Annotated in this window: 233 protein-coding genes and 2 riboswitches (2 of these 235 running past the window's edge); of the genes, 221 read left to right on the forward strand and 12 right to left on the reverse strand. The window is 47.1% G+C overall.

Going from position 1 to position 230,686, the window contains the following annotated elements; translation table 11 throughout:
• Both rsmD and coaD read left to right on the forward strand, forming a co-directional pair.
• On the forward strand, positions 1-215 hold the final stretch of the coding sequence (gene rsmD, locus AXG56_RS03790) for a 16S rRNA (guanine(966)-N(2))-methyltransferase RsmD (protein ID WP_081594849.1). The gene continues 358 nt to the left of window position 1, outside the view; the window shows 215 of its 573 coding nt (coding positions 359-573); the start codon falls outside the window, past its left edge; the stop codon is at positions 213-215.
• Between the two features lie 14 nt (positions 216-229).
• Positions 230-706, forward strand: coding sequence for a pantetheine-phosphate adenylyltransferase (gene coaD, locus AXG56_RS03795; protein ID WP_008639152.1), 477 nt, complete (start codon positions 230-232; stop codon positions 704-706).
• Positions 707-725: 19 nt separating this feature from the next.
• Here coaD and ylbJ read toward each other — a convergent pair whose 3' ends face one another.
• A complete protein-coding gene (ylbJ, locus tag AXG56_RS03800; protein ID WP_235601460.1) occupies positions 726-1,922 on the reverse strand; it encodes a sporulation integral membrane protein YlbJ in 1,197 nt (398 codons plus the stop codon).
• A gap of 161 nt (positions 1,923-2,083) precedes the next feature.
• On the opposite strand from ylbJ, the gene AXG56_RS03805 reads away from it, so the two are divergent.
• A complete protein-coding gene (locus AXG56_RS03805) occupies positions 2,084-2,881 on the forward strand; it encodes a patatin-like phospholipase family protein (RefSeq protein ID WP_008639155.1) in 798 nt (265 codons plus the stop codon).
• Positions 2,878-3,906 (forward strand): SepM family pheromone-processing serine protease, encoded by a 1,029-nt coding sequence (locus AXG56_RS03810; RefSeq protein ID WP_062513324.1) that lies wholly within the window; start codon positions 2,878-2,880, stop codon positions 3,904-3,906. The genes AXG56_RS03805 and AXG56_RS03810 overlap by 4 nt, the downstream gene beginning before the upstream one ends.
• Positions 3,907-3,941: 35 nt before the next feature.
• Here the strand turns inward: AXG56_RS03810 and AXG56_RS03815 are convergent, their stop codons facing one another.
• The gene (locus AXG56_RS03815) at positions 3,942-5,153 is read right to left on the reverse strand and encodes a nucleotidyltransferase (RefSeq protein WP_062513326.1); all 1,212 of its coding nucleotides are present in this window, start codon (positions 5,151-5,153) and stop codon (positions 3,942-3,944) included.
• Between the two features lie 193 nt (positions 5,154-5,346).
• On the opposite strand from AXG56_RS03815, the gene AXG56_RS03820 reads away from it, so the two are divergent.
• From AXG56_RS03820 to AXG56_RS03835, 4 genes are all read left to right on the forward strand, one after another.
• The gene (locus tag AXG56_RS03820; RefSeq protein ID WP_008639161.1) at positions 5,347-5,868 is read left to right on the forward strand and encodes a DUF177 domain-containing protein; all 522 of its coding nucleotides are present in this window, start codon (positions 5,347-5,349) and stop codon (positions 5,866-5,868) included.
• Positions 5,869-5,916: 48 nt separating this feature from the next.
• On the forward strand, positions 5,917-6,090 hold the full coding sequence (gene rpmF, locus AXG56_RS03825; protein ID WP_008639163.1) for a 50S ribosomal protein L32: 174 nt from the start codon (positions 5,917-5,919) through the stop codon (positions 6,088-6,090).
• 107 nt (positions 6,091-6,197) lie between these two features.
• Complete coding sequence (locus AXG56_RS03830) at positions 6,198-6,950, forward strand: enoyl-CoA hydratase/isomerase family protein (RefSeq protein ID WP_062513327.1); 753 nt, start codon at positions 6,198-6,200, stop codon at positions 6,948-6,950.
• A gap of 64 nt (positions 6,951-7,014) precedes the next feature.
• Complete coding sequence (locus AXG56_RS03835) at positions 7,015-7,497, forward strand: RsfA family transcriptional regulator (protein ID WP_008639166.1); 483 nt, start codon at positions 7,015-7,017, stop codon at positions 7,495-7,497.
• Between the two features lie 103 nt (positions 7,498-7,600).
• Here AXG56_RS03835 and AXG56_RS03840 read toward each other — a convergent pair whose 3' ends face one another.
• Positions 7,601-8,089, reverse strand: coding sequence for an N-acetyltransferase (locus AXG56_RS03840; protein ID WP_008639167.1), 489 nt, complete (start codon positions 8,087-8,089; stop codon positions 7,601-7,603).
• Positions 8,090-8,247: 158 nt separating this feature from the next.
• Between AXG56_RS03840 and AXG56_RS03845 the strand changes: the two genes are divergently transcribed.
• The 41 genes from AXG56_RS03845 (at position 8,248) to AXG56_RS04045 (ending at position 52,895) form a co-directional block, all read left to right on the forward strand.
• On the forward strand, positions 8,248-9,126 hold the full coding sequence (locus AXG56_RS03845; protein ID WP_062513329.1) for a 2-dehydropantoate 2-reductase: 879 nt from the start codon (positions 8,248-8,250) through the stop codon (positions 9,124-9,126).
• Positions 9,119-9,502 (forward strand): DUF3397 domain-containing protein, encoded by a 384-nt coding sequence (locus AXG56_RS03850; protein ID WP_062513331.1) that lies wholly within the window; start codon positions 9,119-9,121, stop codon positions 9,500-9,502. The genes AXG56_RS03845 and AXG56_RS03850 overlap by 8 nt, the downstream gene beginning before the upstream one ends.
• 158 nt (positions 9,503-9,660) lie before the next feature.
• Positions 9,661-11,286: a bacillithiol biosynthesis cysteine-adding enzyme BshC gene (bshC, locus tag AXG56_RS03855; protein WP_062513333.1), complete on the forward strand. Its 1,626-nt coding sequence runs from the start codon at positions 9,661-9,663 to the stop codon at positions 11,284-11,286.
• A 162-nt stretch (positions 11,287-11,448) separates the two neighbouring features.
• Positions 11,449-11,880 carry a division/cell wall cluster transcriptional repressor MraZ gene (mraZ, locus tag AXG56_RS03860; protein ID WP_008639171.1) on the forward strand — a complete coding sequence of 144 codons (432 nt, stop codon included), beginning with the start codon at positions 11,449-11,451 and terminating at the stop codon, positions 11,878-11,880.
• Positions 11,881-11,901: 21 nt separating this feature from the next.
• A complete protein-coding gene (gene rsmH / locus AXG56_RS03865; protein WP_008639172.1) occupies positions 11,902-12,882 on the forward strand; it encodes a 16S rRNA (cytosine(1402)-N(4))-methyltransferase RsmH in 981 nt (326 codons plus the stop codon).
• Positions 12,879-13,250 carry a cell division protein FtsL gene (gene ftsL / locus AXG56_RS03870; RefSeq protein WP_008639173.1) on the forward strand — a complete coding sequence of 124 codons (372 nt, stop codon included), beginning with the start codon at positions 12,879-12,881 and terminating at the stop codon, positions 13,248-13,250. Before rsmH ends, ftsL begins: the two co-directional genes overlap by 4 nt.
• 21 nt (positions 13,251-13,271) lie before the next feature.
• Positions 13,272-15,419 (forward strand): penicillin-binding protein, encoded by a 2,148-nt coding sequence (locus AXG56_RS03875; protein ID WP_062513335.1) that lies wholly within the window; start codon positions 13,272-13,274, stop codon positions 15,417-15,419.
• An 87-nt stretch (positions 15,420-15,506) separates the two neighbouring features.
• Positions 15,507-17,429, forward strand: a complete 1,923-nt coding sequence (locus tag AXG56_RS03880; protein ID WP_062513337.1) for a stage V sporulation protein D — start codon at positions 15,507-15,509, stop codon at positions 17,427-17,429.
• Positions 17,430-17,472: 43 nt separating this feature from the next.
• The gene (locus AXG56_RS03885) at positions 17,473-18,948 is read left to right on the forward strand and encodes a UDP-N-acetylmuramoyl-L-alanyl-D-glutamate--2,6-diaminopimelate ligase (protein WP_062513339.1); all 1,476 of its coding nucleotides are present in this window, start codon (positions 17,473-17,475) and stop codon (positions 18,946-18,948) included.
• The gene (gene murF, locus AXG56_RS03890) at positions 18,945-20,303 is read left to right on the forward strand and encodes a UDP-N-acetylmuramoyl-tripeptide--D-alanyl-D-alanine ligase (RefSeq protein ID WP_026577513.1); all 1,359 of its coding nucleotides are present in this window, start codon (positions 18,945-18,947) and stop codon (positions 20,301-20,303) included. The genes AXG56_RS03885 and murF overlap by 4 nt, the downstream gene beginning before the upstream one ends.
• Positions 20,304-20,342: 39 nt before the next feature.
• Complete coding sequence (gene mraY / locus AXG56_RS03895; protein ID WP_026577512.1) at positions 20,343-21,329, forward strand: phospho-N-acetylmuramoyl-pentapeptide-transferase; 987 nt, start codon at positions 20,343-20,345, stop codon at positions 21,327-21,329.
• Complete coding sequence (gene murD, locus AXG56_RS03900; RefSeq protein WP_008639185.1) at positions 21,326-22,669, forward strand: UDP-N-acetylmuramoyl-L-alanine--D-glutamate ligase; 1,344 nt, start codon at positions 21,326-21,328, stop codon at positions 22,667-22,669. Before mraY ends, murD begins: the two co-directional genes overlap by 4 nt.
• 64 nt (positions 22,670-22,733) lie before the next feature.
• Entirely contained in the window at positions 22,734-23,831 is a 1,098-nt protein-coding gene (gene spoVE / locus AXG56_RS03905; protein ID WP_008639186.1) for a stage V sporulation protein E, read from the forward strand.
• A gap of 606 nt (positions 23,832-24,437) precedes the next feature.
• Entirely contained in the window at positions 24,438-25,370 is a 933-nt protein-coding gene (locus AXG56_RS03910) for a cell division protein FtsQ/DivIB (RefSeq protein ID WP_062513341.1), read from the forward strand.
• A 395-nt stretch (positions 25,371-25,765) separates the two neighbouring features.
• Entirely contained in the window at positions 25,766-27,067 is a 1,302-nt protein-coding gene (ftsA, locus tag AXG56_RS03915) for a cell division protein FtsA (protein WP_008639188.1), read from the forward strand.
• A 75-nt stretch (positions 27,068-27,142) separates the two neighbouring features.
• Positions 27,143-28,300, forward strand: a complete 1,158-nt coding sequence (ftsZ, locus tag AXG56_RS03920; RefSeq protein ID WP_008639189.1) for a cell division protein FtsZ — start codon at positions 27,143-27,145, stop codon at positions 28,298-28,300.
• 368 nt (positions 28,301-28,668) lie between these two features.
• Complete coding sequence (gene spoIIGA / locus AXG56_RS03925; protein ID WP_255358517.1) at positions 28,669-29,577, forward strand: sigma-E processing peptidase SpoIIGA; 909 nt, start codon at positions 28,669-28,671, stop codon at positions 29,575-29,577.
• Positions 29,578-29,594: 17 nt separating this feature from the next.
• Positions 29,595-30,314, forward strand: a complete 720-nt coding sequence (gene sigE / locus AXG56_RS03930; protein ID WP_008639191.1) for an RNA polymerase sporulation sigma factor SigE — start codon at positions 29,595-29,597, stop codon at positions 30,312-30,314.
• Positions 30,315-30,392: 78 nt separating this feature from the next.
• A complete protein-coding gene (gene sigG, locus AXG56_RS03935; protein ID WP_008639193.1) occupies positions 30,393-31,172 on the forward strand; it encodes an RNA polymerase sporulation sigma factor SigG in 780 nt (259 codons plus the stop codon).
• Between the two features lie 100 nt (positions 31,173-31,272).
• Positions 31,273-31,548: a YlmC/YmxH family sporulation protein gene (locus tag AXG56_RS03940; protein ID WP_008639194.1), complete on the forward strand. Its 276-nt coding sequence runs from the start codon at positions 31,273-31,275 to the stop codon at positions 31,546-31,548.
• A 57-nt stretch (positions 31,549-31,605) separates the two neighbouring features.
• Entirely contained in the window at positions 31,606-32,403 is a 798-nt protein-coding gene (gene pgeF, locus AXG56_RS03945; protein WP_026577510.1) for a peptidoglycan editing factor PgeF, read from the forward strand.
• Positions 32,404-32,425: 22 nt separating this feature from the next.
• Positions 32,426-33,097, forward strand: coding sequence for a YggS family pyridoxal phosphate-dependent enzyme (locus AXG56_RS03950; RefSeq protein ID WP_008639196.1), 672 nt, complete (start codon positions 32,426-32,428; stop codon positions 33,095-33,097).
• A 20-nt stretch (positions 33,098-33,117) separates the two neighbouring features.
• Positions 33,118-33,567 (forward strand): cell division protein SepF, encoded by a 450-nt coding sequence (locus AXG56_RS03955; RefSeq protein WP_026577508.1) that lies wholly within the window; start codon positions 33,118-33,120, stop codon positions 33,565-33,567.
• 3 nt (positions 33,568-33,570) lie between these two features.
• Positions 33,571-33,840: a YggT family protein gene (locus tag AXG56_RS03960; protein ID WP_062513343.1), complete on the forward strand. Its 270-nt coding sequence runs from the start codon at positions 33,571-33,573 to the stop codon at positions 33,838-33,840.
• Positions 33,841-33,909: 69 nt separating this feature from the next.
• Positions 33,910-34,701 carry an RNA-binding protein gene (locus AXG56_RS03965; protein WP_008639199.1) on the forward strand — a complete coding sequence of 264 codons (792 nt, stop codon included), beginning with the start codon at positions 33,910-33,912 and terminating at the stop codon, positions 34,699-34,701.
• 65 nt (positions 34,702-34,766) lie between these two features.
• Positions 34,767-35,288 carry a DivIVA domain-containing protein gene (locus AXG56_RS03970; RefSeq protein WP_008639201.1) on the forward strand — a complete coding sequence of 174 codons (522 nt, stop codon included), beginning with the start codon at positions 34,767-34,769 and terminating at the stop codon, positions 35,286-35,288.
• Positions 35,289-35,456: 168 nt separating this feature from the next.
• Positions 35,457-35,930 carry a signal peptidase II gene (gene lspA, locus AXG56_RS03975; RefSeq protein WP_008639203.1) on the forward strand — a complete coding sequence of 158 codons (474 nt, stop codon included), beginning with the start codon at positions 35,457-35,459 and terminating at the stop codon, positions 35,928-35,930.
• Complete coding sequence (locus tag AXG56_RS03980) at positions 35,927-36,838, forward strand: RluA family pseudouridine synthase (protein WP_026577507.1); 912 nt, start codon at positions 35,927-35,929, stop codon at positions 36,836-36,838. Before lspA ends, AXG56_RS03980 begins: the two co-directional genes overlap by 4 nt.
• A 190-nt stretch (positions 36,839-37,028) precedes the next feature.
• Complete coding sequence (pyrR, locus tag AXG56_RS03985) at positions 37,029-37,571, forward strand: bifunctional pyr operon transcriptional regulator/uracil phosphoribosyltransferase PyrR (protein WP_008639207.1); 543 nt, start codon at positions 37,029-37,031, stop codon at positions 37,569-37,571.
• 168 nt (positions 37,572-37,739) lie between these two features.
• Entirely contained in the window at positions 37,740-39,134 is a 1,395-nt protein-coding gene (locus AXG56_RS03990) for a solute carrier family 23 protein (protein ID WP_062513345.1), read from the forward strand.
• Positions 39,135-39,315: 181 nt separating this feature from the next.
• A complete protein-coding gene (locus AXG56_RS03995; RefSeq protein WP_026577505.1) occupies positions 39,316-40,194 on the forward strand; it encodes an aspartate carbamoyltransferase catalytic subunit in 879 nt (292 codons plus the stop codon).
• Positions 40,195-41,484, forward strand: a complete 1,290-nt coding sequence (locus tag AXG56_RS04000) for a dihydroorotase (RefSeq protein WP_062513347.1) — start codon at positions 40,195-40,197, stop codon at positions 41,482-41,484.
• Positions 41,465-42,574 carry a carbamoyl phosphate synthase small subunit gene (locus tag AXG56_RS04005; RefSeq protein WP_062514098.1) on the forward strand — a complete coding sequence of 370 codons (1,110 nt, stop codon included), beginning with the start codon at positions 41,465-41,467 and terminating at the stop codon, positions 42,572-42,574. Before AXG56_RS04000 ends, AXG56_RS04005 begins: the two co-directional genes overlap by 20 nt.
• Positions 42,553-45,753, forward strand: a complete 3,201-nt coding sequence (gene carB, locus AXG56_RS04010; protein ID WP_062513349.1) for a carbamoyl-phosphate synthase large subunit — start codon at positions 42,553-42,555, stop codon at positions 45,751-45,753. Before AXG56_RS04005 ends, carB begins: the two co-directional genes overlap by 22 nt.
• The gene (locus AXG56_RS04015; RefSeq protein WP_008637272.1) at positions 45,750-46,511 is read left to right on the forward strand and encodes a dihydroorotate dehydrogenase electron transfer subunit; all 762 of its coding nucleotides are present in this window, start codon (positions 45,750-45,752) and stop codon (positions 46,509-46,511) included. The genes carB and AXG56_RS04015 overlap by 4 nt, the downstream gene beginning before the upstream one ends.
• On the forward strand, positions 46,508-47,440 hold the full coding sequence (locus AXG56_RS04020) for a dihydroorotate dehydrogenase (protein WP_062513351.1): 933 nt from the start codon (positions 46,508-46,510) through the stop codon (positions 47,438-47,440). The genes AXG56_RS04015 and AXG56_RS04020 overlap by 4 nt, the downstream gene beginning before the upstream one ends.
• Positions 47,406-48,128, forward strand: coding sequence for an orotidine-5'-phosphate decarboxylase (pyrF, locus tag AXG56_RS04025; RefSeq protein WP_062513352.1), 723 nt, complete (start codon positions 47,406-47,408; stop codon positions 48,126-48,128). Before AXG56_RS04020 ends, pyrF begins: the two co-directional genes overlap by 35 nt.
• On the forward strand, positions 48,103-48,732 hold the full coding sequence (gene pyrE, locus AXG56_RS04030; RefSeq protein WP_026577500.1) for an orotate phosphoribosyltransferase: 630 nt from the start codon (positions 48,103-48,105) through the stop codon (positions 48,730-48,732). Before pyrF ends, pyrE begins: the two co-directional genes overlap by 26 nt.
• A 64-nt stretch (positions 48,733-48,796) precedes the next feature.
• Positions 48,797-49,069 (forward strand): hypothetical protein, encoded by a 273-nt coding sequence (locus tag AXG56_RS04035; protein ID WP_235601483.1) that lies wholly within the window; start codon positions 48,797-48,799, stop codon positions 49,067-49,069.
• A gap of 150 nt (positions 49,070-49,219) precedes the next feature.
• On the forward strand, positions 49,220-51,406 hold the full coding sequence (locus tag AXG56_RS04040) for an FUSC family protein (RefSeq protein ID WP_062513354.1): 2,187 nt from the start codon (positions 49,220-49,222) through the stop codon (positions 51,404-51,406).
• A 139-nt stretch (positions 51,407-51,545) separates the two neighbouring features.
• Entirely contained in the window at positions 51,546-52,895 is a 1,350-nt protein-coding gene (locus tag AXG56_RS04045) for a VWA domain-containing protein (RefSeq protein WP_062513356.1), read from the forward strand.
• 46 nt (positions 52,896-52,941) lie between these two features.
• Here AXG56_RS04045 and AXG56_RS04050 read toward each other — a convergent pair whose 3' ends face one another.
• Positions 52,942-54,669 carry an NFACT family protein gene (locus AXG56_RS04050; protein ID WP_062513358.1) on the reverse strand — a complete coding sequence of 576 codons (1,728 nt, stop codon included), beginning with the start codon at positions 54,667-54,669 and terminating at the stop codon, positions 52,942-52,944.
• 136 nt (positions 54,670-54,805) lie between these two features.
• Between AXG56_RS04050 and AXG56_RS04055 the strand changes: the two genes are divergently transcribed.
• The 14 genes from AXG56_RS04055 to spoVM all read left to right on the forward strand — a co-directional run bounded on the left by AXG56_RS04055 (position 54,806) and on the right by spoVM (position 68,204).
• A complete protein-coding gene (locus AXG56_RS04055) occupies positions 54,806-55,684 on the forward strand; it encodes a YicC/YloC family endoribonuclease (protein ID WP_235601462.1) in 879 nt (292 codons plus the stop codon).
• Positions 55,685-55,763: 79 nt separating this feature from the next.
• Entirely contained in the window at positions 55,764-56,027 is a 264-nt protein-coding gene (remA, locus tag AXG56_RS04060; RefSeq protein ID WP_008637241.1) for an extracellular matrix/biofilm regulator RemA, read from the forward strand.
• A gap of 14 nt (positions 56,028-56,041) precedes the next feature.
• The gene (gene gmk / locus AXG56_RS04065; RefSeq protein ID WP_008637240.1) at positions 56,042-56,656 is read left to right on the forward strand and encodes a guanylate kinase; all 615 of its coding nucleotides are present in this window, start codon (positions 56,042-56,044) and stop codon (positions 56,654-56,656) included.
• A 2-nt stretch (positions 56,657-56,658) separates the two neighbouring features.
• Positions 56,659-56,886 (forward strand): DNA-directed RNA polymerase subunit omega, encoded by a 228-nt coding sequence (gene rpoZ / locus AXG56_RS04070; RefSeq protein WP_008637239.1) that lies wholly within the window; start codon positions 56,659-56,661, stop codon positions 56,884-56,886.
• 123 nt (positions 56,887-57,009) lie between these two features.
• Positions 57,010-58,218 (forward strand): bifunctional phosphopantothenoylcysteine decarboxylase/phosphopantothenate--cysteine ligase CoaBC, encoded by a 1,209-nt coding sequence (gene coaBC / locus AXG56_RS04075; protein ID WP_062513360.1) that lies wholly within the window; start codon positions 57,010-57,012, stop codon positions 58,216-58,218.
• Complete coding sequence (gene priA, locus AXG56_RS04080; protein ID WP_008637237.1) at positions 58,215-60,626, forward strand: primosomal protein N'; 2,412 nt, start codon at positions 58,215-58,217, stop codon at positions 60,624-60,626. The genes coaBC and priA overlap by 4 nt, the downstream gene beginning before the upstream one ends.
• A 27-nt stretch (positions 60,627-60,653) precedes the next feature.
• Entirely contained in the window at positions 60,654-61,601 is a 948-nt protein-coding gene (fmt, locus tag AXG56_RS04085; protein WP_026577495.1) for a methionyl-tRNA formyltransferase, read from the forward strand.
• A complete protein-coding gene (gene rsmB, locus AXG56_RS04090) occupies positions 61,594-62,940 on the forward strand; it encodes a 16S rRNA (cytosine(967)-C(5))-methyltransferase RsmB (protein WP_062513362.1) in 1,347 nt (448 codons plus the stop codon). The genes fmt and rsmB overlap by 8 nt, the downstream gene beginning before the upstream one ends.
• A 61-nt stretch (positions 62,941-63,001) precedes the next feature.
• Positions 63,002-63,760 (forward strand): Stp1/IreP family PP2C-type Ser/Thr phosphatase, encoded by a 759-nt coding sequence (locus AXG56_RS04095; protein ID WP_062513364.1) that lies wholly within the window; start codon positions 63,002-63,004, stop codon positions 63,758-63,760.
• Positions 63,760-65,790, forward strand: coding sequence for a Stk1 family PASTA domain-containing Ser/Thr kinase (gene pknB / locus AXG56_RS04100; protein ID WP_026577494.1), 2,031 nt, complete (start codon positions 63,760-63,762; stop codon positions 65,788-65,790). Before AXG56_RS04095 ends, pknB begins: the two co-directional genes overlap by 1 nt.
• A 12-nt stretch (positions 65,791-65,802) precedes the next feature.
• Positions 65,803-66,684, forward strand: coding sequence for a ribosome small subunit-dependent GTPase A (gene rsgA, locus AXG56_RS04105; RefSeq protein ID WP_008637232.1), 882 nt, complete (start codon positions 65,803-65,805; stop codon positions 66,682-66,684).
• Between the two features lie 3 nt (positions 66,685-66,687).
• Positions 66,688-67,338 (forward strand): ribulose-phosphate 3-epimerase, encoded by a 651-nt coding sequence (gene rpe / locus AXG56_RS04110; RefSeq protein WP_062513366.1) that lies wholly within the window; start codon positions 66,688-66,690, stop codon positions 67,336-67,338.
• An 80-nt stretch (positions 67,339-67,418) separates the two neighbouring features.
• Positions 67,419-68,081 (forward strand): thiamine diphosphokinase, encoded by a 663-nt coding sequence (locus AXG56_RS04115; protein WP_062513368.1) that lies wholly within the window; start codon positions 67,419-67,421, stop codon positions 68,079-68,081.
• A 42-nt stretch (positions 68,082-68,123) separates the two neighbouring features.
• Positions 68,124-68,204: a stage V sporulation protein SpoVM gene (gene spoVM / locus AXG56_RS19090; RefSeq protein WP_035531293.1), complete on the forward strand. Its 81-nt coding sequence runs from the start codon at positions 68,124-68,126 to the stop codon at positions 68,202-68,204.
• A gap of 53 nt (positions 68,205-68,257) precedes the next feature.
• On the opposite strand, the gene rpmB is transcribed toward spoVM, so the two are convergent.
• Positions 68,258-68,443, reverse strand: a complete 186-nt coding sequence (rpmB, locus tag AXG56_RS04120; RefSeq protein WP_008637223.1) for a 50S ribosomal protein L28 — start codon at positions 68,441-68,443, stop codon at positions 68,258-68,260.
• A gap of 236 nt (positions 68,444-68,679) precedes the next feature.
• Between rpmB and AXG56_RS04125 the strand changes: the two genes are divergently transcribed.
• Positions 68,680-69,042: an Asp23/Gls24 family envelope stress response protein gene (locus AXG56_RS04125; RefSeq protein WP_008637222.1), complete on the forward strand. Its 363-nt coding sequence runs from the start codon at positions 68,680-68,682 to the stop codon at positions 69,040-69,042.
• Positions 69,043-69,074: 32 nt separating this feature from the next.
• Positions 69,075-70,739, forward strand: coding sequence for a DAK2 domain-containing protein (locus tag AXG56_RS04130; RefSeq protein WP_008637220.1), 1,665 nt, complete (start codon positions 69,075-69,077; stop codon positions 70,737-70,739).
• Between the two features lie 89 nt (positions 70,740-70,828).
• Here AXG56_RS04130 and AXG56_RS04135 read toward each other — a convergent pair whose 3' ends face one another.
• Complete coding sequence (locus AXG56_RS04135; RefSeq protein WP_026577492.1) at positions 70,829-71,701, reverse strand: sulfite exporter TauE/SafE family protein; 873 nt, start codon at positions 71,699-71,701, stop codon at positions 70,829-70,831.
• A gap of 139 nt (positions 71,702-71,840) precedes the next feature.
• A riboswitch (SAM riboswitch) is annotated at positions 71,841-71,936 on the reverse strand.
• A gap of 165 nt (positions 71,937-72,101) precedes the next feature.
• Positions 72,102-72,219: riboswitch (SAM riboswitch) on the forward strand.
• A 78-nt stretch (positions 72,220-72,297) separates the two neighbouring features.
• On the opposite strand from AXG56_RS04135, the gene AXG56_RS04140 reads away from it, so the two are divergent.
• From AXG56_RS04140 to AXG56_RS04190, 11 genes are all read left to right on the forward strand, one after another.
• Positions 72,298-73,026, forward strand: coding sequence for a phosphoadenylyl-sulfate reductase (locus AXG56_RS04140; RefSeq protein WP_026577491.1), 729 nt, complete (start codon positions 72,298-72,300; stop codon positions 73,024-73,026).
• 30 nt (positions 73,027-73,056) lie between these two features.
• Positions 73,057-74,202 carry a sulfate adenylyltransferase gene (gene sat, locus AXG56_RS04145; RefSeq protein ID WP_062513370.1) on the forward strand — a complete coding sequence of 382 codons (1,146 nt, stop codon included), beginning with the start codon at positions 73,057-73,059 and terminating at the stop codon, positions 74,200-74,202.
• A gap of 5 nt (positions 74,203-74,207) precedes the next feature.
• Positions 74,208-74,816: an adenylyl-sulfate kinase gene (cysC, locus tag AXG56_RS04150; RefSeq protein ID WP_008637215.1), complete on the forward strand. Its 609-nt coding sequence runs from the start codon at positions 74,208-74,210 to the stop codon at positions 74,814-74,816.
• Positions 74,817-75,596 carry a uroporphyrinogen-III C-methyltransferase gene (cobA, locus tag AXG56_RS04155; protein ID WP_008637214.1) on the forward strand — a complete coding sequence of 260 codons (780 nt, stop codon included), beginning with the start codon at positions 74,817-74,819 and terminating at the stop codon, positions 75,594-75,596.
• 17 nt (positions 75,597-75,613) lie between these two features.
• Complete coding sequence (locus tag AXG56_RS04160; RefSeq protein WP_008637213.1) at positions 75,614-76,354, forward strand: sirohydrochlorin chelatase; 741 nt, start codon at positions 75,614-75,616, stop codon at positions 76,352-76,354.
• A gap of 13 nt (positions 76,355-76,367) precedes the next feature.
• Complete coding sequence (locus tag AXG56_RS04165; protein ID WP_062513372.1) at positions 76,368-77,006, forward strand: NAD(P)-dependent oxidoreductase; 639 nt, start codon at positions 76,368-76,370, stop codon at positions 77,004-77,006.
• Entirely contained in the window at positions 76,994-77,809 is an 816-nt protein-coding gene (locus AXG56_RS04170; protein WP_026577488.1) for a uroporphyrinogen-III synthase, read from the forward strand. The genes AXG56_RS04165 and AXG56_RS04170 overlap by 13 nt, the downstream gene beginning before the upstream one ends.
• Before the next feature lie 22 nt (positions 77,810-77,831).
• Positions 77,832-79,640, forward strand: a complete 1,809-nt coding sequence (locus AXG56_RS04175) for an assimilatory sulfite reductase (NADPH) flavoprotein subunit (protein ID WP_008637209.1) — start codon at positions 77,832-77,834, stop codon at positions 79,638-79,640.
• A gap of 21 nt (positions 79,641-79,661) precedes the next feature.
• Positions 79,662-81,374, forward strand: coding sequence for an assimilatory sulfite reductase (NADPH) hemoprotein subunit (gene cysI, locus AXG56_RS04180; protein WP_008637208.1), 1,713 nt, complete (start codon positions 79,662-79,664; stop codon positions 81,372-81,374).
• Between the two features lie 64 nt (positions 81,375-81,438).
• A complete protein-coding gene (locus tag AXG56_RS04185) occupies positions 81,439-81,879 on the forward strand; it encodes an Hsp20/alpha crystallin family protein (protein WP_008637207.1) in 441 nt (146 codons plus the stop codon).
• A 94-nt stretch (positions 81,880-81,973) separates the two neighbouring features.
• Complete coding sequence (locus tag AXG56_RS04190) at positions 81,974-82,360, forward strand: hypothetical protein (RefSeq protein WP_026577485.1); 387 nt, start codon at positions 81,974-81,976, stop codon at positions 82,358-82,360.
• 97 nt (positions 82,361-82,457) lie between these two features.
• Here the strand turns inward: AXG56_RS04190 and AXG56_RS04195 are convergent, their stop codons facing one another.
• Entirely contained in the window at positions 82,458-83,786 is a 1,329-nt protein-coding gene (locus AXG56_RS04195) for an NCS2 family permease (RefSeq protein WP_082794438.1), read from the reverse strand.
• Between the two features lie 164 nt (positions 83,787-83,950).
• On the opposite strand from AXG56_RS04195, the gene sdaAB reads away from it, so the two are divergent.
• The 9 genes from sdaAB (at position 83,951) to rnc (ending at position 92,096) form a co-directional block, all read left to right on the forward strand.
• A complete protein-coding gene (gene sdaAB, locus AXG56_RS04200; protein ID WP_026577483.1) occupies positions 83,951-84,613 on the forward strand; it encodes an L-serine ammonia-lyase, iron-sulfur-dependent subunit beta in 663 nt (220 codons plus the stop codon).
• Between the two features lie 22 nt (positions 84,614-84,635).
• Positions 84,636-85,520 (forward strand): L-serine ammonia-lyase, iron-sulfur-dependent, subunit alpha, encoded by an 885-nt coding sequence (sdaAA, locus tag AXG56_RS04205; RefSeq protein ID WP_008637195.1) that lies wholly within the window; start codon positions 84,636-84,638, stop codon positions 85,518-85,520.
• Positions 85,517-87,562 carry an ATP-dependent DNA helicase RecG gene (gene recG, locus AXG56_RS04210; RefSeq protein ID WP_026577482.1) on the forward strand — a complete coding sequence of 682 codons (2,046 nt, stop codon included), beginning with the start codon at positions 85,517-85,519 and terminating at the stop codon, positions 87,560-87,562. Before sdaAA ends, recG begins: the two co-directional genes overlap by 4 nt.
• Positions 87,563-87,747: 185 nt before the next feature.
• Positions 87,748-88,308 carry a transcription factor FapR gene (gene fapR / locus AXG56_RS04215; protein ID WP_008637193.1) on the forward strand — a complete coding sequence of 187 codons (561 nt, stop codon included), beginning with the start codon at positions 87,748-87,750 and terminating at the stop codon, positions 88,306-88,308.
• A 15-nt stretch (positions 88,309-88,323) separates the two neighbouring features.
• On the forward strand, positions 88,324-89,328 hold the full coding sequence (gene plsX / locus AXG56_RS04220) for a phosphate acyltransferase PlsX (protein WP_008637191.1): 1,005 nt from the start codon (positions 88,324-88,326) through the stop codon (positions 89,326-89,328).
• Positions 89,325-90,269, forward strand: coding sequence for an ACP S-malonyltransferase (fabD, locus tag AXG56_RS04225; protein WP_062513374.1), 945 nt, complete (start codon positions 89,325-89,327; stop codon positions 90,267-90,269). The genes plsX and fabD overlap by 4 nt, the downstream gene beginning before the upstream one ends.
• A complete protein-coding gene (gene fabG / locus AXG56_RS04230) occupies positions 90,269-91,009 on the forward strand; it encodes a 3-oxoacyl-[acyl-carrier-protein] reductase (protein WP_026577480.1) in 741 nt (246 codons plus the stop codon). Before fabD ends, fabG begins: the two co-directional genes overlap by 1 nt.
• An 85-nt stretch (positions 91,010-91,094) precedes the next feature.
• Positions 91,095-91,328, forward strand: coding sequence for an acyl carrier protein (acpP, locus tag AXG56_RS04235; protein ID WP_008637184.1), 234 nt, complete (start codon positions 91,095-91,097; stop codon positions 91,326-91,328).
• Positions 91,329-91,403: 75 nt separating this feature from the next.
• On the forward strand, positions 91,404-92,096 hold the full coding sequence (rnc, locus tag AXG56_RS04240) for a ribonuclease III (protein ID WP_008637182.1): 693 nt from the start codon (positions 91,404-91,406) through the stop codon (positions 92,094-92,096).
• Positions 92,097-92,169: 73 nt separating this feature from the next.
• Here rnc and AXG56_RS04245 read toward each other — a convergent pair whose 3' ends face one another.
• Entirely contained in the window at positions 92,170-92,391 is a 222-nt protein-coding gene (locus AXG56_RS04245; RefSeq protein ID WP_008637180.1) for a DUF1128 domain-containing protein, read from the reverse strand.
• Positions 92,392-92,567: 176 nt separating this feature from the next.
• On the opposite strand from AXG56_RS04245, the gene smc reads away from it, so the two are divergent.
• From smc to mutL, 111 genes are all read left to right on the forward strand, one after another.
• Entirely contained in the window at positions 92,568-96,128 is a 3,561-nt protein-coding gene (gene smc, locus AXG56_RS04250; protein ID WP_062513376.1) for a chromosome segregation protein SMC, read from the forward strand.
• A gap of 13 nt (positions 96,129-96,141) precedes the next feature.
• Positions 96,142-97,398 carry a signal recognition particle-docking protein FtsY gene (ftsY, locus tag AXG56_RS04255; protein ID WP_008637861.1) on the forward strand — a complete coding sequence of 419 codons (1,257 nt, stop codon included), beginning with the start codon at positions 96,142-96,144 and terminating at the stop codon, positions 97,396-97,398.
• A gap of 75 nt (positions 97,399-97,473) precedes the next feature.
• The gene (locus tag AXG56_RS04260; RefSeq protein WP_008637865.1) at positions 97,474-97,803 is read left to right on the forward strand and encodes a putative DNA-binding protein; all 330 of its coding nucleotides are present in this window, start codon (positions 97,474-97,476) and stop codon (positions 97,801-97,803) included.
• A 12-nt stretch (positions 97,804-97,815) separates the two neighbouring features.
• On the forward strand, positions 97,816-99,156 hold the full coding sequence (ffh, locus tag AXG56_RS04265; RefSeq protein ID WP_026577477.1) for a signal recognition particle protein: 1,341 nt from the start codon (positions 97,816-97,818) through the stop codon (positions 99,154-99,156).
• A gap of 85 nt (positions 99,157-99,241) precedes the next feature.
• Entirely contained in the window at positions 99,242-99,511 is a 270-nt protein-coding gene (gene rpsP, locus AXG56_RS04270) for a 30S ribosomal protein S16 (RefSeq protein WP_008637867.1), read from the forward strand.
• Between the two features lie 18 nt (positions 99,512-99,529).
• Entirely contained in the window at positions 99,530-99,757 is a 228-nt protein-coding gene (locus tag AXG56_RS04275; RefSeq protein WP_008637868.1) for a KH domain-containing protein, read from the forward strand.
• Positions 99,758-99,837: 80 nt separating this feature from the next.
• A complete protein-coding gene (locus AXG56_RS04280) occupies positions 99,838-100,224 on the forward strand; it encodes a YlqD family protein (protein WP_008637869.1) in 387 nt (128 codons plus the stop codon).
• A gap of 8 nt (positions 100,225-100,232) precedes the next feature.
• Complete coding sequence (gene rimM / locus AXG56_RS04285; RefSeq protein ID WP_008637870.1) at positions 100,233-100,748, forward strand: ribosome maturation factor RimM; 516 nt, start codon at positions 100,233-100,235, stop codon at positions 100,746-100,748.
• Positions 100,748-101,479 (forward strand): tRNA (guanosine(37)-N1)-methyltransferase TrmD, encoded by a 732-nt coding sequence (trmD, locus tag AXG56_RS04290; RefSeq protein ID WP_026577476.1) that lies wholly within the window; start codon positions 100,748-100,750, stop codon positions 101,477-101,479. The genes rimM and trmD overlap by 1 nt, the downstream gene beginning before the upstream one ends.
• 127 nt (positions 101,480-101,606) lie before the next feature.
• The gene (gene rplS, locus AXG56_RS04295) at positions 101,607-101,951 is read left to right on the forward strand and encodes a 50S ribosomal protein L19 (protein WP_008637874.1); all 345 of its coding nucleotides are present in this window, start codon (positions 101,607-101,609) and stop codon (positions 101,949-101,951) included.
• Positions 101,952-102,058: 107 nt separating this feature from the next.
• Complete coding sequence (gene lepB / locus AXG56_RS04300) at positions 102,059-102,607, forward strand: signal peptidase I (protein ID WP_026577475.1); 549 nt, start codon at positions 102,059-102,061, stop codon at positions 102,605-102,607.
• A gap of 10 nt (positions 102,608-102,617) precedes the next feature.
• Entirely contained in the window at positions 102,618-103,460 is an 843-nt protein-coding gene (ylqF, locus tag AXG56_RS04305) for a ribosome biogenesis GTPase YlqF (protein ID WP_008637877.1), read from the forward strand.
• A gap of 108 nt (positions 103,461-103,568) precedes the next feature.
• A complete protein-coding gene (locus AXG56_RS04310) occupies positions 103,569-104,333 on the forward strand; it encodes a ribonuclease HII (protein ID WP_062513378.1) in 765 nt (254 codons plus the stop codon).
• A gap of 16 nt (positions 104,334-104,349) precedes the next feature.
• A complete protein-coding gene (locus AXG56_RS04315; RefSeq protein ID WP_062513379.1) occupies positions 104,350-106,011 on the forward strand; it encodes a hypothetical protein in 1,662 nt (553 codons plus the stop codon).
• Positions 106,008-106,280, forward strand: a complete 273-nt coding sequence (locus AXG56_RS04320) for an EscU/YscU/HrcU family type III secretion system export apparatus switch protein (RefSeq protein WP_008637883.1) — start codon at positions 106,008-106,010, stop codon at positions 106,278-106,280. Before AXG56_RS04315 ends, AXG56_RS04320 begins: the two co-directional genes overlap by 4 nt.
• 136 nt (positions 106,281-106,416) lie before the next feature.
• A complete protein-coding gene (sucC, locus tag AXG56_RS04325; protein ID WP_062513382.1) occupies positions 106,417-107,577 on the forward strand; it encodes an ADP-forming succinate--CoA ligase subunit beta in 1,161 nt (386 codons plus the stop codon).
• Between the two features lie 18 nt (positions 107,578-107,595).
• Positions 107,596-108,498, forward strand: a complete 903-nt coding sequence (sucD, locus tag AXG56_RS04330; RefSeq protein ID WP_008637886.1) for a succinate--CoA ligase subunit alpha — start codon at positions 107,596-107,598, stop codon at positions 108,496-108,498.
• 67 nt (positions 108,499-108,565) lie between these two features.
• On the forward strand, positions 108,566-109,435 hold the full coding sequence (dprA, locus tag AXG56_RS04335) for a DNA-processing protein DprA (protein WP_235601463.1): 870 nt from the start codon (positions 108,566-108,568) through the stop codon (positions 109,433-109,435).
• Positions 109,436-109,819: 384 nt separating this feature from the next.
• Positions 109,820-111,895, forward strand: coding sequence for a type I DNA topoisomerase (gene topA, locus AXG56_RS04345; RefSeq protein WP_062513384.1), 2,076 nt, complete (start codon positions 109,820-109,822; stop codon positions 111,893-111,895).
• Positions 111,896-112,182: 287 nt separating this feature from the next.
• Entirely contained in the window at positions 112,183-113,082 is a 900-nt protein-coding gene (gene xerC / locus AXG56_RS04350; RefSeq protein WP_062513386.1) for a tyrosine recombinase XerC, read from the forward strand.
• Positions 113,083-113,087: 5 nt separating this feature from the next.
• Positions 113,088-113,633 (forward strand): ATP-dependent protease subunit HslV, encoded by a 546-nt coding sequence (gene hslV, locus AXG56_RS04355; RefSeq protein WP_008637896.1) that lies wholly within the window; start codon positions 113,088-113,090, stop codon positions 113,631-113,633.
• A 12-nt stretch (positions 113,634-113,645) separates the two neighbouring features.
• Positions 113,646-115,043: an HslU--HslV peptidase ATPase subunit gene (hslU, locus tag AXG56_RS04360; RefSeq protein WP_008637897.1), complete on the forward strand. Its 1,398-nt coding sequence runs from the start codon at positions 113,646-113,648 to the stop codon at positions 115,041-115,043.
• A gap of 28 nt (positions 115,044-115,071) precedes the next feature.
• The gene (gene codY, locus AXG56_RS04365) at positions 115,072-115,851 is read left to right on the forward strand and encodes a GTP-sensing pleiotropic transcriptional regulator CodY (protein ID WP_026577471.1); all 780 of its coding nucleotides are present in this window, start codon (positions 115,072-115,074) and stop codon (positions 115,849-115,851) included.
• A gap of 337 nt (positions 115,852-116,188) precedes the next feature.
• Positions 116,189-116,581 (forward strand): flagellar basal body rod protein FlgB, encoded by a 393-nt coding sequence (gene flgB, locus AXG56_RS04370; protein ID WP_026577470.1) that lies wholly within the window; start codon positions 116,189-116,191, stop codon positions 116,579-116,581.
• 1 nt (position 116,582) lies between these two features.
• Positions 116,583-117,035 (forward strand): flagellar basal body rod protein FlgC, encoded by a 453-nt coding sequence (gene flgC / locus AXG56_RS04375; RefSeq protein WP_026577469.1) that lies wholly within the window; start codon positions 116,583-116,585, stop codon positions 117,033-117,035.
• 12 nt (positions 117,036-117,047) lie between these two features.
• Positions 117,048-117,362: a flagellar hook-basal body complex protein FliE gene (fliE, locus tag AXG56_RS04380; RefSeq protein ID WP_008639526.1), complete on the forward strand. Its 315-nt coding sequence runs from the start codon at positions 117,048-117,050 to the stop codon at positions 117,360-117,362.
• A gap of 64 nt (positions 117,363-117,426) precedes the next feature.
• Positions 117,427-119,031, forward strand: a complete 1,605-nt coding sequence (gene fliF / locus AXG56_RS04385; protein WP_008639528.1) for a flagellar basal-body MS-ring/collar protein FliF — start codon at positions 117,427-117,429, stop codon at positions 119,029-119,031.
• 13 nt (positions 119,032-119,044) lie between these two features.
• Complete coding sequence (gene fliG / locus AXG56_RS04390; protein ID WP_008639530.1) at positions 119,045-120,058, forward strand: flagellar motor switch protein FliG; 1,014 nt, start codon at positions 119,045-119,047, stop codon at positions 120,056-120,058.
• Entirely contained in the window at positions 120,051-120,785 is a 735-nt protein-coding gene (fliH, locus tag AXG56_RS04395; RefSeq protein ID WP_008639533.1) for a flagellar assembly protein FliH, read from the forward strand. The genes fliG and fliH overlap by 8 nt, the downstream gene beginning before the upstream one ends.
• Entirely contained in the window at positions 120,778-122,085 is a 1,308-nt protein-coding gene (fliI, locus tag AXG56_RS04400; protein WP_008639534.1) for a flagellar protein export ATPase FliI, read from the forward strand. Before fliH ends, fliI begins: the two co-directional genes overlap by 8 nt.
• Positions 122,086-122,100: 15 nt before the next feature.
• A complete protein-coding gene (gene fliJ, locus AXG56_RS04405) occupies positions 122,101-122,550 on the forward strand; it encodes a flagellar export protein FliJ (RefSeq protein ID WP_008639536.1) in 450 nt (149 codons plus the stop codon).
• A 4-nt stretch (positions 122,551-122,554) separates the two neighbouring features.
• Positions 122,555-123,133, forward strand: coding sequence for a MotE family protein (locus AXG56_RS04410; protein ID WP_008639537.1), 579 nt, complete (start codon positions 122,555-122,557; stop codon positions 123,131-123,133).
• Between the two features lie 28 nt (positions 123,134-123,161).
• Positions 123,162-125,498 carry a flagellar hook-length control protein FliK gene (locus AXG56_RS04415; protein WP_062513388.1) on the forward strand — a complete coding sequence of 779 codons (2,337 nt, stop codon included), beginning with the start codon at positions 123,162-123,164 and terminating at the stop codon, positions 125,496-125,498.
• 8 nt (positions 125,499-125,506) lie between these two features.
• Positions 125,507-125,950 carry a flagellar hook assembly protein FlgD gene (flgD, locus tag AXG56_RS04420; RefSeq protein WP_062513390.1) on the forward strand — a complete coding sequence of 148 codons (444 nt, stop codon included), beginning with the start codon at positions 125,507-125,509 and terminating at the stop codon, positions 125,948-125,950.
• 1 nt (position 125,951) lies between these two features.
• Entirely contained in the window at positions 125,952-126,314 is a 363-nt protein-coding gene (locus tag AXG56_RS04425; protein ID WP_008639543.1) for a TIGR02530 family flagellar biosynthesis protein, read from the forward strand.
• A gap of 87 nt (positions 126,315-126,401) precedes the next feature.
• Positions 126,402-127,286, forward strand: coding sequence for a flagellar basal body rod protein FlgG (gene flgG, locus AXG56_RS04430; RefSeq protein ID WP_062513392.1), 885 nt, complete (start codon positions 126,402-126,404; stop codon positions 127,284-127,286).
• A gap of 42 nt (positions 127,287-127,328) precedes the next feature.
• Positions 127,329-127,547, forward strand: coding sequence for a flagellar FlbD family protein (locus AXG56_RS04435; RefSeq protein WP_008639549.1), 219 nt, complete (start codon positions 127,329-127,331; stop codon positions 127,545-127,547).
• Positions 127,544-127,960 (forward strand): flagellar basal body-associated protein FliL, encoded by a 417-nt coding sequence (fliL, locus tag AXG56_RS04440; protein ID WP_008639551.1) that lies wholly within the window; start codon positions 127,544-127,546, stop codon positions 127,958-127,960. Before AXG56_RS04435 ends, fliL begins: the two co-directional genes overlap by 4 nt.
• 26 nt (positions 127,961-127,986) lie before the next feature.
• Positions 127,987-128,991: a flagellar motor switch protein FliM gene (fliM, locus tag AXG56_RS04445; protein WP_008639553.1), complete on the forward strand. Its 1,005-nt coding sequence runs from the start codon at positions 127,987-127,989 to the stop codon at positions 128,989-128,991.
• On the forward strand, positions 128,981-130,153 hold the full coding sequence (fliY, locus tag AXG56_RS04450; RefSeq protein ID WP_062513394.1) for a flagellar motor switch phosphatase FliY: 1,173 nt from the start codon (positions 128,981-128,983) through the stop codon (positions 130,151-130,153). The genes fliM and fliY overlap by 11 nt, the downstream gene beginning before the upstream one ends.
• Before the next feature lie 22 nt (positions 130,154-130,175).
• Positions 130,176-130,538, forward strand: coding sequence for a response regulator (locus AXG56_RS04455; protein ID WP_008639557.1), 363 nt, complete (start codon positions 130,176-130,178; stop codon positions 130,536-130,538).
• 13 nt (positions 130,539-130,551) lie between these two features.
• Positions 130,552-131,184, forward strand: coding sequence for a flagellar biosynthetic protein FliO (locus AXG56_RS04460; RefSeq protein WP_008639559.1), 633 nt, complete (start codon positions 130,552-130,554; stop codon positions 131,182-131,184).
• Positions 131,177-131,842, forward strand: a complete 666-nt coding sequence (gene fliP, locus AXG56_RS04465) for a flagellar type III secretion system pore protein FliP (protein ID WP_008639561.1) — start codon at positions 131,177-131,179, stop codon at positions 131,840-131,842. The genes AXG56_RS04460 and fliP overlap by 8 nt, the downstream gene beginning before the upstream one ends.
• Before the next feature lie 15 nt (positions 131,843-131,857).
• Positions 131,858-132,127 (forward strand): flagellar biosynthesis protein FliQ, encoded by a 270-nt coding sequence (fliQ, locus tag AXG56_RS04470; RefSeq protein WP_008639564.1) that lies wholly within the window; start codon positions 131,858-131,860, stop codon positions 132,125-132,127.
• Between the two features lie 3 nt (positions 132,128-132,130).
• Positions 132,131-132,907: a flagellar biosynthetic protein FliR gene (gene fliR, locus AXG56_RS04475; protein ID WP_062513396.1), complete on the forward strand. Its 777-nt coding sequence runs from the start codon at positions 132,131-132,133 to the stop codon at positions 132,905-132,907.
• A gap of 3 nt (positions 132,908-132,910) precedes the next feature.
• Positions 132,911-133,996, forward strand: a complete 1,086-nt coding sequence (flhB, locus tag AXG56_RS04480; RefSeq protein ID WP_062513399.1) for a flagellar biosynthesis protein FlhB — start codon at positions 132,911-132,913, stop codon at positions 133,994-133,996.
• Positions 133,997-134,014: 18 nt separating this feature from the next.
• A complete protein-coding gene (flhA, locus tag AXG56_RS04485) occupies positions 134,015-136,045 on the forward strand; it encodes a flagellar biosynthesis protein FlhA (RefSeq protein ID WP_062513401.1) in 2,031 nt (676 codons plus the stop codon).
• Positions 136,042-137,118, forward strand: a complete 1,077-nt coding sequence (gene flhF / locus AXG56_RS04490; RefSeq protein WP_026577460.1) for a flagellar biosynthesis protein FlhF — start codon at positions 136,042-136,044, stop codon at positions 137,116-137,118. Before flhA ends, flhF begins: the two co-directional genes overlap by 4 nt.
• The gene (locus AXG56_RS04495; protein ID WP_008639580.1) at positions 137,111-137,971 is read left to right on the forward strand and encodes a MinD/ParA family protein; all 861 of its coding nucleotides are present in this window, start codon (positions 137,111-137,113) and stop codon (positions 137,969-137,971) included. The genes flhF and AXG56_RS04495 overlap by 8 nt, the downstream gene beginning before the upstream one ends.
• Positions 137,968-139,026, forward strand: coding sequence for a chemotaxis response regulator protein-glutamate methylesterase (locus AXG56_RS04500; protein WP_062513403.1), 1,059 nt, complete (start codon positions 137,968-137,970; stop codon positions 139,024-139,026). The genes AXG56_RS04495 and AXG56_RS04500 overlap by 4 nt, the downstream gene beginning before the upstream one ends.
• Before the next feature lie 5 nt (positions 139,027-139,031).
• Positions 139,032-141,020, forward strand: coding sequence for a chemotaxis protein CheA (locus AXG56_RS04505; protein WP_062513405.1), 1,989 nt, complete (start codon positions 139,032-139,034; stop codon positions 141,018-141,020).
• Positions 141,021-141,031: 11 nt separating this feature from the next.
• Positions 141,032-141,502: a chemotaxis protein CheW gene (locus AXG56_RS04510; RefSeq protein WP_062513407.1), complete on the forward strand. Its 471-nt coding sequence runs from the start codon at positions 141,032-141,034 to the stop codon at positions 141,500-141,502.
• Positions 141,502-142,131, forward strand: coding sequence for a chemotaxis protein CheC (locus tag AXG56_RS04515; protein WP_008639586.1), 630 nt, complete (start codon positions 141,502-141,504; stop codon positions 142,129-142,131). The genes AXG56_RS04510 and AXG56_RS04515 overlap by 1 nt, the downstream gene beginning before the upstream one ends.
• The gene (locus AXG56_RS04520) at positions 142,124-142,618 is read left to right on the forward strand and encodes a chemotaxis protein CheD (protein ID WP_062513409.1); all 495 of its coding nucleotides are present in this window, start codon (positions 142,124-142,126) and stop codon (positions 142,616-142,618) included. The genes AXG56_RS04515 and AXG56_RS04520 overlap by 8 nt, the downstream gene beginning before the upstream one ends.
• A gap of 38 nt (positions 142,619-142,656) precedes the next feature.
• Positions 142,657-143,433 carry a FliA/WhiG family RNA polymerase sigma factor gene (locus tag AXG56_RS04525; RefSeq protein WP_008639590.1) on the forward strand — a complete coding sequence of 259 codons (777 nt, stop codon included), beginning with the start codon at positions 142,657-142,659 and terminating at the stop codon, positions 143,431-143,433.
• Positions 143,434-143,464: 31 nt separating this feature from the next.
• The gene (locus tag AXG56_RS04530) at positions 143,465-143,926 is read left to right on the forward strand and encodes a hypothetical protein (protein WP_008639592.1); all 462 of its coding nucleotides are present in this window, start codon (positions 143,465-143,467) and stop codon (positions 143,924-143,926) included.
• A 148-nt stretch (positions 143,927-144,074) separates the two neighbouring features.
• Positions 144,075-144,812, forward strand: coding sequence for a 30S ribosomal protein S2 (rpsB, locus tag AXG56_RS04535; protein WP_008639593.1), 738 nt, complete (start codon positions 144,075-144,077; stop codon positions 144,810-144,812).
• A gap of 137 nt (positions 144,813-144,949) precedes the next feature.
• Positions 144,950-145,834 carry a translation elongation factor Ts gene (gene tsf / locus AXG56_RS04540; RefSeq protein WP_008639595.1) on the forward strand — a complete coding sequence of 295 codons (885 nt, stop codon included), beginning with the start codon at positions 144,950-144,952 and terminating at the stop codon, positions 145,832-145,834.
• Positions 145,835-145,941: 107 nt separating this feature from the next.
• Positions 145,942-146,664, forward strand: a complete 723-nt coding sequence (pyrH, locus tag AXG56_RS04545) for a UMP kinase (protein WP_008639597.1) — start codon at positions 145,942-145,944, stop codon at positions 146,662-146,664.
• 2 nt (positions 146,665-146,666) lie between these two features.
• Positions 146,667-147,224, forward strand: a complete 558-nt coding sequence (frr, locus tag AXG56_RS04550) for a ribosome recycling factor (RefSeq protein ID WP_008639599.1) — start codon at positions 146,667-146,669, stop codon at positions 147,222-147,224.
• A 154-nt stretch (positions 147,225-147,378) separates the two neighbouring features.
• On the forward strand, positions 147,379-148,146 hold the full coding sequence (locus AXG56_RS04555; protein ID WP_026577457.1) for an isoprenyl transferase: 768 nt from the start codon (positions 147,379-147,381) through the stop codon (positions 148,144-148,146).
• A 16-nt stretch (positions 148,147-148,162) separates the two neighbouring features.
• Entirely contained in the window at positions 148,163-148,963 is an 801-nt protein-coding gene (locus AXG56_RS04560) for a phosphatidate cytidylyltransferase (protein WP_008639604.1), read from the forward strand.
• Between the two features lie 16 nt (positions 148,964-148,979).
• Positions 148,980-150,125 (forward strand): 1-deoxy-D-xylulose-5-phosphate reductoisomerase, encoded by a 1,146-nt coding sequence (gene dxr, locus AXG56_RS04565; protein WP_062513411.1) that lies wholly within the window; start codon positions 148,980-148,982, stop codon positions 150,123-150,125.
• A gap of 108 nt (positions 150,126-150,233) precedes the next feature.
• The gene (rseP, locus tag AXG56_RS04570) at positions 150,234-151,490 is read left to right on the forward strand and encodes an RIP metalloprotease RseP (RefSeq protein ID WP_026577456.1); all 1,257 of its coding nucleotides are present in this window, start codon (positions 150,234-150,236) and stop codon (positions 151,488-151,490) included.
• A gap of 82 nt (positions 151,491-151,572) precedes the next feature.
• Positions 151,573-153,276: a proline--tRNA ligase gene (locus AXG56_RS04575; protein WP_026577455.1), complete on the forward strand. Its 1,704-nt coding sequence runs from the start codon at positions 151,573-151,575 to the stop codon at positions 153,274-153,276.
• 93 nt (positions 153,277-153,369) lie between these two features.
• Entirely contained in the window at positions 153,370-157,662 is a 4,293-nt protein-coding gene (locus tag AXG56_RS04580; protein WP_062513413.1) for a PolC-type DNA polymerase III, read from the forward strand.
• A gap of 353 nt (positions 157,663-158,015) precedes the next feature.
• The gene (gene rimP / locus AXG56_RS04585) at positions 158,016-158,489 is read left to right on the forward strand and encodes a ribosome maturation factor RimP (protein ID WP_008639614.1); all 474 of its coding nucleotides are present in this window, start codon (positions 158,016-158,018) and stop codon (positions 158,487-158,489) included.
• A gap of 14 nt (positions 158,490-158,503) precedes the next feature.
• Positions 158,504-159,613: a transcription termination factor NusA gene (gene nusA, locus AXG56_RS04590; RefSeq protein ID WP_062513415.1), complete on the forward strand. Its 1,110-nt coding sequence runs from the start codon at positions 158,504-158,506 to the stop codon at positions 159,611-159,613.
• A 14-nt stretch (positions 159,614-159,627) separates the two neighbouring features.
• Positions 159,628-159,903: an RNase P modulator RnpM gene (gene rnpM / locus AXG56_RS04595; RefSeq protein ID WP_008639618.1), complete on the forward strand. Its 276-nt coding sequence runs from the start codon at positions 159,628-159,630 to the stop codon at positions 159,901-159,903.
• Positions 159,900-160,214, forward strand: coding sequence for a YlxQ family RNA-binding protein (locus AXG56_RS04600; RefSeq protein ID WP_008639620.1), 315 nt, complete (start codon positions 159,900-159,902; stop codon positions 160,212-160,214). The genes rnpM and AXG56_RS04600 overlap by 4 nt, the downstream gene beginning before the upstream one ends.
• A 7-nt stretch (positions 160,215-160,221) precedes the next feature.
• A complete protein-coding gene (infB, locus tag AXG56_RS04605; protein ID WP_008639622.1) occupies positions 160,222-162,264 on the forward strand; it encodes a translation initiation factor IF-2 in 2,043 nt (680 codons plus the stop codon).
• Positions 162,261-162,539: a DUF503 domain-containing protein gene (locus AXG56_RS04610; protein WP_008639623.1), complete on the forward strand. Its 279-nt coding sequence runs from the start codon at positions 162,261-162,263 to the stop codon at positions 162,537-162,539. Before infB ends, AXG56_RS04610 begins: the two co-directional genes overlap by 4 nt.
• A 26-nt stretch (positions 162,540-162,565) precedes the next feature.
• Positions 162,566-162,916, forward strand: coding sequence for a 30S ribosome-binding factor RbfA (rbfA, locus tag AXG56_RS04615; RefSeq protein WP_008639624.1), 351 nt, complete (start codon positions 162,566-162,568; stop codon positions 162,914-162,916).
• A 71-nt stretch (positions 162,917-162,987) separates the two neighbouring features.
• Positions 162,988-163,884, forward strand: coding sequence for a tRNA pseudouridine(55) synthase TruB (gene truB, locus AXG56_RS04620; protein ID WP_008639625.1), 897 nt, complete (start codon positions 162,988-162,990; stop codon positions 163,882-163,884).
• A gap of 42 nt (positions 163,885-163,926) precedes the next feature.
• Complete coding sequence (ribF, locus tag AXG56_RS04625; protein ID WP_062513417.1) at positions 163,927-164,865, forward strand: riboflavin biosynthesis protein RibF; 939 nt, start codon at positions 163,927-163,929, stop codon at positions 164,863-164,865.
• A 128-nt stretch (positions 164,866-164,993) separates the two neighbouring features.
• Entirely contained in the window at positions 164,994-165,263 is a 270-nt protein-coding gene (gene rpsO, locus AXG56_RS04630) for a 30S ribosomal protein S15 (protein WP_008639627.1), read from the forward strand.
• Positions 165,264-165,382: 119 nt separating this feature from the next.
• The gene (pnp, locus tag AXG56_RS04635) at positions 165,383-167,506 is read left to right on the forward strand and encodes a polyribonucleotide nucleotidyltransferase (RefSeq protein ID WP_062513419.1); all 2,124 of its coding nucleotides are present in this window, start codon (positions 165,383-165,385) and stop codon (positions 167,504-167,506) included.
• A 101-nt stretch (positions 167,507-167,607) separates the two neighbouring features.
• Positions 167,608-168,534: a polysaccharide deacetylase family protein gene (locus AXG56_RS04640; protein ID WP_026577449.1), complete on the forward strand. Its 927-nt coding sequence runs from the start codon at positions 167,608-167,610 to the stop codon at positions 168,532-168,534.
• A 20-nt stretch (positions 168,535-168,554) separates the two neighbouring features.
• Positions 168,555-168,788, forward strand: a complete 234-nt coding sequence (locus AXG56_RS04645; protein WP_008639630.1) for a YlmC/YmxH family sporulation protein — start codon at positions 168,555-168,557, stop codon at positions 168,786-168,788.
• Between the two features lie 132 nt (positions 168,789-168,920).
• On the forward strand, positions 168,921-169,814 hold the full coding sequence (dpaA, locus tag AXG56_RS04650; protein ID WP_026577448.1) for a dipicolinic acid synthetase subunit A: 894 nt from the start codon (positions 168,921-168,923) through the stop codon (positions 169,812-169,814).
• Complete coding sequence (locus AXG56_RS04655; RefSeq protein WP_026577447.1) at positions 169,811-170,410, forward strand: dipicolinate synthase subunit B; 600 nt, start codon at positions 169,811-169,813, stop codon at positions 170,408-170,410. The genes dpaA and AXG56_RS04655 overlap by 4 nt, the downstream gene beginning before the upstream one ends.
• Positions 170,411-170,514: 104 nt before the next feature.
• Complete coding sequence (gene asd, locus AXG56_RS04660; RefSeq protein WP_008640047.1) at positions 170,515-171,561, forward strand: aspartate-semialdehyde dehydrogenase; 1,047 nt, start codon at positions 170,515-170,517, stop codon at positions 171,559-171,561.
• A 24-nt stretch (positions 171,562-171,585) separates the two neighbouring features.
• A complete protein-coding gene (gene dapG, locus AXG56_RS04665) occupies positions 171,586-172,827 on the forward strand; it encodes an aspartate kinase (protein WP_008640049.1) in 1,242 nt (413 codons plus the stop codon).
• On the forward strand, positions 172,824-173,696 hold the full coding sequence (dapA, locus tag AXG56_RS04670) for a 4-hydroxy-tetrahydrodipicolinate synthase (RefSeq protein WP_008640051.1): 873 nt from the start codon (positions 172,824-172,826) through the stop codon (positions 173,694-173,696). Before dapG ends, dapA begins: the two co-directional genes overlap by 4 nt.
• Before the next feature lie 165 nt (positions 173,697-173,861).
• A complete protein-coding gene (locus AXG56_RS04675; RefSeq protein ID WP_026577445.1) occupies positions 173,862-174,581 on the forward strand; it encodes a ClpP family protease in 720 nt (239 codons plus the stop codon).
• On the forward strand, positions 174,578-174,787 hold the full coding sequence (locus tag AXG56_RS04680) for a YlzJ-like family protein (protein ID WP_008640054.1): 210 nt from the start codon (positions 174,578-174,580) through the stop codon (positions 174,785-174,787). Before AXG56_RS04675 ends, AXG56_RS04680 begins: the two co-directional genes overlap by 4 nt.
• Positions 174,788-174,914: 127 nt before the next feature.
• Positions 174,915-177,203 carry a DNA translocase FtsK gene (locus tag AXG56_RS04685; protein ID WP_008640055.1) on the forward strand — a complete coding sequence of 763 codons (2,289 nt, stop codon included), beginning with the start codon at positions 174,915-174,917 and terminating at the stop codon, positions 177,201-177,203.
• A 376-nt stretch (positions 177,204-177,579) separates the two neighbouring features.
• A complete protein-coding gene (locus AXG56_RS04690) occupies positions 177,580-178,305 on the forward strand; it encodes a GntR family transcriptional regulator (RefSeq protein ID WP_008640057.1) in 726 nt (241 codons plus the stop codon).
• A 120-nt stretch (positions 178,306-178,425) separates the two neighbouring features.
• A complete protein-coding gene (locus tag AXG56_RS04695) occupies positions 178,426-179,547 on the forward strand; it encodes a BMP family protein (protein WP_008640058.1) in 1,122 nt (373 codons plus the stop codon).
• Positions 179,548-179,683: 136 nt separating this feature from the next.
• On the forward strand, positions 179,684-181,210 hold the full coding sequence (locus tag AXG56_RS04700) for an ABC transporter ATP-binding protein (RefSeq protein ID WP_008640059.1): 1,527 nt from the start codon (positions 179,684-179,686) through the stop codon (positions 181,208-181,210).
• The gene (locus tag AXG56_RS04705; RefSeq protein WP_026577443.1) at positions 181,210-182,256 is read left to right on the forward strand and encodes an ABC transporter permease; all 1,047 of its coding nucleotides are present in this window, start codon (positions 181,210-181,212) and stop codon (positions 182,254-182,256) included. The genes AXG56_RS04700 and AXG56_RS04705 overlap by 1 nt, the downstream gene beginning before the upstream one ends.
• Entirely contained in the window at positions 182,257-183,216 is a 960-nt protein-coding gene (locus AXG56_RS04710) for an ABC transporter permease (RefSeq protein ID WP_008640060.1), read from the forward strand.
• 131 nt (positions 183,217-183,347) lie between these two features.
• Positions 183,348-184,631, forward strand: a complete 1,284-nt coding sequence (yfmF, locus tag AXG56_RS04715) for an EF-P 5-aminopentanol modification-associated protein YfmF (protein WP_008640061.1) — start codon at positions 183,348-183,350, stop codon at positions 184,629-184,631.
• 2 nt (positions 184,632-184,633) lie between these two features.
• Complete coding sequence (yfmH, locus tag AXG56_RS04720; RefSeq protein ID WP_026577441.1) at positions 184,634-185,926, forward strand: EF-P 5-aminopentanol modification-associated protein YfmH; 1,293 nt, start codon at positions 184,634-184,636, stop codon at positions 185,924-185,926.
• On the forward strand, positions 185,919-186,638 hold the full coding sequence (gene ymfI, locus AXG56_RS04725) for an elongation factor P 5-aminopentanone reductase (protein WP_062513421.1): 720 nt from the start codon (positions 185,919-185,921) through the stop codon (positions 186,636-186,638). Before yfmH ends, ymfI begins: the two co-directional genes overlap by 8 nt.
• A gap of 67 nt (positions 186,639-186,705) precedes the next feature.
• The gene (locus tag AXG56_RS04730; protein ID WP_008640066.1) at positions 186,706-186,966 is read left to right on the forward strand and encodes a DUF3243 domain-containing protein; all 261 of its coding nucleotides are present in this window, start codon (positions 186,706-186,708) and stop codon (positions 186,964-186,966) included.
• A 195-nt stretch (positions 186,967-187,161) separates the two neighbouring features.
• On the forward strand, positions 187,162-187,953 hold the full coding sequence (locus AXG56_RS04735; protein ID WP_008640067.1) for a DUF3388 domain-containing protein: 792 nt from the start codon (positions 187,162-187,164) through the stop codon (positions 187,951-187,953).
• 19 nt (positions 187,954-187,972) lie between these two features.
• A complete protein-coding gene (locus AXG56_RS04740) occupies positions 187,973-188,872 on the forward strand; it encodes a RodZ family helix-turn-helix domain-containing protein (RefSeq protein WP_008640068.1) in 900 nt (299 codons plus the stop codon).
• Between the two features lie 98 nt (positions 188,873-188,970).
• Positions 188,971-189,549 (forward strand): CDP-diacylglycerol--glycerol-3-phosphate 3-phosphatidyltransferase, encoded by a 579-nt coding sequence (pgsA, locus tag AXG56_RS04745; RefSeq protein ID WP_062513423.1) that lies wholly within the window; start codon positions 188,971-188,973, stop codon positions 189,547-189,549.
• On the forward strand, positions 189,546-190,790 hold the full coding sequence (locus AXG56_RS04750; protein ID WP_026577439.1) for a competence/damage-inducible protein A: 1,245 nt from the start codon (positions 189,546-189,548) through the stop codon (positions 190,788-190,790). Before pgsA ends, AXG56_RS04750 begins: the two co-directional genes overlap by 4 nt.
• A 168-nt stretch (positions 190,791-190,958) precedes the next feature.
• Entirely contained in the window at positions 190,959-192,002 is a 1,044-nt protein-coding gene (gene recA, locus AXG56_RS04755) for a recombinase RecA (RefSeq protein WP_008640075.1), read from the forward strand.
• 275 nt (positions 192,003-192,277) lie between these two features.
• On the forward strand, positions 192,278-193,840 hold the full coding sequence (rny, locus tag AXG56_RS04760) for a ribonuclease Y (RefSeq protein ID WP_008640080.1): 1,563 nt from the start codon (positions 192,278-192,280) through the stop codon (positions 193,838-193,840).
• A gap of 110 nt (positions 193,841-193,950) precedes the next feature.
• Positions 193,951-194,748: a TIGR00282 family metallophosphoesterase gene (locus AXG56_RS04765; protein ID WP_026577438.1), complete on the forward strand. Its 798-nt coding sequence runs from the start codon at positions 193,951-193,953 to the stop codon at positions 194,746-194,748.
• Between the two features lie 108 nt (positions 194,749-194,856).
• A complete protein-coding gene (locus AXG56_RS04770; RefSeq protein WP_008640081.1) occupies positions 194,857-195,117 on the forward strand; it encodes a stage V sporulation protein S in 261 nt (86 codons plus the stop codon).
• A 307-nt stretch (positions 195,118-195,424) separates the two neighbouring features.
• Positions 195,425-196,465: an L-threonine 3-dehydrogenase gene (gene tdh, locus AXG56_RS04775; protein WP_008640082.1), complete on the forward strand. Its 1,041-nt coding sequence runs from the start codon at positions 195,425-195,427 to the stop codon at positions 196,463-196,465.
• 19 nt (positions 196,466-196,484) lie between these two features.
• Positions 196,485-197,663, forward strand: coding sequence for a glycine C-acetyltransferase (locus AXG56_RS04780; protein ID WP_008640084.1), 1,179 nt, complete (start codon positions 196,485-196,487; stop codon positions 197,661-197,663).
• A 135-nt stretch (positions 197,664-197,798) separates the two neighbouring features.
• A complete protein-coding gene (gene miaB, locus AXG56_RS04785; RefSeq protein WP_026577436.1) occupies positions 197,799-199,349 on the forward strand; it encodes a tRNA (N6-isopentenyl adenosine(37)-C2)-methylthiotransferase MiaB in 1,551 nt (516 codons plus the stop codon).
• Positions 199,350-199,778, forward strand: a complete 429-nt coding sequence (locus AXG56_RS04790; RefSeq protein ID WP_008640089.1) for a RicAFT regulatory complex protein RicA family protein — start codon at positions 199,350-199,352, stop codon at positions 199,776-199,778. It abuts the gene before it with no gap.
• A gap of 171 nt (positions 199,779-199,949) precedes the next feature.
• On the forward strand, positions 199,950-200,528 hold the full coding sequence (locus AXG56_RS04795) for an outer spore coat protein CotE (RefSeq protein WP_008640090.1): 579 nt from the start codon (positions 199,950-199,952) through the stop codon (positions 200,526-200,528).
• 172 nt (positions 200,529-200,700) lie between these two features.
• On the forward strand, positions 200,701-203,292 hold the full coding sequence (gene mutS, locus AXG56_RS04800; RefSeq protein ID WP_026577435.1) for a DNA mismatch repair protein MutS: 2,592 nt from the start codon (positions 200,701-200,703) through the stop codon (positions 203,290-203,292).
• A gap of 13 nt (positions 203,293-203,305) precedes the next feature.
• Complete coding sequence (gene mutL, locus AXG56_RS04805) at positions 203,306-205,162, forward strand: DNA mismatch repair endonuclease MutL (protein ID WP_062513425.1); 1,857 nt, start codon at positions 203,306-203,308, stop codon at positions 205,160-205,162.
• Between the two features lie 134 nt (positions 205,163-205,296).
• Here the strand turns inward: mutL and AXG56_RS04810 are convergent, their stop codons facing one another.
• Complete coding sequence (locus tag AXG56_RS04810; RefSeq protein WP_008640373.1) at positions 205,297-205,656, reverse strand: helix-turn-helix domain-containing protein; 360 nt, start codon at positions 205,654-205,656, stop codon at positions 205,297-205,299.
• 189 nt (positions 205,657-205,845) lie between these two features.
• Between AXG56_RS04810 and miaA the strand changes: the two genes are divergently transcribed.
• The 7 genes from miaA to glnA all read left to right on the forward strand — a co-directional run bounded on the left by miaA (position 205,846) and on the right by glnA (position 212,564).
• On the forward strand, positions 205,846-206,775 hold the full coding sequence (gene miaA / locus AXG56_RS04815; RefSeq protein WP_062513427.1) for a tRNA (adenosine(37)-N6)-dimethylallyltransferase MiaA: 930 nt from the start codon (positions 205,846-205,848) through the stop codon (positions 206,773-206,775).
• A 45-nt stretch (positions 206,776-206,820) separates the two neighbouring features.
• Positions 206,821-207,045: an RNA chaperone Hfq gene (hfq, locus tag AXG56_RS04820; protein WP_008640370.1), complete on the forward strand. Its 225-nt coding sequence runs from the start codon at positions 206,821-206,823 to the stop codon at positions 207,043-207,045.
• Between the two features lie 134 nt (positions 207,046-207,179).
• Positions 207,180-208,121, forward strand: a complete 942-nt coding sequence (locus AXG56_RS04825; protein ID WP_008640369.1) for an AAA family ATPase — start codon at positions 207,180-207,182, stop codon at positions 208,119-208,121.
• A 75-nt stretch (positions 208,122-208,196) separates the two neighbouring features.
• The gene (gene hflX / locus AXG56_RS04830) at positions 208,197-209,426 is read left to right on the forward strand and encodes a GTPase HflX (protein WP_062513428.1); all 1,230 of its coding nucleotides are present in this window, start codon (positions 208,197-208,199) and stop codon (positions 209,424-209,426) included.
• 18 nt (positions 209,427-209,444) lie between these two features.
• On the forward strand, positions 209,445-210,692 hold the full coding sequence (locus AXG56_RS04835) for a methionine gamma-lyase family protein (protein ID WP_008640367.1): 1,248 nt from the start codon (positions 209,445-209,447) through the stop codon (positions 210,690-210,692).
• A gap of 114 nt (positions 210,693-210,806) precedes the next feature.
• The gene (locus AXG56_RS04840) at positions 210,807-211,211 is read left to right on the forward strand and encodes a MerR family transcriptional regulator (RefSeq protein WP_008640366.1); all 405 of its coding nucleotides are present in this window, start codon (positions 210,807-210,809) and stop codon (positions 211,209-211,211) included.
• 21 nt (positions 211,212-211,232) lie between these two features.
• Positions 211,233-212,564, forward strand: a complete 1,332-nt coding sequence (glnA, locus tag AXG56_RS04845) for a type I glutamate--ammonia ligase (RefSeq protein ID WP_008640365.1) — start codon at positions 211,233-211,235, stop codon at positions 212,562-212,564.
• A 624-nt stretch (positions 212,565-213,188) separates the two neighbouring features.
• Here the strand turns inward: glnA and AXG56_RS04850 are convergent.
• On the reverse strand, positions 213,189-213,380 hold the full coding sequence (locus AXG56_RS04850) for a hypothetical protein (protein ID WP_008640364.1): 192 nt from the start codon (positions 213,378-213,380) through the stop codon (positions 213,189-213,191).
• A gap of 318 nt (positions 213,381-213,698) precedes the next feature.
• Here AXG56_RS04850 and AXG56_RS19840 point away from each other — a divergent pair, with 318 nt between their 5' ends.
• The 3 genes from AXG56_RS19840 (at position 213,699) to AXG56_RS19275 (ending at position 216,242) form a co-directional block, all read left to right on the forward strand.
• Entirely contained in the window at positions 213,699-214,607 is a 909-nt protein-coding gene (locus tag AXG56_RS19840; RefSeq protein ID WP_035387993.1) for a methyl-accepting chemotaxis protein, read from the forward strand.
• A 210-nt stretch (positions 214,608-214,817) separates the two neighbouring features.
• A complete protein-coding gene (locus AXG56_RS04860) occupies positions 214,818-215,927 on the forward strand; it encodes an N-acetylmuramoyl-L-alanine amidase (protein WP_062513431.1) in 1,110 nt (369 codons plus the stop codon).
• Positions 215,928-216,008: 81 nt separating this feature from the next.
• On the forward strand, positions 216,009-216,242 hold the full coding sequence (locus AXG56_RS19275) for a hypothetical protein (protein ID WP_152413438.1): 234 nt from the start codon (positions 216,009-216,011) through the stop codon (positions 216,240-216,242).
• Between the two features lie 23 nt (positions 216,243-216,265).
• Here the strand turns inward: AXG56_RS19275 and lexA are convergent, their stop codons facing one another.
• Positions 216,266-216,889, reverse strand: coding sequence for a transcriptional repressor LexA (lexA, locus tag AXG56_RS04865; RefSeq protein ID WP_026577432.1), 624 nt, complete (start codon positions 216,887-216,889; stop codon positions 216,266-216,268).
• A 292-nt stretch (positions 216,890-217,181) separates the two neighbouring features.
• Between lexA and AXG56_RS04870 the strand changes: the two genes are divergently transcribed.
• The 8 genes from AXG56_RS04870 (at position 217,182) to AXG56_RS04905 (ending at position 223,117) form a co-directional block, all read left to right on the forward strand.
• Entirely contained in the window at positions 217,182-217,841 is a 660-nt protein-coding gene (locus AXG56_RS04870) for a recombinase family protein (RefSeq protein ID WP_026577431.1), read from the forward strand.
• 101 nt (positions 217,842-217,942) lie between these two features.
• Positions 217,943-218,176, forward strand: a complete 234-nt coding sequence (locus AXG56_RS04875; RefSeq protein ID WP_008640353.1) for a DUF896 domain-containing protein — start codon at positions 217,943-217,945, stop codon at positions 218,174-218,176.
• Between the two features lie 171 nt (positions 218,177-218,347).
• Positions 218,348-220,351 (forward strand): transketolase, encoded by a 2,004-nt coding sequence (gene tkt / locus AXG56_RS04880; RefSeq protein ID WP_062513433.1) that lies wholly within the window; start codon positions 218,348-218,350, stop codon positions 220,349-220,351.
• A gap of 158 nt (positions 220,352-220,509) precedes the next feature.
• The gene (gene sirA, locus AXG56_RS04885; protein ID WP_062513436.1) at positions 220,510-220,926 is read left to right on the forward strand and encodes a sporulation inhibitor of replication protein SirA; all 417 of its coding nucleotides are present in this window, start codon (positions 220,510-220,512) and stop codon (positions 220,924-220,926) included.
• Between the two features lie 73 nt (positions 220,927-220,999).
• Positions 221,000-221,224: a YneF family protein gene (locus AXG56_RS04890; protein WP_008640348.1), complete on the forward strand. Its 225-nt coding sequence runs from the start codon at positions 221,000-221,002 to the stop codon at positions 221,222-221,224.
• A 139-nt stretch (positions 221,225-221,363) separates the two neighbouring features.
• On the forward strand, positions 221,364-222,068 hold the full coding sequence (locus AXG56_RS04895) for a cytochrome c biogenesis CcdA family protein (protein WP_062513438.1): 705 nt from the start codon (positions 221,364-221,366) through the stop codon (positions 222,066-222,068).
• 67 nt (positions 222,069-222,135) lie between these two features.
• The gene (locus AXG56_RS04900; protein ID WP_008640345.1) at positions 222,136-222,585 is read left to right on the forward strand and encodes a Na(+)/H(+) antiporter subunit B; all 450 of its coding nucleotides are present in this window, start codon (positions 222,136-222,138) and stop codon (positions 222,583-222,585) included.
• Between the two features lie 49 nt (positions 222,586-222,634).
• A complete protein-coding gene (locus AXG56_RS04905; RefSeq protein ID WP_008640338.1) occupies positions 222,635-223,117 on the forward strand; it encodes a CcdC family protein in 483 nt (160 codons plus the stop codon).
• Between the two features lie 17 nt (positions 223,118-223,134).
• Here the strand turns inward: AXG56_RS04905 and AXG56_RS04910 are convergent, their stop codons facing one another.
• The gene (locus AXG56_RS04910) at positions 223,135-223,563 is read right to left on the reverse strand and encodes a DUF2621 domain-containing protein (RefSeq protein WP_008640337.1); all 429 of its coding nucleotides are present in this window, start codon (positions 223,561-223,563) and stop codon (positions 223,135-223,137) included.
• 285 nt (positions 223,564-223,848) lie between these two features.
• Here AXG56_RS04910 and acnA point away from each other — a divergent pair, with 285 nt between their 5' ends.
• The 7 genes from acnA to AXG56_RS04940 all read left to right on the forward strand — a co-directional run.
• Positions 223,849-226,554, forward strand: a complete 2,706-nt coding sequence (gene acnA, locus AXG56_RS04915) for an aconitate hydratase AcnA (protein ID WP_062513440.1) — start codon at positions 223,849-223,851, stop codon at positions 226,552-226,554.
• A 127-nt stretch (positions 226,555-226,681) separates the two neighbouring features.
• Positions 226,682-227,260, forward strand: a complete 579-nt coding sequence (locus AXG56_RS04920; RefSeq protein WP_062513442.1) for a redoxin domain-containing protein — start codon at positions 226,682-226,684, stop codon at positions 227,258-227,260.
• Positions 227,261-227,311: 51 nt separating this feature from the next.
• A complete protein-coding gene (locus AXG56_RS19280) occupies positions 227,312-227,455 on the forward strand; it encodes an FbpB family small basic protein (RefSeq protein ID WP_008638210.1) in 144 nt (47 codons plus the stop codon).
• Positions 227,456-227,580: 125 nt separating this feature from the next.
• Complete coding sequence (tlp, locus tag AXG56_RS04925) at positions 227,581-227,805, forward strand: small acid-soluble spore protein Tlp (protein ID WP_026577425.1); 225 nt, start codon at positions 227,581-227,583, stop codon at positions 227,803-227,805.
• Between the two features lie 119 nt (positions 227,806-227,924).
• A complete protein-coding gene (locus AXG56_RS04930) occupies positions 227,925-230,183 on the forward strand; it encodes an AAA family ATPase (RefSeq protein ID WP_062513444.1) in 2,259 nt (752 codons plus the stop codon).
• Between the two features lie 2 nt (positions 230,184-230,185).
• Positions 230,186-230,611, forward strand: coding sequence for a thioesterase family protein (locus tag AXG56_RS04935; RefSeq protein ID WP_008638202.1), 426 nt, complete (start codon positions 230,186-230,188; stop codon positions 230,609-230,611).
• Positions 230,611-230,686: the start of a hypothetical protein gene (locus AXG56_RS04940; RefSeq protein WP_026577422.1), read on the forward strand. 245 nt of this gene lie beyond the right edge of the window; the window shows 76 of its 321 coding nt (coding positions 1-76); its start codon is at positions 230,611-230,613; the stop codon falls past the right edge of the window. Before AXG56_RS04935 ends, AXG56_RS04940 begins: the two co-directional genes overlap by 1 nt.

Genomic DNA, 230,686 nt, shown 5'->3' on the forward strand with positions numbered 1-230,686 from the left:
TGGAGTTTGAATATATCTTCCTTGATCCTCCTTATAAGAAGTTCTCGTATAAGGATTTAATGGAAGCGCTTTTACAGAACGATCTTGTTGCAGATGATGCTATTATCGTCTGTGAGCACGATGCCTCGGAAGATATCCCGGAAGAAGCGGGCCGTCTGAAACTTCAGAAAACCGACTTCTACGGCAGCAATATCGGCGTGAGCATTTTTCAATGAGGAGGATTAAGTAGATGACAAAGCTAGCAATTTGTCCGGGAAGCTTCGACCCAGTTACATATGGTCATCTGGACATTATCAGAAGAGGTGCCAAAGTGTTCGATCACGTGACGGTGGCGGTGTTCAACAACCAAAGCAAATCACCGTTGTTTGATGTCCATGAACGCGTAGCGCTTCTGGAGGAAGTAACGAAGGACTTGGATAACGTTTCTGTCGATGCCTGCAGTGGTCTTCTGATGGATTATGCAGAAGAGAAGAATGCGAATGCCATTATTCGCGGCCTGCGGGCGGTCAGTGACTTTGAATATGAAATGCAGATTACATCCATGAACAGAAAGTTGAACGAAGACATTGAAACCTTCTTCGTCATGACGAACAACCAATACTCTTTCCTAAGTTCCAGTATCGTAAAGGAAGTCGCCAAATATCGGGCGAATATTTCCGATTTGGTGCCTCCTGCGGTCGAGAAAGCACTCGCAGAGAAATTTTAACGAAAAAGACAATCCTTCTTCATGAAGAAGCGGATTGTCTTTTTTTTGTCCATTTCACAGCAATCATAAAGAGGATGGCAATCATAGTAATTGGTGGACCATACTCGTGGAAGAATTCCAGAATCGGCAGCGTGAATCGCTCATCCGGGTTCCAAATCGGCAGCGATTGTGTCTGAAAGGGAGAACGGACGTAAAAGGCATAGAAGATGAACATGAGTACCGTTGCTAGAACGCCGTGGGCTATGCGGGCGAGCGCATAAGGTTGGAAACGGATGTCTGTTTCCGACAGGATGCTTGCAATCTGTGCCTGAATAGAAAAACCGTGGAAGCCAAGGATGAAGCTGACCACTAAAAGTTGGGCGAGCAGGGGTTCGTGTGTGTCTGTCACCGCTCCTACTCCAGTCGTCAACTCGAGCATTCCGGCAGCGAAAGGAACCTGGAAAGCATCTGGAAGGCCCGTCCATGCAAGGATATGGGTGAAGATATGAATGGCGCCCGTTTGTTTGAGAAGCTCAGTCAGGACGGAGAAGAGCATGATGAATCCCCCGACCATGAGTAGCGTATCGACAGAACGGGTCACAGCGTCACCCATTAGTCTACCGAAAGAACGTCCATCCTTCAGGCGTGAGTGATGCATCTTCCAAAAAGCATCTTTCCACGTTGACGACTTCCGCTCCATGGATCGTTGTTCCCGGTCATTTCTCCCATAGAACCGCATCCCGATGCCTACAAGCATATTGCCGCCGTAGTGAGAAGCAGCGAGCAGAACACCAAGGTTGGCATCGTGAAAAAAACCAACAGCAATGGCGCCGAAAAGGAACAAAGGACTGGACGCATTCGTGAACGCCACCAGCCGCTCTGCTTCCACTCGCGTCACCTCTCCTTTCTTCCGGAGATCAGCTGTCCATTTTGCCCCGGCCGGGTATCCGCTCGCCATACCCATCACCCATACGAATCCTCCACACCCAGGAACGTTGAACAGCGGCCGCATGAATCGTTCGCTCAATGCTCCGAGACCGTGGACAACACCAAAACCGATCAGGAACTCTGCCGTGATGAAGAAGGGAAGCAGGGACGGGAAGACGATTTCCCACCAAATATCAAGTCCCCTCAAGCTTGCGGAGAGGGCATCTTTCGGGTAAAGGATCAAAGCAACCGCAAGAGAAGTCGCCATCAGGGTAAGAACGACGGTCTTCAATTTAGAAATCTGGATCAACCTCCTCCGGTATCGCAGTTTTCTGTACTTATACCTAGAGAAATAGTAGAATGAGGATATATTTCGGCTGGATATAAGGTTTGTCCATATTCTATGTGTACGCTCATAAGGAGTCGGTTTATTCCATAAAATAAACTACTCGCGAGAAAGGGGAATGCCATGTGGGAAGACCGAAGATCGGCTTGGCTCTGGGCTCTGGTGGCGCCCGGGGGTTTTCACACTTGGGGGTATTAAAAGTCCTCGAAGAGCAGCACATACCAGTCGATTTAATTGCCGGAAGCAGTATGGGAGCGCTTGTTGGCTCTTTTTTTGCTGCCGGACAAAAAATGGACGATTTATACAAGCTTGCGTTCACATTCAAGCGCAAATATTTCCTTGATTTTACCGTCCCGAAAATGGGGTTTGTCCAAGGGAAGAGGATCAAGGAGTACATCCGCCTGTTTACGTTCGGGAAGGCGATTGAAGACTTGGATATTCCGATGTCCATCGTCGCTACCGATCTGTATGCAGGAAAGAAAAAAATTTTCACAAGCGGCCCTGCGAGCGATGCGGTACGGGCAAGTATCGCTATTCCGGGGATATTCGTGCCTGAGAAGATTGGGGATCGTTTGTACATAGACGGAGGAGTCATGGACAGGGTTCCGGTCTCCGTCGTGAAAGGAATGGGGGCGGACTTTGTCATTGCGATCGACTGTGCCCATTTCGATGCCAGTCCAAATATCAACTCCATCTATGACGTCATCACCCAAAGCATTGACATCATGCAGGATGAACTGCTTACAGCGACGGGTGTTTCCTCGGATGCGGATGTCATGATCCGTCCGGATGTCTCCAGGTACAGTTCCCGTGCGTTCACAAACATACCCGAGATCGTGAAAGCAGGGGAGAAGGCAGCGGAGGACAGCATGGAAGAAATACGTAAGAAACTCGCTGCGTGGAAGGAGTCTGGAACAAAATGAAATCGAATAAAAGACTGGTAATAACCGCGGTCATTACATTACTGATCGTCGCTTTTCTCGGGGCGTATCGTCTTCCGTTCTATATTTATAAACCGGGAACGGCTGATGCGCTCAATCCAATTGTCGAAGTGGACGGAGGGTATGAAAGTAAAGGAGATATGCACCTTGTGACCGTCCGGGGCGGACAAGCGACGCCGATCCAATGGCTTCTTGCCAAAATCCGTCCCTATCATCAAATCTATCCAATTGATCAAATCCGCCCGGAAGGCGTGTCGGAAGAAGAATACTTCCACGCTCAGCTGCAGATGATGGAGACATCCCAGGAAGCGGCGAAAGTCGTTGCCTATCAGGCAGCCGGGAAAGATATCCAGATCAATTATGAAGGCGTGTATGTCATGAGTCTTGTTGACGGCATGCCGGCAGAGGATGAACTGGAGATAGGCGACCAGATCACAGAGGTGGACGGCAAAGAGATTAAAGAGACGAGCGATTTGATTGACTACGTTAGTCAAATGAAGGAAGGGGACACGGTGAAACTGACGATCGTACGAGGGAAAGAGACTATTCAGAGGGATGTCGCGCTTGCTCCATTCCCGGATACACCGGACAAAATCGGAGTCGGTATTTCCCTCGTTACAGACCGGTCTGTTGATGTCAATCCGGCAGTAAACGTAAAGAGCGGGGATATCGGCGGACCGAGTGCGGGTTTGATGTTCTCCCTGGAAATTTATGATCAGCTGACCGAAGAGGATATGACTGACGGTCTTGAAATTGCCGGTACCGGAGAAATCAATTATGAAGGAATCGTCGGCCCGATCGGTGGAATTGATAAGAAAGTGGTAGCTGCTTCGAAGGAAGGTGCCGACGTGTTCTTCGCTCCAAATGAAGAGGGAAGGAAAGGCTCCAATTACGAAGTGGCGAAGAAAACGGCGGAGGAGATCGATACGGATATGAAGGTCGTTCCTGTTGATACCTTTACCGATGCCCTTAACTATTTGAAAGACATGAAAACGGAACAGGGGTAATAAAAGAGCCGTTCTTACAGAACGGCTCTTTTTGATTACAGAATAACAGGGGCTTGGTATTCCCGTTTCATGAGTGCCGTACGCTGCTTCGGCGCGAGAGGAGCGTAATAAGCAGCCGTCGCCCGTTCCTCAAGCTCAAGAAGAGGATGAGTCAGCTGTTGTGGCTGGGTAATCACAGGTACAGGCGTTGTTTTTTTAGCTTCTTTCAAGAACGAGCGTCCATGCTCATTCATTCCGAGTACTCTGGCATAAGGCGGTTGTTCTTCCTGAAGCTCGCGCCGGGCGGTTTCTTTATCTGTCCCGACAAGGATGTGCACAAGCGTCCTCTGCAGCCTCGTCCATGTATAGCGTTTTGTTTTGACTTTATCCATAAAGTCCTGGAAGGATACAGCGTCCTTCATCAGGCGCTTCAGCCTGTACTCAAGCCCTTCATCGACCCCGTGAATGCTTCTGAGTACGGAAGCTTCCATCGTGCCGACCTTGTATTGGAGGAGCTGAAAATAACGCTCCCATTCATGCCACACTCCCGCCATAGAGCGATAAGAATGCAGCTGCTCCACCGTATCCTTTCGCAGGGATCTCACTGCCGCTTCAGTCAAGCATTGTTTTTTTAACAGCTCCCTGCGTATGCTTGTAGCACTTGCGATGGTTCCGGTAATGTCTTCCTCGTGGTAATGGCTGTCTTTCCGAAGAATCGTCACCGGATCCATATGCGGGGCATAAGCAGCGATTTCTTTCAAATAACTAAGGCCGAGGATATTGTTCGGCTGGGACATGTCGACCGCACCGTCGGGGAAATCGATGGCTTCGTATCCCAACCGCGAGGCTTCGGGAAAGGAAAGGCCTTCTGCCATGCTTTTCCTGAGTGTTTCCTGATACGTATCCTCATGAAGCTCCATCTGCTCCTTCGTTTGCAAGAAAGCGTCGATCCGTCCACTCTCACTGCCGAAGCAGACGGCTTGGACACCCAGATCGGCCAAAATCCGGATGGCCCCTTTACTGAAAAAGTCGCTGTTTTGGACGGCATAGAGAAAGGGAAGTTCGACGACGAGATCCGCGCCGCCCCTTAGTGCCGCCTTCGTTCTGTGCCATTTGTCTATGATGGCAGGCTCTCCCCGCTGCAGGAAAGGACCGCTCATGACGGCGACGATGCAGTCCGCTTCCGTCTGTTTCCTTGCTTGTTGAAGATGATAGTAGTGACCATTGTGAAAAGGGTTGTACTCGACAACCACTCCGCAGGATTTCATGAAAAACCTCCTTCGTCCTTGAACAAGTGTTTGGTTTATTTTATCATGGAAATAGGAAAAATTCGCTTTCCTTAAGGATCTTTGGTTAAAACGTCAGGACGGATCACTCGAAGGTTCTATGCTGTAAAGAAAAAATATTGACAAATCAACCAAATACTTTTACAATAACTCTTGTTGCCATGAGGTGATAACTATGAAATTTCCTCTACAAAAACTCAAGCGGACAGGTGAGGAACCTTTCCACTTTGAGGATGACGTAGATATTCGCGAATTAGCAGAATTGAACAATGACATTCGCAGGATTTCCCCTGTTCATGTCAAAGGTCAAGCAATGACTCAAGGAAATGATATAACGGTAACTTTTTCAATCGATGGAGAAATGGTGTTGCCTTGTGCCCGGACGTTAGTTGATGTGACTTATCCATTTCACATTAATGCTCTGGAGGCATTTAATCTGTCACCTTACCATACAGAAGAAGATGACTCTGAAGTTCATTCCGTGAATGGAGAAGTGCTTGACTTAACGCCTTATATCAAGGAAAATGTACAGTTGGAGATTCCGACTCGCGTCTTTTCCGATGATGATGAGGCCCATGAAGCAGCTCCCCAGGTGGGGAAAGGCTGGCAGGTGGTTACAGAGGAACCTGAGGAAAAGAAAGTGGATCCTCGATTGGCTAAACTGCAATCATTATTAAATGAAGAAGAGAACGACTAAGATAGTCTTCCTGGTTCTCAGAATCGTATTTTAAAGGAGGTGTACAACATGGCAGTACCTAAGCGTAGAACGTCTAAAAAAGTCAAAAACCAACGCCGTACTCACAAGAAACTTCACGCACCAGGAATGGTGAAATGTGATAACTGTGGTGAGTACTCCAAACCACACCATGTTTGCAAATCTTGTGGACAATACAACGGAAAACAAGTGGTGAACAACTAAGTTCATCGAAAAGGGCTTCGACTTCGGTCGAGGCTCTTTTTTTTTTGCGGATAAGCCTGTTGTTCTTTCTTTGTTCTGGTACATTAGTAAGAAAGGGGGAGACACACATGTCATATATTTTAGTAGAGCGTAAGCGGGAGGGCGTTGCCGTGCTCACGATGAATCGACCGGAGAAGCGAAATGCTGTGAATCAGAAGATGGCGGAAGAAATGCTGGCTGCACTGACCGACCTCGCGGCTGATCGTTCGTTGAAACTGCTTGTTGTGACCGGAGCAGGGGACAGGGCTTTCTGTGCAGGAGGAGATCTGGAAGAACTGCACGGCGATATCAGCGGGGAAGAGGCATTTCGTCTGTTGTCCCCGATGAAGGACGTATTGTATGCACTCGCTCTGTTCCCACTTCCAACCATCGCATTACTGAACGGAGATGCAAGAGGAGGGGGGTGTGAAATTGCCACCGCTTGTGATTTCCGCTACGCGGTTCCGGGAACGAAAGCAGGATTTATTCAGGGAAGTCTGGGAATCATCCCCGGCTGGGGCGGCGGTGTCTTGTTATACAGGAAAGTTCGTCCGGAAACTGCCGTCCGGTGGTTAATGGAAGCGTCGATGTTTGATATGGAAGAGGCTTATCATTATGGATGGTTACATAAAAAGATTATGGTAAACATAGATCACTTATTCGCCCCTTTTACAGCCAAGTCTATAAAACAATTAAGGGTGTTGAAAGAACAATATGTCAGAGAGCTGGGTGCAGACGAGCTTGCGGAACGAATGGAAGCAGAAGTCCGGACGTGTTCCGACTTATGGGACTCAAAAGAACATAAAGAAGCGGTCCGAAGATTCCGGGAGAGAAAAAGATGAGGAATGCGATTCTATCAATCCCCCCTTATGCATAACTATAAGCAAACGATAGAGGAGGGATGCTATGGATGCTCCTAGACAAGACGCCTGGAAGGACGAGGAAGACGTCTTTCTTGCAGATACGGTACTGAAATATATCACAGAGGGAAAAACACAGCTCGAGGCCTTTCAGGAAGTTGCGGAGAAGCTGCATCGAACCCCCGCTGCATGCGGATTCAGGTGGAATGCGACCGTCCGTAAACAGTATCAGAAGGAAATCCAGGAAGCGAAAAACAGCCGGAAAGCGACACGTACACTGTATACGGCTGCTTCCGGAAACGGCGAGACGCCGATGTCGCTTGATGCTGCTATTTCTTTTCTGAAGGAAATGAAAAGCAGACAATACGATGAACAAGGCAAGGAAAGCCTCGAAGTTCAGCTGAGGCAGTTGAATGAAGCGAACGAGAAGTTAAGAGAAGAGCTCAAACAATGGGAAGCGGCGTGGAATGAGATGGATAAGCTCGTCCACTGGGTGAAGGAAAAGCGTAAAAGTGAAAGTGGCGTGTAATCATTTAATAAAAGCGTGGACTTCTTCTCTATTATCTTCCTATTTACCGCACACACGCCAATGAAAAAGGCCCCTACCAAACAGCGTAGAGGCCTTTCTTCGTTTATTTCTCTTCTGCGGGCCGCTCCTCGACTCCCGAAGGAAGCCAGATAAGAGGGTTCTCCCCAAGATCTCTTTCCACATCGTAATGGGCTTTTTGGAAGCCCATCTTTTCCCAAAAACTGTGTGAGTTAATGCGCGGGTTTGTTTTCAGTGGAAGATCATAGCCTTTTGCGAACTCTACGAGCGCTTTTCCATATCCAAGACCACGATAGTCAGGAAGCACCTCGAGCTTCCATAACTCCAGATAATCCTGAGGAGGCTTGAAGTAATGGTCATATTTCGATTTCACACGATATAAGCTCATCCGCGCCACTAAAGCGCTTCCATGATAAATGCCGTAAAATGGTGATTCACTGTCATTCTCTACAATATTGCTCTCAAGATCCTCCAGCATCGTAAGTTCCTGATTGCCATATTCCTTGAACCTCTTGAATTCTTCCAGCGTTTTATAATTGACCAGTAGCGGCTGGACTTTCATTTTCGTTGTCATGATGGAATCCCCTTTCTTATATCTGTATCTCTCTATATTATAATATAAAAAAATTCAGAAATAAATGAACAATTGGTTCGTGGACAAGAATCGACTGCACCAGCAGAAACTATTCTGCTACAATAGGGAATTAGAATGGGAAGAAATGGGGAGGATTCATGAAAATAGGAATAGTTGGAGCCGGGGCTGTCGGATTGCTCGCCGGCGCATACCTGGGCAGACACCACGAGGTACATATGATCGTGCGGCGCGAAGAACAAAGGAGAATGTTGACAAAGAACGGAATTGCCTGCGATACGCTTGAAAGTCCCGTCCCTGTAAAGGCTTCGCGCTCCTTGGATGAGGAGGTGGACCTTATCCTTTTGACCGTAAAGCAGCATCATCTTCCGGATGTGTTGGATGATGGACTCCCGGCCGGTGTCCCGTTATTATTTCTGCAAAACGGTATGACGCACTATAGGCGTGCTTCCATCGATCCGCGTCCGTGTTTTACAGGAATTGTGGAACATGGAGCGAGGAAAGAAAACGATTGCTCCGTCCGTCACACAGGGAAAGGTGTCATGCGAATAGCGCCGTTAACAGACGAGGGCTTTGGGGTGTATCGCCGTCTGTTTGAGGCGCTTGCGGAAGAGGATTTCCCGATTTATTTGGAGGCACGGGCGGAGACGATGCTGAAGAAAAAGCTTCTTGTGAATGCGGTCATTAATCCTGTAACCGCCGTCTTTAAAGTGAGAAACGGAAAACTGCTTACCAACCCTTATCTTTGCGATATAGCACGGAAACTCTGTGAAGAAGCCTGTGACGTCCTTTCTCTCTCTTTTCCGGACGAATGGGACAGGGTTTGTCGGATCGCAGAGAAGACAGGCAGCAACCATTCTTCCATGCTTGTTGACCTTATGGAAGGGAGACAGACAGAAGTGGATGCCATATCCGGCTATATTTTAGAAGAGGGCACCCGGCCGCTTCCCTATCATGAGTTCATCGTTACCGCTGTCCGGGCCATAGAATGGGAGGAAGGAGGGAATACGAATGAGTGATCTTTTTGTGTATGTCATTGCAGGAATCGTGACCCTGCCGATTCCGTTTCTCATCCTCTTTTATTTATGCGCACGCAAAATGAGCCGCTATAAGCTTAAGGCTCTCCACCGTACGGCCAATTACACGGCACCAGTCTTCATCTTAGCTGTCCACGTGCTTCTGATCGTATTGTTCGACCGCAGCTTTTTATCTGTCATCATCATCTTATTACTGTTATTATTTGCTGCATCGATCATTGCTCAGTATAAGTGGAAGGAGGAAGTCCGCTTTTTACGGGCGTGGAGAAGCTTGTGGCGGGTAAGCTTCCTGTTGTTCATGGTTCTGTATATGGGTTTGTCCTTGTTCGGCTTGGTCGACAGGCTGTTCTTCAGTTGATATGGTGGGGGGAGCCATACGGAGATACGACGCCTGGAAACGCGGGTTGCGTATCTTCTCCAAACAGATGAGGTGAAGTATCCTCCTGTTTTTTGTACAATACAAGAGGATACATACTTCAACCATGTAACTTCAGCAAATAAAGGAGCCATATAGATATGCGTATCGACCCAATACAATTACCGTCCAAGCAAGCATTCTTCCAGGATTATAAACAGAATTATGAAGCGGTAGCCGACCGTTTTGCGTACCACCCTTTCGAAGATACGACCTGGCAGGCAAGACTGGACAGGCTGAAAAAACAGCCTTATCAGCGGGAAGCCTTGGCAGAAGTGCTGACAGAAATGAATACCCGCTGGGATGCGCCCGCCGCCTCTATGGAAAATATTGAGAAACTGAAAGAAGAAGACAGTGTCGTTGTCATAGCCGGACAGCAGGCAGGGCTTCTTACAGGACCGCTTTACTCCGTCCACAAGATCATCTCTGTCCTGCAGCTGGCGAAGGAAAGCGAGAGAGCAACGGGGCGGAAGGTAGTCCCGGTTTTCTGGATCGCCGGGGAAGACCACGACTTTGATGAAATCCACCATGTGTTCATGAAAGAAGATGACTACATGCGTAAGATGACCATCGACCACATGCCGGAAACGAAAGCATCGGTTTCAGAACTGGACATCGATCAGGAGAAGGGGCGTAAATGGCTGAAGGATGTCTTTCAGATGATTCCGGAAACCGAATATACCCTGGATCTGTTCAAGGAAATGGACCGTCAGTTGAACGAGTCCAAGACGTACACGGACTTCTTTGCTCGATTGGTGTATCGCTTGTTCCCGGATGAGGGGATCGTTTTGATCGATGCCCATGCCCCGGAAGTGAGAGAACTGGAGTCGGATTATTTTAAGAATATGATTGAGCACAACCGTGAAATTGCCCAGGGGGTATATGCTGTCCTTCAGAAGAACCGCCAGGCCGGCTACGAAACACTACTGGACAGTGAAATCAATGACGCCCACCTCTTTTACCACCGGGGAAAAGAGCGCATTCTCCTTAACCGGGAGGAAGACGGGATGTTCCGAGGGAAAAATAATGAAGTGGCTTTATCGAAAGAGGAGCTGCTTCACATAGCAGAGCACTCTCCACAGCAATTGAGTAACAACGTGGTGACAAGGCCGTTGATGCAGGAGTCGTTATTCCCGGTGCTTGCTTTTATCGGTGGTCCCGGTGAAATCAACTACTGGTCTGCCCTTAAACCAGCCTTCGATGCGACGGGTCTCTGTATGCCGCCTGTCTTCCCGAGGCTGTCCTTTACACTCGTCGACCGGAAGACTGGGCAGAGCCTGGAGAAGTTCCAGATCACAGCTGAGCATGCTGTCCGATACGGTGTCGCCGGGGAGAAAGTCAATTGGCTTGCCGCGATGAGTCAGCCTCCGATTGGACGTCTGTCTGAACAAGTAAAGGAAGAGATCGGCCGTGTGCATGCTCCTTTACGACAGACATCTGCCGGTATCAGTACAGATCTCGGGCAGCTTGCAGAGAAGAACCTGCAATATATCCTGGATCATATCGATTATATGGAGAAGCGTCTCCACCAATCCATGGAAAACCGTCATCAATATGAAATGGATCTTTTTGCGGACATCGATGTCACACTTCATCCATCCGGGGGCCTTCAAGAACGAGTGTGGAGCATTCTCCCATGGGTCAACCAGCACGGGATGGAGTTGTTCAGCCGGTTGAATAGACACCATCTGAGCTTTGAGCAGGACCATTTTGTCGTATATTTGTAGGGGAAGTCACCCACTTTCTACCACGAACAGAAAAATAGCTTCCACCCTTTAAAATCCTGCCTTTCGAGGCAGGATTTTTGCTGTTGGGAGAGAATGAATAAAAAGTAAGTGGAGAAAAGTGGGGCGATGTGGTAAGGTGAAATCAGAAGGTGGGGGAACTCTATGTTCATGGGTGAATACCAACATAACATCGATGCGAAAGGAAGGATTATTGTGCCTTCCAAGTTCCGCCCCGATCTCGGCGAAAGCTTCGTCCTGACCAGGGGTTTAGATCAATGTTTGTTTGCTTATCCTATGGATGAATGGAGACTGTTGGAAGAGAAGCTTAAAAAGCTTCCCCTTACTAAGAAAGATGCCCGGGCCTTCACCCGCTTCTTCTTCTCCGGTGCTGTTGAATGCGAAGTGGACAAACAGGGGAGGGTGAATGTCCCCCCGACACTTCGGAAGTATGCATCATTGGAAAAGGAATGTGTCGTGATCGGTGTTTCCAACCGAATCGAGTTTTGGAGTCATGAAGAATGGGAAAGTTATTTCGAGGCATCGGAAGAATCCTTCTCAGAGATTGCAGAGAATATGTTGGATTTTGATATCTGACAAGCAGAAACGAGTGAAACCATGTTTGAACATTATAGTGTATTGAAAAAAGAAACCATTGAATATTTAGCTGTCGATCCGAAAGGGATTTACGTAGACTGCACCCTCGGTGGTGGAGGACATTCCGAAGCGATCGCATCCGTGCTTGAAAGCGGAGGACGGCTGATCAGTTTCGATCAGGATGAGATTGCACTGGCAGCCGCAAAAGAAAGACTGGAGCCGTACGGAGATCGGGTGACGTTCGTCCATGCGAACTTCCGACAGCTGGAAGAAAAACTGGAAGAATTGGGCATCCCTGAAGTGGACGGGATCATTTATGACCTCGGTGTCTCCAGCCCTCAGCTGGACGTGGAAGAGCGTGGTTTCAGTTATCACCAGGATGCACCGCTTGATATGCGGATGGACCAAAGCCGCCCGTTAAGCGCAAAAGAAGTCGTTAACGATTGGGCATATGAGGATCTGGTTCGTATTTTCTTCAAATATGGAGAAGAGAAATTCTCGAAGCAGATCGCCCGTAAAATTGAAGCGGCAAGGGAAGATAAACCGATCGAAACGACGGGAGAACTGGTGGAATTGATCAAGGATGGAATCCCTGCACCCGCAAGAAGAAAAGGCGGACACCCGGCTAAACGGATTTTCCAAGCCATTCGTATTGCGGTCAATGATGAATTAGGTGCCTTTCAGGACAGCCTTCATCAGGCAGCGCGTTCCGTAAGCGTCGGCGGCAGAATCGCTGTCATCACATTCCATTCTCTTGAAGACCGCTTGTGTAAGCAGGCATTCAAGAAGTGGAGTTCGAATCCGCCGCTTCCGAAAAATCTGCCAATGATACCGGAGGATAAACAGCCACCTTTCCATCTCGTCAGCCGAAAGCCTATTGTGGCGGAAGAGGAAGAGCTTGAAGAGAATCGCCGTTCCCGTTCAGCCAAACTAAGAATCGTCGAGAAAGTCAAACCTTGGAATAAGGATTTTGAATTCAATGAAGGGTGGAAGCAAACATGAGCGCGGAGCAAATAAGAAGACAAAGACAGCCTTTACATCAGCCTGATAAACAGAAGCAGGTGAAAGTAAAGGTACATAAAAAGAAGTGGATCAGTACAGGAGAGAAAGTGTTGTATTCCGTTTCCAGTGCCGTCGTCATCGCCGCCTCTGTATTCCTTGTTCAGTTCTCCTCCTCTACGGATTCTCTCAATAGAGACATCCGCAGTCTCGAGGAAAACATTTCGAAACAGGAATCGGTCAATGAGAATCTTGCCTATGAAGTCAAAGAATTAAGTAACCCGGACCGTATACTGGGTATTGCTAAAGAAAACGGGCTCGATATCCAAAACGCCAAAGTAAAACAGGCCGGAAAGGTTTCCGATGAGTGACTCTCACTCAGGTGATGCGTGATGAAGAATAAGAAAACCAATCGCAGCGCCGCCCTGCTTCTGTTGGCTTTTGGAGTCCTGTTCCTCGTCATCGCGGGCCGTTTCTTATATATTGAAACGGCTCCGAAAGTCGAAGGGGTGGACTTGAAGAAGTGGGCGGAGAACGTGCGGAAGACGACCTATGATATCGATGCAACACGAGGCAAGATTTACGATAAGAACGGGATGGTTCTTGCTTACGACCGTCCGACTTATCGGATCTATGCGATTCTGGATCCGGATTATTCCATAAATTCCGCGGAGCCGAACCATCTGCAGGATGTGGATGAAGCAGCGGAGAAGCTTGCTCCGATTCTTGAGATGGATGCGAGTGAAATTAAGGAGAAAATCGTAGACGGCCAGGAAAACGATCGGTTCCAAATCGAATTCGGTTCTAAGGGCCGTGATCTTTCACAGGCGAAAAAGGAAGAAATTGAGGATCTTGACATAAGTGGCATAAACTTTACAGAAGAAGCGAAGCGCTATTATCCAAACGGGATGTTCGCTTCTCATATCATCGGCTTTGCGCGGACATCGGAAGGGGAAATATCCGGTGTGACCGGCATCGAAAAGCAGATGGAGAAGTATTTGAAAGAGACGAAGGGCGAAATCAGTTACGAGCGGGATAAGTATGGGACGAAGCTGCTGAATCCGAATGAAGTGATGAAAGAACCGGAAAACGGGGACGAAGTCTACTTGACGATCGATCAGAAGATTCAGACATTCCTGGAAGATGCGATGTCGGAAGTAGATGAGCAGTACAACCCTAAGAAAATCATGGCGGCGGTAATGGACCCGAAAACGGGCGAAATCCTCGCGATGAGTAACCGACCGAGCTACAATCCGAACGCAATCGGAGATGTAGACAACTGGTATAACGACATGATTTCCAACCCGTTTGAACCCGGGTCGACCGTAAAGATGTTCACTTGGGCAAGTGCAATTGAAGCAGGCGTCTATAAAGGAAGTGACATGTTCAAGTCAGGAACGTACAAGGTGACGGAAGACTCGCCCGTCATCGGGGACCATAACAACCGGAACGGCTGGGGGTCCATAACGTATGATGAAGGCTTCCAGCGTTCATCCAACGTGGCGGCTTCCAAGCTTGCGTACGATGTTCTGGGACCGGAGAAACTTCGTAAATATTTCTCTGACTTTCACCTTGATAAGAAGACGGGGATCGACCTTCCGAATGAAAGCAACGGAAGAATCGTATTCGATCGTCCGATCGAGCAGATAACGACAGCCTTTGGACAGGGATCGACGTTCACGCCGATCCAACTGATGACGGCGGCGACGTCGATTGCCAATGATGGTCAGATGATGAAACCATACGTTCTTTCGAAAATCACCTCCAGTGAGGACGGCAAGGTCGTGAAAGAAAATAAACCGGAACAAATCGGAGCACCGATTTCCCCGGATACGGCGAAACAGGTGAGAGATCTGCTCGGAACCGTCGTCACTTCCGAGCATGGCACGGGTCAGTCGTTCAAGCTGAATGACTATTCGTTAGCTGGAAAGACTGGTACGGCACAAATAAGTGAACCCGGCCAAGGCTATCTTACAGGCAGAAACAATTACGTTTTCTCCTTCATGGGAATGGCACCGAAAGAAGACCCGGAACTTCTTATGTATGTCGCTGTCCAGCAGCCGGACCTTGAACCGACGGAACTTGGATCGGAGCCGGTTTCCTATATCGTGAAGACGGTCATGGAGAACAGTCTGCATTATATGGATATCAAGCCGGATAAAGAAGTAGAAGAGCCTATGACCCCGCTCTCCCTGCCTGATGTCACAGACCAGCCGGCAGATGAAGCGGCCCGCAAACTGAAAGAGACTTTCGAAAATGTGGAAGTCATCGGCGATGGCAGTAAAGTGACAGCCGTTCTACCTGAACCCGGTACGAAAGTGGTAGAGAACCAAAAGATCATGATCGTCACGGATCAGCCGAAGATGCCTGACTTGACCGGTTATTCCATCAGGGATATCCAGCGTCTTGCGCGGCATTTCAAACTGAATATTGAAACAATGGGTAATGGATATGTTGAAAAACAAAGCATACCGGCAGGCTCACCAATAAAAGAAGGAGGCTATCTGGTGGTGGAACTTTCCCCTCCGTCCTCTGAGTAACACCATTCCAGGCAGTGTTCTAATCGTTTCTTGATTGCATATAGTGATACAAGCTGACTCTAACGACTTTTTAAAGGAGTTTAAGAGATGAGACGAGTATCGCAAGTAATCGTAAAGAAACGGTTAGTCACTGTTTTTCTTGTGGGAATGGTTATTTTTTTTGTCATTGCAGGGAGACTTGGATATGTACAGTTCTTCTTAAGTGATTTCCTGATCTCCAAAGCGGAAGAATCGTGGAGCAGGGATATTACGTTCGAGCCGGAGCGGGGAGAGATCCTCGATACGAATGGGGAAGTGCTTGTGGGGAATCAATCCGCTCCGACGGTCATGGTTGTACCCAGACAGGTGAAGGATCCGGACAAGACTGCTAAAGATCTGGCTCAAATTCTGAATATGGATGTAGAGAAGGCGCTTGGTCACGTGACGAAGAAGACGTCAATCGAACGGATTCATCCGGAAGGCCGCAAGATATCGGAAAAGCAGGCGGAGGCCATTCAGTCCCTGCAGCTTCCGGGGGTTTATGTAGCGAAGGATTCGGAGCGTTATTATCCTCATGGTTCGTTTCTTTCGCACGTGCTTGGGTTCAGCGGCATCGATAACCAGGGGCTGCTCGGGCTGGAAGCTTATTATGATGAAGAACTGAAAGGGGAGAAGGGCGCGCTGTCCTTTTTCTCCGATGCGAAAGGGAAACGAATGCCGGATATGGCGGACATATACAGCCCGCCGGAGGATGGCAAGGATCTTCAGCTGACAATCGATTACAAAGTACAGTCCATCATCGAGAGGGAACTTGATATTGCACAGGCGAAATACAATCCGGATGGAGCCGTAGCGCTGGCGGTGGATCCGGATACCGGCAAAGTGCTTGGGATGGCGTCCCGTCCCAATTTCAACCCGGCGAATTATCAAGAGGTCAAACCGGAAGTATATAACCGGAATCTGCCTGTCTGGAGTACGTACGAGCCCGGATCGACCTTCAAGATCATTACGCTTGCTGCAGCGTTGGAAGAGGATCTCGTCGATTTGGATTCCGAGCACTTCCATGATTCCGGATCAATCAATGTCGACGGCTCGACCCTGCACTGCTGGAAGAGCGGAGGCCACGGCGATCAGACGTTCCTTGAAGTGGTACAGAATTCCTGTAACCCGGGTTTTGTACAGCTGGGACAGCGTCTTGGCACAGAACGCTTGTTTGAATATATTCATCGTTTCGGCTTCGGTGAGAAGACCGGCATCGACCTCGAAGGAGAAGGAAAGGGAATCCTCTTTAAGGAAGAGAACGTCGGGCCGGTAGAGCAGGCTACGACAGCCTTCGGACAAGGGGTATCTGTCACACCGATTCAGCAGGCGATGGCCGTTGCGGCCGCAGTAAACGGCGGTTATTATTATGAACCGTATATTCAGGAAGCATGGCGTGATCCTGTCAGCGGCGACATCCTGGAGAAAAATGAACCGAATATGAAGGAGCGCGTCATTTCCGAGAAGACGTCTGCAGAAATCAGACGTGCCCTTGAGAGCGTCGTTGCACAAGGAACGGGGAGAGGGGCTTACGTTGAAGGATACCGCGTCGGAGGAAAAACGGGTACCGCCCAGAAGGTAGGTCCGGATGGCAGATATATGGAGAACAATCACATCGTTTCTTTTATCGGCTTTGCTCCTGCTGACGACCCAGAATTAGTCGTTTATCTCGCTATCGACAACCCGAAGGACACGGTTCAATTCGGCGGAGTCGTTGCTGCCCCGATTGTTGGCAGCATTATGGGCGACAGTCTGCGTGCGATGGGGGTCAAACCGAGGAAAGATGGCCTGGAGAAAGAATATGCGTGGCCGGAAGAGCCACTCGTGGAAGTTCCTGATATCATCGGAATGGACGAAGAAGAACTGGGGCAGATGCTTTTGAATCTGGAAATTGAGGCAAGCGGCGACGGTAAGGAAGTCATTACGCAGTCACCGGAACCGGGTGTGAAAGTAGAGAGCGGTTCGAAGGTTCGTGTCTATATGGGGAATTGATTTTACGCTATAATAAAATTTGCATGCAGGTAGGGTGACGTGTATGAAAATGAGTGAGCTGCTACAGTTTCTTCCTTTCTATCAAACGACTCAGCCGGTTGCAGATATAGAGGTCAAGGGTTTGTCCATGGATTCGCGGACGACCTGTAAGGACGATGTATTTATCGCTATCCGCGGGGTGGAGGCAGACGGACACCGTTACATAGCTTCAGCGGTTCAAAAGGGGGCCGCAGTGATCGTAGCGGAAGAAGCGACGGATACAGATGTGCCTGTCGTGCTCGTCAACGATACGTCACGGGCACTTGCTATGATGGCGTGTGCTTTCTATAAGACACCCTCTCATTTCCTTCCCGTTATCGGCATCACCGGTACCAACGGGAAGACGACGATCACGTACCTTCTTGAAGAGATGTTCCGGCTTCACAGACAGAGAACGGGGATTATCGGAACCATTCAGGTGAAGGTAGGAGACAGAATCTTCCCTGTAAAGAATACCACTCCGGATGCACTTACGCTTCAAAGGTATCTATCCGATATGCGTGCAGAAGGAGTGGATCAGGTAATCATGGAAGTATCCTCGCATGCACTGGATCAGGGGCGGGTGTACGGCTGTGATTTCGATATCGCTGTCTTTACAAACTTGACGATGGATCATCTTGATTATCACGACAATTTCGACGATTACCTTCGTGCTAAGTCCCTATTGTTCGCACAATTAGGAAATGGGTATAATAAGGGACGTGAGAAATTTGCCGTCATTAATAAAGATTCTCCATCTGCGATAAAATTCATCCGATCGACCTCACAGGCACTTCTCACATACGGCATCCACGAGCGGGCGGATGTCATGGCGAAGGATTATGTCCTGAAGGAGACGGGCACGCAGTTTCAGTTGATTACACCGATTGGAAACGTTAGGATCGACAGCCCTATGATGGGGATGTTCAGCATATACAATATGCTGGCGGCGGCAGGGGTAGCTGTGTTGTCTGGCATCCCTCTTGCGACCATTCAGCAGTCTCTCGGCAGCAGTAAGGGAGTGAAGGGCCGCTTTGAACCGATACGGGAGGGGCAGGATTTCGGCGTAGTCATTGATTATGCCCATACCCCGGACTCCCTTGAAAACGTGATTCAAACTCTGGATGGAATATGTCAGGGAAGAAAAATCGTCGTAGTCGGCTGCGGCGGGGATCGTGACAGAAGCAAGCGTCCCCTCATGGCCAGGCTTAGTGTGGATAACGCGGACCTTGTCTTTTTTACGAATGATAATCCGAGGACGGAGGAACCGGCACAGATTTTTCATGACATGACGATCGGTTTGAAGGGGAACTATACCATTATTGAAGACCGGAGAGAAGCCATAAAGCAAGCGTTGAAGCAGGCGAAGCAAGGCGACATCGTCCTGATTGCAGGTAAAGGTCATGAGACTTATCAGGAAATGGACGGTGTCCGCCATCCATTTGATGATGGAGAGACAGCAAAACAGATACTAAGAGAAATGAAGGAGCATCCAACATGATACTAGAAGTGGTAGAACTATCGAAACTGTATCCGAACAATAAAGGAGCGTCCAAAGACAGCATCCGCATTGAATCCGTCATGACCGATTCCCGTAAAGAAGCGAAGCAGAGCCTGTTCGTTCCTATCGTTGGCGAATCGTTCGATGCCCACCGATTCATTGGTGATGCGATCAAACACGGGGCTGTCGCAGCAGTGTGGCAGAAAGACGTAGAGGTTCCTGCCCTTGTACCGACGGATTTCCCGTTGTTCTTCGTGGACGATACGACCAAAGCGCTTCAGGATGTTGCAGACTACTATTTGAAGAAGGTGGACCCGGTCATCGTCGGTGTAACGGGATCAAATGGAAAAACGACTACGAAAGACCTGGTCGCAGCCGTGCTGTCGACCCGTTTCCGGACGCATAAAACGGCAGGCAACTTTAACAATCATATCGGGCTTCCGCTGACCATCCTTTCTATGGACCCTGAGACGGAAGCATGCGTACTGGAGATGGGAATGGACCGGGCAGGGGAGATTTCCGTTTTATCCAATCTTGCAGAACCGGATCACGCCATCATTACGAACATCGGGGAGTCTCACATTGAAAACCTTGGATCGAGAGAAGCCATCGCAAAAGCGAAGCTGGAAATCACGGAGGGACTTTCCCGGACAGGATCGTTGATTTTGGACGGTGACGAACCGCTGCTTGAACACAAGAAACAGGAGGAAGGAACAATCAGCTGCGGATTTGGTGATGACTGTGACTATCAAGCCGTAATTGAGTCGTCCTCCGATAATGACACGACGTTCCGTGTCGGTGCATCCACCTATACGCTGCCTATGGCCGGGAAACATAATGTGAAGAATGCCACATTTGTCATTGCCCTCGCTGAGCGTCTCGGGTTGACGAAAGAACAAATTCAAAATGGATTCGGCCGCATACAGATGTCTGCCATGCGTTTTGAAAAACATGAAGGTCCGGAAGGGTCTCTTATTATAAATGATGCGTACAATGCGTCCCCGACGTCTATGAAAGCCATCATTGAAGTTATTAAAGATTTGACATCAAAAACCCAAAAAGTGTTAGTATTAGGTGATATGTTTGAATTGGGAGATCAATCAGAGATGCTCCACCGGAGTGTGGCAGACGCCATCGATGAATCGATTTCAGCCGTATTCACCATCGGCGCCCACGCCAAACAGATCTCCGACGCCGCACGGGCGGAATATCCGGATATGGAAACTAAACACTTTGAAGAAAAGAAAGCGTTAAGTCATCATGTGCGTTCGTTACTGACTGCTGATACTGTAGTTCTTATTAAAGCTTCCCGTGGGATGAAACTCGAAGAGCTGCTGACGGATCTTGTAGACTGATCGACAGGCGATGATGATGCTTAAGGAGGAAACGTACTAATGAACGAATACATACTACTAATTACTATGGCAATTTCATTCGCTATCACCGTCGTGATTTCGCCGATGATCATACCATTTTTAAGACGATTAAAATTCGGGCAGGCCATTAGAGACGAGGGGCCTGAATCCCACCAGAAGAAATCAGGAACACCGACGATGGGTGGAGTCATGATCATCGTTGCCGTTCTTGCAACAACGCTGATTGCAAGTGCGGTCTTCCATCCGGATTCCAATGGAGCGGAATTGTTCATCCTGCTATTCGTCCTTGTGGGGTACGGACTGCTCGGTTTCCTGGATGACTATATTAAAGTCGCTCTCAAGCGCAATCTCGGCCTTACTTCCAAGCAGAAGATGCTCGGCCAGATCATTATTGCTCTGGTCGTTTATTTCATTTTACGCAACTCCGGATTCCCTACCTATATCAGCATTCCTGGAACTTCCGTGGAATTTGATCTCGGCTGGGGTTACGCCATCTTAATTCTGTTCATGCTTGTCGGTGCCTCCAACGCCGTTAACTTAACGGATGGACTGGACGGATTGCTTGCGGGTACAGCAGCCATCGCTTTTGGAGCATTCGCCATCCTTGCCTGGACAGGAGATATGAATGTCGAAGTCACGCTCTTTTCTTTGGCGGTCGTAGGAGCCCTGCTTGGATTCCTTGTGTTTAATGCCCATCCGGCTAAAGTATTCATGGGAGATACCGGCTCGCTTGCCTTAGGTGGAGCCATCGCAATCATTGCCATTCTTACGAAAATGGAATTAATCCTTGTTATTATCGGTGGCGTATTCGTTTTAGAAACGTTGTCGGTTATTATTCAGGTCATCTCTTTCAAAACGACCGGCAAACGGGTCTTCCGCATGAGTCCGCTGCACCATCACTATGAACTGAAGGGATGGTCTGAATGGCGTGTAGTAACGACATTCTGGACAGTGGGGCTTTTATTTGCTGTTATTGGTATTTATATTGAGGTGATGTTCCGATGAAGACGTTGAAGCAATTTTCCTATACGCATGTATTAGTTTTAGGTTTAGCAAAGAGTGGAACAGCCGCGGCCCGCTTGTTGTTGGACAGCGGTGTGCAGGTACGGGTTAACGATTTGAAGGCAGATCCGGAGAGTTCGGAAGTCCGTGCATTAATTGAAGCAGGAGCAGAAGTGATTACTGGAGGGCATCCACTGTCCGTTCTGGATGGTGTTGATTACCTGATCAAGAATCCGGGAATCCCTTATGAAAATCCGATTGTTTCAGAAGCGGTGGAGAGAGGGATGCCGGTTGTAACAGAAGTGGAGCTCGCCGGATTGCTGCACGAAGGACCGCTCGTAGCAGTCACAGGATCCAACGGGAAGACGACGACTACGACGCTGATTCATGAAATGATTAAAGCAGACGAGCAGAAGGTCGCCCTAGCCGGCAACATCGGACACGTATCCTGTGAAGTAGCGCGTTCCACAGAAGCCGATGAAACGATGGTGACCGAACTTTCTTCTTTCCAGCTGCTTGGAACAGAAGAATTCCGTCCGGATATCGCTGTCTGGCTTAATTTGTATGAAGCGCATCTCGATTACCACCATACGCTTCACAATTATCATGAAGCGAAAGCGAGGATCACCAGGAACCAGACGGAAGCGGATACCCTCGTTTACAATGCCGATGATGAAAGGATTCAAGCCTTCCTTTCACAGACGAAAGCGAAGCTCGTGCCGTTTTCACTGAAAGAAAAAGGGAAGGGAGCCTGGGTGGATGACACGCATCTGTACTTTGAAGAAGAAGCGGTCATAGAGCTTTCGGAAATCGTGCTCGTCGGGGAACAGAACCTGCAGAATATATTAGCCGCCGTCGCCTGCGTGAAAGTTAACGGTATTCGGAACCAGGCCATCATCGATGTTCTCCGTACATTCGCAGGCGTCCCGCATCGGCTGCAGTTCGTCACAAAGAAAGAGAACCGATTGTTTTATAATGATTCGAAGGCGACCAACATCCTTGCGACTTCCTATGCGTTGAAGTCCTTCCAACAACCTGTCATCCTTCTCGCCGGAGGGCTGGACCGCGGGAACAGCTTCGACTCACTTCTGCCTTACCTCGGGGGAGTGAAGGCGATGATCGTGTTCGGCGAGACGGCAGAGCTGCTCATGAAGACGGCTGAAGATGCCGGGATTGAATCGGTTGGGAAGGTAGATACGATGGAAGAAGCCGTCCATGAAGCTTACCGGCAGTCTGAAGCAGAAGATGTAATTTTGCTGTCTCCGGCATGTGCCAGCTGGGATCAGTACCGCACATTCGAAGAAAGAGGCGACATGTTTATAGAAGCGGTGCATAAGCTCTAATAAGGGCTTATGCGACAAGCTTTAGCCCTGTTTTCCACTAAGATGGGAGGTAGGGCTTTTTTGTATGGAAGAACAAAAGAAGCCGGATTTATGGCTGATAGTCTCGATCCTCGGTATATTGACGATTGGTATCATCATGGTGTACAGCTCTTCGAGTATATGGTCGGAATATAAGTTTGACGACCCCTGGTTCTTTGCGAAGCGGCAGATTCTTTTTGCGGCAGCCGGCCTCATAGCCATGACAGTACTGTCGCGGATTCCTTATTATGTCTGGCACAGACACGCGAAAGTTATCCTGGTCATCTGTCTCATATTCCTTATCGCCGTCCTTATTCCCGGAGTAGGGATGGTGCGCGGCGGCGCCCGGAGCTGGATTGGTGTCGGGATGTTCAGTATCCAGCCCTCCGAATTCATGAAGCTCGGTTTGATCTTATTCCTGGCCCGTTTTTTATCCGAGCGTCAGAAGAAGATGGCCTCCTTTCAAGAAGGCTTTCTTCCGAGTCTTGCCCTCATTCTCGTTCCGTTTGCTTTGATCATGCTCCAGCCGGATCTAGGGACAGGTGTCGTCATGGTCGGGACATGCCTTGTTATGCTGTTCACAGCTGGTGCAAGAGTCAGCCACTTCATGTGGATTGCCGCAGCCGGTGCGGCTGGCATGATCGGGTTGATTGCTTCTGCCCCTTATCGGATTAAACGGATCACCGCGTTTCTTCATCCTTGGGAAGACCCGCTTGGTGCTGGGTTTCAAATCATTCAATCATTGTATGCCATTGGACCTGGCGGACTTCTCGGCTTAGGGCTTGGTAACAGTATGCAGAAATTTTTCTATCTGCCGGAGCCTCAGACGGATTTCATTTTTGCTGTGCTTGCAGAAGAGCTTGGTTTTCTCGGTGGACTGCTTGTTCTCAGCCTGTTCTTCATTCTGCTGTGGAGGGGGATTCGGACAAGCTTATATGCACCGGATCTGTTCGGATCGCTGCTTGCTCTTGGTATCGTTGGAATGATAGCCATTCAGGTCATGATCAATGTGAGTGTCGTAACCGGCCTGATTCCCGTTACCGGCATCACCCTCCCTCTGGTAAGCTATGGAGGTTCGTCCCTTACGCTGACCCTTGCAGCTCTCGGCCTGCTGCTCAGTGTAAGCCGGTACTCGGCAAAATAACCTGGTCTTTGTAAAGCAACAGGTGAAATTCCAAATAGGATTCTCCTTGAGTGTTCCCGACCCCTAGCACTGCCTGATGGCAGTGCTTTTTCATTTTTGTACAGGTAACAGCATCCCGTTGCTCCGCTCCCCGGTCATTTACGGAACGAAAGCCCTGTGTACCAAGGTCTACGTCCATTCATGAATTCACGGATAAATGGCACTTCCATCCCGGCTGTCGGATAGGAGAGCCTCGGATCGTAACTTTCCGACCGTTTCGAACGAACCAAAAAACAAGCCGTAATAGAGCCATATTTTTCTTCTGTAAACTATAATTAGGCTTTAATGTAAGCTTTTTTACATAATCCTTTAATTTTCCGTTTAGAGTTTTTTGTATATGGGTAAACCATTTTAGCGAATGGACGCCGGATCTCCCGATTCGGCTGTTTTTTTGTATGAAATTTGATAGCAAACTAGTAAAACTCTCTCAATCTCGTGCACCTTTTTTGTGATATAATGGCAATGGATAGGTGTATTGAACATCGGCACATATCAAGGAATATCATTCTTTCCGACAGCTAGATAGAGCATCGAAAGGGTGTCTGGGAGTAAGGAGAAATGCCCGTTATGGAAGAGAGAAAAGTGGTTTCCATAGAAGATCGCATACCAAAACTGAAGCAGACGAGGCGAAAGAAAGCCAATCGTCGATTGATTGTGTATTTGACTATTCTATTTTTGCTGATTGCGACGGTCATCTATCTCCAGTCGCCGCTCAGCAACGTTCGAAATATCGTCGTGGAAGGCAATGATCATGTGCCTGAAGAGAAGATTATGGAGCTTGCGAAGCTGAGTACAAGCACGAATTACTGGAAAGTGAACGACAAAGAAGCAGAGAAGAATATTGAAAGTCATAAACAAGTCACGTCGGCGACGGTGGACCGCCGTTTCCCGAATACTGTCCATATTGACGTGACAGAGGCAGAGCGTATCGGATATGTTCAGCAGGATGGAAAGTATTACGCGATTTTGGAAAATGGGACGAGGCTTGACGGTTCCGACGCTTATCCTGGTGGGGATGCACCGATTCTGGCCGGATTCACAAAAGAAACGTATTTGAAAGAGATGTCCCAGGAATTGAAGGAGCTTCCGTCCAGTGTGTCCAGTCTGATTTCCGAAATACACTGGGAACCGGAGGAAGGGAATCCTTACCAGATCCGTCTTTACATGAATGACGGTTTCCAGGTTCAGGCTTCCATCCGTAATTTCTCTGATAAGATGCCTGCTTATCCTTCCATCGTATCTCAATTGGAGGACGGCGCAGAAGGTGTCATACATATCGGAGTCGGCGCCTATTTCGAGGAATTCTCATCCTCTGATAAAGAGGAAGGCCCGGAGGAGGAAGAGACACAGACAGGAGAGACAGCACCTGAAGAGCCTGCGATTCCGGATGAAGTCGCTCCTGAACCGGAAGGAGCACCGGAGGAAGCAGATGACGGGGAAGGTGAGTCTGAAAGCGCTCCGGGGTCGGAACAATCTGACCAAGCTTCCACAATACAATAAGTTCTTCCGAAGAGAGTAGGGGAGGGGTTGAACCCGCGTCGCTGCGGTGTTTTCATTCCCCGCCCTTCAAGTCCATACCGCGTATATCTGTCCTTAACATCACGGCTGTGTGGACGGGGGGCGTTCCTTCTCGGCGGACGTTCTGCTGCACAGGCTGCTTTTGTCCAGAAATTACTAATGAAAAGATGAAAAAAATCAGCGTATTTAAAAGGAAATTAACGAAAGTCTGTGGAAAACAACTATATAGTACCAGTTTGCCACTAGGATAAAGGAAATGCATAAACCATTCGAATATATCAATTCATTTACGTTTATATTGCAGCGATTGTTTTTTGAACGTGAATTCGATATGCTTTGAACTACTTATATGGCTTGTTACAGGAGGTGCGTCACTGGTGAATCAGAATGAAATTTTAGTTAGTTTAGATATAGGTACAAGTCGGATTAAAGTGATAATTGGAGAAGTGATGAACGACAGCCTCAATATTATCGGGGTTGGCACAGCAAAATCGAACGGAATGAAGAAAGGCGCTATCGTAGATATCGACCAAACGGTCCATTCGATTCGTTCTGCCGTAGAGCAGGCGGAGCGGATGGTGGACATGAAGATCGACCGCGTCGTCGTCGGGGTAAACGGTAATCATATACAACTGCAGTCCTGTCATGGCGTAGTAGCCGTTTCAAGCGAAACTCGTGAAATCGGTAACGAAGATATCGCCCGTGTGATCGATGCTGCACAAGTCGTCTCCATTCCGCCGGAAAGGGAGATCATAGATGTCATACCACGACAGTTTATCGTGGATGGACAGGATGAAATTACAGACCCAAGAGGGATGATCGGTGTTCGTTTGGAAATGGAAGGAATGATCATTACCTGCGCGAAAACCGTTTTACATAATACATTGAAATGTGTGGAACGAGCAGGACTGGAAGTGTTGGATGTTTGTCTGCAGCCGCTCGCTTCCGGCACTGTCTCCTTATCCGGGGATGAAACAAACCTCGGTGTCGCTCTGATCGATGTTGGAGGCGGTTCTACTACAGTTTCCGTATTTGAAGAAGGGCATTTGAAGGGCACGGGCATGATCCCGTTCGGCGGAGATAATGTAACGAAGGATTTATCCATCGGCCTGCGTACTTCTACAGAAGAAGCGGAACAGGTTAAAATGAACCACGGTCACGCCTTTTTCGACGATGCTAATGAAGAAGAAAACTTTTCTGTCACAATAATTGGAAGTAATCGTCAACAAGCATTCAATCAACTGCAAATCTCTGATATGATTGAAGCTAGAATGGAAGAAATTTTCGTGTTCGCTGCGCAGGAGATTCAGAAGATGGGTGTGCGTGAGCTGCCCGGCGGTTTCGTGCTGACGGGTGGAACGATGAATATGCCCGGTGTGCTTGAACTGGCCCAGGACGTGTTCCATGCCAATGTAAGGCTTGCCATCCCGGATTATATAGGTGTTCGAGAACCGCAGTTCACCAGCGGCGTAGGCATCTTGCAATTCGCCTATCGTAATGCGAAAATACAAGGGAAAGAGATTTTCCCTTCCGTATCGGAAGACTTCCATGAAGAATCGCAGCAGCCGAAGAAACAGAAGCGATCAACGGCTAAACAACAGCAGAAAGAAGAAACAAAGAAACCAGAGAAGAAAAAAGAGTCAGGCTTCAGCAATCTATTGAAGTATTTCTTTGATTAACCCACAAGTTTGAGTCGGTCGATGGACAGACGAACCAATAAATCTTGTAATCTCGTGTATTAGGAGGAACGGAAGATGTTAGATTTTGATACAAGCATGGACCAACTGGCAACCATTAAAGTAATCGGGGTAGGCGGCGGCGGTAGCAACGCCGTCAACCGTATGATCGAGCACGGTGTCCAAGGTGTCGAATTCATTGCGGTGAATACGGACGCCCAGGCACTGAACTTATCTAAAGCAGAAGTCAAAATGCAGATCGGCGGTAAATTAACGCGTGGTCTTGGTGCGGGTGCGAACCCGGAAGTAGGCCGTAAAGCAGCAGAAGAAAGCAAAGAGCAGCTCGAGGAAGCCCTTCAAGGAGCAGACATGGTGTTCGTTACTGCCGGAATGGGTGGAGGTACCGGAACAGGTGCTGCACCGGTTATCGCCCAGGTGGCTAAAGAACTTGGTGCTTTGACTGTAGGTGTCGTGACACGTCCGTTCACATTTGAAGGACGTAAGCGTTCTACACAAGCTACAGGCGGAATTGAAGGATTGAAAGGCGCAGTCGATACACTGATCGTTATTCCTAACGACCGCCTTCTTGAAATCGTTGATAAAAATACTCCGATGCTTGAAGCGTTCCGCGAAGCGGATAACGTCCTTCGTCAAGGTGTCCAAGGTATTTCCGACCTGATTGCCGTTCCTGGATTAATTAACGTCGACTTTGCAGACGTGAAGACCATCATGGTCGATAAAGGATCTGCATTGATGGGAATCGGTATAGCAACAGGAGAAAGCAGAGCAGCGGAAGCAGCGAAGAAAGCGATCTCCTCCCCGTTGCTTGAAACATCGATTGATGGCGCACACGGTGTCCTTATGAACATCAGTGGAGGCGCTAACTTAAGCCTCTATGAGGTACAGGAAGCGGCAGATATCGTAACATCCGCAGCAGATCAGGAAGTAAACGTCATCTTCGGTTCCGTTATCAATGAGAACTTGAAAGATGAAATCGTTGTGACCGTGATCGCTACTGGATTTGACGAGTCCCAACTTGCACAGGGACAGCAGAAAAAACGCCCTCAGGCAAACCCGGCAAGCCAGCCTAAACAGGTGGAGCAGCAGCCGGAGCGACAGAGCGTTCGTGAAGAACAGCCACGTCGTCATACACCACAGCCCCAGCAGAAACCGAATCAGGAAGAAGACACGCTGGATATTCCGACATTCTTGCGTAACCGCAACCGCCGTCGATAAACCAGTTTTCGAAAAACCGCCTTTTCAGGCGGTTTTTTTTGTTCTGAAAACCCGATTTCAAGGGAACTTTCCTATTCTACGGATTCATCCAGCCAAGTTTATGAAATAATATTCATCTCACGAAAAGCCATCTGTTTTCCGCGTTTTATGCGTTCCTAAGGCTTTATTCCCTTAACCTTCTCCCTTAATACATTTGCTTTCTCTTTTATTTTCCTTCGTCGACTCTTTCGTATTAGAAGCAGCAGGAGTATGATTTCACCCTTCTACAAAACTTGCTAAATACAGGTTCAGATTCTGACAGACTTTTCATAAGGACGGCCTTATACTTTTTTAGTAACAGCAGACAGAGAAGGAGGGGAGAGGGAATCATATACCTAGATGCTGTTTGGTTGCTCAATTTATTGATGGACGGGATGATTCTTTCGCTTACACAGGGGGTAACGCGGTCAAAGTCATCCAGGCTACGGATGGTAACAGGCGCCTTTGTTGCATCGACCATCGTCCCTATCACGATCTACATGCCGGATTCGTGGATGGTCAGCAGTATGGGTAAACTTGTTTTTTCTCTGCTTATCATTTGGGTAACCTTTACATTCACCTCTCTCCGCGCATTTTTCGTCCAGTGGATCAGTTTTTATTTCATTACGTTTGCGATCGGTGGAAGCATGATGGGGGTACACTATTTCCTGGCTTCAGAAGTGAATGTGCTGCACGGAGCGGTCGTGACGTTTCGCGGTGGTTACGGTGACCCGGTCAGTTGGCTGTTTGTCGTCCTGGGATTTCCGGTCTCTTATTTTTTTACAAAATGGCGTTTGAACCAAGTCAGTGTCCACCGGATGAAGCTCGAAGATATTTACGACGTGACGGTGGAGTGGCAGGGGCGGCAGGCAGTTTGTAAAGGGCTCGTCGACAGTGGAAATCAGCTCACCGATCCGCTCAGCGGAAAAATTGTATTTTTAGCAGATCAGCACCTGTGGGGGCAGTTTTTTTCAAAAGAAGAATTGGATCGTTTGGATGTGGACAAGGTGACGGTTACGATGGAGGACTTGGCGGAAGAGACACAGGCTGCGATCCGGCTCGTTCCATTCAGGGCAGCCGGGTCTCAAAGCGGCCTGCTGTTGACACTGGTTGTCGAGCGGATCATTGTCCATACGGATGCGGGGGATTTAGAAATGAAGCATCCGCTGCTCGGCGTCCAGCAGAAGGATTTGACCCATGATCGTCTTTATCACATGCTTATTCACCCGCACATGATGGTAAAAGGTAAATCTGCATGATCCAGGAGGGGGATTCGATGTTCAAATGGTTCTTTAAGGCGAGGCTGTGGTACTACCGTCTGCTTATGAAGCTTGGTATCAAGCAGGATGAAATTTACTATATCGGAGGAAGCGAAGCGCTGCCTCCGCCACTGTCGAGAGAAGAAGAGAAAGAACTGCTCGAGCTGCTTCCAAAAGGAGACAAAGCGGCAAGGGCGATGTTGATCGAAAGGAACTTGAGGCTCGTCGTTTACATTGCCAGAAAGTTTGAAAACACAGGATTGAACATAGAAGATTTAATCAGTATCGGGACGATCGGGCTCATCAAAGCCGTCAATACGTTCGATCCCGAGAAAAAAATCAAGCTTGCCACCTATGCTTCCCGCTGTATAGAAAATGAGATTCTTATGCACTTGAGGAAGAGCAATAAATTAAAAACAGAGGTATCTTTCGATGAGCCGTTGAACGTCGATTGGGATGGCAATGAGCTGCTGCTGTCGGATATCCTCGGTACGGAAGAGGACATCATTACAAAAGGGATCGAGAAGAAAATTGATAAGAAATTGTTGAAATCGGCATTGGAGCAGTTGAACGACCGGGAAAAACAAATTATGGAGCTCAGGTTCGGTCTTATCGGTAAGAAGGAAAAGACGCAGAAGGACGTAGCGGACATGATGGGCATTTCCCAGTCCTATATATCAAGGCTCGAAAAGAAAATCATCCGCAGGCTTCAGAGAGAATTCGATAAAATGGTATAAGGGCATCGTGCATAAATTTTCCTCCCAGGGAGATACTTAGAACTGATTACAGTCACAGCTTCTTGGGAGGGTCTTACATTGACACGACATAAAGTAGAAATATGCGGCGTAGATACATCGAAACTTCCAGTACTGAAGAACACGGAAATGAAAGACCTGTTCAAACGGCTGCAAAGCGGGGAAACCGAAGCTAGGGAACAGCTGGTAAATGGAAACCTCCGTCTCGTATTGTCCGTCATCCAGCGTTTTAACAACCGTGGGGAATATGGGGACGATTTGTTTCAGGTCGGTTGTATTGGTCTAATGAAATCGATTGATAATTTTGACCTGAGTCATAATGTTAAATTCTCCACGTATGCGGTTCCAATGATCATCGGGGAGATCCGCCGATACCTTCGGGACAATAATCCGATTCGTGTATCTCGTTCCCTGCGGGATACGGCATACAAAGCACTGCAGATGCGCGAGAAGATGATTGGTGAAACGAATAAAGATCCGGCTCCTCATGAAATTGCCGAACGCATGGGTGTTCCGAAAGAAGATGTCGTTTTCGCGATGGATGCGATTCAGGATCCCGTTTCCCTCTTTGAGCCGATTTACAATGACGGTGGAGATCCTATCTTCGTGGTTGATCAATTGAAAGACGACCGCGAGAAGGATTCCGTCTGGCTCGATGAATTATCTCTCAGGGAAGGCATGAAGAAGTTGAATGACCGTGAGAAAATGATTTTGACGAAGCGGTTCTTTCAAGGGAAGACACAGATGGAGGTCGCTGATGAGATCGGCATCTCCCAGGCACAGGTTTCCCGTCTGGAAAAGGCGGCGATTAAAGAAATGAATGCTTCGATGTTTCAATGATGATCCAGCGCTCCGCCGATCCGGCGGGGCTTTTTTTATGCATGGCTCTTTTTCTATTCCTGTTTCTTTCTGCATATAGTGTAAGAGAGGAGGGGAATACATGAAAATCACGGAACTGCAGATGAAAGACGTCATTGCCATGGAAACAGGAGAGCGTCTTGGATATATAAGCGACTTGGATATTGATACACAGCGGGGCCGTCTTAAAGGGCTTGTGCTCACGTTGAAAGGGAAAGCAATGGGGTTGTTCGGGAAGGAGGAAGAGCTTGTCATACCTTGGGATCAGATCGTCAATATCGGTGCGGATGTCATTTTAGTGAAAAAGTCTGCCTACAAGGGCATCCCAACGTCCCAAAAGGCAGAATCAGAGGAATAAAACAAGAAATAAGCGGAATTATGTGTTAAAATGAAGAGAAATTGAGGTGTTGAAAATATGGAACCCTTCAAACGGAAATCAGAGAAGCAGCTGGCTTGTTTGGAAAACTTCCCGGAACTTGTAGCGGGAATTTCCACAAGAAGCGGCGGCTGCAGTCAAAATCCTTATCACACATTGAACATGGGGCTCCATGTCGAAGATGAAGCGGAAACCGTTGTGAAAAATAGACAAAGGCTTGCGGAGGAGCTTGCATTTCCTCTGGAAAGCTGGGTCATCGGCGAGCAGATACACGGGACGAAGATTCACGTCGTACAGAGGAGTGACCGCGGAAAGGGTGCGGCTTCCCATGCGACGGCTGTGGCCGGCGTAGATGGGCTGATCACGAAAGAGCGGGGCATACTTCTTGCGGCTTTCTTCGCGGATTGTGTTCCCCTTTACTTTTACGATCCGGAAACCGGATGGATCGGTATCGCTCATGCCGGGTGGAAAGGGACTGTAAAAGAAATGGCGGGGAAGATGCTTGACGCTCTTCTGGAGCAGGGATGCCGCAAAGAGGATATCCGTGTCATCATCGGACCGTCCATCGGGATGGAGCGCTACGAAGTCGATGATAAAGTAGCGGATGCTGTTCCTGACGCTCACAAAAAAGCGTGTTTGATCGAGCAGGAGGCGGGGAAATATCTTCTTGACTTGAAATCGCTTCATGCCCATATGCTGATCAAGAAAGGTATCCCGTTGGAACATCTGCATGTATCGGGATATTGTACATACGAGGAAGAGGCGGTCTTTTATTCCCATCGGCGCGACCATGGAAAAACGGGACGCATGCTCGGGTTCATCGGGCTCCCGGAATGATAAGAGAAGAAGGAGTTTTGGAATGACGGTCGAAGAAAACCTGGCAACTATCGAACAGAATATAAGACAAGCCTGTGGCAACTGCGGAAGAGCCATGGAGGAAATCACTTTGATCGCTGTTACGAAATATGTCACGATCGAGCGGGCCAGAGAAGCAGTCGCAGCAGGCGTGACCAATCTTGGTGAAAATCGTAAAGAGGGCTTGCTGGAGAAATACGATGAAATTGGCGATGATGCTTCCTGGCACTTTATCGGTTCCCTCCAGACCAGGAAAGTGAAAGATATCATTGATAAAGTTTCAGTCATCCACTCCCTGGATCGCAAATCATTAGCCAAAGAAATCCATAAACGCGCAGACAAGCCTGTTCCGTGCTTCGTCCAGGTGAACATAAGTGAAGAAGAGAGTAAACACGGCTTGCAGGCACAGGAAGTCCCTGCATTTATCGAAGCGATCAAGGAATATTCGAATGTCCGTGTCGTAGGCCTTATGACAATGGCCCCGCATACGGACGATGAAGAGAGACTGAGGGGTGTGTTCCGTCAGTTAAGAGCTTTAAGAGACAGAATTAGAGACAAAGGGTACGCCCATGCTCCATGTGAACACTTATCGATGGGGATGAGCAACGACTACGCCTTAGCTGTCGAAGAAGGTGCGACACACGTCCGGATTGGGACAAGCCTTGTCGGTGAATAAAAAAATCAGAGGTGATAACAATGAGTATGAAGAATAAATTTCGTTCTTTTTTCACATTGGATGATGAATATGAATATATCGAAGAAGAAGTAGAGGATGAGGTGGAAGAGGAGCAAACGTACAACCAGCGCTCCCAGAAGAAACAGGATACTGGTAACGTTGTATCCTTGAAGAGTGCGAAAGGCTCATCCAAAATGGTTTTGAGTGAGCCCAGCAGCTACAACGAAGCCCAGAACATCGCCGATCAACTCGTCAGCCGCCGTGCGGTCGTTATTAATCTTCAGCGCGTCGATCATATGCAGGCGAAGAGAATTGTGGATTTTTTGAGCGGCACCGTTTATGCTATAGGTGGAGATATTCAGAAACTCGGTTCACAGACGTTTCTGTGTACGCCGGATAACGTGGAGATTTCCGGATCCATTTCGGAAATGCTTTCACAGGAAGATGACGACATTAACAGAAGGTGGTAGGCCATGGCGTTTTTGTTTAATATTATTGGAACGGTCATACAACTATATAGTTGGGTTTTAATCATTTATATCCTTCTTTCCTGGTTTCCTGGAGCAAGGGAATCCAGCTTCGGAGAAATATTGGGAAGACTTGCGGAACCTTTCCTGGAACCGTTCCGAAGAATTATCCCGCCGCTTGGAATGATTGACATTTCGCCGATTGTGGCGATCCTGGTCCTTCGTTTTGCCGGGCAGGGATTGAATCAACTGTATTTCATGCTTTCAGGACTTTAAAACAAGGAACAGGTCATAGAGCCCGTGCTCTTTATCTGTTCCTTTTCGTAATTATGGAGGTTGGAAGATTTGGAGATCTATCAACATTTTCGCAAAGAGGAACAACCATTCATCGACCAGGTGACGGCGATGCGGGAGGAAGTCGCCATGAAGTACCAGCGGAAGCTGACAGACTTTCTCGATCCTAGGCAGCAGATGATCGTGAAGACGATTCTCGGCAACGATCCCGACCTTATCTACGGCATGGAAGGCGGCGGTGCGTCGAATGAACGGAAACGGGCGATTCTTGCGCCGGATTATGAAATACTTGCACCGGAGGACTATCAGCTCGTTCTTTTGGAGGCGTCGTACCCGGATAAGTTCGTCACTCTGGAGCACAGGGATGTCCTCGGTGCTTTTATGTCTCTGGGCATCCGTCGCGAGAAGCTTGGTGATTTGATTGTCCGGGACGGCAAAATCCAGATCATCGCGGCGTCAGAAATCAGCGAATACATTAAAATGAACCTGACCGGCGTTAAACGCTCAAACGTCCAATTCGAAGAAAAACCGTTTTCTGCATTGCTGGAGAGCGATGAGGAATGGGCGGAAAGGGAGTCTACGGTCTCCTCACTCCGGCTTGACGTCCTCGTCAAAGAGATCTACGGTATGTCCCGTAAAAAAGCAGGTCTGTTTATTGATTCCGGTCAAGTGAAAGTGAACTACCGGGTCGTGGAAGATCCCGCCTTCTCTCTGGAAGAAGGAGACATGCTTTCCCTTAGAGGAAAAGGGAGAAGCAGGCTGCTTCAAGTGCTCGGCCAGACGAAAAAAGAGAAATACAAGGTGAAGACAGCTAAATTAAATGGAACGAATCCTTCGAAATAGCAGGATTTGGCCGTTCCATGTCGAAATGGAATACGTACATGGATTTGATATAGGAGGTGGATGGTGTGCCTTTAACACCACTGGATATTCATAATAAAGAATTTACGAAGGGTTTTCGCGGCTACGACGAAGATGAAGTAAATGAGTTCCTGGATCAGGTGATCAAGGACTACGAAATCGTCATACGTCAAAAGAAAGAGCTTGAGCGCGAGGTCACGCAGCTGAATGAGCGTCTCAGCCATTTCAATACAATTGAAACAACGCTCAACAAGTCGATCCTGGTAGCACAGGAGACGGCCGAGGAAGTAAGAAACAACGCAAATAAAGAATCGAAGCTGATTGTAAAAGAAGCAGAGAAGAATGCCGATCGTATCATCAATGAGGCTCTTGAGAAATCCCGCCGCCTTTCCATTGAAGTGGAAGAAATGAAGAAGCAGGCAAAAGTGTTCAAGACACGCTTGCGTATGCTGGTGGAAGCCCAGATTGATATGATTGAAAACGATGATTGGAACCACATCTTCCAGACGGAAATCGATGATGAAACGGATGTGGAAGAAGAAGAAAAGGCGTACAGCCCGCAGGCGTAAGGGACGTACATAAGGATAAAGCAATTCTTTCATTATAGGTTTTTAATTCAGATCAACGGATGTACCTGTGTATAGAAGATGCCGCCCTCTAATTGGACGGCATCTTTTCTATGGGCAGGTCGATTTTATGGTACAATAGCCTAGGAATATGTTTGATGGAGGACGCTTATGTATGTGTATTATTTGATTATCATTGCATTGATTGCGCTTGATCAATGGACCAAATGGCTCGTCGTGACTAAAATGAATCTCGGCGAGAGCATTACGATTATAGAAGATTTCTTCTACCTGACCTCGCACCGAAACCAGGGAGCCGCATGGGGGATTCTGCAGGGGCAGATGTGGTTCTTCTATATCATCACGGTTCTTGTGATTGCTTTTGTCGTTTATTACCTGCATCAATATGGCAGAAAAAGCCGTTTTGTCGGTGTCGCGCTAGCATTTATTCTTGCCGGTGCCGTCGGGAACTTCATTGACCGCGTGTTCCGTAAAGAAGTCGTTGATTTCGCGAACACGTACATTTTCACGTACAATTTTCCGATATTTAATATCGCCGATTCGTCCCTCGTCATAGGAGTAATCCTTATCATGATCGCTACATTCGTCGACGAGCGGAGAAAGAAAGGAAGTTTGAACTCTTGAGTGAACAGTATATCGTAACAGAGAATGATCAATCATCACGCATCGATAAACTCTTGGCAGAACTGATTGAAGACGCCTCCCGTTCCCAGATCCAGGGGTGGCTGAAAGACGGCGTCGTCAAAGTTGACGATCAGCCGGTGAAGAGCAATTATAAAGTACAGGAAGGTAATGTCATCACATGGTATATCCCGGAGCCGGAGCCGATGGATATCCTTCCGGAAGATATTCCGCTTGATGTTGTCTATGAAGATGAAGATGTGATTGTGGTCAACAAACCATCCGGTATGGTGATCCACCCGTCTGCGGGGCACTATTCCGGTACACTCGTTAATGCTCTTCTGCATCATTGCGATGACTTGTCAGGCATCAACGGTGTCGAGCGCCCGGGTATCGTCCACAGGATCGATAAAGATACAAGCGGCCTGCTGATGGTAGCTAAAAATGATGTGGCACACCAATCATTGGCACGCCAGCTGTCTGAGAAATCGGTGGAGCGTAAATATGTGGCTATCGTTCATGGAGACATCACACACGAATACGGTACCATTGATGCCCCGATCGGTCGGGATACGAGGGACCGCCAGCGGATGGCCGTCGTCGATAACGGTCGCGATGCCGTCACCCATTTTCGTGTGCTGCAGCACTTTGAAGACTATACGTTGGTAGAGTGCCGTCTGGAAACCGGACGTACCCACCAGATTCGTGTACACATGCGCTATATCAGCCATCCGCTTGCCGGAGATCCGAAGTACGGCCCGCGCAAAACGCTTGATTTGGACGGACAGGCTCTTCATGCCAAATTGCTTGGTTTTGAGCATCCTCGCACCGGGGAATGGAAGCAGTTCGAAGTGGAACCGCCGGAGGAATTCAAGGAAGCTCTTCGTTATTTGGAGACAAGAGAAGGATAATTGTCGAATCCCTTCTTGACAAATAAGCCGTGCTTTGACATAATCGGATATAGAAATTAACAGACCTTTAAAAGACAGTCCCGTGAGGCTGAGAAGGAAAACGGTAAGAATGCACGATTCGTGTATTCAAAAAGCCACTTTTCTGCCCTCATGCGGAAAAGTGGCTTTTTTGTTGAAGGAGAGAGCGTGCATGAAAGCGAAAGCGACGGTCCTTGATGACGCGGCCATCCGTCGTGCATTGACGAGGATTTCCCACGAGATCATCGAAAAGAACAAAGGGATAGAAGATTTGGTCCTTGTAGGAATCAAGACCCGCGGGGTGCCGATTGCCCAGCGCCTGAAACATAAGATCCAGGAGATAGAAGGGGCGGAACTTCCGGACGGGGAGCTTGATATCACGCTGTACCGGGATGACCTGACTCCGGAAACGGATGCTCCGGAACCGCAGCTGAAGGAAACGAACATCAAGGCTGATATCGACGGAAAGAAAGTGATCCTCGTCGATGACGTCCTCTATACAGGTCGGACGGTGCGTGCCGCAATGGACGCCCTCATCGACCATGGCCGACCAAGCCAAATCCAGTTGGCCGTCCTCGTGGATCGAGGACACAGGGAGCTTCCGATCCGTGCCGATTACGTCGGAAAGAACGTTCCCACTTCCCTTGAGGAAGTTATAACTGTTACTTTATCCGAAACGGATGAAGCAGATGAAGTGAGAATTTATGAAAAATGAAACAGATAATCCGGTCCTTTAAAGGAAGTCCCGTGAGGCTTCAAAGGTTCGTATCGATGAGCGTGTATCGTTGTACACGTCTACCTCTTTGCGTACCTAGGGACGCAAAGGGGTTTTTTTATGCCCCTTTGCTCCCAATGACTGTGACTGAACTAAGGAGGAATCATCATGACAAAACATAATCCAGCATTGGATATCCACGACGTACCAAAATTACACAAATGGCTCACCCTAAGCCTCCAGCATCTATTCGCCATGTTCGGAGCGACGGTTCTTGTACCGTTCCTCACCGGCTTGTCCCCGTCGGTCGCCCTCGTATCAAGCGGCTTCGGGACGCTGGCCTATCTTCTGATTACCAGAGGAAAGATCCCGGCTTATCTCGGGTCAAGTTTCGCTTTCATCTATCCGATCATGGAAGTATCGAAGACACACGGGGTAGAAGGAGCAATGGTCGGAAGCTTTCTCTCCGGCCTTGTGTACGGGCTTATCGCATTATTAATCAGCATCTTCGGTACGAACTGGTTAATGAAAATTCTCCCGCCGATTGTGGTAGGTCCGGTGATCATTGTCATCGGTTTAGGTCTTTCCTCGACCGCGATTGACATGGCGATGTACCTCCCCGGCCAGGAAGAAAACATTTACAGCGGAACACACTTCATGGTCGCCCTTGTTACGCTCGCGTTGACGATTATCGCATCGATTTTCTTCAAAGGATTCTTCTCCCTTCTTCCGATATTGTTCGGAATCGTTGGAGGCTATGTTTTCGCCCTCACCCAGGGGATTGTAGATACGACTGAAATACAGGCGGAGTGGTCGGCTGTTACATCTTCAGACTCTCTCGGAGGGTTCCTTAGTGCAGTATTCCATACACCGGATTTCGTAGTCCCGTTTGCTGATTTCTCCCCGTTCGATGTGTTCAGCTGGGAAATCGTCTTCCTGATGGTTCCCTTCGCTCTCGTTACAATCACCGAACACACGGGAGATCAAATGGTGTTATCCAAAGTTGTCGGACGGAACTTCCTTAAGAATCCCGGACTTGATAAATCGATCCTCGGAGACGGAGTGGCGACGATAATCGCCTCCTGTCTCGGCGGCCCTCCGAACACAACCTACGGAGAGAATATCGGTGTCCTGGCGATCACCAGAGTCTACAGCGTGTTCGTCATTGCAGGAGCGGCGGTCATTGCAATCTTCTTCGGATTCGTCAGTATGATCACCGCAGTCATCGGTTCGATACCGAGTGCTGTGATGGGAGGCGTTTCGATCCTTCTTTTCGGGATCATCGCCTCCAGCGGCCTGCGCATGCTGATCGATAACCAGATCGACTTCGGTGAAAAGAGAAATCTGATCATCGCATCTGTCATCCTTGTTATCGGAGTCGGTGGTGCGTTCGTCCAAGTGACCGACAGCATCCAAATTGCCGGTATGGCTTTAGCTGCAATCATCGGCGTCCTGTTGAACCTGATTCTGCCCGGCAAAGAAAAGGGCATCGGCAATGGCAATATGTTCGAAGCTCCGGAAGATATGGACAAAGAGAAAGACAATCATCACGCAGCTTCCTGAAATAACCAACACTCAGTCACGTTTTAACCGAGTCCTGTGAGGCTCAGAAAGGTGTACGAGGGATTGGCTCGTTACGCATGCAGCGAGCACGACACCCCCAGACGCCTGGGGGTGTTTTTTATACCCTTCGTATCTCTATTATCACAAGATTGGAGAGATGAGAATGCCTGCAATAGAATCCTTGTCCCATTTATTATCCATGAAGAAGCTGTCCAATGAGAGGATCATGCACTTGTTTGCAACGGCGAAACATATGGAGGAGACGGATCGTCTTCCTTCTTATCAAGGGAGGTTCGCTGCCAACTTATTTTTAGAGCCGAGCACAAGAACGAAGAGCAGTTTCCACATCGCCGAACGCAGACTCGGAATGGACGTTCTTCACCTCGATGATGCAGCCTCAAGCGTCACGAAAGGAGAAAGCTTGTACGATACGCTGAAAACGCTGGAGTCGATCGGCGTCGACCTCGCCGTCGTCAGGCAGTCGGAAACAGGCATCCTGCAGGAATGTACCAAAGGATTGAACCTTTCGATCGTGAACGCTGGAGACGGCTGCGGAGAGCATCCGACACAGTCGCTTTTGGATCTCTATACGATCCACGAACATTTTAAGAGTTTCAAAGGTCTGGAAGTAACGATTGCCGGTGACTTGAAACACAGCCGAGTCGCGAGATCCAATGCCCACGCCCTGAAACAATTAGGCGCAAACGTCACATTCGTGACAAAGCCGGAATGGCAGGACCCGACTCTTACAGATCAATACATAACGATGGACGAAGCGGTCGATCGTTGTGATGCCCTGATGCTGCTGCGCATTCAACATGAAAGACATGAACAAGGTGCCTCTGTCCTGTCGTATTTAGATCAGTTTGGATTGACGAAAGAGAGAGAAGCACGCATGGGGGAACACAGCATCATTCTGCACCCTGCTCCAGTGAACAGGGGAGTAGAAATCGACAGCGACCTTGTAGAATCCAGTAAATCAAGGATCTTTACCCAAATGAAGAACGGCGTGACGGTGCGTATGGCCGTCATCGACGCATTGATGAAAGGGGAACTTTAAATGAAGAAGAAAATCATCAACGGTAAACGAATAGTCGAAGGCAGCCTGGAGTCCTGTGAAGTAGTCATCGAGGATGGACATATAGTCGAAATCGAGACTACAGCAGGGGAGGCAGATGAGGTCATCGATGCCGGAGGTAACCTTATCCTGCCGGGATTCGTGGATGTCCACGTTCATTTGAGGGAACCGGGAGGAGAAGCGAAGGAAACGATCGCAACAGGAACACAAGCGGCAGCGAAAGGCGGGTTTACAACCGTCTGTGCCATGCCGAATACGACGCCGGTTCCAGATTCTGTGGAGATAATGAAGCAGGTCCAAGCGGTTATCGATCGGGATGCCGTCATCCGAGTCCTCCCTTATGCGTCGATCACAACAAGGCAGGTAGGGAAAGAGCTTGTCGATATGGAAGCACTCAGCGGTCTTGGTACGTTTGCATTCACAGACGACGGTGTCGGAGTCCAGACAGCAGGTACGATGTATGAGGCGATGAAGGAAGCAGCGAAGTACGGAAAAGCGATCGTTGCTCACTGTGAAGATAATTCTCTTGTTTATAAGGGTGTCTCCCACCTTGGAGAGGTGAGTGAGAGGCTTGATCTCCCGGGTATCGCGAATGTGGCAGAATCGGTCCAGATTGCCAGGGATGTCCTGCTTGCAGAAGCGACAGGTTGCCATTACCACGTGTGCCACGTCTCGACGAAGGAATCTGTGAGGGTGATCCGTGATGCAAAGCGGGCCGGCATTCACGTGACAGCGGAAGTGACACCGCACCACTTGCTTTTGAATGAAGCGGACGTCAAAGAAGATGATGCTTTCTTTAAAATGAATCCTCCGCTCCGTTCCAAAGAGGATCATCAGGCACTGATCGACGGTTTGCTGGACGGAACGCTTGATTTCATTGCGACAGACCATGCGCCTCATACGGAAGAAGAGAAGCAGCAGGGCTTCCTATACTCGCCGTTCGGGATTACAGGATTGGAAACAGCATTCCCGCTTCTCTACACGCACCTGGTAGGTAAGGGAGTCCTTGATTTGGAACAACTTGTCGGGCTGTTAAGCCGGAAACCTGCAGAAACCTTCGGGCTTCCATACGGGACGCTCAAGGTCGGTGCTCCTGCCGATATTACATTGATAGATTTGGAAACAGAAAAGGCGATCGACCGCCAAACATTCGTATCGAAAGGGAAAAATACACCGTTTGACGGCTGGAAGGTGAAAGGCTGGCCGGTACGTACACTAATGAATGGAAATACAGTTTGGGAGGAGAGTTCATATGAAACAACTCGTGCTTGAGGACGGAACAATTTTTGTCGGAGAAGGGTTCGGCAGTGACCGCGAATCGATAGGGGAAGTCGTATTTAATACGGGAATGACTGGATACCAGGAAGTAATTTCAGACCCATCCTACTGTGGCCAGCTGGTCACTTTCACCTACCCGCTAGTCGGGAACTACGGCATAAACCGGGATGATTTTGAAACAGTCAACCCGGCCGTTCTCGGTGTCATCGTCAAAGAACATTGTGAACATCCATCCAATTTCAGAAATGAAGAAACGCTTGATGCTTTCCTGAAAGCGAAACATATTCCAGGCATCAGCGGAATTGATACAAGAAAGCTTACGAAGATCATTCGTCAGCACGGTACGATGCGGGCAATCATCACTTCAAGCGACCGCTCTGTTAACGAAGTGCTGCAGGAGCTCAAAGAAGCAGAACTTCCGAGGAACCAGGTGGAGCAGGTATCCACGGTCAAACCGTATGTCGTTCCCGGCCGAGGAAAGCGGATCGTTCTAATGGACTTCGGAATGAAGCACGGCATCCTGCGAGAATTCACGAAGCGGAACTGTCACGTCACCGTTGTTCCTTATCATACATCTGCCGCTGAAATCGAACGGCTGAAGCCGGACGGGGTCATGCTTTCAAACGGACCTGGAGATCCGAAAGATGTACCGGAAGCGATCGAAACGATTCGCGGCTTGATCGGGAAGGTTCCGATCTTTGGTATCTGTCTTGGGCATCAGCTTATCGCGCTTGCAGCCGGTGCAGACACGTCCAAAATGAAATTCGGTCACCGCGGTGCCAACCAACCGGTCAAAGACCTTCGCTCAGGCAGAACGTATATGACGTCGCAGAACCATGGCTATGCCGTAGACAGAGGGTCGCTCCAGAACACGGATCTTGAATTGACTCAGCATTCCCTGAATGATGACAGTGTCGAAGGATTACAACATAAAGAATTTGAAGTATTCAGTGTCCAATACCACCCGGAGAGCTCTCCAGGACCTGAAGATACAGCTCATTTATTCGATGAATTTCTTGAAAGAATCGAACGTACGGAAGAGAAGACGAAGGAGGAATCTTTATGCCTAAACGCACAGATCTAAACAAAATTCTAGTTATCGGGTCCGGCCCGATTGTCATCGGACAAGCGGCGGAATTTGACTACTCCGGAACACAAGCCTGCCAGTCTTTGAAAGAAGAAGGCTATCAAGTCATTCTGGCTAACTCGAACCCGGCGACAATCATGACCGATCATACATTTGCGGACCAGGTTTACATGGAACCTCTTACCCTTGAATTTCTTAAGAAAATCATTCGGAAGGAACAACCGGACGCAATCCTGCCGACGCTTGGCGGGCAGACCGGTTTGAACTTAGCGGTAGAGTTGAGCGAATCCGGGATCCTGGAACGCTACGATGTCGAGCTGCTCGGTACTCCTCTTGATGCCATCCAACGAGCGGAGGACCGGGAGAAATTCCGTTCCCTCATGCACCAGATGGGACAGCCGGTACCTGAGAGTGAAATCGTCAGTACGGTCGATCAGGCCCTCGCTTTTGCAGATCAAATCGGCTATCCGGTAATTGTCCGTCCAGCCTACACGATGGGCGGCGCCGGAGGTGGAATGTGCGATAATGAAGAACAGCTTCGGGAAACGGCCCGAAATGGTCTGGCTCTTTCCCCTGTAAGTCAGTGTTTGATTGAACGGAACATCGCAGGATTTAAGGAAATAGAATACGAAGTTATGCGTGACAGCGCCGGTAACAAAATCGTCGTCTGTAACATGGAGAACTTCGACCCGGTAGGTATTCATACGGGAGATTCCATCGTAATCGCTCCATCCCAAACGCTGAGTGACCGCGAATACCAAATGCTCAGAAATGCATCGCTTGACATCATACAGGCTTTGGAAATCGAAGGTGGATGTAACGTGCAGCTTGCACTAGATCCGCACAGCTTCCAATACTATATTATCGAAGTAAATCCGCGTGTCAGTCGTTCTTCGGCGCTTGCATCGAAAGCGACAGGGTATCCAATCGCCAAGCTTGCAGCGAAGATAGCAATCGGCATGACACTGGATGAAATTAAGAACCCGGTCACGGGAACGACTTACGCCTGCTTTGAGCCGGCTCTTGACTATGTCGTTACGAAAATTCCACGCTGGCCGTTCGATAAGTTTGCCAAAGGAAATCGTAAGCTCGGTACCCAAATGAAGGCGACGGGAGAGGTCATGAGTATCGGCCGTACGTTGGAAGAATCTCTGCTTAAGGGGGTACGCTCTCTGGAAGGGGAAACCGAGGAATTCTATCTGCCGTCCGCGGTTAAGCTTGGTGATGAAGAGCTGCGTTTCCGTATGAAAAAAGCAGACGATGAGCGGATCTTCCTTTTGGCAGAAGCTCTGCGCAGGTCCTATACACTCGAGGAAATTCACGCGATCACAGGTATCGATTTCTTCTTCCTGCATAAGCTGAAGCGCATCATTGGTGTAGAGAACGCAATCGCAGAAAACGGTTTGACACCAGCACTGCTGGAGAAATCCAAGAAGCTTGGTTTTTCCGATCAGCAGCTTGCACGTCTGACAGGCTCGACATCTGTTGAAATCATGCATGTCCGAAAAGAGCAGGGACTGCGCCCCGTCTACAAAATGGTAGATACGTGTGCAGGGGAATTCGCATCGGAGACACCTTACTTCTACAGTACGTATGAAGACGAGAACGAGTCCATACAGTCTGAGAAGAAGAAAGTGCTCGTCATCGGATCCGGCCCGATTCGAATCGGGCAGGGGGTCGAATTTGATTATGCAACGGTTCACTCCGTACTCGCTCTTAAAGAGATGGGATATGAAGCGATCATTATGAATAACAACCCGGAGACAGTTTCAACAGACTTTAGCGTTTCGGACAAGCTATACTTCGAACCGCTTACCATAGAAGATGTGATGAATGTGATCGACCTGGAACAGCCGGAAGGGGTCATCGTACAATTCGGCGGTCAAACGGCGATCAACCTTGTCGAAGACTTGTCTAAACAAGGGGTGCAGATCCTTGGTACGACAATGGAGTCAATTGACAAGACCGAAGACCGTGACTTGTTCGAACGCCTGTTAAATAAGCTGGATATAGCCAAACCGGGCGGAGAAAGTGTCACGAGTGAAGCAGAAGCGTATGCGGCAGCAGAAAAGATCGGCTACCCGCTGGTCGTTCGTCCTTCCTACGTCCTTGGTGGACGTGCCATGGCGATCGTATATTCCGAAGAGGAGCTGGCAGCGTATTTAGAGTCGAATGTTACGGTGCATAACGGACATCCGATCTTAGTCGACAAGTATATGACAGGGATGGAAATCGAAGTCGATGCGATTTCAGACGGAAAGGACGTCTTCATTCCAGGCATCATGGAGCATATCGAACGGGCAGGCGTTCACTCCGGAGACTCGATGGCCGTGTATCCGACGCAGCGCTTAACCGCTGATTTGGAACAACAGTGTATCGAAGCGACGACGAAAATCGCAAGGGAACTGGATATGAAAGGCTTGATCAACATCCAGTTTGTCGCTTACAAGGGTACCGCGTATGTTCTGGAGGTCAACCCTCGTGCGAGTCGTACGGTACCGTTTTTAAGCAAGATCACCGGTGTTCCAATGGCTAGGCTTGCAACCCAGGTGATTCTTGGAGAATCGCTGGCGTCTCTTGGGTACAAATCCGGTGTTGCACCAAAACCGAACGGCGTGTATGTGAAAGTGCCCGTCTTCTCCTTCGAGAAGCTTCGCAGCGTAGATACGACGCTTGGACCGGAAATGAAGTCCACTGGAGAAGTCATCGGCTATGACCAGACTCTTGAGAAAGCCTTGTACAAGGGAATGACTTCTGCTGGACTCAAGATTCCAACGCAGGGTTCGGTTCTGCTTACGGTTGCGGATAAGGACAAAGATGAGATGCTCGACATTGCCAACATCTTCTATGAGCTTGGTTTCCGCCTGTTTGCAACGGAAGGAACAGCAGCTGTTCTGAAAGAAGCGTCTATTCCGGCTGAAGCAGTCGGTAAAGTGGGGTCCGATCAACGCGATGTCATCGATCTTATCCAAAACGGAGACGTACACGTCGTCGTCAATACCCTGAACAAAGGGATGCAGTCCCGCTCTGACGGATTCCGTATCCGCCGGGAAGCTGTGGAACACGGACTTCCTTGCTTGACAAGCCTTGATACGGCGCGATCCATCGTGGACGTCATCAACGCGATGTCCTTTACGGCAAGAGCTATTGAACCGATGGAAGGGGTGACTTCATGAAGCGAGCCCTTATGAATATCATCGGACATACAAAGATTGCCAAAGATACGTATCGTCTCCTTTTGAAAGGGGATATCGTCCATGATATAAAGGCTCCCGGCCAGTTCGTCCACATTCAAGTGGACGAACGGTTTTACCTGCGCAGGCCCGTTTCCATTTCAGACATGGATGTGAAAGAGGAAACGATTACGCTGCTTTACAAAGTGATGGGGAAAGGGACCGATGCGCTCACAACAAAAAAAGTCGGGGAAGACCTTGATGTTTTAGGCCCGGGCGGCAGCGGATTCCCTGCACAGAATCTTGGCATCCGCCATGCCCTGCTCGTCGGTGGAGGGATCGGCGTACCGCCGCTTTATAATTTGGCAAAACAGCTGAAAGCAGACGGAGTAGAAGTGACGAGCGTCCTTGGGTTCCAATCTGCGGAAGATGCGTTTCTTACAGAAGCATTTGCTGAATTCGGTGATGTCCATATCACGACGAATGATGGGAGCCTTGGTACGAAAGGTTTTGTCACCGATGTCCTGCCTTCAGTCGAGGAATCTTGTGATATGTATTTCACTTGCGGTCCCACCGTCATGCTGAAAGCGGTAAAGAAACAGCTGGATCATAAACCCGGCTATATCTCTATGGAAGAACGGATGGGGTGCGGAATCGGCGCATGTTTCGCTTGTGTCGTCGAAGCGAACGATGAGAAGGGATACCGGCGGATCTGCTGTGACGGTCCGGTATTTGACGCCAAGGAGGTTGTCCTTTCATGAAAACACAAGTTATCCTTCCAGGATTAGTACTGAAAAACCCGGTTATGCCGGCGTCCGGGTGTTTCGGTTTTGGGAAAGAATTTTCCGGGTTTTATGATTTGGCTGAGCTTGGAGCAGTCATCATGAAGGCCGCGACCGGTGACAAACGATACGGGAATCCCACGCCAAGAGTAGCCGAGGCGGCGAGCGGTATGCTGAATGCGATCGGTCTGCAAAATCCTGGCGTCGATGGGATCATCCGCGATGAGATCCCTTTTTTGAAGGAACAGGGTATGCCGATCATTGCGAATGTCGCAGGCAGCACCATTGAGGAATATGTCTCTGTCGCTGAGCGGATCTCTTCCCACGTCGATGCACTGGAATTGAACATTTCCTGTCCGAACGTCAAAGAAGGTGGCGTCCAATTCGGAACGGATCCCGCCTTGGCGGAAGAAGTCACGCGGAAAGTGGTCGATGCGAGTGCTGTACCGGTGTACGTCAAGCTTTCTCCGAACGTAACGGATATTGTCCTTATGGCGAGGGCCGTAGAAAAAGGCGGAGCGTCCGGTTTGTCCATGATTAATACATTGACAGGGATGCGTATCGATCCAAAAACCCGTAAACCGGTGATCGCCAACCAGACAGGGGGTCTTTCAGGAGCTGCTATCAAACCGGTAAGCATCCGAATGATCCACCAGGTCTATGCTGCCGTCGATTTACCGATCATCGGGATGGGCGGAATTGAAACGGCGGAAGATGTGGTGGAGTACTTACTCGCAGGTGCGAGCGCTGTCGCTGTCGGCAGTGCCAATTTCAAGAACCCGTTCATTTGTAAAGAGATCATCGATCAATTACCGGAGACACTCCGCAAGTATGGATTTTCTTCTGTGGAAGAAGCGATAGGAGGGGCGCATGATGAAAGAACTGCAACCAGTTTATTTCGCACTTGATTTTGAAACAGGGGAAGAAGCCCTCGGGTTTCTTGAACGTCATCAGCTAACAGGAATCCCTGTTAAAGTCGGAATGGAGCTCTATTACAGGGAAGGTGCTTCCATCATCGAACGTCTAAAACAGAACGGCCACAACATTTTTCTGGATCTGAAGCTTCATGATATTCCGGAAACCGTGCGCAGAGCGATGCGCAACCTTGCTTCTCTTGGTGTAGACGTCGTCAACGTCCATGCCCAGGGGGGGAGCAGGATGATGACAAGTGCGAAACATGGCTTGCAGGAGGGAGCGGCTGGTCATACGCCAATTCTTCTTGGCGTAACTATGCTCACATCCACTGACCAATCGATGATGGAACAAGAGCTCTTATATGATCGAAAGCTCCATGATGTCGTGCTTCATTATGCACAACTGGCAGAGAAAAGCGGTGTCGACGGTGTCGTATGCTCGGTGGAGGAAGCGGAGCTTATCCACAGACATACGAAGCTTTCTGCTCTGACACCGGGGATTCGTCTTCCTGGAGGGAATGCCCACGATCAGAAACGGATAGCTACGCCTGAAATTGCCGGCCAGAAGGGCAGTAACTCCATCGTCGTCGGTCGGGCGATCAGAGATGCAGAAAACCCATTTGCTACATATCAACAAATCAAGGAGGCTTTTACTTATGGACAATCGACAGCTCATTCATGACCTTCTTTCCATCGGAGCAGTCAAAATTGAGACAGAAGACTTTTTTACTTGGACATCCGGTATTAAGTCTCCCATTTATTGCGACAACCGATTAACGATGTCTTATCCGGAGATCAGGAAAAAAATCATCGCTGCTTTTATAGAAAAGATTGAAGAACTCGGAGAGGAAGTCGATGTCATTGCGGGATGCGCAACGGCAGGTATTCCTCATGCAGCGTGGATTGCGGAAAAGCTGGAGCTTCCCATGGTTTATGTCCGTGCTTCTGCTAAAAAACACGGGAAGGGTAACCAAATCGAAGGAAGAATCCGCAAAGGGCAAAAGGCGGTCGTTATTGAAGATTTGATCTCTACAGGGAAATCTTCCATACAAGCAGCCGAGGCTCTTCAGAAGGAGGGAGTGGAGGTGCTTGAGGTCCTTTCCATCTTCACCTATGGTCTTCATAAAGCGGATGAAGCCTTTAAGGAAGCAGGACTCTCATACCGCTCCATTACAAGCTACGAAAACCTGCTGAATGCTTTGGTTGATGCGGAGCGGATGAATGAGGAAGAGCGAAGGCTGATGGCGGAATGGCGTCAGGATCCTTACATTTTTACACAAACTTAACGGGAGATGGTGTTGCTATTTAAGCAGGACACTAGTAGGATAAAAGCATCAAATAAAAATGGTGATGACAGTGAAATCAAACAAGCACTCTTGTTTCATTCTCATGAATGCCGCCCTTGGAATCCTGACCTGTTTTATTTATTTATACTCATGGGTGGCGCTCACATTTTTGGAATCGATGCCTGTACTCGAACCGGTTTTTTCTCTGACCCTTTCGATGCTGGTCTTCTTTCTCTGGAATTTTGTCATGCTTAAGAGAGAGCGGAAGCGCTACTGGGCGCAGGCGGTATTCTCCTACTTTGGTTCCGTCGCTTTTTTCGCCTATTTCCTTACGTAAGGCCACGATGCACGTCGTGGTCTTTTTGTCTGCAAAAAGTTGAAATACTTAAAAATAAGGATACGGCGGTCAAATCATTTGTCCTCACAAACAAAACGGATTACGATAGATAAGTATGAATAAAAAATCGGAAAGGGGGCGGTACACATAATGGTAGAAGCAAAACTGCGTGTGAAATATTGGTTCAGGAGATTATTAGCATCGGATCCTGGAAGAAAGCGGCTCAGTCAAGCCGGAAAGGCGACGATCAGTCTTATTTCTTCTGTTTTTACGACCATTTTCCTTATGAACATGTTCGGTCACTCCCCCTTGCTCCCGGCGGTCGTTTCCGGTATGGCGGGAATGATGGGGATCATGGTCGTCATGGATGATACGAGGAGGAAGAAGCAGGTAACGACGGGACTGCTTGCGATTTCAGCCAGTAGTGGAATTACTCTAGGCTCTTTACTTTCCTTCAATGCCGTACTTGTAGCCATCCTGATGATTATTATCATTTTCAGCAGTTTCTATTTTTCTCAGTATGGCAGCCGGTACTTCTCGCTGGGTATGATCGCCTTCTTTACAACGTATCTTTCTTCGTTTCTGAAACTCCCCCCCGCACAATTTCCATGGTTTTATCTGGCGGTCGTCATCGGGATCAGTTACGCCTTCTTTTATAATTTCTATTTATTTAAAGATTCGGCTCAATTGCTCAGACGCAGCATCCAATCCTTTCACAGACAGGCGAACCTTACTTTCGAAATGATGATTGAGATTATCGAAGAGCCGGATATGACAGAGGCAAAAAAGAGAAAAGCGGAATACAATGTCAAGAAATTGAGGCAGTATGCGAGTAATGTATCGACGGATATCAATGAAGAAGACGTTCGTAAACTTTGGCAGGGTTTGAAGCCGAGTCAACTGCGTCTCTATATCTTCGATACGGCCATGTTCGTCATGACGCTTTCAGACAGCCTGAAACGTTTGAAGGAAGACGGGGCATTGGAAATGGATGAGCTGCGTTCACTGCTTGTGCGTGTCATCCATTCACTAAAGCAGGCAAAGATACTGGATACAGGAAGCGAAGATGAAAACCTGAAGGAAGCAAGAAATGTGGTACTTGCTTTAAGAAGCCTTATCGATGATCTTTTCGAAGAGCGTACCGGTCCTCCGGAAGGCTGGCTGTATCTCGTCAGACGGATTGACGCGATCGCCTCGCATGTAACAGAAGGGGCACAGAAAGTAAGGAACGATATTGCAGATAACAGCTCAGAAGAGGTAATAGAAGAAACAGAAAAGGAAGAGGATACGGGTACCAAAGAAATGAAACCTACCACGAAAAAGGCGATTCAGTCGATGATAGCCGGAACGATTGCCATAATCGCCGGTTATTTGATATCACCGATCCAGCCTTATTGGATTGTCCTTACTGCATTCATTGTCCTCTTGGGTACAGAGACGGTAGGAAGAACGTACTTGAAAGGCTTGGAGCGGTCCGTCGGAACGGTTATCGGCGCTGTCATCGGGTTTCTTCTTGCCAATCTCGTATCCGGACACATTGTCCTGATCATCGCTCTGTTGTTCTCCGTCGTTTTCTTCGCCTTCTATTTACTGACTGTATCCTATACGCTTATGAGTGTTTTCATTACGATGCTCATTGCTTTTATGTACGATCTCCTGCTCGGAGGAATCAGCTATCAGCTGCTGGGTGCCCGTGTCCTTGATACCATCATCGGTGCGGCAATTGCACTAGCCGTATCTGCGTTTATTCTCCCATCCAGAACGATGGACAAGATTACGGAAGTGTTCACCGGTTATCTCGAGAATTTGGAAACATACGTCACTTCCTACGTGAAAGGGTTCCGTACACCGGTGCAGGTGAAGAATTTAGCCAACACCGCTTTTGATATGGATGATAAAATCCAGGCTATGGAAGATGAAGCAAAGCCGATTCTTCAAGGCCCTGGTGCGAGGAAGTATTCCAGACTTCCAAGGTTGATCACCGTGTTTACGGCCATTAACTATTATGCTAAACATTTGGTCGCTTCCTCTTATCAGAAGAACTTTCAATATCCAGAAGAACTCTGCCGGACGTTTGAAGAAATGGAGAGGAAACTCAGCTACAATATGGAACTTGTCCAGACGTTGATCGAAACGAATAAGATTGCTGGAGAGTTTTATGACCTTAAACAAGAGAGAGAAGAAATCGAACGCCACGCTCCGAACCACAACGAAAATCAGGGCGATCTCGTTCATCACCTCTACTATGTATGGAAAATAAATCAAGCTTTGATGCTTATGGGCGATGTGCTTGGCGCAAATGAAGGGAATCAAGAAATGAAACCGCGGACCGATTAAGGTTTGCGGTTTTTCATTTATAGGTCTATGGGATGAGTGGTGGAAGGAGTATACTCCCATCTTTGGCGAAATGTGAAACAATCCCTCCCACAGTCCGTAATTCCTATAACGAACACGCAAGTTGAACAGGAGGATTTGAATGAGAAATTACGTAGGCATGCTCGGTTTGTTAGTGATCCTGGTACTCACTGCTTGCTCATCAGGAGAAGAGACGAAGACTGTCAATAAGGAGGAGGTACCGGGAAAGGAGCAGGAATCGGAGCCGGCAGAATCTCCGTCCATGGAGCTTTCGGAAACGATGGATGATATTCTCCAGGAAGAGGCTGGGGAATACGCCGGCGAGCATTATGATAAAGAAAAGGTTAACCAAGCCTTGGATGACTTGGACATGGAAGGAATGGAAGCGGAGGAAATATATATGAACATCCTCCCTTTAATGAGTGAATCCGGGCAATACCGTGAATACTCAGAGTTCATCCAATCATTCCAAGCGAATATCGAAACAGAGGTGTCTGATACACCTAGAGGAATGGAACTGGAGGAAGGGAAGAAAGTGGAAGGTTCCGCCAACATAACGTTCCTCCTGGACTCCAGTGGAAGTATGGCAGAGACGATTGACGGCAGACAGAAGATGGACCATGCGAAGGACGCCATCCATGATTTTGTGGCCTCCATGCCGGAAGGATCCAATGTTTCTCTTCGTATTTATGGACAGGAGGGCAGCAGCAAAGAGTCTGATAAAGCATTGTCCTGTTCCAGTACTGAGAATGTTTACGATAGGAAGGCTTACGATGAAGAAGCTTTCCAACAAACACTGGAAGGGGTAGAGCCGGTTGGGTGGACGCCGATTGCCAAGGCCATAGAAGAGACGGAGAAGGATTTGAAATCCGGACCGAAAGTGAGGCAGCAGTTGGTTTATATTGTAAGTGACGGAATCGAAACATGCGGCGGTGATCCAGTCGCGGCAGCAGGTGCTCTGCGCGATTCCGGGGAAGAAGGAACCATCCACGTTATTGGTTTTGATGTGGATGATGAAGGGCAGGAACAGTTAATGGATGTAGCCAAGGCCGGCGGCGGGGAGTATGAAAGCGTCGACTCTGCAGCGGATTTCCAGCGTCTGTTCGAAAGAGAACGAGTTCGTCTCTTTAACGAATGGAGCAGGTGGACGACCGATAATTTTAATAACGTCGCGAGAGAACAGACAGATAAGTTAAATGAGTTGTACAGGGAGAGGACCGATTTTAAGAACCTTACGTTCCGGGAACAGAGCAACCTGAAAAATGCAGTCCTACACTTATCACAAGACGATCGAATCGATAGTGATACGAATAAACAAATTTATGACCTCATTGAGGAACGGGCAGATACGCTGAAAGAGTTGGAAGCGGACTTTGATGCCGCTCTCGACCAGACGGATGAGGAAGGCGATGAAAGAAGAGAGGATATTCTCGATAAAGGGAAAGAGAAAAAGGATCAATACAGCAACTGAGTGAACGTAAAAGGCCGGGCGATTGTTACAATCGTCCGGCTTTCTTCTACTGCTGTTCTTTTTTGTTCTTTCTCAACTTTTTGATGAAAGAATCATCAGGTGTTACAAATAAGGTCTGTTGGTTATCGTACGTCACAAAGCCTGGTTTAGCACCGGATGGCTTTTTCACATGACGGATCAGAGTATAATCGACCGGTACAGAGGATGAGCGGCTCGATTTACTGAAGTTCGCTGCCAGCTGTGCTGCTTCAAACAGGGTGTCTTCATTCGGGTCGCTGCTCTTAATGACGACGTGGGACCCGGGGATGTCCTTGGCATGGAGCCAAATGTCTGTTTTGTGGGCGAGCCGGTTCGTCAAGTATTCATTTTGTTTGTTATTTCTTCCTACGTAAATGAGCGTTCCGTCACTGGCTTCGAATGCCTCGGGTGCCGGGGTTGCCTGCTTATTCTTTTTGTTTCCTTTGGACTGGGGCTTCTTCTTCAGGTAGCCCTGCTCGCGAAGCTCTTCACGGATTTCTTCAATATCCTCTTCCCGAGCGGTCTCCACCTGTTGAAGCAGCCGGTCGAAATAGGCAATTTCATCTTCCGCTTTTTCTATCTCCACCTGGACGACCTGCTTGGATTTCTTGAGTTTCTGGTACGTTTGGAAAAGGCTTTGAGCATTTTCACTCGGGGATTTATTCGGATTCAAGTCGATGGTGATCTCGGCCTGTTCCGGATCATAGTAATCAACGACTGTTACCGCTTCATCCCCCGGTTTTACGAGATGCATGTGAGCGGTCAACAACTCTCCTAAGCGCTGATAGCGGTCGGCGGAATCCGATTTCTTCAACGTATCTTCATGTTTTTTGATTTTACGGATATTTTTATCTCTCTCATTTTTCATGAAACGATGGAGATCGCCGGCCTGCTGCTTGACGCGGTCCCTTTCCGCTTTGCCCGAATAGTAGTCATCAAGCATGGCGCTTACCCTCTCGTACTGTTCCACTTCCCCATCAAATGCTTGGAGTGGAAATACATAGAACTGATTCTTTCCGCTGAGCTGCGCCTGGGGCGTATAATCGTGGGCAAGGATACGATCCCGAAAGCTCTTATAGGATTGCTTGAGGGCATCTGACCCACCAAGCCCTGCCTGATGAACGATCTCCTTGGCTATCATCGGCGAGAATCCCATGACGAAATTAAGGATTTGTTTATCCATTTTTCCGCTGTTAAAGTCAAGCTTTCTAATGAATAGATCCGGATCTAAATCAATCGGATTAAGTTTTCCTTGTTCCGGAGGGAGTTTGTATGGCTGACCGGGCATGATAGTACGGTGCCTGTTCTGCGAAGGAGGTAGGTGTTTGATACTGTCTAGAATATGCCCTTCCTCTTCATCTACAAGCAGGATGTTGGAGTGTTTCCCCATCACTTCTATAATCAGGGTCTTGATGGTTTCATCTCCAATTTCATTCCTGCTTCGAACTTTCAATTTTACGATTCGTTCCATATCCACCTGCTCGATTTCTTCTACAAATCCTCCGACCAGGTGTTTCCTCAGCAGCATGCACAACATCGGCGGTTCTTTCGGGTTGTTATAAATATCTTCCGTCAGATGGAAGCGTGCATAACTGGGATGAGCCGATAACAGCAGGCTGTGTTTCTTTCTCTGGGAACGGACGGTAAATACCAGTTCCGTGTCCGTCGGCTGATAAATTTTCATAATTCTACCCGAGCGGATGGTCTCATTTAATTCATGAGTAATCGCCCGGGTGACGATTCCGTCAAACGACATGGTCTTCACCTCTCTACTGTTGCAAGTATAGCACGAGTACAGGAGGGAATTCTAAGAAAATTCCTTACACCCTCGCTATACGAAGCGGCTAATGGTAGAATGTTGTTTCGGATAATCTACGATGGGTGTGAGATGGATGAAGAGTATGACGGGATACGGTAAGGGAAGGGTGGAAAAGGATGGGACGGTCGTTCATGTTGAGTTGAGAGCTGTTAACCATCGTTTTCTCGATATCCATGTGAAACTGCCCGCGAGCTTTCTATCTATGGAAGAGGCTGTACGAAATGCCGTTAAACAAGAGCTGGAAAGAGGACATATCGACATATCTGTCATGATTGACGGAGACAGCTTTCTGGAAAAGAGGGTGGATATCGACTGGGATTTGACCGATCAGTATATCCATCAATGGAAGAAACTGAAAAGTCATTATGATTTGACGGGCGAAATGACTATTGATATGGTATCCAAGTTAGACGATGTTTTTTCTGTTAAGGAAACAAAGGAGAATACATCCTACATAAAACCTGTACTGGACGAAGCGATGTTTGCTGCGCTGCGGGCCTTGAATAAGATGCGGAGTATGGAAGGGGAACGGATCTGGACAGACCTCCAAGCACGTGTTCGGGCTATGCGGGCGTTGTTAAAGAGAATGGAAGTAAGACGCCCGGCCTTTATCAAGGAATACAGGGACCGGATTAAACAAAGGGTTGAAGAATTCTCAAGAGAATTCATCGACCCGGAAGAGTCCCAGCTTCTCAAAGAGATTGCCATTCTTTCAGAAAAAGGGGACGTGACAGAAGAGTTGACCCGGATGGATTCCCACCTTCTGCAGGTGGAACGTCTCCTGAATGAAAAGGGAGCTGTTGGACGCCGGCTTGATTTCATGATTCAAGAAATGCATCGCGAAGTGAATACAATCGGCTCGAAATCCAATGACAGCGCACTGCTCGAGATCGTCATCCAATGGAAAAATGAATTGGAGAAAATGAAAGAACAAGTGCAAAATGTCGAATAACAATTGTGTTTATCACTAGTTTTTTCATATAATAGAGTTAGTGATTACAGTGCTTGGTCAGAAGAAGGAGGAGTCAGCTTTGAGTTTGAAGTTAATTAACATCGGCTTTGGAAATGTAGTTTCTGCCAACCGCATTATCTCGATCGTTTCACCGGAATCTGCGCCCATCAAACGTATTATTACCGTTGCACGTGACAATAATAAACTAGTAGATGCTACATACGGCCGTCGAACGAGAGCCGTCATCATTACCGACAGCGATCATGTCGTCCTTTCCGCCGTTCAGCCGGAAACCGTAGGGCAGCGGGTAATCAGCCATGATGAGATTTCAGATGAAAATTAGGGGGACAAACTGAAGTGATTGATCAGAAAGGAATTTTATTTATACTGTCCGGCCCGTCCGGGGTCGGGAAGGGTACTGTACGAAAGGCTTTGTTCGAACAGTCGACAGATTTGCGTTATTCTATTAGTATGACGACACGCGAACCTCGTGAAGGGGAAGTGGACGGCGTCGACTATTTCTTTAAAACGAGAGATGAGTTTGAGACATTGATTTCCCAAGGACAGCTCATTGAACATGCCGAGTATGTCGGCAACTATTACGGAACACCCCGTCAATATGTGGAGCAGACGCTTGAGGAAGGGAAAGACGTTTTCCTGGAAATCGAGGTCCAGGGTGCGATGAAGGTCCGCGAGAACTTTCCGCAAGGGGTATTCGTCTTCTTAATTCCGCCTTCTTTGGAAGAATTGAAAGACCGCATCGTCAACCGCGGTACCGAGACAGAAGATAAAGTGAAAAACCGTCTGCTCGCAGCTAAAGAAGAAATTGATATGATGGATGCCTATGATTATGTTGTCGTCAACGATGACATTAATCATGCCGTATCGAAAGTACAATCCATCGTAGCCAGTGAACACTGCAAGCGTGAGCGTGTAGCTCATCAATATAAGAAAGCATTGGAGGATGAATAATTATGATGCTGGAACCGTCTATTGACTCCCTACAGAAAAAAATTAAATCCAAGTACACGATTGTAACATTATCTGCCCGCAGAGCCCGTGAATTGAAACAGGGCAGCGCGCCGATGGTCGAAAACCCGAACTCTTTTCAACAAGTAGGTGTCGCTTTAGAAGAAATCGACAGCGGCAAGTTGAACTTCATCGAGTCTGATGAAATCCAGGCCCGTACAGAAACGCTATAAAACCGGACGTTCGTTATGCGTTTGGTCCATAAGAAGTACAAAAGCCGCGCTCATTCTCTGAATCCAGCGCGGCTTTTACTACGTAGCAAACATATATTCCAGTCGAGCAAAGGGGAACGTCTTATGTTAAAAGGAAAAAACATTGCATTGGGAGTCTCCGGCGGGATCGCCGCTTATAAAGCTGCTGCATTAACGAGCAAGCTGGTACAGGCAGGTGCGAACGTGAAGGTGATCATGACAAACAGTGCGCAGCAGTTCATCACGCCGACTACGTTTCAGGCGCTTTCCAGACAGCCTGTATACACCGATACTTTTCATGAACAGGACCCATCCCAAATACAGCATATCGATGTCGCGGACTGGGCAGACCTGTTCCTCGTCGCTCCTGCTACAGCCAACGTGATAGCGAAGATGGCAGGTGGCCATGCGGATGATATGTTGACGACGACACTGCTTGCCACAGAAGCACCTGTTTACATTGCTCCTGCGATGAATGTCCATATGTACAGTCATCCTGCTGTGATGAATAACATGAAGCAGCTGGATGAGTGGGGCTTTCGATTCATTGAGCCCGGAGAAGGATATCTTGCCTGCGGCTATGTCGGGAAGGGTAGGCTGGAAGAACCGGAAACGATCGTACGCGTGCTCGAAGGGGAAATGGACCGTAAAAAGATATTGGAAGGGAAACGTGTATTAATTACGGCAGGACCGACCAGGGAAAAGATTGACCCTGTCCGTTACTTCACCAACCCGTCGACAGGGAAGATGGGCTTTGCCCTTGCCCGCCAGGCCGCAACGCTTGGAGCGGACGTCACTCTGATTGCGGGACCGGTTCAGCTGGATACACCCCCGGGCGTAAATCGCTTCGATGTAACAACGGCAGAAGATATGTTTCAGGCTGTGATGCAGCATTATCCTGATCAGGACATTGTCATCAAATCAGCTGCCGTCGCCGACTACCGACCGAAAGTCACCTATGAACATAAAATGAAAAAACAGGACGGGAATTATGTCGTGGAGATGGAGCGGACGAAGGATATTCTTTTCGAGCTGGGCCAGCGCAAGGAGCACCAGTATTTAATTGGCTTCGCAGCTGAAACCAACGATGTGGAGCATTATGGGAGGAAAAAGCTAATCAATAAAAACCTGGATGCCATCGTGATCAACAATGTAGGAGATCCGGGGGCCGGGTTCGGAACGGATACGAACGCCTCTCTATTCCTTACGAAAAAAGGGCAGGAGCAGACGTATCCGCTTCAGAGCAAAGACGAGCTTGCCGCCCGGATACTGACAGAAGCATACGGGGAGCTTGTGGAGCGTGACACCCCGTGACAATTGCCAACGTCATCGTAGATGTTCCATCTCAAAATACGGATCGACCCTTTGATTATAAAGTTCCGGAGAAATTTGAAGGCATCGTTCAGCCGGGCGTCCGGGTGATCGTCCCCTTCGGCCCGAGAAAAATTATGGGCTACGTCGTCTCTTTATCCGAAACAAGCAGTTTCCCGTCGGTAAAGAACATCACGGATGTACTGGACGTGCTTCCTACGCTGACAAAGGAACTGTTGGAGCTTGGTAAATGGCTTTCCCGTCAGACGCTCAGTTACTATATATCCTGCCTCCAAGTTATGATTCCTCAGGTGATGAAAGCGAAATACCGTAAGGAACTTTGGAAGTTGACGGAGGAACCGCTCGTGCCGGAGCTGGATCGGCTCTTTGATGGAAGGGGTGTCGTTGATTTCGAGGAGTTCGAACGATCCGGCATCAGCTACCGTCTGTTGAAGAAGCACATGGATGACGGCGAAGTGGATGTCCATTATGAAGTGAAGAGCAGAGAAACGAAGAAAGTCATTCCGATGGTGGAACCTGCACTTGAACCACTGCAATTGGAGGAGAAATGGCAGGACATATCCCCGAGGGCCAAAAAACAGTTGGCAATTGTTGAGTTTTTCATTGAATATCCGCATGCATTAGAGAAGAAGCGGCTGCTGTCGCTTCTTTCGACAACCCCGGCTTCCTTGAAGCCGCTTATAGAGGATGGGACGCTTCGCGAATATAAGCAGGAAGTGTTCCGCGATCCCTACGGCGAGAGAGAGTTTGAGCGGACAACCCCTTTTCCGTTAACGGATGAACAACAGTCTTCCATCACGCCGATCCTCCGTTCTATTGAACAGAAGCAGCATGAAATTTTTCTGCTGCACGGAGTGACCGGAAGCGGTAAGACGGAAGTATACCTGCAATCCATACAGGAAGTGATCGATAAAGGGGAAGAAGCAATCATGCTGGTGCCGGAAATCGCGCTGACTCCGCAAATGGTGGAACGATTCAAGGGAAGGTTCGGGTCAAAAGTGGCTGTTCTGCATAGTGCCCTTTCTGCAGGGGAGAAGTATGATGAATGGCGGAAGATCCAGCGCCGGGATGTTCAAGTCGTCGTGGGGGCAAGGTCTGCCATTTTCGCTCCTTTTACGAATCTCGGATTGATTATTATTGATGAAGAGCATGAAACCAGTTATAAACAGGAGGACAGAACAAGATACCATGCGAGGGACGTCGCCATCAAACGCGGGGAGACGCACCGATGCCCCGTCGTTCTCGGAAGCGCGACTCCGGCTCTTGAAAGTTACGCCAGGGCGGTCAAGGGAAACTATCACCTCCTAACGATGAAAAAACGGATGAACGAAGCGGTTATGCCGGAAGTAGAGCTTGTCGATATGAGAGAAGAACTTCATGAAGGGAACCGTACGATGTTTTCACGGGTGTTGAAGGAGAAAATAGAGGACCGTATTGCCAAAGGAGAACAAATCGTCTTGTTCTTGAACAGGCGTGGTTATTCTACATTCGTCATGTGCCGGGACTGCGGTCATGTGCAGGAATGTCCACACTGCGATATTGCCCTCACCTATCACAAGCGGCAGAATAAATTGAAATGCCACTATTGTTCCCACGAAGAACCAATGCCTAAGGAATGTCCGGAGTGTGAAAGCAAAACGATTCGTTTCTTTGGTACTGGAACGCAGAAGGTGGAGGAAGCTTTGCAGGAGCTTATACCAGAAGCGCGCGTACTCCGAATGGACGTGGATACGACCCGGCGCAAAGGTGCTCATGAACGGCTTCTGAAACAGTTCGGTGAGAAAGAGGCGGATATTCTACTCGGAACACAGATGATCGCAAAGGGGCTGGATTTCGGAAATGTTACGCTCGTCGGAGTGCTCGCGGCCGATGCGATGCTCAACCTTCCTGACTTTCGCGCTTCAGAAAAGACGTTCCAACTCCTCACGCAGGTCAGCGGCCGGGCAGGGAGACACGAAAAGGCGGGGGAAGTCGTCGTCCAGACGTACACACCCGAACATTACAGCATTGAACTTGCAAGCACGTACGATTTTGAGCGTTTTTTCCAGGAGGAAATGAAGCTTAGGAAAGCGTTCCGGTACCCGCCTTATTACTACTTAACGCTGTTCACGGTTTCTCATCCGAATCAGCTGAAAGTTCAGGAAGTCACCCAGAAAATAACGATGTTCATGCAGCAGCAATTGTCCGATGGTGCCTTTGTACTGGGGCCGACGCCGTCTGCGCTGACCAGGATCAATAATAGATATCGCTATCAATGCATGGTAAAATACAAGAAAGAACCAGAGCAGCGGAAATTCGTGGAACGGATCCTGCATTACTATGAAGAAGAAATGAAACAAGAAAATGGATTACAAATCACGGTTGATTTTCAACCGTACCAGCTTATGTAAGCTGTCGTCAGAAGGGAGCAACTAGTCATGACAAGAATCGCATTCATGGGAACACCGGACTTCGCCGTCCCCGTTCTCGACCGCATCATAGAAGAAGGATACGAGGTCGTCCTCGTCATCACCCAGCCTGACCGCCCGAAAGGTCGTAAAAAAGTAATGACCCCGCCGCCCGTCAAAGTGGCTGCGGAAAAGCACGGCATTCCTGTATTTCAACCGGAGAAAATCAAGAACGAATACGAAGAGGTCTTGGCTTATGACCCGGACTTGATCGTTACTGCAGCTTTCGGACAGATCCTGCCGGAAGCGTTGTTAAAAGAACCGAAGCACGGATGTATCAACGTCCATGCATCCCTGCTCCCTGAATTCAGGGGAGGAGCACCGATTCATTACAGCATCTTAGCAGGTAAGAAAGAAACGGGCGTTACGATCATGTATATGGTCAAAAAGCTGGATGCCGGCGATATGCTTGCCAAAACAGTTGTCCCAATTACGGATGAGGACCACGTCGGAACACTCCATGATAAGCTTTCGGAAGCCGGTTCCGACCTGTTGGCCGAAACGCTGCCGAGGCTGTTGGCCGGGGAGATCACACCGGAGAAGCAGGACGAAACCCTCGTCACTTTTGCTTCGAATATTAAACGGGAGCAGGAGCTTATCGACTGGAACAAGGATCAGCAGACCATCTATAATCATGTGAGAGGCCTCCACCCTTGGCCTGTCGCCTATACGTATTGGAACGATAAACCAATGAAGATCTGGTGGGTGGAGAAAGTGGACGGCACAAGTTCCGAAGTAGCCGGAACAGTCACAGGGATCGAAGAGGACGGTTTTCTTGTCGCCACCGGAGACGGGAAAACGGTCAAGGTTACGTCCCTGCAGCCGTCCGGCAAGAAAAAAATGGACGGCCAGGCCTTTATTAATGGATCCGGTCAATCATTAGAAATCGGAGATCGTCTGGGGGAGCAGCATGACTAAATTTTTACTTAGAGAGACGGCTCTCGATCTATTAACGAGAATCGGAGATCAAGGCGGCTTCAGCCACGTACTGCTGGATAGAGAAATCAATAAACAGGATTTCTCCAGGCAGGACGGCGGGCTGTTGACAGAAATCGTATACGGCACTCTTCAGCGCCGCGATCTCATTGCTTATACGATTCAACCTTATATACAGAAACAAAAGAAAATAAAGCCCTGGGTACGCTGGCTTCTTTATATGTCCGTCTATCAAATGATGTTCCTTGAGCGGGTTCCGGATCATGCAATCATCCATGAAGCGGTAGAGATATCGAAGAAACGCGGCCACAAAGGAATCGCATCGTTTATGAATGGTGTGCTGCGTAACGTACAGAGGAATGGTGGACGGGATCTGGATGAGATTACAGATCCGGTGGAAAAGCTTGCGATCCGAACGAGCCACCCACTTTGGCTTGTCAAACGTTGGGCGGAGCAATATGGAGAAGAAGTGACGGAGGCGATGTGTGAAGCGAACAACCGCCATCTGCCGATGAGCATCCGAATTCAACCGCTGCGGATGGACAGAGAAGAGGTAGTTTCCAAACTTGAAGAAGACGGGCTTACCGTAGAGGAAAGCCAGCTGTCCCCGCAAGGATTGATCGTCACTGGTGGTGCCATACTTAAACACCCGCTGTTTTCGGAAGGATATGTAACCGTACAGGATCAAAGCTCCATGCTTGTTGCGGAGATGATGGATCTTGCTTCAGGTATGACTGTCCTTGACGCCTGTAGTGCCCCCGGCGGCAAGACGACACATATCGCGGAGAAGATGGCAGATGAAGGGGAAATACTGGCTTATGATCTGCATGAGAAGAAAGCGAAGCTTGTAGAGAAGAAAGCAAAACAGCTGCAGTTGACTTCGATTACGGCAGGGCAGGCCGATTCTCGAAAACTCGGCGAGAAACATGCGGCAGAACACTTTGATCGTATTCTGCTCGATGCTCCTTGCTCCGGACTTGGTGTTTTGCGCGGAAAGCCGGATATAAAGTATCATAAAACGGAACAGGATATATACTCGCTCCGTTTAATCCAGGATGATCTCCTCGATGAGATGGCACCTTTGTTGAAATCAGGCGGCAAGCTTGTTTATAGTACGTGTACAGTAGACCGTCATGAAAATGAAGAAGCTGTGAAGCACTTTCTTTCCAAACATCCAGAATTCCGTGTGGATCCTTCGTTTAAGGAAGATCTGCCACCTGCTTTGAGGGACGGCATCGGCCTTTCTGAACACGGACTTCAGCTATTCCCGCACGAGTGGGATACAGATGGATTTTTCTTGACCCGATTGATCAAACAATAACTCGGAGGGTGCATCGGTTGTATTTCCGGTGGCCCCCGGGAAATCAAAAGTAGGTGAGTCTATGTTAGGCTATTTTCTTACAGACCAAGGGCAAGTTCGCAATCATAATGAAGATGCGGGTGGTGTGTTTTCCGAAAAAGCACCAATCCTCGCTGTCGTTGCCGACGGAATGGGCGGCCACCAGGCGGGAGACGTTGCAAGCCGGATGGCAACCGATCATTTACATAACAAATGGAAAGAATCCGGCACTATAGCGACTCCGGAAGAGGCAGAGCAGTGGATGATAGAAACGGTTCGGTCCGCAAACGATGAAATAAAAGCATATGCGGATGAGCACGAGGAATGTCAAGGGATGGGGACAACGATTGTTGCAGCTATCAGCACGGACCAGTTTGCGACAATCGCTCATATCGGAGACAGCCGTTGTTACCTTTCGAATGCATATGGGTTCCAGTCTGTAACAGATGACCATTCTTTAGTCAATGAGCTGGTACGGACAGGGCAGATCACGGAAGAAGAGGCGGAACATCATCCCAGGAAGAACGTTCTGTTGAAAGCTCTCGGAACCGAATTCGGTTTGGAACCGGATGTCCGCACGCTGGAATTTGAAAAAGATGACCGTCTTCTTTTGTGTACAGACGGATTGACGAACAAGGTGAATGATCAGGAATTATCTGAGCTGAAAGATTTTCATGGGGAATGGGAAGATTTTTGCCGTCGATTAATTGAACTGGCCAACGCACGGGGCGGAGAAGATAATATCACCCTTGCTGTCGTCCATTATGATTCGGCAACCCATGAGAAAGAGGGTGTACAATAATGCTCCAGGACCGTCTCCTTAATGACCGTTATCGCGTAGGGGAGATGATCGGCGGCGGGGGTATGGCAAACGTTTATCTCGCCCATGATACCATCCTCAACAGGGAGGTGGCCGTCAAAGTCCTACGTTTAGAACACGGGAATGACGAGGAATTCATTGCCAGGTTCCACCGGGAAGCACAGTCTGCCACAAGCCTTTCCCATCCTAATATCGTCAACATCTATGATGTCGGGGAAGAAGATGACATCTATTACATGGTGATGGAATACGTGGACGGAATGACCTTAAAGCAGTACATCCAACAGCACAGCCCGATTGACGCTTCCGATGCCGTCGATATCATGAGGCAGGTAGCCTCTGCGATCGCCCATGCCCATGATAATGAAATCGTTCACCGGGACATAAAACCGCAGAACATATTAATTGATCACTATGGACATGTAAAAGTAACAGACTTCGGGATTGCGATGGCGTTAAGTGCTACTTCGCTGACGCAGACGAATTCGGTGCTCGGCTCCGTCCACTATTTATCACCGGAGCAGGCACGCGGCGGTGTCGCTACAAAGAAATCTGATATTTATTCTCTTGGTATTGTTTTCTTCGAACTGCTGACAGGACGCCTTCCTTTCTCCGGTGAGTCTCCTGTGTCCATTGCTTTAAAGCATTTGCAGCATGAGACACCGTCCTTGAAACGATGGAATTCGGACCTTCCGCAAAGCGTGGAGAACATCGTTCTGAAAGCGACGGCTAAAGATCCCTTCCACCGATATGAGTCTGTATTGGATATGGAACAGGATATTGAAACGTCTTTGGAACTCGATCGGAGAGATGAAGCGGCTTTCGAAATACCGCAGGATGACGAGGAAGAAATGACGAAGGCCATCCCGGTCATTACAAATGATGTGTATGGTGAACAGACCGAAGAAGACACGATTATCCATTCTCAGCCGAATGGTGTCCAGACTCCTGCTGAGGAGGAAACGCAGGAATATAACCAACCTCCTGCTCCGGCGAAGAAAGGCAAAAAGAAAAAGAATAAAAAAGTAAATAAGCCGAAAAAACCGAAGAAAAAACGGAAAGTCTGGCCGTGGATCGTCACGATCCTTATCCTTCTGCTTTTGGGTGGCGGAACGGCAGCTGCACTTTATGTTCCTGGATTTATTCGGCCGGCAGAAGTCGAGATGATTGATGTCGCAGGCATGGAATATGAAGAGGCTTACAGTGAATTGAGCGATTTGAACTTAAAAGTGAACCGGGAAACGATGTTTTCAGAAGATGTCGAAGAGGGAATGGTCATTCGGACGGATCCGGAAGCCGGCCGTACGGTTCAAGAAGAGTCTGAAGTAACCGTTTATTCAAGCCTTGGAAGAGAACGGGTCGAATTTGAAGATTACACAGGGGAAGATTTCGACAGTGTCGAAGAGGAGCTTCGGGATAAAGGGTATTCTGAAATTGAACGAATACCTGAAACGAGCGATCAGCCTCCGGGAGAAATTACGGCGCAGCTGTCCCCGGAACCCGGGACGAAAGTACTTCCGGATGAAACGAAGGTCATTTTCCGTGTCAGCAGCGGCCCACCGACCATCGATTTAGGTCGGCTGGATGATATGACGAAGGAGCAGGCGGAAAGTTATCTTGATAATCGTAATCTTAAAATGCAGGTAGTGGAAGAGTATTCCGATGAGGTGGACAAGGGACGCGTCATTACGCAGGATCCAGACCCATACACAGAAGTCAAGGAAGGTTCGACGGTAACCATTACTGTTTCCTTGGGTCCGGAGGAAAAGCCGCCTCGGGAGGAGACCGTCTCGGTAGAAGTGCCTTTCGATGAGGCTTCGGAAGAGACCGAGCAGCAGGTGCTCATTTATGTGGATGACTTGGAACGGGATATGGAAGAGCCTGTCATTGAGGAGACCATTACCGAGACGACGTCGTTCGATATAACATTGACGATTGCCGAAGATACGGAAGCAGCGTATAAAGTTCAAAGGGGTGACGAAGTCATTGCAGAAGAAAGTGTATCGTATTAAGAAGGTGAAATCATGGCGACAGGCAAAATAATCAAGGCCTTAAGCGGGTTTTATTATGTCCTTCATGAGGGAGAAATTTACCAATGCAGAGGGAGAGGTAACTTTCGGAAGAAGAAAGTGTCTCCTCTCGTCGGTGACATGGTCGAATTCAAAGCGGACAATCGGGAAGAAGGGTATATTTTATCTATTGAAGAACGGAAAAATGAATTTGTGCGGCCGCCGATTGCCAATGTGGATCAGGCTCTGATTGTAACATCCGCTACCCGACCGGATTTCAATGCGCTTCTCCTCGATCGTTTCCTTGTTCTTGTGGAAGCGAAACGGATTGAACCGATTATCGTTATTTCGAAAATGGACCGTCTGGATGAAGATCAGGTGAAAGAGATGCAGCATTATGAGACGATGTATGGCGAAATCGGCTATCCCGTTATCCTGTCTGCTGTCAATGATCCAGAAGCGATGGACTTGATCCAGTCCCATCTTGCAGACCGCACGACTGTGATTGCCGGTCAGTCGGGGGTAGGGAAATCCTCTCTCTTAAATTCCATCGATTCCAGGTTGTCCATTGATACGGATGAAATATCAGAGAGTCTCGGCCGCGGGAAGCACACGACGAGGCATGTGGAACTCTATGAAATATCTAATGGGCTTGTAGCAGATACGCCGGGGTTCAGTTCGCTTGAATTTGCAGACTTGGAACTGGAACAGCTGCCGGAGTGCTTTCCGGAATTTGTGGCGGTTCAGGATGGGTGCAAATTCAGAGGCTGCCTGCATCATAAAGAGCCTAAATGTGCGGTGAAAATGGAAGTAGAGGCAGGTAACATCAGCAGCCAGCGCTACCAACATTATCTGCAGTTCCTGGAAGAAATACAGAATAGAAAGCCGAGGTATTAAACGATGACAAAAATTGCACCATCCATCTTAGCATCCGATTTTGCTAAACTGGGAGAGGAAATTAAAGACGTCGAGCACGCAGGCGCGGATTATATCCATGTAGATGTCATGGATGGACATTTCGTTCCAAACATTACGATCGGCCCTTTGATTGTTGATGCGGTCCGCCCGGTGACGAGCCTTCCGCTTGACGTCCATTTAATGATCGAGAATCCGGAAGCTTACGTGGAAACGTTCGCCAAAGCGGGCGCAGATATTCTAACGGTCCATCAGGAAGCGTGTCCGCACCTCCACCGCACCATCCAACTGATTAAAAGTCACGGGGTGAAAGCAGGTGTGGTCATTAACCCTGCGACACCTGCCGAAGCGATTCGTCCTATACTGAAAGACGTGGATCTTGTATTGTTAATGACGGTCAATCCTGGTTTCGGTGGTCAGTCATTCATACATTCTGTACTGCCTAAAGTCAGCCAGATCGATGCATGGAGAACGGAAGAAGCGCTGGATTTTGAAATTGAGATTGATGGCGGCGTCAATGAAGAAACGGCACGCCTTTGCACCGAAGCCGGTGCTGATGTCCTCGTAGCAGGAAGCGCTGTTTTCAATCACCCCGACCGTAAAAAAGCGATAGATGCGATTCGCAGCTCTTTATAAGGGGAAGAAGCTCAAATGATTGCCAGCAGGCATCCATTTGAGCTTCTTGTTTATTCATCATTAATCTTGGAGGGAATCATATGAACCACACCATCGTCGTTGTCGGAGGAGGACCGGCAGCTTACATACCAGACCTGAAACAGACAGTGCAAGGGGATTGCCTGTGGATCGGTGCAGACAAGGGAGCCGAAGTACTGATCGAGCAAGGCATTAAACCGGATCTTGCCATCGGAGACTTTGATTCTGTATCACTGGAAGTATTAAGGCGTATTCAGGCTTCGGCAGCTGAAACACGTATATATCCGGATGAGAAAGATGAAACCGATCTTGAGCTTGCTGTGATAGAAGCACAAAAAAGAAACCCTGCGCATATTTTATTAGTCGGAGTGACGGGAGGAAGGCTTGATCATTCCCAAGCTAACATTCAGCTGCTTTACACGCTTGCAGAACGGGATGTGAAAGCGACCATCGTAGATAAACAAAATCGAGTGGAATTAGTCAAAGCCGGAGAGCATACGATAGAAGCGGATGAAGAATACCCGTACATCTCTTTCCTGCCTGTCACCCTGGATGTGTCAGGGCTTACTCTAAAGGGTTTTTATTATCCACTCACAGACGCATATGTACCTTATGGATCAACCCTCTGCATTTCGAACAGGCTTCTTGAAGATACGGGTACTTTTTCCTTTCAGGCAGGCATACTCTTAGTAATAAGAAGCAAAGACTTGACTAATAGAGGGTAGAGAAGGGTTGTTCCATCAGTTATAACAGGAGGAGGGGGCTCTTTGAAATTTTATACTATCAAACTCCCGCGGTTCGTCGGGGGCATAGTGCGTGCAGTCATAAGTACATTCAAAAAAGACTAACAGGCCCAACAAAAAAAGCACCCGGAATCCGGGTGCTTCTTTTGTTCAAAGAGTTATACGCGTTGTAATTTGCCTGATTTTAGCTCACGTGCAGTAACGTAAACTTTCTTAGGCTTACCATCTACAAGAATACGTACTTTTTGAAGGTTAGCTTTGAATTGACGTTTATTAGCGTTCATCGCGTGTGAACGGTGGTTACCTGAACGTGTACCTTTACCAGATATAACACTACGTGCCATGAAAAATCCCTCCTGTTACATAAATCATCAGATACTTAGTAACTTTATCATATCAAAATAAGGTTTGCAATAAGATAGGTCGAATTATATCAAGAATTTCTTCTTGACAGATACATGGATATGTCTCAAAGTATATAAGGGATATTCAGATCCTTTTCGGGAATTGAAGCAGAATTCACCTGTGAATCTTATGTTATAATTGAGTAAGAATACGAGGATTATAAAGGAGGATCTATATGTCCGTGGATTTGAACAACCAATATGGTCATATCACTATTAGTAATGAAGTAATCTCAACGATCGCCGGAGGGGCGGCAGTCGAGTGTTATGGAATTGTCGGCATGGCTTCGAAGAACCAGATACGGGACGGCCTGTCCGAAATGCTCCGTAAAGAAAACTTTTCCAAAGGGGTCGTTGTCAGACAGGACAAAGATCGCCTTCATATAGATATGTTTATCATCGTAAGTTATGGGACGAAGATTTCTGAGGTGGCTCATAACGTCCAATCTCAAGTGAAATACACACTGAACAAAACAGTCGGTTTGTCCGTTGACTCTGTGAACATCTTTATCCAGGGAGTCCGTGTGACAAGCGCATAAAGCAGCGGTTGCAGTCAAAGGAGGACGTAAGTGTGACGGTAGAAAAGCTAGACGGCAAAATGTTGGCCGAAATGATTTTACAGGGGGCGCATCATCTGAAGAGAAATTCCCAGATGATCGATGCCCTAAACGTATTTCCCGTACCAGACGGAGATACAGGAACGAACATGAACTTATCCATGACCTCCGGAGCGGAGGAAGTGAAAACCGTAGATCAAAATCATGCAGGGGCAGTGGCGAAAGCACTGTCCAAGGGACTGCTTATGGGCGCCCGTGGGAATTCCGGTGTCATCCTTTCTCAAATCTTCCGTGGTTTCTCAAAAGTTAATGAAGATAAGGAAACGTTGACAACGAAAGATTTCTCGGCGGCTCTTGAAGGCGGCGTGGATACAGCCTATAAAGCGGTTATGAAACCGGTAGAAGGAACAATTCTTACCGTAGCTCGTGAAACAGCGGAAGGTTCGGTGGAAGCTGCAGAAAAGCACACGGCTTTCATTCCGTTTATGGAAGAAGTGGTAAAAGCTGCGAAAGCATCGCTTAAACGGACCCCGGAACTGCTTCCTGTTTTAAAGGAAGTCGGAGTCGTGGACAGTGGCGGCCAGGGTCTTGTAACCATTTATGAAGGATTTCTTGCTTCCTTGAAAGGGGAAGAACTTCCGGCAGTTCAGGAAACCGTATCCATGGATGATATGGTCAATGCAGAACATCATAAATCTGCTCAGGATTTCATGAATACGGAAGATATCGAATACGGCTATTGCACGGAATTCATGGTGAAATTCGAAGAGGACAAGCTTGCGGAAAACCCTTATGATGAGGATGCATTCCGCAACCAGCTCAGCGAAATTGGTGATTCCCTCCTAGTCGTTTCCGATGAAGACTTAATTAAAGTGCATGTTCATGCCGAGTATCCCGGCGAAGCGATGACGCTCGGTCAGAAGTACGGCAGTCTCATTAACATGAAGATCGAGAATATGCGTGAACAGCATACATCTATTGTAGGAGACAAGAAAAAAGGCGCTAAGCAGGAAAAGAAAGCGCCATACGGTATCGTCACAGTAAGTATGGGGGAAGGGATCAGGAAATTGTTCGAAAGCCTCGGCGCGACAGTTGTCATCCAAGGTGGACAAACGATGAACCCTAGTACCCAGGATCTGTCGGAAGCGATCAAGGAAGCCCATGCAGACCGTGTGCTCATTCTCCCGAACAATAAGAATATTGTGATGGCGGCGGAACAGGCGGCCGAGCTTGCTGATGTGGAAGTAGCCGTTATTCCGACGAAGACCATTCCGCAGGGAATGAGTGCTCTTCTAGGATTTAATCCGGAAGCGGATCTTGACACGAATAAAGAGGAAATGAGCCAGCTGATGTCCGAAGTGAAAACCGGACAGGTTACGTATGCGGTACGAGATACCCAGATCGATGGACTAGCCATTGAAAAAGGCCATTTTATGGGGATCGCGGAAAGTAAAATACAAACAACGGCAAAAGAAGCGTTAGAGGCAGCGAAGGCTCTGCTTCGCGAGATGATCGATGAGGATGAAGATGAAATCCTGACCATTCTTACTGGTGAAGAAGTTGAAGAAGATGAAATTGGTCAGTTGGAAGCGTATATTGAAGATACGTTTGAAGATTTGGAAGTGGAAGTTCACACAGGTGGACAGCCGATTTATTCCTATATCTTCTCTATTGAATAAAATATAGAAAAAGAGATCAGAGCATACAGCTCTGATCTCTTTTTTTATATTATCATAAAAGCGTGCTGCTCAGGACAACACTGTTCCTGCTACCTGGTTGCCGGCTTAAGCCGGAAGTTTCTGCGGATGGACAAGAGAACCATGCAGATATAGGCAAGGACTAAAGCCGTGTAAATAATGGCGATGGAGGTGTCTCCAAGCTCTACTGTATTCAAAAGCGTTCGGATATTTGTCAAAACGATGAATCCACCGGCGAGGACACCTAATACGAGAGACGGCATTATTTTCACAAGCCAGGCAGCAAGGGGGGCCGCAATAACCCCGCCGATCACAAACGCAGATACGAGCAGCCAGCTGAATTGCTCCCAGCCAAGAAAGATAAGAAACCCGAGGGTCGCAGAAACAGTGACGATGAATTCGCTGGTATCTACCGTTCCAATCACTTTTCGGGGTTCAAGCTTCTGTCTTGCCAGGAGAACGGGCGTATTCACTGGTCCCCACCCGCCGCCGCCGACTGCATCAAGAAAACCTCCGATAAATCCAAGTGGAAACAAAAAGCTCTTTTTGAAAGGCCGCTTCTCCTGGGGCCGCTTCTGTCCCATGGTAAGGAAACGAATGATGATATAGATTCCTAATACGAGGAGGAAGAGTGATATGTAGGGTCGGATAATTTCTCCTGGAACCCAGCTTAATACAGCTGCACCGAGAAAAGCGCTGATGGCACCGGGAACAGCCAGAATAACGACGAGACGCTTATCGACATTCCCGAATTTATAGTGAGAGAAGCCGGAAGCGGCCGTCGTTGCCACTTGAGCCATATGAATGGATGCAGAAGCTACTGCCGGAGCAAGTCCATAGGCAAGCAGAATCGTTGAGGAAGTCAATCCGAAGCCCATGCCGAGAGCACCATCGACTAACTGAGCAAAAAATCCCACTAATGCGAAAACAATTAATTTATTCAATCCAACCTCTCCTTTTACCCTTTAATTCCAGCTCCCATATGGTGTATGATTAATCATATGAGAATACTTGGTTTTATGTGTGAAGAGGTTTTCTACAAAAATAAAAAAACCCTTCACACAGAAGAGGCTTTCGTTCCTCTCCTTATCTTTCAGACAATGTCTGCTGGATGGAGCACCTTTAAAAGGTTGCTGCGGGATCGTTGGACCAGTTTCCTCCCCCGGCTCTTCATAAGGATATAGTATCTTGCTTTGATTACTTACCAAATTAAAGCAGAGGGGGACCATTGTCAATATTAAAAACAGAAAAGTTGTAATTTTTAAAAAACCTGTTGACATATCTTAGAAAGAAGCCTACTATTTGAATCAATTAGTTTTTTTGAAATATCCAACCGACTAATTTTTCTTATCTAGAGAGGTGGAGGGACTGGCCCAACGAAGCCTCGGCAACGGGTCTAACCGTTAAAGTTAGACGCTGTGCCAATTCCAGCAGATGCTGAAAGCATTTGGAAAGATAAGAAGGACGTATCTTACTTTCAGACGCCCTTCTTCTTTTCCGGAAGAGGGGCGTTTTTATTTGGAGAAAGGCAGGCGAGTGTATGGGAAACTTACTTACGTACCAGCATTTTTCCGGTGATCCATTCAAAAATGATCAGCCAGAGGATGATACGAAAGGCGCGAGAAAGGTCATTCAATGGGCATACGACCAGTATGGTTCTGACGTGGTTTATGCGTGCAGCTTCGGCGCAGAAGGAATGGTACTCATCGATCTGATTTCGCAGGTCAAACCGGATGCGGATGTCGTTTTTCTCGACACAGGTCTTCACTTCCAGGAAACCTACGATTTGATTGATAAAGTGAAGAAGCGGTATCCGGCGCTTCATATTCATATGAAATTACCGGAGCTTACAGTGGAAGAACAGGCAGAAAAGCATGGTTCCGCTTTGTGGAAGAGACAGCCGGACCAGTGTTGTTACATCCGGAAGATCAAACCGTTGGAAGAGGCACTGTCCGGTGCGGTTGCCTGGCTTTCCGGCCTGCGCAGAGAACAGTCCCCGAGCAGAGCGAAGACGGATTTCATCAACAAAGATGAACGGTTTAAGTCCGTGAAAGTTTGTCCACTGATACATTGGACTTGGGACGACGTATGGCATTATATCCGACTAAATAGCTTGGATTACAATGCTTTGCATGACCAAAACTATCCAAGTGTAGGATGTATTCCTTGTACATCCCAGGCCGTCGGCGACGACCGCTCCGGCCGCTGGAAAGGATTTAATAAAACGGAGTGTGGTCTTCACACCCCGGGCCCATCAGAAACGAACTAATCGAAACGAACTAATAGGAGGATGTATGAAATGGCAGTCATTAAACCCCATGGAGGGAAGTTAATCAATAGATGGAACGAAACACCGGAGGATTTACCGAAGGACAGTATCGAACTGGATGGAATGGCTCTCAGTGACGTGGAGCTGATCGGTAACGGAGCATACAGTCCGCTGGAAGGGTTCCTGAACAAGGAAGACTATGAATCCGTCGTCGATACGATGCGTTTGAAAGACGGGACACCCTGGAGCATTCCGATTACGCTGCCTGTAAGTGAAGAGAAGGCAGAATCGTTAGGAAAAGAAGCCAAGCTTATCCATGATGGAACGGTGTACGGTGTGATTGAGATCGAAGACATCTTCAAACCTGACAAAGAAAAAGAAGCGCAAAAAGTATATTTAACTACGGACCTTGCTCACCCGGGTGTCAAAAAGTTGTTTGAACGCCCCGACTATTATGTATCCGGTACTATCCAGGTTTTTGCTTCGTCAGCAAAAGAACACGGAGAAGAGTTTTACCTCGATCCGAAAGAAACGAGAGCACTTTTCGAAAAGAACGGATGGAGGAAGGTTGTCGGTTTCCAAACAAGAAACCCTGTCCACCGCGCCCACGAATATATTCAAAAAGCGGCCTTGGAGACGGTTGACGGTCTATTCCTGAACCCGTTGGTGGGCGAGACGAAGAGCGATGACATACCAAGTGATGTTCGGATGAAGAGCTACCAGGTACTGCTTGATCATTACTATCCGAAGGACCGCGTGACCCTGGCCGTTTTCCGTGCAGCCATGCGCTACGCAGGTCCAAGGGAAGCGATCTTCCATGCCATCGTCCGTAAAAACTTCGGCTGCTCTCATTTCATCGTCGGCCGTGACCACGCTGGAGTAGGCGACTACTACGGAACGTATGACGCACAGAAGATATTCTCTCACTACGACGAAGGCGAACTTGATATTACTCCGATGTTCTTTGAACACAGTTTTTATTGTAAGGCATGTGAAGCGATGGCCTCTCACAAGACGTGCCCGCACGATAAGGAAAACCACGTCATCCTTTCCGGAACCAAAGTCCGTGAGCTGTTACGGAGCGGGGAGAAACCGCCGAAGACATTCAGCCGCCCGGAAGTTGTAGAAGTTTTGATTGAAGGGCTGCAGGCGAAAGCTGCAGACGTAAAGGGGTGAAGGGAATGGAACGGAATCTTACTTGGCACGAAGCATCTGTAAGTCAGGAATCCTACCGGAAGAAGAATGGACACCACAGTGGTGTCCTCTGGTTCACGGGACTTTCCGGTTCCGGCAAGTCCAGCATCGCCAATCAGCTGAACCATCTCCTGCATGAGCGTGGTGTTCATACGTATCTTCTTGATGGCGACAACATCCGTCACGGATTGAATGCGGATCTCGGTTTTTCTGAAGCGGATCGTACGGAAAATATTCGAAGGATTGGGGAAGTCGCAAAGTTGTTTGCTGATAGTGGGACGATTGTACTGACAGCATTTATCTCTCCGTTCAAGAGTGACAGGGAGCAGGTGCGCGCCTCAATTCCAGAAGGGGACTTCCTTGAGGTTTATGTTGAGTGTCCATTGGAAGCTTGTGAAGCACGTGATCCTAAAGGGCTTTATAAAAAAGCCCGCTCCGGAGAGATCAAAGGCTTTACTGGAATCGATTCTCCATATGAAGCCCCCGAAACACCGGAAGCTGTTGTTTCCTCTCATCAATATGATATCGAAGCATGTGCCGAACAGCTGTTGCAGGTTTTGGAAGAAAAAGGGTGGATACCGAAGGGAGCATCATAGATGGCTAAGGTTTATATTGTCGGAGCAGGACCAGGTGATTATGATTTGATTACGGTCAAAGGGCTGAAAGCAATCCAGCAGGCGGACGTTATTCTGTATGACCGGCTCATCAATCAAGAATTACTCGATGAAGCCCCGGATCATGCGGAGCTTATATTCTGTGGGAAACGGCCGGATCATCACGCCTTGACACAATCAACAATCAATCATCTTTTGTGTAAATATGCGCTTCAGGGCAAAACAGTCACTCGATTGAAAGGCGGCGATCCGTTCGTATTCGGGCGCGGTGGAGAAGAGGCGGAAGAACTTTCCCGACGCCAGATCGCTTTTGAAATTGTTCCCGGAATTACCTCCGGTATCGCGGCTCCCGCTTATGCAGGCATACCTGTCACCCATCGGGAATACAGTTCTTCCGTAGCCTTCATCTCCGGGGTAAGTAAGCTTGGCATTGAAGAGGATGCTTATTGGGAACACGTAGCGAAAAGTATGGACACTCTTTGTATATACATGGGTGTGAAGAAGCTGCCGGATATCTGCGGAAAACTCGTGAAACATGGCAGAGGGCTCGATACTCCTGTCGCTCTCGTTCGATGGGGCACGACGGAACAGCAGGAAACCGTTACCGGGACGCTTGAGGATATCGTTGCTAAAGCTGCAGATATGAAGAACCCGGCGATGATCGTCGTTGGTGAAGTTGTGAAATTGCGTGAGCAGCTGCAGTGGTTTGAATCGATACAGCAGGAGGACCAGGTGGACATCGCAAAATCGATTGTCGGCTGAATGAAAGGGGGAGAAAGATGGACGCAGTTCTCTATGTCAGTCATGGAAGCAGAAAGAAAGAAGCAACAGAGCAGGCGCTTGATTTTTTGAGTAAAGTCCAGGAAGAGATCGGCATTCCCCTTTTCGAACGATGTTTTCTTGAATTAGCCGAACCAGACATTGAGGAAGGAATCCACCGTCTTGTCAAGAAGGGTGCGACGAGAATCGCCGTTTTACCGGTACTGCTTCTGAGCGCGGGGCATTATTTTGAAGATATACCGGAGGAGCTTGATAAGGCGAAGCTGCGCTTTCCTGGTGTTGAACTGCATTACGGGGAACCCCTCGGAGTACAGGAGCGTATTATCGACGTCCTTGTTGATCGAGTAAGGGACATTGTTGCAGGGAATCAAACTCCTAATATCCTTCTCGTTGGAAGGGGCAGCAGACATCCATCAACAAGAACAGCAATGGAATTTATTGGAGAGCGCTTGCGGAGCAAAGCGGGTGCGGACAGTGTTCATGTTTGTTACCTTGCCGCAATCACTCCAAGCTACGATGAGGCTTTTCATGCAGTGTTGGAATCGGGTAAGCCCACCGTCGTCGTCCCGTACCTGTGGTTTACCGGAGTACTTCTCCGTTCTATGGAAGCTAAGGTGCAAAAGGCTGCGGAACAAGGATATGCGGTGAAGATTTCCGGACATTTGAATGACCATCCTCATATGATCGAAGCGATGGCGGATCGTGTGAAAGAAACGCTGGTGGGAATGAAGACACCTTGAGAGGAGACTTCCTGTGAACAGTCACTTACCTATGATGGTGGAATGGAAAGGGCGGAGAGTCGTCGTTGCCGGCGGTGGGCGCGTCGCGCTTAAGCGGGTGAAAACGCTGATGACCTGCCTCGCAGAAATAATCGTTGTCAGCCCTTCCCTCCATCCCGAGCTTTCCCTGTTGGAGAAGAGTGGGGAGATTACTTGTTACCGTCGAACGTTCACTAGTTCCGACAGCAAAGGAACGGACCTCCTGATCATTGCTACAAGCGACCAAAAAGAGAATGACCGTATTGCTGCTTTAAGTGAAAGGATACCACTGATCAACAGAGTGGATGGTGGCAGCGGGGGGAATGTACACTTTCCGGGCTTCCTTAAACGCGGGAGGCTGACAATATCCGTATCAACCGACGGAGCGAGTCCGATGCTTGCCTCCAAATTAAAACAACGCCTGGAAAGCGAATACGGCGAAGGTTATGGGGAGTATGTTGACTTCTTACATCACTGCCGTACGCTGCTTAAAGAAAGCAGTATGAACAAAGAAACACAGCATGATTTTTTAAGAGAAATCCTCAAGGAGGACTACCACGATACAGAAGCGCAAAAGCGGGTGCTTGATGATATACATAGCTATAGGAAAGGGGGAGGGACGTGTCAGGATTAACGAATAAACACATAGGTGTGGCAGCGGATCGAAGGTCGGAAGCCATTACTTCTCTTATAGAAAATTTAGGCGGCCGTGCCTCTGTCTATCCGATTCAAGGGAAGCAGGTGCTCCACGAAGAGCGCTGTGTGAGAAATGTCAAAGACTATCTGGATGAACCATTCGACCTTGTCGTCTTAACAACCGGAATCGGTGCAAGGACGCTTAACAATGCAGCCTCTGAAAGGAAATTGTCCCGTGCTTTTGTAAAAAAGCTGAACACGGAAACGCTTGCTGTTAGAGGTTCGAAGACAATGGATTGGTTAAAAGAAAACGAGATACAGCCGGCCCTCGTTGCGGCAGATGGGACGATGAAGGATCTTGTGGAGCGCATTCAGAAAGAAGCGGCTTCGGGTGGAAGGTTGTTCCTGCAGGCGTATGATCAGGATGATGCCGTATGGAAGGAATCCTTGGAACAACTTGGATTTTCCGTCTATTTATCAAAGCCTTACACATTTGAAAAGCCATCTTTGTCCATTATCGACAATTTGAAGAATGCTATTTTTGCGGGGGAACTGGATGCGGTGGTGTTTACGAGTAAAACTCAGGTGAAAAACTTGTTTGAAAAAGATGCGGATCGCAGCCGTCTCACCGCTTCCTTCGAAAAGGACGTCACAGCCGTCGCCGTTGGCAAAGTAACAGCAGAGGAGCTTGCCGGTCAGGGAATATCCACAGTGATTCAGCCCGCCCGTCCGAAAATGGGGGCGATGGTCGTCACACTTGATCGCTACTATAAAGCGAAAGCTTCCGAAATAAAAAAATAAAGGTTTTATGGAGGTGGAAATGTTGTCCTTACAAGTCAGCAACAGTCCGTTCAATAAAGATCAGGCGGACTTGTTAAACCAGTTATTAACATCATTAAGTAATCATCAAAAAATATGGTTAAGCGGGTATTTGGCATCTTCCCTGGCTTCAACCGAAGCAGACCCTGCTGCTCAGTCTCACCCTTCCACTACAGAGGAGAAGGCTGCTGCAACGAGGAGTATTACCATCCTCTACGGATCTCATACGGGAAACTGTCAGTCACTGGCAGAACAGTACAAGGAAACGTTGGATAAGAAGGGGTTTGAAACGACGTTATCAGCACTGGATGACTTCAAACCGAAGGCTTTGAAAAATGTAGAGGATCTTCTCATTTTGACCAGTACGCATGGAGAAGGAGACCCGCCGGATAACGCGCTGTCGTTTTATGAATTTATCCATGGGAAGCGTGCACCGAAGCTGGAGGGGGTTCGGTATTCGGTTTTGGCACTTGGAGACAGCTCTTATGACTTGTTCTGCGAGACCGGTAAAGTGATCGATGAGAAGCTCGCTGAACTTGGCGCGGAAAGGATGTATCCGAGGGTCGATTGTGATCTTGATTATGAAGATCCCGCGGAGGAGTGGTGGCGGGGCGTTAGTCAGCAGCTGGGTTCTGCGTCAGAAACCAATTCTCCTGCTGCAGCTGCTGCACCGCTTACGGACGACGTACCGGTCCACTCCAAATCTAATCCGTTTCAGGCGGAAGTGTTGGAGAACATCAATTTGAACGGGCAGGGTTCCAACAAAGAAACCCGGCATTTGGAGATCGACTTGGAAGGGTCCGGTCTGACCTATGAGCCTGGAGACAGTCTCGGAATCTATCCCCAAAATGAGCCTTCCTTGGTAGATGCACTGATTACAGAGATGAATTGGGATCCGGAGAGGTCCGTCTCAGTCAATAAGCAAGGGGAGGTCCGTGCGCTTAGAGAAGCGCTGCTGACCCATTTTGAGATTACGGTTCTTACCAAGCCCCTCCTCGAAAAGCTCGCTCCTTTTACTTCTAATGAGAGTTTAGCGGATCTCTTGACAGATAAAGAGCAAGTTTCCCAATACATTCACGGGAGGGATCTGTTGGATTTCGTCAAAGACTATGGACCTTGGGAAGTCGATGTCGATGCATTCCTTACTGCATTACGTAAGATTCCAGTACGTCTATATTCAATTGCCTCAAGCCTGAAAGCCAACCCCGACGAGGTTCATTTGACGGTAGGGGCGCTTCGCTATGATTCTCATGGGAGAAAGCGGACGGGAGTCTGTTCCGGACAGTGTGCCGAAAGGACGAAACCCGGGGATCAGCTTTCGGTTTTTGTACAGAAAAACCAGAATTTCAAGCTTCCGGAAGACACGACTCGGCCGATCATCATGATCGGCGCTGGTACTGGTATTGCACCTTACCGTTCCTTTATGGAGGAATGGGAAGAGTCGGAAGCGGAAGGGAAGTCATGGCTGTTCTTCGGTGAACAGCACTTCGTGACGGACTTTCTTTATCAGACGGAATGGCAGAAATGGATCAAAGACGGCGTTCTGACGAATATGGACGTTGCCTTTTCCAGGGATACCGATCAAAAGGTCTATGTGCAGCACCGCCTGCGTGAAAAGAGTAAAGAGGTCTTCCAATGGATTGAGGAAGGTGCTTACCTTTATATTTGCGGCGATGAGAAACACATGGCGAAAGACGTGCAGGAAACCCTGCTTGATATCTTCCAGCAGGAAGGCGCTTATACAAGAGAAGAAGCAGAAAATTATTTGACAGAACTTAGAAAATCAAAACGCTATCAGAGAGACGTTTACTAATAGCGGGAAGGAGTTTTACGGATGTCTGAACACAAAACATTGCATAAACCGGAAGGTCCTCCGAGTGAAATGGAAGAGATTAAAGAAAAGAGCCGGTTTTTACGGGGCGATCTTGTCGAGAGTTTCCAGGAGCCGCTTTCTGCAAGCATTCCTGATGATCAAACGAAGCTTTTGAAATTTCACGGCAGCTACATGCAGGATGACAGGGACCTGCGGAACGAACGAAAAAAGCAGAAATTAGAGCCGGCGTATCAATTCATGATCAGGGTGCGCCTTCCCGGTGGTGTGGCGACTCCCGACCAGTGGCTGGCTATGGATCGTCTGGCAGACCAGTACGGCAATGAAACGCTGAAACTGACGACCCGTCAGACGTTTCAAATGCACGGTATTTTAAAATGGAACATGAAGAAGACGATACAGGCGATGGATGCCGTATTGATGGACACCATTGCGGCATGTGGCGATGTGAACAGGAACGTCATGTGTAACGTTAACCCTGAACAATCCGCCCTTCATAAAGAAGTGTATGAGTGGTCGAAGAAAGTGAGTGAACATCTCCTTCCGCGGACAAGAGCTTATCATGAAATTTGGCTGGATGAAGAAAAAGTGGTGGACGGTCAGGAAGAAGAGCCGATTTACGGACCGCTGTATCTGCCGAGGAAATTCAAAATAGGCATTGCCGTTCCACCTTCCAATGACGTCGATGTGTTTTCACAGGACCTGGGGTTCATCGCTGTATTGGACGATGGAAAGCTGCAGGGATTCAACGTCGTCGTTGGCGGGGGGATGGGAATGACCCACGGCGACACTTCGACATATCCGCAGCTCGGTCGTACCATCGGCTTCTGTGTGCCGGAGCAGGTGGTTGATGTAGCGGAGAAAATTTTGACGATACAGCGGGATTACGGCAATCGTTCCAATCGTAAGAACGCCCGGTTCAAGTACACGGTTGACAGATTAGGAGCCGATCAGATTCTGGAGGAACTTAATCGTCGATTAGGTTATGCGTTGGAAGAAGCGAAGGCATATCATTTTGATCACAACGGGGACCGGTACGGCTGGGTCAAAGGAGAAGACGGGACCTGGCACCACACATTCTTTATCCAGAATGGACGCATCAAGGATGCGGAAGGGTATAAATTAAAGGAAGCACTGAGAAAAATAGCGGAAACCCAAATCGGGGAATTCCGTCTGACCCCCAACCAAAACCTTATCATCTCACGAGTATCAGAAGCGGAGAAGCCTGTGATTGAAGCATTGATTGAACAATACGGGTTGTCGGACGGCAGCCAGAATTCTGCTCTCCGTCGAAATTCAATGGCATGTGTTTCGATGCCGACTTGCGGATTGGCGATGGCGGAGGCGGAGCGGTATCTCCCGACATTGATCGACCACCTGGAAGAGATTTTAGATGAAGCCGGATTGAAAGAACAGGAGATCGTTATCCGGATGTCCGGATGCCCGAATGGGTGTTCCCGCCCGGCGTTGGGAGAGATCGGATTCATTGGAAAAGGGCCTGGCAAATATAACATGTATCTCGGAGCTGGATTCACAGGGGATCGTTTGAATAAATTGTATAGAGAGAACATTGGTGAAGAAGAAATCCTTAAAGAGCTGAAACCGATGATTCACCGCTATGCGAAGGAAAGGGAAGAGGACGAGAAATTCGGAGACTTCGTTATCCGCAAAGGCTATGTAAAAGCGGTGGCATCCGGTCTTGATTTCCATGAGTGAGGAACCTGAAGATTGATCTGGGCATATGTTGGTAGGGTATAACTTCAACCAAAGAGGTGTCCCTATGAAGAATAAAAACGATCATTTGCCGGATTTGTTTCAGCAGGATTTGGAAGATGTGATGAAAGTAGTTGATTCCTTTTTTGGAGATGCCTTCCAGAAGCTCGATCACTATATCCAAACCACCACTATTCCGATAGAGGTGGTTGAAACAGACAAAGAATACACGATTGAAGCATATCTTCCGGGAGTTAAGCGAGAGCAGATTCATCTTGAACATGTCGGCAGCCAGGTGAGAATCAGGGTGGAGGGTTCCGAGGATCGTTACGTTCATGATCACTCCATGAATTATTTTAATCAGAGCCGTTCGTTTACTCGGAAAGAAAGAATCATTCCACTTCCATTCACTGTTTCAGACACTGTCTTTCGGGCATCTTTCCAAGACGGCCTGCTGACGATTTTATTTAAAAAGCAGGGTTCGTCTATCATTCCTATTGAAGATTAAAAAAGAAGACGTTTCAACGTCTTCTTTTTTTGTTTTCTTTTCTGCCTATTCACATAAACATGAAGAAAGGAGCAAACAAGGGGAGGTTTTATTCTTGCCTATGGTCTGGGTACCCTATCCCTATTTCATGTATGATTACCGGATTCCTGCTTATGTTCAAGTCGGCAGACCAGCTTTCCCTGAAGTCGACAGCAGCTTGTTTCGTCAATCTGCGAAGGCAGCGAAACAAATGATGAACGGGGCAGAGAAAGTGATGGAGCGGGTGGAGGCATCGAAGGAATTCGCCGATGAGCTAATGGAGGCAGCTCAGCGGTCGAATCGTCCAAAGGTGGAACAAATGATTAAAGAGGCTGGAGCAGTGGGAGATTTCGACTTTGATTATAACCCGGAGAGGATCAAAATTCAGTGGAAAGGCACGGCTGGAGGGGTGGACTGCTGCAAAATGACCGTAATGCTCCGCTGGCGTGTCCAAAGAGGTTAGGGATTTGTAGCGAAATAAAAAACCGGCTGATCGCCCTTCTTCAAGAGAAAGGGTGCAGCCGATTTTTTCAGAGAACGGGTAAATACGTTCAACTGTATTAATGTCCAAGTGAACGAACGATAAATTCAATGAGAAAGATCATGGCGATAAGAACGACCGGTGCCGACAATTCCCTTTGCTTTCCAATAGCAAACTTGACAATAGGGTAGGCAATAAATCCAAAAGCCATCCCATCTGCTATGGAATAAGTGAACGGAATCATCACAATGATAAGAAAGGCCGGCATGGACTCTGATAATTGGTCAATCGGAATCTCTTTGATGTTCTGCACCATAAGGGCCCCGACGATGATTAGAATCGGCGCAATAGCTGTAGAAGGCACCATAGAGATCCAAGGGATTAGAAAAAGCGTCCCGATGAACAACACAGCCATCGTCAAGCTCGATTTTCCGCTTCTACCACCTGAGGCTATAACAGCTGCACTCTCTGCGGATGAAACAGTAGGCGAAGTGCCGAGGAACCCTGTCGTAAGTGCGGAAAAGGCAGACGCCTGATAAGAACGTTTGAACTTCCCTTCTTGATCAAGCATTCCCAGCTGTCCGTGGATCAAACCCATGTTTTCAAAGATGAGTACGATCGCCAGCGGAAAGACCGCCATCCAAAAACCGAATTGTCCAATGGTTGAAAAGTCCGGCATATAGGCGAAGGATTGGCTTCCGAGAGAAATGGGATCTCCTTTTTCACCAAGAACGCCGGTGAACTTCGCAAGAATCGTTCCTGCGACCATCGTGATCAGGAAGTTCCCAGGTACATTTCTGGTGAAGAGGAAAATGCCGATGAACAGCGTCAGGATACTCGTCATTACGAGTGCTGACGAGGGGTTTCCAAGGGCAATCAACGAGTGATCGCCTTTGACGACAAGTCCACCTTTCTCCAATCCGATCAATGTAAGGAATAAACCTAATCCGACCGTAATGGCGTGCTTCAAAGAAGAAGGGATCGCCTGCTTCAGCCAGTCTCCAAGCTTCGTAAATGCTGTGATGAGAAACAGTATCGAAGCAACGACGACAACGGCCAGCCCCTGCTGGAAATCCATTCCTGTCCCTTCGACAATGGAATAGGCGAATAAAGCGTTGACCCCCATACCTGGTATCAGAACCATAGGTGCGTTCGCATATAAGGCCATGATCAAACAGCCTAGTGCACTGGCAAGAATCGTTGCCACCATTCCGCTTTCAAGCGGAAGTCCGGCACTCTCCATGATCTGGCTGTTGACAGCTACGATGTAAACAGTCGTAAAATAGCCGATTAAACCTGCCAGACCCTCTTTCTTCCAGTCTGCACGATTGCTTTGCTGATTGAGCATTTCAATCTCCTCTATGAAGTTATCCCTCTCCCACCCGGTTACCGAGTAACCCACAACCATCTATTTTACTCTTGATTAAAGTATCTTACAAGCAGCATTATTTGTATTCTAGTAAAATGGAGGTGAAAATCTCAAGTTTGTGATAAGATGATAGGGGATTATTCGATGTTAGTAAGCGTTTTCTTTCGTGCAATAGAGACAGAAACAAGGGGAAGGTGAAACAAATGAAATATCGTTCTGTTTTCGATATCATCGGACCTGTCATGATCGGTCCGTCCAGTTCACATACAGCAGGTGCGGCCAGGATAGGCAGAGCCGCACGTCATTTATTCGGCAGAGAGCCCAAATATGCGCATATCCATCTGTATGGATCATTTGCAAAAACTTATAAAGGGCACGGTACAGATGTCGCGATTATCGGAGGGCTGCTCGATTATGATACCGACGATCAGCGGATCCGGGAATCTTTGGTAACAGCAAGGAAGAACGGAATGAAAATCCGTTTTTATGAGGAGGATTCCCATACGGATCACCCGAACACCGCCCGCGTCAAAATAGGTGATGAGGATGGAGAACTTGAGCTTGTCGGCATATCCATCGGAGGCGGTAAGGCGGAGATTACGGAGCTGAACGGCTTTGAACTGCGTTTGTCGGGAAGCCACCCTGCCATTTTATTGATTCATAATGATCGTTACGGAGCAATTGCCTCTGCGACGGCGGTCCTTGCCAGGAATGAAATCAATATCGGTAGAATGGAAGTATCGAGGAAAGCGCAGGGAGAACAGGCGCTTATGGTGATCGAAGTGGATCAGAATATCGACGACTCCGTTTTGAACGAGTTGGAGCGTGCTGATCATATTACACAAGTAGCCAAAATATCAGACTGACAACAAAGAAAGGGGCGATCCCATGTTTCGCAACGTAGCAGAGCTTGTTGAAATGGCAGAGAGTCAAAACATACAGATCTCGGAAGTGATGATCCGTCAGGAAATGGACGTGAAGCAGCTGACGAGAGAAGAAGTGATCGAGCAGATGGAAAGGAACCTGTCTGTAATGGAGAAAGCAGTTGAGGATGGACTGAAAGGGGTAAAATCCCACAGCGGCCTGACCGGAGGTGACGCCGTACTCATCCAAAATTATATGAAGAATCATACTCCTTTATCCGGTAATCTGATGATGGACGCCGTAAGTAAAGCAGTTGCCACTAACGAAGTCAATGCGGCAATGGGGACGATTTGTGCGACGCCGACAGCTGGAAGTGCCGGGTGTGTCCCGGGTACATTGTTTGCTGTGAAAAATCAATTGAAACCGACGCGGGAACAGATGGTACGGTACTTGTTTACGTCCGGCGCTTTCGGATTCGTTGTAGCCAATAATGCTTCTATTTCCGGTGCGGCAGGCGGCTGTCAGGCGGAAGTAGGTTCTGCTGCCGGTATGGCAGCTGCGGCCATTGTAGAAATGGCAGGAGGCACTCCTTCCCAATCAGCGGAAGCGATGGCGATAACACTTAAGAATATGCTAGGTCTAATTTGCGACCCTGTAGCTGGATTGGTGGAAGTTCCGTGTGTGAAAAGGAACGCCATGGGGGCATCGAACGCAGTCGTAGCTGCAGATATGGCGCTCGCAGGTGTGACGAGCCGTATTCCATGTGATGAGGTTATCGATGCCATGTATAAGGTGGGACAGCGCATGCCGTCAGATTTCCGTGAAACAGCCCAGGGGGGGCTCGCCGCCACTCCAACAGGAAGAGAGCTTGAAGCGAAAGTGTACGGAATCTCGTTGAAGAAAGAGTGAAACCATTGCTGCAACAGTCTATCAGTGAAGTGAAAGGTGTAGGACCGAAACTGGCAACGAATTTGAATGAATTGGGTTTGTTTACGGTCGAGGATTTATTGTTTTATTTTCCGCACCGTTATGATTCTTATGAAATTAAACCCCTGACAGAATTAGAAAACAATGAGAAGGCGACAATTGAGGGACAGGTCGTCTCCGATCCTGTCCTCAGTTTTTTTGGTAGGAAAAAGTCGCGGTTGACGTTCACGTTGCAGGTGGAACAGTTCGCTGTGAAGGCTGTAATGTTCAATCGCGCTTTTGCCAAGAAACAGCTGAACCCGGGAGATACCGTTACGGTGACGGGGAAATGGGACCAGCAGCGGCTGCAGATTACAGTCAGCCAGTTCAAAAAAGGCGAGTCGAAAGAACAGGAACCGATCCAGCCGGTTTATACGCTGAAAGAAGGAGTCAGCTTAACGACACTCAGGAAAGTGATCCGTACAGCTCTTGATGCGTATGGGCAAGACGTTCCTGAGATTCTCCCTGAAGAGTTGACATTGGGATATAAGCTTCCGGACCGCGTACAGGCTTTAAGACAAATGCATTATCCCGACAGCAGGGTATTGCTTAAGCATGCGAAGCGCCGGTTCATCTATGAGGAGTTTCTTATCTTTCAGCTCAAAATGCAGCTTCTCCGTAAGTATCACCGGGAGGCGAGTGAAGGGCTTGTCCAGCGGTATGACAACGGACGCTTGACGGAGTTCGTACAGGCCCTGCCATTCGAACTGACCTCGGCTCAGAAAAAGGCGCTTGCGGAAATTCTCCACGATATGAAGCATCCGCATCGAATGAACCGCCTGCTGCAAGGGGATGTTGGTTCAGGTAAAACCGCCGTAGCTGCCATCGGTCTTTATGCATCCATCACCGCCGGTTTTCAAGGAGCGCTCATGGTTCCTACAGAAATTCTTGCTGAGCAGCATTACCAATCGCTTAAAGAAATGTTTAGTGGACGTGCCAATGTCGCTCTGCTTACAGGTTCCATAAAGGGGAAAAAGCGACAGGAAATATTGGAGGCTGTTGAGCGGAAAGAAGTAGATATCCTGATCGGTACTCATGCGTTGATTCAGGACGAGGTCGTGTTTTCCGACCTGGGATTCGTTATTGTTGACGAACAGCATCGTTTCGGTGTCAAACAGCGGAGAGCCCTTCGGGATAAAGGTTTACATCCGGACGTACTGTTCATGACGGCGACACCGATCCCCCGGACGCTGGCCATAACGGCTTTCGGGGATATGGACGTCAGCGTCATTGATGAAATGCCTGCAGGGAGGAAGCCGGTAGAGACTTATTGGGTAAAAGGTGAGATGACCAACCGCGTTTTAAGCTTTATTAAAAAAGAAATTGACCAGGGACATCAAGCTTATGTCATCAGCCCGTTGATTGAAGAGTCGGATAAACTGGATATACAGAATGCTGTTGATCTCTATCATCAATTAAGTGCTGTGTTTGAACCGGATGTTTCCGTCGGCCTCATGCATGGACGCTTACATAATGAAGAGAAAGAAGCCGTCATGGAACGGTTTGCAGCTAATGAGCTGAGTATTCTTGTATCTACGACGGTGGTGGAAGTAGGGGTGAATGTTCCGAATGCGACCATGATGGTCATCTACGATGCCGAGCGCTTCGGACTTTCTCAGCTCCATCAGCTTAGAGGCCGTGTCGGCAGGGGCTCTGATCAAAGTTACTGTATTCTGCTTGCAGACCCTAAGGGCGATGTGGGCAAAGAGAGGATGCGGATCATGACCGAAACGAATGACGGCTTTGAACTTTCCGAGCAGGATTTGAAGCTCAGGGGGCCAGGAGATTTCTTCGGCAGGAAACAAAGCGGCCTTCCGGAATTCAGAGTCGGAGATATGGTTCATGATTACAGAGCGTTGGAAACGGCGCGAAAGGATGCGGCTGATCTCGTCCTTTCTGATTCATTGGAGCGAGATCCGCGCTACCACTCTTTGAAGGAATTGCTGTATGAGGATAAGAGTATTCTTGGGAATGTATTGGACTGAGAGGTATGCTTTCTTCCTTCAGGGTTCCGGCAGACAAGCCGGAACCTTTTATTTATGAAAGAGAACCGGATGGAATTTTCAGAAAAATAACCCCCTCCTTGCGTAATCGGACATGGTATTATATATTACTATTAGTACCTAGTCATAAAGTCGAGCGTTTATGCTAGATGAACGGTGGAATCAATATGAGAAAACCTAAGAAGATTCGTCAGGAAGAATTGAAAAATCAAATTGACCGTGTGCCTTTTATTACGGATGAAGAGCTTGCAAAAACCTTTGGTGTCAGTATACAAACCATTCGTCTCGACCGGATGGAAATGGGGATTCCGGAGCTTCGTGAAAGAATTAAATCTGTTGCGAATCAGGAATGGAACGGTACGGTGAAAGCTCTGCCTATCGAAGAAGTCATTGGTGAGGTTGTAGATCTTGAATTGGACGACAGGGCTATTTCCATTTTGGATATTCGTCCCGACCACGTATTCTCGCGTAATCACATTGCGAGGGGGCACCACCTGTTCGCCCAGGCGAATTCACTTGCTGTAGCCTTGATCGACGATGAACTTGCTTTGACTGCCCGGTCCACTATACACTTCTCCCGTCCCGTCAAACTCGGGGAGCGCGTCGTTGCCAAAGCGACTGTCCAAGGAGAAGGGGAGAAGGGCAGAACGATTGTCAAAGTCCACAGCTACGTCGGTCAGGAAGAAGTGTTTGCGGGTACATTTGAAATGTACCGTTCTAAACAATAGAAGGAGATGGAAGAGATGAAACTCGTCATAGATGCGATGGGAGGCGACCATGCTCCGGAAGCTGTCGTGAAAGGAGCCGTCCAGGCAGCTGATGCCATTGATGGACTGCACATCACGCTGGTCGGAGATGAATCGCTGATCTCCCCTTACTTGAAGGGGCAGGAAAACGTAACGGTAATACATACGACAGAAATGATTACGGCGGAGGATGAACCTGTAAGAGCTGTTCGAAAGAAGAAGAATGCATCCATGGTTCTCATGGCGAATGAAGTCAAGGAAGGAAGGGCTGATGCCTGCATTTCCGCCGGAAATACGGGTGCCCTGATGAGTGCGGGACTATTCATTGTCGGCAGAATGAAAGGTGTGGATCGTCCGGCGTTAAGCCCGACACTTCCTACCATAGACGGAAAAGGATTCTTAATGCTTGATGTCGGTGCGAACGTTGATGCGAAACCGGCGCATTTACTGCAATATGCCGTCATTGGCTCCATTTATGCAGAACAAGTCCGCGGTTTGGAACGTCCCCGTGTCGGACTGCTGAATGTAGGTACAGAAGAAGGAAAAGGCAGCGATTTGACGAAGAAGGCGTTCCAACTGATGAAGAATGCTCCGATTCATTTTGTCGGAAATGTGGAAGCACGTGATTTGCTGAATGGTGCAGCGGACGTCGTAGTGACTGACGGTTTCACAGGTAACGTCGCATTAAAAACAATTGAAGGTACGGCTATGTCGATGTTCTCTATGATTAAACAAACATTCATGAGTAACTTTAAGACGAAGATTGCTGCTGGTCTTGCTAAAAACGATCTGAAAGGATTGAAGACACAGCTTGATTACTCGGAGTATGGAGGAGCAGGGTTGTTCGGTTTAGCAGCACCTGTTATTAAAGCCCACGGCTCGTCTAACGAAAGAGCCGTTTTCAACGCCATTCGTCAAGCTTGTCAGATGGTGGAGTTAAATGTGACAGAAACTATTGCGGAAACGCTCAAACAAATGGATTCAGAGGAGGATGAATCATGAAACGTATAGCAGCAGTATTCCCAGGACAAGGCTCTCAAGAGGTAGGCATGGGGAAAGCGATGTATGAGGCTTACCCTTCTGTAAAGGAATTATTCGACCGTGCGGATGAAGCGCTCGGTTATTCACTCTCGACCCTCATGTTCGAAGGTCCTGCAGAAACCTTGACGAAAACGGAGAATGCCCAGCCGGCTCTTCTTCTTAATAGTGTAGCCATCCAGATGGTCTTGGAAGAAGAAGGAATAAAACCGGCGATGACGGCTGGTCACAGCCTTGGTGAGTACAGTGCGCTTGTCAGTGCTGGTGCGCTGGATCCAATTGATGCAGTGAAGCTTGTTCACGTGCGTGGAAAATTGATGGAAGAGGCTTTCCCGACGGGTAAAGGGACGATGGCAGCCGTGCTGGGTCTTGAGCGTTCTGATATCGAAAAGACGCTGGAAGGCTTCGACGGTGACCTCACGGTAGATTTAGCCAACATTAACTGTCCTGGACAAATCGTTATTTCTGGTACGAAAGAGGGCGTGGACAAAGCTTCTGAAAAACTCTCCGATGCCGGAGCGAAGCGTGTCCTTCCATTGAACGTAAGCGGACCTTTCCATTCCAGATTGATGAAACCGGCCAGTGATGAATTTGCAGAGTATTTGAATCGTATAGAAGTGAAAGATGCGCAGATTCCGGTCTATGCAAATGTGACGGCAGCGCCTGTAACAGACGCTGGAACGATCAGGAACTTGCTTGTTGAGCAATTGTATTCACCGGTCCGTTTCCATGAAATTTTAGACGCGTTCGTCGAAGAGGATGTCGATGCCATCGTCGAAGTAGGTCATGGGAAGGTGCTGAGCGGCCTTGTTCGCAAAGTGAAGCGCAGGATGAAAACGTTTAGTATCCAGGACCCTGATACTATGCACGCATTCTTGGAATGGAATAAGGAGGAGTCTTCATGATTTTACAAGATCGATCGGCTCTTGTTACGGGAGCTTCCAGAGGAATAGGAAAAGCGATTGCCCTTGAGCTTGCAGCAAAAGGAGCAAAAGTGGCAGTTAACTTCGCCGGAAGTGAAGACAAAGCCGAGGCAGTCGTTCAGGAAATCCGTGAAAACGGCGGAACAGCTATTAAAATTCAGGCGAACGTGTCTGATGCAGATGATGTGAAACGAATGGTGAAGACTGTTGTGGATGAGTTCGGCAGTCTGGATATTCTTATTAACAACGCTGGCATCACGAAGGATAACCTTCTGATGCGGATGAAGGAAGAAGAATTCGATGCCGTCATCGACACCAATTTAAAAGGTGTTTTCCTTTGTACGAAAGGTGTGACGCGTCAGATGATGAAGCAGAAGTATGGCCGTATCATCAATGTCGCGTCCATCGTCGGCGTCTCCGGAAACCCCGGCCAGGCGAACTACGTAGCTGCAAAAGCCGGTGTCATAGGAATGACGAAGTCGAATGCTAAGGAGCTTGCCGCGCGGAACATTCATGTCAACGCGGTAGCGCCGGGGTATATTGCTACGGATATGACCGATGCTTTGACAGATGAACAGCGGGAGCAGATGCTTAATCTGATTCCTTTATCCCGTCTGGGTGAAGCGAAAGATGTCGCGCGTGTCGTGCGTTTTCTTGCCTCTGAGGACGCAGATTATATGACAGGCCAGACGCTTCACATTGACGGCGGAATGGTGATGTAACAAACGTGGCGGAAAAGGTTATTGGATAAGTCCTTGCGCTTTTTCCGGCACCTTACTATAATTACTGAAGGGAGGTGAGGTTCCAATGGCAGATACATTTGATCGCGTAAAACAGATCATCGTCGATCGTCTCGACGTTGATGAGTCCAAAGTGGTTATGGAAGCTTCCTTCAAAGAAGATCTAGAAGCAGACTCTCTTGACGTAGTTGAGCTAGTAATGGAGCTTGAGGACGAGTTTGATTTGGAAATTTCTGATGAAGAAGCTGAAAAAATCAATACAGTAGGCGACGCTGTGAATTACATAAGCAGCCAGTCGTAAGGAGAATCGCTGTCCGTTTTATACGGGCAGCCTTTCCTGTATTTCAGAAATTCTCAGTAAAGGACAAGGTGATTTATGGATGATTTTTCGAGTTTCCAGAACAAAATTAACATAAAGTTCCGTGATATTTCGTTACTGGAACAAGCTTTCACGCATTCATCTTATGTGAATGAGCATCGGAAAACCGACCGCGAAGACAACGAGCGTCTCGAATTTCTAGGTGACGCGGTCTTGGAACTGGGAGTATCCCAATACCTGTATCGGGAATTTCCTGATATGGCAGAGGGGGAGCTGACGAAATTCAGGGCTTCCATCGTTTGTGAAGTCTCTTTGGTAGAGTTTGCCAATGAGTTGAATTTCCAGGAGCTTATTCTTCTCGGTAAAGGAGAGGAAATGACGGGTGGACGCAACAGGCCTGCACTTTTGGCTGACGTGTTTGAAGCGTTCATCGGAGCCCTCTATTTGGATCAAGGCTATGACAAGGTCATACAGTTCCTTCAAACTTACGTTTATCCGAAAGTGAAAAAAGGTGCTTTTTCTCATGCGATGGATTTTAAAAGTCAGCTGCAGGAATTCATACAACGAGATAAGAATAGTAAAATTGAATACGAAATCGTCGAAGAAAGAGGACCTGCCCACAGCCGCGAATTTATTGCTCACGTCCGTATCCAGGATGATATCGGTGGAATCGGAGTCGGACGGACGAAAAAAGAAGCAGAACAGAAAGCTGCCCAGCAGGCGCTGGAGAATCACGGAGCGATTTCATAAAAAAAGACCGTCCACGGCAACTCATTTCATGCCTGGCGCGGTCTTTTTTTAGCTCTAATTGGATACGGCCCTGTTACTTGCGGTATTGTCCGAGTTCCGTAACGAAGGCTTGTATCTCGGAGACGCTTAAACTGCCTTTCATCTCAATAATGTCATGAAGGGATTTGATTTCTTCATAATTATTCAAATCGTAGTCTTCCGGATCCATAAGGGAACGGTTGACGACTTGCAGTTTATCTGCCATGTCATGGATGATCACGGCCAGATTCTCTTGGCTGGCTTCTTGTAAACTCAAGGTGTTTCCTCCTCCAGTGCGCTTAATAGTACTAGTACATATAATAAATCAGTTTCATCGTTTTTTAAACCCTCATCGGATAAAGAGGCGGAACCTTCCTACCGTAGGGTGTGCGAATATGATAAAATATACAAGTTGAGTGACAGATAGATTTGTGAAAATACAGGAGGATGAGTATGTTCCTCAAACAATTGGATACTATTGGATTTAAATCATTTGCCGAACGGGTAACCGTCGACTTTGTAACAGGTGTGACTTCCGTCGTCGGTCCTAACGGCAGCGGAAAGAGTAATATAACCGATGCTATACGCTGGGTGCTTGGTGAGCAGTCCGCTCGTTCCCTGCGCGGTGCGAAGATGGAAGATATCATCTTTGCAGGCAGTGAGACAAGAGCGCCATTAAATATGGCGGAAGTAACTTTAACATTAGATAACACCGATCAGGCACTTCCTCTTGACTATCAGGAAGTCAGTGTCACAAGACGAGTGTATCGTTCTGGTGAAAGCGAGTTTTATATTAATAACCAAACATGCCGTTTAAAGGATATTGTCGATCTATTTATGGATTCCGGCCTTGGACGGGAAGCTTTCTCTATCATCAGTCAAGGGAAAGTGGAAGAGATATTAAGTTCGAAGGCAGAAGAACGCAGATCGATTTTTGAAGAAGCAGCCGGTGTGCTTAAATACAAACAGCGCAAGAAAAAAGCGGAATATAAACTATCCGAGACACAAGAGAACTTGAACCGTGTCGAGGATATTCTTTATGAAATTGATGGTCAGCTGGAGCCTTTGAAGGAACAGGCGGCTATTGCTAAAGATTACTTGGAGAAGAAAGATGAATTGAAACATATAGAAATCTCCCTTCTCATCACACAAATTGAGAAGCTGCACGGAGAATGGCAGGCACTTTTGAAAGACCTCGAGAAAATCAAAGCGGAAGAGGCTTCCTTACAATTAAAGATTGATAACAAAGAACAAACAGTCTTGAAGCAGCGGTCGGACATGCAGGCGTTGGATGAGTCGATTGAAGATCTTCAGGAAACATTGCTGGTTCTCACGAAAGACCTTGAAAATTTTGAAGGTAAGAAACAACTTATGAAGGAACGCCATAAACATTTCGAAGAGAATAAATCAAAGCTTGAAGAAGCATACGAAGACCTTTCTGAAAAACTGGAGAGGTTGAAGGTGACCGCGGAAGAAGAGACGAAGCGCCTTGAGGAAACCAAACAGATCCGTAAGGAAACGAGGCGGGAACTCAACCAAACGAACCAGGCCCTGAATAAAGATGTCAACCGGATCGAAGAACAGATCGAAGATTTGAAGAGTGAGTACATTGAACTGTTGAATAAACAAGCGGCCAAACGGAACGAGAAGCAGCTTTTGGAGAAACAGTTAAATCAGATTCATTCCAAAAAAGGATTGCAGAACGATAAGTTTAAAGATTTAAGGGATGAACGAGCCAAACTGGAAGAACAGCTTCGGTTGACCACTTCTGAACAAGAAGAAGTTAAGAGTGAGAGGCAAAAGCTGGAATCCACGATTCAATCATTAACGGCTCAGGTGGAGCAGAGCAGAACGGCTTACCAAGAGTCGCAGGAGAAATTGTATAAAGGCTATCAATATCTGGAGAAGATGCGTTCCAAGAAAGAGATGCTTGAGGATATGAAAGAAGACTTCACCGGTTATTTCCAAGGCGTCAGGGAAGTGCTGAAGGCTCGTCAGAAAGGGCAGCTCCCTGGTGTGGAAGGAGCGGTTCTTGAACTCATTGACATCCCCTCTGATTTAATAACGGCTGTTGAAACGGCTCTCGGAGCTCAGGCGCAGCACATCGTGGTCAAGGATGAGCGGACAGGGAGACAGGCGATTCACTGGCTGAAGAGCAACAACAAAGGGAGGGCGACGTTCCTCCCTTTGGATGCCATTCAGGCACGCTCTGTCTATGGCGAAGAAAAGCTTGGCGGTCAGCCCGGGTTTGTGGGTATTGCGGGAGAGTTAGTAAAGTATGAGGAACCTTATGGAAAAGCGATTCAGCACCTGCTCGGTCATATCGTGATTGCGGAGGATTTGAAGAGTGCCAACCAGCTTGCAAACTATTTGAACCGGAAATACCGAATAGTGACAGTAGACGGGGATGTTGTGAATCCGGGCGGTTCGATGTCCGGTGGTGCAAAGAAACAGTCCAACCAGTCCCTGTTTACAAGGGAGAAAGAACTGCAGGATCTCACAGCCAAGATCGGTGAGTATGACCAGAAGGCGAAAGACATGGAGCGGAAGGTTATGCAGCTGAAAGAGCAGCTCACCCTTCAAGAGAAGGAAGCAGCCGGACATAATCAGGAACTCTCCGAATGGAAGAGGGAAGAATATGAGAAGGCATCGACTTTGAGAGAGCTGGAACTTAAATGGAACCATCTGAATGACCAACTGCAGCTTTTCGATCAGGATCAGGCCCAGTATGATCAGGACAGGGAAGATGCCCATGATCAATTAAATAACCTGGAGAAAGTCCTTGCATCGTTAGCGGAAGAACTTACACTGATTCAGAAGAAAATCGATGAACTGACGGACACGAAAGAACGCCAGAAGTTGGACGAAGCAAAGCTGACCAACCGAAAACAGGAGCTTGAGATCAAGCTTGCCGAACAGGAATCAGCCTATTCCAATCAGCAGGAGAAAACCGGCCGTTACTTGGAGGAGAAAGCACTCATTGAACAAGAGCTCCGTGGAAACCGTTCCTCTTATCAACAGTTGATGGAAGTTGCAGAGTCCAACCAAACGGAAGAAGAACTGCTCGAACTGATTGAGGAGACGAAGCAGAGGAAGGAAACGACTTCTGTCCTGATCCAGGAACGCCGGAAAGAACGGAATGAATACGGCGTCTCCATTCAGAGGGCGGAGCAGTTGTTGAAGGAATTAAAACGGAACCACCAGAACTTTATCCAGGACATTCAGCAGAAAGAAGTCAAAGCTAACCGCCAGGATGTAGAGCTCGAGAACATGCTTTCCTACTTGCAGGAAGAATATGTCATGACCTTTGAGAAGGCGAAACGGGAGTATGCCCCTGTAGAGGATATGGCTGCAGCAGAGACGAAAGTGAAACTGATCAAGCGCGCCATTGAAGAATTGGGAACTGTAAACATCGGTGCTATTGATGAGTATGACCGTATCCTTGAACGATATGAGTTCTTAAAGACCCAACAGGACGACCTGTTGGAAGCGAAACAGACGCTTCATACGGTTATAGAAGAAATGGACGGAGAGATGAAGCGGAAATTTGAAGACACGTTTACGAAGATCCGTAACGAATTCGGAGAAGTGTTCCGCAGTCTCTTCGGAGGCGGAAAAGCCGACCTTAAACTTACCGATCCTGATAATATGCTTGAAACAGGTGTCGATATCGTCGCCCAGCCACCAGGTAAGAAACTGCAGAATATGAGTCTTCTGTCGGGAGGGGAACGGGCGCTGACTGCTATCGCGCTGTTGTTCTCCATCCTGCGTGTCAGACCTGTCCCGTTCTGTGTCCTGGACGAGGTGGAAGCGGCTCTTGATGAGGCAAATGTCGACCGGTTTGCAAAGTTCCTGAAGGAGTTTAGTGCGAAAACCCAGTTCATCGTCATTACTCACAGGAAAGGGACGATGGAAGAATCAGATGTACTCTATGGTGTGACGATGCAGGAGTCGGGAGTATCCAAACTCGTCTCTGTCAGGTTGGAAGAAGCACCGGAATTATTGGAAGCGTAGGAAGGATGAGTCGATGAGTTTTTTCAAAAAGTTGAAAGAGAAGTTTGTGAAGAATGAAGAAACAGAGAAAAAGGAACAACTCCCTTTAGAGCAAGAGGAAGAAACAGAGCAGGAATCCCTTGATGGAGAGACCGAAGTCAAGTCGGAAGAGGTACCTGCCCCGGAAAAGGACACGTCTGAAGAAACCGCCGGTCAAGCATCACCTGAGCAGTATCCTTCTTCTACAGAACAGGAAGAAGTTGAGGAAGCCGATGAAGAAGAAATCCAGTCGGAAACGGAAACAGACGTGGAGGAAGAGAAAGACACCATCGCCTCGAAGTTCAAACGAGGCCTTCAAAAGACAAGGAACTCCTTTTCCAGTAAAATAAACGACCTCGTCGCCAGGTACCGCACGGTGGATGAAGATTTCTTCGAAGAGCTGGAAGAAGTACTCATTTCCGCAGACGTCGGTGTGACAACCGTCATGGAAATGATTGAAGAGCTTGAAATGGAAGTAAAAAGAAAGAACATTAAAGATCCACAGCAGGTGAAGGAGGTCATTTCCGAGAAACTGGTGGAAATCTATTACGGAGATGATGATGCAGGTGAAGTGGAAGGCCTGAAAGAAAACCCTGATGGTTTGACCATTTATCTCTTCGTAGGTGTAAACGGCGTCGGAAAGACGACGACAATCGGCAAACTTGCACACCGCCTGAAGTCAGAAGGGAAGAACGTAACGCTTGCAGCAGGAGATACATTCCGTGCCGGTGCGATTGAGCAGTTGGAGGAGTGGGGTAAGCGTGTCGGTGTGAACGTGACGAAGCACAGCGAAGGAAGCGATCCCGCAGCCGTCATCTTTGACGGGATCCAGTCAGCCAAATCAAGAAATGCCGATGTGCTCATCTGTGATACGGCCGGCCGACTGCAGAACAAAGTCAATTTGATGAATGAGCTTTCCAAAGTGAAGCGCGTCATCGAAAGAGAAGCTCCGGGGGCTCCTCATGAAGTACTGCTCGTCCTTGATGCAACAACGGGTCAGAATGCAATGAGTCAGGCGAAGACATTCGCAGAAGCGACCGATGTTTCCGGTATCGTGCTTTCCAAGCTTGACGGGACGGCTAAAGGTGGAATTGTCCTTGCCATCCGTAAGGAGCTGGACATTCCGGTTAAACTGGTCGGCCTCGGTGAGAAAGTGACCGACCTTGAGAACTTCGACGCCCATGCATTCGTCTACGGTTTGTTTGCTGACATGATCGATGAGTATGAAGAGGACGAAGAAAAAACGTCTTAAGCCTTGACATCTGGGGACAGGCTCCGTTAATATTTATGTGTAAAGGTATTTCACTTAACAAGGAGTGCTTCCAACGTGCTGGAAAAAACGACACGTATCAACTATCTTTTTGATTTCTACCAATCGTTGTTGACTCCTAAACAAAGAAATTATATGGAGTTATATTATCTCGAAGATTACTCGCTTGGTGAAATATCCGAAACCTTTGATGTCTCGCGTCAAGCGGTTTATGATAACATTCGCCGAACAGAGACGATGCTGGAAGAATATGAAAAGAAACTTCTGCTATATGAAAAATTCCAGAAACGCCAGCAGGTGATCAAAGAAATGGAAGCAGAAATAGAACAAGAGAAGCTTCCAGAACGATTCCATGACTGGCTGGAACAACTACAAGAATTAGAATAGGGGGGGCTTTCAATGGCTTTTGAAGGTTTATCCGACCGTTTGCAGGAAACGATTAAGAAAATCAAAGGCAAAGGGAAGGTGACCGAACAAGATGTAAAAGAAATGACGCGTGAAGTTCGCCTCGCCCTCCTCGAGGCCGATGTAAACTTCAAAGTCGTCAAAGACTTCGTCAAGCGCATTAAAGAGCGCGCGATCGGCCAGGAAGTAATGGAAAGCCTTACTCCGGGGCAGCAGGTTATCAAAGTCGTCAAAGAGGAACTCACCGAGCTTATGGGTGGGAACGAAAGCAAAATCGCCGTCGCCAAACGACCACCGACTGTCATTATGATGGTCGGACTTCAAGGTGCCGGTAAGACGACGACCACCGGAAAGCTTGCCAACCTCCTAAGGAAAAGCTACAACCGCAGCCCGCTGCTTGTCGCAGCAGATATTTACCGCCCGGCCGCCATCCAGCAGCTGGAGACGCTTGGCAAGCAGCTGAGTATGCCTGTTCATGCGGAAGGAACGGAAGCGAATCCTGTGGATATTGCGAAGAATGCTATCGCCAAGGCGAAGGAAGAGCACTATGATTATGTGCTGATCGATACCGCCGGCCGACTGCATATTGATGGAGATCTGATGGGAGAACTGCAGGAAATCAAAGAAGCGGTCAACCCGGATGAAATCTTCCTCGTCGTCGACGCGATGACAGGGCAGGATGCCGTCAACGTAGCGGAAAGCTTCGATGAGCAGCTAGATGTAAGCGGCGTACTCCTGACAAAACTGGATGGGGATACCCGCGGTGGTGCGGCTCTTTCCATTAAAGCAGTAACAGGGAAGCCGATTAAGTTCGCCGGTATGGGAGAGAAGCTCGATCAGCTTGAGACGTTCCACCCGGAACGTATGGCATCCCGTATTCTCGGGATGGGGGATATGCTTACACTCATCGAGAAGGCACAGACCCAGGTTGATGAAAAGCAGGCGCGTGAGCTTGAAACGAAGATGCGTACAGCCTCTTTCACTTTCGAGGATTTCCTTGAGCAGATGCAGCAGGTGAAGAATATGGGGCCGTTGGATGAGATCCTTAACATGATCCCCGGCGCCAATAAGATGAAAGGCTTGCAGAACGTCTCGTTTGATGACAAACAGATTGTTCATGTGGAAGCGATTATCCAGTCGATGACCAAGCATGAGCGTCAGGATCCGTCCGTCATGAACGCAAGCCGCAAGAAACGGATCGCCAAAGGGTCCGGAACGTCCGTTTCCGAGGTCAACAGACTTTTGAAACAGTTTGAAGAAATGAAGAAAATGATGAAGCAGATGAGCAATACCAAAGGGAAAAAAGGTAAAGGATTTAAATTTCCGTTTATGTAATGGAAAAAACCTTTACACACCATTGAACTTCTGCTAAAATCTAAATCTGTGTGAAACATTAAAGAAATTTTGGAGGTTGTTAAATATGGCAGTAAAAATTCGCCTGAAACGTATGGGTTCTAAACGTAACCCATTTTACCGTGTAGTAGTAGCAGATTCCCGTTCTCCTCGTGATGGTCGCATCATCGAGCAAATCGGAACATATAACCCAGTCGCTAACCCTGTAGAGGTTAAGATCGACGCTGACAAAGCGATCGACTGGATGTCCAACGGCGCGAAGCCAAGCGACACGGTTCGTAACCTATTCTCAAACGAAGGCATCATGAAGCAGTTCCACGAAAAGAAAAACCAATAACGAAGTAGTGGTGATCCCATGAAAGCCTTAATCGAAACGATCGTCACTCCGCTTGTCGATCATCCCGAAGACATCAAGGTGGACGTAAAAGAAGAAGATCATAAACTGATTTATCATCTTTCCGTCCATCCCGATGATGTTGGAAAAGTGATCGGAAAGAACGGGCGGATTGCGAAAGCGATTCGAACTGTCGTGTATGCGGCAGGCTCAGATTCCGATAAGCGAATCTATTTGGATATCATGTAAGAAGGGAGAGGGAGAACCTTTCCCTTTTTTACTAGTTTCATGTATGAAACGCATGAGGAAGCGGTGGTGAGGGAACGAAGATGCAGATCATCAGAAGAGTCCCGGTAAAAGAAGTACTGACCAATAATAGCCGTGCAGAGATGAAGCGGAACTTCGACCAGAAATGGAAACAGCTTGATCAGGAATGTGAGCAATTGATGTTCGAACAAAAGAAGTTGGAACGTAAACCCGGCCTCTCGAAGCAGGAAGTCGAGAAGAGATTCTCTAAAGAAATCAGCCGGAGAAAAGATCAGCTTCGCTGGTTGGAATATCAATCGACACAGCTGGACATCCTGCCTGATGGAAGTGAGCTCAAGACGGACGAAGTAGACGTATTAGTCACCGTCCACGAAGGCGATTGTTGGAAGGACATAACACAGGAACAGGAAATCGTCATTAAAGATGGAAAAGTCATACGAGCGAGGTAGTCATATACATGGATAAACAATTGTACAACGTCGGAAAAATTATTAATACACACGGCATCAAGGGGGAAGTAAAGGTCCATCGCGTTACGGATTTTGACGAACGCTTCCAGCCGGGACAGCAGCTTTACTTGGTTCAAGAAAACAAGGAGCCGAAACCCCTCGTCATAACGACGCACCGTATCCATAAGGGGTTCGATCTGATTCGATTCGAGGAACATGGTTCCATTAACGATGTAGAACAATATAAGAATGGGAAGCTGATGGTTTCCGAGGAAGCTCAGGCTCCGCTTGGCGAGCACGAATTTTACTTCCATGAAATCATAGGCTGTGCGGTGTACTTGGAGACAGGGGAAGAGCTTGGTTTGATCAAGGAGATTCTGACACCTGGTGCGAACGACGTCTGGGTTGTCAAGCAAAAACAGGGCGCAGATGTCCTTATTCCTTATATAGAGTCTGTTGTAAAGCAAGTGGATGTAGATAACAAGACGGTGGTCATCGATCCAATAGAGGGGCTGCTTGACTGATGCATATCGATATTTTGACGCTTTTTCCTGAAATGTTCAACGGGGTGCTGCAGACTTCTATTATGAAGCGGGCTCAAGAGCAGGGAGCCTTCACTTATAATTATGTGAATTTCCGGGATTATACAGAGAACAAGCATAACAAAGTGGATGACTATCCCTACGGTGGTGGTGCAGGACTCGTATTATCACCCCAGCCGATCTTTGACAGCATTCAGGCCATCAAAGACAAATCGGAAAAACCACCACGGGTCGTCCTTTTATGCCCGCAGGGAGAACCGCATTCCCAGAAGAAAGCGGAGGAATTGGCGCGGGAAGACCACTTAGTGTTCATATGCGGTCACTATGAGGGGTATGATGAGCGGATAAGGGAAGAACTTGTAACGGATGAAATATCACTCGGAGACTATGTGTTGACGGGTGGGGAACTCGGGGCAATGGTCGTTATTGATTCCGTGGTGCGGCTTGTACCAGGTGTCCTTGGTAATGACCAATCAGCTCCGATGGATTCCTTTTCCAACGGGCTGCTTGAACATCCACACTATACAAGACCAGCCGACTTCCGCGGACGTAAAGTTCCGGATGTCCTTCTGTCAGGCAATCATGCCAAGATTGAAGAATGGCGCCACTATCAATCCTTGAAACGGACATTCGAGCGTCGTCCGGATTTGTTAAAAGACAGGGAACTCTCTGATAAGGAGAAATCTTGGATCAGGGAATGGGAAAATAGCTGAGAGCTGTTGAACTTTGCCCGGTCCTGTGGTATATTAATCTTTGTGCTTAAACGAACGGTTTAAGTGGAAAACGATGTTCCGCTGTTTCATAGAAAACACGAGCATTAGTTAAAAAGGAGTGAAGATCATGCAACAATTGATTCATGACATTACAAAAGAACAGCTTCGTACAGACCACCCAGACTTCCGTCCTGGTGACACTGTAAAAGTACACGTGAAGGTAGTCGAGGGTACTCGCGAGCGTATCCAGGTATTCGAAGGTGTTGTAATTAAGCGCCAGAACGGGGGAATCAGCGAAACATTCACTGTTCGTAAAATTACTTACGGTGTAGGCGTTGAGCGTACATTCCCTGTTCACTCTCCACGTATCGCTAAAATCGAGCGTACTCGTCGTGGTAGAGTACGTCGTGCGAAACTTTACTACTTGCGCAACCTGCGTGGTAAAGCGGCACGTATTAAAGAAATTATCTAATTTCAAGAGAAAGGAGCTTGCATCTGTCAAGCTCCTTTTTTCTAGTCAAGAAAGATTTGGGAGACAGCTTTTTAACTGTTTCGAATGCCCAGGAAGCGGGGACTAGTATGAAACAACAATGGTTAGATTGGATAAAGGCTTTCGTCATTGCAGCTGTACTTGCTGTCGTGGTACGTGTATTTCTGTTTGCGCCGGTTGTTGTTGAAGGGCCGTCTATGCTGGATACACTACATAGCGGGGATCACTTGATCGTTAGTAAATTGAACTATACATTAGGCTCTGCGGATCGTTTTGATGTCGTAGTGTTTCATGCGACTGAGCGGAAAGATTACATTAAACGTGTCATCGGTCTGCCCGGGGATCACATTCAGTATGAAAATGATCAGCTGTTCGTAAACGGAGAACCGGTGGACGAGCCTTTCCTTGATGAAAGAAAAAGCGAACTTCCCGAGGGTGTGCGTTTCACCGAAGACTTCTCCATGGAAGAGCTGCCCGGATCGTATGAAGTTGTTCCGGAAGGGCATCTGTTCGTGCTTGGGGACAATCGCAACAATTCCACAGACAGTCGGATGCTCGGCATGATCTCCGATGATCAAATTGTCGGACAGGCTGTTTTGTCCTACTGGCCGCTTAATCGGGTCAGTCTTGTTAATTAGGAGGTTTACGATGACTATTCAATGGTATCCCGGCCACATGGCCAAAGCAAAGCGGGAAGCGGCAGAGAAGTTGAAGCTCGTCGATTTCGTTATCGAACTTGTCGATGCAAGAGCACCTTTCTCTTCCCAGAACCCGATGCTGCATGAAATATTACAAGAAAAACCTAAGATGATCGTCCTTATGAAGAAGGACTTAGCCGATCCGCAGAAAACAGCAGAGTGGATCGAATATTTTGAAGCGTCATCCATCCCGGCAGTCGCAATTGAAGCAAATAAAAAACAAGATGTACAACGAGTAGTCCAGAAGGCGAAAGAGCTGGGCAGGGAGAAGCTGGAGAAATTGAAAGCAAAGGGCGTTCGACCGCGTGCTTCCAGAGCAATGATTCTTGGCATCCCGAACGTTGGGAAATCCACTCTCATCAACCGTCTTGCCAATAAAAAGATGGCCAAGACCGGCGATAAGCCGGGGGTAACGACTAAGCAGCAGTGGATCAAAGTGAAGAAGGAATTTGAGCTTCTTGATACTCCAGGGATTCTCTGGCCGAAGTTCGAAGAAGAAGAAGTAGGTTATCGTCTTGCGGCCATCGGAACGATCAAGGATCAGATCCTTCCGAAAGAAGATGTGGCAGCTTATGTTCTTGATTACATGAGAGACCATTATCCTGCTTTGCTTGAGGAGAGGTTCGGATTCGACCGTTATGATGATATCATGGAAGCTTTCGAACAGATTGGTCGGAAAAGAGGGTGTCTCGAGAGCGGGGGCGTCGTCAATTTTGAGAAGGTGTCGGATGTTATCCTTCAGGATCTAAGATCAGGTAAATTCGGCTTGATCAGTTTAGAAAGTCCGGAATAAGGAAGAAAGCGCACAGGAATAGCTGCCTTGCGCTTTTTTCTTATGTAGAGAAGCTAATGATTGCAGAGATGTTTCCGATAAAAGAAGAAAGGTAGTGGACGTACTGTCATGTCAAAACGGACGATTGCAGAGATATCTAAAAGGATAAAAGAAGGAACGATGACTTCAGCAGATTGGGAGGCGTTCCAAAGAGATGAACGAAAAGGTGTCCAGAAGCTCTTGGAACGTTATTTGAAAGAGAAAGAAAAAAAAGCAGAGCAGAAAGCTCAGTTCGAGGAGAAACGTCAATTTGAAATTGCATGGATTTCTCAAGGAAAGCAGGCGATTGCAGGAATTGATGAAGCAGGAAGAGGCCCGCTTGCTGGACCGGTCGTTGCTGGTGCCGTCATTCTTCCGGAAGGTTTCTATCTGGAGGGTCTGGATGACTCTAAGAAGCTTTCATTAAAGAAGAGAGAAGCGTTCTTTTGCCGAATTACGGAGGAGGCCGACTGGGGCGTAGGTGTCGTATCAAGTGAAGAGATCGATCGCTTGAATATCTATCAGGCTACCAAATTGGCGATGAAGAGGGCAGTAGAGCAGCTATCTGTATCACCTGACCACCTGCTTATTGACGCCATGGAGATCGATTATCCAGCCTGCAGCCAGACAAGCCTCGTTAAAGGTGACCAACGTAGTGTATCCATTGCCGCTGCGAGCGTCATCGCCAAAGTAACTCGAGATCGCTATATGGCAGAACTGGAAGAGGCGTACCCTGGTTATCATTTCCGGTCTAATCAGGGGTACGGGACGAGTGAGCATTTAGAGGCGTTGAGAACGCTGGGAGCGACACCTGCCCATAGAAAGAGCTTCGCTCCTGTGAAATCTGTCTTGTAAGAAAGGGCGTATAATCATGTTGAATGGTATTTGGTCCAAACTCGGTCCGATTATCCAAAACGCTGCTATAAAGGAGACCCCTGGTAAGAATCAGGTAGTGCGAGGATATGTGTCAGAGCGCCCACAGGGTACTAAAACGGTCGTCGAAGTCGGCGGCCGCTCTTTTTCTATTCATACCCAGTCTAACGTTAAAGAAGGCAGAACCTACTTCTTTAAAGTACTGGAAACGGAACCTGTGATGAAGTGGAAAGCTTTGCGCGAAGGGCGGCATGCAGCCATGCCTGCCCGGACCGGAGGAAGACAGCCCCTCTCCACAGATAAAGCAATGCTGGATAAATTCTCCGTCTTCCCCCAACCACATACCGCTCCATTCCTTCCTCTTTTACAGAGTGATCGAAACAGTGCCGAATTCATACAGGTCATGGCCAGGAGCGGGCTTACGGTACCTCCTGCGCTGATTAACAGCTTGGTGAGGAAAGCCTCCCATTCTGTCACTGCAACATTTGCCAAGCTGGAACAAGCACTCTCTCAAGCTCCGATATCACGACGTATCAATAAGCTGCAAGGCGTCCTGACACACTTCACTGCAGAGAATTCCTCGGAATCGGCAGCCGGATCTGCTGCAGCGAAACTGTTACGGGAAGTCGCAGAAGGAGACCGAAGCTCGTATCAGCTCTTCCGTCAAATTGGTTTAATTTCCACCCAGTCCTTTTCATCCTATCGTTCTGCCTGGCTTCAATGGGCAGAAAACGGGGAAGAATCACCTCCCTTTCCACAAAGCCTGGAAAAGATGGCGGAAAAACTAAAAGGGGTGTGGGATGTTGTCCAGTCTCGAGAGTTGGTTGATCCCCCTACTATTATGAAGACATCTCTTTCACATAAAGCACCTCTTCTTGCTTTTGCCACCACGTTGGAAAAAGGGATGATAGAGGATACTGCTTCTCCTCCTGGTTTTTCTTCTCCGGCCGTAGACAAAGTGTGGCCTGATTTACTTAGTCGTCTTCATCATATAAGAAACGATCCGGCCATGATTGACCTGCTGGTGGACTGGGTCAGCCGATTAAGCATATTCCTTAAGCTTTCGGAAAAGGAACATGCATACATTCGTTTGAAAGCGGCTGTTGCCAGTTACGGATTCGATTCTGAAAAGCGGATGGTTTCAGGAGAACCACAAAGAGACAGCCTGAAATCTCTGTTGCTGCATCCGGAATCAAAAGCCCTGCTGACCCCGCAAGTACTCAAGGAGACTCTGAACACGTTAAATAAAATGCAGTCGATCTCACGCAGGGAGACGGATCAAGGAGTACAGCTGTTTCTTCAGCTCCCTGGAGCCGTCTTTCATGCTTCCGGTGACATTTACATAACCATGGACGGGAAGAAGAAGCGGAACAGCTCAGCTTTGGACCCGTCATTCTGTCACATCCTATTTTATCTAAATCTTGAAAGCCTGGACGAGACGGTCCTTGACCTTCGAATCAATAATAAAAACGTATCCGTACTCGTTGAGCCGGGGGCAAAAGGAGCGGGTGCCCTTGTCGAATCCTATAAAAAAGAGCTGGAGCAAGGTTTGTCGGAGCAGGGATACCGGCTGGTAAAGTTTCATGTGTATGATTCCAAAGAGACCTGTGCTCCGAAGAAAACTGCAACGGATAAGAAAGGAGTAGATGTGTGGATATGAACAAGAAACAGAAAAGGGCGGTCGCCCTCCGGTATCAATCGGGTCATCATGCGGCACCGGTAGTAAAAGCGAAGGGGACGGGCAGCACGGCCGATCGTATTCTACAAAAAGGGGAGCAGCACGATGTTCCGGTCCATGAAGACCCGACTCTCGTGGAGTTATTGTCTGAACTGGATTTGAATGAACACATTCCGGAAGATTTGTATCATGTCGTTGCTGAAGTTTTCGCTTTCGTCTATAAAGCTGACAAAGAATGGGGAAATTCTTAATGCATAGATTATGTTTACATAATAAAATATCTGTCAATCTTGCGAATTTTTCGACAGAAATCTAGCTTAGTATGGACAATTGATAGCGTTTTTTTATACAATGGACATGCAGTGAAAAATGATGGGAGGATGAAACATGAATATTCACGAGTATCAAGGAAAACAAATCTTGCGTGATTTCGGCGTTTCTGTGCCGAACGGCCACGTAGCATATACCGCAGATGAAGCTGTTGAAGCAGCGGAGAAATTAGGTAGCAGCGTGACTGTAGTAAAAGCACAAATCCACGCAGGTGGACGTGGGAAAGCCGGAGGAGTCAAGATTGCCAAGAATCTTGATGAAGTGCGTACATACGCGGAAGAGATACTGGGAAGCACCCTGGTAACCCATCAAACTGGTCCAGAAGGTAAAGAAGTAAAGCGCTTACTAATTGAAGAAGGCTGCGATATTCAAAGTGAATATTACATCGGGCTTGTCCTTGACCGTGCAACAAGCAAAGTAACAATGATGGCCTCAGAAGAGGGCGGAACAGAAATCGAAGAAGTAGCAGAAGCTACACCGGAGAAAATTTTCAAAGAAGTAGTTGACCCGGTGACAGGCTTGACGCCGTTCCAGGCGCGCCGGTTGGCGTTCCAAATCAATATTCCGAAGGAGGCGGTCGGAAAAGCTGTCAAGTTCATGCTCGGACTTTATGACGTCTTCGTACAAAAGGATTGTTCTGTAGCTGAAATCAATCCCTTAGTCACAACCGGAGACGGAGACGTCATCGCTCTGGATTCCAAACTGAATTTTGATGACAATGCTTTGTTCCGTCAGAAGGATATTGCTGAACTTCGCGATTTGGATGAAGAGGATCCGAAAGAAGTAGAAGCGTCCAAGTATGACCTTAGCTATATTGCATTAGACGGCAATATCGGTTGTATGGTAAACGGTGCGGGCCTGGCAATGGCGACTATGGATACAATTAAACACTACAGTGGTGATCCTGCTAACTTCCTTGACGTAGGAGGCGGTGCGACTGCGGAGAAGGTAACCGAAGCGTTTAAGATCATCCTGTCCGATGAAAACGTAAAAGGAATCTTTGTGAACATTTTCGGAGGAATTATGAAGTGTGACGTCATTGCCCAGGGCGTCGTAGAGGCGACTAAACAAATCGGGCTTACGCTTCCACTTGTCGTACGTTTAGAAGGAACGAACGTGGATGCAGGGAAGAAAATTCTTGAAGAATCCGGACTAAATATCACTTCTGCAGATTCCATGGCAGAAGGTGCACAAAAAATCGTAGAACTGGTCAAGTAAGAAAGGTGGGGAAAACGGATGAGTGTCTATATTGATAAGAATACAAAGGTAATAGTCCAAGGTATCACAGGTTCGACTGCACTATTCCATACGAAACAAATGGTGGATTACGGTACACAAATCGTCGGAGGAGTGACACCTGGTAAAGGTGGAACCGAAGTCGAAGGTATTCCGGTATTCAATACTGTGTCAGAAGCTGTAGAAAAAACAGGAGCCAACGCATCCGTCATCTATGTACCTGCACCATTCGCAGCTGACGCGATTATGGAAGCGACAGATGCAGAGGTTGATCTCGCTATCTGCATTACAGAACATATCCCGGTTTTGGATATGGTTAAAGTAAAACGATACATGGAAGGAAAGAAAACGCGCCTTGTCGGTCCTAACTGCCCTGGTGTTATTACTCCGGATGAGTGTAAAATCGGTATTATGCCGGGCTACATCCACAAAAAAGGACATGTCGGAGTTGTATCCCGTTCCGGAACACTCACATATGAAGCGGTTCATCAGCTGTCAGAGTCCGGTATCGGCCAGTCGACTGCTGTCGGAATCGGCGGTGACCCTGTCAATGGCACAGACTTCATCGACGTTTTGAAAGCTTTCAACGAAGACCCAGATACAGAAGCCGTAATTATGATCGGGGAAATCGGCGGAACGGCAGAAGAAGAGGCAGCCGAATGGGTAAAAGCCAATATGAAGAAGCCGGTCGTTGGATTTATCGGAGGCCGTACAGCACCTCCCGGCAAGCGTATGGGGCATGCCGGTGCCATTATTTCAGGCGGTAAAGGTACAGCTGACGAAAAGATCCGCGTCATGAATGAATGCGGAATCGAAGTGGCGGAAACCCCTTCCGTTATGGGAGAAACGCTTATAAAAGTGTTGAAAGAGCAAAATCTCTTCGATAAATGCAAGACCCACTAAGTAACTAAGGCGGAGGCCGTGTCGATCTAAAGGCACGGTCTCTATCTAATGGAAAGAAGGTGCCTGATTGAATAACAGGAGAACACGTTTGATCGCCCTGCATCAAATCCCGGGAATGTCCCGTTCTTTGTTAAAAAGGATAGGGAGAGCAGATTCAGATCTGCTGTTACCGTACCGTGCCGATGCGGAGGAGCTTGTCCATATGCTTGGTATTTCCCCCGTCCGTGCTGCTGGTATCATTCATCATAGGAACGACCCTAATATAATGAAGAAACTCGACAAAATCTTACAACACGGCCGTGTTGTTACATGGTTCGACAGGCATTATCCACCCCTTCTCCGAACAATCCCAGATCCTCCTCTCATTTTATATCTCCAAGGAGACGCTTCTCTATTACACCCCTTTCGCCCGTTGAGCGTCATTGGAACAAGAAAGCCTTCCAAATATGCCTATCCTGCGATGACGTCCGTTCTAGTCCCGCTGATAGAAAAGGGCTTTACGATCATCAGCGGAATGGCCAAGGGAATCGATCAATATGCCCATCAGCTGGCAGTGGAAAATAAGGGAAGAACGATAGCTGTGCTCGGTTCCGGTTTTCATCATGTCTATCCCCGTAATAATGAGAGTCTTTATAGAACCCTCGCTGAAACTCAACTCGTTATCAGTGAATATCCGCCGGATCAGCCGCCTAAGAAGTATCACTTTCCAGAAAGAAATCGTATTATTTCCGGTCTATCTACAGCGACGTTTGTAGTGGAAGCCCGCCTTAGAAGCGGGACCCTTATAACGGTCGATCAGGCTCTCGAGCAGGGGAGGGACGTCTATGCTCTGCCAGGTCCGGCGGGAAGTCAAACGAGCGAAGGGTGCCATCGGATGATCAACGATGGTGCGAAACTTGTCCATACCTATGAGGATATATGGGAGGACTGGGAATAGAAATTGGGATCGTTTCCTTTTCGCTTCCATATCCGACCGATATTTCATTAAATTGTAACTTTTTTCACGCTCCCGAACATATGTATTGCCAAAAGGTGCCGTTTCCATATATTCTGTTTATTAAACGTACCGAACCGTTTCCTCAAAAGGTTGATATCACGCTGTTTTTCGTAGGAAACGCTTTCCTGTTCCGAGAATTCAAAAGGAGATAATTTCAGGGTGAACAGGGAGATACTTAAGGAGATGCGGCTTAGCTCGGGGCGTTGTTTTTCAAGAAACATGTTTGACAAACGGTTTCATTGTATTTAATAATAGGGAAGATTTATTTATGAAAAATTATCAAAGAATGGAACAGAGAAATTTACCTCTATGGGAGGAACCTACATGGCAGATTATCTTGTAATCGTTGAATCACCAGCGAAAGCAAAAACAATTGAACGCTATCTCGGAAAAAAATACAAAGTGAAGGCTTCACTTGGTCACATCCGCGACTTACCGAAAAGTCAAATGGGTGTGGATGTTGAAAATGAATTCGAACCAAAATATATAACCATCCGTGGTAAAGGACCCGTCCTGAAAGAACTGAAAACCGCTGCAAAGAAAGCGAAGAAAGTATATCTCGCAGCCGACCCCGACCGTGAAGGGGAAGCAATTGCCTGGCACCTTGCCCACAGCCTCGATATTGATGATACCTCCGACTGCAGGGTCGTCTTCAACGAAATTACGAAGGAAGCGATCAAAGATTCTTTCAAACATCCGCGTTCGATCGATTCGGATCTCGTTGACGCCCAGCAGGCACGCCGGATTCTTGATCGCCTTGTTGGATACAACATCAGCCCGATCCTTTGGAAGAAAGTGAAGAAAGGTTTGAGCGCCGGGCGTGTGCAGTCCGTAGCCGTAAAAATAATTATCGATCGGGAAAATGAGATTAAGAGCTTCGAGCCTGAAGAGTATTGGACGATCGACGCTGATTTCTTGAAGGATAAGGAAGCTTTCCAAGGATCATTCTATGGTGTTGATGGGAAGAAGCAGGAATTGAAGACAGAAAACGACGTTAAAGAAATACAGAGCCGTATGAAGGGAAAAGATTTTTCCGTTGAAAAAGTCAACAAACGAGAACGCAGACGGAATCCGTCCCTTCCGTTCACGACTTCTTCTTTACAACAGGAAGCGGCGCGGAAATTGAACTTCCGGGCCAAGAAAACGATGATGATCGCACAGCAGTTATATGAAGGGATTGATCTTGGCGGAAAACAAGGCACGACGGGTTTAATTACCTACATGCGTACAGACTCCACAAGGCTGTCTAATTCCGCTAAAGAAGATGCGAAACAGTATGTGGAAGGCCACTTTGGCAAAGAGTACCTGGGTGCAGATAAGAAAGCGAAGAAGCAGGAAGGAGCACAAGACGCACACGAAGCCATTAGACCGACGGGTGCCGACCGTGATCCTAAAGCTATGAAGAGCATTCTTTCCCGCGACCAGTACCGCCTTTATAAACTGATTTGGAATCGTTTCATCGCCAGTCAGATGGCTCCTGCCGTACTCGATACGATGACTGTCCACCTTTATAATGAAGGAGTGGAGTTCCGTGCCACAGGATCAGAAGTGAAATTCAAAGGTTTCATGAAGGTATATGTGGAAGGAAACGATGATAATAAAAAAGAGAAAGATAAACTGCTTCCTCATCTGGAAGAAGGAATGACGGTGAAAGCGGAAGAAATCAAGCCGAATCAGCATTTCACCCAGCCGCCTCCGCGATACACAGAGGCCCGCTTGGTAAAAACGCTGGAAGAACTTGGTATAGGTCGTCCGTCCACCTATGCTCCTACACTCGACACCATTCAGCGTCGTGGGTACGTAGCCCTTGATAATAAGCGTTTTGTACCGACGGAATTAGGGGAAATCGTCTTAGAACAATTGAAGGAGTACTTCCCTGAAATCATTGACGTCGACTTTACGAAAGAAATGGAAGATGACCTCGATGCCATTGAAGACGGCAAGGAGGAGTGGGTGAATATCATCCAGCACTTCTACAAAGGTTTCGAGCCCCGCTTGGAAAAAGCGGAGAAAGAAATGGAAGAAGTGGAAATCAAAGACGAACCGGCTGGGATTGATTGTGAGAATTGCGGTCATGAAATGGTCTACAAGATGGGCCGTTACGGAAAATTCCTCGCCTGCTCCAACTTCCCGGAATGCCGGAATACGAAGCCGATCCTTAAAAAGGTAGGCGTCACTTGTCCGAAGTGTGAAGAAGGCGAAGTAGTGGAAAGAAAAAGTAAGAAAAACCGGAAATTCTTCGGTTGTGAACGGTACCCGGAATGTGATTTCATTTCATGGGATAAACCGATCAGCCGCCCTTGTCCGAAATGTGAATCGCTTCTTGTGGAGAAGAAAGTCAAGAAGGGCACTCAAATCCAATGTACAAGCTGTGATTATAAAGAAGAGCCGCAGGCATAATCCGGTTATATAAATAAGAGCCTATGACTATCCTTATAGTTGTAGGCTCTTTTCCCTTTTTGATTGACACCGGAAGTAGGTGGCGCTATAATTACGGTTTGGTAAGGCTACATACTTGACAGCTGGTTAAATAAGGTTGGACCCATGACTAATGACTTAAACATGCTCAAGTCGATTGCTTATAGTTGGAAACAATTCAGAATTTTGTTACATTTTTATTAAATCCATTGTTATTCGGAACATGCATGTGATAAAATTTAAGCGCCTTTGCGAGGTGACAAAAAACGATGCAGAATTATAAAGAAGAATTCATGGAATATCTTCAGATTGAGAAAAATGCTTCACCATTGACCGTGAAACATTACGGAAGAGACATCGATGAATTTGCTGATTTTCTGCAATCTGAAGGCTTCACTATACACGACTGTGATTACCCTGTGATCCGGGTCTTTTTATCGAGGCAGCATGAGCACGGGTACTCCAGAAGATCGGTTTCTCGAAAAATATCTAGTCTGAGAAGTTTCTTCCGCTTTTTAGAGAGAGAAGAGGTTCTCGCGAATAATCCCTTCATCAACGTTTCGCTTCCAAAAGAGGATGCACCAATCCCTGAATTCTTCTATTCAGAAGAACTGGAGCATTTATTTACGGTAAGTGACCTTGATACCCCTCTTGGACAGAGGGACCAGGCGCTTATCGAGCTACTGTATGGAACAGGTATTCGGGTCAGCGAATGCGTGAGAGTGGAAATGGGAGACATCGATTTTTCTCTGCGTACCGTCCTGGTACACGGGAAGGGGCGAAAGGAAAGGTATGTCCCGTTCGGCCAATATGCGGGAGAAGCACTTGAAACCTATATCAACAGCGGCAGAAAAGTTTTGTCTGACAAAAGGACCGAAGCGACGAATCGAGTGTTTCTAAACGCTAAAGGTGGACCTCTCCGGGCCGACGGTGTTCGTCTGATTTTGAAGAGAATGGTGCAGAAGGCAGCGCTTACTGTGGATATTCATCCGCATAAACTGCGTCACTCCTTTGCCACTCATCTTCTGAACGAAGGAGCCGATCTCCGTGCAGTTCAGGAACTGCTTGGACATGAGCACCTGTCTTCTACACAAATTTACACCCATGTTACGAAAGACCGGTTACGGAATGTTTATATGAATGCCCATCCAAGAGCAAATAAGAGGTGAAGGTTATGGATCAACAATTTCATGCTACAACGATATTCGCAGTACAGCATCAGGGGAAAAGTGCGATGAGCGGTGACGGTCAGGTTACCCTAGGAAATCAAGTCGTCATGAAACATACCGCACGTAAGGTGCGGCGATTATTCAATGATCAGGTGCTCGCTGGTTTTGCCGGTTCTGTTGCAGATGCATTCACTCTTTTCGAGAAGTTCGAAGGGAAGTTGGAGAGTTACGACGGCAACCTTGCAAGAGCATCGGTAGAGCTTGCAAAAGAGTGGCGGAGCGATAACGTTCTCCGTAAGCTGGAAGCGATGTTGATCGTAATGGATAAAGAAAACATGTTTCTAGTGTCTGGTACAGGGGAAGTAATAGAACCGGATGATGGTATTTTAGCCATCGGTTCCGGAGGTAATTTCGCCCTCAGTGCAGGAAGAGCGCTTAAGCGCTATTCCCCAGAGCAGTCCGCGGAACAGATAGCCAGAGCTGCACTTGAAATTGCAGGTGAAATTTGTGTATTCACTAATGATCAAATCATTTTGGAAGTTCTCGATTAAGGGGGCATACGTATGTCATTAAATTTAACGCCTAGAGAAATCGTCGAAAGGCTCGACCAATATATTATCGGCCAGGGCAGTGCCAAGCGTTCTGTCGCGATCGCTCTTCGGAACAGATACCGTCGCATGCAGCTGACGGATGACCTGAAGGATGAAATTGTTCCGAAGAACATCCTAATGATGGGACCGACGGGGGTAGGGAAGACAGAGATTGCCCGCCGTCTTGCCAAACTGGTCGGTGCGCCATTTGTAAAAGTGGAAGCGACGAAATTTACGGAAGTAGGTTACGTCGGACGCGATGTAGAGTCCATGGTTCGTGATCTTGTAGAGATGGCTGTCCGTATGGTTAAACAGGAGAAGATGGAAGCGGTCAAAGACCGTGCAGAGGAGCAGGCGAACAAAAGACTCGTCAAGCTGCTGGTCCCTTCCAAAAAGAAGCAGGGCAACAACTTTAAGAACCCGTTTGAGATGATCTTTAATCAAGGCGGTCAAGAGGATAAGGATTCCGCTGAGGATAAAGACGAAACGGAAATTGAAACGAAGCGTAGCCGCATCAGACATCAGTTGGATCTCGGCGAGCTTGAGGATCGCATGGTCACAATTGACGTGGAAGAATCTCAAGCATCCATGTTCGATATGCTGCAAGGTTCCGGGATGGAACAGATGGGAATGAACATGCAGGATGCTTTCAGCCAGTTCATGCCGAAGAAGAAGAAGAAACGGAAGCTCTCTGTTGCAGAAGCCCGAAAGGTATTGACACAAGAGGAAGCAGGCAAGCTTGTGGATATGGATGAAGTCGGACAGGAGGCCGTTTCCAAGGTGGAACAGTCCGGGATGATCTTTATCGACGAGATTGATAAGGTGGCAGCGAAAGGAGACAATCAGGCGAACGTCTCCAGAGAAGGGGTTCAACGTGATATTCTGCCGATCGTTGAAGGTTCAACGGTCGTCACGAAATACGGCCCCGTATCGACCGATCATATTCTGTTCATTGCTGCCGGTGCCTTTCATATGGCTAAACCGTCCGATCTCATCCCTGAGCTCCAGGGAAGGTTCCCGATCCGGGTCGAATTGAATAAACTGAGCGTCGCGGATTTCAAGAACATTTTGACAGAACCCTCCAATGCACTTTTGAAACAATATAAAGCATTACTTGAAGTTGAAGGTATAAAGGTTGAATTTTCTGACGATGCTATTACTAGACTTGCAGAAATCGCTCACGAAGTGAACCAGGAAACCGACAATATAGGAGCTCGGCGTCTCCATACAATCTTGGAGAAGCTGCTTGAGGATCTATCCTTTGAAGCTCCTGACGTTACGATGGAAACGATCGAGATTACACCACAGTATGTAGACAGCAAACTATCATCTATTGTAAAAAACAAAGACTTATCACGATTCATTCTATAAGGATGAGATCAACAAGGAGGAAACGCACATGAAACTTCTAGAACGTGCACGCAGAATCAATGCTATGTTACAAACAACAACAGGAAAATCGGTGGATTTCAATGAAATGTCCGCAACGATGAGAGACGTTATCGAAGCGAATACATTCGTTGTAAGCCGCCGTGGGAAGCTGCTCGGCTTCGCCATCAACCAGGAAATTGAAAACGAGCGCATGAACGCAATGTTCTCTGAACGACAGTTTCCACAGGAGTATACCCAAAATTTATTCAACATTAAGGAAACGACGCCGGACATCGATATTGACAGCGAGTATACGGCTTTCCCTGTAGAGAACAAGGAATTGTTCAAAGAAGGATTGACGACAATCGTACCAATCATCGGAGGTGGTCAGCGCTTAGGAACGTTGATCCTGAGCCGTCTGAACGGAAGTTTTAATGATGATGACCTGCTGCTTGCTGAGTATGGTGCAACCGTTGTCGGAATGGAGATCCTGCACGAGAAGACAGAAGAGATTGAACAGGAAGCCCGCAGTAAAGCTGTCGTTCAAATGGCAATTTCTTCTCTTTCCTACAGTGAATTGGAGGCCATCGAGCATATCTTCGATGAACTGGAAGGTAATGAAGGACTACTTGTTGCCAGTAAAATTGCAGACCGTGTCGGAATCACACGTTCCGTCATTGTAAACGCGCTTCGTAAGCTTGAAAGTGCGGGTGTCATCGAATCACGCTCATTGGGAATGAAAGGTACGTATATCAAAGTGCTTAATAATAATTTCCTACTGGAGCTTCAAAAGCTTCGTACGAATTAAAATAATAAAAAAAGCCGCTTTCAGCTGAAAGCGGCTTTTTTTATGCAATAATTACATAATTATCCTTAAATGACTTACATAAGTAGTATTTTGAATATTTGACAAAAAATTAATACAATTCGACAATTAACTATGTCATAATGTTCATTATAATAGAAGACCTGTACATATGTAACTATTTTCCATATTAAGGGGATTAAAAACCTAGTTCTTTCGATGTGTTTGGCGAGCTTCTGTAAAAATCATTCGGGAAAGATAGACAGAGGTATACAAATTTTTTTAAAATTGTTTCTGTAATCAAAGAAAATGTCGAATAAAGGAAACAAAGGAGATGCCGATGACCATATTCAGTAGTACTTTTTCCACATTGGAACAGGCTTTAAACTTCACAACAGCTAAAAACAGAACAATATCCAACAATATAGCTAATGTCGACACCCCTGGATATAAGGCTAAAGGAGTAGCTTTTCAGGACGTGTTGAATGGAGAGCTGGCTTCTATTCAGACAAAACGGACAGATGAGCGCCACATTGATTTCCGGGCTCGTACGTCCAATTCTTTTCATACCTTTACTAAAACCGGGACGACGTACAGCCATAACGGCAACAACGTAGATGTGGATAAAGAAATGAATGACCTTGCTCAAAATCAAATTCAGTATGAGGCACTGGTCGATCGGATGAGCGGGAAATTCAAAAGCTTGGAGTCGGTGATAAAAGGAGGTAGATAGGGTGAGTATATTTCGGGCAATGAATACAAGCGCGAGTGCCTTGACGGCTCAGAGGTTGAGGATGGATATTGTATCTTCCAACATAGCGAATGCCGATGCTACACGAGCGGTTCAGAATGAAAACGGTGAATGGGAGCCATATCGTAGAAAGATGCCGGTATTCCAAAGTGAAGGTTCTGGCTTCCGTAGTCATTTGTCGCAGGCCCGGACCGGTTCTGGAGAGGACGGCGGCGTAAAAGTGTCAAGGATCGTAGAAGATCCAGAACCCTTTAAAACGGTGTACAACCCTAACCATCCAGACGCTGACGAAGCGGGATATGTAGAAATGCCGAACGTGGATCCCTTGCAGGAAATGGTTGACTTGATGAGTTCTACAAGATCATACGAAGCCAACGTAACAGCTGTCAATGCATCAAAGAATATGCTCATGAAAGCTTTGGAAATCGGAAAATAAGGAGGGACTGGTATGGTCGAAATGACTTCCATGATGAATACCCCGGTGCAAATGTCCTCAGCTAATGGATCCCAGTGGAAAAAAGCCGTATCTGCAGGGGAAGCCCAGGGGGCCTTTGCAAATCAGCTGAAGCAGGCGATTGAACAGGTCAATGAAGCACAAATTGCTTCGGATAATAAGACGAAGGCGCTTGCTCGTGGGGAGATTGATGATCTGCACGACGTCATGATTACATCGCAAAAAGCGAGTGTAACGATGCAGATGGCAGTGGAAATGCAGAGCAAAACAATTGAGGCATACAAAGAAATCATGCGTATGCAGGTTTAATTATTACCGAACGATTATCAGCACTAAACCATTCGCGTAGGTTGTGCTTTTTTTGGGGGCAGCTATGAAAGAAAAAATAAACGCATACAGAGAGAAAGTCGTGTCGTTTTGGAAAGAGCGGAAAAAATCACAAAAGGGCTGGATCATTGGTTCCGTTGCAGCTGTCATTCTGGCCGCAGTCTTGCTTGCTGTCTTACAAGGCGGTTCCAAGATGACACCACTTTACAGCGATTTGACGCTTCAGGAAATAGGCCAGATCAAATCAGAATTGGATACAAGAGGCATTCCTTATGAATTGGATAAGGGCGGAACGACGATACTCGTTCCGGATACAGAAGCGGAGTCGCTGCTCGTTGATCTTGCTGCGTCCGGTCTTCCGAACAGCGGAAGGATCGATTACGGATTCTTCAGTGCCAACACATCATGGGGGATGACGGACAATGAGTTTGATGTCATCAAACTGGATGCGATGCAGACCGAGCTTGCCAATCTCATGAAAGGGATCAGTGGAATCCAGGATGCCCAAGTAATGATTAACATGCCGGAGGAGCAGGTGTTTGCATCGGAGCAGGGGCAGGAAGCCTCAGCATCCGTCGTCCTGAACGTACAACCGGGAGCAAGTATCGAACAGCCTCAAGTAGAGACGCTGTACAATCTGGTATCAAAGTCTGTTCCTAATTTATCTAAAGATAATATCGTCATCATGGATCAGAATTTTAATTATTTTGACATTAATGATGCTTCCTTAGCTGGGAGCTCCGACGCTTATACATATCAACAAAATGTCAAAGAAGATATTGAACGGGACATAAAACAGCGCCTGCAGCGGATGCTTGGTACCATGATCGGTCAACAAAAGGTCATGGCAACCGTAACTGCAGATATCGATTTTACAAAAGAAAACCGTGTCGAAGAGCTTGTTGAACCGGTTGATCCTGAAACGATGGAAGGACTGCCGGTAAGTGTGGAGCGCATTGAAGAAACCTATGAAGGCGGCGTTCCGGAAGGCGGCGTTCCAGGAGCAGGAGATGAAGATGTAGCCAACTACCCTGCAGGTGAAGAGGGCGGAGACGGCGATTATGAAATGAATCGCGAAACGATCAACAACGAGTTCAACCGGATCAAGAGAAATATTGAAGAAAGTCCGTATAAAGTAAGAAATCTTGGTATTCAGGTTGCTGTGGATAACACAAAAGGGACAAATGCAGAGGGCGAAGTTGAATATTTGACCGCCGCAGAGCAGCAGACCGTAGAAGAGGGCATTCAATCCATTGTCGACTCCATGATAACGACTTCCATCGATGCTGGTTATGAAGATCAAATTGAGGCAGACGAGAATGTGTCGATCGTCTTCCAGGAGTTCAATGGCAAACCGGAAGCCCCTGAAGCACAGCCGGGAATTCCTCTGTGGGTGTATATTACTGGCGGCGTCCTCGCTCTACTCATCATCCTGCTCTTGATCTTGTTGTTCCGACGCAGGAACGTAGAGGAAGAGGAAGAATACGTCTATTTTGAAGAACCACTGATCGAGCAGCGGTCGAAAGAAGTGCAGGAGATACAGGAGAAAGAAGACGAGTCCACACAGAAACGGAAGCAGCTGGAGAAACTGGCGAATGAGAAGCCGGAAGATTTTGCGAAACTATTGCGGTCATGGATTGCAGAAGATTAAGGGGGTCTGAAGGATGGCCTTAAGAAAGACAAGATTAACAGGAAAACAAAAAGCTGCCGCCCTGCTTATAGCCCTTGGGCCGGATGTGGCAGCAAAAGTGTACAAACATTTGAACGAAGAAGAAATTGAACAATTAACGCTGGAAATTTCATCGGTACAAAAAGTCGATGCAAAAGAAAAAGAAGAGATTTTGGATCAATTTCATCAAATTGCCCTCGCCCAGGACTATATTTCCCAAGGCGGAATCGGTTATGCGAAAACGATACTGGAGAAAGCGCTTGGACCTGCGGAGGCCGCCAATATCATTGGACGGTTGACTTCTTCGCTGCAGGTGAGGCCGTTTGATTTTGCGCGCCGGGCCGATGCGGGACAGATTTTGAATTTTATACAAAATGAGCATCCTCAGACGATCGCACTGGTGCTCTCCTACCTTGATTCAGAGCAGTCAGGTCAGATACTCTCCGAGCTGCCACAGGAGCTGCAGGGGGATATAGCGAGACGAATCGCCACGATGGATTCCACTTCCCCGGAAGTCATCAGCCAAGTCGAGCAGATTCTGGAGAAGAAGCTGTCGACTACGGTTATGCAGGATTACACCGATACGGGCGGTATACAGGCGGTTGTGGAAGTGTTGAACGGAGTCGATCGCAGTACAGAGCGGACGATCCTTGACTCTTTGGAAATACAGGATCCGGAACTGGCGGAAGAGATTAAGAAGAGAATGTTCGTATTCGAAGATATTGTTGCTCTTGATAATCGTGCGATACAGCGGGTCATCCGTGAAGTCGATAATGACGACTTACGTTTGTCCTTGAAAGTCTCCAGTGAAGAAGTAAAGGAAATGGTATTCAAGAACATGTCCCAGCGAATGGCCGAAACCTTCAAAGAGGAGATGGAAATCATGGGTCCAGTCAGGCTTCGTGACGTGGAAGAGGCACAGACAAGGGTCGTGTCTGCAATCCGGCGCCTTGAAGATATTGGTGAAATCGTAATCGCCCGAGGCGGAGGAGATGACATCATTGTGTAAATCCAATCAACACGGACGCGTCATTGAACTCCGGCAAGTTGCAATCGGCCCGCGCGGAGAGGAGTCCCGTCACCATGCAGAGCTTCAAGAAGCGAAGCAGGAGCAGAGAGAAATACTCCGTTCAGCAGAAGCGGAGCGGGAGCGCATTCTTCAGAAAGCAGAAAAAGAAATAGAACAGTGGCGAAAGACATGGGAAGAAGAAAAGCGTCTTATTACAGAAGAAGCGTTTAACGAAGGCCGCCTGGATGGCTTTGAAGCAGGAAGGATGGAAGGTTTTGAGTCATACAAAGAGAAGATCTCGGAAGCCAACCGGGTCATGGGGCAGGCTAAAGAGCAGCATGACAGAGTGGTGGAAGAAAGTGAACAAACCATTCTTCGATTAGCAGTCGCTTGTGCGGAGAAGGTCGTTAAAAAGCAGCTGGATCAATCCGATGACTACTTTCTATCTTTGGTAAGGCATGCCGTCAAAGAAGTCCAGGATCAGCCGGAAATTACAGTAAAGCTTCATCCGGATCAGTACGAACTTCTCCATCACCAGATGGAAGAACTCCAGAGATTGGTCGACGTTCACACAAAGCTCGTCCTTTATGCAGACATAGAACTTTCCCCCTACGCCTGCGTCATCGAATCTCCCTTTGGGATGATTCGTGCAGGAGTGGACAGTCAATTGTCCGAACTCAGGGAGAAACTGTTTGAAGCCGCGTTTGGAGTGGACAGCGATGAATGAGTCGATCTATCAGGAAGCAATCCGGCAGGCGGATACATATAAACGGTTCGGTAGGATAAAACGCGTCGTAGGCCTGATGGTTGAATCGAAGGGACCGGACGCATCCGTGGGGGACCTTTGCTATATCCATTCCCCATCTGGGAAAGTGGCACCAGTGGCAGCGGAGGTGGTAGGTTTTCATAACGAAAACATCCTGCTGATGCCGTTCCAGGAAGTTCGGGAGGTCAGTCCGGGAAGTCTTGTAGAAGCAACAAAGCAGCCGCTGAATGTCAAGGCAGGCATTGGTCTGATCGGGAACATTCTCGATGCAATGGGTAATCCGCTGGACGGGAGCGCGCTGCCCAAAGGTCTAAGACCGTATCCGACCGACCAGGCCCCCCCGAATCCTTTGGAGAGACCACCGATCAAAGAGCCTATTCAGGTCGGGGTGAGAGCCATTGATTCACTTCTGTCTGTCGGAAAAGGACAGAGAATCGGAATCTTCGCCGGAAGCGGAGTAGGAAAAAGTACGCTGATGGGAATGATTGCCCGGAACAGTTCGGCCGATTTGAATGTCATTGCATTAATTGGCGAACGCGGCAGGGAAGTACGGGAATTTATTGAGAATGATTTAGGAGAAGAAGGAAGGAAGCGCTCGATTTTAGTTGTCGCGACCTCCGACCAGCCGGCATTGATGCGGGTCAAAGGCGCCTATACAGCGACGGCGATCAGTGAATACTTCCGAGATCTTGGATATGACGTTAACTTGATGATGGACTCGGTTACAAGGTTTGCTATGGCACAAAGAGAGATCGGCTTAGCGACAGGAGAGCCGCCGACAACGAAAGGTTATACGCCGTCGGTTTTTGCAAAACTTCCGAAACTTCTGGAGCGGACTGGTTCCAGTGATAAAGGAACGATCACAGCCTTTTATACGGTACTCGTTGATGGCGATGATCTGAACGAACCGATATCAGATACCGTCCGCGGTATTCTGGACGGCCACTTCATTCTTGACCGCAAAATTGCGGAACAGGGGCAATATCCTGCTCTTCATATTTTGAAATCGATCAGCCGGGTCATGAAGCAGATTGTATCGGAATCCCATATCGAGCGTGCCCAGCAGTTGAGGTCGCTTCTTTCCACTTACGAAGAGAATAGAGAATTGATCCAGATCGGTGCGTATAAAAAAGGCTCCAGTAAAGAGATCGATCAAGCGATCCATTATCATCCTTCCATTATGGAATTTTTGAGGCAGGGAATTCATGAACCGTCAACCTTCGAACACTCGGTGGAAGATTTGAATCGTTTGTTTTCATAAAAGAGAGGTGAATGCATGACTACCATTCATACGTTCGAGAAGATACGAGACTTGCAGGATCGGGATAAAAAAGAGAAACAGCGTACACATGAAAAGGCGGTCGATCAATTCGAAGAACATGCCTATAGACTGTATGAAGCATTAAAGAAAAAAGAGGATGCTATTCAAGCCTTTAATTCCACGATGGAGAAGAGAGCGATCCAGGCTCATGCGTTCCTCCAGCATCAGCAGTATATTGCACGTCTGGAAGAGATCATTCATTCGCTTCAGCCACTGGTTCAGCAGGCAAGGCGGAAAATGGATCGGACGCAAACGAAGCTCACAGAAGCCTACAGAGAAGTGAAGAAATATGAACGCTTAATTGAGAACAAAGAAGAGAAACAGAAACAGTACGCCAAGCAGGAAGAAAATAAAAATATGGATGAAGTGTCCATGGTCCAGTATTTAAACAGGAGGAACAGGTGATCGGATGGCAAAGAAACTACCAAAGCAGCAAACAGGAGGCAGCCGTTTTCTAAAGATATTTTCGGCTGTTGTCTTTCCGCTCCTCTTCCTGGTTGTATTGACCGTGATCGTGATGACGCTCATGGGTTACAACGTTTTTGAACAGGTGGAAAAGTACGGAGCTAACATACCCGGCATAGCAGATACCACTTCCACGGATTCGGCGTCCTCAGAGGAAACGGATAAACTACAGGCGATGTTAGCTAATAAAGAAGCGGAAATCGAACAATTAAAAGAGCAGGCTTCGGCTGGGGATGCAGAAAAGAAAGACATGGAAAACCAGATTGTACAGTTGGAGAAAGAGCTCGAAGGGACGACCGAGGAACGGGGGGAGGAAGATGTGGAAGAAGACAGTGCAAAAGACATTGCTGCATCCTTCCAGAAGATGGACCCGGAAGAAGCCGCTCCAATCATCTCCACCATGAATCAGGACTTGGCTGTTCAAGTACTTCGTTTGATTGCAGTGGAAGAGCGAGGAGACATTCTCGGCCAGATGGACCCAGAGATAGCCGCCTCTTACGCAAGTGCGCTCATCGATTCTTAAAGGAACCGTTCGAAAGGAGGTGATAGCAATGGATTGGAACGTTTTGTTTAGTGGACAAGCTAACCCTCAACCTTTACAAGGACAAGCGGTTCAAACGACATCAACCCCTGATTTTGCCCCTCAGTTCAAGGAGCGATTGGAAGGAATGATCGAAGAGGCAGCTGCTTCAACGCCGACTGCGGGTGCAGCGAAATCGGATGGGTTGGATGAATTGGGGGAAGAACTCCGGTCTATATTCCAGACATTATACGACAAGCTACCGAGGAGCGAAGAAGAAGAAGAGAGGCTTGATGTGATCGGCCTGCGTTTGGAACAGTGGCATGCGCTTCGGTATAGAACCGCCGCACCAGGACAACAAGACGTACATAACCAACCGTTGGACTCAGAAGGTATCGAGCAGATTTCTAATAACGTGAAACGTTTGAACGTTTTCCGTGAGGTAACCACGGCGTACGAAAAAAGGGATGCGGATGCTTTCCTTCTTCGCATGGTGGAAGAGCTTCCTTACTTGGCGAAAGACATTTCGGTAGAAGCTATGAATACGGGCATCGGTAAGAATCAGCCGGAAGTTACTCCGGCAGCGAACGGGACTTACAAAAAACGGAATGTTGATATATCTATAGATAGCCTGAAAGAAGAGCTGTCCTTTTTACCGGAAAGGATTTGGAATGACAGTGCATCCCTCAGGGAGGAGCAAAAAGGGTCTATTCCATTTGCGCCCTCTATGAATGAAGGCCAGGTCTCGATTAATGATGGCGCAGAGTTGATAAAGTTGGAAGGACATTTGAAAAAGGAATGGAATGCTTTGCTTCACACCTTGATGGAGAAGGGAGTGGAGGCTGATAGCAAATCCCCCTTACTCTCAACTATTCTTCATCGTATGGAGCAATGGGACAGTCTGCATAACAGGGAGCTTCCGGTTCAGCATGAGATACATAGAGAGCTGTCTCCAGATGGACAAGCTTCGGCGGTCCAAACAGCAATAATTCCAGAGAATCTTTCCAGAGCAATAGACCGTGCGTTTGATGCAGGGGATATCTTACAATTTATCCATTTAACAACGTCGGAACTTCCTTATTTGGCGGATGCTGTTAAGTTAGACGGCCGCTTCTCAGGCTTGAATCATTACGGCCGTATAAACCAGTCGAACAGTAACCGCGGGTTAGTACCGCCTATAAACGCAGAAGCATCTTCACAGAGCGTCCGCACCGATGGACCCAAAGCTTCGAGTGGCCCTATTACTATCGATGTGGAGACAGAAGAAACGATAAAAAGTTCTGTTGTGGAAGTTTTGAGAAATTTCCTTCAGCAAATGCGCGCCCATCCATCCAAAAGTATTTCGAAAACATTTTCCATGAATCCGGAACAATTAGGGAAGATGACCGTCCAATATACGGCTGAATCAGGGGAACCGGTGCTTGATATAAAGGTGGAAAATAAAGCAGCCTTTACCTTGTTAAAACCACTTCAGGCAGATATCCGCACCCAGCTTCCTTTAAATCAGCTGTCCCTTACATTGGCTGAAGGGAATCGTGCCGCCGCTTCGGATGTCAGGACGGAGGGGGAACATAAACCGGCTGCCATGACCGTATCACAAGACCTTTCGAAAAGAGTGGTTAAAGTATTGGAAAGAGTGACGGAAGGCAGGCAGGCTCCACCCCCGCAATCGACTACGCTGGCAGTGAGAAATGCCGTTGTTGCCCAACAGCAGCTTGGTCTCTATGAGACGGGGAACCGATCAGGGGAACAAAAGGCCCTAGGTATGGCAATTCGCTCAAAAGAAGCCCTTGATCCAAGGACGGCTCCTTCTGCTTCTATACCTCTTCTTCAAAAAGAGGCTGCGGCTCGCATAGACGGTAATGCGGATAAAGCTGCTTTCCAAGTGCTCCGAATGTCTGAACAGCCGGCTTTTCCTTTGGCTGAAACTAAGACTTCCGGACAAGAAATGAAGCAGTGGGTGAAGGATTTAGAACAGTTTGTCCAAAAGAGCAGGATGCTTACGGACCTTCATGGCAATAAAGAGCTGCGCATCCAGATGAAACCTGGAAACCTTGGTGACTTGACGGTGAAAGTGGCTCAAATCAACGGCGAGATGGTCGTGAAGCTTATGGTAGGCAGCCAATCTGCAAAAGAGGTGATTGAAGGAAACCTCCACCACCTGCGCCACGTGTTCTCTCCACATCAAGTCGTTGTCGAAAGGACGGACACCCCTGCCGGCGGCCTTGCTTATCAAGAAAGCAAAGAACAGGAGGAATCCGGCAGCAAGCGAAATGGACAGGGTTCGTCCCCGGACCGCGAGCGCGATGATACGGAAGAGGATGGTCCAACGTTTGAAGAATTGTTAAGAATGAATGAGAAAGTGTAGGTGATTCCATGACAGCCATTGACCCGTCCATCTATTTGAAAAATCAGCAGAAGCAGACGTCTGGCAGTAACATTCTCGGTAAGGATGATTTCCTCAAAATCTTGATGACGCAGATACAGAACCAAAATCCGCTTGACCCGATGGAGGATAAAGAGTTTATCGCGCAGATGACCCAGTTTTCCAGTTTGGAACAAATGACGAACATGTCGCAGTCTCTGCAGAGCTTCCTTGACGGACAACAGTCTCCCCCTCTCATTCAGTACAGTCATTTGATCGGTAAGGAAGTATCTTACGCGGTCACAAATCCGGAAACGGGAAGCGAGGAAGTCAAAGCAGGGCAGGTGGTATCGGTCAAACAGAAGGATGGAGATATCCTTCTTGAAATAGAAGACGGAGCCGCGGTTCCTGTCGGCAGCCTCACACAAATCAAAGACGTGAAGGTGGAGGAATGATATGGATCCGCGTATACAAGCTCTCCACCGACCGCTTACTATCCCTAAAAATGCTCCTGTTAAGAACGATTTTCCTTCTTTCAGGGATGTATTGGAGGAAGCGAAAGAGGTCAAGGTCAGTAAACATGCAAAGCGCAGGCTGGAGGAGCGGAATATTGACATCAGCGAAAACATGTGGGGAGAAATAGCCGGTAAAATGTCCGAAGCGAAACGTAAAGGCATTACCGATTCTCTCATCGTTACGGATGATGCGACATTAATCGTAAGCACGAAAAATAATACGGTAGTGACGGCACTTGATCGTGAAGAGTCCGCCTCGCAGATTTTTACAAATATCAACGGAACGATCTTTATAAGCAAATAAGGCCGGACCCGCAATCAGGGAAGCCTTTAACGCCGCGGAATGAACGAAGCGGCGTCATACAATTTAAAATCGAAAGGAATGGTTGGTATGTTACGTTCACTTTATGCAGGGGTTTCCGGAATGAAAGGGTTTCAAACGAAGTTGGATACGATCGGTAACAATATTGCAAACGTCAATACGACGGGATTCAAGAAAGGGAGGGTTTCCTTCCAGGATATGATGAGCCAGTCCGTTAAACCAGCAGAAGGGCCGAATCCTGATACGGGTCGTGGTGGTTTGAACCCTTCTCAAGTGGGCCTGGGATCAAAAATTGGCTCCATCGATACGATTCATACACAGGGGAACAATCAAACGACAAACCGCGCTCTTGATGTAGCTTTGGAAGGAGACGGGATGTTCGTTTTAGCGGAGGGTGGCGTCACTTACGATGCAAACGATAATCCAACTAACTTTACTTTGGGTAATTCGTCCCTGAGCTTTACGAGAGCAGGTAATTTTTACCTTGATAATAGTGGGGCTATCGTAAATAACAGCGGTAAATATGTAATGGGAGAGGAAGGCATTATTACCATTCCTGAAAATGCTCTAAGTTTCAGCATTCTATCTGATGGTACCGTGTCATATGTAAACGAAAATCAAGAAGTACAAGTGGCAGATAGAATTGCTCTGGCCAGTTTTTCCAATCCTGGTGGATTAGAGAAAATAGGGGGGAATGAATACCGTATGACAGATAATGCCGGGTTCATTAGTTCTCAAGGCGATGATGGTCAATTGAACGAACTGGAAGATCTATCTATATCTGGCCAAAACGGAACGGGACAGATGGTTTCCGGTTCTCTTGAAATGTCGAACGTCGACCTCGCCGATGAATTTACGGAAATGATCACAGCCCAGCGCGGGTTCCAGGCGAATACAAAGATTATCACGACATCGGATGAAATCCTCCAAGAGCTCGTCAACTTGAAACGATAAGCCGAAGGGAGGGGGAGGGCATAACCGCCCTCCTGTGAATCTATGATACCTTTAACGAAATTGAACGGGGACCCGTTTACGATTAATGCTCTGTATATTGAGCAGATTCAGTCCCATCCGGATACGACGATCACGACCGTTTCCGGCCGGACGATTCTTGTGAGAGAGTCCGAAGAGCAGGTCGCTCGGTTAGTAAAGAAATATTACCAGGGAATTGGTTTGCTGCGCGTCGTACAAAAGGGTGGTGAAGAGGAACGATGAAACTATTTAAAATCATGGTAATTTCATTCAGCAGCCTTTTAGTACTTGGAGTGATCGCCTTTGTTCTGGTGCTTAATATGGGTGATACAAAGAAAGCCAGTGGAGAACGCTCCATTGATGACATCGTAGATTCTTCCTATACAACAGAAGAGATCACTACAGACTTGGAGAGCGGAGACTATGTCCGCATCAGTTTTCGTATTGTCGCCGACAGCAAAGATACGGTGAAAGAGTTGGAGAAACGGGACTTTCAAGTACAGAATATTCTTTTGAAAGAGCTTGCTGTAATGGATGCGGAGTCCTTCCAGTCCGGTCTTTCGGATCTTGAAGCCACGCTTAAACTTAAGCTGAATGAATTTATGGATGAAGGCTCTGTCACAGATGTTTATACAGTCACCAAAGTGCTGCAGTAAATGCAATAGGAAAGGGGGGTGAGGTATTGGCTGAAGAAGTTCTTTCGCAGAACGAGATCGATTCCTTACTTTCTGCCCTCTCTACAGGAGAAATGGATGCAGAGAAATTAAAACAGGAAGAACAGGAGAAGAAGGTAAGAGTCTATGATTTTAAGCGGGCTCTCCGTTTTTCGAAGGATCAGATCAGAAGTTTATCGAGGATCCATGAAAACTTTTCCAGACTATTAACGACGTACTTCTCCGCGCAGCTGCGTACGTATGTCGATATTGAGGTCGCATCCGTAGATCAGCTTCCCTATGAGGAGTTTATCCGCTCGATTCCGACGATGACGATTTTGAACGTTTTCCATGTTCCTCCTTTAGAAGGAAGGATACTTATGGAGGCAAATCCGAACGTCGCTTATGCCATGATGGACAGAGTGCTCGGTGGAAAGGGAAGCAGCGTGAACAAAGTGGACAATTTGACGGAAATTGAGACGACGATCATGTCCCACCTCTTTGAACATGCGCTGGAAAATTATCAGGAGGCATGGGGATCCATTGTTGATATGGAACCGGAACTGGAGGATTTTGAAGTCAACCCTCAGTTCCTTCAACTCGTATCACCGAATGAAACTGTCGTGGTCGTTTCGTTGGAAACGACTGTAGGTTCTACGAGCGGAATGATTAACATCTGCATTCCTCATGTCGTATTAGAACCGATTATTCCGAAGCTGTCGGTACATTACTGGATGCAGAAGGAACAGCCGAAGGAACGCGATCCGGTTGAACAGGAAGCACTCACTCAAACCATTCGCGGTACCGAGCTTGATATTCGAGCGGTATTAGGAGAGGCATCGATGTCGATCGAACAGTTTTTAGATCTGAAAGCAGAAGACGTCATCCGCCTGGATCAGCCGATAGGAAAGCCGCTTATGCTGCGGGTCGATGAAGAGGATAAGTTTTACATACAGCCGGGGAAATTAAACAATAAACTGGCCGTGCAAATTTTAGAAGAGTGTCAAGGAGGTGCCGGACATTATGACGGATGACATGTTATCACAGGACGAAATTGATGCACTATTGAACGGAGGCGGAGGAGATGACTCTTCTGCCGAACTCGATAAGGATAAGAAAGATACACCAGAAGCGGAACGTCTCTCTGTTTTGGAGGAGGATGCTTTAGGGGAAATCGGTAACATCTCTTTTGGCAGCTCCGCTACTGCCCTGTCTTCGCTCCTCAATCAGAAGGTGGAGATTACAACTCCGACGATATCCGTCGTAGACAGGGCTCACTTACCGGAAGAATTCCCGAAACCGCATGTCGCGGTAGGGGTGACGTACACGGATGGGTTCAGCGGCGAAAATGTGCTCGTGATCCAGACCGAAGACGCAGCGATTATCGCGGACCTCATGCTGGGGGGAGATGGAACCTCTCCCGATGCTCAGCTCAGTGATATTGCACTTAGTGCAGTACAAGAAGCGATGAATCAAATGATGGGCTCTGCCGCGACCAGTATGTCGACGATTTTTAATAAAAAGGTGGATATTTCTCCGCCTGCTATCGACGTTCTGGACTTGGAGGTGGATAAGGGTACCGAACGGATTCCAAACGAAGAAGTGCTTGTTAAAGTTTCCTTCCAGCTTAAAATTGGAACATTGATTGATTCCAGCATTATGCAGCTGATCCCTGTCCGTTTTGGGAAAGAGATGGTGGAAGAACTGCTGAACCCGGAAGCGAAAGAAGAACCTGAACAAGTTACGGAATCTCCGCGCGTGGAAGAATCAGCGCAAAAAGATCCGGAACCCCCGTCTGTGAAAGAAACTGCCGAGCAGGCGGCTCCGGAGCCGCAGTATGTAGGCGCGCCTTCAGGGTACGGCATGGAGAAGGCAGACATTCAGCATGCAAGTTTCCAGGAGTTTGACCAAAGCAGTGCCATGACGCCTGCGGCTCAAAACAATCTGGATATGTTGATGGATATACCGCTTAAGGTAACCGTAGAACTAGGGCGGACGAAGCGCACCGTGAAAGAGATACTGGATTTATCGGCAGGCTCCGTCGTTGAACTGGATAAGCTGGCTGGTGAACCTGTCGACATTCACGTCAATGACAAACTGATGGCAAAAGGCGAGGTTGTCGTCATCGATGAGAACTTTGGTGTGCGTGTCACCGATATTGTAAGCCCGAAAGAACGATTGACTAAACTACGTTAATGGATAAATAGGAGGAATAGATATGGGAGAACGAATACTAATTGTTGATGACGCGGCTTTTATGCGCATGATGGTAAAAGATATTTTGACGAAGAACGGATATGAAATCGCCGGGGAAGCGGAAGACGGCCAAAAAGCGGTCGACTTATATAAAGAAGAAAAGCCGGATCTTGTAACGATGGATATTACTATGCCTGAGATGGATGGAATCACAGCTTTAAAGGAAATTAAAAGTCATGATCCTCAGGCAAAGATCATTATGTGTTCCGCGATGGGACAGCAGGCAATGGTTGTGGATGCCATCCAGGCCGGTGCCAAAGATTTTATAGTAAAACCGTTCCAGGCGGATCGTGTCATCGAAGCGATTCAAAAAGCGTTAAGTTGAAGAAGGAATGCACATGCGCATTGCAGCCAGAGTCATCGTCATCCTAGTCATGTTCGGGAGCCTCTTGGGTAGCCATCCTTGGACGGCCCTCGCTCAGCCATCCGTCGTCGAATGCATGGATAATCCGGATCTTTCCGGATGTCCGGATGACGACGGAGGGGAGAATCAAACCGTTAACGGTTCGGAAACAGAGGCGCCGTCGGGAGGGTCGCTGGTGTGGAACGTCATCAAGCTTATCCTAGCCTTGGCCTTCGTTGTCGCTCTCATCTATGCATTACTGAAGTTTTTTAATAAAAAGAACAGGCTCTTCCAGCAGAATCGCACGATGGAGAACCTCGGTGGATTGAACCTCGGCCCGAACAAGTCCGTTCAGGCAGTTAGAATCGGCGGGCGCGTCTTCATTTTAGGCGTAGGTGATTCCGTGCAGGCAATTACGGAAATTACAGATGAAGAAACGATAGACGCATTGAAGAAACAAGATATGTCATCCGGCTTCACGGAGGTCATTAAGAAAAACCTCCATCAAGGAAGGTCGGAAAATAAATCAAGTGATTTCAAGCAGTTATTTGAGACCCAGTTAAAGGAAATGAAAGAGAAAAGGAAACGGCTGCTGGACAGGAAAGAAGGGGGCGGCGGGGATGAATGAATTTGTAGACATTTTTTCAAGCTCTGACCCCGGCAGTGTCGCTACTTCTGTAAAACTTCTGCTCTTGCTGACCGTTTTGTCACTTGCGCCGGGAATCTTGATCCTGATGACCAGTTTTACAAGAATTCTGATCGTATTGTCCTTTGTTCGGACATCCCTTGCCACCCAACAGATGCCGCCGAACCAGGTTCTTGTCGGTATTGCATTATTTCTAACGTTTTTCATTATGGCTCCTACTTTCCAGGAAGTGAATGAACAGGCGTTGACGCCGTTGTTTAATGAGGAAATTACGCTTGATGAGGCTTATGAAGAGGCCAGCGTGCCGATGAAGGAATTTATGGGAAAACATACGAGGCAGAAGGACCTTGCGCTATTCATGAACTATTCCGGCATGGAGGCACCGGAGACGATTCAGGATGTCCCATTAACGACGCTCGTTCCTGCCTTTGCCATCAGTGAATTAAAAACAGCCTTTCAAATGGGCTTTATGATATTCGTACCTTTCCTAGTCATCGACATGGCCGTGGCGAGCGTGCTTATGTCGATGGGTATGATGATGCTGCCGCCGGTTATGATTTCCCTTCCATTTAAAATCTTGCTGTTCGTCCTTGTAGACGGATGGTATCTGATAACGAAATCATTACTAGAAGGGTTTTAGGACAGGAGGTACAGGATGGATACTAATATGGTTATCTCATTTGCGAAAGAAGGCATTTATACGGTACTGCTCATTTCCGGACCGGTACTCATACTGGCTCTTGCTATTGGATTGGTAGTAAGCATCTTCCAAGCGACGACCCAGATCCAGGAACAGACGCTTGCCTTCATACCGAAAATTGTTGCTGTATTAATCGGATTGATTGTTTTCGGTCCCTGGATGTTGACGAACATGGTGGAGTTCACAGCAAATATATTCAACAACCTTAATGTGCTGGTCGGTTAACGGATGCTTGAATCTATTGCTCTTATGAACGTACCGGCGTTTCTACTGATATTGGTTCGGATCACGGCTTTTTTTGCCACCCTGCCGCTGTTTTCCTACCGTACGGTACCAACACAGCACAAGCTTGGCTTCAGTGTTTTCCTTGCAGCCATTCTTTATTTTACGATACCGCTTCCGGCAGTCTCTCTTGATGCAGAATACATACTCCTTCTATTGAAGGAAGCAGCGGTGGGGATTGCTGTCGGATTAATCGCCTATATCGTGTTGGCAGCTATACAAATCGCCGGTGGATTCATCGACTTCCAAATGGGTTTCGCTATTGCCAACGTCATCGATCCGCAGACAGGAGCCCAAAGCCCTCTTGTCGGTCAGTATATGTATATCGTTACGCTCATCCTCATTCTGGCTGTCGATGGTCACCATTTAATGATCGACGGAGTGTTCTACAGCTATGAGTGGATCGGGCTTGACCAGCTTTTGCCTTTAAGGGAAGACGGATGGATCGAATATGTCCTCAACGCTTTTAATCATATGTTCATCACGGCATTTCTTCTTGCTGTGCCGATCGTCGGGTGTCTGTTTTTCGTCGATATTGCGCTCGGCATTATTGCAAGGACGGTCCCGCAGCTAAACGTTTTCGTGGTCGGGCTTCCGCTGAAGATCTTTGCAGGTCTTGCCGTGCTGGTCATAGCCATGCCGTTTTATATTTTCTTAATCCATAAATTATTTGAAACGATGCTTGATACCATGCGCGGCTTGATGGTACTGTTCGGAGGCTGATCGATGGTTTATTTGCAATTGGATCTTCAATATTTTGCTGCTGATGAAAAAACAGAAAAAGCAACGCCGAAGAAACGTCAGGACACGAGGAAAAAAGGCCAGGTCCCGAAGAGTCAGGATGTCAATACGGGTTTTCTGCTGCTTTTGGTCTTCGGTGTTCTGTATTTAACTGGAGGATTCATGAAGGAGACGATGACCGGCATGTATGAACATGCTTTCACCGATTATCTCTATATGGATCTGACCGAAGAAAGGACGGCTTCTGTCTTCCTGGAAATGACGACAGAGGCAGCGAAGGTGGTCGCTCCGGTTATGGGAATTGCCATCCTTGCAGGGTTAGCATCCAATCTTCTGCAGGTAGGAGTGATGTTTACGAGTGAGCCGTTGAAGATGGACTTGAAACGCCTCGATCCGATTAAAGGTGCAAAACGGATTTTTTCAGCCAGAGCACTTGTGGAACTGCTGAAATCACTATTGAAAATCAGCGTCATCGGCATCATTTCGTTCTCTGTCATTTGGTATTACAAAGATGAAATGATGCTGATGTCTCAAAAGAATGTGGACGCGGCGCTGGCATTCTTCGGAACTACCACTGTCATCATGGGTCTTGTTTCCGCCCTGGCGCTGCTCCTATTGTCTGTTCTTGATTATACCTATCAGCGGTATGATCACGAAAAGAACATCCGGATGTCGAAGAAAGACGTCAAGGATGAGCATAAGAACATCGAGGGAGATCCGCAGATCAAGGCGAAAATCAAGGAGAAACAGCGTCAGATGGCTGCAAGCAGGATGATGAGTGAAGTGCCAAAGGCGGATGTCATTATTACCAACCCCACGCACTATGCCATCGCCATTAAATATGACGAAGCACAGTCCTCCGCACCAATCGTCATAGCCAAAGGGGTGGATGTCCTTGCTATGAAGATCAAGGAAGTGGCAAAAGCGAACGGGGTACCTGCCGTGGAGAACCGTCCGCTGGCACGTTCTCTCTATCAGCATGCAGAACTCGATCAACCCATTGATGAACAATTTTACAAGGCCGTTGCGGAAGTGTTGGCTTACGTTTATCAATTGGAGAAAAAAATGTAACAGAAAGGAGTGCCCCACATGTCAGCAAGAGATTTATCTGTACTCATCGGTGTGATTTTAATTATTATCATGCTCGTCATACCACTTCCGGGGTGGCTTCTCAGTTTCTTCATTCTTATCAATATCACGTTAGCTCTCATCGTCATCCTTGTATCTATGAACATGGAAGAGGCATTACAGTTCGCCGTGTTCCCCACTTTGTTACTCTTACTAACATTGTTCCGCTTGGGGTTGAACGTTTCCACTACCCGTTCCATTTTGTCAGAGGCGGATGCAGGCGGTGTCGTGGCGACCTTCGGGACGTTTGTAATCGGTGGAAACCCGCTTGTCGGATTCGTCGTCTTCATCATCCTGATTATCATCCAGTTCCTTGTCATCACAAAAGGGGCAGAACGGGTGTCCGAAGTGGCTGCCCGGTTCACATTGGATGCCATGCCGGGAAAACAAATGAGCATTGATGCTGATTTAAATGCCGGTATGATCAACGAACATCAGGCGAAAGACCGCCGTGAAAAGATTGAACAGGAAGCGGATTTTTACGGAGCGATGGACGGTGCGAGTAAATTTGTCAAAGGAGACGCTATTGCCGGAATCATTATCGTTCTGATTAATATCATCTTTGGACTGATCATCGGGATGGTCCAGATGGGCATGTCATTTAATGAAGCGATTGATACGTATATGCGTCTGACGGTGGGAGACGGGCTTGTCAGTCAGATTCCTGCTTTGCTTATCTCCACAGCTACCGGGATTGTAGTTACGAGGGTTGCGTCTAAAGGCAATTTGAGCACGGATGTAACGAGCCAGCTGCTTCGCTATCCGAAGCTGCTCTATATTGCGGCCATCACTATATTTCTGCTCGGCCTCACCCCGATTAACTTCTTTCTTACGACCTTGATTTCTTCCGTTCTCGCCTTCGGGGCTTTTTGGCTGTCGAGAGAAGACAAAGCTCCTTTAATTGAAGAACCGGAAGAATTGGATGAGGCAGACGGCAATCAAATGAAGTCGCCTGAAAATGTCGTCCAGTTAATCAGTATGGATCCGATAGAATTCGAATTTGGATATGCGCTTATTCCCATTGCGGATACAAGCCAGGGGGGAGACCTGCTCGACCGGATTGTTATGATCCGCCGGCAGCTGGCGATCGAACTTGGTATTGTGATCCCGGTGGTTCGGATCAGGGATAATATTCAGCTGGGCCCGAATGAATACCGGCTGAAGATTAAAGGGAATCAAGTAGCCGAAGGGGAACTGCTGCTCGATCACTTTCTTGCTATGAGTCCGGAAGGGGATGACGGAATAGAAGGCATTGATACAAACGAGCCGGCATTCGGTCTTCCTGCTAAATGGATAACGGAAGAACAAAAGGATGAGGCGGAGTTGTCTGGGTACACGGTCGTCGACCCTCCTTCCGTCGTCTCCACTCATATTACAGAGGTCATTAAACAACAGGCCCATAACCTTCTCGGTCGTCAGGAAACGCAGCAGCTCATCGATCACCTGAAAGATTCCTATCCAATCCTTGTCAATGAAGTGACTCCTGAACCTTTGAGCGTCGGGGATATACAGAAGGTCTTATCCAAGCTGCTCCGTGAAAACGTCTCTGTCAAGAATCTGCCGATTATTTTTGAAACCCTTGCTGATTTCGGCAAAATGACGAGTGATACGGATCTCCTGGCCGAGTATGCAAGACAGGCGCTCTCCGCTCAGATTACCGGCCAGTACCGGTCGGCGGATAACCAGGTAAAGGTGATCACCGTTTCCGGTAAAGTGGAGAAAATGATAGCAGAAAGCATCCAACAAACGGAGCATGGCAGCTATCTTGCCCTTGATCCAGACAGCCAGCAAGCAATCATTCAATCCATAGCAGAACAGGTGGAGCAGATGTCCTTACAGGAAGAAACGGCCATTATTCTTTGTTCTCCTGCTGTTCGGATGTATGTGAAGCAGCTTTTGGATCGCTTCCTTCCACAAGTAGTCGTCCTCTCTTATAACGAGCTGGAACCAAGTGCCGAGGTACAAAGCATAGGGGTGGTGAATGTGGCATGAAAATAAGAAAAATCCAGGCGCCAACGATGCCAGAAGCGATGAAGAAGGTGCGAAAGGAGCTTGGAGCGGATGCCGTCATTTTGAATTCTAAAAACATAAAGACTGGCGGATTCCTCGGTTTTTTCAAGCGTGAGCAGACGGAGGTTATTGCGGCAATCGATCCGGAAGACCAAAAAAAACAGGGCAGTGAACTAGAGGTAAACATGCCGCCATCCAAGGATGAAGAGGCAATCGTGAAAGAAATCCGGCAGATGAAAGAACTGCTGTTAAAGAAGGATTCACACTATCCACCTCTCTATCAACACGCCTATGAATATTTAATTTCTAAAGAAGTGGAGACAGATCTTGCCGGCTACTTCGTTGATGCACTGCTGGAAAAATACGAGCAGACAGAAGATACGGAGGTGTTAAAGCAACGACTGACAAATGAAATATACGACCATTTGAAGGGGTTGAGTTTCGGAAAGTCGACGTTTTCTAAACCTTTTGTACATCTGGTCGGTCCCACGGGAGTCGGGAAGACGACCACCCTTGCAAAACTGGCAGCCGACGCTATACTTCACCGGCAGCAGAAGGTTGGATTCATTACGACGGACACCTACCGAATCGCTGCTGTAGACCAGCTTAAGACGTATGCCACCATTCTCAATGTTCCTCTGGAAGTAGCCTATAATGCGGATGATTTCAAGGCAGCAAGAGAAAAGTTCGCAGATTATGATCTTGTCTTCGTAGATACCGCAGGGCGGAATTTCCGTGATGCTGCTTATGTAGAGGAATTGAAAGATTTAATTGATTTCGACAACGATTCGGAGAATTTTCTCGTGTTGAGTCTTACGAGCAAGCTAGTTGACATGAAGGCGGTTTACAAAGAATTCAAAGATCTTCCTGTCGATCAGTTGATATTTACGAAGATGGATGAAACAGTCCATATCGGAAGTGCTGTCAATATGGCTTCATCCACAGGAAAGGGAATTGCGTACTTCACCAATGGTCAGGATGTGCCTGATGATAGAAAAGAAGCATCGCCTATGTACCTTGCCAGGTTGCTGATGGAGGGATTCGCTCATGAATGACCAGGCACAGCAGCTCCGTCAGAGGATGGAAAACGATACCGTTCCTACGGCGAGGACGATTGCAGTCATAAGTGGAAAAGGCGGAGTAGGAAAAACCAACATATCTGTTAACTTCGCATTGACACTTCAGAAAAAAGGAAGACGGGTGCTGCTGATCGATCTGGATATCGGAATGGGAAACGTTGATATTTTATTAGGAGTGACTCCGGCTTATTCTTTTCCTGACTTATTCCGCAGGGGATTATCCGTCAGAGACATCATAGAGGAAGGTCCTGCCGGGCTTGGCTATATTTCCGGTGGATCAGGGTTGTCGGACATTTTTCATATGGATGAGGGGGACTTTGGTTTCTTTCAAGATCAGTTCCGGCAGCTATTGGAAGTCTATGAGTATATTATTCTTGATATGGGGGCGGGAGCTACTGAAGAAAGCCTTGCTTTCATACGCTCGGCCGATGAAGCGGTGCTGGTTACGACGCCTGAGCCGACGGCAATGACGGATGGATATGCCATGATCAAGCATGTAGTCCAAAGGGCGCCGGATCTGCCAATTTCCGTTTTAGTAAACAGGGTTCTGGATGCCCGTGAAGGGCGTGAAACCATGGACAAGCTCAAAACAGTAGCTATGCGCTTTCTTAAAAAGGAGTTGAACGAAACAGGCCTCCTTCCTGATGACAGCGCCGTTCTTAGAGCGGTAAGGCGACAAAGGCCCTTTGTGCTTGATTCTCAAGGGAGCAAGGCAGGAACGATGATGAAGCATATCGTCGGAAATTATTTAAACGAAAAGCAGCCGGAGCGGACCGGTAAATTTCTTTATAAGCTGAAGAATCTGATGTTTGCAAGGGGGAAGCGATGAACAAGATTCGGGTTCTTATCATAGACGATTCGGCTTTCATGCGCCGGATCTTAACGGATATTTTGGAAAGGGATGCCAGAATAGAAGTGGTGGCTGCTGCAAGAAACGGTCGGGATGGGCTTGAGAAAATGGAGGCCCTTGAACCGGACGTGATTACATTGGATGTAGAAATGCCGGTGATGGACGGCTTGACCACCCTTAAAATCATTATGCAGAAGCGTCCGACGCCTGTCGTTATGGTGTCAAGTCTAACCAAGGAAGGCGCAGACAGCACCATTAAAGCCCTGAGCTTAGGTGCGGTGGATGTCATTCAAAAGCCGTCCGGATCCATTTCCCTTGATATGGAAACGGTCCAGTACCAGGTGATAAGGAAAGTGATAGCTGCGGGAGGAGCCAATGTTACTGCTCTTCCAACTTCCACTAAGCAGGAAAAGCAAAGGACCCACCCACGGTTAAGGGCGGAAAACAGAAGGAACTTAATTGCCATCGGAACATCGACCGGCGGCCCCAGAGCCCTGCAAGAGGTTCTTACCTCGTTGCCACGGGAGCTTCCTGTTCCCGTCTTAATCGTCCAACATATGCCGAAAGGATTTACGAAATCTCTCTCTGAGCGTCTCAACAGACTGGCAGAGATAACGATCAAAGAAGCGGAAGACGGCGAACGTTTGGAACGGGGGACGGCGTATATCGCTCCTGGAGATTTTCATTTGACCGTCCGTGAACGGGGCGGTGAATGGTACACGGTGCTGGACCAGACGCCTGCTCTGTCCGGGCATCGCCCTTCGGTCAACCGGCTGTTTTCTTCCTTGTCAGACTTGGCGGGTGTTACTCCATCCGTAGTCGTCATGACGGGGATGGGAGCAGACGGTTCGGAAGGTTTGCATAAATTGAAACAGAAAATCCGGCACACCTACAGCATCACACAGTCCGAAGGGACGTGTGTCGTATACGGGATGCCTAAAGCAGCAGTGAAGTCGGGGTTGTCGGATGAAGTAGCCGATTTAGAGGATATCAGTAAGGCTTTAATCCTGTCACTCCAAAACGGAAGGGAGTAAACGCAATGGAAATGAATCAGTATTTAGAAGTATTTCTCGATGAAAGCAGAGAGCATTTGCAAGCGATTAATGACCACCTGCTCGTACTAGAAAAGAATCCCGAGGATTTAAGCATTGTTAATGAAATTTTCCGTTCCGCTCATACGTTGAAAGGAATGTCTGCCACGATGGGGTATCAGGATCTCTCTGATCTGACACATAAAATGGAAAACGTCCTGGACGCCGTTCGCAACGGGAACATTATCGTTGATGGTCCGGTCCTTGATGTCGTCTTCGATTCCGTTGATGATTTAGAAGCGATGGTCGTGGATATAGCCAATGGAGGAAATGGAGAGAGGGATGTGCAGAAAGTCGTTCGCATGCTTCAATCCATAGAGGAAGGCACTGCGGCTGGTCAGTTGGATGAAGCGGCTGCGACAACAGCCGATCCCCTGCCCGAGCAGGGTCTTCCAAAGGTTGATGAATATACCTCCGCCGTCCTTCGCCAAGCGGAGGAGCAGGGACATATTAATTATGAGGTTCGGGTTCGTTTAAGGGAGGACTGCCTGCTCAAGTCGGTCCGCGTGTTCATGATATTTGAAGTTCTCGAACAAATAGGGGAAGTGCTGCAAACGAATCCTTCTGCAGAAGATTTGGAGAATGAAGCCTTCGAAGAACAGTTCACCGTCTTGCTGACGACAACAGAACCGGCGGAGGAAGTAAAGGAGAAAATTCTTCAGGTTTCGGAAGTGGAGCAAGTGGACGTTTCTCCTTATGAGCTTCCTGAACAAAAAAAGGCGCAGGAGATAAAAGAAGTACGAAAAGAAGAGACGAAGGAAGAGTTAGAATCAGAGAAGAAGCAGATTGGAAATAAAACGATACGAATCAATATCGACCGATTGGATGCATTAATGAATTTGTTTGAAGAACTTGTCATCGATCGTGGGCGGCTGGAACAAATTTCTAATGAAATGAAGCATGACGAGCTTCAGGAAACGGTAGAGCGGATGGTCCGGATCTCCGGTGATCTGCAGAGCATCATTTTAAATATGCGTATGGTGCCTGTTGAACAGGTGTTTAATCGCTTTCCAAGAATGGTTCGTCAACTTTCAAGGGATCTCCATAAAGAGATCCATCTCTCCATACTTGGAGCAGAAACGGAGCTGGATCGAACCGTCATTGACGAAATCGGTGATCCGCTTGTCCACCTTATTCGTAATGCGCTTGATCATGGGATTGAAAGTCCGGAAATCCGCACAGCGCAAGGGAAGCCCCCGGCAGGAAGTTTGGAGCTCAAGGCTTACCACAGCGGAAACCATGTGTTCATCGAAATTACGGATGACGGTGCCGGAATAAATAGGGATAAGGTAATTGAAAAAGCTGTTGGTAACCGGATAATCACACGGGAACAAGCGGAAACCATGACGGATTCGGAAGTGTTCGAGTTGATCATGGCAAGCGGCTTCTCCACTGCTGATACTATTTCTGATGTTTCCGGCAGAGGAGTCGGCCTTGATGTCGTAAAGAATACGATTGAATCTCTGGGGGGAGCCATCACGATTGAGAGTGTCTCCGGAGAAGGGAGCAGATTCTCTATTCAGCTTCCTCTGACACTTTCCATTATTTCCGTCATGCTTGTGGAAGTCCAGGAAGAGAAGTACGCAATTCCGCTTTCTTCTATAATAGAAACCGCGATTGTCAAGAAGGAAGACATCCTCCATGCTCACAATAAGAAGGTCATCGACTTCCGCGGGCGGGTCGTTCCACTTGTTTTCTTAAAAGACATCCTTCATGTACCGGAATCGCTGGAAGAAAAGGAGCATTATTCCGTTGTTATCGTTCGAAAAGGAGAAAAAATGGCAGCTCTCGTTGTCAATACGTTCATTGGACAGCAGGAAGTCGTGCTGAAATCACTCGGAGAGTACCTCTCCGGTGTATTCGCCATCTCGGGGGCTACAATACTTGGGGATGGACAGGTAGCGCTCATTCTGGACAGCAATGCACTAATTAAATAGGAGGGATAGAAATGACGGAACAAAGCCGATCCATTAGGAAAGTCATCGTCTTTCAAATCAATAATGAAGAATATACGGTCCCGGTTGATCAAGTAGGTTCTATAGAAAGAATGATGCCGATCACCCGTGTTCCGGGGACAAGTGCATTTGTTAAAGGTGTCTTAAATCTGAGAGGAGTAGTCACTCCTGTCATTGACCTTAGAGAACGATTCGGCCTGCCGTTCAAAGAAGCTGATGAGAGAACGAGGATTATCACGGTAACGGTGGGAGAGCTGAATGTCGGGTTGATTGTGGATGCAGCGAATGATGTGCTTGACCTGGACGAAACGGAAGTCGAACCACCGCCTGAGATTGTCGGTACCGTAGAGGCGGAATATATACAGGGTGTTGCTAAACAGGAACACAGGCTTCTCATTTTGTTGAATTTGGAGAAAATCCTCTCAGAAGAAGAAGCGAAGAGCTTACAAAAGGCTGGAAATTAATGGAGGATAGCTTCAGCTATACTAAGGCACACATAGACGTGTGGAGGGAGATAGGGACGATCGGCGCCGGACATGCTGCGACGGCCCTTTCCCGTCTTCTGGGCAGAGGCTTTGACATGCATGTTCCCGATGTCCATGCTGCTGGTTTCGATGAGGTGCTGAAACTTGCTGGAGGGAGCGAAGAAGAAGTGGTAGGAGTCTGCCTGCAAATCCACGGCGACGCCTCTGGATATATGTTCTTTCTTTTCTCTCCTAAACAAGCCGCCATGTTCGCAGACCACTTGACTTTTGCGGCCGGGCAGTCATATAGGAACGATCCGACGCTGGCTGTATCTGCCGTCAAAGAACTTGGGAACATTTTGTCCGGCTCGTATTTAGCAGCATTGAACCAAATGACAGCACTCACGATGTACCCGTCCATTCCTTCTTTATCCAAGGATATGGCAGGTGCCGTCCTCAGTGAAGGGCTGGTTCGAATTGCCGTTGACAGGGACACTGCTCTGGTTATAGAGACGGTTCTGGTGGACCGCGAGAAAGCGGAATCGATGAAAGGGCACATTTTCTTCTTTCCGGATCCTGTATCCTATGACCGTATTTTTAAGTCGTTGGGAATTCAAGCGGATGGGTGAGATAGGGATGCTCATACGTGTAGGGATAGGGGAGATGGCTGGTGTGAAAGCTCCGGACACGATTCGTACGTCGGGACTTGGTTCTTGTGTCGGAATCGTCCTTTACGAAGAGAGGTCAAAGTTCGCGGCCATGGGTCATATCATGCTGCCGGATTCGACGGTTTCAAGGAATGCGCGGAACCGGGCCAAGTATGCAGATACAGCTGTAGAAGATCTCTGCCGACTAATAAAAGAGCAGCGTGTTCCCCTACATAAGGTTAAAGCGAAAATTGCCGGTGGGTCACAAATGTTTCAGTTCGGGGAGGCAAATGACACGATGCGGATTGGGCCGAGGAACGTCAAAGCGGTACGTCAGTGTCTCGCAAAGGTTCATATTCCGATTGTCGCAGCAGACGTTGGGGGATCAAAAGGAAGAACAATTGAATTCGATCCTTTCACCAATGCCCTTAAGATACGAACGGTCGGGGCGGGGGAACGGATTATATAATGGGACAACGATCCAATAAACAAGCGGGGAGGATGAAAATGGCCAGCTGTTTATCTCCTCAGGAACAACAGTGGTGGGAACTTTGGACGAAGAAGCAGGACGTAGATGCTGTCAACCACTTAGTCGAGCGATATGATTATCTTGTAAATTACCACGTACAAAGGATATCTGCCCACCTTCCAAAAAGCGTGAGCAAAGATGATGTCCGCAGCCTGGGCATGTTCGGTCTCTACGATGCGTTGAAGAAGTTCGATCCGACAAGAGATTTGAAATTCGATACCTATGCATCTTTCAGAATCAGGGGCTCCATTATGGACGGTCTCAGAAAAGAGGACTGGCTCCCAAGATCTGTCCGGGACAAAGCTAAGAAGGTGGAACAGACGACAGAAAGGCTGGAGCAGAAACTGCAGCGTCCTCCTACCTCATGGGAGGTGGCTGCAGAGCTTGAGGTCACGCAGGCAGAAGTGGAAGAGATCGTGAAAGACTCTCTTTATGCGAACGTCCTGTCTATGGAAGAAAAACCGAAAGACGGCAGGGAAGATCATAAAGAAGGAATCGGCTACTCCATCCCTGATGAACAGACCCGGACACCACAGGACTCCATTGTACGAAAAGAAAACTTCCAGGAGCTTGCAAAAGAAATACGGCAGTTGAATGAAAAGGAGCAGCTGGTAATCAGTTTGTTTTACCATGAAGAACTGACGTTGACGGAAATTGGTCATGTGTTGGAGCTGACCACGTCCAGAATCTCGCAAATTCATGCGAAAGCAATATATAAACTGCGTCATTCCCTACGGGAGATGATAGAAGCATGACGGAATATCAACAGAATTGACAGGTGATTAGATGACAGGATTTCTATTATCCATAAGCTTCCTGATCGACGGGGTGCTGCTTTATGCTATTTTTATACTGATGAAGCGAGTCAAACAGGCAGGGGAACTGGAAGAGCAGAAGCAAGAGACCGCTTCTGAAATAGACGACCTGTTTACTTCCTATTTAGCAGAGCTGAAAGATGAGAATGAGCGTTTGATGGCATGGGTGGCAAATACTCCGGAACAAAAGCCGGTCACATACACCGATGAGCACCAAGCGAAAGCATCTATTCGGGAGAGTGCTCCGGTTTATACTCCCCCCGTCCCTGTAGAAGGAACAGAAGTTATTTATGAGCGTTCCCTGCAGTCGCAGGTGATCGACATGATGCAGAGCGGCCTTACCATTGAAGAAACAGCCCGGAAATTAGATAGAGGAAAGACCGAAGTGGAGCTGTTGTACAAATGGAGCCAAAAAACTAGCGAAAAAACTTGAACGTCCTCCGCTCTTGTGGTATATTTACTGACGGTGTCAATACACACGCCTTTGGATTCTCCGGTGAGGTTGCTCTTCACAAGAAGAGTTCACTAGAGGAAATGATAGAGGCGGAGGATACTAAAAAAACCTAACAGGAGGAACTAACATGTCAGTAATTTCTATGAAACAGCTGCTAGAAGCTGGTGTTCACTTCGGACACCAAACCCGTCGCTGGAACCCGAAAATGAAGAAATACATCTTCACGGAGCGTAACGGGATTTACATCATCGACCTTCAGAAAACTGTGAAGAAGGTAGACGAGGCATTCAACTACGTGAAAGAGGTCGCTGCTGACGGCGGTAACATTCTTTTCGTAGGTACGAAAAAACAAGCGCAGGACACTGTCCGCGACGAAGCTACTCGTTGTGGCATGTACTACATCAACCAACGTTGGTTGGGTGGAACGCTTACTAACTTCGAAACAATCCGCAAACGTATCTATCGTTTGAAAGATATTGAGCGTATGGAAGAAGACGGTACGTTCGACGTACTTCCTAAAAAAGAAGTTGTCGACATGCTTAAAGAGAAAGATCGTCTTGTTAAATTCCTAGGCGGAATTAAAGAAATGAAGAGCCTTCCGGATGCAATGTTTGTCATTGACCCTCGTAAAGAGCGCATCGCAATCGCTGAAGCTCATAAATTGAATATCCCGGTTGTAGGTATCGTTGATACTAACTGTGACCCAGACGAAATCGATTATGTCATCCCAGCAAACGATGACGCAATCCGTGCCGTTAAATTGTTGACTTCCAAGATGGCAGACGCTGTTCTTGAAGCGAAACAAGGGGAAGAAACAGAAACAACGGAAGAAACAGAAGCTGCAGTAGAAGCTGCTCAAGAGTAAAAAAGGGTCAAAAAGGTGATAAGGGGACGTACCTTTATCACCTTTTTTAAAGAGACTTTCTTTAATATTCCGCCTCTCATCCTTGACCAGGACAGAGAAGCGGCTTCGATTTGTATATTAACAAGGAGGCTTTAACAATGGCTGTAAATGCAAAAATGGTAAAAGAACTTCGTGAAAAAACTGGCGCAGGTATGATGGACTGTAAAAAAGCGCTGACAGAAACTGATGGTGACATGGACAAAGCGATCGAGTGGCTTCGTGAGAAAGGTATCTCCAAAGCTGCTAAGAAAGCAGATCGTATCGCTGCAGAAGGTTCTGCTGCAATTGAAATCCAAGGGAACACGGCTGTTCTTTTCGAAGTGAACTGTGAAACAGACTTCGTAACAAAGAACGACCAGTTCAAAGAGCTTTTGAAAGAACTTGGTCAACACCTGGTTAACCAAAAGCCGGCTACTGTAGAAGAAGCGCTTGAACAGAAACTTCACGGTGATGGAGAAGTTCTTAGCAGCTACATTACAGACCGCGTAGCGAAAATCGGTGAAAAGCTTTCCCTTCGCCGTTTCGTAATCAAAGAAAAAACAGATAACGATGCGTTTGGTGCTTACCTTCACATGGGTGGGAACATCGGTGTCCTTACCGTCCTTGAAGGTTCTACAGACGAAGCGGCAGCTAAAGACGTTGCGATGCACGTAGCGGCTGTAAGTCCTCGTTATGTATCCCGTGATGAAATCCCTGCCGAAGAAGCAGACAAAGAGCGCGAAGTTCTTAAGACTCAGGCGCTTAACGAAGGCAAACCTGCCAACATCGTTGAGAAAATGGTAGAAGGACGCATCAACAAGTTCTTCGAAGAGATCTGCCTGCTCGACCAAAGCTTTGTTAAAGATCCTGACCAGAAAGTGAAACAGTTCGTCGCTTCTACAGGCGGACAAATCACTGGTTTCGATCGTTTCGAAGTAGGAGAAGGTATGGAGAAACGTGAAGAAAACTTTGCTGATGAGGTAATGAGCCAAGTTAAAAAATAAGGATAGTGAAGAGTAGGGGACACTGTCGGTGTTCCCTATTTTCAAACATGCTACATAGTGGCAGATGTGCAAGCAAACAGGAATAGCAAAATTCACGGGAGGTTACTATGACTACAGCTCGTTATCGTCGTATCGTATTAAAATTAAGTGGAGAAGCTTTGAGTGGTAAGGCAGGATTCGGATTGGAGCCGAGCATCATCAAGTCTGTCTCTAGACAAGTGAAAGAAGTAGCGGAACTGGGAGTAGAAGTTGCTGTCGTCGTCGGAGGCGGAAACATCTGGCGCGGAAAAGTCGGTGCAGAAATGGGCATGGATCGTGCGAATGCCGACTATATGGGAATGCTCGCAACGGTTATGAACTCTCTTGCACTGCAGGACAGCCTGGAAAACCTCGGTATTCCGACCCGTGTTCAGACATCTATTGAAATGAGACAGGTAGCCGAGCCATATATTCGCAGAAAAGCGATCCGCCACCTGGAGAAAAAGCGTGTCGTCATTTTCGCTGCGGGTACAGGTAATCCGTATTTCTCTACGGATACGACAGCGGCCTTGAGAGCTGCTGAGATTGAAGCCGACGTCATTCTTATGGCGAAGAATAATGTTGACGGTGTTTACACAGATGATCCAAAACTGAATGAAGATGCTGTCAAGTACGACCAGCTCTCTTACATGGACGTCCTTAACGAAGGGCTTGGAGTCATGGATTCCACTGCATCTTCCCTATGTATGGACAACGATATCGATTTATTGGTATTCTCTATTACAGAAGACGGTAATATCAAAAAGGCCGTAATGGGCGAAAATATTGGAACGATCGTGAGGGGGAAATAATCATGTCTGAAGCCGTGATTAATGAGACAAAACAACAAATGGAGCAGGCGGTACAAGCTTTTTCTCGCCAGTTGGCGACAGTTCGTGCCGGACGCGCCAATCCATCTATCCTTGACAATGTGTATGTGGACTACTACGGAGCTGCGACGCCGTTGAACCAGCTTGCACAAGTATCCGCACCAGAGCCACGTCTGCTTGTCATTACACCATATGATAAGACTGCGATTGCTGAAATTGAGAAAGCAATCCAGAAAGCGGACCTTGGGTTGTCTCCATCCAGTGACGGAAATGTTGTCAGAATTAACATTCCTGCACTGACAGAAGAGCGTCGTAAGGACCTTGCCAAAGTAGTAGGCAAGTACTCGGAAGAATCGAAAGTACAAATTCGTAATATCCGCCGCGATTCCAACGACAAACTGAAGAAACTTGAAAAAGACGGCGAACTCACAGAAGATGATCTTCGATCTTATCAGGAAGATGTCCAAAAGGTAACGGATCAGCACATCGTCAAAATCGATGAGTTGGCCAAAACGAAAGAAGAAGAGATCATGGAAGTTTGATCTTCTTCCTGAACTCATATGCCTTGAGGTGTATAAGCCGCGCTGTAGATGTTTGGCAGCGCGGCTTTCATTTTGTTTCCATCATATAGAACGACATATCGTCGAAATATAGTATATAATAGAAAGATGGAAGAAACGGACTGGAGGATTCAACATGCCAATCAAGTTTCCATTTGCCAAAAGAAAAAAACAACCGAAATCCCAGCCGCTCGGGCTCGATTACGATCATATTCCGGAGCACGTGGCAATCATCATGGATGGAAACGGCCGTTGGGCGAAGAACCGTGGAATGCCGCGAATTGCCGGGCATAAGGAAGGTATGGGAGTAGTGAAACGGATCGTGCGTTATGCGTCCGATATCGGCGTGAAGGTTCTCACTCTGTATGCATTTTCAACTGAAAATTGGAAACGCCCGAAAAAAGAGGTCGATTTCCTGATGAAGCTTCCTGTTGATTTCTTAAATACATATTTGCCTGAACTGATCGAGAGAAATGTCCGGGTCCAGACCATCGGAGATTTTGATGTCCTGCCACCTCATACGAGAAAGGCAGTCAAAGAAGCGATGGAAAAAACAAAGAACAACGATGGACTTATTCTTAACTTTGCACTCAACTACGGCAGCCGCTTTGAAATGGTGCAGGCAGTCAGGCAGATTTCTTCCAAAGTCCAGTCAGGTGAACTGGTCCCGGAAGATATTAATGAAGAGGTTTTCAGTAAGGAGCTTTATACTTCCGACTTGATTGAACCGGACCTCCTGATCCGTACAAGCGGGGAACAGAGGCTTAGTAATTTTCTGCTTTGGCAGCTCGCCTATGCAGAATTTTGGTTTACTGAAGTATATTGGCCTGATTTCAATGAGAGCCATTTTGAGAAAGCTCTCTATGATTTTCAAAATCGTAAACGTCGTTACGGCGGAGTATAAGGTGTGATTAATCTTTATGAAGCAAAGAACCATTACAGCAGTAGTTGCCGCATTGATCTTTATTCCGATCATCATGCTCGGAGGATGGCCGTTCCAGGCGTTCGTGTACATCATTGCGAGTATCGCTTTGCTGGAACTCATACGTATGAAAAAAATCGCTAGATATTCAGTCGCTGCAGGACTTGGTCTCCTGCTTATGTGGGCGCTTATGTTTCCTTATGAAGTGTTTGACGGTATTGTGGCGGATGAGGATTTAATTACGAAGTCCGAAATAACTCTTCTGGCCGTTTTAGTGTTGTTGAGCTACACGGTACTCGTCAAGAACCGCTTCACTTTCGATGATGCCGGATTTCTCCTGCTGTCCGCCATTTACATCGGAATGGGATTTAATTATTTGATCGAAACACAACAGGCGGGACTTGAATATGTGTTTTTCTCCTTGTTTGTTGTTTGGGCGACGGATACAGGTGCTTATCTGTTCGGCCGTTCATTTGGAAAGCACAAGCTCTGGCCGCAGATCAGTCCGAAGAAGACCATTGAAGGATCGATCGGGGGAATCGTACTTGCCTGCATCGTAGCCGTCCTGTTTCAGTGGGTCTATCCACTTGATCATTCTTTGATCGTCATCCTGCTTGTCACGATATTGGTTTCTATTGCAGGACAGATCGGTGATCTGGTCGAATCTGCATTTAAAAGACATTATGCCGTTAAAGATTCCGGGAAAATCCTCCCTGGACATGGAGGCGTGCTTGATCGATTCGACAGTTTAATCTTTATTCTGCCGATCCTCCATTTAATTAATTTCATTACGGTCTAAAGGGGGAGTATGAGAGATGAAACAAATAGCACTGCTCGGGGCGACAGGGTCCATTGGTATTCAAACCCTCGATGTCATCCGACTGCATCCCGACGAGTTCCGTCTGTACGCAATGGCGTTCGGAAGGAATATTGAAAAAGCTTTGCCGCTCATCAAGGAATTCCAGCCTGAAATGATAGTCGTTCAGGATGAAGAGACCAAAGACAAGCTGGAGAAAGAAATAGAAGGTATTTCTGTCCTTTCTGGATCCAAGGGTTTAATTGAAGCCGGTGTAGCCGATGCTGTGGATGTAGTAGTCAATGCCGTCATGGGAAGTGTTGGACTTCCGGCGACGTTGAAAGCCATTCAGGCTCAGAAAGTAATTGCGATTGCCAACAAAGAGACTTTGGTAACAGCCGGTCATTTAGTAATGGCAGAAGCAGAGAAGTACGGCGTTGAACTTCTCCCGGTAGACAGTGAGCATTCTGCCATATACCAGTCCCTGAACGGGGAGAATCCAAAAGATATAAATAAACTGATCATCACCGCTTCCGGTGGGAGCTTCCGGGACCGGACACGTGAAGAATTAAAAGGGGTAACAGTGGAAGACGCCCTCAAGCATCCGAATTGGAGTATGGGAGCTAAAATCACCATTGATTCTGCATCCATGATGAATAAGGGGCTTGAAGTGATCGAAGCACACTGGCTTTTCGGTGTACCTTATGAACAGATTCATGTTATTCTTCATAGAGAAAGCGTCATCCATTCCATGGTGGAATACTCCGATCGAAGCGTGATTGCCCAGCTCGGAACACCGGATATGAAAGTGCCGATCCAGTATGCATTGACATATCCGGAACGGAAAGAGCTTCCGATTACGAAGCCGTTAAACCTTGAAGAGATAGCTGCGCTTCATTTTGAAAAAATGGACTTTGCACGTTTTCCTTGTTTGAAAATGGCGTATGAAGCAGGAGCTTCGGGTGGTTCGATGCCGACGGTGCTTAACGCAGCAAATGAAGAAGCGGTGCAGCTTTTCCTGGAAGGCAAAATATCCTTCCTCGATATTGAGAAATACATTGCACAAGCATTGGAAAACCACACAAGGATTCATAACCCGGACTTGTCTACCATAATTTCTATAGATGAGGAAACGAGAAAGAGCGTCCGTTCTTTTCTTGTATAACGGTTTTAATGGGAAAGGTGTTCGCCTTTCCTGGCTGCTGCAGATTGGAGCCGTAAAGCGGACGAGTCTGCTCGATAACAATGCCATAAAAGAAGGAAGGTGCTTCATTTGACTACCGTGATTGCATTTATACTCATGTTCGGGCTTTTGGTTTTCGTTCATGAGTGGGGGCATCTTATTTTCGCTAAGCGTGCAGGGATGCTCGCCCGTGAATTTGCGATCGGTTTCGGACCCAAGATCTTCGCCTTCACTCGAAACGAAACACTATACACCATTCGGCTGCTGCCGGTCGGTGGGTACGTTCGGGTAGCAGGGGAGGATCCCGAAATTGTTGAATTGAAAGCCGGTCACCATATCGGTCTTGAATTCAACCAGGAAGGAAAAGTGAATCGGATCATCGTTAACAACAAGTCGAAGCATCCACACGCGAGAGTCATCGAAGTGGAAAAAGCAGATCTCGATCATAACCTTCTGATTGAAGGGTATGAAATCGATGAGGACGAGAAACTTTTCTTTGAAGTCGATCCGAAGGCGATGTTCGTCATGGATGAGAAGGAAACGCAGATTGCTCCATACGATCGTCAATTCGCATCCAAAACAGTGCCGCAGAGAGCGATGCAGCTATTCGCCGGTCCTTTAATGAACTTTGTACTAGCCATTATTCTGTTCCTGATCCTTGGATTTGCTCAGGGTGTGCCGTCTGATGAAGCGAAGCTTGGTACCATACAGGACAATTCGCCTGCAGACCAGGCGGGGTTAATGGCTGGTGATCGAGTGACTGCTGTCGACGGACAGTCTGTCGACACGTGGGAAGAATTCACGACGATCATCCGCGAACATCCGGATGAAGAAGTTGCACTTACGCTTCAGAGAAATGACCAAACGCAGGAAGTGAATGTTACTCCTGCTGCGGTAGAGGCGCAGGATATTACCATCGGTCAAGTCGGCGTTTCAAGGGCATTTGAGGATTCTTTCGCTAAGAAGCTGACGTTCGGATTCACGCAGACCTACGAGTGGTCCACGCTTATCCTTACGAATCTCGGAAAGCTTGTAACAGGCCAGTTCTCGCTTGATATGCTCTCCGGACCTGTCGGCATTTATGATGCCACCGACCAGGTCGTCCAGACAGGTTTCACGAATTTCGTCATGTGGACGGCGATCCTTAGTATCAATCTGGGGATTGTCAATCTGCTGCCGCTTCCGGCACTGGATGGCGGACGTCTGTTGTTCGTTGGATTAGAAGGAATCCGAGGAAAGCCGATCGATCCTCAAAAAGAGGGTATGGTCCATTTCATCGGTTTCGCACTATTGTTCCTGCTGATGCTTGTCGTCACCTGGAACGACATTCAACGGTTATTTTTATAGAAAATATGGCTGGAAGCCTTCAGGTACAGGTTGATTCCTAGGCTTCTAGCTTCTTTTATTAATCAAGAACTGAGGTGTCACTATGAGACAAAGTCAAATGTTAATTCCAACGTTGAAAGAAAACCCGGCTGATGCGGATATTAAGAGCCACCAGCTGCTCGTCCGGGCAGGTTACATACGCCAGATTGCATCTGGAATTTACAGTTTCCTACCAATCGGCAAACGTGTATTGAATAAAGTAGAAGCTATCGTACGTGAAGAAATGGAGAAAATCGGTGCTCACGAAATGGCGATGCCCGCTCTTGAGCCGTCTGAATTGTGGAAAGAAAGTGGTCGTTGGACAACCTTCGGGTCTGAGCTGATGCGGATGCATGACCGAAACGGCCGTGAATTTGCGCTGGGTGCCACACACGAGGAAGTAATCACAAGCCTTGTCCGTGATGAGGTGAAAAGTTACAAGCAGCTGCCGCTGACCGTCTTCCAAATTCAAAACAAATTCCGTGATGAAGCACGTCCTCGATTCGGACTGCTTCGCGGCCGTGAATTCTTGATGAAGGATGCTTACTCGTTTAATGAATCGTACGAAAGCCTTGATGAAACGTATGACAAAATGTTTCAGGCTTACTCTAATATTTTCAGCCGTTTAGGCTTGAACTTCCGAGCGGTCATTGCTGACTCTGGAGCAATGGGAGGGAAGGACACGCATGAATTCATGGTGCTGTCGGAAGTAGGGGAAGACGTGATCGCTTATTCCGATACGTCCCGTTATGCAGCGAACATCGAAATGGCACCGGTCGTGACTAAATACGAGAAGTCCAAGGAAGCCTCCAAAGAAATGGAGAAAGTCGAAACACCAGGTAAGAAAACGATGAAGGAAGTCGCGGACTTCCTTGGTCATGATCTCGATAAGGGTATGAAAGCGATCCTTTTCCAAGTGGACGAAGCGTTTGTGATGGTTATTACACGCGGAGATCACGAAGTCAACGATGTGAAGTTGAAAAATCTGTATGACGCCGGTGTCGTAGAACTAGCATCGGAAGAAGATACAAAGCGGCTCCTTGGAACGGGTTTCGGTTCTCTTGGACCGGTTAATGTGCCGGAGGACGTGGATGTTGTAGCAGACTTTGCCGTGGAAGCACTTGTTAATGCTTCTTGTGGGGCAAATGAGGAAGGGTATCATTACACAAACGCAACGCCCGGTGTAGATTTCCAAGTGAAGCAGTATGCAGATCTTCGCTTCATTCAGGAAGGGGATCCTTCCCCGGACGGTGAGGGTTCCATTAAGTTCGCGCGGGGAATCGAGGTTGGTCACGTGTTCAAGCTGGGCGAATTCTACTCGGAACGCATGAACGCGACATTCTTAAATGATCAGGGGAAAGCGAAAACAATGATCATGGGATCATACGGAATCGGTGTCTCCCGGACAGTAGCTGCCATTGTGGAACAATATCATGATGAGCGCGGCATCACTTGGCCGGCCAATATCGCTCCTTACAAAGTTCATCTTTTATCCATGAATCCGAAGAAGCAGGAGCAGAAGGATTTGGCAGAAGAAATTTACGGGATGCTGCTTGAAGCGGGCATCGAGGTCCTATATGATGATCGTAAAGAACGTGCCGGAGTCAAGTTCGCAGACAGTGACCTGTTCGGTGTCCCGCTCAGGATAACGGTAGGAAAGCGTGCTCCTGAAGCAGTGGTTGAACTGAAAGAGCGTGCAACCGGAGAACAGAAGGACTTGGAAACAAATGAAATCATCGACTATGTGAAAAACTGGTATCAGGCATAAGAATCGATTGGAGAACACATACCCTTGCTGCGAGAAACTTTAGCAAGGGTATTTCCATGATGACCTGTGTTCTGTGGAAGAGGAGGAACCCTTATGAGCGTATCCAATCAGGAGAAAATGCACTATCTGCTGGAACAGATCCAATTTCCTCATGATTTGATTGAGCCTCATTTCAAAGACAGCCGTCTCGAAAAAGTGGTCGTTTATCGGGAAAGGAAAGTATGGCACTTTCATTTTCAACTGCCTAAACCGCTGCCGCCGTCTGTCTATGAATTGTTTACGTCCAAACTTACGAGCGCGTTCCGCGCCATTGCAGAGGTTTCCTGGACGATGGAAACGACAGAAAAAGAATTGACACCATCAGACGTTTTGGAATATTGGCAGGCGTTCATCCGTACTCTGAAGAATTTGACGCCTGGTTACAAAGACTTACTTATGGAACAACAGCCTGAGGTTAACGGAAATAAGATTATGTTAACTTGCAGGAATCTTGCAGAAAGCCACGCGGTCCAAAAGAATCTCGAAGAACCGCTGAAGCAGTTCTGTTCCGTCACAGGGCTTCCGCCATATATGCTGTCGACACGTGTGAAAGAGGAGAAGGAACAAATCAAGAAGTTCCAGGAAGAGCGGCAGAAAGAAGACAAAATTCTTGTGCAGCAAGCGGTTAAAGAACAGGAAGAACGCGCAAAAGAGAAGGATGATACAAAACCGAAAGGGCCGCTTGAAATCGGGTATAAGATTCAGGATGATATTGTGATGATGTCGGACATTCTGGAAGAAGAGAGAAAGCTTGCTGTACAGGGGTACGTGTTTGATGTAGAAGTAAAGGAACTTCGCTCAGGTCGACACCTGCTTCTATTGAAAGTTACGGACTACAGTGATTCCTTCTCCATTAAGATGTTCTCCCGCGGCGATGATCATGCAGAAATGTTCAAGCATGTGGAAAAAGGCATGTGGGTAAAGGCCCGGGGAAGTATCCAGACCGATAATTTCACGAATGAATTGACGATGATGGCTAATGACATCAATGAAGTGAAACCAAATCTCCGCAGAGACGAAGCACCAGAAGGGGAGAAACGGATTGAATTGCATGCGCACACGACGATGAGTGCGATGGACGCTCCTGTTGCTCCGTCCCGTCTCGTCAAACAGGCGGCAGATTGGGGGCATGAGGCGGTAGCCATTACGGATCACGCCGTCGTCCAAGCCTACCCGGATGCCTACGCAGCCGGCCAGAAGAACGGCATAAAAATCCTTTACGGTGTGGAGGCGAATCTCGTTGATGACGGGGTGCCCATTGCTTATGAAGCCCAGGACAGGGAGCTCGAAGACGATGTCTATGTCGTTTTTGACGTAGAGACTACCGGACTGTCTGCCGTATATGATCAGATTATTGAGCTTGCAGGAGTGAAAGTGAAGGGCGGAGAGATCATCGATCGCTTTGAGTCCTTTGCAAACCCTCATCACCCGCTGTCTCAAACGACAATCGATTTAACTGGTATTACGGACGATATGGTAAGGGATGCGCCGGAGATCGGGGACGTCCTGAAGGATTTCCATGAGTGGATGGCAGACGATATTCTCGTCGCCCACAACGCAAGTTTCGATATGGGATTCCTAAATGCAGGGTTCAAGCGTATTGATTATGGAAAAGCAAAGAACCCGGTTATCGATACGCTTGAACTTGCCCGTTTTCTTGTTCCAGAACTTAAGAACCACCGTTTAAATACGTTGTGTAAGAAATTTGATATTGAACTTACTCAGCACCACCGTGCGATTTATGATGCCGAGGCGACCGGTTATCTTTTGTGGAAATTGTTAAAACGTGCGTTTGAAAGAGGAATTACCAACCATAAGAACTTAAACGATTATATGGGGGAAGGGAAAGCTTATCAACGTTCCCGGCCTTTTCATTGTACGCTTCTAGCTCAAAACAGTACTGGTCTTAAGAATATTTACAGGCTCGTATCAGAAGCACATGTTAACTATTTTTACCGTGTACCGCGCATCCCCCGTTCTCTATTGTCTAAATATAGAGAGGGGATTTTGATCGGCTCCGGCTGTGATAAAGGTGAGGTGTTTGAAACGATCATGCAGAAGTCGGAGGAAGAGGCAGAGAAGGTTGCCGAATTCTACGACTACATTGAAATCCAGCCTCCAGGAAACTACAATCACCTGATTGAGAAAGATCTCGTTCAGACAGAAGCGCAGGTGCTGGATATTCTTAAGCGTCTCGTCGCTATGGGAGAAAGACTTGGAAAAACGGTCGTCGCTACAGGGAATACCCACTACCTGGAGCCGCATGAAAAGCAGTACCGGCAGATTCTCGTCTCCTCCCAGAACGGAAATCCTTTGAACCGCCAAACTCTTCCTGAAGTCCATTTCAAGACAACCAACGAGATGATAGAAGAATTGTCGTTTCTAGGTAAGGATAAAGCGAAGGAACTGGTCGTCGACAACACCCATAAAGTATCCGGGTTGATTGAAGATGTGAAACCCGTAAAAGATGACCTGTACACCCCGAATATCGAAGGGGCGGAGCAGGAAATCAGGGAGATGTCTTATAACAAAGCCCGCAGCATATACGGCGAACAGATACCGGACCTGATTGTTAAGCGTCTGGAAAAAGAACTCGACAGTATTATCGGTAACGGTTTTGCGGTCATTTATTTGATTTCCCAGAAACTTGTAACGAAATCGCTTGAGGACGGTTATCTAGTGGGATCTCGTGGTTCCGTCGGTTCTTCCTTTGTTGCTACGATGACCGATATTACAGAGGTGAACCCACTCCCGCCTCACTATGTTTGTCCATCCTGTCAATACAATGAATTCTTCACAGATGGTTCTGTGGGGAGTGGATTCGATCTTCCGGAGAAAGAGTGCCCGGAATGTGGTACATCCCTTAAAAAAGACGGTCAGGACATCCCGTTTGAAACGTTCCTTGGTTTCAAAGGGGACAAGGTTCCGGATATTGACTTGAACTTCTCCGGGGAATATCAGCCCCATGCCCACAACTACACGAAAGAGTTGTTTGGTGAGGATAGTGTGTACCGGGCGGGTACGATCGGTACGATTGCGGAGAAGACGGCCTATGGGTACGTGAAAGGCTATGCTGGAGACCATCAGCTTCAATATAAAAATGCAGAGATAGACAGGCTCGTCCAGGGTTGTACAGGTGTCAAAAGGACAAGCGGACAGCACCCCGGCGGGATCATCGTTGTTCCGGATGATATGGAAATTTATGATTTCTCTCCGATCCAGTATCCGGCGGATGATACGAAATCCGAGTGGAGAACGACCCACTTTGACTTCCACTCCATCCACGACAACTTGCTGAAGCTTGATATTCTCGGGCACGATGATCCGACGGTTATCCGCATGCTTCAGGACTTAAGTGGAATCAATCAGAAGGAAATACCTGTCGACGATCCGGAAGTGATGAAGATTTTCAGCGGACCGGAAGCACTTGGTGTAACAGCAGAACAGATCATGTGTAAGACAGGGACGCTGGGAGTACCGGAATTTGGTACACGCTTCGTCCGGCAGATGCTTGAAGATACGAAACCGAAGACGTTTGCCGAGCTAGTTATTATATCAGGTCTGTCCCACGGGACGGATGTATGGCTTGGAAATGCGGAACAGTTGATTAATGACGGTATTTGTACATTGCCGGAAGTTATCGGGTGCCGGGACGATATCATGGTTTATTTGATGCACAAGGGTCTCGATCCATCTCTTGCTTTTAAAATCATGGAGTTTGTCCGTAAAGGACGGGGGCTTCAGGATGAGTGGATCGAAGAGATGAAGAAGCACGGGGTGCCGGACTGGTATATCGACTCCTGTAAAAAGATCAAATACATGTTCCCTAAAGCCCACGCAGCAGCTTATGTCCTGATGGCGGTCCGAATCGCTTACTTCAAGGTTCATTATCCCATTTACTTCTATGCTGCTTACTTTACAGTTAGGGCAAGCGACTTCGAATTGGAAACGATGATGAAAGGAGCGGACGCTATCCGCTCGAGAATTCAGGAGATACAAGGGAAAGGCCTTGACGCAACGCCGAAGGAGAAGAGCTTATTGACTGTTCTTGAGCTTTCCCTTGAGATGGCGGAACGTGGGTATGGGTTTAAGAATGTGGACCTTTACCAATCGAGCGCTACAGACTTTCTAGTAGAAGGAGATTATCTGATCCCGCCATTCAACGCTGTGGACGGACTTGGAACGAATGCCGCGATCAATATTGTAAATGCAAGGAAAGAAGGCGAATTCTTATCCAAACAGGATTTAAGGGAACGCAGCCGTATTTCTAAGACCGTTCTCGAATACTTGGATAACTTTGGCTGTTTGGAAGGGATGCCGGAAGAAAACCAGCTTTCTCTATTCTAATCTTCCTGCTTTGTGAGAGCCCGTGTCATTTTCTTCATGTGTTGCATAAATGAAGCATGTATGATATATTTCTAATGGTGAGAAGAGCGATACGAACGGCGGAAGAGTGGGGAAACCCACTCTTTCGTCATATTCCAGGCTCTTGCTTGTGGTTAAACTTCGATGCATCAGGGGCTTGGATGCCCACGAGACGAACCGCTATGATTTATGTCATAGCGGTTTCTCGTGACATTTTACGTATATGCCTGAACCTGCGTAATGCTTTTTAGTCAACTTAGATAAACGGCTATGAAATCTGCAAATCCATGCAATACTAATAGAAGCAAAGCATTGCAATTGAAGGAGGGAAGAACATGAGTAATCATGTCACATCCGTCACTGAACGTCTCGTTCAGCCTATATTGGATGAAATGAATTTGGAGCTTGTCGACGTGGAATACAAGAAAGAAGGACAGAACTGGTATCTGCGAGTCTTCATTGATAAAGAAGGCGGCATCGACATAGAAGAATGCGGACAAGTATCTGAACAGCTGAGTGAGAAATTGGACGAAGAAGATCCAATTGAAATTCCTTACTTTCTAGAAGTCGCATCACCAGGTGCAGAGCGACCGTTGAAAACGGAAGCCGACTTTAAGAAGTACGTCGGGGAATATGTCTATATGAAACTATACGAACCGATTGATGGAGAGAAAGAATTCGAAGGGACACTTACAGCCTTTGAGGATGGGGTCGCTTCCGTCGAAATCACCATCAAGACGAGAAAGAAACAGTTGGACGTACCATTTGCTAAAATTGCAAAAGCAAATCTGGCTGTCACGTTTAATTAAGGGGGAGAAAACCGTTGAGTAGTGAACTATTTGATGCCATGGATTATCTAGAGAAGGAAAAAGGCATCGACAAAAACCTGTTGCTTGAAGCTTTGGAAGCAGCTTTGATCTCTGCATATAAGAAAAATTTCAATTCTGCAACGAACGTACGTGTGGATATTAATGAGCAGGAAAGTGCCATGAAGGTGCTTGCTCGTAAAGAAATTGTGGAAGAGGTTATGGATCCACAACAGGAGATTTCCTTGGAAGAAGCAAAAGGCATCGATCCTAACTATCAGCTGGAAGATGTTATAGAGCTTGAAGTAACGCCCATGGATTTCGGTCGAATCGCAGCACAGGCTGCGAAGCAGGTGGTAACACAGCGCGTACGGGAAGCAGAACGAGGTATTATTTACGGAGAGTACGTCGATCGCGAAGAAGACGTCATGACGGGTATCATTCAGCGTAAAGACCCGCGTTTTGTTTATGTCAACTTAGGCAAGATCGAAGCCCGTCTCCCTGAGGGAGAGCAGATGCCTACCGAAACTTACGAAGTGCATGACCGCCTCAAGGTGTTCGTCACGAAAGTAGAGAACAGCAACAAGGGTCCTCATATTTATGTGTCAAGAACACACCCAGGACTGCTTAAGCGCCTGTTCGAAATGGAAGTGCCGGAGATCTATGATGGTACGGTCGAAGTTAAATCCGTAGCGCGTGAAGCAGGTGACCGCTCGAAGATCTCCGTTTATGCAGAAGATCAGGAAATCGATCCGGTCGGTTCTTGTGTCGGTCAGCGTGGACAGCGTGTACAGGCAATCGTCAATGAGCTGAAGGGTGAAAAGATCGACATCGTGCAGTGGTCCGAAGATCCTGTAGAATACGTATCCAACGCTCTCAGTCCATCTAAGGTTATCGAAGTCCTCGTAAATGAAGAGGATAAAGCAACGACCGTTATCGTTCCGGATTATCAACTTTCCCTGGCAATCGGTAAGCGCGGGCAGAACGCACGCCTGGCAGCCAAGTTGACAGGATGGAAAATTGATATAAAGAGTGAGAGTGAAGCGCTTGAACAGGGAATCCTGACTAAAGCTTCCTCTGAAGGTGAAGACGCATCTGACCTTGACGAAGATTTGTTTGAAGAATAAGGAGGGGTGGTACGATGACCCATTCCAAGAAACAACCCATGAGAAAGTGCGTCGTGACACAGGAAATGGTGCCGAAACAACAGTTGATCCGGATTGTCCGCAATAAAGAGGGAGAAATTTTTGTTGATGATACCGGTAAGAAGAACGGCCGAGGCGCCTATTTAACGAAAGATCTCGACGTCATAGCAAAGGCGGAAAAGGGCCAGGTGCTCAACCGCCATCTGAAAGCAGATGTCGATGCCGGCATTTATCAACAACTTAAAGATATAGTGCAGGCAGAACGAGCATGAACAAGCCATATTTGAACTTGCTCGGCATGGCCATGAGAGCCGGTAAATGTACGCTTGGCGAGGAATCCATCGTCCGTGATATCCAGAAAAGACGGGCGAAACTGGTTCTCATTGCAGAAGACATCGGCCCGCAAACGAAAAAGAAGCTCACAGACAAGTGCAGCTTTTATGAAATACCTTGTTATACCGTGGACGATCGCCAAACATTGTCCCAGGCCATCGGAAAGACAGGGAGAGTCGCGATCGCAGTTCTAGAGAAAGGATTCGCTGAGAAATTGCAATCGCTGCTCGATGAATCCATTCGGGGGTGAAAGATTTATGAGTAAAATTCGCGTATACGAATATGCAAAGAAAAATGAACTATCAAGCAAGCAGGTAATTGAGAAACTGCAGAATCTAAATATAGAAGTGAACAACCATATGTCCACATTAGAAGATGGAGCTGCAGAAAAGCTGGATAAGGCTTTCGGCAAAGGGCAGAAAGCTAACAGCTCTAAAGGAAACGCTCCGAAGAACAACAGCAAGAAGCCGAATAATAACAACAAAAACCAGCGTAACAAAGGTCAAAAGCCGGCGCCACAGCAGCAGAGGAAGCCTAAGAAACAGATGCCTGAGAAGATTACGTTCGCAGGCAGCCTGACTGTAGGGGAACTTGCTGATAAACTGAACAAAGATTCTTCTGAAATCATCAAAAAACTTATGTTCCTTGGCGTCATGGCTACGAAAAACCAGGAATTGGACGCGGATACAATTGAGCTTATCTGTACAGAATTTGATGTCGAAGTGGAAGAAGAAATCATCGTTGATGAAACAGATATCGAGAACATGACGTTTGACGATGCACCTGAAGACTTGAAAGAGCGCCCGGCGGTTGTAACGATCATGGGTCACGTTGACCACGGTAAAACGACGCTTCTGGATCAGATTCGTAATACGAAGGTAACCGAAGGCGAAGCCGGAGGAATCACGCAGCACATTGGTGCTTACCAAATTGAAGAAAACGATAAGAAAATTACGTTCCTTGATACCCCTGGTCACGCTGCGTTTACAAGTATGCGTTCCCGCGGTGCACAGGTAACTGACATTGCGATTCTCGTCGTAGCAGCTGATGATGGAGTTATGCCTCAAACAAAAGAAGCAATCAGCCATGCGAAAGCGGCGGAAGTACCAATCATCGTAGCTGTGAACAAGATGGACAAAGAAGGTGCTAATCCTGAGCGCGTGATGCAGGAATTGATGGAATATGAACTCATCGCCGAAGATTTCGGTGGAGAGACGATCTTCGTGAAGATGTCTGCCGTTAAAGGTGAAGGAATCGATGATCTCCTGGAAATGATCGTACTTGTTTCCGAGATGGAAGAATTAAAAGCAAACCCTGAACGTCCGGCATATGGTACTGTAATTGAAGCGGAACTTGACAAAGGCCGTGGGCCGGTTGCGACCCTTCTTGTACAGAACGGTACCCTTAACGTAAGTGACTCTATCGTTGTAGGTAATACGTGGGGACGTGTACGTGCCATGGTCAACGATATCGGCCGCCGAGTTAAAGTTGCTGGTCCATCGACACCTGTTGAAATTACCGGTTTGAACAACGTACCGCAGGCCGGCGACCGCTTCCTGGTTTTTGACGATGAGAAGAAAGCCCGCTCCGTAGGGGAAGCTCGTGCACAAAGACAGCTGGAGGAAAATCGTTCCGCTACAGCTAAAGTCAGCCTTGATGATTTGTTTGAACAGATCAAGCAGGGAGATGTCAAAGAAATCAATTTGATCGTCAAAGGGGACGTGCAAGGTTCTGTCGAAGCACTTGCAGGTTCCTTGGAGAAGATCGAAGTGGAAGGCGTCAAAGTTAAGATCATTCACACAGGTGTAGGTGCAATTACAGAGTCCGATGTGACACTTGCATCCGCATCCAATGCCATCATTATTGGTTTCAATGTCCGTCCAGACGGGAATGCTAGAAAAGCAGCGGAGTCCGAGGATGTAGAAATCCGTCTGCACAATATCATTTACAAAGTGATGGAAGAAATTGAATCAGCGATGAAAGGTATGCTTGATCCGGAGTACGAAGAAAAAATTATCGGTCAGGTGGAAGTTCGTGAAATCTTCAAAGTGTCTAAAATCGGTACAATCGCCGGTTCTTATGTCACAGATGGTAAGATTACACGCCATTCCGGTATCCGCGTCATCCGTGACGGTGTCGTCATTTATGAAGGTGAAATCGATGCATTGAAACGTTTTAAAGATGATGCAAAAGAAGTAGCCCAAGGATATGAGTGTGGAATTACGGTCAAGAATTTCAACGACATTAAAGTCGGAGACATTATTGAACCATACGAAATGCAGGAAATTGAGCGCGCATGATTATAAGCGCAGAAGTGGATGCTTTTATCTATGATGCGCAGTCCTTGAAAGAGAAGCGTGCCGTATTGAAGAGGATTCAGACGAGGCTTCATAATGAGTTTAACATCGCTGTCAGTGAACTGGAGTTCCAGGATCTCTGGCAGCGGACCCGCCTCGGTCTTGTTACGATTGCGAGCAGTAAGAAGGTCGCAGAACAGACGATGCAGCAGGCTCTCTCTTTCATTGATTCATTCCCAGAGATCGAACGTACAGAGACGAATCTGGAATGGCTTTGATGTTTGTGTAGAAGAGGTGAATAAAGATGAACGATTTACGAGCAAGCCGCGTCGGTGAGCAGATGAAAAAAGAGATGAGTGACATCATCTCTAAGAAAATCAAAGATCCGCGCGTAGGCTTTGTAACCGTCACCGAAGTCAAAGTGACGGGTGATTTGCAACAGGCAAAAGTATATATTTCCGTATTGGGAGACGAAAAACAACGGCATGATACCCTTGTTGGCTTAGCAAAAGCGAAAGGCTTCATCCGTTCTGAAATTGGTCAGAGAATTCGACTCCGTAAAACGCCGGAGATCATGTTTGAATTCGATGAAGCGATTGAACGCGGGAATCGTATTGAAACACTCCTCCGTGATTTGGATGATACGGAAAGCTGATAATGGAATCCGTGCTTGTTTAAGCACGGATTTTATCTGTTCTTTTTAATTTCAGGATGGAGGTGGAAGCTATGGATGGAATCTTACCATTATGGAAACCTAAAGGGTTTACATCTCATGACTGCGTCAGTAAAGCGCGTGGTATGTTGAGAATGAAGAAAATCGGCCACACAGGTACGCTTGATCCGGATGTCGAAGGTGTCCTGCCATTGTGCGTTGGAAAGGCGACGAAAATTGTTCCGTTTCTGACGGACACCGACAAAGTATACGAAGCCGTAGTGACCTTGGGGTATTCGACAGATACAGAGGATGCCGGAGGGAATCAGGTGGAAACGCTCAGCGTGGACAAACCGGTGGATAAAACACAAATTAAAGAGACACTTCGGTCTTTCGAAGGAAGAATTACTCAGACTCCTCCGATGTACTCGGCGGTTAAAGTAAACGGCAGGCGGCTCTACGAATACGCAAGAGAAGGAAAAGTTATCGAACGGCCGACGCGTCATGTGACCATTAAGGAAATTGCGCTTACGTCGGTAGATGAATCTGTTCAGAACGGTACTTTCTCGTTCTCCTTCCGCGCTGTATGCTCAAAAGGTACATACATCCGGACTCTCTGCGTGGATATAGGGAAAGCACTCGGATTTCCTGCTCATATGTCTTCTCTGGTACGTACGAAGACAGGAGGCATTGAGAAAGGGGACTGCTACACCTTCGATCAGCTGCAAGAGGCAGCAGATGAAGGAAGAATCAGTGAATTTCTGCTTCCGCTTCAACGGGGCCTTACCCATCTTCCTGTTCTTGAAGTGACAGAAGCAGAGCAGGCAATGATTGCGAACGGAAGAGTACTGGAGGAGCCGGACAATTTCTCAGAAGACGTTTTTGTAGTCTCCCGTTTGGATACGGCGCTGGCCATTTATCAGAAACATCCGGAGAAACCTGGAAAGATCAAGCCTGTCCGGGTATTCTGAAAGAATAGGAAGCAACAATTACAGTAAAGCGCAGGTGAGTTAATGGAAACGTTTCATTTATCGCAGTCATCGCCTGTAGATCCTTTGGAGATCGAGCCGAATGTAACGGCCGTCGGTTTTTTTGACGGTATTCACAAGGGTCATCAGAAGGTTATAAAAGCCGCGGGTAGGAAGGCAGACGAACTTGGTTTGAAGCGAGCGGTCATGACATTTGATCCTCATCCGTCGGTCGTATTGAAAAACAGCGGAAAAAAGGCAAGGTATATCACACCCCTTGGAGAGAAGAAAGCAATCCTTAAAGAAATGGGCATCGACTACCTATTCGTCGTCCGCTTCGACAAGGGGCTCGCTTCTTTGTCTCCACAAGATTTTGTTGAGCACTATTTTGTAGGACTGCATGTAAAACACGTCGTAGCCGGGTTTGATTTTACTTATGGATATAAAGGCGCGGGATCTATGCGTACACTTCCTGACGATGCCAGGGGCCGGTTGACTCATACAGTCATTGAGAAAGTGGAGAAGGATCAAGAGAAAGTCAGCTCCACGCGGATTCGGAAGCTGTTGGATACAGGGGAGGTCAGTGAAGTAGAACGGCTGCTCGGAAGACCCTTCTATATCACAGGGAAAGTTGTCTCCGGTGAAAAACGGAGCAGAACCAGTGGTTATCCGACCGCAGACATACAGGTGGATGAGAGCTTTTACCTTCCGAAACCGGGAGTGTACGCCGTTTCGATCCGTCTTAAAGGGAAGAAGCTGTTGGGTATGGCGAATTTAGAGCAGAAACCGATGTTTTATGATACCCAGCATGTAAGTCTGGAAGTGCATGCTTTTGATTTTCGTGGAGACTGGTACGGTGAATGTCTTGCGGTGTGCTTCCATCAGCGGATCCGCAGCGAGCGTAACTTTTCTGATACGGAGGAGATTGCGGGCCAGCGGAAGCAGGACGAAGCTGAGGTTCGTACATTTTTTAAGAGGAATTGACGGTTTCCCTTGCATTTCACCTGAAAAAAATGTAGTCTTTACTATGGAACCTTCGCTTGGCGGAACGTAGCTCCGACGTCCGCTCGGGGATAGGGAATTCTTAACTATTTATAGGAGGTGTAGCTATAATGGCTATCACAAAACAACGTAAACAAGAACTAATCAATGAGTACAAAACTCATGACAATGACACTGGTTCTCCAGAAGTACAAATCGCTGTACTTACTGAGCAAATCACGACATTGAACGATCACCTGCGTACACACAAGCAGGACCACCACTCTCGCCGTGGATTGCTTAAAATGGTAGGTAAGCGTCGTAACCTATTGAACTACCTACGTAATAAAGACATTACACGTTACCGTGAGTTAATCAAGAGCCTTGGCTTGCGTCGTTAATGGATGGGAAAAAGCGGGAGTATTCCCGCTTTTTCTGTATGTTTACATACAGAAGGGTGTAAACTGTTCATAGCCCCTTAAGTTGAAAATGAGAGTTATTGAGAGGAGTTAAGTTCTTTATGGCAGAAGAAAAACAAGTGTTTTCCATAGATGTCGCCGGTCGTACATTTTCTGTAGAAATCGGTGAATTGGCAAAACAGGCAAATGGTGCGGCACTCGTCCATTACGGTGATACGACAGTCCTGTCTACTGCGACGGGATCCAAAGAGCCGAAGGACCTTCCGTTCTTCCCATTGACTGTGAACTACGAAGAGCGTCTATACGCTGTTGGTAAGATCCCTGGAGGTTTCATTAAACGGGAAGGACGTCCGAGTGACAAAGCAGTCCTTGCATCCCGCTTGATTGACCGTCCAATCCGCCCGCTGTTTCCAGAGGGTTTCCGTAATGATGTACAGGTTATCAGTTCTGTAATGAGTGTCGATCAGGACTGTTCTTCTGAAATGGCAGCGATGCTCGGTTCTTCGATTTCCCTTGGAATTTCCAATATTCCATTTGGCGGGCCGATCGCAGGAGTGATCGTCGGTCGAGTCGATGGAGAATTCGTCATCAACCCGACTATCGAACAACAGGAGAAAAGTGATATCGATTTAACGGTTGCCGGTACGAAAGATGCGATCAACATGGTTGAAGCCGGTGCGGATGAGGTTGCAGAAGAAGATATGCTTGAAGCAATCATGTTCGGACACGAGGAAATCAAACGTCTGGTAGCATTCCAGGAAGAGATCATTGCAGCGGTCGGCCGTGAGAAAATGGACGTCCAGTTGTTTGACTTAGACGCCGAGCTTAAGAGCAAGGTGGAAGAACAGGCGAAGGATACCATTATACAAGCAATTAAGACGGAAGAGAAGAAAGCCCGTGAGGAAGCAATCGATCAGGCTAAGACAGAAATTCTATCCATCTATGAAGAGCAGGAAGCCGATGAAGATACCTTAAAACAGGTTGCATCGATCCTTGAACATATGGTGAAGACAGAAGTTCGCCGTCTAATTACAAAAGATAAAATCCGTCCGGACGGGCGTGGGGTGGACGAAATCCGTCCGTTGACTTCCCGTGTTGGACTGCTCCCACGGACACACGGTTCCGGATTGTTCACGCGCGGCCAGACACAGGCGCTGAGCGTGGCGACATTAGGGGCACTTGGTGATGTACAGATTCTGGACGGGCTTGACCTTGAAGAATCCAAACGGTTTATGCACCACTACAACTTCCCTAAATTCTCCGTGGGTGAAACAGGACCAATTCGTGGCCCGGGACGACGGGAAATCGGTCATGGTGCACTTGGTGAGCGGGCGTTGGAGAAGGTTATCCCTTCCGAGAAAGACTTCCCGTACACCATCCGCCTCGTATCTGAAGTACTTGAATCCAACGGTTCTACGTCTCAGGCAAGTATTTGTGCAAGTACGCTTGCTATGATGGATGCAGGTGTTCCAATTAAGGCACCAGTGGCAGGTATCGCGATGGGCCTTGTCAAATCAGGCGATGACTATACCATTTTGACAGATATCCAGGGCATGGAAGACGCGCTCGGCGATATGGACTTCAAAGTTGCCGGAACAGCCAAAGGTGTGACAGCCCTGCAAATGGATATTAAAATTGAAGGGTTGTCGAGAGAAATTCTTGACGAAGCTCTCGCTCAGGCGAAAAAAGGCAGAATGGAGATCCTGAACCATATGCTTCAAACAATGCCGGAAACTCGCGGTGAACTTTCTGAGCACGCACCGAAGATCATGACGATGAAGATTAATCCTGATAAGATCCGTGACGTTATAGGACCAAGCGGGAAACAGATTAACCAAATCATTGATGATACCGGAGTGAAGATTGATATCGAGCAGGATGGTACGGTATTCATCTCATCCACCGATGCAGGAATGAACGCAACGGCACGTAAAATCATTGAAGATATCGTCCGTGAAGTGGAAGTCGGAGAAGTCTACGACGGTAAAGTGAAGCGCATCGAGAAATTCGGAGCCTTCGTTGAATTGTTCAAAGGTAAAGAAGGACTTGTCCATATTTCAGAAATGGCGGAAGAAAGAATTGGTAAGGTGGAAGATATCGTATCTCTTGGAGACACCATCCGTGTCAAAGTTAAGGAAATCGATAGTCAGAAACGAATCAACCTTTCCCGTAAAGCCGTTTTGATCGACGAGAAAAAAGATGAAGAAGCGAATGTAAATAAATAATAGTGAGAAGAAGAGCTGGCCCGCCAGTCTCTTTTTTTCCTTTAACAAACAAGTCTAACGTACTCGCATGGATCATATACTGTCTCTAGAGGTGGTTGTCCATGAATAAGAGAACGGTTGGGCTTTTTTTTATTCTGCTGTCATTTTTGGCCGGATTAGTACTTGCCTATTGGACAGTGGAGGAAGTTGTCTCCGTGAATGTGGATGCAGAAGATCCACTATATAAGGAAATAGAAGAGAGAAAATCGAAATACGAGTGGAAGGTGGAAGATGCGCGGATCGATTCTGTCTGGAAGAAGACACCGGGGATTATGGGCAGGAAAGTAAACGTAGAGGCATCCTACAAAAAGATGAAGAAGAAAGGGACGTTTGATTCTGACCTGTTTGTTTATAAACGCATCACACCTAAGGTTTCTCTTGATGATCTCCCTCCTTCCCCCATCTATCGGGGACATCCGGATAAGGAAGCTGTGACCCTTCTCATTAATGTGTCCTGGGGGGAAGAGTATCTGCCGGACATGATTGAGACTCTTTCGGAGCATCAGGTGAAAGCGAACTTCTTTATTGACGGGGCATTCGCAAAAGAATTCACCAATCTTGTTCAAATGATAGAAGAAGAGGGACACACCATCGGAAGTCATGGATATATGCATAAAGATATGGCGAGAATGTCGAAAGAGCAGGCAACAGCCAATTTGGAACAGGCGGATGAGCTTTTATTCGGTTTGACAAAAGAGAACATCACCTATTTCGCCCCTCCTTCCGGCAGCTATTCACAGACGGCTGTGGAAGCAGCGGATGAGATGGGAATGGAAACGATCCTTTGGACCGTAGATACTATAGACTGGAAGAAGCCGACAAAGGATGTGCTGCTTAACAGGGTGCTGGGTAAAGTTCATAACGGAGCTACCATTCTCATGCATCCGACGGAAGTGACGAGAGACAGTCTCGGGGAGCTTATTGAGGGCATTCAGGATAAGGGATACAAGATTACAGCACTGCCTTCATTCTTATCAGAAGAACGTTAGAGGAAGAGGTGCGGTACAGGATGCGCATGAAATCATTGGCTAAAAAGCAGGTCATCGATGTTGATAATGGAGAGAAATTGGGGGTGCTGGGGAAAGCTGATCTTATCATCGATCCCGCATCAGGGACCATCAAATCCCTTGTTATTATGAACCACGGCTTGATCGGCATTGGCACGTCGAAAAAGGAACTGACCATTGAATGGAGTCAGATTAAAACCATTGGGGATGAAACGATCCTTCTCCACAGACGCTGAAGAAAGGATCCAATCATCATCCACCACGGCTTTTTGCTGTGGTGTTTTTTTGTGTTTAAAGCAAATCACTATCTTGGCGTTACGGCATAGGATACAAGGAGATAAGATCATAGAAAGAAGGAGACATCCGTAATGCTAACAGGATATCATGTAGCGGTAATAGGAGGAGATGCCCGGCAGATCGAACTGATCAGGCGCTTGAATGAGTGGGATGCCACGGTGTATTTGGCGGGGTTCGATCAATTAAATGAAAGCTTCAGAGAGGCAGTGGAGCTTGATTTTGAAAGCCAGCAAGCAGAGAAACTCGATGCCGTCATCCTTCCCGTTGCGGGGACGGACGATCAGGGAAGAATTGAGGGGATTTTCTCCAATCAACTCATCGATTTATCGGAAGAATGGTTAAAGCGGACACCGGAGCATTGTCAGATTTTCACCGGAATCACAAACACTTACCTGACTAATCTTGCAAGTCGGGCAGGCCGTAAGCTGGTTCCGCTTATGGACCGGGATGATGTGGCCATTTACAATTCCATTCCCACGGTGGAAGGAACGCTCATGCTCGTCATACAGCATACAGACTTCACGATACACGGATCCAAAGTGATTGTATTTGGTCTGGGACGTGTAGGTGTCGGTCTTGCAAGGACATTCCATCATCTTGGTGCCGACGTCTCCGTGGGAGTCCGGACCCCGGAAAGTGCAGCAAGAGTATATGAAATGGGTTTAAAACCAATTGATATGAATGATATAACAGATAAAGACATGGGCTGCGATATTCTTTTGAATACGGTACCTCATCCTGTTGTCGATGCTGCCATTATAAAGCAGTTGCCTTCTCATGCGCTCATATTGGATCTTGCTTCCAAACCGGGAGGGACAGATTTCAAATATGCAGATAAACGAGGGATCAAAGCTTTACTTGCACCCGGCCTCCCGGGGATTGTAGCACCGAAAACCGCAGGGAGAATTATAGCAGATGTGGTCCAGAGGCTTCTGGACCACAAAGCGCGGAAGGAGAATGGATGATGACAACATTAAAAGGAAAAGTAATCGGTTTCGGATTGACCGGATCGCACTGCACGTATCACGAAGTGTTTCCTATCATGCAGCAGCTTGTGGATAAGGGTGCGACGGTTATTCCGATATTGTCCTATACCGTCCAGAAAACAGATACAAGATTTGGAGATGCGGAGGACCACCTGAAGAAGGTGGAGGAAATCACCGGGGAAAAACCGATCATGACTATACCGGATGCAGAGCCGCTTGGACCCAAACGCCCGCTTGACTGTATGTTAATCGCTCCTCTTACAGGTAATTCTACAAGTAAACTTGCGAATGCTTTAACAGACTCCCCCGTACTGATGGCGGCAAAAGCAACACTCCGAAACGAAAGTCCTGTAGTGCTGGCAGTCTCAACCAATGATGCCCTCGGATTGAACGGGGTCAACATCATGAGATTGATGGCGACAAAGCATATTTACTTCGTCCCCCTTGGTCAGGATCATCCATTCAAAAAGCCTAATTCTCTCGTGGCTGATATGACGCTTATCCCGGAGACTATTGAAGCGGCCCTCTTAGGGAAACAGCTGCAGCCGGTCTTGATCGAACGCTATCCAAATTAAGTGAAACTTTTCATACAGGTATTCTTGGAAATATGATAAAATAACAAAAATAGTGACATATCTTACTATTCTTACAACAACACACAGAGAGAGGATGCCATTTGATGAGTGAAGCAAAACAATATAATGTAGCCGTAGTCGGCGCGACAGGAGCGGTCGGACAGAAAATGCTCGAAACGCTGGAGGACCGTAACTTTCCAATCAACCAGCTTAAGCTTCTGTCTTCCAGTCGCTCAGCTGGATCGAAAGTGACATTTCAAGGAAACGATTATACGGTGGAGGAGGCGACTCCGGAGAGCTTCGAAGGAATCGATATCGCTTTATTCTCCGCAGGAGGTTCCGTCTCCAAGAAACTGGCACCGGAAGCGGTCAAGCGCGGCGCTGTCGTTGTAGATAATACAAGTGCCTACCGGATGGCGGAAGATGTACCGCTCGTTGTACCGGAAGTGAACGAGAAAGATATTGCTGATCATAAAGGAATTATTGCCAACCCGAATTGTTCCACCATTCAAATGGTTGCTGCACTGGAACCAGTGCGCAAAGCCGTGGGGATGAAGCGTGTGATCGTTTCCACGTATCAAGCGGTTTCCGGTGCTGGAAATGAAGCAGCGGAGGAATTAAGGAATCAGTCCCAGGCATTCCTCGATGATACGGATTTGAAAGCAGACATTCTTCCTGTAAAAGGAGATAAGAAGCATTATCCGATCGCATTCAATGCGTTGCCGCAGATTGACGTGTTCCAGGATAATGGATATACATTCGAAGAAATGAAAATGATCAACGAAACGAAGAAGATCATGCATGCCCCTGAATTATCCGTTGCAGCCACCTGTGTGCGCCTTCCGTTCTTCACTTCCCATGCGGAGAGTGTGTATGTGGAAGTAGAGAAAGACGGCGTCACGGTTGAGGAGATTAAGCAGCTTTTGGCCGATGCACCTGGTATTGTCCTTGAAGATGACCCTGCGACACAGACCTATCCAACACCGCTTTCCGCGGCAGATAAAAGGGATGTGTTCGTCGGAAGAATCAGAAAAGATTTGGACGATGATCGCGGATTCCACCTTTGGGTCGTCTCTGACAACTTGCTTAAGGGAGCGGCATGGAATTCTGTGCAGATCGCAGAATGCTTGATCGCGAATGAGTGGCTGTAAACTCATATAAGTAGAGGTGGCCAAATGAAGCTACTTGTGCAGAAATTTGGTGGAACATCCGTCCGGGATCAGGAAAGCAGATCCCGGGCGATCCATCATGTGAAAAATGCTTTGGACGAAGGCTATAAAGTTGTCATAACAGTGTCAGCTATGGGTAGAAAGGGAAGCCCTTATGCGACGGATACGCTTCTTGGGTTAATCGACTTCCCAAAAACAGAAGTATCATTAAGGGAGCAGGATTTAATGATGTCCTGCGGAGAGACGATTTCCTCCATTGTATTTGCTCATGAACTTTGCAAAGCGGGAATCTCTGCTGTTTCCTTAACCGGAGCTCAGGCTGGAATTACAACCAATGAAGAGTTTACTCGAGCGAAAATTACGCAGATGAACCCGGCACGCCTCCTGCAGACTATGCAGACGAAAGACGTTGTCGTCGTAGCCGGCTTTCAAGGTCAGACGCTTCAAGGAGATGTAACAACCATCGGGCGCGGGGGAAGTGATACAACTGCTGCGGCTCTTGGATCTGCGCTGAAAGCGGATTACATTGATATATTTACCGATGTCGACGGCATTATGACGGCGGACCCGCGGATTGTAAAAGAGGCAAGACCGCTCACAAGCATCACATATAATGAAATCTGCAATCTTGCTTATCAAGGTGCAAAAGTGATACATCCTCGTGCGGTTGAAATCGCTATGCATGCGAAAGTTCCAATCCGGGTGCGATCCACTTATTCGGATTCTCTCGGAACTCTGGTCACAGGTACGAAAGAAGAAAGCTTCGGTCAGGACATCCAGGAAAGGACCGTCACCGGGATTGCTCATATGGACGGTTTAACACAAATCAAAGTACTTTCTAAGAAAGACCCCTCCAAACTCCAATCGGACGTATTTAAATCCATGGCTTCGGCTAATATATCCGTAGACTTCATAAATATATCTCCAATTGGTGTCCTTTACACCATAAACCATTTGTACACAGAAAAAGCCGTAGATATCCTAACAGATCTGGGGTATGACCCTGTCATTCGCAGACAGTGTGCAAAAGTCTCCGCCGTAGGCGCCGGAATTACAGGTATTCCGGGTGTAACCGCACAAATCGTGCAATCTTTAACCGATCAGGGCATTCCCATTCTGCAGTCTGCTGATTCCCATACGACTATCTGGGTGCTGGTGAGAGAAGAAGACTTGATTCCTGCCGTCAACGCGCTGCATGAAACCTTCCAATTGAATTCTAGAGCGAAGAATGGGGCGAACCTATCATGAATTTCGGAAAAGTGCTGACAGCAATGGTTACTCCTTTTGACAAATGTGGGGAACTTGATTTAAAACGCACGACAGAGTTAGTGGAATACCTGCTTGCAAACGGTTCGGACGGTTTAGTTGTTACTGGGACGACGGGGGAGTCACCGACACTCTCTGCTGATGAGAAAGTGACTCTGTGGACCCACGTCGTTCAAGTGGCAGGAGGCCGTGCTCCTGTCATTGCCGGAGCAGGAAGCAATAATACACGTGAATCGGTGGAACTTTCCAAACGTGCCGAACAAACAGGGGTGGATGCTGTGATGGTCGTTGCCCCTTACTATAATAAGCCGAATCAGCAGGGGCTGCTTCGTCATTTCCAAGCTGTTGCGGGTGCCGTCCGTCTGCCTGTGATGATCTACAATGTCCCGGGAAGGTCTTCTGTTACCATTGCTCCGGAAACTATCATCGAACTGTCTCAAACGGACAACATCGTGTCAGTAAAAGAAGCAACAGGAAACCTGGACGGAATGGCTCAAATAATTGAAAATACGAGAAGTGACTTTTCGCTTTACAGTGGTGATGATCATTTGACACTTCCAGCTTATGCGATCGGTGCGAATGGTATCATAAGTGTATCTTCCCATATCATTGGTTCAGAAATGCAGCAGATGCTGCAATTATTTGAAAAAGGGGATTATAAGGCAGCGGCGTCTCTCCACAGAAAACTTCTTCCCGTATTCCAAGCGGTTTTCTGCGCGCCTTCGCCTGCACCGGTGAAAGCCGCCCTCAAGAAAAAGGGGATGGACACGGGAGGGATGAGGCTTCCTCTTGTACCTCTCAGCCTGGATGAAGATGCTCTTATCGAAGCGATCATCCGTAAGTTTCCTTAATAGCACATACATCCGCCCTTCCTTCTTGTTACTGAAGGAAGGGCGGTTTTTTTCGACGCGCAGGTTCTTTGAATTGCAGCATGGTAAATCAAAGGATATGCCTGTATGATTCCAATGTGTTTAAGTCATACTACGGGAAAAGAAGAAAAGGGGTCTGATCATACCATGAACGAAGATACGCCCAAAGAAAAAGAAGCCAAACCACAGTCTTCTCTCGTAGATAAAATACAACAGCTGGGTCAGAGCAACGTGCCACAGCCCGGTGATTCCAACATTCACGTCCTGCCTATTATCGGTCAGGTGGAAGGGCATGTGCAGCTGCCACAGCAAAATAAGACAACAAAGTATGAACATTTAATACCTCAGCTGATTGCGATTGAACAAAACCCGAAAATTGAAGGATTAGTTGTCTTGTTAAACACAGTAGGCGGGGATGTCGAAGCTGGCCTTGCCATATCGGAAATGATTGCATCACTGTCTAAACCGACCGTTTCCATCGTCCTTGGGGGCGGGCATTCCATTGGTGTTCCGATCGCCGTATCATCGAATTATTCTTTTATTGCAGAGACGGCGACGATGACTATTCATCCCATCCGTATGACTGGTCTCGTCATTGGTGTCCCGCAAACCTTCGAGTATATGGATAAGATGCAGGATCGTGTCATCAATTTCGTAACGAGGCATTCCAACATTGAAGAAGAGAAATTCAAGGAACTCATGTTCGAAAAAGGCAATCTGACCAGGGATATCGGAACGAACATCGTAGGGAGACAAGCAGTGGAAGCAGGCTTGATCGATGCCGTCGGCGGCGTGAAAGAAGCGATGGGGAAGCTGAATGAGATGATCGAAGCGAACAAAGATACAGGAGAGCAGGTCGTCCAATGAGCATCCTTTACACGCCGCTCAGCGAACAGGACATTTTCCCTCCGGAGAACGAGGCTTATCAAGTGATTCTCCATCAACATGAGAAGTGCCCGTTAAAATGTGCGAAGACGCCGGATGGAAAGAAGCAGATCATGCAGATTCTATCCACAGATCCTGCTCATTATATGGATCCTGAGCTCCAGCCGGGACAATGGTTGGACTCGTAACACTACACCGCCCTATGGTATAATTAGGATAGCTGAAAGAAAAAAAGGATGCCGCTGTCATCTTCTTGGATGGGGAAGAAGAACAGCAGGCATCCTTCTCCTTTCAGCTTAGGGAGGTGGAATCGGAATGGCAAGAAAACGAAAAAAGAAAAAGAAACAGACGAATTTCAAAAGTCAAATAAAATTTGAATTACTCGGACTCTGTTTCCTGTTCCTGGCCGTGATTGGCAGCGGTGCTGCAGCAATCAGTGACGGTGCAGTTCCTGGAGGTCTCGAGCATTTATGGCAGTTCTTCTTCGGCGTATGGTATTTTATCGTATCCTTATTTTTCCTTGTTGTCGGTATTTATCTCATGGTAAAACGCAAATGGCCGACCTTTTTACATAGACGATTAGCTGGTATGTATATCCTTTTGATATCTCTTTTACTGTTTACGCACTTAGAAACATTGTCCGCGGAGCTCGGATCCGGCAATGGCTCCATTCTCTCCATGACGTGGGAGCGGCTTACAGCTATGATGAGAGGGGAAGCCTCCTTTTACACGGTCGGAGGAGGTCTCATTGGAGCTGTTCTCTTATCGATAACCTATTATCTGTTCTCCGGTGTAGGGACAGCGATTGCCGCTTTTTTCTTATTCATCGTAGGACTTATATTTGTAAGTGAATGGTCGATTGGCGAATTTTTCTCGAAGCTCGGCAAGAAGCTGAAGGTGATTGGAAAAGACCAGGTAGAGCGTTTGAAACAGGCAAAAGAGGAGAAAAAATCTCTTCCTGTGAAAGAGAAAGAAGATGTTGAGGAAACCGTAGTTTATGAAATGAACGAAGAGAAAGACGAACCGGAAGAGTTGGAGACTTCGGAGGAGCCTATCATACAGGACTTTACAGAACATGCACGGAAGACGGATAAGCCATCTTCTGAAAGCAAACCAGCAAAAGACCCGGATGATGTCCAATTGGAAACCTCCATGCCGACCGCAGAGCTTGAGAATGTTGATTATCAGCTTCCGAGTCTTGAATTGCTGGACGAACCTAGTTCCACGCCTCAGACACAGGGAAGATCTCATATCCAAGCGACTGTGAAAAAACTTGAGAAAACGTTCCACAGCTTCGGCGTCAAGGCAAAGGTGACTAAAGTTCACGTCGGACCTGCCGTGACGAAATATGAAGTCTACCCGGATGTTGGGGTAAAGGTTAGTAAGATTGTTAATTTAAACGACGATCTCGCCCTTGCCCTTGCCGCCAAGGACATTCGGATAGAGGCGCCGATCCCGGGTAAATCAGCCGTCGGTATCGAAGTACCGAACAAAGAAGTTTCGATGGTCTCCTTGAGAGAAGTGCTGGAGACAGGGAAGTCGAAGCCTGAATCCAAGCTGAGCTTCGCCCTTGGAAGGGACATTTCTGGAGAAGCAGTCATGTCTGAATTAAACAAGATGCCTCACCTGCTCGTAGCCGGGGCGACCGGAAGCGGGAAGAGTGTCTGCATCAATGGGATCATTACGAGTATCCTCATGCGTGCCAAGCCTCATGAAGTGAAAATGATGATGATTGATCCGAAGAAGGTAGAGCTCAACGTTTATAATGGTATACCGCATCTTCTGGCTCCTGTTGTTACGGATCCGAAAAAAGCATCCAGAGCGCTGAAAAAAGTGGTGGCGGAAATGGAAAGAAGGTACGACCTCTTCTCTGATTCTGCAACGAGAAATATCGAAGGATATAACGAATACATCCGAAGGCAGAACCAGAATGCAGAAGAAGAACAGCCGCAGCTTCCATATATCGTCGTACTCGTAGATGAGCTGGCCGACCTCATGATGGTCGCCTCCAACGAAGTGGAGGATGCAATCACAAGACTTGCCCAAATGGCAAGGGCGGCTGGCATCCATTTGATCATTGCAACGCAGCGTCCTTCTGTCGACGTTATCACCGGCGTCATCAAGGCGAACATCCCATCTCGAATCGCGTTCAGTGTATCATCTCAAACAGATTCTCGGACCATTTTGGATTCCGGAGGAGCAGAGAAGCTGCTTGGTAGAGGAGACATGCTCTTTACCCCTGTCGGTTCAAACAAACCGACACGAGTACAGGGTGCTTTTTTATCGGATGATGAAGTGGAGCGGGTCGTCGGCTTTTGTGTGGAACAACAGAAGGCTCAATACCAGGATGAAATGATTCCGGAAGAAGAAAGCGAAGTGAAGCAGGAAGTGGACGATGATTTGTATCCGGAAGCCGTCCAAATGGTTATAGAAATGCAGAGTGCCAGTGTTTCTATGATTCAGAGACGTTTCCGCGTCGGCTATACACGTGCCGCGCGGCTGATCGATGCAATGGAAGACAATGGCATCGTCGGTCCTTACGAAGGAAGTAAACCAAGAGCTGTCCTCGTAAGCCAGTCAACAGAAGAACAACATACTTCCTGAGCAAAGGAGCTGCTGCCCGTCAGTAGCTCCTTTTTTAGTTGCAAAAGGAAGATAATTCCATGAAACCAAAAGTCGAATTAGGATGGAACATTATCCCATTAGTATGTAACAAGGGAAAAACCAGAATATCCAATGATTTGACGCGTTAATCCACTGCTGTAGGGAAATGGGCCCGGTACACGGGGGCTATATAATTATCTCTAATCAAAACCCTTTGATATCAAGGTTTCACAGAAGATGCTGTCGTAAAATTCACAAAAATGGGGAAATTGTATTTATTTATTCCTTGTATAGTGTTATATTATTGTAAAAATATGATGTGTCGAACGTCAGAGGTCAGATCTCTCAGATAGTTCAAAAGACTTGGGGTGAAACGATGTCCATTAGACAGGATACTCGTCATCTATACTTACAGGTGATCGAGCAGATAAAACGAGATATTGAACACGGTATTTTTAAAGAGAAACAAAAGCTGCCATCAGAATTCCAATTATCCAAAACCCTTGGTGTATCAAGAGCAACCCTTCGTGAAGCGCTCCGAATACTGGAGGAAGACGGTGTCGTCACGAGAAGGCACGGAGTGGGGACATTCGTCAATTCCAAACCACTGTTTACATCCGGTATCGAGGAGCTCGATAGTGTGACAGGAATGATTTTGAAATCAGGTATGACTCCTGGTTCCCAGTATCTATCGGCGGATTTAATCGACCCCACGGAAAAGGATAAGGCCAGGTTTTCTCCGCTTGAAGTGACATCGCTTGCGAAAGTAGAGCGTGTCCGTACCGCGGATGACGAGCCTGTTGTTTACTGTACCGATAAAATTCCCGAAGGACTCCTTCCCATCGACCATGTCAGGGAAGCGGATTCCCTCTTTCAAGTGCTCGAAGCTTACACCGGCAAGTCGATAGAATATGCCGTAACCCACATAGAACCCATCGGTTACCATGAACGGATTTCCCCGATCCTGAAGTGCGAGCCCGATCAGGCGCTGCTGTTACTTAGACAAATGCACTACTCCCAGGATGATATTCCAATGCTCCTTTCATCCAACTACTTCCGTGCAGATAAATTCAGCTTCCATGTTCTGAGAAAACGTGTGTGATGCTTTCCTGTTTTAGATGACTTTGTGCCATTTTAGGGAGGTGAGGCTGGTTTACAAAGATATTCCTAAGGTTGGTCTTTGCAACTCATACTTAACAAAATCAATTAGGGGGTCATTGTTTTGTTGAAGAATCGTTTTCTTTTAGTCTTTGTTTTACTACTTACGCTTGGTATGGTCCTTGCTGCCTGCGGCGGCTCAGATAACGAGGAAGAATCTGGTGGAGAGGACAACTCAGGAAATGAAGAGTCGTCCGGTTCAGAGGAATCATCCGGTGACTTCTCTGTAGCAATGGTTACAGATACAGGCGGCGTCGATGATAAATCCTTTAACCAGTCTGCCTGGGAGGGTCTTCAGGCCTTTGGCGATGAGAATGGATTCAGTAAAGGAGAAGGCATTGATTATGCGCAATCAGAAAGTGATGCCGATTATGCCACTAACTTGAATCGCCTTGTCCGTCAGAACTACAACCTTGTCTTTGGAATCGGATACCTGCTTCAGCCGGCGATTGCTGATGTGGCAGAGCAGAATCCGGATACACACTTCGCTCTTGTCGACTCCGTGCAGGAAGGTGACAACGTCGTGTCGATCACATTCCGTGAGCAGGAAGGTTCGTTCCTTGCCGGGGTAGCTGCCGCTAAAAAGACTAAATCGAATAAAGTAGGTTTTGTCGGCGGGGAAAACAGCAGCTTGATCAACAAATTTGAAGCAGGCTACGTTGCCGGAGTTAAATCCGTTAATGCCGACATCGAAGTCGAAGTAGAGTATGCAGAAAGCTTCGGTAACCCGGATAAAGGACGAGCTATTGCTTCCAACATGTATGACAAAGGTGTAGACGTCATCTATCATGCTTCCGGTGGAACCGGAAACGGCGTATTCGCCCAAGCGAAAGACATTAAGAATGGCAACCCTGATGAAGATGTCTGGGTAATTGGTGTCGACCGTGACCAGCACGAGGAAGGCGAGATCGGTGATTCCAACGTGACGCTGACATCCATGGTTAAACGTGTGGACCTAGCTGTTCAGGATATTTCCGAAAAATCCATGAACGGAGAGTTCCCTGGTGGAGAAGTCGTTGAATATGGTCTCTCTGATGATGGAATCAGCCTTGCTACTACGAACGAAGAGGCAATGACAGAAGATATCGTTTCTGCAGTAGAAGAATGGAAAGAGAAGATTGTCAACGGTGATGTCGAAGTTCCTAGTACACATGACGAATTGAAGGAATATGAAGATTCATTGTAAACCGTAATGAGAAAAGGCTGGTGAGAGCCGGCCTTTTCTTTTGTCTGAAAAAGGAAAAATCAGCGAATGAAAAGATCGTTCCGGCCCTTTTCATTCGCTGATTTTTAGAGGACATCAGGGGGAGGTAGGAAGATAGATGGAATATGTTATTGAAATGTTGAACATCAGGAAAGAATTCCCGGGGATCGTGGCAAATGACAACATCAACCTGCAGGTGAAAAAGGGAGAAATACATGCGCTGCTCGGGGAAAACGGGGCAGGGAAATCCACGCTTATGAACGTATTGTTCGGACTCTACCAGCCGGAAAGAGGCGAAATCAAAGTTCGCGGAAAAAAAGTGAACATCTCCGATCCGAACGTGGCAAACAACCTTGGAATCGGAATGGTACACCAACACTTCATGCTCGTCGATACGTTCACTGTGACCGAGAATATTGTGCTCGGCAGTGAGCCGACAAAAGGCATGACAGTCGATATTAAAAAAGCGGAAAAGCAGGTAGAAGAACTCTCCTTAAAGTATGGCTTGAACGTAAATCCAAGAGCCAAGGTGAGAGATATCTCCGTAGGTATGCAGCAAAGAGTCGAAATTTTAAAAACATTATACAGAGGAGCGGATATCCTCATTTTTGATGAGCCATCTGCTGTATTGACGCCTCAGGAAATTAAAGAACTAATTACAATAATGAAGAGTTTAGTGGAGGAAGGAAAGTCGATCATCCTCATTACACACAAATTGAAAGAAATTATGGAGGTTTGCGACCGCTGCACGGTCATCCGTAAAGGCCAGGGAATCGGGACGGTGGACGTCGAACAAACAACACCTACAGAGCTTGCTTCTTTGATGGTCGGTCGGGATGTCAGCTTCTCCACGGAGAAAACAGCTGCAGAACCGAAAGACATCTACTTATCTGTTCAGGATCTCCGGGTGAAGGACGGACGAGGCGTCGAGATGGTCAAAGGTCTGAACCTGGACGTCCGAGCAGGAGAGATCGTCGGAATCGCTGGTGTCGATGGGAATGGACAGTCGGAATTGATTGAGGCAATTACCGGATTGAGGAAAGCAGATTCGGGTACAATTAAGCTTCATGATAAAGCCATTACCAACCTCACTCCTAGAAAAATAACAGAATCGGGTGTTTCCCATATACCTCAGGATCGGCACAAATTCGGTCTGGTCCTCGATTTTCCAATTGGGGAAAACATGGTGCTCCAAACATACCATCATCAGCCTTATTCGAAAAAGGGAATTATGAACTTCAAAAATATCTACAAGAAGGCGGAAAGCCTCATTAAAGAATATGATGTCCGGACACCGGATGCGTACACCAAAGCAAGGGCCCTGTCCGGGGGGAACCAGCAGAAGGCAATCATCGGCCGGGAAGTGGACCGGTCCCCGGATCTCATTATCGCTGCTCAGCCGACTCGTGGTCTTGATGTAGGAGCAATCGAGTTCATTCACCAGAAGCTGATCGAGGAACGGGACAAAGGGCGGGCCGTCCTGCTCTTGTCATTCGAACTCGATGAAATTATGAACGTGAGTGACCGCATTGCTGTCATGTTTGACGGAACAATCATTGCGAATGTCACGCCGGAAGAAACGGATGAACAACAGCTCGGTCTGTTAATGGCCGGAAATACGGAACAGAAAGCAGGTGGAGAGTAATGTTTTCAAACCGTATGATCAATATCCTCATCCCTGTCTTGTCTGTGGTTCTTGGACTTCTTGCCGGTCTTTTGATTATGCTTTTCTCTGGATATAATCCGTTGGAAGGGTATGCAGCACTTTGGAATGGCGCCTTCGGAGATGCTTATTTCATTGGTGAAACGATTCGTCAAGTCACGCCGTATATTCTTGCTGGTTTAGCTGTCGCTTTTGCACTCCGCTCCGGCTTGTTGAACATCGGTGTGGAAGGACAGGTCTTCATGGGATGGCTCGCTTCGGTATGGGTGGGTATTTCTTTTGAACTGCCAATGGCCGTCCATTTACCACTTGCCGTCCTTGCCGCGGCTTTTGCAGGTGCCCTTTGGGGGTTCATTCCTGGTCTATTAAAAGCGAAACTCGGCGTACACGAAGTTATTGTAACAATCATGATGAACTATATTGCCCTGTATGTTACCAATTCTCTAATTCGAAACGTTCTTACCGACGGGGAAGATCGAACAGCAAATATTGCTCCTACGGCTTCTTTCCAGTCGGATTGGCTGGCAGAAATGACTTTCTATTCCCGTATTCACTACGGGTTCATTCTTGCTTTATTCATGGCTCTTGTCATGTGGTTCATTTTGAACAAGACGACACGTGGCTTCGAGCTTCGTTCCGTCGGTTTCAACCAGCATGCGTCTAATTATGCCGGGATGAACGTTGGCAGAAATATTATTATGGCTATGGTGATCTCCGGTGCTTTTGCCGGTCTTGCAGGTGCGATGGAAGGCCTCGGCACTTTCGGATTCATGTCTGCCAAGACGAGCTTCACAAACATCGGATTTGACGGAATCGCCGTTGCTCTGCTTGGTGCAAACACCGCTCTAGGAGTCGTTTTAGCGGCATTTCTTTTTGGTGTATTGAAAATTGGAGCCTTGAACATGCCGACCGTTTCCGGAGTTCCTACCGAACTGGTCGAAATTATTATTGCGTTAATTATATTCTTTGTTGCTTCAAGCTATATGATCCGATGGGTCATTCTGCGCTTTAAGAAGGAGGGGAAATAAATGGAATTCATTGAAATATTGAGCCGTATTCTCGGTTCCGCCATTGTATTCGCTACCCCTCTGATTTTCACGGCCCTCGGCGGGGTGTTCAGTGAACGGTCCGGCATCATTAACATCGGCCTGGAAGGTTTGATGATTATGGGAGCCTTTGTAGCCGTCGTATTCAACTTGACGTTTGCTGATGCTCTTGGCGGTGCAACTCCTTGGGTTTCCATACTAGTTGCTATGGTCGTGTCTGCCATCTTCTCACTGGTCCATGCTGTGGCTTCTATCTCTTTCCGGGCCGACCAGGTAGTCAGCGGCGTTGCAATTAACTTCCTTGCCCTGGGTATTGGCTTGTTCTTGACGAAGCAATGGTACGATAAAGGTCAAACTGATTTCGTTTCCAAACCTTTTTACTCGGCAGATGTTCCGCTATTAAACAAAATTCCTATTATCGGTGATTTATTTTTCACCGGATGGTACTGGCCATCCTATTTAGCAGTTGCATTAGCATTCTTGTCCTGGTTTATCCTTTACAAAACACCGTTTGGACTCAGGCTGCGTTCGGTCGGGGAACATCCGATGGCTGCGGATACAAACGGAATCCAAGTGTACAGAATGCGATATATTGGTGTTATGATCTCGGGTGCCCTCGGTGGTCTTGGAGGGGCGGTTTATGCACTGACGGTCGCGCTTAACTTCTCAGGAGGGACGATTCTCGGGCAGGGGTTCATAGCCCTCGCAGCCGTCATCTTCGGTAAATGGCATCCGCTGGGTGCCCTTGGTGCTGCCGTATTCTTCGGGTTTGCTCAGAGTTTAAGTATCGTTTCATCCGATATTTCTTTCCTGGAGAGTGTACCAAGCGTCTTTATTTTAATTGCACCTTACGTGCTGACAATCCTTGCGCTTGCAGGTTTTATCGGCCGTGCCGATGCACCGAGATCTCTCGGGGAAGCCTATGTAAAAGGAAATCGATAAAAATTAAGCCCGGCATAACTGCCGGGCTTAATTTTTTACTTTTTCCCACATATACCTTAGCATTAGCTATAATGGATGAATATGGACATGTCCGTCTATAATAATAAAAGAATAAGAAGGAGGATACACATATGAAATTGACAAAAGAAACGATACTCGATAAAGAAGGGTACCGTCTACATATATTACCTAGCAAGAAATATAAAACGATCACCATTGTAGCTAAATTCAAAGCGCCGCTTAAAAGGGAAGGTATCACGGAACGTGCGCTGCTTCCACATGTGCTTCAGAAAGCGACCTCCAATCACCCCAATATCCGTTCCCTGCAGTCGGCGTTTGAGAACCTTTACGGGACAGCACTTTCCAGCGATGGATCTAAAAAAGGGGAGAACCATGTCATCAGCTTTCGCATGGAAGTGGTGAACGAAGCTTATTTAAACGACGAAGAGCCGATATTAGAAGAAGCACTCAAGCTGTTCCATGAAGTCCTGTTCGATCCCAAAAAAGAAGGGGATGGATTCGATACAGATATCGTCAAACGGGAGAAACAGACGCTTGAGCAGAAGATTACGTCCATTAAGGATGACAAAATGAGTTATGCGAACCTGCGTCTCATGGATAATATGTGCAAGGATGAGCCTTACGCACTCCATGTACACGGGTACTTAGAAGATTTTAAAGACATCACGCCGGAATCCCTTTATTCCTATTATGAGCAGATGATTAAGGGTGATATGCTTGATGTGTATGTAATCGGAGACATTCCCTCCAAAGATGTTGAGTCTTTAACAAGCCGCTTCTTCACGAGGAAAAACAGCGACAATTCGGATAATGACCAAGTCTCTGTGTCCAAACAGGTGGAGGAAGTGAGTGAGATTGTAGAGAAGGAAGAAGTGAAGCAGGGGAAACTTCACCTGGGCTATCGTACGTATACGAAATTCGGGGAAGATGATTATTACGCCCTTCAAATCTTTAATGGAATTTACGGCGGCTTTCCGAGTTCCAAGCTGTTCATGAATGTCCGGGAGAAACACAGCCTTGCATACTATGCTGCTTCACGATTTGAAAGCCACAAGGGGCTGCTGCTCGTATTCAGCGGGGTGGATCCAAAAGATTACAAACAGGCAAAGTCGATTATCCTGGAGCAAATGGATGCGATGAAAGCAGGAGACTTTACTGAACAGCAGGTGGAAGAAACGAAAGAACAGGTCATCAACCAGCTGCAGGAGACAATGGACAATGCAAACGGGTTGATCGAAGTCCTTTATCATCAGATGATTTCCGGTGCAGAGATGCCTGCGGATGAACTGATCGAAAACATCCGCAAGGTGACTAAAGATGATGTCATTAAAATGGCGAACAAGTTAGAACTGGATACGATTTACTTCTTGACTAGCAAAGACGGAGGGGAATAAGCATGGAGGAATTAGTATATAAACAATTGAACGAAACCGTATATCAGGAGACGTTGGATAATGGCCTGAAGGTCTTCCTGCTCTCAAAACCGGAGATGGCGAAAACGTTCGGTATATTCACGACCAATTATGGATCGATCGACCAGACTTTTACGCCGATCGGTCAGACAGAGGAGGTCACGGTACCGGAAGGAATCGCGCACTTTCTTGAACACAAATTGTTCGAAAAAGAAGACCGCGACGTTTTTCAGGATTTTACAAAACTCGGAGCATCCGCTAACGCCTTCACATCTTTCACGAAGACGGCTTACTTGTTCACAGCAACAAGCCAAATTGAAAAGAACGTAAATATTCTTCTTGATTTCGTTCAGGATCCATACTTCTCCGAAGCTTCAGTGGAAAAAGAGAAAGGCATCATTGCACAGGAGATCCGCATGTACGACGACCAGCCGGACTGGCGCGCGTTTTTCGGTACGATTCAGAGTCTTTATCATAACCACCCGGTGAAAGTGGACATCGCGGGAACTGTTGACAGTATTCAGGATATAACCAAAGACGACTTGTACACGTGCTATGAAACGTTCTATCATCCTTCCAACATGACCCTGTTTGTTGCAGGAAACTTCGAGCCTCAGGCTATGATGGAGCTGATCCGTTCCAATCAGGACAAGAAAGAATTTCCCGACGCGCCGGAAATCAACCGCTCCTATCCGGAAGAACCGGCTGCAGTATCTATGAAGGAACACTCCATTACGATGCCTGTGACTACAGCAAAAGCGATGGTCGGAGTGAAAGAGAACGTCAGCGGTTTGACCGGCCAGCAACTGCTTCGTAATGAACTGCTTTCCGGAATGATCCTTGATTATTATTTCTCAAGAAGCGGCATTTTTTATGAAGAACTATATCAACAAGATTTAATTGATGACAGCTTCCAATTTGAAACAGAACTTGATCAGCATTTCGGCTTTACTATTCTCGGTGGAGACACGCGAAAACCGGATGAAATGGCTGCACGCGTTAAGGAAATGCTCCATGAGCTAAAAACAGAGCGGATCTCAGACGAAGACTTCCTTCGAATGAAACGGAAGAAAATCGGTCAATTTATGCGTGCCCTGAACTCCTTGGAATTCATTGCGAACCAGTTCACACATTATGATACGCTCGGAGTGAACTTGTTTGATGTCGTACCAGTCATCGAATCCCTTACAGCAGATGATGCAGATGAATACCTTCAGAATTGGATCAAGGAAGAAGCCATATCCGTCTTCCAGGTGAAACCGCAGGCAAATGCGTAAACGTTGTTTAGTGATCGGAGCAAGCGGGGATATCGGCTCGGCAGCAGCTGCAGCTGTAATCGGCAGAGGATATGCAGTTGGTCTCCATTATCACTCCAATGAAGCGAAGGTCAAGGAACTGGTGAAGGATGTTCCTCCCGAAAATCTGGCAGGAACATTTCAGTCTGATTTATCCAAAGAGGAAGGAATTCTTCATCTTCTTTCTCAGGTCGGGGAGGAGTGGGATGCGTTAGTATTTGCCGGAGGACCGATGTACAGCGGTCTTTTTCAGGATATGGCTGTCTCTGCGCTGGATACGTTATATCATACGCATGTAAAAGCGCTCTGGCTTATAAGCAGGCATCTCCTCCCGTATATGATCCGTAACAAGTCCGGAAACATTGTAGTTGTTTCTTCCATATATGGAACGGAAGGTGCGAGCATGGAAGTTGCCTACAGTTCTGTCAAAGGTGCACAGGACAGTTTCGTAAAGGGGTTAGCCAAAGAAGTGGCACCGAGCGGGGTTCGAGTAAATGCCGTAGCACCAGGCTTCATTAATACGAAGATGAATGAACATCTGCAAGGAGAAGAACGGCTTGCCATTGAAGAAGATATTCCGATGGGGCGCGCAGGAGAGCGGGAAGAAGTAGCGGGGATGATCGGTTTTCTCCTCGGTACAGATGCAAGCTACGTGACCGGACAGGTTCTCCATGTTAATGGTGGTTGGTCCTAAAGTGCATGCATAATATCCTGATACCTTCTCATACTAAACATGAATAAATCATGAGGAGGTTTCAGTGATGTCTGTTATCGATAATTTCGATTCATGGAAAGACTTCTTAGGCGACCGTCTACATCAGGCCAAGGGCCAGGGAATGCAGGAAGGTGCTGTTTCTCAGCTTGCCTATGAAATCGGCGGATACCTTGCCAATTCTGTAGATGCAAAGAACGATCAAGAAGCGGTGCTTCGTGATTTGTGGAATGTTGCAGATGAACAGGAGCAGCATGCGATCGCTAACATGATGGTCAAGCTTGTTCAAAACGAAGGCAACCAGGCGTAACCGGAAAAATCCGCACAGGGTCTCTTGTGCGGATTTTTTACTTTACCTTATTCTAAAGTTTATTTTTGATGGATGTATTTTTTTGTGCAATTCTGTGGTTCCATCCTTTCCTATTTCAAGAAAATCCTTTATGATAGATAAAGAGTTATCACTTGCTTTGACAAATCACGACATTTTTTCCAGAGGAGTTGTGTTATGGAGAAGAAAGAATGGTACTTAGAATATGAAATACAATACAACCGTCCCGGCCTTCTCGGTGACATATCATCCTTGCTGGGAATGATGGCGATTAACATCGTCACGATTAACGGTGTGGAAAACTCCCATCGTGGCATGCTCTTGCTCTGCAAAGATGAAGAGCAGATCACAAGGCTTCGTTCCATCCTGAATACGATGGATACGATTAAGGTGACGAAACTCCGTAAGCCAAAGCTTAGAGACCGCCTGGCAGTAAGACATGGGCGTTATATACATAGTGACATCGATGATCGGAAGACGTTCCGTTTCAACAGAGAAGACTTAGGACTCTTAGTTGACTTCATGGCAGAGTTATTTATGAAGGAAGGTCATAAATTGATCGGGATCCGTGGCATGCCTCGGGTCGGGAAGACAGAATCCGTTGTAGCGGCGAGTGTTTGTGCCAATAAGCGATGGCTGTTCGTTTCGAGTACGCTTTTGAAACAAACGGTTCGTAATCAGCTGATTGATGAAGAGTACAGGGAAGATAATTTATACATCATTGATGGAATCGTTTCTGCAAGGAGAGCGAATGAAAAGCACTGGCAGCTTGTCCGTGAAATCATGAGGCTTCCTGCAACAAAGGTTATTGAGCATCCCGATATTTTCGTACAGGAAACGGAATACAAAATGGATGACTTCGACTATATCATCGAACTCCGTAATAATGAAGAAGAAGAAATTACGTATGAAACTGTGGAAAAGCCGAGTATTTCTATGAACGATGGTTTTTCCATGTTCGATTTTTAGAAATTGGATGGTGTTAGACATGGAAATAGGAGCGAGACTTAAAGAGGCGCGAGAAGAAAAAAGCCTGTCTTTGGAAGCCCTTCAGGATACAACCAAGATTCAGAAGCGATACCTGAAGGCGATTGAGGACAATCAATTTGAAGTGCTTCCGGGGAAATTTTATACCCGTGCTTTTATACGCGAGTATGCATCTGCTGTAGGGCTGGATCCGGAAATGATTATGGAAGAGCACAAAAATGAACTGCCTACATTTGATGAAGAACCGACGATTCAATACAGTCGGGTTCAGAAGGCAAGAAATGAGGCAACTCAAAAGAGCTCCCGGTCGTTCAAGTTCCTGCCGACGTTCTTAACCGTGGCCTTGATCGTGGCAGTGGCGTTTGTAGTCTGGATCGTCATTCAGAGTGTCGGCGGTACGAGTGATGATACGGCGGAGGACGGACAGGGGTCGGACAATGAAATCAGCGTCCCTGCAGACAGCGAACAGGAGGACGAAGAAACTCCGGAAGAGGAGCCTCAGGAAGAAGGAGAGACACCTCAGGATGAAGAGCAACCGGCAGAAGACGACAGCGAAGCCGAGGAACCCGCTTTAAACGCGGAGCTGACGCAAGAAGGTACCGGAGGATTCCCGGAACATGTATACAGCATTTCCGGTGCGGAGGATCGGTCGGTAACCATCGAATTGGAAGGAACCGCGTACTTGGAAGTACAGTCCCCAAAGGGCGGGGAAAACTTGATTACCCCTAAAGAGTACACGACAGGGGAATCGCCTTTATCTCTTGAATTTGATGGACAGAATGAATTGTATATTAAAACAGGGAATGCACCAGGTACCGTCGTGAAAATTGGCGATGAAGTAATTGAATTTCCTGACCCTGAGAAATCCACGCAGAAAATGCTGCTTCAATACCAAGAATAATTATGGAAGGCTGTCCACGCGTGTGTTCCGCTAATTGCGGGAACACTAGGTTTGACCGGGGACAGTCTTTCCTTTATTTCATGTAGGAGTGTGAACAAATGAATTTACCAAACAAAATTACCTTATCCAGAATTTTTCTTATCCCGATCTTTATGATCCTTATGAGCGTACCGTTCAATTGGGGAAGTTTGAATATCGGCGAAAACGAGCTGCCTGTATCCCATTTGGCGGGTGCTGTACTGTTCATCATTGCATCCACGACAGACTGGATTGATGGATATATCGCACGGAAATACAATCTCGTAACGAACCTCGGTAAATTTCTCGATCCTTTAGCAGATAAGCTCCTCGTAAGTGCCGCGCTGATTCTGCTTGTCGAAATCGGTCTTGCTCCGGCTTGGATCGTCATTCTTATCATCAGCCGCGAATTTGCAGTTACAGGACTCCGACTTGTGGCGGCGGGAGAAGGAAGCGTGCTTGCTGCAAGTCAGATGGGTAAATTGAAGACATGGATTCAAATCATTGCAATTTCCCTGCTGCTGCTTCACAATTGGCCGTTCTCCTATATCGGTTTTCCGATGGGGCTGATCGCGCTTTATTTAGCATTGATTATTACGATTTATTCCGGCTACGATTATTTCAAAAAGAACTGGCATGTGATGAGGGATTCTAAATGAGAGCGGAAAAGGCGGAAATCATTGCCGTAGGGACTGAGCTTTTGCTTGGTCAAATTGCCAACACCAATGCTCAGTGGATTTCAAAAGAACTAGCTGCACTCGGTCTTCCGGTTTATAGTCACACAGTTGTCGGAGATAATATGGACCGCGTCCGTACATGCTTCAAAGCAGCGGGGGCAAGGTCTGACATCATCATTGTAACGGGCGGACTCGGGCCTACAGAGGATGACTTGACCAGAGACGCCGCTCAGGAAATCTTTGGCCAGGAACTCGTAGAGCATGAGCCCTCCATGGTGAAGATTCTTGCCGTATTCGAGCGGAATGGAAGACCTATGACACTGAATAACCGGAAGCAGTCCCATGTATTCCAACAGGCTGAAGTGCTGACCAACAGTAAAGGGATGGCACCCGGCCAAATTGTGGAGCACGAAGGCACGATATGGGTCTTCCTTCCTGGAGTCCCATCTGAAATGAAGGCGCTGATGGAAGAGGAAGTTCTTCCGAAATTGCGGGAACGCTTCGAATGGAAGTCACAGATCGTGTCAGAAATGATGCGTTTTATAGGAATTGGGGAATCAAGGCTGGAAACGGAACTAAGCGACCTTATATCCACCCAGACGAACCCGACTATCGCTCCTCTCGCAAGCGAAGGGGAGGTCGGGCTGCGATTGACGGCTACCGGCGAAACGGATGCTGAAGCGCTCCAAAGTATTGAAGCCCTGAAGGAAAAAATATTAGAAAGAGTCGGCGGGCACTATTATGGCAGTGACGCTGTTACGATTGAAGAAAAAGTGAAACAACTGCTTGAGAGCAGGAACTACACGATTGGATCTGCGGAAAGCTTTACCGGCGGCATGTTTATGGAGAACCTTGTCGCCCTCCCTGGAGCATCGGCTGTATGCGAGGGAGGTATCGTTTCCTATACTCCGGCAGCGAAGGAACAAGTTCTGCAGGTGCCGAGTTTTATCATCAAAGAATTTGGAACCATCAGTCATGAGTGTGCCGAAGTGATGGCGTTGAATGCACAGGCAATTCTCCGCACGGACATCGGGATCAGTTTTACAGGAGTAGCGGGGCCGGAGGAAAGTGAAGGGAAAGCGCCCGGGACGGTCTACATCGGTCTGCAGATAGGCGAAAGGAAGCCGGAGGTGCATGAGCTTTATTTTCATGGAGCTCGCGAGCAGGTGAGGCACCGGGCAGTCAAGAAAGGCTTCGAGCTGCTTTTCCAAAGGCTGAAATAGCACTTTATGGAAGCGGGTGGGTGCAGTTTATGAAGTTTCGCAGAGGGGAACTCATAAATTGCACCTCTTTTCTTTTTGAAAAAAAGGGAACAAATATTCGCTTTTTAGTTGGCAAATCGAAGAAAACAAGTTATGATAGGGATAGATATTTTGGAAAGGCGGTATAGTATGAGTGATCGTAAACAAGCATTAGATATGGCATTGCGTCAAATAGAAAAGCAGTTCGGTAAAGGTTCCATCATGAAGCTCGGAGAAAGTGCAGAACAGCGGGTGAACACAGTATCCAGTGGCTCTCTGGCTCTTGATGTGGCGTTGGGTGTCGGTGGATACCCGCGAGGTAGAATTATAGAAATATATGGACCGGAATCATCCGGTAAAACGACGGTAGCGCTTCACGCGATTGCCGAGGCACAAAGAAAAGGCGGACAGGCAGCGTTTATCGATGCGGAGCACGCACTCGATCCCGTGTATGCAAGGGCGCTCGGGGTAGATATTGAGGAGTTACTGCTGTCCCAGCCTGACACCGGGGAGCAGGCGCTTGAGATTGCTGAGGCGCTCGTACGAAGCGGTGCGGTGGATATGGTTGTTATCGACTCTGTAGCCGCACTGGTCCCGAAAGCTGAGATTGAAGGAGAAATGGGAGATGCACACGTTGGTCTTCAGGCCCGTTTGATGTCCCAAGCACTGCGTAAGCTTTCCGGAGCTATAAATAAGTCGAAGACTACAGCGATCTTCATTAACCAAATTCGTGAGAAAGTCGGCGTTATGTTCGGTAACCCGGAAACAACACCTGGCGGTCGTGCGCTGAAGTTCTATTCTTCCGTGCGTTTGGAAGTTCGTCGTGCAGAAACGCTGAAACAGGGGAATGAAATGGTCGGTAACAAGACCCGTCTGAAAGTCGTGAAGAACAAGGTGGCTCCGCCTTTCAAACAAGCAGAAGTTGATATTATGTATGGAGAGGGAATATCCAGAGAAGGTGAACTGATCGACATCGGTACAGACCTTGATCTCATTCAAAAGAGCGGATCCTGGTATTCCTATAATGAGGAGCGACTTGGCCAAGGTCGTGAAAATGCCAAACAGTTCCTGAAAGAAAACGTGGAAATTTACGATGAAGTAAAACGTTTGATTCGGGATCATTACGGAATGGATGCGGATGAACCTTCTGTTGAAGCGCCGGAAGCTGACAGTCAGGAAACGCTTGACGTTTAAAAAGCACAAAAAAGCAGTGCAGAAAAGCACTGCTTTTTTATACATAACCTTTACAAAATCTAAAAGAAAACGTGAAAAAGATACTGATAGTTTAAAATATTTCAATATATCAGCACATACGTGATGGGTTTCCTTGACATTCCTTATGCGCAAGCATAAAATGAATGTGTATCATTTTCATCTTTATACCCTTATATTACCTAAACGAAACTGAAAATGAAACGTTTGTATTTGCCGACAAACGGACCAAGTTCATAGCAAGAGGAGGTGAAAAAATGGATTTAATATCCTCGCTCATCTTCATTTTGCTTGCCCTTATCGTCGGTTCTGTTGTTGGTTATCTTATTCGGAAATCGATTGCGGAGGCGAAAATTTCCAGTGCTGAAGCGCTTGCGAAACAGATTGTGGATGAAGGTCACCGCAATGCAGAATCAGCTAAAAAAGAAGCTCTTCTTGAAGCAAAAGAAGAGAATCAGAAATTTCGTCAGGAAGCGGAGAACGAGATCCGCGAACGCCGCATGGAACTGCAGAAAACTGAAAATCGTTTAACTCAGAAAGAAGAGAATCTTGATCGTAAGAGTGAGACGCTTGACCAGCGTGATTTTTCACTCGACAAGAAAGAAGGGACTCTTGCCGAGAGACAACAACAAATTGAAGAAATGGAAAGCAAAGTGAAAGCTATGCTTCAAGAACAGCAAACCGAACTGGAACGTATATCCGGTTTGACATCAGATCAGGCGAAACAGATGATTCTTGAGAAAGTAGAGCAAGAAGTGTCGCATGAGTCCGCACTAATGATCAAGGAAGCGGAGAATAAAGCGAAAGAAGAAGCGGATAAGAAAGCGAAGAACATTCTTTCTTTAGCTCTTCAACGCTGTGCTGCCGATCACGTTGCAGAAACGACGGTTTCTGTGGTCAACCTTCCGAACGATGAGATGAAAGGAAGAATTATCGGTCGGGAAGGACGCAACATTCGTACCCTTGAAACATTGACTGGCATTGACTTGATCATTGATGATACGCCGGAAGCTGTCATTCTCTCTGGTTTTGACCCGATCCGTCGTGAAACGGCGCGGATGGCACTTGAGAAACTCGTACAGGACGGGCGCATTCACCCAGCCCGTATCGAGGAAATGGTGGACAAGTCCCGTCGCGAAGTGGATGACTACATTCGTGAAGTAGGGGAACAGACGACTTTCGAAGTCGGCGTTCACGGCCTGCATCCGGATCTGATCAAGATTCTTGGCCGCTTGAAGTATCGTACAAGTTACGGTCAGAATGTACTCAAACACTCTACAGAGGTTGCTTATTTGTCCGGTCTGCTTGCCGCAGAACTTGGCGAAGACGAAGTGCTTGCCCGTCGTGCAGGATTGCTGCATGATATAGGGAAGGCAATTGACCACGAAGTGGAAGGAAGCCACGTAGAAATCGGTAAAGAACTTGCGATGAAGTATAAAGAGAATGAGACAGTGATCAACGCTGTTGCATCTCACCACGGTGATGAAGAACCGACCTCCGTCATTGCTGTCCTTGTCGCAGCCGCCGATGCTTTATCAGCAGCAAGACCTGGCGCACGTAGTGAAACGCTCGAGAACTATATCAAGCGTCTTGAGAAGCTGGAAGAGATTTCTGAATCCTATGAAGGAGTCGAGAAATCATTTGCAATCCAAGCCGGTAGGGAAGTTCGGATTATGGTTCGCCCTGATGAAATTGATGATCTTGAAGCTACGCGACTGGCCCGTGATATTCGAAACCGAATCGAAGGAGAACTCGATTATCCTGGTCATATCAAAGTAACCGTTATTCGTGAAACACGTTCTGTGGAGTATGCGAAATAAATCTGATGAAGCGGCCGTTTCGGGCCGCTTCATTTGTTTTTAAGAGGTTTCCTGTTCATGGATCAGGGAATGAAGAAGGAATGCTTTAGAAGAAAGAGGTAGGTTCGCACATGAGAATTTTATTTATTGGAGACGTGGTGGGTTCACCGGGAAGAGAAATGGTGGATGAATACCTTCCGAAATTGAAGCAGAAGTTTCAGCCTGCCGTTTCTATTGTTAACGGAGAGAACGCAGCATCTGGGAAAGGCATTACAGAAAAAATTTATCGGAGATTCCTTGAAAAAGGAGCGCAGGCAGTTACGCTGGGGAATCATGCCTGGGACAAGAAAGAGATTTTCGAATTTATTGATGAAGCAGATTACCTTGTCCGACCGGCCAACTTTCCGGAAGGGACTCCCGGTCGTGGATTAACTTTCGTAAAAACACCAAAAGGAGAAGTCGCTGTTATTAACTTACAGGGGCGGACGTTTATGGCTCCCAATGACGATCCATTCCGCAAAGTGGATGAATTGATAGAAGAAGCAAAAAAAAGAACGTCCATCATTTTTTTGGATTTTCATGCGGAAACGACTAGTGAGAAACAAGCGATGGGATGGTACGTCGATGGCAGAATCAGCGTAAGTGTTGGAACCCATACACACGTTCAGACGGCGGATGAACGTATTCTTCCAAAAGGAACCGGGTATATTTCCGATGTTGGAATGACCGGACCTTACGATGGGATATTGGGTATGGATAGAGATGCAGTCATGAAACGATTTCTGACAAACCTTCCTGTACGTTTCGAAGTTCCGAAAAAGGGAAGAGCACAACTGAGCGCCTTTTTGGTGGATGTAGATGAGAAAACGGGAATGTCTACGAAAGTGAAGCGCATTCTTATTAACGATGACCATCCATTCTTTGAATGATTGTTTGAATTTTGCGACAAATTCATTCATAATGAAAAGGTAATATTCTACATCTCCAAGAATATAGTAGTTATGGAACAACTATAGTGATTGAAGGAGGAGCTAGTAATGGAAGTCTTAAAAGTATCAGCTAAATCCGTACCTAATTCAGTAGCAGGGGCCCTTGCCAATGTTGTAAGAGAGCGTGGAACTGCTGAAATCCAGGCCATTGGAGCAGGAGCATTAAATCAGGCTGTCAAGGCGGTTGCGATAGCAAGAGGTTTCGTCGCCCCGAGCGGCATGGACTTGATCTGCATCCCGGCCTTCACTGATATTATGATTGATGAAGAGGAACGTACGGCAATTAAGTTAATTGTCGAACCTCGCTAGTGGTCCCCTGATGCGGTTGGAATCTCTTATCACCTTCGTATCGTAGATAGATTGTTCATATGACTGAATACTTTCGTAGAATGAAAACGTCGCTTCATGAGTAAGAAAGACATACGCCAAACACGGCGTATGTCTTTTTTTTATAAAAAATTCACAGGACGATCCCTGTGTTGACAACCTTTCTATTGTAAACGTAGTCATTTGTATTTTTACAGTGGACAAACAGGGTTGTTTGTTTTTTTGTTCATGATATAATCCTTGTTATAATAGGTTTAATTAAATATTATGTAGTAAGGGAGTGTTCACTGTGAACGGAACGATGAAAGCTATAGTAAAGCATCAACGTGGACGGGGCGCAGTATTAAATGAAGTGCCGATTCCTCAGATAAGCGAAGATGAAGTGCTGATTCGTGTGAAAGCTACCTCTATATGCGGTACCGATGTTCACATTTATAATTGGGACGAATGGTCTGCGAGCAGAGTACATCCGCCATATGTGTTTGGTCATGAATTCTCCGGTGAAATTGTGGAAGTTGGTGGTAAAGTAAGCGGCTTTTCTATCGGGGACTTCGTCAGCGCTGAAACTCATCTCGTCTGTGGGCAGTGTCCGCAGTGTCTGACAGGGAAATTCCACATCTGTAAAAATACAAAAATCATTGGAGTCGATACCCAAGGATGCTTCGCGGAATTTGTAGCGCTGCCTGCAAGCAATCTTTGGAAAAACCCGAAGGAAATGCCTGTAGATATTGCGTCGATTCAAGAACCGATGGGTAATGCGGTACATACGGTTTTGAACGGGGAGGTCGCGGGAAAAACGGTAGCAGTCATCGGCTGCGGGCCGATCGGGTTGATGGCCGTAGGAGTGGCGAAAGCAGCAGGAGCTTCCCAAGTGATTGCGCTTGATCTTAATGGCTACCGACTTGGCCTTGCCGAAAAGATGGGTGCGACGAAGGTCGTTGATTCGGGGAAGGTCGACCCGGTAGAAAAGGTGAAAGAATGGACGGACGGCAATGGTGTAGATGTCGTTTGTGAGATGAGCGGACACCCTGTCGCCATGGATCAGGGATTCAAAATGGTGACAAATGGCGGAAGAGTATCTATTCTGAGTCTCCCAACTAACCGAGTCAGCATTGATATAACAAACGATGTTGTTTTTAAAGGGGTAGAGGTTCAGGGAATTACCGGCAGAAAAATGTACGAAACGTGGCAGCAGGTATCCAGACTGCTTCATTCCGGGCAGGTGGATGTGAAACCGATCATCACCCATCATTTGAAGCTGGAAGAGTTTGAGCAGGGGTTCGACTTGATGAATCAAGGGTTATGTGGAAAAGTGGTACTACACCCATAAAATAGGAGGAGGATGTTCGATGAAAGGTTTTGAATACTTACAGGAAGAATTAGATGCGATGCAGGAACAGGGAACGTTCCGGAGGTTAATTCCGCTAGAGTCTGCTCAAGGATCCAAGGTAACCATCAGGGGTAAGGAAGTCATTCAACTTTCTTCCAATAACTATCTCGGGCTCACTTCCCACCCGAAGATGAAGCGTGCGGCCGATGAGGCGAATGAGAAGTACGGCGTCGGCACTGGTTCTGTCCGTACGATTGCAGGTACACTCGAAATGCACGAGGAATTCGAGAAGAAGCTTGCAGAATTTAAGCACACGGAAGCTGCTTTGGTGTTTCAATCCGGTTTTACGACAAACCAGGGGGTCTTGTCGTCCATCCTCGGGAAGGATGATGTCGTTATCTCCGATGAATTGAACCACGCTTCCATCATAGACGGAATCCGGCTGACGAAAGCAGACCGCAAAATCTACAAGCACGTGGATATGGAATCGTTGGAGGATGCATTGAAACAAAGCAGTAACTACCGCACTCGCCTGGTAGTTACGGACGGCGTCTTTTCGATGGACGGAAACATCGCTCCGCTTCCTGAAATCGTCGAACTTGCCGAGAAATACGATGCGCTTGTCATGGTGGATGACGCCCATGCGAGTGGTGTGCTTGGGGATAATGGAAGAGGAACGGTCAATCATTTCAAATTGGACGGCCGTGTCCACATTCAAGTAGGAACGTTAAGTAAAGCGATTGGTGTCTTGGGCGGATATGTAGCTAGTACGAAAACGCTGCGAGACTACTTGATCCATAAAGGCCGCCCGTTCTTGTTCAGCACGTCTCATCCACCGGCAGTTACGGCGGCTAATGCTGCAGCTATCGATGTTCTTCTTGAAGAACCGGAATTGATTGAGAAACTGTGGAATAACACAGCCTTCTTCAAGCAAGGCTTACAGCAACTCGGGTTTGATACAGGAATCAGTGAAACACCTGTCACACCAGTGATGGTAGGGGATGATGCGTTGACCCACAAGTTCTCTGATGAACTCTTCGGAGAGGGCGTCTTCGCGCAGGGAATTGTTTTTCCTACCGTTCAGAGAGGGAAAGGAAGAATTCGAACGATCGTGACTGCGGAGCATTCGCAGGAAGAGCTTCAGGAGGCGCTTGATGCTTTTGAAAAAGTAGGGAAGAAGCTAGGTATAATTGAATGAGGAAGAGACCACCATGGTAAAACATGGTGGTTTTTTTCTGGGAAAATTACTTAAATCGAAGGATAACGCTTAAATATTATTTGGAAAATTGATATAATGATACAGTGAGCAGGTACGGTTCGAAAGGAGATCATTATGAACGAACAGCAGAAGAAAGAGATGTCGCAGATCAAACCGGCATCCAGCAGTAACCTGGAACGATTGAAACAAAAAACAAGCGAAGACTTCATGAAATATTTCGAAACTACATATCAGCCTCCTAACATGCGTGATGCCCAACGCCGGAAGCGGAAAGATACAGATGTACTCTATGATTTTCATATTCCTGAGGGTATGATGGAAGCGGGTAAAGGCAAGAAATACTTAATTCGTACTTACGGCTGTCAGATGAACGAGCATGATACAGAAGTAATGGCGGGTATCCTTGAAGCGATGGGCTATGAATCTACGGACACCGCAAAAGAAGCAGATATCATCCTCCTTAACACGTGTGCCATTCGGGAGAATGCAGAGAACAAAGTGTTCGGGGAGATCGGTCATTTGAAACCGCTTAAAACAGAAAATCCTAACCTGATTCTAGGTGTGTGCGGCTGTATGTCCCAGGAAGAATCCGTGGTAAATCGCATTCTGAAGAAACATCCTTTTATCGATTTAATCTTCGGGACTCATAATATTCATAAGCTTCCTGAACTTGTCCAGGAAGCTGTGTTTGGCAAAGAAATGGTGATCGACGTTTGGTCCAAAGAGGGAGATATTATTGAAAATCTCCCCCGCTCCCGTAAAGGCAGGATTAAGGCATGGGTGAATATCATGTACGGATGTGATAAATTCTGTACATACTGCATTGTTCCCTATACCCGTGGGAAAGAGAGGAGCAGGCTTCCGGAGGATATCATTCAGGAAGTTCGTCATCTTGCGGCACAAGGGTATAAGGAAATCACTCTCCTTGGTCAGAACGTGAACGCTTATGGGAAAGATCTGGATGGGGGATACGGACTCGGAGACTTGATGGATGAACTCAGGGCGATTGACATTCCGCGTATTAGATTCACTACGTCTCACCCGAGGGATTTTGATGAGCGATTAATTGAAGTCCTTGCTAAAGGCGGAAATATGCTCGATCATATTCACCTGCCCGTACAGTCGGGGAATACCGAAATTCTAAAAATCATGGGTAGAAAGTATTCCAGGGAAGACTACATGGAGCTCGTTCGCAACATACGTGCGGCTATGCCGGATGCGACGCTTACGACCGATATAATTGTCGGCTTTCCAAATGAAACGGAAGAGCAGTTCCGGGATACGCTCTCCCTTGTCGAGGAAGTCGGGTTCGAAGCAGCCTACACGTTCATCTATTCCCCTCGGGAAAATACGCCGGCTGCTAGGATGGAAGACAATGTATCCATGGAAGAGAAGAAAGACAGGCTTCAACGTCTCAACAAGATTGTGAACAAGCAGTCGGCAGAGGCGATGAAGACGTATGAAGGGGAAATTGTCGACGTTCTGATAGAGGGAGAAAGTAAAAATAACCCGGAGGTCCTTGCTGGGTATACGAAACGTAATAAACTTGTCAATGTCCGGGCACCGCGTGAGGTCATTGGACAGATCATTCCTGTGAGAGTCGTCAAGGCCAAAACATGGTCCCTGGACGGAGAAATGATTGCAGAAAAAGTAGAGGTGAAATGAATGGCACAATACACAAGGCAGCAAGTAGTTGACGAAGCAAAAAAATTGGCTAAAATGATGGCTGAAATAGATGAAATTGATCGTTTTAAGCAGCTGGAAGCTAAGTTGAATGAGAACCTTAAAGTACAGGCTCACATTAAAAAGATCAAAGCATTACAGAAGCAGGCCGTCAATTTCCAAGCTTACGGAAAAAGCGAAGCCCTTCAGAAAATAGAAGGAGAAATTGATCGTCTTCAGGATGAACTGGATGCTATTCCGGTGGTGGCGGAGTTTAAAGATTCGCAGACCGTCATCAATGATATTCTCCAAATGGTCTCCAACACCATATCCCGGGAAGTTACGAATGAAGTCATTCGATCCACCGGCGGAGACGTACTGGAAGGCAAAACCGGATCAGCGAACAAAGATAGTCATGGCTGCAGTCATTAATGCATACACTTCCGTCAGAGGGTTTTCCCCTCTGGCGGATTTTTTTCGTACAATTTTATGGGCTAGTGCATAGAATGAATTAAACACGTCCTTAGACCTTTGCCCTGCAAGTAACTATTCGCCCAACCTCTGCATAGAATGGTTGGTAGAATAAGGAGGAGTGAAAACCCTATGTCTTATTTCGAAAGAGATTACCGAGAAATCATCACAAAGGCCGTCATTGGAAAAGGCAAAAAGTTCACAGAATCTACGCACACCATCAGCCCCTCACACCGCCCGACTAGTATTCTCGGATGCTGGGTCATCAATCACATCTACAATGCTAAGAAGAAAGGAGAACATGTAGAAGTAACAGGAAGTTACGATATTAACGTATGGTATTCCTATAACGACAATACAAAAACAGAAGTCGTCACTGAGCGCGTCAGTTACTGTGATTATGTTAAACTATCCGTCAAAGATGACAACTGTATACATGATGACTTTGAGGTAATAGCAAAAGTAGTGCAGCAGCCGAACTGTCTGGAGGCAAACATTTGTCCAAAAGGACAGAAAATCATTGTCGAGGTTGAGCGTGAATTTATCGTCGACGTCATTGGAGAAACGAAGCTTTGTGTGAAGGTTGACCCACACGGCTGTGATAAGAAAGAAGATTACGAGTATGACTTGTCCTCCGATGATTTTTCTGCGATCGAGACGGACTTCCTGCCATCATCATCCAGTTCTCATCATCATGATAAGAAAGATTGAAGAAAGAATTCCTTGCTGTCTCAGCGAGGTTTTCTTTTTAGGACGAAGAAGGGTTGTGTATCCGGCAGCCCTTCTTATTGTATTTTAGGGAACGAACAAGTTTATAGGAGAGGATTGCGCCTTATGCTATAATGAGTGGAGAACAATTACGTACGTTTTGGAGGATTTACCAATGGCACAATACACACCAATGATGCAGCAATATTTGAAGATCAAGGCAGATCAGCAGGATGCTTTTCTGTTTTTTCGTTTAGGAGATTTTTATGAAATGTTCTTTGAGGATGCCATTCAGGCATCGAAGGAACTCGAGATAACGCTTACGAGCAGGGATGGAGGGTCCAGCGACCGGATTCCGATGTGCGGAGTTCCTTATCATTCTGCTGAAAATTACATAAAACAGCTTGTTGAGAAAGGGTACAAGGTGGCCATCTGTGAGCAGGTGGAAGATCCGAAAGCCGCTAAAGGCGTCGTCAAACGGGAAGTCGTTCAATTGATCACTCCCGGGACGGTCATGGAAGGGAGTATGCTGGAAGAGAAGGAAAATAACTATGTAGCTGCTCTAAGTTCATTTGATGACGGATCTTATGTCGTCAGTTACAACGATTTGACGACCGGTGAGAACAGCGCTGCACTCGTTACGGGTGGTTTCGATGCCGCACTAAGTGAGTTATACAACCGTCCCGTTAAAGAAGTGGTCGTAGCTTCCGACTTTGATGCCGCCCACCAGTCTGTACTCTCCGACCGCTTAGGGTATACGGTATCCCATCAGGACGATGCATCGATCAGTCCGCCGTTTCGACAGCTGGTAGAAGGTGTAAGGGAAGAAAAATTAATATTTGGATTCGGACGTCTTTTGAATTATATCCAGCATACCCAGAAGCGGGCGCTGGATCACCTTCAGCCTCTTCAAATCATCGAATTGAAACAATACATGACGCTTGATATGTATTCGAAGCGGAACCTGGAACTTTTGGAAACGATCCGCAAACAAGGGAAAGCAGGAAGCCTCCTTTCCGTGGTGGATAAGACGATTACTTCCATGGGTGCGAGAATGTTAAAGAAGTGGATGGAACGTCCGCTTCTGTCTGCTGACGCCATTGCGGACCGCCATGATCAGGTGGAGGGTTTCCTTGATCAGTTTATTGAGAGAGAAACACTTCGCGACGAATTAACAAACGTGTACGATCTGGAGCGTCTTGCAGGAAGAGTTGCTTATGGGAACGTCAACGCAAGAGATTTGATTCAACTCCGTAACTCCTTGCAGAAAATTCCGGATATTTTATCAACATTGTCCCGTTTTACACACGGTTCCATCCATAGGCTTTATGAAAAGATTGATCCACTTAAAGACCTCCGTCATCTTCTTGAAGAAAGCATCGCAGAAGATCCTCCCATCGCAGTGAAGGAGGGAGGGATCATCCGGTCCGGTTTCCATGAACAGCTGGATGCCTACCGGGATGCTTCCAAAAATGGTAAGCAGTGGATTGCAGAGCTGGAGCAGAGAGAGCGGAAGGAGAGCGGGATCAAGTCGCTTAAGATCGGTTATAACCGGGTGTTCGGGTACTATATTGAAGTGACAAAAGCGAACCTTAAGTTTCTTCCTGAAGGGAAATATGAACGGAAACAGACATTGACAAATGCAGAACGATTCATTACTCCTGAGCTGAAAGAGAAAGAAACAATGATACTTGAAGCCCAGGAGAAGAGTGTGGAACTCGAGTATGAACTGTTCCTCAAAATAAGAGACGAAGTGAAGTTTTACGTCCAGAAGCTTCAGCAACTCGCTGAACAAATCAGCAGAATCGATGTTCTTCAGGGCTTTGCACAGGTAGCTGAATCCTCTCAATACGTACGACCGACATATCGACAAGAACGAATCGTCGACATTAGAGAGGGGCGCCATCCGGTGGTGGAACAGGTGATGAAGGACAGCACCTTTGTTCCGAACGATATTTATATGGACGAAGAAACGGATGTCCTGTTGATCACAGGTCCTAACATGTCCGGTAAAAGTACGTATATGCGTCAGCTTGCTTTAACGGCTATCATGGGCCAGATGGGGTGTTTCGTCCCTTGTTCATCAGCAGTGATGCCGATTTTTGATCAAATATTCACAAGAATCGGTGCGGCGGACGACCTTGTTTCCGGTCATAGTACGTTCATGGTGGAAATGCTGGAAGCGAATCATGCCATCAGTCATGCCACGGAAAACAGCATGATTCTGCTTGATGAAATAGGAAGAGGGACGAGCACCTACGACGGAATGGCTCTTGCTCAGGCAATCGTTGAATATATCCACCATGATATTAAAGCGAAGACGCTGTTTTCTACGCATTATCATGAGCTTACATCACTTGAGAATCCACTGAAGCGGCTGAAGAATGTACACGTTCGTGCAGAGGAATATGAGGGAAATGTTATTTTCCTTCACCAGATAAAAGAAGGACCGGCGGATGAAAGTTATGGTATCCACGTAGCGAAGCTCGCAAACCTACCGGAGCCTTTGATCGGCCGGGCGACAGAACTGCTGCACCAGCTGGAGAACGGCAGTCATACGGAAGAGCCTTCGTCTGTAGAAGCAGCTGCCAGTCTGGAGGAGGAACAACAACTCAGTCTATTTGTTGAGGAGACAAAACAGAAGGAAGAGAAGAAGAAGTCTTCCTCCGTGATAGAAAAACGGCTGAAAGCTCTTGATTTAATGGAAATGACGCCGATGGAGGCCATGAACGAATTATACAGCCTTCAGAAAGAACTGAAGAAGTAAGGGGGACACAGAGATGGCGCGTATACGCCTTATGCCGGACCATTTAGCCAACAAAATAGCGGCAGGGGAAGTTGTTGAACGGCCCGCCTCTGTTGTAAAGGAGTTAATAGAAAACAGCATTGATGCCGGTGCATCATGGATTAAAGTCGAACTGCTTGAAGCAGGGCTTGAGCGTATTCGGATCACTGATGACGGTTCCGGTATGGAGGAGGAGGACTGTGAGAGGGCATTCCTTCGTCATGCTACGAGTAAGATCAAGGATGAAAATGATCTATTCCATGTCCGTACCCTCGGCTTCCGGGGGGAGGCCCTTGCCAGTATTGCGGCGGTCAGCCGTCTGACGGTACAGACTTCCACCGGCGACGCGGCCGGGACGAAACTGACTCTTGAAGGGGGAAAGCTCCTTTCCAAAACGAAAAGTGATGCCAGAAAAGGGACGGATATCACGGTAGATGAACTTTTTTATAATACGCCTGCAAGGCTGAAGTATATGAAGACGATTCATACGGAACTGGGGCATGTCACAGATATCCTCAACCGGGTGGCTCTCGCTCATCCAGAAGTCCAGATACTCTGCGTCCATAATGAAAAGCAGATTTTTAAAACGAACGGCCGGGGAGACCTCCTTCAGGTGGTTGCCAACATTTACGGGATGAACGTTGCAAGGAAAATGGTACCAATCGAAGCGGAAAATGCAGACTTTAAAATCACCGGCTTTATTGCTAAACCGGAAGTTTACCGCGCATCCAGAAACTATATGTCTACAATCATCAACGGTCGTTTTATCAGAAGCATACCCTTGAATAAAGCAGTCCTTCAAGGCTATCACACGCTTCTTCCGATTGGTAAAAGCCCTATTGTCGTTTTAAACATCGATATGGATCCGATTCTTGTGGATGTGAACGTACATCCGTCGAAGCTGGAAGTTCGTTTCAGTAAAGAAAAAGAATTGTTCGGCCTGCTTGAGGATACGATCAGGCAGGCGTTTCGAAAGCAGACGCTTATTCCTGAGGTGGAAGAAAAGAAAGAAAAACCGGAGAAATTAAAGTCCACACAGACCTCTATGGAGCTTTATGAAACGAAAAAAGAGGAAGCGCATAAGCACCAGGAAGAAACAATCGGCCAGCTGATTGAAACAGACGCACCTGTCGAACGACGGGTGGACAATTATACTGCCCGGCAGGATGTCCTTTTGAAAGAAATGGAAGAGCCGTTCGGCAAAGAAGAACGGACTGTCCCCTCCGTCGATTTAACGAGGATGAAAGAAGAGGAGTCACAGCCGAAGAAAAGGGTGCCGACCATGTATCCGATTGGTCAGCTCCACGGGACATATATATTGGCTCAGAATGAAGAGGGTATGTATATCGTCGATCAGCACGCAGCTCAGGAGCGGATCAAGTATGAATTCTTTCGTGATAAGTTAGCGGAAGTGGAGCATGAAGTACAGGAACTCCTCGTCCCGATGACGTTTGATTTTTCAAGGCAGGAGTCGCTGCGCCTGGAAGAACATAAAGAAGAATTAGAGAAAGCAGGTCTTTTCTTTGAATCATTCGGAGAAACCAGTTACATTATCCGCAGCCATCCAATCTGGTTTCCGAAAGGATTTGAAGAGGAGATCATTGATGAAATGATCCAACAGCTGATCACCGAAGAGAGAATTGATATTCTCAAACTTCGGGAAGAAGCGGCAATACTAATGTCCTGCAAACGATCCATTAAAGCAAATCATTATTTGAACCAGGAAGATATGTTCCGTCTGCTGGAGGATCTTCGTAATTCCACGGATCCATTTACGTGTCCGCACGGCCGGCCGATTATTGTTTTTTTCTCAGAATATGAAATGGAGAAAATGTTTAAACGTGTTATGTGATCGTTTCAATTGTTAAGAAATAACCCCAAAAGAAGCTTCTATTCCAGAAGTTTCTTTTGGGGTTATTTTGTTTACATAATATAATTACGGTCATTATTTTGTCGATTAGCTCGTTAAGCTCCCGTAGGGGAGGGTTAGGATATATTTTTTTGTTGGAGAAGGAACCGGAAATAATTATCAATCTGTTTAATATCATCCGGTTGAATACCGAACCAGGCGCTCTTATCAAAGAAAACGGGTTTGTTATAACCTTTCGTTTCGAGCAGCTGCTTGATCTCACGCATTTCATCTTCCTGCTCATCACTTAAGCCAAGCAGGTAATCAGCGGTAGTATGAAGAGCGTTTGCGATCTTCGTCAGATCATCCAGATCAGGAGAAGTATAATTGCGTTCCCAATTTGATACGACTTGTGGGGATACACCGACTTTTTCAGCAAGCATCGACTGCGTTAATCGTCTTTCCTTTCTAAGCGAACGAATCCTTTCATGGACCAATTCAGTCGCCTCCTTTCCTATACTATATCACATACTAACGAGATGCGATAGTGAAACTAACGAATATTTTGAATATTACTAACGGAAATCGTTGGTTTGGGTAACGAAATCCGTTAGTTTGGCTCGTGAGGTATGATTCTGTAGGGATTCCTGTATAATAGGTATCAGCTTTGTTTAGGAGGTAATGGCTTGAAACCGAAAGTAATATCAGTGGTTGGCCCGACAGCCGTCGGAAAATCGAACCTTGGAGTGCGGATTGCGAAGCGTTTCGACGGAGAGGTGATCAGTGGTGATTCCATGCAGATTTACCGGACGATGGATATCGGTACCGCCAAAGTGACGAAAGACGAGATGGAAGGTATCCCGCACCATATGATTGATATCAAAGGTCCGGAGGAAAGCTTCTCCGTGGCGGAATTCCAGGAGAGAGTCCATGGTTTAATCCATGCCATCACTAATCGTGGAAAGCTTCCTGTGCTCGTAGGTGGGACGGGTCTGTACATACAAGCAACGCTTTATGATTTCAATTTTGCAGAGGAAAAGAAAAGTCCGGAAGTTATGGAACGACTCGAACAGGAGTTGGAGGCTCATGGGAAAGAAAATATGTACAAGCGGTTGGAAGAAATCGATCCAACGCATGCAGCTTCTGTTCATCCGAACAACGTGCGCCGGGTGCTCAGAGGTCTGGAACTCTATGAAACAACGGGGAAGACGATGAGTGAATATCAACAAAACCAGGCATCTGAGTCTCCTTTTGATCCATTCCTCATTGGACTCGAAATGGAAAGGTCCCGTCTTTATCAAAGAATCGATGAACGTGTAGATACCATGATCGCATCAGGGCTTCTTGATGAAGTGCGCACTCTCTTCGAGGACGGGCTGGAAGATTCTCAATCCATGAAAGCCATCGGCTACAAAGAGCTCCTTCCATATCTTAAAGGAGAAGGCACCCTGGAAGAAGCGGTTGCCATTCTGAAGAGAAATTCCAGACGTTACGCTAAACGGCAATACACCTATTTTAAAAACAAAATGGACGTTTGCTGGTATGAAGTATCACCGGAGACGTACGAAGAGAAATTTGAAACAATTTTAGCCGATTTAGCAGGAAAGATCCGATAATACGTAGAAACGTACTAGTATAGATAGAAAAGAGGAGGAAGATCCATGGCTCAAACAGTAAATATCCAAGATAACTATTTAAACCAACTAAGAAAAGAACGTATGCAGGTGACCGTCTTTCTGCTCAACGGTTTCCAATTGAGAGGTGTAGTGAAAGCGTTCGATAACTTTACCGTGCTTCTGGAGACGGAAGGGAAGCAGCAGCTTATCTTTAAGCATGCGATTTCCACCTTCGCTCCGCTCAAGAACATTTCATTGGATAAAGAGTAATACCCTTTTCAAAGTCGAACGTTACAGAAAGCGGGTATCCCGGTAATTGCGGGGTACCCGCTTTCTTTTCCTGGGCGTTTGTCACAGGGGATTCCTTCGATGCGTATGATGAAGAGAATTGAGGAGGGATCCATGTGCAACCGCAAGCGAAAACAGCGAAACCCGGCACGATCAATATCGTCCTTCATGAATCAAAAGATAGAACGGTTCCGGTTGGTAAGGGGAAAAGGGTGGAGAAGTCCGTCCCTCTCTTCCATAGAATTGATGAGTATTTTGCTTCTATTATCGGCATGGAAGATCTAAAGCGGAGAGTGAAGGAGATTTATGCCCAGGTGTTGATTGCGAAGAAAAGGGAAGCGGAAGGGTTAAAGGCAAGTGCCCAAGTGCTCCACATGGTGTTTAAAGGGAACCCCGGTACGGGGAAAACAACGGTGGCCAGGATGGTAGCTGCTCTTTTTAATGAAATCGATGTTCTCGAAAAAGGGCATTTCATTGAGGCGGATCGAAGTGATCTCGTCGGTGAGTATATCGGGCATACGGCTCAGAAAACGAAAGACTTAATTCATAAAGCGCTGGGCGGGGTGCTGTTTATCGATGAGGCTTATTCTCTAGCGCGCGGGGGAGAAAAGGATTTTGGGAAGGAAGCGATCGACACGTTGGTCAAGTGCATGGAAGATCACCATGATAAGTTAATTATCATTCTTGCCGGTTATCCGGAAGAAATGGAAGATTTTCTGACAATAAACCCGGGTCTTGCTTCCAGGTTTCCTATTCAGCTGCCTTTCGAGAATTATCAACCGGAGGAGCTTGCCATGATTGCTTCCGGAATGATCAAGGACCGCGATTATCGAATGACTCGCGATGCAGAAAGGAAGCTTTCCCAGCACCTGCGGCTGGTATGCCGCGAACGAAAGAGAAATTTCTCGAACGCCCGCTACGTCAGGAACATGATAGAAGATGCGATCAGGAAGCAGGCGTGGCGTGTCATCAACGGAACGGATTACAAAAAGGAAACGTTGATGACTTTAGGTGCGTCTGATTTTTGTTTCGATGCTTCAGCTCATTTTATTGACTAGTTTACGGGAAACATGTATTCGGTCCTGCTTTTTGTTATGATGGATGGGGATAGATAGAGAAAAGAAGGTGAAAGCATGAAAGAGACAGCGATTTTAGTTGCAAGAAAAGACCCGCGGGCGGACGAAGAACGGTTTCAGTCTTCCCTTCAGGAGCTTCAATCTCTGACCGAGACGGCAGGTGGAGAAGTCTGTAAAATCATCACCCAGAGCAGGGACCGGGTTCACCCGGCTACTTATCTGGGGCAAGGGAAATTGGAAGAAATTAAGCTGGAGGCAGAAGCTGCCGAAGCGGAGTTAATTATATTCAATGATGAACTTTCACCTGGTCAGTTAAGGAACATATCCGATCGGGTGGAGCGTCGTGTTATTGACCGCAGCCAGCTCATTCTGGACATTTTCGCCGGGCGTGCCCGAACGAAGGAAGGGAAGTTGCAGGTGGAACTCGCTCAGTTGCAATATCTGCTTCCGAGACTCGCTGGTCAAGGTACGGCTCTGTCCCGTCTCGGTGGAGGGATCGGGACGCGTGGGCCGGGAGAAACGAAGTTGGAAACGGATCGGCGCCATATCCAACGCCGGATTGACGACATTAAAGTCAGGCTTGACACAGTCGTACGACAACGGGAGCAGTACCGCAAACGCCGCAAGGAAAATCGTGCCTATCAAATTGCGATTGTCGGATACACCAATGCGGGGAAGTCCACTTTCTTCAATAGAGTGACAGAAAGCCAGTCGTTTGAAGAAGATCTACTGTTTGCGACGCTCGATCCGCTGACGAGGCAGTTGAACCTCCCATCCGGTTTCCGTGTGCTTTTATCGGATACAGTCGGGTTCATTCAGGATCTGCCAACGACACTCATTGCAGCCTTCCGTTCCACCTTGGAAGAGATGACAGAGGCGGATTTCGTCCTGCACATGGTAGATGCCTCTCATCCTGATCATATCCAGCAGGAAAAAACGGTTAGAAAGCTGTTGGAAGAACTGGGGGCTTCGCGGCTGCCGATGGTCACCGTATATAATAAAAAAGATCTCCTTACTGGAGACTTCATTCCGCCGAGCCACCCTTCCTTGACGGTCAGTGTCCACGACCCGATCGATTTGAAGCGTGTGCTTCATAAAGTGGAAGATACATGGAAGGAAGACTGGGTGGAATATGATGTGTTTATACCCGCTTCAGATGGAAAACGTCTGCAGCGATTCCGCTCTTCCAGTATCGTTACATCCATGCTGTTCAAGGAAGATCAGGAAGGGTATGCGCTCCACGGCTTCATTGATCCGGATCACCCTTTAAAACATCAGATATTATAATGTAAGGAAGTTGTCAACATGAATGTACAAGAAGTGAAACAAAGAACAGAAGATACCATTAAACTGCAGCACCAAGCTATTCAAAGCACTGTAGAATACAACCAAGAAAAAGTGCTTCGTGCCTTTCAGGAACTTCGCGTCAGCGATTCCCATTTTCATCCGACGACAGGGTATGGATATGATGACTTCGGACGTGACACCCTCGAAGCGCTCTATGCGGCCATTTTTCAAGCAGAAGACGCACTGGTGCGGCCTCAACTCATATCGGGCACCCACGCCATAACGACCGCCTTGTTCGGCGTTCTTCGCCCTCAGGATGAACTGCTTTATATTTCCGGGGAACCATATGATACGCTGCATGAAGTGATTGGCCGTCCGGATGGAACGGATAAAGGTTCGCTCCGTGATTTTGGGATCGGATACAAATCCGTGCCGCTTCAGGCGGATGGTTCTTTTGACAGAGAAGGCATAAGAGCCGCGATTCATTCCAATACAAAAGTAGTCGCTATCCAGCGTTCCAAAGGGTATGAGGACCGGCCCTCTTTCCTAATCGAAGAAATCCGGTCCATCATTGAACACGTGCGAAGCATCAAACCTGATGTCGTTGTATTTGTAGATAATTGCTACGGAGAATTCGTAGAACGGGAAGAACCGATTCAGGCGGGAGCGGATCTGATTGCCGGCTCGTTAATTAAGAATCCCGGCGGTGGTATTGCACGGATCGGCGGGTACATAGCAGGCCGTAAAGAATTGATTGAACAGTGCAGCTATCGATTGACAGCCCCGGGGCTTGGAAAGGAAACGGGAGCAAGCCTGAATATGCTCCAGGAAATGTACCAAGGCATCTTCCTTGCACCGAATGTCGTCGGAGAAGCGTTGAAAGGAGCAGTTTTCACTGCCAAGTTCCTTGCAGAGCTTGGTTTCCGTACAAACCCATCCTTCGATGCCCGCAGGACGGACTTGATCCAATCGGTTAGTTTTGATACAGCCGATCAAATGATACGGTTCTGTCAAACGATTCAACAAGCTTCTCCTGTCAATTCCCATGTCCGTCCGGAACCAAGTCCTATGCCGGGGTATGAAGATCCGGTGATTATGGCTGCCGGAACCTTTATTCAAGGGGCGAGTCTCGAACTTACAGCAGACGGACCGATCCGTCCACCATACACAGCATTTGTCCAAGGAGGACTAACATATGCCCATGTGAAAATTGCTGTGCAAAAGGCTGTGGACCAGCTTATATCTGAAGGCATGGTGAAAGTGTGAAAGCATTTCCAAAGCATTGGGAACATTAATGTGTAAACATTTCTCACATATGTTGACATATACCTTGCGTATCGTATAATGAAGGTATCATTCTTATGGGAGGAGGGCACATCGATGAGTGATGAAATTCGTCGTTCCATGCCGTTGTTCCCAATGGGGATTGTTCAATCTCTTACTGATCTGACTGCGAGGCAGATCCGGTACTATGAGCAGCATAAGCTGATCAATCCGGCCAGGTCGGAGGGGAATCGCCGCATATACTCCTTTAATGATGTCGACCGGTTGCTTGAAATCAAGGACCTCATCGACCAAGGGGTTAACATGGCGGGGATCAAGAAAGTTCTCAAGCTTGAAGAGAAGCCTGAGAATGAAGCATATAATGAAGAAGAAGTGAAGGAAGTCCATAATGAACTGACTGAGAAAGAGCTTCGTCGTATGCTGCAGCAAGAACTATTCACATCGGGAAGACAAGGCAAGCTAGGAATCAGACAGGGAGAAATGTCCCGGTTCTTTCATTAATCGTTTCAAGGGGGAAATCCAATGGGTTTAACAAAAGAAGAAATTTACAAAAAAATCGATGAAGAAAACGTACGGTTTATCCGTCTCCAGTTTACGGATATGCTCGGTACGATCAAAAACGTAGAAATTCCACTGAGCCAGCTGGACAAAGCGCTGGACGGCATGATGATGTTCGACGGTTCCTCCATTGAAGGATTCGTTCGGATCGAGGAATCCGATATGTATCTTGTACCTGACATCGATACATTCGTCGTTTTCCCATGGTCTTCAGAAAAAGGCAAAGTGGCACGATTCATCTGTGATATTTACAACCCAGATCAGACTCCTTTTGAAGGTTGCCCGCGTTACAACTTAAAGCGCAACCTCAAGAAGATGGAAGAACTTGGATTCTCCGCTTTTAATATCGGTACAGAGCCGGAATTCTTCCTTTTCAAATTAGATGAAAAAGGCGAACCCACGATGGAATTGAACGACAAAGGCGGGTATTTCGATTTAGCACCGACCGATCTCGGTGAAAACTGCCGTCGTGATATCGTCTTAGAGCTGGAAGAAATGGGATTTGAGATTGAAGCATCCCACCACGAAGTTGCTCCCGGGCAGCACGAAATTGATTTCCGTTATTCCGATGCCCTGAAGCATTGTGACGATATCCAGACATTTAAATTGGCAGTAAAAACCATTGCGCGTAAGCACGGTCTTCACGCTACCTTCATGCCTAAGCCGCTCTTCGGCGTGAACGGATCCGGTATGCACGCAAACATGTCTTTGTTTAATGAGAAGGGGAATGCCTTCTTCGACGAAAACGGAAAAGACCAGTTATCAGAAGTCGCTTATCAATTTACAGCAGGGATCATCAAGCACGCGACCAGCTTTACTGCTGTGACGAACCCTACTGTAAACTCCTATAAGCGTCTCGTTCCTGGCTATGAGGCACCTTGCTACGTTGCTTGGTCCGGACAAAACCGCAGTCCCCTCGTCCGCGTACCTACATCCCGTGGGTTGAGCACGCGAATTGAAGTGAGGAGTGTCGACCCATCCGCAAACCCTTATATGGCAATGGCAGTCCTGTTGTCCGCTGGCCTCGATGGGGTGAAGAACAAGCTGGAAGCACCGGCTCCGGTTGATCGCAACATCTATGTCATGGACAAAAAAGAACGGGAAGCGCACGGTGTGAAAGATCTGCCCGCAACCCTTTACGATGCCCTTGTAGAGCTGCAAAAAGATTCGATCATGGTGGAAGCTCTTGGAGAGCACCTTTTCGAACACTTCATTGAAGCAAAGGAAATCGAATGGGATATGTTCCGCACACAGGTTCATCCGTGGGAAAGAGAGCAATATCTGCAAACGTATTAAACCTTAAAACCCTTGGGGCTCTAAGCCTCGGGGTTTTTTTATATGCAAGATCCAAGTGGGTTTACATATGTTTAACCTTTAAAAGGTGCAGGTTGATGAATGACAGTACATCTGGAAGTTGAATGCCTACAGGGATGTGAGAGCGCCCTGCAATATTATTTATAGTAATTCTTATAAGCTGATTTCCAGAAGCCTTTCGTTATGCTGAGGGTGAGGAAATAAAAGGTAGGTTAGGGAAAAAAGAAGCACATATCATAATCATATTTTCAACTTAGCGTCAGGAAGAATTAAGCCGGTATTTGATCGTACATTTCCTCTGGAAGAAGCCAGGGGAACCCAGACATATTTTAAAGATACAGGGAAAATGGGGGGGATTGTATTAGTCCCTGAGGCTATTTGAGTTTGAAATTATATAGAAGCGATGAGGGAAACTAAAATCAACAAGTGAATCAGCCATTCCCTGCATCATCCATAATCTAAAGTTTTCTTAAATGAACAACGTTAGTTACGTAGAGTATGTTTACGAACGTTTGTTTACGCTGTGTTTGACTGGATTGTGTTGCTTCCATTCCCCCTGAGCCTTCGCTCCGGGAGATTCTTACCTCAGTGAGAAGGAATGACCGCTTAGCCTTCTTTTATTAATCTTATAATCAAATCTTCGTAAGTATCCACTTGAGCCTGTAACGTTTCATTTATTTGTTTTAATTCCCTTATACGACGAAGCATTTCATCCATTAACTTGAGTTGTTCGTCATTCGTGCGATCCCCGTCGATATCGTCATACAAACGAATTAACTTATCCATTAACTTATCCACACTACCCCTCCTTAATGCCTGGATTTGAATATTATTATACGGTATAAAATGATTAACTTCCTCAGAATAGTTTTATTTAACTATTCTGATTGTTTTTGTTCTATAGCTTTTATTACATCCGTTTTCACATAAAAGAGGTATGCTTACAAATAGAAACCCTCCTATGCTGATTCTTCCGTCCATAAAGATGTCTGGTTTTGGTCTTAGACGGAGAGCATTCAGGTGGTAATAATGTACCCGGGGTGGTTTTTAGTTTTTTGAATAGGGTAAAATACCTATACGAAAGAAACAAAATAAATAAAGAGTAAGGGGAATGAAATGGTTAGTGCAGCAGATAGAGATGTTATAGAAGAGCGCTTGTTTCGATCCATCAATGATAATTTGGCGATGATATATTTTGGAACTGATCGCAAGGTGCGTTATGTCAATGATCGGTTTGCTGATACAATGGGGTACAACTCGAACCGGGAAATTATAGGGAAGGATCATAAGGAGTTCTGTTTCCGGGACTTTTCTGAAAGTGCAGAGTATCTGCTTTTTTGGGAAAATTTGAGAACCGGAAAGAGTTTTCAGAATAAAATTCTCAGAAAGAACAGGCGAGGAGCAGAAATTTGGCTGGAAGCAACCTACATGCCTGTATGGGAGAATGGAATGGTCAGTGGAATATTAAAAGTTGCAACAGACATATCAGAGCGGCAGCAGGGACTTCAGGACCTTGTCGGCAGGTTGAAGGATATGTCTTACACATTAAATGAAAAGGCGGTCCAAGGATTAGCCTTTCAGAATGATTTAAGTGACAGAGTAGATCAGATTTCTTCGATATCTTCTGAAAACACGGAAACGCTTGGGGAGCTTGGTATTCAAACAACTAAGATCCAGGGAGTGGTTAAGACCATTCGTGATATTGCTTCTCAGACAAACTTGTTGTCATTAAACGCCGCAATTGAAGCTGCGCGTGCGGGAGAGCATGGGAGAGGATTCGATGTCGTTGCAAAAGAAGTGCGTAAATTATCGAATAAAGTAGAAAAATCCATCAGCGAAGTGAATGAAAATGTAGAAAGCATTACTAATGAAATAGAAAATATCACAAAGGGAACGGTGAAGATACAAAAAGATGTGGAGGCTGCTTTATCACAAATTAAGTCTGCAAGTGAGATTTATCATGAGCTTGTCGGAGACGGGGAAGAGTTGGAGGTAAGAGCCAATCACTTGCAAGAAATTATATAGATAGATATAAGGGAGCGGCCGTGAACAGAACGGAGCGCTCCTTTTGTATGATTTTTGGGCTTTAGTAAGGGACAGAAGCGGATATATGTGCCCTATGTTGCGGCAAAATGGAACCAAAGGACAAGAGTGAGCATAATCTTGTTACATAGAAGTAGTTACTATTGCTAAATATTTGTAAAGGAAATTAATAGATTAGTAAAGGAGATCATTATGGCAAGATTAGTCTATCCAAGCGGAAGCTGGAACGGCAGGTTGGTTGCTTTGGATGATGGACATGGGATGGAGACTCCTGGGAAGAGAACGCCGTATATACCTGAGCTGGGGCGTCAAATTAAAGAGAATGAGTTTAATAGAAAGGTCGTTGCTTATCTCTCAGATATTCTTTTATACCATGGCTTCCGTGTGCTGCTTGTTGCACCCACAGATGCGGATACCCCTCTTACGACAAGAACAGCAGAAGCGAACAGGTACAATGCAGATATTTACGTGTCCGTGCATTACAACGCATTTGACGGTTCTTTCGGTGGATCAGATCCCAGCGGAATTGAAGTATATGTGTATCCGGGTTCTTTGAATCGGGAGGCTGGCAGATTGGCAGCGCTTGTCGGCAAGTATTTACGGCGAGGGACGCAACAGAACTGGCGCGGTGTTAAAGAAGGCAATTTTCATGTGTTGCGAGAAACAGATATGCCTGCAATTCTAACCGAAAACGGCTATATGGATAACAGGCGCGAGGCTTTGTTAATGATTAATGAAGCTTTTCAACAAGAAGTAGCAAAGGAACACGCGCAGGGAATCTGTGAGTACTTCGGTGTGGCTTTTAAAGGCGTCGGTGAAACGATCGACAAAAATTACCTTTCTCTTGGGGATACGGGAGAAGCGGTACGTGTGCTGCAGCGCAATTTATTGAAATTGGGCTATTCCATGGGAGGCTACGGGGCCGATGGTTCCTTCGGTCCAGCTACAGAGACAGCTGTCAAAGCTTTTCAGAGGGATCAGGGTTTAAGAGTCGATGGATATTATGGGCCAAATACAAAAAGGGCAATGGAAGAAGCCCTCAAAAAAATGGAGGATGATGAAATGGAAGAGGTTGCAGTTGTCATCAATTCATTTGCTGATTTCCCTGCTGTGGAGACACTTGCTATTCGGGAAAATGCAATGATTGCGTTAAGGCGTACGGCAGAGAGGCGCCAAGTGGCTAAAAAGATAATCGTTGCCGGTGGGGGAACGGCTGGCTTAAAAGGGTCCAATTTTGTTGATCTATCCGGAGCGACGCGTCTGGAGACAGCCCGAAAGATCGAAAATTATTTAAAACGATGAACGGCCCAGGATTTCCCGGTATACTTTCGGCGTCATTCTTCATACAATAGAAGAACAAATGTTCGTAATGGGGTGATGCGTATGCACCAATTATTAAACCGTTCTATGATAGAGCATTTACCGTTAGAAATTATTTATCATGCCCGTGATCAATCTATTTCTCAACGATTAATTCGAGTTATAAGGATGGAGGAAGCCTGTTGCGTGGCTTATTGTTATACACGGAAACAAGTAAGAACGTTCAGATGGGATGGGATTCTTGCCGTGGCAGTTTTTCGTAAAAATAAAGGAACAGAGAAAAGAAGCGGGGCTTAAAACGGCCGCCGCTTCTTTCTGTTTTAATGCACCGTCCGGTATAAACCGACAACTCGTCCTAAAATGGAAACATCATTTAGTATAATCGGTTCCATTGTCGCATTTTCCGGCTGAAGCCTGATGTGGTTCTGTTCTTTAAAAAAGCGTTTAACCGTCGCTTCCTCTTCTTCTGTCATGGCAACGACAATGTCACCGTTCTGAGCTGTCTGCTGCTGTCTGACTACTACCATATCTCCGTCCAGGATTCCTGCTTCTATCATACTCTCTCCCTGTACGATGAGCACAAATGTGTTGTCGTCCGTTCCTGCAAGCGTATCCGGGAGTGGAACGTACTCTTCAATATTTTCGACAGCGGTGATGGGAGACCCTGCTGTGACCTTACCGATCACAGGGGCATAGGCGACCTCGCTTCTGGGAATACTGTGATCCTCTTCTAATTCAATAACTTCAATTGCCCGCGGTTTCGTAGGGTCCCGACGGATAAAACCTTTTTTCTCAAGCCTTGATAAGTGTCCGTGCACAGTCGAGCTGGAAGCAAGACCCACAGACTGTCCGATTTCCCTAACGGATGGTGGATACCCTTTTAACACTACCTGTTCTTTTATGAAATCTAGTATTTCTTGCTGCCGCTTGGAAAGTTTATTCATAGATTAGCACCTCGTACATAGGATTATAGTAACCACATTGTACCATGGAGGGCAAAAAAACACAAACAAGCGTTCGAAAAAAAGTCGTTGACAGGAACGTACATTCGTATATAATTAAAAATATCAAATGCGAACACAGGTTCTTAGGAACGTTCGTTCTTAATATGGAGGGGTTCACATGTTCAATAAACTATCCAAACTGGACGTCACGTACATCATTTTGTTTGTTGTCAGCTTCGCTTTTCTCTATTATTCTATGGTAACGAGCGGATAAGAGAGGGGTTTATTGTAGATGAAGGTTGTTTTGTACTGCCGCGTCAGCACGGAAAAAGAGGCGCAGATCTCATCGTTAAAACGCCAGAGGGCGGAATTGACTGCCATGGCAGAAAATCACGGGTTGGAAATTGTCGATTGCATTGAAGAACAGGCAAGCGGCTACGAAATAGAAAGAGAAGGTATTTTTTCTGTTTTGGAGTACCTTTCTTCAAGACAGGCGGATGCATTGCTGATTCAGGATGAGACGAGGCTCGGAAGAGGGAATACGAAGATAGCCCTTTTCCATCAGCTTAACAGGCTTGGGGTTAAGGTTTATTCCCTTACTCATGAAGGCGAACTTCAGATTTCCGAGTCGGATTCTATGGTGCTTCAGATCGTTGGGATTGTGGAGGAGTATCAGCGGAAAATCCACAATATGAAAATACGAAGAGGAATGAAGAAAGCTGTAGCAGAAGGATATGACCCTTCTGAAAATTTATCCAACAGACACATGGCTCCGGGCCGTGAACGACTCCATTTTCCAATTGAAGAGGTTGTGCGACTTCGCAATAATGATTTGACATTTAAAGATATCGCAGCGACGCTTCGAGGACTGGGATATGACGTTTCTAAAGCGACCGTACATAGAAGGTATAAAGAATACCTATCGCTTGAAAAGGAGACGGAAGAACTGTAATATAAATAGACGATAGACAAGGGTCTGAAGGCTGCTTGTCTTTTTCCGTTTTATGTACCATCGTCTGCTTATCGATCACTAATAAAAAGGAGCAGGATCATATGTTATCCCAAGAGAAAATCAAGCGAATTAATGAGTTGGCCAATAAATCCAAGCAGGTGGATTTGACAGATTCCGAAAAAGCAGAGCAGAAAACGCTCAGACAGGAATACTTGAAAAACGCCCGCAAATCGTTTAAGAACCAATTGAAAGGTGTAACGGTTGTAGATCCAGAAGGAAACGACGTGACACCGGCAAAATTGAAACAGATGCAGAAGAATGAGAAGAAAAATTAACTTCCTCCGCACGCTTAGCCATAAAGCGTGCGGCTTCTTTGTTTAATTTTGCTTATTCAGGGAAAATTAGAACGGTCACGGTTTTATTGAGTCCTGGCGCTTGTCTCAAATGTAATTTCATTATAGGATAATACATGGTACATATGCCTTAACAGAAAGGGGAATGTTTACATGGCTAACAGCCTTGAACAAACATCAATCAATACTATTCGTACTTTATCTATCGATGCAGTAGAAAAAGCTAATTCCGGCCACCCTGGAATGCCTATGGGAGCAGCTCCAATGGCTTACACACTTTGGACGAAGTTTATGGATCACAATCCTAAGAACTCTCAATGGTTCGACCGTGACCGCTTTGTCCTATCCGCTGGACACGGGTCCATGCTTCTTTACAGCATGCTTCACCTGTCTGGTTATGACGTATCCATCGAGGATTTGAAGTCCTTCCGTCAGTGGGATTCTAAAACTCCTGGTCACCCTGAATACGGCCACACTGACGGAGTCGAAGCTACAACTGGTCCTCTAGGTCAAGGGCTTGCAATGGCGACCGGTATGGCGATGGCAGAAGCACACCTTGCTGCTAAGTACAACCGCGGTGATTACAATGTTGTCGATCACTATACCTTCTCCATTTGCGGAGATGGCGACCTTATGGAGGGCGTTTCTCAGGAATCTGCTTCCCTTGCAGGTCACTTAGGTCTTGGGAAATTGATCGTGCTTTATGATTCCAACGACATCTCTCTTGATGGAGATCTGGATCGTTCCTTCAGCGAAAGCGTAGAGAAACGCTACGAAGCTTACGGTTGGGAAGTCATCCGTGTTGAAGATGGAACCGATACCGAAGAAATTGCAGCAGCAATTGAAAAAGCAAAAGCGAATAAAGAGCAGCCTACTATGATTGAAGTGAAAACCGTCATTGGATTCGGTTCACCGAACAAATCCGGTAAGTCCGCTTCTCACGGCGCGCCACTTGGTGCTGAGGAAACAACAGCTACGAAAGAATTCTACAAGTGGGAGCATGAGCCGTTCCACGTACCGGATGAAGTTTATCAAGACTTCAAAGAGAAAATTCAAGACAATGGTCAAGCGAAAGAGCAGGAATGGAACGAGCTGATGAAGCAGTATAAAGAAGCGTATCCAGAGCTTGCCGAAGAATTGGAAACGGCGATCGCTGGTCAGCTTCCGGAAGGCTGGGACAAAGAGCTTCCTTCTTATACAGTAGGAGAAGACAGCCCGGCTACACGTGCGGCATCCGGTGATGCGATCAATGCATTATCCAAAACAGTTCCTTCATTATTCGGTGGTAGTGCCGACCTTGCAGGATCAAATAAAACAGAAGTCAAAGAAGAAGAAGATTTCACACGTGAAAACTATGCCGGAAGAAACATCTGGTTCGGTGTACGTGAATTCGCTATGGCGGCTGCTATGAATGGAATTGCCCTCCACGGAGGTCTCAAGATCTATGGCGGTACGTTCTTTGTGTTCAGTGATTACCTGCGTCCGGCCGTTCGTTTATCTGCTTTGATGAACCTGCCGGTAAACTACGTCCTTACTCATGACTCTGTAGCAGTAGGAGAAGATGGACCTACTCACGAGCCTGTGGAGCAGCTTGCTTCTCTTCGTGCGATGCCTAATCTTGCAGTCCTTCGTCCTGCAGATGGAAACGAAACGAATGCTGCATGGAAGATTGCGATGGAGTCTGAAACGATGCCTACAGCACTCGTATTGACTCGTCAAGGCCTTCCTACACTTGAAGGAACGGAAGAGAAAGCATATGAAGGTATGAAGCGAGGAGCTTATATCCTTAGTGATTCTGACAAAGAAGAGCCTGATGCAATTCTTCTCGCTTCCGGATCGGAAGTTCAGCTGATCGTAGAAGCGCAGAAAGAATTGAAGACAAAAGGATTCGATGTCCGCGTAGTAAGCGTACCGTCCTTTACTCACTTCGAAGCTCAGTCTAAGGAATACAAAGAAGAAATTCTTCCTTCAAACGTTCGCAAACGTCTTGCTGTCGAAATGGGAGCATCCTTTGGTTGGGACCGTTATGTTGGTCTGGACGGCTCTATTATCGGTATCGACAAGTTCGGCGCTTCCGCACCTGGAGATACGGTAATCAAGAACTACGGTTTCACTGTAGAAAATGTTGTGAAACATGCGGAGAACCTTATGAAATAAATAACAGGGAGAGCTTCCGCCTTCGGAAGCTCTCTTCTTTCCTGTTTTACATAATGTAAATCAGCGTCATTTTGACAAAATAACCATGCCTGTCCTTTCATATTATGACAGCATATCCCTCCTGCGCCCTCTATAATAAGCACAAGGAGAGGATAGCGATGCAGTTTATCATTTTTTCCGTGAAAAGAGAGGTTATGGAAAAGTATTACCATAGAGCAGAAGTGCTCAGGCAGTTCTTCCTTGAATGTGTGGAGGAGTATGAGCCGGTTATTCATTACAAGCAGTTGTCTTACATAGTCGATTCTTTTCCATTTTGTGATTTTCCCCTTGCGGAAGGGTCTTTGGAGAAGAAAACGGCCGATTTGTGTCGTCCTTTTTTCGAATTACCTAGCGGCTATGATATAATAAGAAGTAAGAACTATTGTTGTCTCTATTACAGCGAGAGCCTTTGGCAGGCAGAGAGCTCTGTTTTCCACCCGTTAAGGAATACGGATCATTCTTTCTTTATTATCGAATTGTCCGGTCAATATTATGGATGGATTGCCCCGCTGCCTTCTGCCAGACTCTTCTCTTAAAACGGCTATTGTATTCTCATAGACGTTTTACTATACTGTTATGGGAGACAATTCGAAGGAGGAAGACGAAAACATGACACTGGGGATCGTATGGGTTATCATCATAGCCTTGTTGACTCTTGTCGGTGGTGTAGCCCTGGGCTTCTTCATCGCAAGAAGGTACATGATGAACTATTTAAAGAAAAACCCGCCAATTAACGAACAGATGTTACGTACACTGATGATGCAGATGGGCCAGAAGCCTTCACAGAAGAAGATCAATCAGATGATGCGTTCCATGAACAACCAAATGAAATAATGAATCGAGCCTTCTACCGGACGTCTGGGAGAAGGCTCTATCTATGTAAACTTCCATAGATGTTCACACACTTTCGTCGTTTTTCCGATTTTTATTTGATACAATGGTAGGCGACGCAGAAACAAGGGGGGGTGGGCCAATGACAGAAGTCAATGTATTTCTCGCTTTTGGTGCAGGATTTTTATCGTTTATCTCTCCGTGTGTGTTTCCTTTGTATCCAGCTTTTCTTTCCTACATAACCGGGATGAGCGTTCATGAATTAAAGGAAGATAACGGGATGTTGAAAAGGCGCAGCCAGTTGCACACGGTACTGTTTTTGCTTGGGTTTACCACCATTTTTCTGATTCTTGGATTTTCAGGGAGTTTTATTGGTCAGTTTCTCATTCAAAATGAATCCGTGATCCGTCGCTTAGGAGCAATTCTTATCATTTTCTTTGGTTTCGTCATTATCGGCGTCTTTAATTTTCGTTTTTTAATGAAGGATCGCAAAATAGCGTTCAAGAACCGTCCTTCCGGGTATGCGGGAAGCTTTTTAATTGGTTTAGCCTTTTCGCTGGGATGGACGCCCTGTACGGGGCCGATTCTTGCCGGTGTTTTGTCGCTCGCAGCTGACTCTCCGGACTTGTTTTTAGTCATGATGGTTGCCTATTCCCTCGGTTTCTCCATCCCATTTCTCCTGCTGTCTTTCTTTGTCGGCAAACTGGGTTGGATTAAACGACACAGTGCGGGAATCGTAAAGTCAGGCGGATATGTAATGATAGCGGTAGGGATTGCGCTCTATTTTAACTGGATGACGAAGCTTACTTCCTACCTTGCCGGCTTCTTCGGATTCCAAGGTTTCTGATCATGGATTTTCTGCTGTTTTTGTATTATCATGAAAGTACTTGAATAAAAGACAAAGGAGCATTCGTATGACTCGAACGAACGACATCATTCTAAGAACCACAACAACATTGATCGCCTTCATACTGCTCGGCTTTTCCGTGTATCTATTCTTTGCGGGCCACAATAAGCCTGGGGGAGGATTCATCGGTGGTCTGATGACTTCTGCTGCTATCGTCCTTATGTATATGGCTTATGGCATACGTGCCATGGAAAAGATACTACCGGTCAATTTCCGTTACGTCATTCCTGTTGGATTGATTATCGCCCTTGCTACAGGGGCAGGTTCTTTTCTTTTCAATGTACCTTTTCTCAGCCATACAGACGCTTATTTTCATCTGCCGATCTTAGGGGAAACACACTTGGCTACGGCTATCCTCTTTGACTTAGGTGTTTACTTGGCCGTTGTAGGGGTGACGATGACAATCATTTTAACCATCGCCAACGACAGGGAAGAAGCGGAAGAAGCATTGGATTAATTCGTTTACCAGCGCAGTCGGGGACGAAATAAAGAAAGTGTGAATCGGTATGTTCTGGTTAATTGCAAGTACGGTTGCGGCTGCTGGTATGGCTGTTGCCATGATATTTGTCCGACTCCGGGCTTCCAAGCAGCCGGCCAGCATTAAAAAAATTATTCTGCCGCCCTTTTTTATGAGCACCGGGGCGCTTATGTTTGTATTTCCTGTATTTCGGGTGGAGTGGGCACAGGTAGCAGAAGCGCTTTTGATCGGGATGTTGTTCTCTGTTTTCCTGATCCGCTCCTCCAAGTTCGAAATAAGGGGAGATCAGATTTTTTTAGTACCCTCGAAAGCCTTTGCATTCATTCTTTTCGGGCTTCTAATTGTCCGAATCATTTTCAAACTGGTTGTCGGACAGCATATCCCTCTCGGGGAAACAAGCGGTATGTTCTTCCTTCTCGCTTTTGGAATGATCTTCACGTGGAGGCTCGCCATGCTCAGGCAGTATCTGCAGTTGGAGAAAAAACTGGATAGAGGAAAGGACCTGGCATAAAATGCCGGGTCCTTTTTTTATGGTTCCAATAAGGTTTGATAAGGGCGGATGTCGATTTCTTTTTCCTTCAGTTTCTTGACGAGAAATTTATGGTCCCTTTTTGGAGTTGCCAGTATATACCCTTCAATCAAAATGTCCTGAGTTATTTTCTTTTTTTTCTTCTGAATAGCAATTTCCCCAATTCTTCCTGCTATCTTCTGGCGTGCAACGTCACGAAACAATTCTGGAACGGGGGAGACAAGCTCCTCCAGCAGTAACTTATGTTCATCACTCCACATGTGTCTTGTCTCGTCAACATAGTACTCCTCCCAGTCAATAGCTGACTTTCCGTCTTCTTTCGGCATTCTTTTCAGAAATTTGCGGAACATGAAAAAACCGCCGATACTCATAAGTCCGACCATGACTACGATCCACCCGATAATAAATAAAGCGAATCCACCTGACATTTGATCACCTGTTTCAATTTATTGGTAGGTATCGATGACTATATTATAAAAGTTCAGACATCTAATTACAATAGCGCTCCCGAAGGGTCTTTGGTTATAAAATTTGTCGAATTCAGAAAAATTTGCGTTTATTCATTTTACTTATAAATCGTTTTCATTTACAATAAAGATTGCAGATTTGTGAATCTATTACAAATATAGGTCACAAATATACAAATTTGGGGAATGGAGAAGCCGGTCGAACGGTGACACCATTTGAATATTGATGAGGGGGTAACAAGGAACATGGCTAGCAATGCTTTTAATGCTCGCAAACAATTTGACCTTAATGGCAAAACGTACAACTATTATGACTTGAAAGCCTTAGAAGAAGCGGGACACGGTAAGATTTCCCGTCTACCTTTCTCGATCCGTATCCTACTTGAATCTCTGCTTCGTCAACACGACGGACGCGTAATCGCTGATGCACACGTAGAGAGTCTTGCGCATTGGGGAACTGAAAAATCAAAAGGGGAAGACGTACCATTCAAACCTTCCCGTGTAATTCTGCAGGACTTCACCGGAGTACCGGCAGTCGTTGACCTCGCCTCTTTGAGAAAAGCGATGGTGGACATGGGTGGCAGCCCGGATAAAATCAACCCGGAAGTACCTGTTGATCTTGTAATTGATCACTCTGTACAAGTCGATAAGTATGGTACTGCTGATTCCTTGAATGTAAACATGGAACTTGAATTTGAACGTAATGAAGAACGCTACGAATTCCTTCACTGGGCACAGAAGGCATTTGATAATTACCGTGCTGTTCCACCTGCAACAGGAATTGTACACCAGGTTAACCTTGAATACATCGCAAACGTTGTCCACGCTCTTGAGAACGAGGACGGTACTTATGATACTTACCCGGATACACTTGTCGGAACCGACTCACATACGACGATGATCAATGGTCTTGGAGTACTAGGATGGGGTGTCGGAGGAATCGAAGCAGAAGCCGGGATGCTCGGACAACCTTCTTATTTCCCTGCTCCGGAAGTAATTGGTGTGAAACTGAACGGCAGCTTCCCACAAGGAACAACGGCTACTGACCTTGCACTGAAAGTCACTCAGAAGCTTCGTGAACAGAACGTCGTTGGTAAATTTGTTGAATTCTTCGGACCTGGTCTTCAGGAAATGCCGCTGGCTGATCGTGCGACGATCTCCAACATGGCTCCTGAATATGGTGCGACATGTGGATTCTTCCCTGTAGATGGAGAAGCGTTGGAATACCTTCGCTTGACCGGCCGCAGCGAAGAGCAGATCCAAATCGTTGAAGAATACTGCAAGAAGAACAATCTTTGGTACGATCCATCCCTTGAAGATCCGGAATTCACTTCATTGGTTGAAATCGATCTCGGAGATTTGGAGCCGAACCTTTCCGGACCGAAGCGTCCACAAGATTTGATTCCACTTTCCAAAATGAAGGAATCTTTTGAGCAGGCGATCACTGGTCCATCCGGAAACCACGGTTTCGGGTTGGATAAGTCCGAATTTGATAAGAAAGCAGAGATCAAGTTCGAAAATGGCGATACGTCAACAATGAAGACAGGTGCTATTGCGATTGCTGCCATTACATCCTGTACGAACACGTCCAACCCACACGTTATGCTGGGGGCTGGATTAGTAGCTAAAAAAGCCGTAGAAAAGGGTCTGGAAGTTCCGGATTACGTGAAGACTTCTCTTGCACCCGGTTCGAAGGTTGTAACGCGTTATCTGGATGATTCCGGATTAATGCAGTATTTGAACCAGCTTGGATTTAACCTTGTCGGTTACGGATGTACGACATGTATCGGTAACTCTGGTCCACTTCTTCCGGAAATCGAAAAAGCGATTGCGGACAGTGATTTGACGGTTTCCTCCGTTCTTTCCGGTAACCGTAACTTTGAAGGACGTATCCACCCGCTTGTAAAAGCGAACTACCTGGCATCACCACCGCTTGTTGTCGCTTATGCACTTGCAGGTACGGTTGATATCGATCTTAAGAATGATCCGATCGGTAAGGATAAAGATGGTAAAGACGTCTATTTCAACGACATCTGGCCGTCTCAGGAAGAAATCAAAGCAGAGATTTCCCGTGTCGTAACGCCGGAAATATTCCGTAAAGAGTACGAGAACGTGTTTAATTCCAACGAAAAGTGGAATGAAATCGATACGACGGACGAACCACTGTATGATTGGAACGATAACTCCACATATATTCAGAATCCGCCGTTCTTCGAAGGTCTATCAAGTGAACCTGAAACGGTTAAACCGGTAACGGGTATGCGTGTGATCGGAAGGTTTGGCGACTCGGTAACGACCGACCACATTTCTCCGGCCGGTGCTATTCCTAAAGACATGCCTGCCGGCGAGTACCTGCAGGAAAATGGCGTAAGCCCTAGAAACTTTAACTCATACGGATCCCGTCGTGGTAACCACGAAGTAATGATGCGCGGAACGTTCGCAAACATTCGTATTCGTAATGAACTTGCTCCTGGAACAGAGGGAGGTTTCACAACTTACTGGCCTACAGAAGAAGTGATGCCGATCTACACAGCAGCTATGAAGTATCAGCAGGACAAAACGCCGTTGATGGTCCTTGCTGGAAACGACTATGGTATGGGCAGCTCCCGTGACTGGGCGGCTAAAGGTACAGACCTTCTGGGGATCAGAACGGTCCTTGCAGAAAGTTTTGAAAGAATCCACCGTTCCAACCTTGTCATGATGGGTGTACTTCCGCTTCAGTTCCAACCAGAAGATTCTATTGAGTCTCTCGGTCTGTCCGGACGTGAAACGTTCGATGTAGAAGTGGGTGAAAGTGTCAAACCTCGCGATCTTGTCAAAGTGACAGCGACCGATGAGGAAGGCAACAAGAAAGAATTTGAAGTAATTGCCCGCTTTGACAGCGAAGTGGAAGTGGATTACTACCGTCACGGTGGTATTCTGCAAATGGTTCTACGAAATAAATTGAGCTGATCCAATGTAAGAAGATCGTCCTTTGGGCGGTCTTCTTCTTCATATAAAATAGGGACTAGAAGGAATAAAAGAATTCCGTTATTCTTATACATAGAAGTAAATGAGTTTCGGACGGGGGCAGGATATAATGAAGCAATGGCTGGCTTTGGCTTTTCTCCTTGTACTTTTCGCCATGGTTTTCCTTCCCGGTTTTGGAGGGGAAGATGAGGAAACGGGTGAGAGGGATACAGAAGAAAAGCAGGGGGCAGGGATGGTGGCTCCGAATGCGCCGGACGGCTTAGAGGTGGGGGAGGCAGCTCCTGATTTCACCGTGGAGACAGTAACGGGAGAGACCGTCCGTCTAAGCGATTACAGGGGAAAGAAAGTGTTTCTTAACTATTGGACGACCTGGTGTCCCCCATGCCGGGAAGAAATGCCCGAAATGCAAAAGTTCTATGAAGCCTTTTCTGATGAAGTGGAGATCCTTGCCGTAAACGGTACCGGCACCGAAGACGGAGGAATAAGTATGGTGAGAGATTTTATCAGCAGCGGGGAATATACATTTCCTGTTCTTCTGGATGAACAGCTCGAAATAAATGAGACATATCAGATCTTAGCTATTCCGACCACTTATTTCATAGGTACAGATGGAATTATCCAAAAAGAGCGGAGAACAGGCCCGATGACTTATGAATTTATGGTGAAGATGAAAGATGCGTTAAATTAGGAATATTTTTATTGTTTAAGGGAAATACTGCTTATTAAAGGAGAGATTCCCATGAGAAGACACAAACCTATATCCCTGGAAGAACGGATTAAAGAAAACATTCGCTCTATTCAGGCAGATGAGAAATTAATGGCACAGATCGATGAACGGATAGAGAAACGCCACCGAGATCGAATGAAACAAATCCCGTCTTAAACTGGGATTTGTTTTTTTTTTGAATTCCTTCATAAAGTGCCGGACGAAGGGGAAAAGTAATCGTTGACCACTGGATGGTTCATTCTTTTTAGGAGGTTCATGAGATGTCTCATAAACAACAGCATATGTCGAATCAAAAGCCAAACCCGGATCATCGGGCTGATAATGTGGAGCGGTTACAGAATCAGGTGCAGAACACGATAGAGAACATAGAAGCGTCAAATGATGTATTAGCCTACGCGACCGAGGAAGAGCGCCAGGACATCGAGAAGAAAAATAAACATCGAAACCAATCTCTTCAGGCTATGAGGGAAGAAATGAAAGATGAATCCAGGCATCAGCAATATTGATGGTAAGCCGTCCTTGTCAGGGACGGCTTTTCATTTCTCGACTTTAAGCGGTGTTCGTCTACATAACTCGTTGTCTGTGATAAAATGAAAGGCGTTGATAGAAAAGGAAGTGATTGGACATGTTAGATAAGTTAAGGCAATGGTCGGATATAGAGGACCAGCCGCCGATTTCTGAAACGGAAGCATTGCGATATTTAAATGAAAACGAATTACAGGATAAAGAGCTGCAGGCCCTGTTGTATGCGGCACTTGCATATCACCGGATTCAAAGACACGATGGAAAGGATGCGCTTGCCGAGCAGTTTATCGATGAGGCAAGAGTCATGGAGGGAAACCATCCGCTTATCCATGATCTATATGAATCCCAACTGCTGCTGCACGCTTATAAGTTATTAAGGGATACGCCGTTTGAACAGTGGTCCCTTCATGAGACAGATCATGATTCTGCAAAGGCGAAAAAGGCAAGAGTTATATATGAGGATATTAAAGAACTACGGGAAACGTGGGATGGGGATCTTGCTGAGAAGACCATTTTGAATGCATCCACTCGTATGAAAATTTACCAGGAAGTCTATCAGGAATTGACAGACCTTGAAACGATGCTGGAGGATGCAATCGCGTCTATAGAGAACCGAAGAATACGGCTCCCTGTCAAAGACATCAATCAGCGAATGCGACGTTTATCCGACGTTCAGGATGAGCTTTTCAAGCGTTTGCCTGATTTTTTGACAGGTGGTGTGTATGGAAGTCCATTAGAAGCTTTCGACAGGATGGTGGGTTTGAAGGATGTAAAGACATACATTCGCAGGTACTACCATTTTCTTAAATATCAGCAAAGAAGGAAAAGCTTTGGTTTTTCCATGGTCGACGAACCGGGTCTGCACATGATTATTACTGGTAATCCAGGAACAGGAAAAACCACGATGGCACGCCTGCTCGCTGATATTTATCATGAACTGGGGATTCTTGAAACGAAAGAGGTAGTGGAAGTAAACCGCTCCCATTTAGTAGGATCTTACGTTGGACAAAGTGAAGAGAACACGATGAATTATGTGAAACAAGCCATCGGAGGAGTGCTTTTTATTGATGAGGCCTATACACTCCGCAGGGAAGGACAGACAGGAAACGACTACGGTCAAGCCGTTATTGATACGCTCGTCTCTGCTATGACAAGCAAAGAATATGGTGGGAAGTTTGCGGTGATTCTTGCTGGTTATCCGGAGGAAATGCGGCAATTCCTATGGTCCAATCCCGGATTACGCAGTAGATTTCCGGAACAGAATCAAATGGAGCTGCCGGATTATCAGATGGACGAACTCATCACGATTGCCGAAGAAACCGCGCTAGATAACGATTTCTTTTTCACAGAAGCAGCTCGAAATGAATTTGTCTCTTTAATTGAAAGAGAGAGGGTCGATGATTCGTTCGGGAATGCACGGACGGTGAAAAATCTCGTTTTGAAAACCGTTTTCCAAAAAGGTGCGAAAGAAGCGGAGAGAGACAAGCACCACTGGCTTGATCATATGAGAATTGACTTGGATGATTTGGATGTAGAGGAATCTTCTGATACCAGCGAACATTCCCCAATGAAGCGCCTTGATTCCTTAATTGGACTTCACAATGTCAAAGAGGAAGTGCGTAAGCTTTCTTCCTTCGTACAAGCGCAGCAAAAACGGAAAGAACAAGGATACCCGGTTGTACCGATTCAGCTACATTCCGTCTTTTCTGGTAACCCGGGAACAGGAAAAACGACGGTGGCTGATATTTATGCAGGGGTCCTTAAAGAATGCGGCTTACTTAAGCGCGGCCACATGGTCGTCGTTTCGAGAAGTGATCTGGTAGCAGGTTATGTCGGGCAAACCGCTATAAAAACGAAGCGTAAGATCAGAGAAGCTCTCGGAGGCGTACTGTTTATCGATGAAGCCTATTCCTTATATAATGGTGGGCGTGACGAATTCGGAAAAGAAGCAATCGAGACACTCGTCGACGAAATGACGAAGCACAATGAAAACTTAGTGGTCATTTTAGCAGGGTATGAGAAGGAAATGGAACAATTGGTTGACAGCAACCCAGGGTTATCATCCCGATTCAAAAAGTATTTCCGTTTTCCTGATTACGCGGAACAGGAACTGCTGCAGATGACACACTATCAATCGGCTCAATACGGCTATCATTTCAATGAATGGACGGAGTCATTTCTTCTTGAGAAGTTCACCGATCATTCTATTCAGGGGAATGGAAGATTTATTCACAATCTAGTCAACGAAGCCATCCAGTTTCAGGCCATCAGGATTCTGGAAGTGGAAGAAGCGGATATGAATGTATTAGAGCTTAATGATTTTGAGAAAGCTTGGAATATGGTACGGAGGGAGTCGTAACGATGAAAATAGTAGAAACGCCGATACAGGTAAGGTATCAGGAAACAGATATGATGGGGGTTGTCTATCATGCAAACTACCTTGTGTGGTTTGAAATCGGCAGGACGAGTTTCATCGAGGGGATCGGTTTCAATTACGCGGAAATAGAGAAGCAAGGAGTCGTTTCTCCTGTCATCGATGCGAATATCAGCTTTAAGAATCCAGTCCGCTACGGAGATGATGTCAAAGTGCGCACATGGATAGCTGCCTACGACGGTCTTCGCGTATCCTATGGCTATGAAGTGGTGCATGCAGACGGGACCCTTGCCGTTTCCGGTGAAACCAAGCACGTTATTGTAAAGAGTGAAAATTTCCGTCCCGTTTCCATCCGGCGTAGTTTTCCCGACTGGCACGACGCATACGTAAATGCAATGGAGCCGTCCTCCTGATGGCTTTCGGAGTGAAGCGTGAAGAATTGATGGAATGGAAGCGCCGTGTCAAAAACGGGGAAATCGCTTTTCTGA

Source organism: Halobacillus sp. KGW1, from assembly GCF_001592845.1.
In the GTDB taxonomy this organism is placed as follows: Bacteria; Bacillota; Bacilli; order Bacillales; family Halobacillaceae; genus Halobacillus.

Bases quoted from the DNA above. Each gene is read 5' to 3' on its own strand.
- truB (WP_008639625.1), top strand. From the start codon at position 162,988: ATGGATGGAATCTTACCATTATGGAAACCTAAAGGGTTTACATCTCAT.
- AXG56_RS04510 (WP_062513407.1), top strand. From the start codon at position 141,032: ATGACGGAACAAAGCCGATCCATTAGGAAAGTCATCGTCTTTCAAATC.
- AXG56_RS04765 (WP_026577438.1), top strand. From the start codon at position 193,951: ATGAGAATTTTATTTATTGGAGACGTGGTGGGTTCACCGGGAAGAGAA.
- flhA (WP_062513401.1), top strand. From the start codon at position 134,015: ATGTCAGCAAGAGATTTATCTGTACTCATCGGTGTGATTTTAATTATT.
- fabD (WP_062513374.1), top strand. From the start codon at position 89,325: ATGAAACGTATAGCAGCAGTATTCCCAGGACAAGGCTCTCAAGAGGTA.
- AXG56_RS04900 (WP_008640345.1), top strand. From the start codon at position 222,136: ATGACTCGAACGAACGACATCATTCTAAGAACCACAACAACATTGATC.
- trmD (WP_026577476.1), top strand. From the start codon at position 100,748: ATGCATATCGATATTTTGACGCTTTTTCCTGAAATGTTCAACGGGGTG.
- sigE (WP_008639191.1), top strand. From the start codon at position 29,595: ATGTTCAAATGGTTCTTTAAGGCGAGGCTGTGGTACTACCGTCTGCTT.
- hfq (WP_008640370.1), top strand. From the start codon at position 206,821: ATGGCTCAAACAGTAAATATCCAAGATAACTATTTAAACCAACTAAGA.
- AXG56_RS04740 (WP_008640068.1), top strand. From the start codon at position 187,973: ATGGAAATAGGAGCGAGACTTAAAGAGGCGCGAGAAGAAAAAAGCCTG.
- AXG56_RS03815 (WP_062513326.1), bottom strand. From the start codon at position 5,153: ATGAAATCCTGCGGAGTGGTTGTCGAGTACAACCCTTTTCACAATGGT.
- rpoZ (WP_008637239.1), top strand. From the start codon at position 56,659: ATGATGCTGGAACCGTCTATTGACTCCCTACAGAAAAAAATTAAATCC.
- AXG56_RS04835 (WP_008640367.1), top strand. From the start codon at position 209,445: ATGAATGTACAAGAAGTGAAACAAAGAACAGAAGATACCATTAAACTG.
- infB (WP_008639622.1), top strand. From the start codon at position 160,222: ATGAGTAAAATTCGCGTATACGAATATGCAAAGAAAAATGAACTATCA.
- hslV (WP_008637896.1), top strand. From the start codon at position 113,088: ATGGATCAACAATTTCATGCTACAACGATATTCGCAGTACAGCATCAG.
- AXG56_RS04750 (WP_026577439.1), top strand. From the start codon at position 189,546: ATGAGAGCGGAAAAGGCGGAAATCATTGCCGTAGGGACTGAGCTTTTG.
- sdaAB (WP_026577483.1), top strand. From the start codon at position 83,951: ATGAAATATCGTTCTGTTTTCGATATCATCGGACCTGTCATGATCGGT.
- rsmB (WP_062513362.1), top strand. From the start codon at position 61,594: ATGACTAAATTTTTACTTAGAGAGACGGCTCTCGATCTATTAACGAGA.
- sirA (WP_062513436.1), top strand. From the start codon at position 220,510: ATGCAGTTTATCATTTTTTCCGTGAAAAGAGAGGTTATGGAAAAGTAT.
- mutS (WP_026577435.1), top strand. From the start codon at position 200,701: ATGGCACAATACACACCAATGATGCAGCAATATTTGAAGATCAAGGCA.
- fliF (WP_008639528.1), top strand. From the start codon at position 117,427: ATGAAAGAAAAAATAAACGCATACAGAGAGAAAGTCGTGTCGTTTTGG.
- smc (WP_062513376.1), top strand. From the start codon at position 92,568: ATGTTCCTCAAACAATTGGATACTATTGGATTTAAATCATTTGCCGAA.
- AXG56_RS04555 (WP_026577457.1), top strand. From the start codon at position 147,379: ATGCCAATCAAGTTTCCATTTGCCAAAAGAAAAAAACAACCGAAATCC.
- AXG56_RS03850 (WP_062513331.1), top strand. From the start codon at position 9,119: ATGAGTGATCTTTTTGTGTATGTCATTGCAGGAATCGTGACCCTGCCG.
- rpmB (WP_008637223.1), bottom strand. From the start codon at position 68,443: ATGGCACGTAGTGTTATATCTGGTAAAGGTACACGTTCAGGTAACCAC.
- acnA (WP_062513440.1), top strand. From the start codon at position 223,849: ATGGCTAGCAATGCTTTTAATGCTCGCAAACAATTTGACCTTAATGGC.
- AXG56_RS03885 (WP_062513339.1), top strand. From the start codon at position 17,473: ATGAAAATGAGTGAGCTGCTACAGTTTCTTCCTTTCTATCAAACGACT.
- mraZ (WP_008639171.1), top strand. From the start codon at position 11,449: ATGTTCATGGGTGAATACCAACATAACATCGATGCGAAAGGAAGGATT.
- AXG56_RS04710 (WP_008640060.1), top strand. From the start codon at position 182,257: ATGGAATTCATTGAAATATTGAGCCGTATTCTCGGTTCCGCCATTGTA.
- codY (WP_026577471.1), top strand. From the start codon at position 115,072: ATGAAACTTCTAGAACGTGCACGCAGAATCAATGCTATGTTACAAACA.
- rsgA (WP_008637232.1), top strand. From the start codon at position 65,803: ATGGCGACAGGCAAAATAATCAAGGCCTTAAGCGGGTTTTATTATGTC.
- AXG56_RS04910 (WP_008640337.1), bottom strand. From the start codon at position 223,563: ATGTCAGGTGGATTCGCTTTATTTATTATCGGGTGGATCGTAGTCATG.
- AXG56_RS04500 (WP_062513403.1), top strand. From the start codon at position 137,968: ATGAACAAGATTCGGGTTCTTATCATAGACGATTCGGCTTTCATGCGC.
- dpaA (WP_026577448.1), top strand. From the start codon at position 168,921: ATGCTAACAGGATATCATGTAGCGGTAATAGGAGGAGATGCCCGGCAG.
- AXG56_RS04460 (WP_008639559.1), top strand. From the start codon at position 130,552: ATGCGCATTGCAGCCAGAGTCATCGTCATCCTAGTCATGTTCGGGAGC.
- rpsP (WP_008637867.1), top strand. From the start codon at position 99,242: ATGGCAGTAAAAATTCGCCTGAAACGTATGGGTTCTAAACGTAACCCA.
- rbfA (WP_008639624.1), top strand. From the start codon at position 162,566: ATGAACGATTTACGAGCAAGCCGCGTCGGTGAGCAGATGAAAAAAGAG.
- AXG56_RS03845 (WP_062513329.1), top strand. From the start codon at position 8,248: ATGAAAATAGGAATAGTTGGAGCCGGGGCTGTCGGATTGCTCGCCGGC.
- miaB (WP_026577436.1), top strand. From the start codon at position 197,799: ATGAACGAACAGCAGAAGAAAGAGATGTCGCAGATCAAACCGGCATCC.
- murF (WP_026577513.1), top strand. From the start codon at position 18,945: ATGATACTAGAAGTGGTAGAACTATCGAAACTGTATCCGAACAATAAA.
- lepB (WP_026577475.1), top strand. From the start codon at position 102,059: ATGAAACAACAATGGTTAGATTGGATAAAGGCTTTCGTCATTGCAGCT.
- AXG56_RS04890 (WP_008640348.1), top strand. From the start codon at position 221,000: ATGACACTGGGGATCGTATGGGTTATCATCATAGCCTTGTTGACTCTT.
- lspA (WP_008639203.1), top strand. From the start codon at position 35,457: ATGTATGTGTATTATTTGATTATCATTGCATTGATTGCGCTTGATCAA.
- hflX (WP_062513428.1), top strand. From the start codon at position 208,197: ATGAAAGAGACAGCGATTTTAGTTGCAAGAAAAGACCCGCGGGCGGAC.
- fliI (WP_008639534.1), top strand. From the start codon at position 120,778: ATGAATGAGTCGATCTATCAGGAAGCAATCCGGCAGGCGGATACATAT.
- mutL (WP_062513425.1), top strand. From the start codon at position 203,306: ATGGCGCGTATACGCCTTATGCCGGACCATTTAGCCAACAAAATAGCG.
- dxr (WP_062513411.1), top strand. From the start codon at position 148,980: ATGAAACAAATAGCACTGCTCGGGGCGACAGGGTCCATTGGTATTCAA.
- spoVE (WP_008639186.1), top strand. From the start codon at position 22,734: ATGGAAGAACAAAAGAAGCCGGATTTATGGCTGATAGTCTCGATCCTC.
- ylqF (WP_008637877.1), top strand. From the start codon at position 102,618: ATGACTATTCAATGGTATCCCGGCCACATGGCCAAAGCAAAGCGGGAA.
- AXG56_RS04275 (WP_008637868.1), top strand. From the start codon at position 99,530: ATGAAAGCCTTAATCGAAACGATCGTCACTCCGCTTGTCGATCATCCC.
- sucD (WP_008637886.1), top strand. From the start codon at position 107,596: ATGAGTGTCTATATTGATAAGAATACAAAGGTAATAGTCCAAGGTATC.
- AXG56_RS04840 (WP_008640366.1), top strand. From the start codon at position 210,807: ATGAGTGATGAAATTCGTCGTTCCATGCCGTTGTTCCCAATGGGGATT.
- pgsA (WP_062513423.1), top strand. From the start codon at position 188,971: ATGAATTTACCAAACAAAATTACCTTATCCAGAATTTTTCTTATCCCG.
- lexA (WP_026577432.1), bottom strand. From the start codon at position 216,889: ATGAATAAACTTTCCAAGCGGCAGCAAGAAATACTAGATTTCATAAAA.
- hslU (WP_008637897.1), top strand. From the start codon at position 113,646: ATGTCATTAAATTTAACGCCTAGAGAAATCGTCGAAAGGCTCGACCAA.
- fliJ (WP_008639536.1), top strand. From the start codon at position 122,101: ATGACTACCATTCATACGTTCGAGAAGATACGAGACTTGCAGGATCGG.
- rny (WP_008640080.1), top strand. From the start codon at position 192,278: ATGGATTTAATATCCTCGCTCATCTTCATTTTGCTTGCCCTTATCGTC.
- tkt (WP_062513433.1), top strand. From the start codon at position 218,348: ATGGCTAACAGCCTTGAACAAACATCAATCAATACTATTCGTACTTTA.
- bshC (WP_062513333.1), top strand. From the start codon at position 9,661: ATGCGTATCGACCCAATACAATTACCGTCCAAGCAAGCATTCTTCCAG.
- AXG56_RS04425 (WP_008639543.1), top strand. From the start codon at position 125,952: ATGGATCCGCGTATACAAGCTCTCCACCGACCGCTTACTATCCCTAAA.
- AXG56_RS04600 (WP_008639620.1), top strand. From the start codon at position 159,900: ATGAACAAGCCATATTTGAACTTGCTCGGCATGGCCATGAGAGCCGGT.
- AXG56_RS04195 (WP_082794438.1), bottom strand. From the start codon at position 83,786: ATGGTTGTGGGTTACTCGGTAACCGGGTGGGAGAGGGATAACTTCATA.
- AXG56_RS04515 (WP_008639586.1), top strand. From the start codon at position 141,502: ATGGAGGATAGCTTCAGCTATACTAAGGCACACATAGACGTGTGGAGG.
- AXG56_RS04685 (WP_008640055.1), top strand. From the start codon at position 174,915: ATGGCAAGAAAACGAAAAAAGAAAAAGAAACAGACGAATTTCAAAAGT.
- AXG56_RS04700 (WP_008640059.1), top strand. From the start codon at position 179,684: ATGGAATATGTTATTGAAATGTTGAACATCAGGAAAGAATTCCCGGGG.
- AXG56_RS04115 (WP_062513368.1), top strand. From the start codon at position 67,419: ATGAACCACACCATCGTCGTTGTCGGAGGAGGACCGGCAGCTTACATA.
- mraY (WP_026577512.1), top strand. From the start codon at position 20,343: ATGAACGAATACATACTACTAATTACTATGGCAATTTCATTCGCTATC.
- AXG56_RS03820 (WP_008639161.1), top strand. From the start codon at position 5,347: ATGAAATTTCCTCTACAAAAACTCAAGCGGACAGGTGAGGAACCTTTC.
- AXG56_RS03955 (WP_026577508.1), top strand. From the start codon at position 33,118: ATGAGTATGAAGAATAAATTTCGTTCTTTTTTCACATTGGATGATGAA.
- recA (WP_008640075.1), top strand. From the start codon at position 190,959: ATGAGTGATCGTAAACAAGCATTAGATATGGCATTGCGTCAAATAGAA.
- xerC (WP_062513386.1), top strand. From the start codon at position 112,183: ATGCAGAATTATAAAGAAGAATTCATGGAATATCTTCAGATTGAGAAA.
- AXG56_RS19275 (WP_152413438.1), top strand. From the start codon at position 216,009: ATGCACCAATTATTAAACCGTTCTATGATAGAGCATTTACCGTTAGAA.
- flhF (WP_026577460.1), top strand. From the start codon at position 136,042: ATGAAAATAAGAAAAATCCAGGCGCCAACGATGCCAGAAGCGATGAAG.
- coaBC (WP_062513360.1), top strand. From the start codon at position 57,010: ATGTTAAAAGGAAAAAACATTGCATTGGGAGTCTCCGGCGGGATCGCC.
- pnp (WP_062513419.1), top strand. From the start codon at position 165,383: ATGGCAGAAGAAAAACAAGTGTTTTCCATAGATGTCGCCGGTCGTACA.
- AXG56_RS04920 (WP_062513442.1), top strand. From the start codon at position 226,682: ATGAAGCAATGGCTGGCTTTGGCTTTTCTCCTTGTACTTTTCGCCATG.
- AXG56_RS04455 (WP_008639557.1), top strand. From the start codon at position 130,176: ATGGGAGAACGAATACTAATTGTTGATGACGCGGCTTTTATGCGCATG.
- cobA (WP_008637214.1), top strand. From the start codon at position 74,817: ATGGCTAAGGTTTATATTGTCGGAGCAGGACCAGGTGATTATGATTTG.
- AXG56_RS04690 (WP_008640057.1), top strand. From the start codon at position 177,580: ATGTCCATTAGACAGGATACTCGTCATCTATACTTACAGGTGATCGAG.
- AXG56_RS04320 (WP_008637883.1), top strand. From the start codon at position 106,008: ATGAACAAGAAACAGAAAAGGGCGGTCGCCCTCCGGTATCAATCGGGT.
- AXG56_RS04015 (WP_008637272.1), top strand. From the start codon at position 45,750: ATGAAGCGAGCCCTTATGAATATCATCGGACATACAAAGATTGCCAAA.
- rpe (WP_062513366.1), top strand. From the start codon at position 66,688: ATGACAAAAATTGCACCATCCATCTTAGCATCCGATTTTGCTAAACTG.
- AXG56_RS04505 (WP_062513405.1), top strand. From the start codon at position 139,032: ATGGAAATGAATCAGTATTTAGAAGTATTTCTCGATGAAAGCAGAGAG.
- fmt (WP_026577495.1), top strand. From the start codon at position 60,654: ATGACAAGAATCGCATTCATGGGAACACCGGACTTCGCCGTCCCCGTT.
- AXG56_RS03910 (WP_062513341.1), top strand. From the start codon at position 24,438: ATGGAAGAGAGAAAAGTGGTTTCCATAGAAGATCGCATACCAAAACTG.
- rpsB (WP_008639593.1), top strand. From the start codon at position 144,075: ATGTCAGTAATTTCTATGAAACAGCTGCTAGAAGCTGGTGTTCACTTC.
- AXG56_RS04655 (WP_026577447.1), top strand. From the start codon at position 169,811: ATGATGACAACATTAAAAGGAAAAGTAATCGGTTTCGGATTGACCGGA.
- AXG56_RS04280 (WP_008637869.1), top strand. From the start codon at position 99,838: ATGCAGATCATCAGAAGAGTCCCGGTAAAAGAAGTACTGACCAATAAT.
- ftsZ (WP_008639189.1), top strand. From the start codon at position 27,143: ATGTTAGATTTTGATACAAGCATGGACCAACTGGCAACCATTAAAGTA.
- AXG56_RS04675 (WP_026577445.1), top strand. From the start codon at position 173,862: ATGAACGAAGATACGCCCAAAGAAAAAGAAGCCAAACCACAGTCTTCT.
- sdaAA (WP_008637195.1), top strand. From the start codon at position 84,636: ATGTTTCGCAACGTAGCAGAGCTTGTTGAAATGGCAGAGAGTCAAAAC.
- AXG56_RS04780 (WP_008640084.1), top strand. From the start codon at position 196,485: ATGAAAGGTTTTGAATACTTACAGGAAGAATTAGATGCGATGCAGGAA.
- AXG56_RS04560 (WP_008639604.1), top strand. From the start codon at position 148,163: ATGAAGCAAAGAACCATTACAGCAGTAGTTGCCGCATTGATCTTTATT.
- asd (WP_008640047.1), top strand. From the start codon at position 170,515: ATGAGTGAAGCAAAACAATATAATGTAGCCGTAGTCGGCGCGACAGGA.
- acpP (WP_008637184.1), top strand. From the start codon at position 91,095: ATGGCAGATACATTTGATCGCGTAAAACAGATCATCGTCGATCGTCTC.
- pyrE (WP_026577500.1), top strand. From the start codon at position 48,103: ATGGACAATCGACAGCTCATTCATGACCTTCTTTCCATCGGAGCAGTC.
- dapG (WP_008640049.1), top strand. From the start codon at position 171,586: ATGAAGCTACTTGTGCAGAAATTTGGTGGAACATCCGTCCGGGATCAG.
- cysI (WP_008637208.1), top strand. From the start codon at position 79,662: ATGTCTGAACACAAAACATTGCATAAACCGGAAGGTCCTCCGAGTGAA.
- ftsY (WP_008637861.1), top strand. From the start codon at position 96,142: ATGAGTTTTTTCAAAAAGTTGAAAGAGAAGTTTGTGAAGAATGAAGAA.
- AXG56_RS04905 (WP_008640338.1), top strand. From the start codon at position 222,635: ATGTTCTGGTTAATTGCAAGTACGGTTGCGGCTGCTGGTATGGCTGTT.
- ftsL (WP_008639173.1), top strand. From the start codon at position 12,879: ATGAGCGCGGAGCAAATAAGAAGACAAAGACAGCCTTTACATCAGCCT.
- glnA (WP_008640365.1), top strand. From the start codon at position 211,233: ATGGGTTTAACAAAAGAAGAAATTTACAAAAAAATCGATGAAGAAAAC.
- AXG56_RS04795 (WP_008640090.1), top strand. From the start codon at position 199,950: ATGTCTTATTTCGAAAGAGATTACCGAGAAATCATCACAAAGGCCGTC.
- AXG56_RS04525 (WP_008639590.1), top strand. From the start codon at position 142,657: ATGGCCAGCTGTTTATCTCCTCAGGAACAACAGTGGTGGGAACTTTGG.
- ymfI (WP_062513421.1), top strand. From the start codon at position 185,919: ATGCGTAAACGTTGTTTAGTGATCGGAGCAAGCGGGGATATCGGCTCG.
- coaD (WP_008639152.1), top strand. From the start codon at position 230: ATGACAAAGCTAGCAATTTGTCCGGGAAGCTTCGACCCAGTTACATAT.
- AXG56_RS04160 (WP_008637213.1), top strand. From the start codon at position 75,614: ATGGACGCAGTTCTCTATGTCAGTCATGGAAGCAGAAAGAAAGAAGCA.
- rnc (WP_008637182.1), top strand. From the start codon at position 91,404: ATGGATGATTTTTCGAGTTTCCAGAACAAAATTAACATAAAGTTCCGT.
- tsf (WP_008639595.1), top strand. From the start codon at position 144,950: ATGGCTGTAAATGCAAAAATGGTAAAAGAACTTCGTGAAAAAACTGGC.
- AXG56_RS19280 (WP_008638210.1), top strand. From the start codon at position 227,312: ATGAGAAGACACAAACCTATATCCCTGGAAGAACGGATTAAAGAAAAC.
- AXG56_RS04005 (WP_062514098.1), top strand. From the start codon at position 41,465: ATGAAACAACTCGTGCTTGAGGACGGAACAATTTTTGTCGGAGAAGGG.
- pyrR (WP_008639207.1), top strand. From the start codon at position 37,029: ATGAAAGCGAAAGCGACGGTCCTTGATGACGCGGCCATCCGTCGTGCA.
- plsX (WP_008637191.1), top strand. From the start codon at position 88,324: ATGAAACTCGTCATAGATGCGATGGGAGGCGACCATGCTCCGGAAGCT.
- fapR (WP_008637193.1), top strand. From the start codon at position 87,748: ATGAGAAAACCTAAGAAGATTCGTCAGGAAGAATTGAAAAATCAAATT.
- AXG56_RS04875 (WP_008640353.1), top strand. From the start codon at position 217,943: ATGTTATCCCAAGAGAAAATCAAGCGAATTAATGAGTTGGCCAATAAA.
- AXG56_RS04020 (WP_062513351.1), top strand. From the start codon at position 46,508: ATGAAAACACAAGTTATCCTTCCAGGATTAGTACTGAAAAACCCGGTT.
- AXG56_RS04575 (WP_026577455.1), top strand. From the start codon at position 151,573: ATGAGACAAAGTCAAATGTTAATTCCAACGTTGAAAGAAAACCCGGCT.
- tlp (WP_026577425.1), top strand. From the start codon at position 227,581: ATGTCGAATCAAAAGCCAAACCCGGATCATCGGGCTGATAATGTGGAG.
- AXG56_RS04935 (WP_008638202.1), top strand. From the start codon at position 230,186: ATGAAAATAGTAGAAACGCCGATACAGGTAAGGTATCAGGAAACAGAT.
- AXG56_RS04930 (WP_062513444.1), top strand. From the start codon at position 227,925: ATGTTAGATAAGTTAAGGCAATGGTCGGATATAGAGGACCAGCCGCCG.
- yfmH (WP_026577441.1), top strand. From the start codon at position 184,634: ATGGAGGAATTAGTATATAAACAATTGAACGAAACCGTATATCAGGAG.
- AXG56_RS04860 (WP_062513431.1), top strand. From the start codon at position 214,818: ATGGCAAGATTAGTCTATCCAAGCGGAAGCTGGAACGGCAGGTTGGTT.
- ribF (WP_062513417.1), top strand. From the start codon at position 163,927: ATGGAAACGTTTCATTTATCGCAGTCATCGCCTGTAGATCCTTTGGAG.
- flgD (WP_062513390.1), top strand. From the start codon at position 125,507: ATGACAGCCATTGACCCGTCCATCTATTTGAAAAATCAGCAGAAGCAG.
- rpsO (WP_008639627.1), top strand. From the start codon at position 164,994: ATGGCTATCACAAAACAACGTAAACAAGAACTAATCAATGAGTACAAA.
- AXG56_RS03880 (WP_062513337.1), top strand. From the start codon at position 15,507: ATGAGACGAGTATCGCAAGTAATCGTAAAGAAACGGTTAGTCACTGTT.
- AXG56_RS04035 (WP_235601483.1), top strand. From the start codon at position 48,797: ATGACAGTGAAATCAAACAAGCACTCTTGTTTCATTCTCATGAATGCC.
- rpmF (WP_008639163.1), top strand. From the start codon at position 5,917: ATGGCAGTACCTAAGCGTAGAACGTCTAAAAAAGTCAAAAACCAACGC.
- AXG56_RS03875 (WP_062513335.1), top strand. From the start codon at position 13,272: ATGAAGAATAAGAAAACCAATCGCAGCGCCGCCCTGCTTCTGTTGGCT.
- fliE (WP_008639526.1), top strand. From the start codon at position 117,048: ATGGTCGAAATGACTTCCATGATGAATACCCCGGTGCAAATGTCCTCA.
- AXG56_RS04310 (WP_062513378.1), top strand. From the start codon at position 103,569: ATGTCAAAACGGACGATTGCAGAGATATCTAAAAGGATAAAAGAAGGA.
- AXG56_RS03830 (WP_062513327.1), top strand. From the start codon at position 6,198: ATGTCATATATTTTAGTAGAGCGTAAGCGGGAGGGCGTTGCCGTGCTC.
- yfmF (WP_008640061.1), top strand. From the start codon at position 183,348: ATGAAATTGACAAAAGAAACGATACTCGATAAAGAAGGGTACCGTCTA.
- AXG56_RS04415 (WP_062513388.1), top strand. From the start codon at position 123,162: ATGGATTGGAACGTTTTGTTTAGTGGACAAGCTAACCCTCAACCTTTA.
- AXG56_RS19840 (WP_035387993.1), top strand. From the start codon at position 213,699: ATGGTTAGTGCAGCAGATAGAGATGTTATAGAAGAGCGCTTGTTTCGA.
- AXG56_RS03960 (WP_062513343.1), top strand. From the start codon at position 33,571: ATGGCGTTTTTGTTTAATATTATTGGAACGGTCATACAACTATATAGT.
- rimM (WP_008637870.1), top strand. From the start codon at position 100,233: ATGGATAAACAATTGTACAACGTCGGAAAAATTATTAATACACACGGC.
- AXG56_RS04680 (WP_008640054.1), top strand. From the start codon at position 174,578: ATGAGCATCCTTTACACGCCGCTCAGCGAACAGGACATTTTCCCTCCG.
- AXG56_RS04895 (WP_062513438.1), top strand. From the start codon at position 221,364: ATGACAGAAGTCAATGTATTTCTCGCTTTTGGTGCAGGATTTTTATCG.
- AXG56_RS04870 (WP_026577431.1), top strand. From the start codon at position 217,182: ATGAAGGTTGTTTTGTACTGCCGCGTCAGCACGGAAAAAGAGGCGCAG.
- fliQ (WP_008639564.1), top strand. From the start codon at position 131,858: ATGGATACTAATATGGTTATCTCATTTGCGAAAGAAGGCATTTATACG.
- AXG56_RS04495 (WP_008639580.1), top strand. From the start codon at position 137,111: ATGAATGACCAGGCACAGCAGCTCCGTCAGAGGATGGAAAACGATACC.
- dapA (WP_008640051.1), top strand. From the start codon at position 172,824: ATGAATTTCGGAAAAGTGCTGACAGCAATGGTTACTCCTTTTGACAAA.
- pyrH (WP_008639597.1), top strand. From the start codon at position 145,942: ATGACTACAGCTCGTTATCGTCGTATCGTATTAAAATTAAGTGGAGAA.
- AXG56_RS03940 (WP_008639194.1), top strand. From the start codon at position 31,273: ATGAAAATCACGGAACTGCAGATGAAAGACGTCATTGCCATGGAAACA.
- flgB (WP_026577470.1), top strand. From the start codon at position 116,189: ATGACCATATTCAGTAGTACTTTTTCCACATTGGAACAGGCTTTAAAC.
- cysC (WP_008637215.1), top strand. From the start codon at position 74,208: ATGGAACGGAATCTTACTTGGCACGAAGCATCTGTAAGTCAGGAATCC.
- AXG56_RS04040 (WP_062513354.1), top strand. From the start codon at position 49,220: ATGGTAGAAGCAAAACTGCGTGTGAAATATTGGTTCAGGAGATTATTA.
- AXG56_RS03810 (WP_062513324.1), top strand. From the start codon at position 2,878: ATGAAATCGAATAAAAGACTGGTAATAACCGCGGTCATTACATTACTG.
- pknB (WP_026577494.1), top strand. From the start codon at position 63,760: ATGCTCCAGGACCGTCTCCTTAATGACCGTTATCGCGTAGGGGAGATG.
- AXG56_RS04095 (WP_062513364.1), top strand. From the start codon at position 63,002: ATGTTAGGCTATTTTCTTACAGACCAAGGGCAAGTTCGCAATCATAAT.
- murD (WP_008639185.1), top strand. From the start codon at position 21,326: ATGAAGACGTTGAAGCAATTTTCCTATACGCATGTATTAGTTTTAGGT.
- flgG (WP_062513392.1), top strand. From the start codon at position 126,402: ATGTTACGTTCACTTTATGCAGGGGTTTCCGGAATGAAAGGGTTTCAA.
- ffh (WP_026577477.1), top strand. From the start codon at position 97,816: ATGGCTTTTGAAGGTTTATCCGACCGTTTGCAGGAAACGATTAAGAAA.
- AXG56_RS03840 (WP_008639167.1), bottom strand. From the start codon at position 8,089: ATGACAACGAAAATGAAAGTCCAGCCGCTACTGGTCAATTATAAAACG.
- AXG56_RS04520 (WP_062513409.1), top strand. From the start codon at position 142,124: ATGGGTGAGATAGGGATGCTCATACGTGTAGGGATAGGGGAGATGGCT.
- AXG56_RS04000 (WP_062513347.1), top strand. From the start codon at position 40,195: ATGAAGAAGAAAATCATCAACGGTAAACGAATAGTCGAAGGCAGCCTG.
- AXG56_RS04435 (WP_008639549.1), top strand. From the start codon at position 127,329: ATGATACCTTTAACGAAATTGAACGGGGACCCGTTTACGATTAATGCT.
- AXG56_RS03990 (WP_062513345.1), top strand. From the start codon at position 37,740: ATGACAAAACATAATCCAGCATTGGATATCCACGACGTACCAAAATTA.
- AXG56_RS04185 (WP_008637207.1), top strand. From the start codon at position 81,439: ATGAAGAATAAAAACGATCATTTGCCGGATTTGTTTCAGCAGGATTTG.
- AXG56_RS04645 (WP_008639630.1), top strand. From the start codon at position 168,555: ATGCGCATGAAATCATTGGCTAAAAAGCAGGTCATCGATGTTGATAAT.
- AXG56_RS04770 (WP_008640081.1), top strand. From the start codon at position 194,857: ATGGAAGTCTTAAAAGTATCAGCTAAATCCGTACCTAATTCAGTAGCA.
- fliG (WP_008639530.1), top strand. From the start codon at position 119,045: ATGGCCTTAAGAAAGACAAGATTAACAGGAAAACAAAAAGCTGCCGCC.
- topA (WP_062513384.1), top strand. From the start codon at position 109,820: ATGGCAGATTATCTTGTAATCGTTGAATCACCAGCGAAAGCAAAAACA.
- pgeF (WP_026577510.1), top strand. From the start codon at position 31,606: ATGGAACCCTTCAAACGGAAATCAGAGAAGCAGCTGGCTTGTTTGGAA.
- AXG56_RS04045 (WP_062513356.1), top strand. From the start codon at position 51,546: ATGAGAAATTACGTAGGCATGCTCGGTTTGTTAGTGATCCTGGTACTC.
- carB (WP_062513349.1), top strand. From the start codon at position 42,553: ATGCCTAAACGCACAGATCTAAACAAAATTCTAGTTATCGGGTCCGGC.
- rimP (WP_008639614.1), top strand. From the start codon at position 158,016: ATGAGTAATCATGTCACATCCGTCACTGAACGTCTCGTTCAGCCTATA.
- fliP (WP_008639561.1), top strand. From the start codon at position 131,177: ATGAATGAATTTGTAGACATTTTTTCAAGCTCTGACCCCGGCAGTGTC.
- AXG56_RS04610 (WP_008639623.1), top strand. From the start codon at position 162,261: ATGATTATAAGCGCAGAAGTGGATGCTTTTATCTATGATGCGCAGTCC.
- fliL (WP_008639551.1), top strand. From the start codon at position 127,544: ATGAAACTATTTAAAATCATGGTAATTTCATTCAGCAGCCTTTTAGTA.
- flhB (WP_062513399.1), top strand. From the start codon at position 132,911: ATGGTTTATTTGCAATTGGATCTTCAATATTTTGCTGCTGATGAAAAA.
- rplS (WP_008637874.1), top strand. From the start codon at position 101,607: ATGCAACAATTGATTCATGACATTACAAAAGAACAGCTTCGTACAGAC.
- AXG56_RS03950 (WP_008639196.1), top strand. From the start codon at position 32,426: ATGACGGTCGAAGAAAACCTGGCAACTATCGAACAGAATATAAGACAA.
- frr (WP_008639599.1), top strand. From the start codon at position 146,667: ATGTCTGAAGCCGTGATTAATGAGACAAAACAACAAATGGAGCAGGCG.
- AXG56_RS04530 (WP_008639592.1), top strand. From the start codon at position 143,465: ATGACAGGATTTCTATTATCCATAAGCTTCCTGATCGACGGGGTGCTG.
- fliR (WP_062513396.1), top strand. From the start codon at position 132,131: ATGCTTGAATCTATTGCTCTTATGAACGTACCGGCGTTTCTACTGATA.
- AXG56_RS04315 (WP_062513379.1), top strand. From the start codon at position 104,350: ATGTTGAATGGTATTTGGTCCAAACTCGGTCCGATTATCCAAAACGCT.
- pyrF (WP_062513352.1), top strand. From the start codon at position 47,406: ATGAAAGAACTGCAACCAGTTTATTTCGCACTTGATTTTGAAACAGGG.
- rsmH (WP_008639172.1), top strand. From the start codon at position 11,902: ATGTTTGAACATTATAGTGTATTGAAAAAAGAAACCATTGAATATTTA.
- sucC (WP_062513382.1), top strand. From the start codon at position 106,417: ATGAATATTCACGAGTATCAAGGAAAACAAATCTTGCGTGATTTCGGC.
- AXG56_RS04140 (WP_026577491.1), top strand. From the start codon at position 72,298: ATGGGAAACTTACTTACGTACCAGCATTTTTCCGGTGATCCATTCAAA.
- AXG56_RS04050 (WP_062513358.1), bottom strand. From the start codon at position 54,669: ATGTCGTTTGACGGAATCGTCACCCGGGCGATTACTCATGAATTAAAT.
- AXG56_RS04055 (WP_235601462.1), top strand. From the start codon at position 54,806: ATGAAGAGTATGACGGGATACGGTAAGGGAAGGGTGGAAAAGGATGGG.
- AXG56_RS04125 (WP_008637222.1), top strand. From the start codon at position 68,680: ATGTCCGTGGATTTGAACAACCAATATGGTCATATCACTATTAGTAAT.
- sat (WP_062513370.1), top strand. From the start codon at position 73,057: ATGGCAGTCATTAAACCCCATGGAGGGAAGTTAATCAATAGATGGAAC.
- AXG56_RS04705 (WP_026577443.1), top strand. From the start codon at position 181,210: ATGTTTTCAAACCGTATGATCAATATCCTCATCCCTGTCTTGTCTGTG.
- AXG56_RS04790 (WP_008640089.1), top strand. From the start codon at position 199,350: ATGGCACAATACACAAGGCAGCAAGTAGTTGACGAAGCAAAAAAATTG.
- AXG56_RS04735 (WP_008640067.1), top strand. From the start codon at position 187,162: ATGGAGAAGAAAGAATGGTACTTAGAATATGAAATACAATACAACCGT.
- AXG56_RS04580 (WP_062513413.1), top strand. From the start codon at position 153,370: ATGAGCGTATCCAATCAGGAGAAAATGCACTATCTGCTGGAACAGATC.
- AXG56_RS03835 (WP_008639166.1), top strand. From the start codon at position 7,015: ATGGATGCTCCTAGACAAGACGCCTGGAAGGACGAGGAAGACGTCTTT.
- AXG56_RS04640 (WP_026577449.1), top strand. From the start codon at position 167,608: ATGAATAAGAGAACGGTTGGGCTTTTTTTTATTCTGCTGTCATTTTTG.
- AXG56_RS04730 (WP_008640066.1), top strand. From the start codon at position 186,706: ATGTCTGTTATCGATAATTTCGATTCATGGAAAGACTTCTTAGGCGAC.
- AXG56_RS04410 (WP_008639537.1), top strand. From the start codon at position 122,555: ATGGCAAAGAAACTACCAAAGCAGCAAACAGGAGGCAGCCGTTTTCTA.
- fliY (WP_062513394.1), top strand. From the start codon at position 128,981: ATGACGGATGACATGTTATCACAGGACGAAATTGATGCACTATTGAAC.
- rnpM (WP_008639618.1), top strand. From the start codon at position 159,628: ATGACCCATTCCAAGAAACAACCCATGAGAAAGTGCGTCGTGACACAG.